Genomic DNA, 171,890 nt, shown 5'->3' with positions numbered 1-171,890 from the left:
GCGCGGGCGGGGGGGCCCGGGCCCCCGCCCCCCGGCGGCCGGGCACGGCCCGGCCCCGTGCCGCGTTGCTCCGGTCGGCGCTCCACCCAACCCCCAGGGTCGTCGTGTGCTGCGTCGGTCATGTTCCCACCCGTCAGAGCAGCAGCTCGGTGAGCAGGTGGATGACCAGGCCGGCGAGCGCGCCGACCACCGTCCCGTTGATGCGGATGAACTGCAGGTCGCGACCGACGTGCAGCTCGATCCGCCGGGACGTGTCAGCCGGCTCCCAGCGGGCCACGGTGTCCCCGATGACGGCGGCGATGTCCTCGCGGTAGCGGCCGACGGTGCGGGCGGCGATGTCGGCGGCGGCCCGGTTCACGGTGGACGCCAGCGCCGGCTCGGTGGCGAGCCGGTTCCCGAAGGCCGCCAGCTCCTCGGTGGCCCTGGTGCGCGCGGTTCCGTCCGGGTCCGTGGTCAGGTCGAGCAGTACGCCGCGGGCGGTCGCCCAGATCGCCGACACCGCCCGGTCGGTCTCCGGGTGGGCGATGATCCGCCGCTTCAGCGCCTCCACCCGCTCGCCGAGCTCGTCGTCGGTGCGCAGGCGCTCGGCGAACGTGGTGAGGAAGGAGTCCAGCGCGCGGCGCACCCGGTGGTCGGGGTCCCTCCGCAGGTCGGCGGCGAACCGCAGCGCCTCGGCGTACGCCTTGGCGGCGACCGCCTCGTCGAGCCACTTGGGCGACCAGGCCGGCGCCTGCTCCCGGACCATCCGCACGACCGTGTCCGGGTTCTGCTTCAGCCAGTCCTCGATCTCGGCGACGAGCAGGTCGACCAGGTGATGATGCGTGCCCTCCGCGACCACCCGGTCGAGGGCCACCCCGAGCACCCCCGCCCACCGCCGCTCCACGAGCCGGGGCAGGACGGTCTTCTCGACCAGCTCGCGGACGAGGTCGTCACTGATGCCGGAGATCATCGAGGCCACCCGTGCCGAGACCTCGGAGGTCACGCGTTCGGCGTTCTCCCGGCGGCGCAGCCAGCCACCGACCCGGCTGGCGACCCCGAGCTGGTCCAGTTTCTCGCGGATCACCTCCTCGGCGAGGAAGTGCGTTCCGACGAAGTTCTGCAGGCCGCGGCCGAGGGCGTCCTTACGGCGCGGGATGATCGCGGTGTGCGGGATCGGCAGCCCGAGCGGGTGCCGGAACAGCGCGGTGACCGCGAACCAGTCAGCCAGCGCGCCGACCGTGCCGGCCTCGGCCGCGGACGCCACGTAGCCGACCCAGCCCGGCGCGCCGGAGGCGTCCCACCGCCAGGCGACGACGTACACGGTGACCATGAAGGCGAGCAGCCCGGTCGCGATGGTGCGCATCCGGCGCAGCCCCTGGCGCATGAGGGCCTCGCTGAACGGGTCGCCGCCGAGATCGCGTGGGGCCCCGCCCGTCGCTGTCAGTGTCATCGCCCGCCCACCGGTGTCATCCGCGCCCGCCCGCCCCTCCGCAGGACCCTGCCGGAGAGCGCGGGCCTGGGCCGGGCTCGCGCGGCGGCGCCGACCCGCTCCGGCGGGGAGACAGCAACACCCTACGGGCGCGGCCCGTCAGCCCGGCGGGCCGCGCCCGCGCGGCGATGGATGACGACGAGGTCGACCAGCGCCGTGGCGGCGATGATCCCGAGAACGACCGCCGGCACGGTTCGGCCGGCCACCGCGAGCAGACCGCTGAAGACCCCGCAGAAGACCAGGCCGAACACGGCCAGCGCCCGGCGCAGGCCGAGGGCGCTGGCGGCCGGCGCGGCACCCGTCCGCGCGTCGCCGAGCGAGCCCAGCCGGCGCCACCACGGTGTGCGCCACCAGGGTGGGGGGTGCGCGGGGCGTTCGGTGCGCTGCCGGGGCACTGGAGCGGTCACGCCCTGCGGTGTGCCCGCCTAGGCGCGGACGAACCAGGACCACCCCGCAGCAGGGGAGGTCACAGGAAAGCAATCATCAGACATAAAAAGGGTATCCAAAAGGTTTGGCAGGAAGTTGCCTGTCGGCCTGCCTGGCCCCCTCTGATACTTCATCTCGTGATAAAGGGGCTGAGGGGTCTGTGAGTGTAGGTGACGGCGCGTTCCCGCCTGTTCCCGCGATGTTCTCGCCAGCGCGGCCCGGTCGGTCGCCGGGCGGCGGCCTCGGTGTCCCGCCGCCAGAGCCCCGGTGCCGGTAGCCCGGCGTCAGCGTGCCTGCGCGGCCGCGGCGTCACCGACCGCGTCGATGAGCAGTTTCGTCGCGGTGAAATCGACCGGGACCTCGATCACCCGGACCCCGCCCGCACCCAGCGCGGCGGCCAGGCGTTCACGGTGGTCGGCGGCCGAGCGGAGCCCGCCCCTGCGGCCCCACACCTCGACGACCAGGCTGGCATCCAGATCCGAGGCCAGCTCGAGCAGGGTGGCGGCGGTACCGGTCGGGGGCTGCTCGACGACCGCCACCCCCACCCGGCCCTGCCGCCATGCCAGCAGGGCACCGGCCACCGCCACACCGCCCCCGGCTGGCGCGACGCGCACCTCTCCGCCGACAGTGGGCACGGTGTGATCCACCCACAGCCCGGCGGCACCCGGCTCGGCCAGGACGATCCCGTTCGCCGGCAGCGTCTCGGCGACGTCGGCGGCGGCGCGGGCCGGGTTGAGCGGCGCGTCGTCCCGTGCGAGGAGCGAGCCGACGACCTCGGACGCCGCACCGGCCGCGGTGCCCGATTCCGTCGCCGTCGCCGTCGCCGTCGCCGTCGCCGTCGCCGTCGCCGTCGCCGTCGCCACGGCCGCGGGCGCGGGCGCGGGCGCGGCGGCAGACACGGGAACGGGGAAGTCCAGGGGGAAGTCCAGCCGCAGCCGGATCTCGGCCGTGCCGCGGGCGCGGGCCGCCTCGAGCGCGGCGACCAGGGCGGCCGGTGAGGGGATCGGATCCACCCGGGTCGGTGCGGCGGGCGGGGCCCCGGGGGAGGCCACGGCCGTCGCGGACAGCAGCGTGAGCACCTCGCCGTCCCAGGCCGCGCCAGGTCCGTGGCCCAGTGCGGCGGCGGCTGTCGCCAGCAGGCGGGCGCAGGCCTCATCCGGGGCGGCGATCTGGTGGGGCGAGCCCGGCCCCGTCAGCGCCGCACCCGGGGACGGCCCGTCCGGCATCGTCACCAGATGACGCACCCCGACCGAGACGAGCCACTCCCCGACAGTCATGGACCGAACGCTCCTTCTCCAAACGGATGGCGGGCGTCGGTGTGATTCGGCTGCTCATGGTGGTCTGGCCGCGTCGGCCCCGTTGCGCCCCGGTGTCCTGCATGTCCACGGTGGCGTGCCAGGTGGCGGCGGGGAAAGTGTTGTGACCTGCATCCACGGGGGGCGGCCGCCGCTGGTCGCGCTGCGTGGGCGGTACTTGGCGCTGAGCGCCTGCCTGCCACGTCGGGCGACCGTATCGAGAGTGGGCGCTCGCTCAGCGTGTGCAGGGGCCGAGGAAGGGGGCGTCCGGCAGTTCCCGGGACCAGCACCGCTCGTCGGGCGCGTCCTCACCGGCGCAGGCCAGCCGGACGAGCCGCGCCGGGTCCACGGTGAACACGGTCGGGCCGCCCCCGCCGCCCGCGGCGGCGAAGGTCGTCCCGGCACCGTCGACGGCGAGGCGGCGCCGCCCGGCCGCGCTCTGCTCCAGCCGTGCGACAGCCGGGCAGGCCGTCCAGGCGCGGTGTGCCGTGGACGATGCGGTACAGCACCGCGTCCGTGGGACCGGAGTCGAACGGCGGACGGCCGGTACCCGCGTAATGCCCGATCGAATGAGCCTGATCGCTCGCGCCCTGTCCGCGGTCTTGCGACCATCCCGTGCTCGGACAGCGGCTTGCGGGTTGTGCGGGTCCGCGGGTTGCGCGCGGCGGCCGGCGGGACGTCCGGTGGCCAGCGAGGATGTCTGGTGGCCAGCAGTGCAAACCGGGTTGGGCGGTGCGGTCGGCGGGGAGCGGCCTGGTCGAAGCTGCTACACGAAGAATGCCGCTTTCGGTCAAATCCAGGGGTGTGAGGGCGGGACCCGGTCCGTCCCGGCCGGTCTCTCCGGGGCACGTCCCACCTGGGTCTTCACGCGGTTGCACGCGGGATCGCCGTCGCGCGGCAGTGAGTTCGGCCGCCGCGACAGCGACCGTCCGAGGCACCGGCGGTGGACGGCCGCCGGGTCGCGCGGCGGGTCGGCGCAGCGCTCCGGATCGCGAACCCAAACCCGACTTCAACCCAACGGGCGGCAAATTTGCTCATCCGGGGCGCTCCGTGCCGTCGGATGCCTCGGACGTGTCGGCCCGCGTTCGGGCGCCGGGCATGGTGGCCTGCGCCGCGGGCGAATGGGCCGCCGCGGCTTCCCCGTCCGCTGCGCCGTTCGTCGACGGTGATCGGTTCCCGTTTGCGAATGCGCAGGTAGTACGCCTGCTGACGGCTATCGGGACAGGATCTAGACCACGCCTGATGTGATGTGCATCACCATGCCGTATGTATTCCTGTATATCAAAGGGCGTCCAACAATCGCTGGCGCCAAGGCGGGGAGCGCTTACAGCCTGTGATTCCGTGATTCCTGCCGGGAATACCCCTTCCGTGAGCCGGTTGACAAAGGCCGCCCACTCTCGCCGTCCTCATCGGTGTGCTGATGGGACGTGCTGAGGGGACTTGCAGGCAGGCTCGCTACAGTTGTCCGACGTCGGACGCTTTCAGGCGGGCGCGGGCCGGGTGTCATTCGATCGCGGTCCGCCCTTGTCGCGCGCCGTCCGTCGCGGACCAGGCATCGAATGAGCGACTCGCTCAACCCGCACACGAGGCGCCCAACCCCGGGGCGTCGGACGAGAGGACTGGATGCTCCGGAATTGGCCCATCCGCTCGAAGCTAGTGGTGATTCTGATCGTCCCGCTGGCCGCGCTGGCCGTGCTGAGCGCGATACAGGTGCGCGGGGACGTCGACAACGTCCGGGCCGCGGACCGCATCGAGGCGCTCGCCGACTTCTCGATCAAAGGTAACAACCTGGTCCACGTGCTTCAGCGCGAACGCTATGCGACCAACTCTTACGTCGGATCGGGCTTCACCAACCCGGTGCTGGGGGAGGGGGCGGTGGCGGCGCGCAAGCCCGTCGACGAGGCCCTCGCCGCCTACCAGGCCGACGAGCAGACGCTGCCCGCGTCCGCGCGCGACGCCCTCGGCTCGACGCTGAGTTCCATCCGGACACATCTCGACCAGCTGGCCGAGCACCGCAAGCAGATTGACGCTCGCCAGACCCAGATCGCGGCGAACGGGGCCTTCTACAACGAGGCCGTGAACGAGCTGCTGCTACTCAACGCGCGAGTCGCGGCCGGTAGCTCCGACGCCAAGCTGGTCAACGGTGCTACCACGCTGGCCGGTATCTCCCAGGCCAAGGAACAGGCCTCCCAGCAGCGTGGTTCGGTCGCCCAGATGCTCTCCCTGGGCGGGGCCAACCCGCAGATGCTGCGCGCGCTGCTGGCCACCGCCGGCGCGGAGACCGCCTGGACCGAGCAGTTCCGCACCACGGCGACGCCGTCCGAGCTGGAGCTGTTCACGAACACGGTCGGGCGCTCGGCCACCGGCGTCAACCAGATGCGCGAGGACGTGGTCAGCGCGCTCAGCGCGCAGCAACCCCCCACCGTCGGCCTTCGTGACTGGCTGACCGCCGCCGACGGCAAGATCGGCCAGATGCACGACGTCGAGGTGCAGATCGCGACCGACCTGGCGGCGACAAGCCGCGACATCGCGAGCACGGCCTCGCGGGACGCCCTGCTCGGAAGCATCGGCGTGGCGATCATTCTCGTGTTGTCGGTCGTGATCTCGTTGCTCGTCGCGAGCCCCATGATCGGCCAGCTCCGCCGCCTGCGTGGAGGCGCGCTCGACGTCGCCAACGAGCGGCTGCCCAGCGTCGTCGACCGGCTGCACCGGGGTGAGCCCGTCGACATCGACGCCGAGTCCTTCCCGGTACCCGCGACCAGCAAGGACGAGATCGGCCAGCTGGCGGAGGCGTTCGCCACGGTGCACGAGGTGGCGGTGCGCACCGCCGTCGAGCAGGCCGCGATGCGCAAGAGCATCGGGGACACCTTCCTCAACCTCGCCCGCCGCAGCCAGGCCCTGATCCACCGCCAGCTGAAGATCATCGACGCGCTGGAGCGCAAGGAGACCGACCCGGACGAGCTCGAGGAGCTGTTCCGCCTCGACCATCTCGCGACCCGTATGCGGCGCCACGCCGAGGACCTCATCGTCCTCTCCGGCTCCAAGCCCGCCCGTGGCTGGCGCCGGCCGGTTCCGATCAAGGACGTCGTCCGCGGTGCGGTCGCCGAGGTCGAGGACTACACCCGGGTCAAGGTCCTGCCCATCACCGGTGGCGCCGTCTCCGGCCACGCGGTCGGTGACGTGATCCACATGTTCGCCGAGCTGATCGAGAACGCTACCTCCTTCTCGCCCCCGCACACGCCCGTGCAGGTCGCCGGGCACCCGGTCTCCAACGGCTTCGTGGTCGAGATCGAGGACCGCGGACTCGGGATGAACCAGGAGGAGATCGACGCGCTCAACAACCGGCTGGCGAACCCGCCGCCGTTCGACCTGTCGACCAGCGAGCGGCTGGGTCTGTTCGTGGTCAGCCGGCTGGCGGAGCGGCACGACGTCCAGGTGCGGCTGCGGCCGTCGCCGTACGGCGGCACGATGGCGATCGTCCTGCTGCCCGCGACCCTGCTGCGTGCCTCCGACGACAAGGGCGAGGACAGCAGCCCGCGCGAGTTCGCCGCGGTCGGCGCGTCGAGCGCCGGCACGCAGGGCTCGGACCTGGCCGGTTCGCTCAACGGCATCGGTGACCGGGTGAACGGGGCCGGTGGCGCCGGCCCGGAGAGCAACGGCCACTGGGCGGGGGACATCCCCGGGGACGCCCTGGACGCGGCGGCGCTGTCGGCGGGCGGAGCCGTCAACGGTGCCGGCACCAGCGCCGACGAGACGCTGATCGACGACCTCCCGGTCTTCGCCACGGCGCGGTCGAGCTGGTTCGTCGCGGAGAAGCCCGGTGGCAGGAACCGGACAGACGACGAGGGAGACGACGACGGTCCGGTACCGCCGCGCCGTCCGGGCGAGCTGACCGGCCCGACGCGGCGGGCCGAGCTCCCGCCGTCCCGGGACGGCGCCGGTTACCCGGACGACGCGGGGGCCGGGAGGAACACGGGCTGGTCCGACGGACGGTCCGACCCGGCGGCCTCGCTGTTCGGTCCGCCTCCGGGTGGTGGCGAGTTCGGTGGCGGCTCGCTGTTCAGCGCTCCGCCCGACACCGGTCAGTTCAGCGGCTTCGGTCCGAACGGCGGCGGCTACGGTGACGCGGGCTTCGGTGACGGCGGCGGCTACGCCGGCGGCTTCGGTGGCGGCGCGACCGATGTCGGCGCCAACGGCATGGCCGGCAACGGATCGGGTGGCTTCGCTGACTCGGATTACCACACCGCCGAGTTCAGCCGGTCCGGTTTCGGTACCGGCGGCGGCCTCGGTACCGGCGGCGGCCTCGGGACCGATGGTGGTCCCGGGAACGACGGCGGTTTCGGGAATGGCGGCGGCCTGGGGCAGGAGACCGGCGACGGCTTCGGCTCGGCCGGAGGTTTCGGTTCGGATGACGGTTTCGGTTCGGGTGACGGCTTCGGCTCGGGTGACTCCCAGCCCGGGGCCGGGCTGCCGTCCCGCTCACGGACCGGGCGGGCCTCGGGCGGCTACGCCCGCGCCGACTACACGCCACCGGGCCAGCAGGGCCCGGCCGGGGACGGGACCGGCTACCGCGAGCCCCGCGCGGACCGCGGCCAGGAATTCGGCCGTCCCATGCGGGAGAACGGGTACGGCGGGGCGGAACAGGCCTACCCCGGACGCCAGGACGGCGGCATCGGCGACGGCGCCTTCCGCCGCTCGGCCCGGTCGTCGCACCCGGGGCAGTCCACCGGTGGGGGCTCCGCCTACCCCGGGGCCAACCCGCCGCCGGCGGCACCCCCGTTCGACACGGGAGCCGCCGCGGCGGAGGAGTCCGCCGACGACGGTCTCGACGAGCTCGGCCTGCCCAAGCGGCGGCGGCGCGCGAACCTGGCGCCGCAGCTGCGCCGGGAGAACGCGGACGCGGGCCGTTCGTCGCTCGCCGCGGGCCCTCGTTCACCCGAGGAGATCCGCAGCATGATGTCGTCCTTCCAGGCCAACTTCGGCCGTGGGATCGAGGACGGAACGGTGTCCAATGACGGAGATGATGTGAGGAAGGTAACCTGATGCGTCCGCTGGGGCCGTCGGAGAACATGAACTGGTTGCTCAACAACCTGGTCAAGAAGGTCCCCGAGGTCACCTATGTGATCGTGCTTTCTTCGGACGGTCTGCTGCTTGCGACCTCGCGTGGAATGGACCGGGCCACCGCTGACCAGCTCGCCGCGGTGGCGTCCGGATTCAACAGCCTCGCCCGGGGCGCCGGCCGGTTCTTCGGCGGCGGTAACGTTCGGCAGACCATCGTCGAGATGGAGGCGGGATTCCTGTTCGTCACCGCGGTCGGTGACGGCTCGTGCCTGGCTATTCTCAGCAGCCCGGGCGCGGATATCGGTCTCATCGCCTACGAGATGGCGCTGCTGGTGACGAGGGTGGGTGAGTTTCTGACGCCGGAGCTTCGCGCCGAAATGCAGTCGGCGCTGCCGATTTAGGACCTGTCCGAATGCACGCGCGGTGGCGCGTCACCGGTTCCGGCCCGTTCCCCACGGGCTGGAACCGGTGACGCGGCCACCGCGGGCAAATGACGATCCCAGGCAGGAGGACCGCGGTGTCAGGGGATGAGGAATGGTTCGACGACGAGGCCGGGCCGGTGGTGCGGCCCTACGCCGTCACGGGGGGGCGCACCCGTCCCAGTAACCGGACCCTGGATCTGGTGGCCCTGGTGTCCACCTCTCCGCAGGGGCGGGCCATCGCGACCACGCTGGAACCGGAGCAGCGTGCCATAGCGGTGCTCTGCCAGCGGCTCCAGTCCGTCGTCGAGATCTCCGCCCGACTCAACCTCCCAGTCGGCGTGGCACGTGTGCTCGTCGGCGACATGCTCGACGCCGGGCTGGTGAGTGTGCACCGGCCCGAACGAACGTCGGACCGCCCCAGCGTGGCGATTATCGAAAAGGTGCTCAGTGGACTCCAGGCTCTCTAGGACCCGAGCGGCCGATACACCGGCGCCGCATCCGGTCAAGATCATCGTTGCCGGTGGTTTCGGAGTCGGGAAGACGACGTTCGTCGGCGCGGTGAGCGAGATTCCCCCGCTCACCACCGAGGCCGCGATGACGTCCGCGAGTATCGGTGTTGACGACACCAGCGCCGTCGCGTCCAAGACGACGACGACGGTGGCCATGGACTTCGGCCGAATCACCCTGGTCGACAGCGTGATTCTCTACCTGTTCGGGACCCCCGGCCAGGACCGCTTCTGGTTCATGTGGGACGAACTCGTCCTGGGTGCGATCGGCGCGATCGTGCTCGTCGACACCCGCCGTCTCGCCGACTCGTTTCCCGCCATCGACTACTTCGAGGAACGTGACATCCCGTTCCTCATCGCCCTGAACCACTTCGAGGGCGCGCGCCGTTACCGCAGCGAGGACATCCGCGCGGCGCTGGACCTCGACCCCCGCCGGCCGATGGTGCTGTGCGACGCCCGCCAGCGGGAGTCGGTGCGCCAGTCGCTCATCGCGCTGGTCCGCCACGCCCTGGAGGTGGTCTCCGCGGAGAGCCAGCGACCGGGGCTGCCGACCGGCTCACGGTGAACGACACCGCGCGTGCCGCCCCAGCGCCCGCGGACCATCCGCTTCGACCTGGGAAGGGGATCTTGCTCGAGCTTCTCGGTCTCGACGACGTCACGCTGTCGGCCTACCGGTTGTGGCTGAGACATCCCGACATGGATGTCGACGGGGTGGCCACGGCGGTGGGGCAGGCGAACGACACGGTCCGCCGGTCACGGGACCGGCTCGTCGAGTTGTCACTGCTGTTGCCCTCCACCGAACACCCCGGCCACCTGGTCGCCGTCCACCCGGAGGCCGGTCTGGAGCATCTGCTCCAGGCCCAGCACGAGGCGCTCATCCGCCGCCACGAGCGGCTTGTCCGGGCCCGGGCGCAGGTGAGCACGTTCGTCTCGGAGTACCTGGACAACCGGCCCGGTGGGGACGGCGCGGAGGTCGAGCACATCGACAGCGCCGACCAGGCCCGGGCCGAACTGCTCACCCTTGTCGGCCGGGCCGAGAAGGAGGTGCTCGCGCTGCACACCCGGCGCGGCCGCCCGCCGGCGTTGACCGCGGAGGTTCTCCCGGTCGAGCTGCGGGCGCTGCAGCGCGGTGTCGCGATGCGCAGCGTCCTCCCACGCACGGTCAGCACCGACGAGACGGGTGTCGGTTACGTCCGCACGGTCGCCTCGCACGGCCTGGAGGCCCGGCTCGCCGACGACCCGCGCATCGACGCGACGACCGTGGACGGCCGGGTCGGGCTGGTGCAGTTCGTGCAGCACGGCACCGACCCGCACGCGCTGATCGTGCGCTCGCCCGCGCTGGCGAACCTGGTCACGATGCTGTTCGAGCAGGTCTGGGACAGCGCCGAGCCGCTGGCCGCGGAGGCCGACGGCGACCTGGAGAGCCCTGCGGACGACCGGCCGAACGACACCGAGCGGCTGCTTTTAAGGCTGCTCAGCCTGGGTGTGAAGGACGAGGCGGCGGCCCGCCATCTCGGGGTGTCCGTCCGTACGGTGCGTCGGATGGTCGCCGACCTCATGACCCGCCTGGACGCCCGTAGCCGCTTTCAGGCCGGGACGGTCGCGGCCCGGCGGGGTTGGTTGTAACCGCGTTGTGATCAGTTGGTCGGATCGTTGGCAGTAGATGGTCAGGGCAACTTCCTGCCACCCGGAATGCCGGACAGAAGTTCCGATGGGCCGCATGATTCCGATGAGCAACCGGAATTACGTATAACTGGCGCGGACCACCACAGCAGGAACCGGCCAGGTGGCTTCGCCGACCGGCGAACGCGTGAGACCGGTCACTTGCGCGTGTCGGTGCCGAGCGCATCCGATATGGCCGGTGTCTTCGGGTTGATCCGGCCCTTCGGTAGCGGTCGGCCGTGTTCGAACACGCGCGGCGCAGCCTGTTCATCGTGACTCCGAAAGAGGAGATCGAGTGCCGACGGAATCCGGCTCGGTTCCGAACCAACGCACGACCAGCCAGCGGACGCTGATTGTCGCCCGGATGAACCCCGAAGACGCCGGTGCGGTCGCCGACGTCTTCGCGGAGTCGGACGCCGGCGAGCTTCCACATCTCGTCGGCGTCGCCCGGCGCGACCTTTTCCGTTTCCACGGGCTGTACTTCCATCTCATCGAGAGCCGGGCGGACATCAACGGCACGCTGCCGCCGGTTCGGGAGCACCCGCTGTTCGTCGACGTGAACAGCAAGCTCGAGAAGTACATCGCGGCGTACGACCCGCAGACCTGGCACGGCCCCCGGGACGCGATGGCCGACAGCTTCTACACCTGGGTGGCCGATCAGAGCGGTCCCTGAGCCCGCGCCGGCGCGGGACCAGGTTCCGCGCCGGCCCCGGGGCTCCGCCTCCGCGCGGCCGGCCGCCGCAGGACGAACGGGCCGTCCCGACCTTCGTCGCATGCGCCGCAGCCATCCGCCCCGCGCGGCTGGTGGCCCCGCCATGCCCGCAGGCCGCCCTGCCCGAGCCTCGGACGCCGCTGTCCGGGCCGGGTCCGCGCGCCCGCGGCCGGCGGTCCGCCGGCCGTCCGCTCCCAGCCCCCCCGAACGCAGGTCACCGTGGTTTCGGGTGCCCCGGGTTCAGGCCGCCCGGTCTCCGGAGCGCTGTCTTTCGAGCTTTCAGGCTGCCCGAGTTTCAGAGATTGATGTCACAACCGTATCCCGCGGACGCGGGAATGGTGAGAAGGGAACGCAGATGCCCCTGCAGTGGACCGCCGACGAGCTTCTCGACTTCCTCGTGGAGCAGGCCGGCCTGCCGCCGGAGGACCGTCCGACCGAACTCGGCGTGACGTTCACCGACATCGGTCTGGACTCGCTCGCCTACCTGCAGCTCCAGGCCGAGGTACAGGAGCGGTTCGGTGTCGACCTGCCGAACGAGGCGCCGGAGGGATACACCCTCGCCGACATCCTCACCACGGTGAACAGCGCGCTCCTGCAGTCCGAGGTCGCCTGAGACTCCAGGCCGAGACCATTCCCCTCCAGTGAGCGAACCGGAGAAACACATGAGCGGGCACACCGACAACTCGATCTTCATCGATGCCGACATCGACCTCGTCTGGTCCATGACGAACGACCTGGAGTCCTGGCCGTCGCTGTTCACCGAGTACGCCTCGGTCGAGATCCTCGAGAAGGCCGAGAACACCTTCAAGTTTCGGCTGACGATGCACCCGGACGAGAACGGGACGTCCTGGAGCTGGGTGTCCGAGCGCACCCTCGACCCGGTGAACCACAAGGTCCGCGCCTACCGGGTGGAGACGGGGCCCTTCGAGTACATGCACATCGAGTGGACGTACCTGCCCGAGGGCACCGGCACCCGGATGCGCTGGGTGCAGGACTTCAAGATGCGCCCGACGGCGCCGGTGACGACCGAGCAGATGACCGAGCGGATCAACACGAACACACCGCGCGAGCAGGCGGCCATCCGCGGCAAGGTCGAGGCGGCGGCCCGCGCCGCCGCGCCGGCGGCCGACCAGGTCCAGGTTCCCGAGCAGGTCTGAGGAGATAACGGTGAGCATCGCAACCCCCGCGCCCCTGACGGTCCCCAAGGTCCTCTCGATCCACGACGTGCCGGCCAACCGGCGCCGCGGCGGTGACATCCGCACGCTGCTGTCCCCGGCGACCGTCGGCGCCAAGTCCGGGTTCCTGGGCACCCTCACCCTGCAGCCCGAAGAAGTGGTGACCGAGCACTGGCACCCCTACTCCGAGGAGTTCCTCTACTGCGTCAGCGGCGCGGTCACCGCCCGCCTCGACGGCGAGCACACCGCGCTGCCCGCCGAGCACGGCCTGCTCATCCCGATCGGCATGCGGCACCGGATCGTGAACACCGGCGACGAGGTGGCCTTTCTCGTCTTCCACCTCAGCCCGCTCGCGCCGCGGCCCGACCTCGGGCACGTGGACACCGAGCCGCTACCCGAGCAGTCGCAGCAGTGAACAAACCCACGCAGCGGTCGCGGCCGGACGACGCTCACGGGCCGGCGTCACGGGACGGGGGTCCGCGCCGCACCGCGGTGACCGGGGTCGGCGTCGTCGCCCCCGGTGGCTCGAACCGCAAAGAGTTCTGGACCCTGCTCACAGACGGCCGCACCGCCACCCGCCGGCTGTCCTTCTTCGACCCGTCGCCGTTCCGGTCACAGGTCGCGGCCGAATGCGACTTCGACCCGCTCGCCGCCGGCCTCACCCGCCAGGAGATCGCGCGCAACGACCGGTTCGTGCAGTTCGCGCTGGCCGCGGCCGCGGAGGCGGTGGCCGACAGCGGGCTGGACCTCGGCCTCGGTGTCGGCGGCACCGAACGCGAGCCGGGCGACGGGCCGGTCGTCGGGGTGAGCATGGGCAGCGCCGTCGGGGCGACCACCCGGCTCGAGAACGAGTACGTGGTCGTCAGCGACGGCGGGAAGCACTGGGAGGTCGACCCGCGCTACGCGAGCTCGTTCCTCTACCACGCGCTCGTGCCGAGCTGCCTGGCCACCGAGATCGCCTGCCGCTTCGGCGCGCACGGCCCGTCGTTCGTGGTCTCCACCGGGTGCACCTCCGGCATCGACGCGGTCGGCTACGGCCACCAGCTCATCGTCGACGGCGAGGCGGACATCGTGATCGCCGGCGCCTCCGACGCGCCGCTCTCGCCGATCTCCATCGCCTGCTTCGACGCCATCCGCGCCACCTCGGCCCGCAACGACGACCCCGAGCACGCCTCGCGGCCGTTCGACGCCAGCCGCGACGGCTTCGTGATGGGAGAGGGCAGCGCCGTGCTGATCCTCGAGGAGCTGGAGTCGGCCCGGGCCCGTGGCGCGCACATCTACTGTGAGGTCGGCGGGTACGCCTCGCGGTCCAACGCCTTCCACATGACCGGCCTGCGCCCGGACGGCGTCGAGATGGCCGAGGCCATCCGCATCGCCCTGGACCAGGCGCGGCTCGACCCGTCCGCCGTCGACTACGTCAACGCCCACGGGTCGGGGACGAAGCAGAACGACCGGCACGAGACGGCCGCTTTCAAGCGGTCGCTGGGCGCCCACGCCCACGAGGTGCCGGTCAGCTCGATCAAGTCGATGGTCGGCCACTCCCTCGGCGCGATCGGCTCCATCGAGCTCGCGGCCTGCGCCCTGGCGATCGAGCACAACGTGGTGCCGCCGACGGCGAACTGGTCGACCCGCGACCCCGAGTGCGACCTGGACTACGTCCCGAACACCGCCCGCGACCACACGGTGGACGCGGCACTGTCGGTCGGCAGCGGGTTCGGCGGGTTCCAGTCGGCCATCGTCCTGGCCTCGGCGGACCGGGCATGACCGTCCTGGACACCGCGCCGGCCGGTACGGCCGGCCGGGCCGCGGGCCCGGTGCGGCCGGTCATCACCGGGCTCGGGGTCATCGCGCCCAGCGGGGTGGGCCTCGACGCCTACTGGGCCTCGACGCTGCGCGGCGAGCTGCGCGTCGCGCCGATCACCCGGTTCGACGCGAGCCGCTACGACACCCGGATCGCCGGCGAGGTCCCCGACTTCGTCGCCGAGGAGTTCGTCGACCACCGCTACCTCGTGCAGACCGACCGCTGGACCTGGATGGGCATGGCCGCGTCCAAGCTGGCGCTGGCCGACGCCGCCTACGACCCGGCCGAGCACGACCCGTACGAGACGTCGGTGGTCTTCGGTAGCGGCTCGGGGGGCAACGACTTCGGCCAGCGGGAGCTGTCCCGGCTGTGGACGCGCGGGCGCACCGCGGTCAGTGTCTACCAGTCGATCGCCTGGTTCTACGCGGCGGCGACCGGCCAGACCTCGATCCGGCACGGGCTCAAGGGCCCGTCGGGCGTCCTCGTCTCCGACGGCGCCGGCGGCGTCGACAGCCTCGCCCAGGCCCGGCGCACCATCCGGCGCGGCACCCCCACGGTGCTCGCCGGCGGCGCCGAGTGCGGGCTGACGCCGTACGCGCTGACCTGCCACCTCAGCAGCGGCCGGGTCAGCTCCGCGGCGAGCCCCGCGGACGGCTACAAGCCGTTCGACGTCCGCGCCAACGGTTACCTGCCCGGTGAGGGTGGGGTGACCCTGCTCGCCGAGGACCCGGCTGCCGCGGCCCGCCGCGGCGCCCGCGTCTACGGCGAGATCGCCGGCTACGCGGCCACCCACGACGGCGCGCACCACGAGCAGGCGCCGGCGGACTCGCGCTGGCTGGCCGCGGCGATGCGCCGCGCGCTCGCCGACGCGGAGCTCACCCCCGCCGACGTCGACGTCGTGTTCGCCGACGGCGCCGGCTCACCGGACCTCGACGCGCTGGAGGCGGAGGCCATCCGGGCCGTCTTCGGCGCCGGAGCGGTGCCCGTCACCGCCCCGCAGGGGCTCATCGGACGGCTGTGCGCCGGCGGCTCCGCCCTCGCCGCGGCGACCGCGCTGCTGTCGATCCGCGACGGGGTGATCCCCGCCGTGGGCAACCTCGACGAGCCCGACCCCGCCCACGGCCTCGACCTGGTGCGCTCGCCGCGCGAGGGCCGGGTCCGGGTCGCGCTGGTCAACGCGCGCGGCCACGGCGGGTTCAACAGCTCGCTCGTCCTGCGGGCGGTCGACACCGACTGACCTGCCTCTCCGGCGCGCTGACGACGCCGTCGGCGCGCCGGGGGATCCCGGGTGGCCAAGGCCACCGGAACGTTCCGGACTCACCTTTCGAGAGGATCACTGATGTTCCCAGACCTGGCCGGCAAGCGTGCCCTGGTCACCGGCGGCACGCGCGGTATCGGCCGGGCCGTCGTGCTCGGGCTCGCCCAGGCCGGCGCCACCGTCGTGGTCGGCCACCAGCGCCAGACCGAGGACGCCGAGAGCCTGCGCCGCGAGCTCAAGGACACCGGCAACGACCACCTGCTGGTGCAGGCCGACGTCGCCGACCCCGCGCAGATCACCGAGCTGCTGTCAGCGGCCGGCACCCACCTCGGCGGCAGCCTCGACATCGTCGTGAACAGCGTCGGGACGATCAGCCACATCCCGTACGCCGACCTGCCGCTGGACGCCTGGACGCAGGTGCTGACCACCAACCTGACCGCGACCCACCTCGTCACCCAGGGTGCGCTGCCGCTGCTCGGCGACTCCGGGACGGTCGTCAACATCGGGTCCGGCGCCGGGCTCGTCGGCGTGCCGCTGCGCGCCCACTACACGGCGGCCAAGACGGGCCTGATCGGCCTCACCCGCTCGCTGTCCAAGGAGCTCGGCTCCAAGGGCATCCGGGTGAACCTGGTCTCGCCGGGCGTCATCGAGACCGACCAGGCGGCCGGCATGCCCCCGGCGGCGCGCGCCGCGTACACCAACCGCATCCCGCTGGGCCGGCTCGGCGAGGCCAACGAGGTCGCCGCCGTCGTCCTGTTCCTCGCCAGCGACGTGTCCAGCTACGTCAACGGCGCCACCTTCACGGTCGACGGAGGAATCTGATGGGCCACCCCCAGCCGTTCCGCATCATGCTGACCATGCACATCCACCCGGGCCGCGAGCAGGAGTTCGAGCAGACCTGGCTGCGGATCGGGGACGGCGTGACCAGCCACCCGGCGAACCTCGGCCAGTGGCTGATCCGCTCCGAGGACGAGCCGAGCACGTACTACATCATCAGCGACTGGGTGGACGAGCCGAAGTTCCGCGAGTTCGAGCTGAGCCCCGGCCACCTGGAGCACCGCAAGATCCTCCACCCCCTGCGGGCCAGCGGCTCGATGGTCACCGGGACCGTGCTCACCCACCTTGTCGGCGCGGCGGCCGAGTGATCCGCCGCAAGAAGAAGGCGGATGCCCCGCCGGAGACCGACCCGCAGGAGACCGCCTCAGCGGAGTCGGCTCCAGCGGAGCCGGCGACCGCGGAGCCGGCTGTGGCCGAGTCGTCCACTGGCGAGTCGGCTGTTGCCGGGTCGCCCGCGTCCGGCCCGGTCGAGGCTGAGGCCGGTGACGGTGGCCGGGTGCGGGTGATGCTGTGGGCGGTCGACCCGGCCGAGGATCAGGGCGCGGTCGAGCGTGCCTACCACGAGATCAGCTCCAAGCTGGTGGGCACGCCCGGCCTGCTCGGGAACCGCCTGCTGCGCTCCGCCGCCGAGCCGACGAAGTTCGCCGTCGTCAGCGAGTGGGCGAGCATGGCCGAGTTCGTGACCTGGGAACGTGGAGCGGACCACAAGCCGGCCACCTCGCCGCTGCGTCCGCTGCAGGACCCGGCGATGCGCGCGACCATCTTCACCGAGGTCGCCGCCTACGGCCCGGACGGCCCCTTCACCGAGCCGGACGGATTCTGAACCGCGGCGAATTCGAGCCGGCGCGAGTCGGCACGTTCCGGCGGCGCGCGGGAGCCCGGCTCCCGCGCGCCGCCGGGCTCCGTCCTGACACAGGCCCGCGCGTTCGGCGTTGTGCTGCTGGCCGCAGCACAATGCTGCTATACCGACGGCGATCACTATTCGGGTTCCCAACACCGCCGCGGTCGCGGCCTGTGCCCGGCGGCGGTCCACAACTCCCGGACGGTCACTGCCGAGCCGACTGCGCCCACCGCACCACGCCGCTGGCCGTCCGTCCGCCCAGCGCCCGTTCGCCGGTCCCGTCCAGGTTCATCACGTGCACCGGGCCGGTGGCGGCGAGAAGTCGCCGGCGCTGTCGTCCTTGACGAAGACGAGTGTGCCCTGGGGACCAGCCCGGGTGCCAGGTGTCCGGGCCGGCGACCTGGCGGACGTCGCCGCCGCTCGGACTGATCAGGTAGATGCCGCCCGCCGAGGTGCTGAAGGCCAGCACCAGTACGGCGGAGACGATGGCGGCGACCAGCGCCGCCGGTGATCGCCACACCGGCCGGGCCCGGCCGGCGACCGGAGCGGGCGGGAGACTCCGGCCGGGATCGGGATCGGGACCACCCGCCGTCGGGAACGGCGCGGCCCGGCTCGGCGGCGTGAGACGGTCCGCGCCGAGCGGGCGGGTCGCCGGGGCGGGAGCCGACCACGCCGCGTCGCCCGCACCGGGGTGATCGGCCGTGCCGCCGCCGCTGCGACCGCCGTCGCGGCCACCGGCGTCGCCGTCGCTGCCGCCGGCCGCCGGGCGGGCACCCGGGCGGATGGCAACCGCGGCTGGCTCACTTCGCCCGGGGCCGTCTGGAGCCGGCTGTGGTGCGGATGCTCGTCCAGAAGGCGTCGAACAGGGCGTCCGAGCGGTGCCGCGCCTCGTCGGCCCGGGTGGCGATCTCGGCGCGCAGGGCGGCGGCGTCGACGCCGTGACCGCGCAGCCACGGCTCGAGCCCCTGCTCCCGCCACCCGCGGACCCACCCCTCGAAACTGGCCGGCGTGATCTCGGGATGGAACTGGACGGCCAGGTGCGGCCCGGAGCGGAACGCCTGCGGGGCGTCCGCGGTCCAGGCGATCTCCTCGGCGCCGGGCGGGACGTCGAAGGTGTCGAAGTGGAACTCGAGCCATGGGCCCGCGGGGACGAGATCCGGCGCCGCTGTCGTCACCGAGCGCCAGCCGAACTCGGGGCGCGGCGCCTGCCGCACGGCGGCGCCGAGGGCGCGGGCGAGCAACTGGCCGCCGAAACAGATCCCGAGCACCGGTGTCCCGGCCTCGACCGCGGCCCGCAGGTAGGCGAGCTCGGACGGCAGCCAGGGCACGGTGTCGTTGTCCGAGCCCATGACCACGACCAGGTCCAGCGACCGCGGCGAGGGCGGCGGTGAGCCGGAGGTGACGAGGGTGAAGTCGATGCCGTGGTGGCGCAGTCGGTCGCCGACGCTGCCGATCTCGGCCACGGCGGCCCCATCCGTGACGTCGTGCACGATCACCACCGCCCGTGGCGGTGTGCCGGCCCGGATCGCCTTGTCGGAGCCCAGCGTGTTCTCGACGCCCACAGTGTTCCCGACGGTACGCCACGTGCTCGCGGACGGCTCAGAACCAGATCCCGATCGGGACGCCCCGGTCGTCGAGCTGGCCCGGCCCGGGGTCCGGAAGGCAGCCGGTGCGGCCCGGCCGCGGGGCGCGCCTGGCGGGGCGCGCCGTGCGACCGCCGGGACGGGCGTGAGGCGCTGATCTCTGGGAATGTCCCAGGCACCCGGCCGACCCGGCGGCCGGCAGTGCGGGGCGGGGAACGTCGCACCTGGGCGGGGGATGCCGTACCTGGGCAGGAGAGGAGCTGGGCGATCCATGGTCGAACCGAGCGCGTTTCACGAGGCGGTGAGCGTCGTCAGCTATCCGATGGCGATCGTGACCACCGCGGCGGGCGGTGAGCGCAGCGGTTGCCTCGTCGGCTTCCACACCCAGTGCAGCATCGATCCGCCGCGTTACCTCGTCTGCGTCTCACGCGGCAACCACACCTTCGGCGTGGCCCGGCGGGCGACGCACCTGGCCGTGCACCTCCTCGACGTCGCCGACCGGGAGCTGTCGGAGCTGTTCGGCGAGCTCACCGGCGACGAGGTCGACAAGTTCGCCCGCTGTCGCTGGTCGGGTGGGCCGTTCGGGATGCCGGTGCTGGCGGGTCCGCGTGCCTGGTTCGCCGGTCCCGTGATGACCACAGTCGAGGTCGGTGACCACACGGCGTTCGTGATCGATCCGGTCGCGGGGGAGTTCCACGGTCCGCTGCGCCAGCTGGGGTTCCAGGACGTGCGCGACATGGAACCGGGCCACCCCGCCTGACGGGCCCCGACTGATCGGCCCCGCCGGGTCGGCTCTCAGGCAGGCTCGCCGGCCGGTGCGCTGTCGGGGGCGTCCGACGCGTCGGCGAAGAAGACGAAGCAGCGGGTGCCGACGAAGGCGTCGTCCCGCATCACCATGCTCGAATAGACGATCATCGGCAGGAGTGAGTCGTCGAGCCGGCGGATCGTGGTCGGGAAGTTGACGATCCCACTCTGGCCGGTCATGGCCTCGCCCATCGCCACCAGGTCCGCCTCGACCGCGAAGATCGGGAGGAGGTTCTGGCCGACGAACCGCGCCGGTTCGTCCTCGCAGCCGAGCAACCGCAGGTGAACCTGGTTGGTCCGCCGCACCTCGGCGGTGCGGGCCATCGCGTGGACGGGGACGGGCAGGAGCTCGAAGAGATCGTCGAGCTCCTTCGTCAGCGACTGGACGCCCGCCTCGTCGAGCGGCTCGATGAGCGGGGTGACGTCGGCCTGGTCCCACTCGCGGTGCCACTCCGACGCGTCGGTGCTGTCGGGCCCCGGCAGGGACGCCTGGAACGCCGGCCGGGTGACGATGCGGAGCATGCCGCCGTCCGGCTCGCCGTTGACGTCGAGCAGGCAGTCCGCGGTCGAGCCGTCGGCCCGGCGGACCGTGACCGGCACGTTGTGGAGCGCGTACCCGTCGGCCGCGGTGGCCGTGAGCCGGTCCCAGGTCGCGGCGTCCAGGAGCGCCCTGGCCGACAGCCCGGAGGGCGACGAGCTGGCGTCGGGCCAGTCCGCGATCCGGTGTTGCGCCCGGTTCGCCCGGCGCACGGTTCCGTCGAAGCCCGTGACCATGATTCCGATGTTCGAGTTCTCGAACAGGTCGACGAGCTCGAGCAGGTAGTCGGTCGCGGAGACGCCGGCGTACTGCGACACATCGATGGGCATGAACTGGAGCCTTTCTCTGGCGCGGGCCGCTCGGGCCGCGGGCTCTCGGCGCTGGCTACCGGGACGCCGCCGCGGATCACACGGCCGGGTGAACCGGGTGCGACGAGGGTCCCTGGCGCAGGTAGCGCGCGGCCAGCGGACCGGTAGCGGCCTTGCCGCTACCGGCTCTGGCACTGCGGGCGAGATGTAGCCCACCGTACCGAAGCGGTTCCAGAGGGGCATTTAACACGGAAGGAGCCCGGAGCTTAACTTCCGGTGAATCGCCGTGTGCGACTCTTGGTTTGCGTGACATCCGGTGGTGTGGTACCGGGTCGGCCCATCCGCGTCACAACGGCGGGAGAGTGGTATTCCCATGACGGACATCGTCAGGCTGGTCGAGTCGATCAATGATGTTCCCACCATGGAGGAAACGGACGTGATCCTCGAGGAGCTGCGTCAGCTCCCGAGGACCCCGGAGAACATCAAGCTGATGGACGATCTTCTCGAGTTTCGGTCACTACTCGGCGCGGCGGAGTGAGAGCACGCGCCGAGTAGCGATCGAAGTTCGGGCGGGGTGCCGGCTTACGTCACGTTCCCCCAGGATGTGCCGAGTCCTGACCGGCCTGGCATTCCTCTACCGTGGGGTGCCGGACGGCTGGCGCTGCCGATCGCCCGGCTGTCCAGCGCCGAGATGCGCTGGACAGTCCATTCAGACGAACAGGCCGCCCTGGTTGGCCGCGACACCGGACAGCTCGCGCAGGCGGTTCTCGACGTACCGCTCGCTGTGGTTCGTCTTGTCCGCGATACGGGCGACGAGGTCGTTGATGTTGGTGGCGGCGTCGAGGTCCGCCGTGCTGACCTGGCCGAACTGGTCGAGGATGCGGTAGCGCAGCTGCCGCCAGTTCTGGCGCAGCTGCTGCTCCACCTGGCGCCGCTGCTGCTCGATCTGGCGCTGCTCCTGCTGCTGGATCATTTTCTTTGGATCCCCTTCTCGGTGGTCGTTTTCCTGACGCGCCTGAAGGCGCGCAGCGAACGCTACCCCAGCTGCTTCGGATGGCGTTGAAGCGCCGCCGGAATGCGAACTCAAGGTCGCACTTGGGATGTCTGGCGCCGAATGGGCCGCGGCATCTGGGATGCTCCCCGATCGGGAATCGAAAAGGGCGCACGAGAGGCGTTAATAGCCGTCATCTCGGTCGCCCGGGCAGCCGGGTGAAATGCGGGAGGCGCTGCCGGCTTTTCAGTTTCGCCCCGGCTGGCCGGAGCCGTCGGGCGTGCCGGAGCCGCGGCGTCAGGCCTGCTGCCCGGCCGCGGTGCCGGACACGGTCAATGGTTGCGGCGCGGTGCTTATCCGCCGTTGGTAGGACGACGGCGTCTCGCCGCAGTACTGGGAGAACGCGCGGGCGAACGCGCTGCCGTTGTCGAAGCCGACGGCCGTCGAGACCTCCAGCACCGACTGCCCGGGCACGGCGAACAGCGCCATCGCGCGCAGCAGGCGGGCCTGGAGGAGGTAGCTGCGCCACGACAGGCCGAGCGTCGAGCGGAACTGGCGGCGCAGCGTCCGCTCGGACACGCCGACGGCCCGGCTCACCTCACCGACCGTCACCGAGTCGAGATGGTTCTGGGTGTAGGCCATGGCCGCCGACACGATCGGGTCGGTCGAGGTCGGCAGGCTGAGTGGCGCCTCGTGGTCGAGTGCCTCGGACACGAGGTGGCCGAGCGTGTGGAAGAAGCCGTCGGCCACCGGGTCGTGCTCCGCCCGGGCGATCGGCCACCGCAGGGCGTAGATCATCATTTCGCGGATGAGTGGGGCCACCGCGAGGATGCGGGCGCGGTCTCCGGGATGCGGGACGAGCCGCGGGTCGAACATCACCGACACCGTCCGCACCGCCGTGTTCATGGTGGCCTGGTGCTCGAGGCCGGCGGGAATCCACGCGGCCTGCTGCGGCGGCAGCAGGTAGTGCGCGGTGGCGGTTTCCACCTCGACCACGCCCGCGACCGCGTACTCGATCTGGTGCAGGTCGTGTGAGTGCCAGCCGGTGACGAGCCGCTCGCCCTCGTACAGGTAGCTGCCGCCGAGGGCCTGCCCCCCTCGGCGCACATCGACCAGGCTGGCTCTGGCCGTTTCCGGCGCTCTCCTGGCGGAATGTGCGGAGGCGGTCATGGTCGAGAGTGTACAAACGGGGCCTGCTGTGGTCTACCGGTCGCGGTCGCGCGCCGGAAGGCGATCAGTCTGGCCGTCGGCCGCGCTGGATGTGCAGGTCGGCGGCCTGCGCCCGGATCCGTGTGTTGATGTTGGCCGTTTGTGTTGGCTATCTGGCCGTAGATGCAGAGACGGTCACGGCTGCAAAGCGTACAAGTATGGGGAAGTCGAAAGGTGCGATCACAGTTCCCGTTGATTCGATGCGCGCGCCGACGGCTTCCCGATCCGACGGCCGAGGAGACAAAAATTAAGTGGGACGATCCGGTCCTGGTGGGCATTGACGGCAACGTGGTCGAGCCGCCAGACCTGTTATGGAAGAACCTGCCGACCAAACGGTCCCGGCTGTATGCCCGGCAGCGGGAGGAAAGAGAACCCGCGCGCGCGGTGCGAGGAAATCATGGCGCCGGGTGGAACGCTCCGTGAACGCGGCGGTGGCACCTGATTCCACCGGTCAGACCCACACGGCCGCGTCGATCCTGCGCCGGGCGAGAAGGGGCCAGCTTCGCCACCTCGGCGCCTCGTCGTTCTTCCTGTCGTGCCACCAGGTGGCCGAGGCACTCGTGCCGGTCACGATCGGCCTCGCCGTCGACCGCGCGGTCGCGACCGGGGACGGCCCGTCCATGCTGTGGTGGCTGGCGGCGCTCCTCGGGCTCTTCGTGGTGTTGACCTGCGCGATGAGGTGGGGCTTCCGGGCGAACCTGCGGGCGACCCAGGGGGCCGGTCACGACCTGCGGATGCTGCTGGCCGAACGGGTTCTCGACCCACGCGGCGCCGCCGGGGCCGAGCGGATGCCCGGCGAGCTCGTCTCCCTGGCGACCGGCGACGCCCTGAAGGTCGGCATGCTGAACTACGCCACCGCGATGGCCATCTCCGGTTTCGCGGGAGTCGGCGTGGCCGTGGTCGCCCTCGTCGGGTTCTCCCTGCCGCTCACCGCCCTCGTGACCGCGGGCTCGGTGCTGCTGCTGGTGATCACGCATGTGCTCGGCCGGCCGCTGGAGCACCGCAGCGCCGCGGAACGCGCGAAGATGGCCGCGGCGACCGGCCTGGCCGCGGACCTGATCGCCGGCCTGCGGGTCCTCAAGGGCTTCGGTGGTGAGCGTCCCGCCGTCGCGCGTTACCGGTCGGCCAGCCGGGAGGCGTTGGGTGCGACCCTGCGCTCGGCGGCCGCGGAGTCGACCGTGCGGGCGGTGGCCGTCGTGCTGGCCGGTGGTCTGCTCGCCGCCGTGACCCTGGTGGCGGGGCGGCTGGCCGCCGGCGGGTCGATCAGCATCGGCGCGCTGATCACCGCGGTCGGCCTGGCGCAGTTCCTCGTCGATCCCCTCAACCGGATCACCGGCTTCGGTTCGCAGCGCGCGCAGTCGCTGGCCTCGGCCGGTCGCATCGCCGCGATCCTCGACGCCCCCCACGCGGTCGGCGGCACCCGCCAGGCCACGGCGGCCGGCCCCGGGCGCCTCCGCTTCGAGGGCTTCTCGGCCGGCACCATCCGCGGTCTCGACCTGGAGGTGGCGGCGGGCGAGTTCGTCGGCATCGTCGCCTCCGATCCGAAGGAGGCGGCGGCCCTGCTGGCGGTCCTGGCCCGCGACGCCGACCCCGAGACCGGAACCGTCCTGCTCGACGGTGAGTCCGTCGCGCAGCTGTACCCCGACGAGACCCGATCGGTCGTCCTGGTGGCCCCGCACGACGCCGAGCTGTTCGAGGGGACGGTGGCGGACAACATCCGTTCCGCGGCGCCCGGGGCGGAGCTGGGCCCGGTGGTCGCGGCGGCGGGGCTCGACGACCTCGAGGAGGTGCTCGGCGAGGGCCTGCGGACCCGGCTCCTGCACGGCGGGGTGTCGCTGTCCGGCGGTCAGCGCCAGCGGGTCGCCCTTGCCCGGGCCCTGGCGGCGGACGTCCCCGTGCTGGTGCTGCACGAGCCGACGACCGCGGTGGACTCGCTCACCGAGCTGAAGATCACGCAGGGCGTCAGACAGCTGCGCGACGGCGCGAGCACGGTCTGCGTGACCTCGAGCCCCGCCGTGCTGTCGTTCTGCGACCGTGTCGTGGTGCTCGACGGCGGCGTGATCACGACCGAGGGGACCCACGAGGAGCTCGTCGGCTCGCACCCCCGCTACCGCGAGCTGGTGCTCGCATGAGGCGCCGCCCAGGCCCGTCCGCGGGCCCGGAGCCCGAGGACGGTCTCCTCCCGAAGGCGGGAGCAGGCGAGACCTGGCGGTACGCGCTCCGCCTGCTGCGGCCCCGCTGGTATCTCGCGGTGCTCACGGTCCTGGCGCTGGCGGTCGGCGCGGCTGTCCAGCTGGTCACGCCGCGGGCCCTCGGATGGGTGATCGACGCGGCGATCGAGGGTGACCGGGGGGCGATCGTCTGGCCGGTCCAGGTCCTGGTGCTCGTCGCGGTCGCCACGGGCGTCTTCCAGGTGCTGACCAGGACGCTGATCGCGTTCGTCGCCGAGCCCGTTCTGGCGACGTTACGGGAGGAGGTGGTCGAGCGGGCGCTGCACCTGCCCTCGGGCGCGGTGGAGCGCAGTGGCGCCGGCGACCTCGTGGCGCGGATCAGCGGTGACGTCGAGGTCGTGACGACGGCGATCCGCAACATCGTGCCGACGCTGGCCATGTCCGTCTTCCTGGTGTGGATGACGGCGGTGGGCCTGGCGGTCATCGACTGGCGTTTCGCTGCCGTCGCGTTGCTGGCCGTGCCGACGGACCTCTACGCGCTGCGGTGGTACCTGCGGCGATCGGGACCGGTGTTCGCCGCCCAGCGGGTGGCCGAGGGCGCCCGTGCCCAGCAGCTGCTCGACTCGGTTGGCGGCGCGGACACCGTCCGGGCCTTCCGGCTCGGTCCCGACCACCTGCGGCTGATGGCGGGGCGGTCGGAGGAGGCGATGGACTGCTCCTTCCGGGCGATGCGCTTCCGGACGCGCTTCTGGGGCCGGATGCACCTGTCCGAGGCCATCGGCGTGGCGGCCGTCCTGGTCGCCGGCTTCTATCTGGTCCGGGACGGGTCCGTGACGGTCGGCGCGGCCACGGCCGCGGCGTTCTACTTCAGCCGCCTGTTCGAACCGGTCAACATGGTGCTGATGATGATCGACATGGTGCAGGAGGCGGGCGCGGCACTGTCCCGTCTCGTCGGTGTCGCCGGGGTGCCGCTGCCGGAGCAGCGGGAGGAGACGGTCCTCACCGAGCCGTCGATCGACCTGCGCGACGTCCGATTCGCCTACGGGGCCGGCCATGAGGTCCTGCACGGTGTCGACCTCGCCGTGCCGGCCGGGGAACGCCTGGCGGTGGTCGGTGCCAGCGGCGCCGGCAAGACCACGCTGGCCAAGCTCGTCGCCGGGCTCCACCCGCCGGCGTCCGGTGAGCTGCGGCTCGGCGGCCAGCCGGTCGACCGTTTCGGCCCGGACGAGCTGCGCCGGTCGGTGGGCCTGATCACCCAGGAGGTCCACGTGTTCGCCGGGCCGCTGATCGAGGATCTTCGGCTGGCCCGGCCGGAGGCCACCGAAGCGGACCTCGAGGGGGCGCTGGAGCGGGCGGGCGCGCTGGAGTGGGTCACCGCGCTGCCGTCCGGTATCCGGACCGTCGTGGGGAAGGGTGGCCACCGGCTCACCCCGACGCAGGCCCAGGAGCTCGCGCTCGCGCGCATCCTCCTCGTCGACGCCCCGATCGTCATCCTCGACGAGGCCACCGCCGAGGCGGGCAGCGCCGGGGCCAGGCGACTGGAGCTCGCCGCACAGCGGGCGCTGAGTGGCCGCACCGTCCTGCTGGTCGCCCACCGGTTGACGCAGGCGGCGGCGGCCGACCGGGTCGTCGTCCTCGACCGGGGCCGGGTCGTGGAGAGCGGCTCACACGACGCGCTCGTGACCGCGGGTGGTCACTACGCGCGGATGTGGTCGGCCTGGTCGTCGAACGGTGATCCCACCAAGGGTCCCGCGAGCAGCGCTCCGTCCTCGGCCTCGGCGTGAGGTCGCCGACGGGTGGGCCGACGGGTGCGTGGCGGGCCTGAGGTCTGCGCTCGTGACGAGGGAGCCCGTCCGGTCGCGGCGCCCACCCCGACGTGGCCGGACGGGCCACGCCGGGGTGGGCAGGCGCGCCGGCGGGTGAGTCACCAGGCGACGGGTAGCTTCTCCGGACGGCCGATCGGCGCGGCGAGCTCGTAGCGCAGCTCCGACACCGGCACCGCCAGGCGCAGGGTGGGAACGATGTCGATCAGCGCGGAGAGCACCTCGGTCAGCTCGACCCGGGCCAGGTGCGCACCGATGCAGTGGTGCGCCCCGTGGCCGAAGGCCAGGTTCGCCACCGGCTCCCGGGTGAGGTCGAGCCGGTCGGGGTCGTCGTAGAGGTCCGGGTCCCGGTTGGTGGCGGCGAACGGGGCGATCGCGACCTCGCCGGCCCGCACGGTGAACTCGCCGAGATCGACGTCCTCGGTCGCGACCCGGGGGAAGGTCATCGACAGCGGGTGGTAACGCAGCAGCTCCTCGACGGCGTTCGGTAGCAGCGCGGGGTTGCCGACCAGCGACTCCCACTGCGACCGGTCGGTCAGCAGCGTGGTGACCGCATTGGTGATCACGCCGGCGGTCGTCTCGAACCCGCCGATGAGCAGCGTCAGCGCCAGCGAACGCAGCTCGACCTCGTTCAGCCGGCCGTCGTCGGTGTCCTGGGTGGTGATCAGGACGTCGAACAGCTTCGTCACGGGCTCTCCCGCGGCGAGCTGGGCCTGCCGTTCGCGCACCAGGCTGTCCATGTAGCCGTACAGGGCCTTCTGCCCGGCGGCGGCGGCCTCCCGGTTGGTGGCGAAGCGGAAAAGCGTCTCGCTCCACGTCCGGACGTTCTCCCGGTCGATTTCCGGAACGCCGAGGATCTGGCAGATGACGTCGACCGGCAGCGCGGCGGCCAGGGCGGCGCGCAGGTCGGCCGGGGCGTCCTTGGCGGTCATCGCGGTGACGTGCCGGCGGGCGGTCTCGGCGACCCACGGCCGGAGCTGTTCGATGCGGCGGTGGGCGAATCCGGTGGAGACCAGCCGTCGGATACGGGTGTGGTCGGGCGGATCCAGCCACAGCAGCGAGTTCGGGTCGGGAATCTGCGCCCCGGTCAGCGGGGGCCGGAACTCAAGCGTCTTCGTACGGGAGAAGCGCGGGTCGCTGAGCATCGCCCGGGCCGGGGCATGCCGGACAATGAGCCAGATCGGGATCTGCCCGGGGCCGAAGCGAACCCGTATCGCGGGCGCGCGCCGGGCGATCTCGGCCAGTGTTCCCGACGGGAGCGGGCTGAAGGTGTCCGGAAAAGGAAAGGACGGAAGATCCTGGTCCTGATCCTGAGGCACAGTCTCGGTGACCGACATGGGAGAAATGGATCCTTTCACGGTCAGGGTCAGGAAACGACGCACCGCGCACGGCCTGACGGAGGATCGCTGCCGGTGCTGTGCGCGCGGGTGCCGGCCGGGGCCGGGCGGGCTCGGGCCGGGCCGGGCCGGGCGGAGACGGCCGCGCCGCCGCGCGGGCGTGACGTTGTGGTACGCGCTCGGCCCTCAGATCGGCCGGGATGTGCTCATCCGCGGTGGGTGGTGACCGCCCGCCCGGTGGTCGTGCCGGCCCGGGTCCGTCATCGCACAAACCCCCTCGAACATGGGCAGTTGCGTCGAAATAACCCTAGCGAGGCGATCGTTGCGGGAGAGCAAGACTGCCGATTTGCCTCGGGTCAAAACATGTCAGGGCCTGGCAGCTGGTTCCCCGGCGCGGAGTCCCGGTCTGTGGTTGGCTGACGCGCCCCGGCAGAGGACCCGGTTCAGCGGTGGACCCGGCCCGGCAGTCGACACGCCCGGCAGTCGACACGCCCGGCGGGAGACGTGGCCCGGCGGAGCATGCGGGCCGGGTGCCGTGACGGACCCTAAGGCGCCGTGTGCGCGAGCGCGCCGTCGATGATCGTGGCCGCGACGTGCGCGGCGTCAGGGTCGGCCAGCGCGTCGTCCAGCGGTGTTCGCAGCAGGCACAGATCCGCGGGCAGACCCGGGTGGAGCCGGCGGGGGCGGGCCGGGTCGCCGGGGCGGCCGAGGAACAGGTCGAGCGCGGTCCGCCCGTCGACCCGCTCCCCGCCGCCGAGCACCCGACCGGACGCCGTGCGCCGCTCGCGGGCGGCCCGGATGGCCCGCCACGGGTCCGGATGACCGAAGGGTGCGTCGGTGCCGGCCGCTACCGCGATCCCGGCGGCCAGCAGCGACCGGCAGGGATAGAGCCAGTCGAGGTCGTCCGGGTCGACCTCCGCGAGGTAGGCGTCCCCGCGCTCGGCGACGAAGTTCGGCTGGGTGACGACGGTGAGCCCGGCGGCGCCGACCAGCGCGGCCAGCTCCGGCGGGACGACCGCGCCGTGCTCGATCCGGTCGGCGGTGCCCGGCGGCGGCGGGCCCGCGTCGCCGATCGCGGCGAGGGCCACCACGAGCTGGACGCGGGTCACGCAGTGCACGGCCACCGAGGCGCCGGCCCGGTGCGCCCACCGGACACGCTCGGCGAGCGCGTCCGGCGGTGGCAGGTTCGTGTCATCCAGCATGATCTTCACCGGGCCGGGTGAGATCCCGTCCGGGAGGGCTGGTCCGCCGTCCAACGGCCGCATCAGCGTCAGACGCTGCGGCAGCGTGCCCGAGGCGACGGCGTCGGCGAGCGCGGCGGCATCGGAGGCCCGCCGTTGCGGGGTGGCGTCGGTGAAGCCGGTGACACCGACGGCGAGGGCGGCCCGGCCCACCGCGCCGAGATCGGCCGGAACACGCGGAACCCTGCCGGCCAGCCAGCCGTCGAGCCGCCACAGCCGCCCCGTGGGAACCGCGTCGGGCGTCCGTTCGACGCCCTCGACGTCCAGAAAGGACTCCGGGCCCAGGCCCACCGCGCGCAGACCGGCCGAGTTGAGCACCCACAGTGCGCCGCCCCGGTGCTGCACCCGGGCCGGGACGTCGCCGGTGAGAGCGTCCAGGGCCACCCGGTCGAGGTCCCCGGCGACGGCCGGATGGTAGCCGACCCCGCGGAGCCAGCCGCCGGCCGTCCCGGCGCGCGCCGCGGCGGCGGCCGTCCGCAGCCGGTTCGCGAAATCCCGTGGCCCGGTGATCTCAGGCGGGCCCAGCACGACCGATGACGCGGCCGCGGCCAGCGACATCAGGTGGATGTGGTGGTCGTGCAGGCCGGGGAGCAGGGCCCCGCCGACGGCGTCGAGCTCGTCCTCGCCACGCTGCCGGGCGAGGCGCTGCCCGGGCGGCCCGATCTCGGTGACGACCCCGCCGCCGATCCGGACGTCCACCAGCCCGCCCGCCGGCCGCCCACCGCGGCCCAGGACAGCCTCGGCGCGTCTGACCAGCACGGGATCACCTCGGGGCGCGGGGGAGCGGCAGCCCGAGAGTACGGTGCGCGGGCCCGTGCCCGGCACGACGGCACGGGACGGGCCTAACGTGGGCGCCGTGGATGTTCGTCAGGACCAGGCGGGGGCCCACCCGACCGGGCGGGGGAGTACGACGATCGTCCCCGGCGTCGCTGCCCCGGATGTCGCCGCCGCGGATGTGGCTGTCCCGGAGATCGATGTCCTGGAGCCGGAGGAGGCGCTGCTCCTGCTGCGCGCCGACCCCGAGATGTTCGCCGCGCACACCGGACGGCCGCTGCTGGCCGTGCGCGCCCACGGCCCGCTGGCGGTCGAGGTCGGCGAGCTCGCCCGCTGGCTGCCGTGCGTGCTGGTGGGTGTCGCGCCGGATCTCGCCGATCTCCCCCCGGGCATCGAGTCGGCCGGCTACGACGTGCTGCTGACCGGCGAGGCCACGCCGCCCGCCCCGTGGGTCGGCCCGCTGCGGCCGGGCGACGGGTTCACGGCCGCCCTCGGCGCGATCGCAGCCATGACCCGTGCCGTCCCCGGCGCCTGCGTGGCGTTCACCCAGCTGGTGCGGTACTCGGCGGGGATCGACGTCCGCGACGCCGTGATCGCCGAGTCGTTCACCTACTCGACGCTGCAAGGCGGCCCCGAGTTCGCCGCCTGGCTCGCCGGGCACCGTGCCGCGCGGGAGCGTCGCGAGGCCGGGGCCGCCACCGCGCCGGTGCGCGCCGAGCCCATCGGCCAGCCCACCCAGCCCACGGAGCCGGCGGTTCTCGTCGAGCGGGACGGCGACGAGCTGTGGGTCGTGCTGAACCGGCCGCGCGTGCACAACGCGGTGAGCCGCGATCTGCGGGACGGCCTCGCCGCCGCGTTCGCCCTGGCCGGGGCCGACCCGACCGTCGCCGAGGTGCGGCTGCGGGGGGCCGGCCGCTCGTTCTGCAGCGGCGGCGACCTCACCGAGTTCGGCTCGCTGCCCGACCCGGCCCGCGCCCACGCGGTGCGGACCACCCGCAGCATCCCGCTGTCGCTGCTGCGCTGCGCGCGCCGGGTCACCGCGTACATGCACGGGACCTGCGTGGGAGCCGGGGTGGAGGTCCCGGCCTTCGCCCGGAGGGTGATCGCCGATCCGGCGACCACCCTCCGGCTGCCCGAGCTCGCGATGGGGCTGGTGCCCGGCGCGGGTGGGACGTCCAGCGTCGTGCGCCGGGTCGGTCGGGAGCGCGCCGCGTTCCTGTCGCTGACCGGCTGGCCGCTGGACGCCGCCACCGCGGCGAACTGGGGCCTGGTTGACGAGGTCCGCCCAGTGCGCGGAGACGCCCGCCCTCCGGTGTGATCACCCAGGTCGCCGCGCGGCGAGTTGGGTGACGACCTCCCGTCCCGGGTTAACTCCGCCCCTGTCGGGCAGAGGTGGGGGCAGGCCTGACCCCACCGAAGCGGACGAAGGGCTCGGTCCATGAGCGTCGAACACCCTGTGGTGGACGTGGAGAACGCGAACGTGGAGATCTTCTACCGATGCCGGCGATGCGGCCGTGCGTGGGAGCGCTCGTTCGGTGTCACCCGCTGGTTCGACGACGACGGCGGCCTCGTCGAGGTCTACCGGTACAACGGGGTCCCGGTCCCCTCGCCTCGCGGCGGTCCGCCGTGCGCGTTCTGCGGCAGCCTCACGGTCGACTGGGCCGAGACCCCGCTGCCGCCCGCGGTGGAACCGCCGTCAGCCCTCGGCCCGCCGCGGCCGGTACACGCGGTGCCCTGGCCGTCCTGGCGGACCTGGCCGCGCGACGAGTGGCCGCAGCGGCGCACCGCCTTCCCGTTCCTGCTGCCGCTGCGCCCCCAGCTGCACCCCCGGACCTTCCGTTTCCCGTAGGACTTCGGTGCGTGTCTCCGCCCACGGAACGTCGGCGGGCCGCCCGTTCACGGAATGCCCTCCGCCGTCCGCCCTTCGCTGACGACCGTCGCCGACCAGCCGCGGTCAGGACGCCATCGCCACCGCCGCGTCGAGGTTCGCCATGCCCACCCGGACCTGCGTGGCGCGCGGGTCGGCGAGATTTTCGAAGATCCGCAACGCCCTGCTCCATGCCTGGTGGGCGGCAGCCGGATCGGAGAGCTGGAGGTAGATCTGTCCCAGCAGGGCGAGGACGCGCGCGCTGGTGTGACGGTCGCCGATCTCGCAGCAGACCGCCAGCGAGCGGCGGCACGAGGTGGCCGCGTCCTCGTGGCTTCCGTAGGCCAGGTAGTCCTCGGCCAGGCCGAGGTGCGCCAGCCCCACTCCCCACAGGTCACCGAGGTCCGCCAGGATGGCGGCGCTGCCGCGGTGGCAGGCGACCGCCCGTTCGGGGTGGTGCAGCCTGCGCAGGGCCCGCCCCCGCTCGATCTGGGTCAGGGCGTAGCCCCAGAGGTTCCCGGCCTCGGTGAAGATCTTCTCCGCGCGGCGGTGGTGGACGATCATCCGGTCCGGTCCGTGCACCTGGCCCAGGCCGAGCAGGCTGCACGCCTCACCCCATGGGTCCGCCGTCTCCTGCCGGATCGCCGTCGCCTTCTCGATCAGGTCGACGGAGCGGCCGAGCAGGCGTAGGTCGCGATAGGCGAGGCCGGCGCTCAGCAGGAGCGCGGCCTCGCCGGACCGCTCGCCCAGGTGCCTGGCGGAGACGAGGCCGATCTGGGCGGTTGTGATCCAGTCCGTCCAGCGCTTGCTGAGATGGAGATAGCCGGTCAGACCGGCCGCCAACTGCCAGGCGATGGTGTGCTCGGCCGTGCAGGCGGCGACCCGGACCGCGGTCACGAGGTTCGCGTGCTCGGCCGAAAACCAGGCCGACGCGTCCCCGTAGCTGGCGAAGCCCTCGCGGGGGAACTCGGCCACGCCCGTACCCGGGACCTGCCGACGGCCGTAGGGATGCAGCACGTCCTCGGCCGCGATCGCCGTCTGCAGATACCACCCGAGGAGCCGGGCCAGGGCCTCCTGCCGCTCGGCGTCGGTGTGCTGGGCCCGGGCCACCGTGCGCCCGAACACCCGCACGGCGGGGGGCAGCCGGTGCCGGCCCGGGGCGGGGCTCTCCAGAAGCCGCAGATCGGTCAGGATGCCCAGCTCACGCCGCACGATCTCCACCGGCCGGCGCAGCATGGCACCCGCCGCCGCCAGTGGCAGGTCGTCTCCGTCCCATCCGCTGAGCAGGCGCAGCGCCCGCGCCGGGTCCGGATCGGTGGCCGTGCGCGGTGCCGGCAGGCTCCCGTAGCGGGCGGCGACGCCCTGGCGGACCTCGGCTGCCGGGGCGTCCACGGTCGACAGGACGGGCGGTCCGGGCCGGGTGGACGCCCCGGGCGGGGCCGGTGGCGGGAGGGTGTCGGCCGGCGGAGTCCCGGGCGTGCCCGGCGGGGGCAGGCGCGCGTGGACGTCCGCCGTGGGCAGGAGATGCGGGTCGTCGGCCAGCATCAGGCCGTGCAGGCGCTGGAGCCCGCGGCCGGGATCCACCCCGAGCTCATCCCGCAGGATCCTGCCGACACGGCGGTACGCCTCGAACGCCTCGGCCTTGCGGCCGCAGCGGTACAGGGCGCTGATCAGCAGCTCCCAGGGGTGCTCCCGGATTCTGGTCTCCTCGACGAGGCGCCGGAGACCGGGCAGGGCGATGTGGTGATCGCCCAGCATCACCTGGGCGGTCAGGGCCAGCTCCCGCAGCCGCAACCGGGCCTCGGCCAGGTGCGGTGTCTGTTCGCACCGCAGCCGCTCCACCGGCACGTCACAGAACGGGTCGCCGCGCCAGAGCGCCAGCGCCTCGCGGGCGTCGCGGCCGGCACGGGTCCAGTCCGCCCGGTCGGCGGCCTCCTGCGCCCGTCCGGCGAGATCGGCCAGCATGACCAGGTCGACCTCCAGCCCGTCCCGGAGCTCGATCACATAGCCGGGGGAACGGGTGACGAGGTGCCCACCCACCGCCGGCCCCAGCAGCCGGCGCAGCCGGCTGAGGTAGTTCTCCAGCGTCTTCTTGGCGGACGGTGGTGGCGAGCCGTCCCAGAGCAGGTCGGCTAATCGGTCCGTCGAGACGACGGTGCCCGCGTCGACCAGCAGCGCGGCCAGCACACCGCGTTGCTTCGCGGCGGAGACCGGGATCGGGCGGTCGTGCCCGTCTCGGACCTCGAGCGGGCCGAGCAGCTGGAACCGGGGGATCCCGCCGGCTTGGTCCGTTCCGGCTGTCTTCAACGGTCCTCCAGGGCGATCGGGTGATCTGACCGGGATGGATGCCCTTGGCGCGTCCCGAGGCGCCGCCGCTAGCACGGCAGGGCCTCCCAGGCCCCGGTACCCAGATCCGGCCGGCAGTGGATGTCGGACGGCCGGGAGCTGTGTCGAGGTGGTCCCCCCTCGCGCGCGTCGAGACCGTCGATCGCACCCGCCGGGCAGGTGTCCGCGGGGGCCTGCGTGGCTCGGGCGGCCCAGGCGGCGAGATCCAGGGCGAACAGTGTGTCCCCGGTGCCGGCGACCTGCCTGCTGGCGGTCAGCAGCACTTCCGCCCAGGCCGCGTCATCCGCGTGCGCCCGGCCGGAGCGGGCCGCCGGTGCGCCGGCGCGCAGGCGGTGTGCCTCCAGGGCCAGCCGCATCCCGGCCGCGGCGTCGGTGGGCAGGACGGCCGTGGCGAGCCGCGCCAGCAACCCTCCGACACCGGGCGGCCCCATGCCCATCGTGGCGCCGGTCACCGTGCCCGCTGTCGTCTCGGGTGCGTCGACGGTGATGCCTTCGTACCAGGTCAGGGCGGTTCGGTCGGCCCGTGCGCGCACCAGCGCCGCGCGCAGCAGCTCGCCACCACAGCGGGGCACCACGCGCAGCGCGTCCTCCAGGCCGGTGGCGAGATCCGGCGGGTTCGGTGAGGAGAACCGCCGCTCCAGGACGGTCGCCGGCGCCGAGGCGCCGAGGTCGGCGGCCGCGACCGCCATGTCCGGGTCCCCGAACGCGCCGAGGACGTCGCTGCCGAGCGCGAGGGTCCGGGCCTCATCGGGGCCGTCGGCCCCGTCGGCCCCGTCGAGCACGTGGCGGGCGCGCAGCGCCGCCTGCGCATCCGCCAGCGCGGACGCGCCGCAGCCCCGCTGGGCGTGCAGGACGGCGCGCCGGGCGTACACGTCGGAGATCCACCCGCCCGCCGCCGGTACGCGCCCGGCGAGGGTCGCGTACGCCCGCTCACTGTCCTCGAGTGCCCGTATGGCCTCGCCGTCACTGCCGGCCCGGTGCAGCAGGGCTGCCAGGTCATACAGGACGCCACCGAGCAGCTGGGCTCCGCGCACGTCCCCGGGGGATTGTGCGTGGAGTACGCGCGCCAGCCGGCCCGCGTTCGACTGGAACGTGACCGCCAGGTGCAGGTCACCGCCGCGCCCCGCGCCCCGCGCGCCCCGCAGGAGCGCCGTTATCTGTTTTTCTCGCGGCGGCCGTCTTCGTTGGTGGTTCCGAAACAACCTGGTCTGTCCTCACGTCGCCAGTCAGGGCGGGGCTCTGGAATCCCGTATCCGCGCAGCGGCGCCCGCCGCCCGCCGGCGGTGCCCACTGGCGGACAGAGGTGCCGGCCGATCCGCGGCAGGGTCCCACTTTTCCCCGCTGCCATTGCCGGTCGATTCATTGCCGTCCGTGAAATGTTTTTCTCGCCAACTCGATTAGGAGTTTGGATTGCGGGTGGAGACTTGTCAACACGCTACGTTTGGTTACATTCGGCGCGAGATCTTCCGCGCTGCCCGTCACCGTTCTTCGTCGAGATCGGCGCTGCTGTGTCCGGCGTGGCGGGCGGGAAACTGGGAAGTACGGGTTTCTCACCTGCGCGGACGGGTTCTCGTGGAAACCGCCGGCGGCCGGGAACGAATCCGGTTGTTCCGGCGGGATCACGTGTCCGGCGAATCAGGCCGTCACAATCGGTCGCGGTGCCGGAGTGAGGTCGGCCGGTGCCGTGGCGAAGCCGGCCGGGGCCGGCGGGGCCGGCGGGGCCGGCGGGGCCAGGATCGTCGCGAGCGCGCGGCGCGCGGTGGCGACGAGGTGCTCCGTGCCTGGAAGGCAGTCGGCCAGCGACGCCTCCAGAAGATCCAGGTCCTTCGTCAACAGCGCCACGAACGCGTCGGGGGGAGGGCCGCCGTGCCCACCGATGGGCGGGCCGCCCGGGATGGGGAGCGATCGTGCGTTCGCGCTGCACTCCTGCAGTGCCACCCGCACCCCGTCCGGGTCGAGGCCCAGCGTGCCCGCCGCCCGAAGCGCCTCGGCGGCGGCGCTGCGGTGCACGATGAACAGCGCGTTGTTCACCAGCTTCGTGAGCTGGGCGCTGCCCACGTCACCCGTGTACACCACGGTTCTCCCGAACAGCTCGAAGACAGGCGCGCACCTGTCCACATCCCGCCGGTCGCCGCCGGCCAGGACCACGAGCTGACGGCCCGACTCGTCGGGCGCACCGTTGCTGACCGGGGCGTCGAGGACTGTAATGCCACGTCCGCGGGCCCGGGCGGCGAGATCGACGCAGGTCCGGGGCGAACAGGTGCTGTGGATGACGACGAGGCCGCCCGACCGCATCGTCTCCAGCAGCCCTCCCGGCCCCGCCACGACCGTCCGGACGTCCTCGTCGGAGTAGACGCACACGCTCGCGACGGTGACGCGGCGGCCCAGCTCCGCCAGCGTCCCCGCGACGCTCATCCCGGCGGGCCGGAACTGCTCGACGCGGTCCGTCTGCGTGTCGTACACGACGAGGTGCCGGCCGGCGGAGGCACAGCGCCTGACTATCTGGGAACCCTGATGCCCGAGGCCGACGAAGCCGTAGGTCTCGTCAGCCAGGGACGGGTCTCCCTGCGGGGCGGCCAGCATCGCGTGCGTTCTCCTCAGCGGTGGAAGGGTTCGGTCGGCGGCGGTCAGCCGGCGGCGGTCAGCGCGAGTCGTCCTGGAACAGGACGTCCCGCAGCGTCTCGGCGGCCCGCGCGGGGATGTGCCTGCTCACCTCGTCGAGAACGTCCCGCAGGTCCGCCACCGACAGGTCCGTCGATTCGAGGGCCGAGCGGACGTGGTGGCGCAGTGCGTGGAACGTCTGCGTGGTCGCGCAGACGCCGATCGAGATCAGTCGTCGCTCCCGTACCGTCAGGTGCGGCCGTCGCCACACCTGCCCGAACACGAACCCGAGCATCCCGGCCTGGACGAACGGCGTGTCCCGGCGCGGGGCCTCGAGCAGGTTCACCGTGCGGAAGGCGTCCTCGCCCGCCTGTAGCCGTGTCTCCCAGCTCTCCGGGCCCAGCGACGCGGTGTCGAGCAGCGGCCAGGGCGTGATCTCCTCGCCTCGCTCGGACCGCAGCCGGGCCCACTGGCGCCGGATGACGGCCTCGGCCTCCGAGCCCCGCGGCCAGCCGGCGTACACGGCGTACTGCAGTACGAACTCCTGCAGTTCCGCCAGGGTGATCTCGTCCCGGTCGAGTACCTCGAGCACCCGCTCGGCGAGCGTGTCGGCGGAGCCGGCCGAGGCGAGGCACACCAGCTCGACCCAGCGGCGGCCCTTCGTGTCGAGGCCCTGGCGATCCGTTCCTGTGATGGTCATGTCCGTCCCCTCTGTCGACGACTGCGGGGCGTGCGACGGGGGCTAGCCGGACGAGGCCGCGACCAGTGGCGCCGGGCGGTCGGCGATCTCCAGGGCGACGGGGCGGTTCGCCTCCGGCACCGGCATCGGTTCGGTCCGCTCACGGAACGCCCGCTTGAGCGTCTTGCCGGTTACCCCGATCGGGAACTCGTCCCACGGCACGATCTCCACGGCCACCAGGTGTTCGGCCGGGGTCAACAGCGCGTTCAGCTCGTCGCGCAGCTCCCGTGCGGTGGTCGAGGCGCCGGACCGCACCGCCACCGCCGCGGCGGGCAGCTGGCTCCCGTCGGGCTGACGGGTGGCGTAGACGCAGGCGTCGAAGACCGCCGGGTGCCGGTGGACGCGTTCCTCGATGGGAAGGCTGTAGACCTCTCCCACCCGCGTGCGGATGACGTCGACCTCCCGGTCGAGCTGGACCACGTGGCCGCCCGACCAGCGGGCCACGTCGCCGGTGAAGAACCAGCCGTCGCGGACGGCCTCGTAGGTGAGCGAGTGGTTGTTCCAGTAGGCCTCGAACAGCGTCCTCCCGCGGACCTCGAGCCGGCCCACCTCTCCGCGCGGGACCACCCTGCCGTCCCGGGCGATGCGGACCCGGGGCCCGAAGGGGGTGGAGTGCCGCCGGCCGATCCGGCGCTCGTAGCGACGGGTGAACCGGCTGTAGTAGCGCAGCACCGACGGGGTGCCGACCTCGCTCGAGCCCTGCGCGTCCAGGTAGACCGAGCCCCCCATCGGCAGGCCCAGCCGGCGGAACGTGCCGCCCACCCGGACGCAGGGCCTGATCATCTCCTCGTGCGCGGCGTCGGCCGTACTCGCCCAGAACCGCATGGCGCGCAGGTCGTGCGCCGCGAGCGGGACCTCCTTGAGCTGGGTGTAGGTGATCGGAAAGCCGAAGAAACCGGTGTAGCGGCCGCTGGCCAGCTCCTGGACGGCCCGCGGCGCGTCGAAGTCGAGGCCGGTCGCCCGCGTCCAGTGGGTCCGCACACCCAGCAGGAGCAGACTGTGGAAGGTCATGATGACCGCTTGGTGGTTGTTGGGCACCGCGAAGTAGCCCTTGTCCCGCCGTGGCGAGACGTGGACGTAGCACAGCCACCCGCGGATGGCGCGGGCCTGCGGCCCGTTGCGCAGGATCACCGCCTTGGGGAACCCGGTGGTGCCGGAGGTGTGGACCAGGTAGAGCGGTTCCCGCCGGCCGCGGCGGACGGCGGGGGCGGGCCGCTCGACCGCCGCGAGCAGCTCCTCGATCCAGTGGACGGCCGGCACCCCGGCGCGTTCCAGCGCGGCGGACAGCTCCCGGACGTCTGTCTCCGGGGTGTCGCCGACCCGCCCGACCAGGACGACCGTGTCGACCCCGTCCGGAGCGCCGCCCTCGCGCAGGACGCGCAGCAGCGTCGGGACGTCGGCCAGCAGGATCCGGGCGTTGACGTTGAGCAGGTAGGGCGCGACCTTGTCGGCGGCGAAGGCGCCGTTCATGGGGCAGGCGACCCCGCCTGCGCGCACCACCCCGAGATGAAGGAGGTGGATGTCGAAGTGGTTCCGCTTGAGGATGGCAACCCGTTGGCCGTGGCGCAGACCGAGGGCGGACAGGGCCGCGGCGACGCGGCCGGCCGTGGTCTGGACGTCCCGTGCCGTCCAGCTGTCCGGGCCGGGCCCGCCCGTGCCACCGGGCTGGGGCACGGACCACGAGCACGGCTCGTCGCTGGTGAAGAGAACCCGGCCGCGATGGCGGCGGGCCGCCCGGTCGGGGATCCGCTCCAGCGATATCGGTCCCAGTGCGAGTCGCAGCCGTCGGGGTAGCGCGACCGACGTGCAGACGAACGCCGTGTAGGCAGCGAGGACTCCCAGGACCACGACTAAGGCGACGATCATCGGCGCTCCTGACGGCCGGAGGGTGAGACGACGAAGCGGTGTTTGTGTGAGGTGGTTTGGTGGCGCAAGGTGGCCAAATGGGTGCTATGTGGCCATGTGGCGGGTGGTGGCGCGGCGGCGTTGGTGCGGTGGTCAGGAGACCTGCTGGACGGGACGCCGGTTCGGGAGCGACGCGGCGATGCCGTCCCACAGCGCCGCGCGGGCCCGCAGGCAGTCCCGCACCACGGCCGCGCACTCCCGCCACCGCTCCCGGTCGTCGCCGGCGAGGGCCACGAGCATCTCCATCGCCATGGGGGTGTGCTGCTCCCCGTCGACGGCCACATGCCGGGACAGGTAGTCCCGGAAGGCCGAGAAGTCGACGTCGCCGTCGAGGACCTGGGTGAACATCTCCGGTATCAGGTCCTCGCGCCCGAAGGCGAACGCGGCGGCCAGAGAGTGCAGCGGCGCGGAGCCCAGCAGGTCCCAGGTGAGGCGTACGAACCGCGCGGCCGGCGCCGGCACCCGCGCGCGGGAGACCGCCTCCGGCACGGGGGTACCGGCGGCCAGTTCGGCGAGGAATCGCTCGATGGGCCCGGTGTCCGCCCCGGCCTCCGCCATCGCCTGGAGATACAGCTCGAAATGGCTGATGTAGGAGTCGCCGTACTCGTCGCTCTCCTCGACGAGGACGATCTCGTTGATCAGGCGGCGGCAGTTCCGGTGCGGGGTCGGCACCCACGGCACGTCGACACACGTGAGCCTGCGTTGCAGGGTCTTCAGCAGGGACATGAAATCCCAGACCGCGAACACGTGGCTGGTCATGAAGGTCGTGACGTCGTCCGGCGTCACCAGGCGGCCGTACACGGCATGCGTGAGAACGTCGTCCCGGGCCGGGGTTATCTCCTCCTTGAGCCACCGGACCGACGGATGGGCGCCACCCCAGGAATAGCGACTCGGCACGGGTCATCCACCTTTCGACGGCCTGAGGAACCGGCCGTCCGCGGACGTCCGTCGACCGGACGGCCCGTGGGGGACCGGTGGGAGCAGGTTTCCCGTCTCCGGTAGCGCACCGGTAGCGTGCCGGCAGCTTCCTGCCGCTACTTGGCATGGGGCCGGGGCGGCCGGCGCGGGCGCATGGGCGCCGCGCCGACCGCCCCGGTTCGGACGGCACCGTCAGGGCCGCTGCTTCGGGTCCTCCCCGGAAGGCGGGTAGCCCTCGCGGTAGCGGCGCCCGTCCGGTGCGTAGCGGACGGACGCGGCCAGCGCCGCCTCGCCGTAACGCCGCCGGTCGGCCAGGTGATCCCGGACGACGAAGACCAGCGGCACGGCGAACATGACGGCGAGCAGGGCGACCGCGATCAGCAGGCGGCCCCATTCGAACTCGGGATTCATACGGCTCCTGGAACGTCCAGAGGAGCCGCTCCACGGTCCGGTGACACGGACGCGTAGCAGGACGCGTTCAGTGGGCTACGTGGCTGTTCAGCGGGTTACGTGGCTGTTCAGCATGCTGCGACGCGGGTGTCAGCGGGCGTGGAGTCCGCTCCCCTCGGGGCAGTCGGTCGCGTCACGCGTAGGCGGGCGCCCTCGGCGGCGCGCGCGGGCCGGGGCCGCCGCGATGCTCGAACGGGGTGCGCCCGGCGGAACCCCGGCCCGGCACCAGCCAGGCGGCACCCACCGCGAGAACACCCAGCGCGGCGCCCAGCGCGAGGAGCTGGTGGTCCGAGCGCTGCTGCTGGCCGACCATCGGCGGCCGGCCGCCGAACCAGGCACGTCCGAGATCCGTGGGGATCGGCGCGGCCGCGGTCGAGGCGCTCGACAGGGTGCCCGGGGACGCTGACGTGCTCGGGGACGCCGGCCCCTCGGCTGTCACGGCCGCCGGGGCGATCGCGGCGATGTCCGCCGACCAGCCCGCCCCTGCCGCGGCCTGGCTCAGAGCGTTCGGCGTGGCGCCGACCAGCCCGAGCACCGCCAGCAACGCCGCCCAGAGCAGCGAGGCGCGGACGGAACGGCGGGCCGGCATCAGCCGAGGGTAGCCGCCGGCGCTCACGGCCGGCCCGGGCGCGGTGGTCGTCCGCCCGCGGGCTCGGCGCGCAGCAGCCTGGTCACCGAGCCGTACCGCCGGGCGACGTCCGACTCCTCGGGGAAGTACTGCACGAGCCCGGCCCGGGTGCTCCCACCGGGCCCGGTGGGAGCACGGTCGGACAGGTCGACCGGCTGGTCGCGGCGCCGGTCCGCGGCCCGCAGCACCGCACGTGCCTCGCGTTCGGTGAGCCAGGTGATCCGGCGCCCGCCCGCGTTCGGACCCGCCCGCGGCCGCAGCAGCACGGCGGCTCCGGGCTGGGGCTCGACCTCGCCACCGCCGGACCCCGACGCCGCGAGCTCCGGATGGGCGAGCAGGAGATCACACGGGTCGATCGCGACGATGCGGGCCCGGCCCCCGGTCGCCCCGACCGGTACGTCCCGGGCGAGGGCCAGGGCGGTGAGCACGGCCTCAGCCTCCTCCGGCCGGACCCACCCGGCATGGCGGTATCCGTCCGGGACGGCGTCCCCCGCTCCGACAGGCGGCCCCGTTCTGCTCGGTCCCGGGTGCGCTGGTCCGGTGGCGGTGCTCTCCCCGGGCGGCTCGGGCCGCTGGTACGGCACCCCGGGCGGGACGCCCGGGGTGCCGAGATCCGCGATGCCCGAGCCCCCCGGGCCCGTTGAATCAGGCGGGGTACCGGGGCCGGCCGGCCGGAGCGGGGCGGTGGGCGCGTCCGGGGATCCGGCGTTCGGCTGGGTGTCCGGCGCGATCCGCGCCGTCGGGACCGTCGGGGCGAGCGGCGTCCAGCGCATCTCCTCGGCTGGGTCTGGCGGCGTGGGGCTCGCCGGTGCCGGGCGGATGCCCATCTGGTCGAGACGCTGCCACAGCCCGTCGAGGGTGCGGGCGGGGTGCCGGTAGAACTCCGAGCCCCTGATCCGCCAGAAGGTCCAGCCGAGCCGCTCGAGAATGCGCTGGCGGCGCAGGTCGGCCTCCCACTGCTCCGGGCCGTGGTAGCGGTCCCCGTCGCACTCGACGGCGATCCGGGCGCTTTCGCCCTCGATCACCAGGTCGATGCGGAAGCGCCCCACCGGATGCTGCGGGCGCACCCGGAACCCCCGGGCGAGGATCTCGCGCAGCACCGCCCGCTCGAACTCGCTCTCGCACAGGTCCTGCAGCCGCGCCACCTCGTCGGGGGCCCGGGCGGCGTACATGTACTCGATGAGCTGGCGGCGCACGTCGTCGTCGCGCAGCGTCTCCGCGGCCACGGTGTGGAAGACCCAGAGCTGGTCACGGGCCCGGCTCGCGGCCACGTTGACCCGCTGCATGTCGCGCCGCCGGGTGGCCGCCGAGCGGTTGTCGTCGGCGACCACGGACACGAAGATGACGTCCCGCTCGTCCCCCTGGAACTGGTACGGGTCGCCCACCCGGATCCGGCGGCGGACGTACTCCTCCTCCCCGAGCTTCTCGACCAGGCTGTGCTCGATCAGCCGGGGCTGGCCCGCGCCGAGCAGGGTGACGACGCCGAACGTCATCCCGTCGTAGGCCGGGTCGGCACAGCAGTCGACGATCTGGTCGACGACGGCGGCCGCCTCCACCGCGTTGGCGTCGCCGAACCGGCCCGGTGCCCGCCCGCCGCCGGCCACCCGGACCGGCCGCAGTGCCGGGCCGACCGTGACCTCGGGCGTCTCCCGTAGCGGCAGGATCTGGTGGTCGTAGAACCGGTTGGAGAAGCCGATGATCTCCGGCAGGCAGCGGAAGTGCTCCTTGAGCACCACGGTGCGCGGGAACACCCGCGTCGCGGTGTCGTAGAGGCTCGCCTCGACGTCGAGCAGCGAGCGGTGCGCGACGTCGGGCAGGTGGTCCTCGATCAGGGCGAAGACCCGGTCGCGGGGGATGCCGACGGCCGACGGGCTGGTCTGCTGGTCGTCGCCGACGACGACCGCCTTGCGGCCCAGGCTGAGCACGCCGAGCGAGAGCACGTCGCACTGGCTGGACTCGTCGACGATCACGACGTCGAACGGGTCGTTCACCCGGGGGTCGAAGCTCTCCATCACCCGGTGGATCGGCATGATCCAGATTGGGACGGCGCCCATCGCCTCGGTCATGTGGCCGCGCGCCTCGGCCCGCCAACGCCCCGCGAACCGGCCCGTCCCCTTGCCGATGCGGCTCAGCGCCTGCACCCACCCGGTGAGGGCCTGCCGCTGCTCCGGCCCGAGATTGTTCGCCAGCGCGAGACGGGCGGAGCGGCGGGCAACCTCGAGGACGAGTCGGCGGACGCTCTCGGTGGCATCGTCGAGACGCCGCTGCAATGCCGGGACGTCGGCGCCGGAATGGAGGTCGTCGAGCCAGGTCTCGGCCTGCCGCCACCGCCACAGCCCGGCGAGCTGTTCCGGATCACCGCAGGTGGTGGGATCGCCTAGGTCGGCGAGGATGAGCCCGGCCCAGCGGGGGGCCACGGTGGCGAGCCGCTCCGTCAGCTCGGCGCGCCGGTGGGCCGCCGGGCGCAGCGCACGCAGCCGCGCCGACTCCTCCAGCGCCCGCGCCCAGGCGTCGAGATCCCGACTCCGCAGCGCGTCGGTCAGCTCCGACCACAGCACACTCGCCTCGGGCGTGTGCCGGCCGATCCGCAGCAGCTCGGCCAGGTCGGCGAGCTCGGTCTCGGCCGCGCGCTGGGCTATCCGTGCCCCGGCGAGCTCGAGCAGTTCGGCGTGACGGAGCAGGTCCGAGGACGTCGGGCGGACGGGCAGCGCCGGGAAGAGCGCTCGCAGCCGGCCGGCCAGCGCCGGGCCGGGGCCGGAGTCCCAGGTGAGCGCGGCCGCCATCGCGGAGCTCACCGCGTCGAGCGCGGGCAGCGCGGCGAACACCCCGGCCTCGCCGCCGCCCCCGGGCCCCTCGGCCAGGGGAGGCGCGCCGAGCTGGACGGCCATGTCCGCATGGCGGGTGAGCGCCGCGGCGGACCGCACCCGCCCCTCGATCACCGCGGCCGCGATGTCGAGGTCGGCGACCGTCTTCGCCGGATAGCCGTCGACGATCAGCCGCTCGGCGAACTCCCGCAGCTCCCGCCCACCGAACCGGGGCAGGCCGCGCCCGCCGGCGAGGCGCTCGCGCAGCTCGCCGAGCAGCCGGAGCTGGTCACGGGGGTCACCGCCCGGCACCTGCGCGGTGTGCCCGAACACCCGGACGCGCAGGGCGTGCAGCGCGGTGACGACCGCCGCGAGCTCGGCCGCCTGGCCGCGCCAGAAGTCGGCCAGGCGGGGCGAGGAGGCGCACTGGTCGCGCAGGGCCACCAGCCACGGCTCCTCGACCGCGCGCAGCGCCGCGACGCCGGCCAGGGTCTCGGCGCGCAGCCGGGCGAGCCCAGCCTCGCCCAGCTGATCGACCGCGATGGCGGTGAGCCCGGCGCGCTCCGCCTCGGCCACGCCGGAGCCCAGCTCGTCCAACCGCTGGAACAGCGCGGACAGCGGCGTGGCGCCCGGCAGCGCCGTCGGGTCCGGCAGCGGCCGGCCCGCGGCCGCTGCCTCCTCGGGGGAGATCTGCCGGGCCAGCGCGACCAGGTCGACCAGCTCGCCCGGCCGCAGGGGCGGTGGCGCCACCGGGTCGAGCCGGTCGGGGACGAGCCCGAGTTCGTGCTCGTTGCGCGCGAGCCACTCGGAGACGTCCGCCGCCCGTGCCCGGCCGTGTGGCAGCTCGAACTCGTGCTCCTCGCCGCGCAGCAGCTCCACCAGCTCGAGCTCCAGCGCACGGGTGCGGGAACGCACCGCGTCCAGCTCGGCGGCGAGCCCGGCGACCTGACGGGTCTCGGCGCGCAGGTCGACATCGGCGACGGCGGCCTGGATCTCCACCACCGAGGCGCGCAGCTCCTCGATGTCGGCCTGGCTGGAACCGAGAACGGCGACCGAGAGGTGCCGCAGCTCGGCGGGGATCTTCTCCCGCAGGACCACCAGCGCCTGTTCGTCCTGCGCGGTCACGAGCACGCGGCGCCCGTGCGCCACCAGGTGACACACCAGGTTGGCGATCGTGTGGCTCTTGCCCGTGCCCGGCGGGCCCTGCACGGTGACGCCACGGGACGTCGCCAGCTGGGTCGCCACCCGCTCCTGGTCATCGTTGGTCGGCAGCGGCATGAGCAGCCGCGCCCCTGTCGCCGCCCAGCCGTCGTCGGCTCCGCCGCTGATCGGATCCGGGTTCCCGCCACCGGCGAACTCGCCGCGGGCCTCCTCGAGTGCCTCGGTGACCAGCGCGTCCGGCGCGACGACGGCGGCGACCGCCTCGGGCAGGAAGTCGAGCTCGGCCATCGCCTCGCGCAGCTCGCTGTAGAAACGCGCGCCGGTGGCGGGCCGCGGCCGCAGGAACAGCGCCCACGTGTCGACGACACGGGCGTCCGGCCCGGGGGGCGGCAGGTCCGGCCCGGGCAGGACGGCGGCGTCCAGACCGAGCGGCGCGACCAGCTGATCGTGGATCTCGGCGAGCTCGGCCGGATCCCACACGTCCGGCGGGTCCGCGCGCAGCCGGTCGCGCAGGCCGGGCAGCGACCGGAGTTCCGGTGCCTCCAGCCCCCGCACCGGATCGGTCTCCAGCACGGTCGAACCGTCCGGCGACACCCGGATGAGGCCGGTGTCCTGGTTAACCTCCACCTGCACGGGGGTCACCAGCAGGGGGTGTTCGACGATTACCTGCTCGCCACCGGCCGCGGCCGGCTGCCAGCTCAGCACCGAGTGGCCCCAGACGAGCTGCAGCCCGGCGGTGTCGGCGGCATGCCGCAACCGCAGGTCGAACAGCCTCTCGTAGAGCTGCCGGGCGGCGTGGGCCGCCCGGGCCGGCGCCGCCCAGGGCTGCCAGGAGTCGTGAACCCACCGGGCATGGGCGCGGGTGACGGCGGCGGGATCCTCACCGCGCCCGGCCGCCCGCTCGGGCAGATCGACCGGCAGCGCCGGTGGCGCGTCCGGCAGCACCTCCACCCCGCCGATGTAGGGATACAGCTCCCGGGGGACCCGTGGCGGCTCCGGGGCGGCGACCTTGCCGACCTCCAGCCAGCTCGCCCGCGTCTCGCCGGGGCCGAGCCGCACGGCCGCGTGCACCGGCACGTCACGCGGCAGCACCGGCACCGGCGTGTACTCGGCCAGGCGGCGGCGCGGCGCACCGCGCAGGTCGGTGGCGAGCGCGGCCAGGTAGTCGAGCAGGCGGAGCGAACGGCTCTTGACCAGGTCGAGGGCGGACATCGGACTCCTCCGGCGGGTGGGTCAGGTGGCGCGGAGCGCCCCGTCCGCCCGCACGGGCCGGGCTGGCGGGACACCGCGACGATACGGCGCCGCACCGACAGAACCGTCGCGCAGGCCGCCGCCGGGTCGGATGCGCACGGCGACCTGCCCACATATGCTCCGCGGGTGCTCGCCCGCCTGATCGGCCTGATCGCCGCCCGATGACCGGCTACCTGCGCGACGCCGACGAGATCTACCGCCTGTCGTTCGCGACGATCCGGGCCGAGGCGGACCTGACCGGCCTGCCCGCCGGCCTCGCCCACGTCGTCGTACGCATGATCCACTCCTGCGGGATGGTCGATCTCGTCCGTGACATCGCGTTCTCTCCCGGGGTGGCCGCCGCGGCGCGGGCCGCACTCGTCGGCGGTGCGCCGGTGCTCTGCGACACGGCGATGGTCGCCGCCGGGGTGATCCGCCGCCGGCTGCCCGCGGACAACCCCGTCATCTGCACGCTCTCGGACCCGCGGGTCCCGGAGCTCGCCCGGCACTCGGGAACCACCCGCACCGCCGCCGCGGTGGAGCTGTGGCGCGGCCGCCTCGACGGCGCGGTGGTCGTCGTCGGCAACGCCCCGACCGCGCTGTTCCGCCTGCTCGAACTGGTCGAGGACGGAGCCGGCCGGCCGGCCGCCGTCGTCGGGGTGCCGGTCGGTTTCGTCGGGGCGGCGGAGTCCAAGCAGGCCCTGGCCGCCCACCCGAGCGGGCTCGAGCACCTCGTGGTGCGCGGCCGGCGCGGCGGCAGCGCGATGGCCGCGGCGGCCGTGAACGCCCTCGCCCGCGACGCGGACTGACCGGACCGGTGGAGACGGAACCGGCCCCTGATCCGGTACCGGGGGCGGAAGGCGCGCCCACGCCCGCATCCGCGCCGGGACTGGAATCGCGAGGTGCGTCCGCGCCGGGGACCGCCGGCGAGCGGTCGGGCCGGCGGTCCGGCGCCGACCGCGGCACGCTGAGGTACGGCTGGACCACCGGCGCCTGCGCGACGGCGGCGGCGACGGCCGCCTATACCGCCCTGCTGACCGGCGAGTTCCCCGATCCGGTGACCATCACCCTGCCTGGCGGGGCCCGGCCCGCGTTCGCGCTGGCCCGTGAGTGGCTCGGGCCCGACTCGGCCACCGCGGCCGTGATCAAGGACGCTGGGGACGACCCCGACGTCACGCACGGCGCCGTCGTGACGGCGTCCATCCGCCGCGGATCGCCGGGAACCGGCGTGGTGTTCCGCGCCGGTGTGGGAGTGGGCACGGTGACCAGGCCGGGCCTACCGCTGGCGGTGGGGGAGCCGGCGATCAACCCGGTTCCGCGCCGGATGATGCGCGCCGCCGTCGCCGAAGTCGCCGCGGCACACGGCGACGGCCCCGCGCACACCGCCGGAACCACGGCCAGGGCCAGTACCGCCGTCGTCGACGTCGAGATCGAGATCGGTGTGGACGGCGGAGCGGAGCTGGCGACCCGAACCTGGAACCCGCGGCTGGGAATCCTCGGGGGGCTGTCGATTCTCGGCACCACCGGAATAGTCGTCCCCTATTCCTGCTCCGCGTGGATAGACAGCATTCGCCGTGGCATCGACGTTGCCCGTGCGGCCGGGCACCGGCATGTGGCCGCGTGCACCGGCAGCACCTCGGAGCAGGTCGCCCGCGACCGGTACGGGCTTCCCGACGAAGCCCTGCTCGACATGGGTGACTTCGCCGGCGCCGTGCTCAAGTACCTGCGGCGTCATCCGATCCCGCGACTGACGGTCGTCGGCGGGGTCGGCAAGCTGGCGAAACTCGCCGCCGGACACCTCGACCTGCACTCCGGCCGCTCGCAGGTCGACCTCGCCGGCCTCGCCGCGCTCGCCCGCTCCGCCGGAGCGGGCGCGGATCTTCAGGCCGCGATCCTCGGAGCCAACACCGCTCTCGGCGCGCTGCGGATCTGTGCCGACGCGGGGATAGCTCTCGGTGATCTCATCGCCGCCGGCGCGCGTAGGACCGCCTGCGAGGTCCTGCGCGAGGCGCCGGTGACGGTCGACGCCCTCGTCATCGACCGGGTCGGAGTGGTGGTGGGGTATTCGGACGGGAGCTGCTGACCGGGGGCCGAAACCAGATTGACCGGTACCGAAACCAGATTGCTGCCCGCGGCGGATTCCGCCGGAATTTGCCGCGGGCGGATGGCTGGACCGTCGGCTATGCGGCAACGAGGTGAACGGCGGCCGCGTGATGGCACGGCTTTCCGTGCAGCCCCGCGACGCAGGTGCAGTGCCCGGTGACGGCGGTTCGATAGGTGGCGCCGCGATGGCCGACGGTGAGCCAGACCCGGCGACCGCGCAGTGGGGTGAGGCCGCCGAGTTCGAGCAGCTCGAGAGCATCCTCGAGCTGCCGGTCGGAGTAGCCGGTGAGGGTCGGCGCGGTGTGGCGGATGTGGCGCGTGCACCCGGGCCCGAGCCCCACGGCGACGCTGAGCGGGCTGGTGAGCGCGCGGCCGCAACGCAGGCACAGGGTGGGCGTGGCCACGGGGGTGGGGGTGGGGGTGATGGGAACGGTCATGTCGGCTCCCCTCGAAGTGCGTATCCCAATGATATCTTCCGGCGCCGCGCTCGATGGGAATTCCCGGAATCGTCCACCATGATTTCCTGGCCCGCGCCGGCCGTGCGTCCTGCTCGTTGGAAGAAGGTCGGCCGGGGGAACGGGGGAACCGAGAATGCGGTCGGGTGGAGTTCTTTCTGTGTCGTATGAGTGATTGTCGGGCCGCGTCGAGCCCGCCGCGTGAATCCCGGGGCGCGAGGTCGCCCCCGACAATCGCCGGCGGCGCCGGGAGCGGATGGGCCTGGGCCGGGCGTCCGGAGCTCTGCCCCGCGCGGGCAGAATCCCCCGAGTGGTGCCGCATCCGCGAAGGCCGGCCCTGCTGTGACGCGCGCCGGGCGGGGCGGGTATCTCGAGCGGACCACGGTCGGACAGCGGGCCACTGACGGACCTGGGTGGTGAGGGGGACGGACACGGTGGGTACCGGCGAACCCGGCGGCGGGGCCGGCGTGGTCACTGGAGAGCTGCTTGAGCTCGCCGGGGTGCTTACCGACGTCCTGGCCGCGTACGACCTGGGGCCGGCCCCGGTGCCGGTCCTGGTCAACATCTCCGAGAACATGACGTACCGGATCGACGACGTCGCCGGGAACCGTCGCTGGGCGCTGCGGCTGCACAGGCCGGGCTACCACGATGCCGCGGAGATCGTCGCCGAGCTGGCCTGGGTGGCGGCGCTTCGGGCCGAGGGAGTGGTCGCCACGCCACCCGTGGTGGCGAACCGGTTCGGATCTGTGGTGACCACGGTCCGGTCGGGGGATGCGATCCGGCACGCGGTGCTGTTCGAGTGGGTCGACGGGGTCTCGCCCGAGCTCGGTGACACCGCCGGGCTGATCTCCTCGTTCGGTCTCCTCGGGGACATCGCCGGCCGGATGCACGACCACGCCGCCCGCTGGTCGCGGCCCGCCGGGTTCAGCCGTTTCGCCTGGTCCTGGCACGCGACGCTCGGGCCGGGGGCGCGCTGGGGGAGCTGGCGCGCCGGGGTGGCGGCGGTGCTGCCCGGCGAGGCGGAGCGCGTGGTCACGATGCTCGAACCGGCCGCGGCGGAGGTGGAGCGTGGGCTCGCCGCCTATGGCCGTGGGTCGGACCGCTTCGGGCTGATCCACGCAGACATGCGCCTGGCCAACCTGCTCGTGGCCCGGCCGACCATGCCCCGAGCCCCTGGCCTGGTTGGCGAGATCCCGGCCGCCGACCGTGCGGCCGCCGGGCGGTCCGGTGCGGTGATCCACGTGATCCACGTGATCGACTTCGACGACTGCGGCTTCGGCTGGTACCTCTACGACCTCGCCGCGGCGCTGTCGTTCATCGAGCACAGCCCTGCCCTGCCGGCGCTGGTCGCGGCCTGGCTGGAGGCCTACCGAGCCCACCGCCCGCTCGGGCCAGCGGACCTCGCGGTCGTGCCGACGCTCGTTCTGCTGCGCCGGCTGCTGCTCGTCGCCTGGCTGGGTACCCACCCGCACTCCGACGCCGTCCCCGATGCCGCCGCGTACGCCCGGGACACCGCCGCGCTCGCCGACCGCTACCTCGCCCGCACCCTGCTGCCGGACCTCGCGCACCACTCCCGTCCGTAGCTCCGTTCGTTGCAGCGCGGCGGGTGGGTGAGTCCTGGGTGTCACCGGGCCGCCGCGGTTGTCCAGCGGAGGCTGTCGGGGGGCGTCGCGTCCCGGGGCGACGGGAATGGATGGTGGTGGGAAGGAATGGATGGTGGTGGGAAGGCAGTGGGCTGGTGCGGCCGGGGCCGGCCGGGAGCGCCGTCGGCCGGGCTCTGGCGGGGAACACCGCGGGGCGTCGGCGGGACGTCGGTGGGATTTCGGTCCTCGTCCCGTGGGGGGCGGGGGGCCTGTCCGGAGGTCGTCCCGGGTATGTCCGCGAGGTGTCGGTTGCGCATCATCCACCTTGCGCGGTGGTGATCGGTTGGTGTCCGCCGCGCGATGACCGGGTTGCCCGGCCGACGTCGCCGGTGGGCGAGTCGTCCGGACCGGTACGCTCGGTCCGAGAAACCGGAAGGGAGCTGGGGCGATCGTGGTCCGATCCAGTCGGGCGTCGGGGGACCGTAGCGGTGTCGGGATCGGGGGGCCGTGGACGAGCCGCTGACCGTTGACGGCGCCGAGTTGGATGTCCGCAAGCTCGGCCCGTGCCGGATCGACTCGCCGCTGCTCCCGTTGCTAGGTGCGCGGCCGACGACCCAGCACTACATCGACGAGGGCGACAAGGTCCTCTTCGACGACACCGTTTCGATGATCTCCGCGCGGAAGGTGCCGCTGGACGAGCTGCCGGGCTTCGAGCCCGCCGGGCCGCGCCGCAAGATCTACTTCGACCCGTCCAAGACCCGGGTGGGGATCGTGACCTGCGGGGGGCTCTGCCCCGGTTTGAACAACGTCATCCGCGGGCTGGTGCTCGAGCTGACCAACCACTACGGCGTGAACCGGATCTTCGGATTCCGGCACGGCTACCAGGGTTTCATCGCCAAGTACGGGCACAGCGTCGTCGACCTCACCCCGGAGTGGGTGGCGAACATCGACGAGGACGGCGGCACGATCCTCGGCACCTCCCGCGGCCAACAGGACCCGGCAGAGATCGTCGACTGCCTTTCCCGGATGAACATCAACATCCTGTTCGTGATCGGTGGTGACGGCACGCTGCGCGGTGCGCGGGCGATCGCCGGCATCGTCGCCGAGCGCGGGGAGAAGATCGCGGTCGTCGGCATCCCGAAGACGATCGACAACGACATCCCCTACATCGACCAGAGCTTCGGGTTCCAGACCGCGTTCGCGAAGGCCGCCGAGTCGATCCGCGCCGCGTACGCCGAGGCGACCTCGGCTCCCGGCGGGGTGGGCATTGTCCGGCTGATGGGCCGCCACTCCGGCTTCATCGCCTGTTACGCGGTGCTGGCCAAGAGCGACGCGGACATCGTGCTCATCCCGGAGCTGCCCTTCACCCTGGAGGGGGAGCGGGGCCTGCTCGCCTACATCCGTCAGCGGGTCGAGAAGCGGGGTCATGCCGTCGTCGTCGTGGCGGAGGGCGCCGGGCAGGACCTGGTCGCCGGCCTGCCCGAGTCGTCCGACGCCTCGGGGAACCGCAAGCTCTACGACATCGGCCCGGAGCTCTCCCGGCGGATCACCGAGGATTTCGCCGCCCGCGGTGCCGAGCTCAACCTGAAGTACATCGACCCGAGCTACCACATCCGCAGCGTGGCGGCGAACCCGTACGACAACGTCTACACGATCCGGCTGGCGCACGCGGCGGTCCACGCCGCGATGTCCGGGCGCACGGAGATGGTCGTCGGGCGCTGGCGCCGCCGGTTCATCCACATCCCGATCGCGCTCGCCGTCAGCCAGCGCAACCAGGTCGACCCGGCCGGTGACCTGTGGATGTCGGTCCTGGAGGCCACCGGCCAGCCCTACCGCTTCGGCTGACCGGCGTCGGCCGCGTCCCGCGGCGGCCGACGGTCAGCTGAGCGTCGCGCGCATGACCTCGTCCAGGCCGCCCGGTTCGCCGTCCGGCTCGGTCTTCTCCAGGAGCATGGTCGCGTGCCGGCCGTCGAGCACGAGGGTGGCCAGCTGGCTGTCGAACCACGGCCCGTGGGTGACCTTCCACCGCACGGGCTGCCCCCGCATGCCGAGCAGGCGGGCGACCCGGCTGGAGACGGCGGCGAGCGGGCGGCGCCGGGAGAGCGCGTCGATCCGACGGATACCGGGGCCGAGTGGGTTGCGGAACGGCGAGCACACCGCCTGCCACACCGCCGACTCGCCACCGGCGGCGCTGATGGCGCTGCCGGTGGCGGTGGCGGTCGTGCCGGCACGGCTTGCGGTGAGGTGCGTACCGGCGGCCGGGTCGGCCGGTGCCCGACTCGCCGCGACCGGATCGCGGGCGGGTTCCGCCCTGGCCAGATAGGCGTGGTGGACGTCCCCGGACAGCACGACGACGCTCGCGGGAGCCGGGCCGTGCTCACCGGTCGAGACCTGGCCGAGCAGCTGGGTCATCCGGATGAAGGAGTGGCTGAACGCGGCCCAGTGCTCGAGGTCGAGCGCCTGCCGCAGGCGTTCCGCCCCGGCGGCCGCGACCCGTCCGAAGCGGCCGGAGGCCAGCCGCTCGCTCACCGCCTCGACGTTGTGGATCGTCGGGGTGAGTAGGTACGGCACGGACGTCCCGAGCAGGAGGTGATCGACTTCGCCGGTGTGCCGGGTCTGGTCCCGGATCCAGGACCAGTCGGCGTCGTGCACCATGGCGCGGGTCCCGTCGGGGGCGACGACGCGGGCGAAGCGGGAGTCGATGACGATCAACCGGGTGCGGCCGAGGTCCCACCGGTAGCTCCAGCGCGGCGGCGTCGGGGGGCGCTCGCCGGCCAGGTCACCGGTGTCGTGGCCGGCGCCGGCGTGGTCACCGACCGCGGTGCTGGTGTCGTGGTCCTGGTCGGACGCGAGTGCTCCGAGGTCCGGCATCCGGTCGACCCGCCGGGCGAAGGTGCGCAGCAGGTTCTCGCCGTCCTCGCCGCCGGAGGCAAGCGCCGTGACCGCGGTGAACACCGGGTCGTCGGCGAGCGTCCGCGGATCCAGGTTGCCCAGGTGCTGGTACAGCCAGTACGCCATGATCCCGCTGGTGATCCGGGTGTCCCACCAGGATTGCGACCGGATCTCGGCGCGCCAGGCGGCAGAGATGTTCCAGTCGTCGCGGACGTCGTGGTCGTCGGCGATCATCGCGGTCGGGACGGTCGAGAGCAGCCAACGGATCTCCCGCTGTGACCAGGCCTCCTGGTACAGCCAGGCGTACTCCGTGAAATCCGCGATCTCCTCGCCGGGCGGCACCGTGACGTCACGGTGGGCCCGGACGCGGGCCGCGGTCGCCGGCGACACGTGGTCCGCGTAGACCTGGTCGCCGAGGAGCAGCAGCGCGTCGGGCCAGGTGTCCGGCGGGGTCTCGGCCATGCGCAGGGCGAGGGCGTGCAGCGCGTCGGTGCCCAGGCCACGCGGGTCCTCGCCGGGGGACAGCGTGTACGGCTTCTCCTGCGGCGCGGTCACCCGGCACGAGCCGAACACCAGCCGGACGGGACGGTCGCCACCCACCGGCCGCAGCAGGCTGGGCGGGCTGCCCTCCTCGGGCCAGACGCACACCGCCTGGTCGGGCGATGGCACGCCCGCCGCAGTGAGCCAGACCTCGTACGGGTAGGCCGTGCCCGGCTCGAGGCCGTCGACCACGACCAGCGCGTAGTGGTGCCCGGCGACGGCGAAGGTCGGCGCCGCCGCGCGTGGCCCGAGCCCGGACCGGATCTCGACGGTGCAGGGCTCGTCGGTCTCCACCCACACGGACACGTGGCGGTCGCCGGCATACCGGTGCATGGGTCCGAGGAGGAGGCTGGTCATGAGTCCTACTCTCTCCGTGCCCCGTGGGAGGCGCCCAACGGGGGGTGGCCCGCCGCGGTGGTGGGTGACCGGCCGCGGCGAACTGGATCACCGCTGGCGGAATCCTGGTCGCCGGCCGCGGTAATCCGGATGGCCGTTCGGTTGGACAGCGGCCGGCGGTTACGTGAGGCTTCTATCTGTGTCCATACAGTCACGATCGTGGGTGGTTGCCGGCGCTCGTCCGCATCGGAGCCGGCCGTGATCCGCCCCGGGACGCAGCGCCGGGCGGAGCGGCCGCCGGCCGCTGGGCGGGCCCGTGAGCTGGCCGGACGGGTTCCTGCGGCCAGGGCGCTCGTCGACCGCCTCGACCGTGCGGGAGCCGGTCCGGTGGACGCGCTCGCGCGGGCCGCGCAGGTCGCGGACGCCCGGGTGCTGGCGAGCATCGACCGGGTCGGGCCCGTCGCGACAGACGCCGAGGCGGCGGGCGCCACGACCGCCTCCTACCTGACCCTGCTCGACCTCGCCGACCGCGCCGGGATCGCCGACGATCTCGACATCAGTCTGCGGCTCGCCGCGGTCGGCCAGGCCGTCCCCCGCGACGGTGCCAAGATCGCCCACGGGAACGCCGCCGAGATCTGCGCCCGCGCCCGCGAGGTCGGCGCCACCGTCACTCTGGACATCTTCCCCCTGGACGCCGCCGAACCGGCCGCCGTCGACGCGATGCTGGTGACCCTGTCGGAGCTGCGCCGGGACGTCCCGGCGACCGGTGCCGTGCTGCGGACAGGCCTGGCCCGCACCGTGGCGGACTGCCGGGACCTCGCCCGTCCGGGCTGCCGGGTCCGGCTGTGTCCGGGGCCCGCGCGGGCCAGGCAGTCGGCGCCCGGCGCGCGCCGGGCGCGGCTCGACCGGCGCGGTGCGTTCGCCAGTTCCCTGGGTGTCCTCATGGCCGGACCGGGCTATCCCATGGTCGCCACAGACGATCCGGGGCTGATCGCGCTCACCGCCCGGCTGGCCATGCATGTCGGTCGCCGCCGCGACAGCTTCGAGTTCCAGGCCCTGACGGGCATGCTCGGCCGCGAGCACCGGAGGCTGGCCGCCGAGGGCTACCGGACCAGGGCGTACGTCGGGTACGGCCCGCTCCGGCCGGCCCGCGCGCGGTAGGTCCGCAGGCGGGCCGGCCGGAGCGGGCGACGGACACGGAGCCGGCGGGCACGGGACAGAGCGGAGTCGTTCGGCTCGTGCCGTCACCGCCGGACGGGGAGTCACCGCCGGACGGGGAGTCACCGCCGGACCGGGAGTCACTGCCGGACCGGGACGGTCTCCCCGTCGGTCCGGGTGCCCGGGTGGAGCAGGGCCTCAGGGATCCGCAGGTCGGCGGGGGCCGAGCCGGAGCCGCGACACGCCCGGCAGCGGCGGCGGTAGGTCGTCCGGCCGCTGCCGTAGAAGGCCCGCCCCTCACCACGGCACTCCGGGCAGGTGCCGTCGCCCATTCCCAGCCGGCGGCCGGGCGCGAGGCGGACGGCGAACCACGCGGCGCCGACGGCGATCAGAACCACCAGGGCATAGCTCCACGCGGCGCCGCCCGCGCCACCGACGAGGGCGAAACCCACCCCCGCCGTGACGACGAGGACCGCCGCAGCGATAACCGTGCGCATGTCGCACCGCCCTTCCAAGGCCGCACAGGGTGAGATGAGCGGACGGCGGCTCGGCTACTGCCGCTCTCGGGTCGAAAGCGGGGCCGGGAGGCAGATTTCGTCCGTGCTCCCTGCATGCCCGACATGCGCCGGGCTACACCAACGGCGGCGAATTGATGCGCCGAGGCGCGACCCGGCCCGGACCCGTCTTCGGTCCGTTTCGGTGACGGTCGGACCACATCCGTGACCGAGTGGCTGCGGCGGCCCGTGCCGGCGGACCACCCGTCTGGGGGATGATGTCTCCCGCGGCCTGTCCACGCGGGCACCCGCGCTCCTCATCCTGGCCCCGGGAGGTTCACCGCGATGTCCTCGCCCGCCTCGATACGGCTCGAGACCCGCCTGCTCGTCCGGGTGGGCGGCAGCGTCCTGCTCGCCCGCCCGCCGGACGACACCTGGCACGTGCTGCCGGGCGGTCCGGTGGAGCCCGAGGAGCACACCGAGCAGGCGCTGGCCCGCCACGTCGCCGGCCTCGGTGACCTGGGGTCCCTCGGCGCCGCCCCCGCCCGCCGGCCGGCCGGGCGCCTTGGTGGCCCGTCCGCGACGCGGCCGCCCGGCTGGCGCTTCGTCGGCGCGGCCGAGCACGCCGAGCACGCCGGGGGAGACCTGGGTAGCGCCGCCGGCCTCGGGCAGGCCCACACCCTGACGATCCTGTTCGCCGCCGAGTGGCCGGCCGGAGTACCGGTCCCGCCCGGTTGGCAGGGGTACGACCTGGCCCCCGTCGAGGCCGGTCTGCTCCTCACCACGCGGATCCGCCCGCTGCCGGTGGGCGCGGCGGTACGTAGGTGGGCCATGGACGAATGGCCCGTATGGCGGGGCATCGCGCCGGGCGCCGGCGAGGTCGGGCGCCTCGGGCGCCGCCTTTCCGTCGCGTCCCTGCGGGCGCAGCTCGCCGCCCGGCGGGAGGAGCTTCGCGGCAATGCCTTCCGCGACGCCGCGGTCGCGATGTGCGCGCTGGTGACGGCCGCGGACGGCCGGGTCGACCCGGCGGAACGCGAAGGGCTGCGCGCGTTCGTGGCCAGCGACCCGGTCATGTCGCACTTCCCGCCGGACGAGCTCGAGGCCCTCTTCGACGCGCACCTGCGGCGCCTCGTCACCGATCCGCAGGCCGGCCGGGCCGCCGCGTTCGCCGAGATCGCGAAGGTCCGCAACCGGCCCACGGAGGCGGCGGCGGTGATCCATCTGGGCGAGGTCATCGGGCGGGTGGACGGTGAGTTCGTCGCCAGCGAACAGGCGGTCGTCCTCGAGGCCGTGCAGGTGCTCAGGCTGGACCCCGCCGAGTTCGGGATGCACTCCGCCCGTCGCATCGCCTAGCCCGCCCGCACCCCCCGCATCGACCCCCCGTTTGGAGCACTCATGGCCCCGCCCGCCCCCGTCGAGATCAGCGCCCGGGTGCTCTTCGTCGCCCAGGACCGCGTGCTGCTGGCGAACCGCCGCGGGCAGCCGTGGTTCTACCTGCCGGGCGGCAACGTGAACCCGGGAGAGACGGTCGAGGCGGCCCTGCGCCGGGAGACCCAGGAGCAGGCCGGCCTCGACGTGGCCGACCTGGAGTTCATCGGCTGCGCCGAGAACGTCTACGTCGAGGGCGGCGTCCGCCACCAGGAGATCAACGTCCTGTTCGCCGCCGATCTGCCCTGGGGGTCGCAGATCGGCAGCCATGAGTTCGACGTCGACATCACCTCGGTGTCGATCGGCAACCTGTCCGGCCTCGACCTGCGCCCGGCGAGCCTGCGGGACGTCATCCACGGCTGGCTGGCCGACCGGGAGCCGAGCTGGCACGGAGCGGCGCCGGCCGCGAGGTGACACTCCGCCGTCCGATAATCTCGCCTGGTGGTTAATGGCACCGGCGAACGCGGCGGTTTCCCGGATCAGCCCGGTGATCTCCCCGGTGATCTTCCCAGGCAGGGTAACCCCGCAGCCGGCCGGGCTGGTCCGGGCGGCCCGGCGGGGGAGGCGCCGCCGAGCCGTTGGGCGTCCCTGACCGGTACACGCGGCGGAGGTGCGCCGAGCGTCGCCGTGGGGGACCGCTACGACGAGCGGTTCGCGAGCCTCGCGGCCAGCGGCCTGGACATTCACGGCGAGGCGAGCTTCTGCGCCGCGCTCGTCCCCGCCGGTGCGCGGATCCTCGACGCCGGCTGCGGCACCGGGCGGGTCGCCATCCGGCTCGCCGAGCTGGGCTGTTCGTGCACCGGTGTCGATGTCGACCCGTCGATGCTCGCGCGGGCGAAGGCGGTGTCCGGCGAGGTGACCTGGATTCTCGGCGATCTCGCGAACCTGCCCGCCGCGCTCGCCGACCAGGGCGCCACGGCGCCGGCGGGCCGGGCTGGCCCGTTCGACCTGGTCGTGGCGGCGGGCAACGTGATCCCGCTGCTCGCGGAGGGCACGGAGGCGCACGTGCTGCGGGTCCTCGCGGGTGTCCTGCGCCCGGGTGGCCTTCTTGTCGCCGGGTTCGGCCTTGACGGCGCGCACCTGCCGCTGCCCGAGGCGCCCTTCGGCCTCGCCGAGTACGACCGCTGGTGCGCGGGCGCGGGCCTCACCCTCGAGCGCCGCTTCGCGACCTGGGACGGCGCGCCCGACCGTCCCGAGGACGGCTACGCCGTGAGCGTGCACCGCCGGCACTGACCCGGCCCCGGAGGCGGATCGGCCGGCCCGGCCTTGTCGATCGGTGGTGACGGGGATCGCCGTCCGGCGTTCAATGGTGCCTGTGAATCAACCACTTGGGCAGCATGCGGCGGGAAGTTCCGGCGGTCCGCCGTTCGCGCTCGAGGAGGGCGACCGGATGCTCCGGGTCCGCCTCGACGGCGGCGAGATGTACGCGAAGCAGGGGTCCATGGTGGCCTACCGCGGCAAGGTCGACTTCGCCTACAAGGGGCAGGGCGTCGGCGGCTATCTCCGGCGCGCGGTCACCGGCGAGGGCCAGGACCTGATGCGGGTCAAGGGCCGCGGCACCGTCTGGTTCGCGGAGTCCGGCAGCCACATCTCGATCTTCCACCTGGACAACGACCGGATCACGGTCAACGGCCGCAGCCTGCTCGCCCTGGAGTCCGGCGTCCGTTACAAGATCACTACGACGTCCGGCGGGATCGGTGCGATGATCGCGGGCGGCGTGTTCAACACCGAGGTCTCCGGAACGGGCGGTGTCGGCGTGCTGTGCCTGGGCAGCCCGCTCGTCCTCCCGACGGACGAGCCGGTGTGCGTCGATCGCGACGCGGCAGTCGCCTGGACGGCCGGCGTCCGCACCCGGGTGATCTCCAGCTTCAAGGTGGGCAATCTGATCGGGCGCACCTCCGGCGAGCTCGCCCAGATCGAGTACAGCGGGCGCGGTGGCTTCGTGGTGGTCCAGTGTGGTGAGATCCCGGCTCGTGGCGCGGAACCGAGCAGCTGACCTCGGCCCCGCCGACGCCGAGATCGACGCCGAGGCCGAGCTGGAAGTCGAACTGCGACAGGCGCTGCTCGCGGCGGGCCTGCCGCTTGAATCCCTCCCGCTCGAATCCCTGCCCATCGAGGCCGCGCCGTTCGAGGCCCGACCGACGGCGGCGCCCGCGGCCAGGCCCGCGCTCGACTGGGCCGGGTCCGGGCTCATGTGGCTCACCGGCCGGCCCGCGGCGGTCCCGGTCGTGCCGGACGCCCCGGTGCTGGGGCGGGCCCGGGCGGCCGCCGCGCTGCTCCGCGCCGCGTCCGCGCAGCTGGGCGCGGCGGTCGAGGTTGACGTCCCCGAGCTGCTCGCGGGCCGGGCCGCGCTGCTCGGCCTGCGCCGCGGCGGGACGATCTCCGCCAACGGCGGCTGCCGGCTGCTGCAGGCCGCCGACGGCTGGGTCGCGGTGAACCTCGCCCGGCGGGACGACGTGGAGATGCTCCCGGCGCTGCTCGGCGTGGATCCCGCGGAGGTCACCGCACCCGCGGGTGGCCACCGTGACCCACTTGAGACGACATGGGCGGCGCTGACCGCCCTGCTGCCCGCCCATGACCGCGCCGACCTGGTCGATCGTGCCTGGCTGCTTGGGCTACCCGTGGCGTCGCTCCCATCCGACGAGCCGGCCGAGCCCCGGCCACCGGTCCGGATCGCCGTCCAGGGCATCGCCGTCCAGAGCGAGGCGCCGGGCCGGCAGGGGGAGGCCGCCGGACCGGCAGCGGTTGGGAACGGGGCCGGTTGTCCCCTTGTCGTCGACCTCTCGTCGCTGTGGGCTGGTCCGCTGGCGGCCCGCCTGCTGGGGCGGATGGGCCTGCGGGTTGTGAAGGTCGAGAGCGTGCACCGCCCGGACGGGGCACGGCTCGGTGACCCGGACTTCTACCGGTGGCTGCACGCGGGCCAGGACGAGGAACGGTTCGACTTCACCGACCCGCGAGGGCGGGCGGCGCTGCACCGGCTCGTCGAGCGGGCCGACGTCGTGATCGAGGGCTCCCGGCCACGCGCGCTCGCGCAGCTCGGTCTGGACGCCGACCGGTGGGTGCGGGCCCGTTCCGGTCGGGTCTGGCTGAGCATCACCGGGTACGGGCGGGCGACCGGCGCCGGCGGGCACGGGCCCGGCCCGGTCGCCTTCGGTGACGACGCCGCCGTCGCCGGCGGACTCGTCGGCTGGGACCGGACGGCTCCCGGCGGCTCCGTCCCGGTGTTCTGCGGTGACGCGATCGCCGACCCGCTGACCGGCCTCTTCGGCGCGTTGGCGGTCGCGCTGTGCCGGGCGGCCGGGCGGGGGGCTCTGCTGGACGTCGCCATGCGCGACGTCGCGGCCTTCGTCGCCGCCCCGCGGGTCCGCGGCCGAGGGCTGAGCGATCCGGGGCGTCGGTGGGGGGAAGGGCCCTGGTCGGTCACCGGCTCCGACGAGCTCGGCTGGACGGTGCGCCAGTCCGGCGCCCATGGCCGGGTGCTCGCGCCGCGCCGCCCCCGCCTGCCCGGCTGAGCGGACGAGGTCAGCCCTCAGCGGACCCGGAATCCGCGGGCTCGTCGTCGCCTGCCGCGTGGACCTCCCGGAGCCCGGAGACGATCTCGGTCGGCGGATCCGTCCCGTCGTCGTCGGGGCCGGGGCCGGCATTGGCGTCGGCGTGGGCATCGGCCGTGGCATGAGCGACGCGGGCGTGGGGACCCGCGTCCACGACCGCCTCGTCGCCGGCCTCGGTGACGGCGTCGTTCCCGTCCGTTCCGACCAGTCCGCCCACTTCGGCCCGCAGTTTCACCGGACCGGCGTCGAGCTGACCTGGCCGGTGCCGGGGGAGCGCCCTGCTCCGCGCGGCGGCGCGGTAGGCCGTATACCGGAAGGGCGTGCGCTGGAACGGGCGCGGCCGGGCGGCCGCCCGGGGCCCGCCCGCCCGCCACGGGAGCCCGAGGACGACGCCGTGGCCCCCCGCCCCGTGCCGGGGGCCCGCTCCCCGGGCCCGCGAGATCCAGACCAGGGCCCCGATCCCGGCCAGCCACAGGCTCCACAGCAGGCGGGCGAGAACGGGCAGGTGGGGCGTGGGGAGCAGGCCCGCCGCCGAGACGGCGGCCGCGAACAGCAGCGCGGCGCAGGCGAGGCCGCTCCCGATGAGGACGGGCCGCGCCCAGCGCAGGACCTCCAACCGCAGCCAGTCCGCCGCCGCGGCGACAACGCGGCGACCGCGTTCGACCAGCCCGCGCCCGACGAGCCGGCCTCCGAGCGGGCTGCGTCCGGGGCGGTCAGGAGGGTCAGGACGGGCGGGCGCGAGCGGCCACCAGTCATCGAAGACGGACGCGACGAAACGGGACGCGACCAGGACGGTCCAGGCGGCCAGCAGCAGCGGGCCGATCGTCTCGCCGCACAGGACACCAAGAGTGACGCGCAACGCGTCGAAGGTGGTCACACCGGGGGAGATCGGCCCGGGTCCTGGCGGATTGCGGGTGAGTAGCGGCACCCCGATGAGCCAGAAGGACCACTCGAAGATCATGGAGGTCGCGGCGGCGAGCCCCGTGAGGAGCAGCACCCAGGCGGCCCGGTTCGGGTTCGCGGCCGGCCGGCCCGGGCCCGGGCCGGCCCCGAGGCGGACGATTCGCGTCGTCAGCGGCACGAGCAGCACCGCGGATGCCGCCGTGAGCAGGGTGAACAGTGTGAGGGTCCAGGTCCGCGAGCCCAGCGCGGCCAGCGTCGCCGCGGCCGGGTCGTTCAGCATGCCGGGATAGCCGAAGGTGCGGACCAGCCCGGTCATGCCGAGGGCGTTGGTCAGCGCGCAGCCCACGAACAGCGCCGCGTCCGCGTCCACGGCACGTCGCATTGATGGCACTCCATGCTGTCTTGACGATGTCCCGGTGGGGACCGATCCAGCCTCAGCGTCGCACGACGGCTACGCCTCGTCGTCGGGGCTGGTCCGGGTGGCTGGTGGTTCGTGGCGCACCCGCGGACGGGAGCACGCGGGTGGACGCCCCGCGCCCCGCCCCGCTGTCGATCGGCCTATCGTTGGCCGCGCCGACGGTCGTGCCCGGCGGTCGCACGATGGCCGGACACGGGCGTGACGCCACGGCGTCCGGCCGGTGCTCCGAGCTGATCCAGCCTCCGTGACCTGATCCAGACTCCGTGACAAGAGAGGCCGTTCGTGACCGCTGCCGCCGCTGTTCGCGCGTTCAACATCCTGCTGGTGGAGGACGACCCCGGCGACACGCTGATGGTTGAGGAGGCGCTGACCGACCGCGGTGTCAACCACGAGCTCCACGTGGCCGTCGACGGCGTGGAGGCGATGGCCTACCTGCGGGACCCCGCGAACCCTCGGCCCGACCTCATCCTGCTGGACCTCAACATGCCGCGGATGGACGGCCGGGAGGTTCTCAGCGCTTTGAAGGCGGACCCGCGGCTGCTGTCCATCCCGGTGGTTGTGCTGACAACCTCGGAGGCGCCGGACGACGTGCTGTACAGCTACACGCTGCACGCGAACGCCTACGTCTCGAAACCCGTGGACTTCGAGGCCTTCACCGAGGTGATTCATCGGATCGACGACTTCTATCTCGGTCTGGTGCGGCTGCCTCGCCGGTGACGCGTCAGCGAAGCCTTCCCTAACTGAGGACAGGCTAGCCTAAATAGGCGTCGATGTGAGGTTCGCGGCGCTCTTACCGGTATGCGCGCCGGGCTCCACTGTGATTTCCTGTTTCCTGGGCGAATTTGCGGCGCGCCGGCCCAATCCGGTGGCGGCGGCCTCCGGTGGCGGTGGCCAGGGTGTCCGGCGACGGTCCGGGTACCTTGCGTCGCGACGCCGCCCAGGACGGACCGGCGCGGACGTGCCGGAACGGTGCCGGAGGTCCCGGTGACCGTGGCCGTTCGTCCGGAAGGGCTGCACCCCCGCGGCCTGTGGGCGCGTCGAAGACGACTGAGGAGAGATGTAGACGGTGCGTGGCGACAAGGACATCATCGACCTGTTGAACAAGGTGCTGACGAACGAGCTGACGGCCATCAACCAGTACTTCCTGCATTCGCGGATGCAGCGTAACTGGGGATATCGCCGACTGTCGGACTACTTCTACCACGAGTCCATTGACGAGATGCGACACGCCGATGCGCTGATTGAGCGCATTCTATATCTGGACGGCCTACCCAACCTGCAGCGGCTGCACACCCTGCGGATCGGCGAGACCGTGCAGGAGCAGCTGGAGACCGATGTGGCGCAGGAGGACGAGGCGGTCAGCCTTCTGCGCGACGGAATCGCGCTGTGCCGGTCGAAGAAGGACGTGGGCTCGGCGGTGCTGCTGGAGAAGATCCTCGTCTCCGAGGAGGAGCACATCGACTGGCTGGACGCCCAGCTCACGCTGATCGCCCAGCTCGGCGCGACGAACTACCTCACGCAGCAGATCCACGAGAGCTAGTCGGGGATCGGCGACGGCTTGCTGGCGCCGGTCGCGCCGATCCCGGGGCGCCGCGCCCCGGGATCGGCGGAGGGCCCGCCGTGGGCGGTGCGGTTCGGTGGTGTCGCCTGGCGGTGTCGCTCGGCGGACACCCCGGCCTCCGCCGCTACCCCGGCGCGGGAGATAGTCTGCCGGGGTTCCTGGCCCCGCCGTGACTCATGTGGGCCCGGGGCCGCGGCGCCGGTGACGCCGGCGGCACGAGCCTCGCGTATCCCCCGCCGCGGGCCGTGACGGCGCAACGGAGCGCCAGAGAAGGAGACCACGGCGCCATGACGCCCTCGACAACGATCAGCCCCCCGCTCGCGGACTACGACGCCGTCCCGGGTGACGACCTCCTCGCCGAGCCGGTCCGGGTGGCCGTCGCGATACTCATGGGGCGGGGCGAGAGCCGCGAGCCCTACGAGTGGCTCGCCCGGCGGCTGGCGCTCGACGGTTACGCCGCCGCGGTCGTTCCCGCCGGCGGGAACGTGGCGCACGCCGTCGGCGAGGTGCGCCGCCCCGGACTCCCCTTCGTCCTCCTCGGCTCGGACTCGGGCGCGCTGGCCGCACTGGCGATGGCCGGCTCACCCGCCGTGCGCCCCGACGGGCTTGTCCTGCTCGGGCTGCCGCTGCTGCACGTGCCGGTCGCCGGCATACCTGTCGGCGACCCGCCGCCGCGGGTGCTGCCCGATCTCCCCATCCTGCTCATCCACGGCCGGGACGACCCGATCAGCCCGTTGCAGCTGGTGCGGATGACCACCCGGACGGCCGCCCGGACCGAGCTGACCGTGGTCCCCGGTGGGCACGCCGTGCTGGCGGGGCCGGGCCGGCGCAGTGTCCCGGCCCGGGTGCTGCTCTTCCTCGAGGACCTGATCGCCGGCTGAGGCTCGCGCCCGCTGCCCGCTGCCCGGCGGGCGCCAGGTGGCTGTGTCGACCGTTCGGGCTGTGTCGATTGTTCAGGCTCGACTGACGTCAGCGGTCGCTGTACTGTTCAGTCTATGGTGAAGCTTGTGGTGCACGGTGAGGTCCTGGCCAGGTTCGGGCACGCTCTGTCCGATCCCACCAGGGCACGCCTGCTACTCGTGCTGCGCAGGGGCCCGTCCTACCCGACGGAGCTCGCCGAGGTCCTCTCGGTGAGCCGGACGAATCTCTCCAACCACCTCGCCTGTCTGCGGGGCTGTGGGCTGGTGGTGGCCGTCTCCGAGGGCCGGCGCCTGCGCTACGAGCTCGCCGACGACGCCCTCGCGCACGCGTTGGACGACCTGCTCAGCGTGGTGCTCGCGGTCGACCCCGACCACGCCCACGGGGAGCCCGGCGGCGATCTCGTCGCGCCCGCGGGGGAGCAGCCGGCCCGGTTCGTGCCCACTGGTGGGAGCGTCGCCGCGCGCGACCTCGCCGACCTGGTGGACCGGTGAACACCCCCGAAGGCCGCCACGGCGACCACGGGCACGACAACGGTCAGGGTCTCGTCCCGCCGCAGACCCGGCCCGCCCACGGCCACGACTCCGGCCACACCCACGCCCACGGCGGGCCCGGCGCGCCGGGCGGGCACGAGCACGCGGCGGGTCGGTCCGCTCCGCGCGGCTTCGACTCCCAGCGCCGCAGGCTGGCGTTCGCGACGGGCCTGAACGTCGCGATCGTCGTCGGCCAGGCCGCGGCCGGGCTGCTCGTCGGGTCGGTCGCCCTGCTCGCCGACGCCGCGCACAACCTCGTGGACGCGGCGGGCGTCGCGTTCGCGCTGATGGCGATCCGGCTCGCGAGGCAGGCGCCGTCCGCCACCCGGACCTTCGGCGGGCTGCGCTGGCCGGTGCTCGCCGCCCAGGCGAACGCGGCGAGCGTGCTGGTCGTGACCACCCTGGTCTGCGTCGAGGCCGCCGGGCGGCTCGCCCACCCCGAGCCGGTCGACGGCCTGGTCGTCCTGATCGTGGCGATCGCCGCGGCCGTCGGCAACGGGGTCAGCGCGCTCTTCGTCCACGAACGGCACGGTGATCTCAACACCAGGGCGGCGGTCACCCACCTGGCCGGCGACGCGCTGGTGTCGGTCGCGGTGGCCGGCGCCGGGCTCGTCATCTGGCTCACCAGCGGCTGGTACTGGCTCGACCCGGCGCTCTCCCTGGTCGTGGCGGCACTGATCGGGATCCAGGGCGTGCGCCTGCTGGCCGAGTCGTCCCGGGTGCTGCTCGAGGCGACCCCCGCCGGGCTGGACCTGGCGGCAGTGCAGGCGGACGTCCTTGCCGTGGAGGGCGTGACCGGGGTGCACGACGTGCACGTGTGGGGCCTGTCCGACCGGGTCGCCGCGGCGAGCGCCCATGTCGAGGTGGCCGGCCATCCGACACTCGAGGAGGCGCGGGCGGTCTCCGACCGGGTCAAGGCGGTGCTGGCGGAGAAGCACGGCGTCGTGCACGCCACCGTCGAGACGGAGTGCGAGCCGTGCTCGCCCGCCGGCGGCGACCCGTGCGACGTGCGCAGGGTGACCGTGCACCAGCTGGCCCCGGCGCACCGCCACTGATTCCCGGCGCCCCGCCTCCCTGGCGCACCGTCGCCATCGTGGACTGATCGTGTGCACCCAGTCGCGGTGGGTATGTCATGTCGAGTCGGATCGCGGCTTCCCCGGAAGCCGCGGGACGGCTCCCAGCAGGCATGACGACGAAGGGGAAACAGCCATGACGACCGCTCGGGACATCATGCACGGCGACGCGAAGTGCGTCGGCGCGGACGAGTCACTGGCCAGCGCGGCCCGCATGATGCGCGACCTCGGCGTCGGCGCGCTGCCGATCTGCGGCGCCGACGACCGCCTCGGTGGCATCATCACCGACCGCGACATCGTGATCAACTGTGTGGCGGAGGGCCGGGACCCGGCGTCGACCCGGGCCGGTGACCTCGGGAAGGGCAAGCCGCTGTTCGTCCGGGCGGACGCCGACCTCGACACCGTCCTGAACGAGATGATGGAGCACCGGGTGATGCGGATGCCGGTCATCGACAACAAGCGGCTCGTCGGGATGATCAGCGAGGCGGACCTGGCCAGGAACCTCTCCGGTGAGAAGCTCGGTGCTCTCGTCGAGGCGATCAAGAGCGGCCCGGCGGACCGGGTCACCTGATCCCGACCGGTCCCGTCCGGCGTCAGCCCGTGGCAGGCGTCGCCCGGCGCCTGCCACGGCGGCGCCGGGCCGGCCGGGCCGGCCCGGCCGGCCACCGCGCACGGCGGCCCGGCAGGCACGTCAGGCGCAGCACATCGCCCTCCACCACGCACGGGCCCTGCGCGAAGCTCGCCCGGAACAGCGCCAGCGCGGCGGTGTTCTCGGCGAGCACGTTGGCGTGCAGCTCGCGGACACCGGCCGCACACGCGCGACGTTCGAGCTCGGCGAGCAGCCGACGGGCCACCCCGTTGCGGTGGGCGTCGTCGACGACCGCGACCGACACCTCGGCCTCGGCCGGTCCGGTGCGGATCAGCCGCGCGATTCCCAACGGACGGCGTTCCACCGCGACGAGCGCGATGTGGTCACGGCCGTCGACGTCCACGAGGGCGCGGCGGTGCGCTGCCGGAAGGGCGCCCAGCGGCGCGTGGAAACGCAGGTAACGGCTTCTCGGTGAGAGCCCGGCGAACACCTCGTCGACGATGGCCTGCTCGCCGGGGCGCAGCAGGCGGATTCGCGGCCCCGGCGGCGGGCAGGCTCGCACGCGGCTCCGGCGTACGAGCCGGCGCCGTTCCGGTTTCCGCCGTTCTCGTTTCCGCCGTTCCGGATGCCAGCGTTCTGATTGCGTGGTGGGTCCGGTCACCCATCCAGTTCACCTGCGGAAAACGGGCGCTCCAGGGTGTTTGTCACCCATCCGACCGCTCGCCCGCCGTCGCCTGGCCGACCCGTCGCCGGTGCGCACCGTCTCCCGCCCCGGCCGCCGATCCGTCGGGGTGCGCTCCGACGGCGTCGCGGATCTCACGGCCCATTCCGCCCGCCTGGCGTGCGCAGTGCGCACAGCAGAAGAAACGCCCGGAGACCTCCACGCCGTGCCCGATCACCCGGCAGTCGCAGTGCTCACAGCGCGGGGCGAGCTTCTGCACCGCGCACTCGAACGAGTCGAAGGTGTACGTCTCACCGCTGACGACCCGGATCTCGAAGGACATCCAGTAATCGTTTCCGCAGGTGTCGCACGCACGCATGACAGCCTCCTTGCGTCAGGACGTCCCGACGCTACTTTCGGTGCGCTCCTGATCGCACGTTCTCGCCCCCGGCGGTCCCTGGGCGAACCGGCGCGATCGCGGCACTCCGCCGCGGCCGGGTCGGCGGTTCGCCGGTGATGCGAGCGGCGAGCGCGTGGCGTCGGGCCGCGCCGCCATCCGCTTCGGCGGGAAACGGCGAAATGATGGCCGGCGAGCCGGTATTCATCGGTCGGCCTCGTGCTGAACCCTGGGCACCGTTTATGCGCCCGGCGGGCTGTTTCCGCCGTGGTGGCCCCGGACTGGCCGCATACATTCGGATTCCGGCGTGGGTTTGACGCTGCCCGAAGTCGCTGCGGTAGCGTTCGCCCCGCACCTCGGTGCGCGCCAGTAAATGACCACTGAGAAAGGGATCAGAAAATGAGCCAGCAGGAGCAGCAGCAGCAGCGCCAGCAGGTGGAGCAGCAGCTCCGTCAGAACTGGCGGCAGCTCCGCTACCGCCTCCTTGACCAGTTCGGTCAGGTCAGCGCGGCGGACCTCGACTCCGCGACCGACATCAATGACCTCGTCGCCCGGATCGCGGACAAGACGCACCACAGCGAGCGTTACGTCGAGAACCGCCTGCGTGAGCTGGCCGGTGTCGGCGGCGGCCAGGGTCAGGCCGGCGAGCGCTTCGGTGGCGGCCAGCAGGGCAACCAGGGCCAGCAGGGCCAGCAGGGTTTCGGCGCCTAGTAACACCCTCCTGCTGACCGGCCAGGCCGGAATGTCGGCGCACCACAGTTGAACAGTGCGTCCAGCGGTGCGCCGCCAAGCCCTCCGACGCTACTCGGCGCGCGTTCTCAGCACGTCGCGCCGAGTAGCGATCGGAGCTCCAGCAGGTCATCCATCAACCTGATCGTCTCCATGGTGCGTGGGAGCCTGCGCAGCTCCTCCAGCATCGCGTCTGTTTCCTCAACGGTGGGGATATCGTCGATCGACGCTGCTATCTTAACGATATCGACCACGGGAGCACCACCTGTCTGCATACTGCAGAATTGCACACGGCGATTCAACAGAAATTAAATCCAGGCTTCCTTCGTGTTAACTTCGGGCCTGGCCCGGATGCGATAAGTGACGATCTGTCCCCGGTGCGGCGATCTCCGCCCCAGGTGGGCGTGATCGGCGCTGTCGCGTCATCCCGTCCCCCTTTATTGCGTCGTCGGCCCGCCGGCAGTGCGGGACGCCTGCCGCCGGAGCCGCCGGAGCGGTGCAGCGGGCCGCCGGGGAACTGGCTGTGACGCCTGGTGGTCCGCGTGCCTGTCCCATCTTCTTTCCCTTCCGGGCCGCTCTTGACGCCTGGTAGCGGACACCGGCGCGGCTGGCGCGCCGGCCGGCGGGTCCTGGTCGCACCCGGGCCCGTCGGGGTCGTGACGGTCCGGCGCCGGCGCGCCTTACTGTGCATGTCGTGAAGTACGAGATCGCACCCGAGCGAACCGCCGGACGCCCGGCGGCCCGGCGGCACAGCCGCGCCCCGGAGGCCCTTCGACGGCTCGTGGGGGAGCGGAGCGGGTAGGCGGCGGCGATGACCGAGCCACTCGGCCTGCGGGACCGCAAGAAGCAGCGCACCCGCGACGCGCTGTCCGCCGCCGCCGTCTCGCTGTTCCTGGAACGGGGCTTCGAGCGCGTCTCCGTCGCCGAGGTGGCCGCGGCCGCCGAGGTGTCGAAACCGACGCTGTTCAGCTACTTCCCGGCCAAGGAGGACCTCGTCCTCCACCGCGTGCTCGACCACCGTGGTGAAGCGGCCCGGGTGGTGCGGGCGCGGTCGGCCGACCAGTCGCCGCTCGCCGCTCTCGAGGCTCATTTCCTCGCGGGCCTGCGACAGCACGAACCGGTCACCGGGCTGTGCGACGCGCCCGAGGTGCTCGCTTACCATCGCCTGGTCTTCTCGACCCCGAGCCTGCTGGGCCGGATGGCCCAGTACACCGCCGCCGACGAGGACGCCCTGGCGGACGCGTTCGCCGAGGCGGCCGGCTCGCCCGCCGCCCAGGTGGACGCGCGGCTCGCCGCGGCGGCGGTCCTCACCGTCCAACGGGTGCTGGCCCGGGAGAACTGGCGCCGCCTCGACGCCGGCGCGGCCGCGGTGGACGTCCTGCCCGACGCCGAGGCGGCGGCCCGCCGGGCGTTCGGCGCGCTCGCCGGACTCGCGAACCTTCCAGGACTCGCGAACCTCCCGGGACTCGTGGATCTCCCGGACCGGGCGGATCGTGCGGACCGGGCGGACTTCCCCGATCGGACGGATCTTCAGGGTCGGACGGTGCCCGGGGCCGGGTGAGCGGTTTCGATCTGCTTTACTCGGTCAAGTTATTGACTTCGTAAAGTGGAGGGGTCGGTATGGGCGACGGCGCGGCCGAGGGGCGCGATGAGGATCCCCGGTCCGTGGATGTCCGGCCGGCGGATCTCCGGCCGGCGGACGCCCGGTCGGTGGATCCGTGGTCGGCGGAGCTCGCCGCCGAGCGCCGTCACCTGGACCGCGCCCGCGCGGCGCTGGTCCGGATGCGGCACGAGGCCGAGGCGACGGAGATCGCCGAAGGCGACCCCGTCGCTGACAAGGTGACGAACGCGTCCCTGAAAGCGGCGCGGCGGCGGCGCCTCGAGGCGCTGAGCGACCCCGCGAGCGGGGCGCCGTTGTTCTTCGGACGGATCGACTACGCCGCGGGCGCCGCCGCCGCGCCGGGTCGGCGCGTCCACCTGGGACGGCGCCATGTGCGGGAGGCCGCCGGCGATGATCCGCTGGTCGTCGACTGGCGCACCGACATCGCCCGTCCGTACTACCGCGCCCATCGGGGCGACGTGATGGGGCTCGTGGCGCGGCGCCGGTTCGGGTTCGACGGCCCCGAGCTCACCGCGTTCGAGGAGGAGCCACTCGTCGAACCGTCGCCCGGCCCGGCGGGCGCGCCACGGGCCGGCGGGCCGGCCGGAGGCGACCTGCTCGCCCGCGAGATCGCGCGGCCCCGTTCGGGGCCCATGCGTGACATCGTCGCGACGATCCAGCCGGAGCAGGACGAGATCGTCCGGGCCGATCTCGAGGTGAGCGTCTGTGTCCAGGGCGCGCCGGGCACCGGCAAGACGGCGGTCGGCCTGCACCGGGCCGCCTACCTGCTGTTCGCCTACCGGGAGCGGCTCAGCCGCGCCGGGGTGCTCGTCGTCGGGCCGAACCGGGCCTTCCTGCGTTACATCGGCGCGGTCCTGCCCGCGCTCGGCGAGTTCACCGTCACCCACCGTAGTCTCACTGCCCTCGTGGACGTCGCGACGGCGCGCGGAACCGACCCGGAGCCGGTGGCCGAGATCAAGGGCGATGCCCGGATGGCCGTGGTGATCCGCCGGGCGCTCGGAGCCACCCGGCCCGGCGCCTCCCCGCCGGCTGCCCTGATCACGAGCTCGCTCGGTCGGTGGAGGGTGAGCGGCGACGAGATCGCCGGCCTGGCCGCCGGCATCCAGGCTGGCGGCCACCGCCATCGCGTGGCCCGGGACCTGCTCGCCCGGCGGATCGCCGCCGCGGTGGTCCGCCGCGCCGAGGAGCGGGGGCACCTGCCGGCCGACTCCGCGGTGGAGCGCCTCGCCCGCACCCGGTCCGTCCGGGCGGCGGTCGACGCCGTCTGGCCGCGCACCGACGCGGCCGGGCTGATCCACCGGCTGTTCACCGACCCCGCCCTGCTCGCCCACGCCGCCGACGGCGTGCTCTCCGCGCCCGAGCAGCGCCTGCTGCTGGCCGACCGGCCGACGTCGCGGCGGGCCGTCCGCTGGTCGCCCGCCGACCTGTTCTGCCTGGACGAGGCACTGGACCTGATCGACGGCGTGCCGGCGTTCGGGCACGTCATCGTCGACGAGGCCCAGGACCTCTCGGCCATGCAGTGCCGGGCCGTCGGACGCCGCTGCGCCACCGGCTCGCTCACCGTCCTCGGGGATCTGGCCCAGGGCACCACCGCCTGGGCCGCGCGCTCCTGGGAGCAGGCGCTTGCCCACTTCGGTAAGCCCGCCGCGCGGCTGGAGGTGCTGACCCGGGGCCACCGGGTACCGGCCGAGATCCTCTCGTTCGCCGACCGTCTGCTCCCGAGCATCGCGCCGGATCTGCCTCCCGCGTCGTCGACCCGCGCCGTCCCGGGTGCGCTGCGGGTGATCGCCGCCCCGCTGGACGACCTGGCCGGCGAGGCTGCGCGCCAGGTCCGTGCCGGGCTGGGCCGCGGCGGTTCGGTGGCGGTGATCGCCCCTGACGAGGCCGTCGGCGGCCTGACGGCGTCGCTGCGCGCGGCGGGCCTGCCCGCCACCGCCCTCACCGACGACGCCGCCCTTACGGAGGACGCCGCTCTTACGGAGGACGCCGCCCTCACCGTGGACGCCGAGCCCGCGGGCGAGGCTGTGCTCACCGGCGACGCCGAGCCCACCGAGGGCGCTTCGCTCACCGACAAGCCCGTGCCGGAAGGGCGGGCGTCCCGGCCGGTGACTGTCGTGCCCGCGTCGCTCGCGAAGGGACTCGAGTTCGACCATGTGGTCCTCGTCGACCCGGCGTCCGTCGCCGGCTCCGGGCCGGGCTCCGTCCAGGGGCTGCGCCGGCTCTACGTGGTGCTGACCCGGGCGGTGACCTCCCTGGCAGTGATCCACACGGGTGAGCTCCCGAGCGCTCTCGCGGATCAGGGCGGCCCGTTCCCGCGGGTACCCCGGCCCGGGGGAGCGGGCCGCCCGGATCCCGCGCTGGTCAGGGGACTGGAGGTGGCTCCGGGGTCTGCGTGACCTGCGAGTCGCCGTTCGACCGGGGCTGGCTCACGGTGATCGTGACGGTCGCCCCCCGGGTGACGAGGCCCGCCCGCGGCAGCTGGGCGATGACGACCCCGGCCGGCTGGGAGCCTGCGCCGCGCTCCTCGACGACGTCGAAGCCGTAGTCCCGCAGCGTCGCGGTGGCCGTGGCGGCGCTCTGGCCGACCACGTCGGGAACCGCGACCTGCCGGCTCACGATGGTGATCGTCACCGTCGTGTCGTAGGCGACCTGGGTCCCGCCCGCCGGGACGGTCCGCTCCACCAGCCCCGGCCCGACCGTGGACGGCCCGCTGTTCTCCTGGATGACCATCACCAGGCCGGCGCTGTACAGCCCGGAGCGGGCGTCCACCTCCGACCGCCCGACGAGGTCGGGGACGGTGGTGTGCCCCGGCCCGTCGGACACGTCGAGCTCGATCGCCGCGTCCCGGCTCACCTCGCTGCCCGCGGCGGGGTGCATCCCGATGACGGAGCCCGCGGGCCGGTCGTCGAGCCGCGTGGTGCGGATGATGTTCGTCAGCCCGGCGGTGCGGAGCGCCTCCTCCGCCTCGGCGACCGGCCGACCGACGACGTCCGGGATCTCGACGGGCTCGCCGGGCGGCATGACCTCCCCGGCGGTCCCGCCCGGCCCGGGCCCGGTGGCCGTCGCGGTGCCCGGGCTTGCCTCCCCGCCTCCTGGCGACTGGCCGTCCGACGGACCGGTGGGGTCGCCTGGAGCGGGGGTGGCGCTTACCCGGGCATCGGCGTTGTCACGGCCGTCCGGCGGCTGTGCCTGAAGCAGTAGCCAGGCGCCGACCAGGACGACGACGACCCCGGCCAGCGCTGCGACGAGCATGCGTCCGGACGGCCGGTGCTCCGGTCGCGTCCGCCGGGCCGCGCTGGGTGAGCTGGGTGAGCTGGACGGGCCGGCTGGGCTGGTGGGCGGGATCGGGTCGCTCGCGGGCGCCCGACCCTGGGGCGGCGTACCGCCGGCCGCCGCGGGGAGCGCGAGTGCGGATGTCGCCGAAGCCGGGACCTCGACGCCGAGGGTGACCAGCTGCTGCAGTAGGTCCTGCGCGGTGGGGCGGTCCGTGGGCTGGCGGCTCATCGCCCGCCGGACGACGGTGCCCAGCGCCGGGTCGAGCCCGTCGAGGTTCGGGTCGCCGTGGACGATCCGGAAGATCTGCGCCTCGGGCGGGCCGTCCCCGAACGGCAACCGGCCGGTTCCGGCGAAGGCGACCAGGCCGGCCCAGGCCCACACGTCGGCCGCGCCGGACACCGGCTGGGCCAGGGCCTGCTCGGGAGCCATGAACGCCGGCGTTCCGACGATCGAGTCCCGGGTGACGTGCGTGATGTCCGCCGCGTGGGCTATCCCGAAGTCGATGACGCGCGGCCCCAGGGACGACAGCAGGACGTTCGCCGGCTTGAGATCACGGTGGACCAGGCCGGCGCCGTGGATGGCGGTCAGCGCCGCGGCCACGCTGACGGCCACCCGCTCAAGGTCGGCGGCGCCGAGCGGGCCACCGGCCGCGACCGCGGCGGCGAGCGTGGGCCCGTCCACGAACTCGGTGACGATGAAGGGCGGCCCGTCGGGCGGGTCGACCGCGTCCAGCAGCTCGGCGGTGCAGAACCGGGCCACCCGGCGGGCGAGCTCGGCCTCCCGGCGGAAGCGGGCGCGGAAGGTGGGCATGCCGGCCACCTCCGCCCGGATCATCTTGATCGCGACCGGCCGCCCGTCGGGGGCGGCGCCGAGGAAGACGGTGCCCATCCCGCCTTCGCCGAGCCGCCCGAGAACGCGGTAGTGCCCCAGCTCGGAGGGATCGTCAGGCCGCAGCGGGTCGGCGGCGGGCTGGCCGCCCGGCGCGGTGACTGGCTCCTCGGCGCTGCGGCACGCGTCCATGGGCCCTCCGGCGGTTGGCCGGCACGCCGGGCCGCGCGCCGTTCCGTCAGTCATGATGCGGAGTAATCACGCCTGGTTGCGTGTCAGAGCCCGCACTGTCGGCAACCGGACAGTCCGGGCGCGGTGGCGGTCCGATGGTGGTGGCGATGGACCGATCGGGCGGGACGTCCGAAGCGAGGTGCGGACGTCCGCGGGCACCTGCTCGGGAATGTTTCGAAAACCGCTCCAGGGCCGGTCCGGCACTTCCCGCCCGCCCCCGTGGCCGGTGCCTCCGCCCTCTACCTGGGGCGGCCGCGCGGCGATGGCACCTCGCCCGCCTGGCACTGGCGGGAGGCACTTACGCGCAGCTGACGGAGTGCCGCCCACCGGCCCCGTGTGTCAGCGGCCGGGCCGCCGTCAGCTCTTGAGCCGGGCCGCGAACACGGCGGCCTGCGTGCGGCTGGTCAGGCCGAGCTTGCCGAGGATCGCCGACACGTAGTTCTTCACCGTCTTCTCCGACAGGTGGACGCAGCCCGCGATCTGGCGGTTCGTCATGCCCTCGGCGATCAGCCGGAGGATCTGGCGCTCGCGGCTGCCGAGCGCGGCGAGCTGCTCGTCCTCGGCGGGCTCGTCGCGCAGCCGGGCCAGCACCTTCTGGGTGACGGCGGGATCGAGCAGCGAGCGCCCGGCGGCGATCGTGCGGATCGCCCCGACCAGGTCGTTGCCCCGGATCTGCTTCAGCAGATACCCCGAGGCCCCCGCCATGATCGCGGCGAAGAGCGCGTCGTCGTCGTCATAGGAGGTCAGGATGAGGCAGCCCACGGCGGGCTGCGCCGAGCGGATCTCCCGGCACACCTCGATCCCGCTTCCGTCCGGCAGCCGGGCGTCGAGCACCGCGACGTCCGGACGGGCGGCCGGGATGCGCCGCAGCGCGGACGCCGCGGTCGACGCCTCGCCGACGACCTCGATGTCCCCGGAGTCCTCCAGCATCTCCCGGATGCCCCGGCGGACGATCTCATGATCGTCCAGCAGGAAGACGCGAACACCAGTCATGATCGTCAAGGTACCCGCGGGGAGACGCGCCGCGGCCTCCCGGACGGGAGGTCGGCCGGTACGGACTCCGGGTGCAGGACTTTTGTCCCTGATGCCCGGTGCGGAAGGCCCGATGACGGCGACCGGTCGGCCATCCTCAGCGGGCGGTGGCCGAGCGGAGCCGCTCGATCAGGTCGGGGAGATCGCCCAGGGAGCGCAGGGTGTCGTTGAGGTGCGTGCACGTGGTCGTCCCGGTGAAGGCGCGCGAGACGGTGCGGCGCAGGTCCGCGGCGCCGAGCCCCACGATGCGCTCGGCGCTGGCCAGTGCCTGGGGGCACTCGGGGCCCGGCAGGACCCCGGCCCGCCCCATCGAGCGCACGACGCGGGCCGACTGGTCGACCGTGGCGTCGATCCCGTACTCGTGCACGACGACCTCGGCGCCGGACGCCTCCCGGTAGGTGTCGCGGAAGAAGGCGTCGGCCCGGAAGGCGGCGGCCCCGTCCGCGGCCCCGGTACGGGCGGGTCCGGCGCCGGCGGGCTCGCCGCCGATCGGGACGAGGTCGATGCGGCGCAGGCGGCGCATGGCATGGGTGCCCATCGGCGGCAGCGGATGCCACCCGAGCGGGTCCTCGTCGACCGCGAGGTCGCCGGCCACGACCATGGTCGTCCGCACCGGGGCCTCGGGGTCGGCGCTGCGCTCGGCGGAGACGCGGGCGAGCAGCCCCTCCCGCTGCCAGCCGGCGCAGACGTCGAGCATCGGGTTGCCGCCGGCCTCCGCGCCGGCGTGCCGCGAGGGGTCGTCGCGGAAGATGCCGTTGCGCCCGAGCGCGGAGCCCGACACCAGGGTCGCCACGGGCACGTCGTCGAGGAGCTGCTCGAGCAGCGAGCGCCGGGTGGTGGACGCCCCACCAGCTCCGTCGCCGTTGCTGTCGGCCACGCCGCTGTCGGTGTCGGCCGCGTCGCCTTCTGCGCCGGCGGCGTCGGCGTCGGCGGCCGCGAGGATCTGCCGGGCGGCGCCGCGGAAGCCGGCCCGCGCCGAGGCGCCGACCAGGCTCGCGAGGCCGGGAACGGCGGGCTCGGACTCGATCTCGAGGACGGGGCCGGGCGCGGCCATGTAGTCGAGGACGACACGCAGCCGCGCCTCGCCGAGGACCTCCACCTCGCCCGTGGCGGTGGTCAGCAGGTCACGGCCGACACCGGTGAGGTGCAGCGGGCCGGTGAGGCCGTCCGGGCGCTCCATCATGATCGAGGTCGTCCGCCGGACGGAGCCGGGGCGGCGCGGCGGTGTGCCCTGCGCCGAGCCGGTGGTCCCCGGCCACTGGCCGACGGCCGTGTCGGCGCCGGGGAGCGGCTGGCCGGTGCGGGGGCCGCCGGTGCCGGAGCGGCGGGCATCCTCGCCGGACCGGGGCCGGCCGGTGTGCGGACTGCGGGGACCGGTCCGGCCGGGGGCCTGGCGGGGCACCTGGGTCGGGGATGCCTGGACGGCGACGGGGGCCGTCTGACCGTGCGCCATGCGCGTACTCCGATCACTGCTGTCGTGCGCGCACCCGCTCCTCGGTGCGCGCGCCCGCGGCTCCCACTCGCCGTGGCTCCCGCTGGCCGTGGCCAATGGCCGCAGCACGGTAGCCGGGGTTCCCGCGGGTTACTTGGCTTCCCACGATATGGCGGGCCGCCGGCAAATCACCTCCCTCGTGGGTGATGGCCTTTTCACATAGCTCGTCCGAATGTGTGACCTGCGCCGCTTGGATGCCGGCCGGTCGTGCCGTGGCCGGACTGTCGCCCGGGGATTCCCGGATGGGCTGTGTTCGAGATAACAGCGAACCAGTGTTCGTCGTTGCCGTTTTCTGTTTCTTATTGATCCCGGTTGTATTCGGAAAACCGGGCGGAGGGCCGCCGTGGCGGCGGTCACGGTCGACCGCGGACGCGTGAAGCCCGCCGGGCGCGCGGAAGCGCGCACCCGGCGGGCGCTGCCGGATGACCCGGCGGAACCCGGATCAGAAGGCGGCTTGCGGGATCTCGAAGACGTCGGTGGGGGCGGTGGCCGTGACCGGCTGCCCGTACTCGGTGAACGTGGCGTCGAGCGTGCCGCTGTCCACGCCGGTGCCGGTCTGGCGCAGGGGCAGGGGCTCGCCGACGTTCGCGACGTACAGGGTGTGGGACTTCGTCGTCACCTTCACCGCGGGCTGGCCCTGTTCGGTCACCTGCTCGATGGTCGGGGTCTCGCCGGCCTTGAGATCGTCGGCCATGTCCTCGATGTCGTCCGCCGCGCCGTCGAGGCTCAGGTTGTCGTCGTTGGGAAGCGGCCCGGTCTTGACCCACTGCTCGGGACGGGCGCCCGGGTACGCCGCCACCAGCCCCTCGCCACGCACGTAGGCCACGCCGCCGACCCGCAGCACCTCGAGGTGCATGCCGTTGGTGTCCATGGACCCGGTGACGGCGCCGTGGGAGTCCAGTCGCAGGTCGACCGACGCCGGCTTGCCCTCGTCGACCCCGTCGCCGGCGAAGTGCACGCTGTCGGCGCCGCGCAGCGCGTTGGCGGCCGCCGAGATGATCTCCGCGGCGGGCTTGGTCTCGATGCCGTTGAGTGGACCGCTCGCCCCTGAGCCCGCCTGGGAACCGGTGGCCGCGGCCTCGCCGGCGTCGTCCGAGCCACCCCCGCAGGCGCCCAGGGTCAGAGCGAGTCCCATCGCCGTCACGACCGCCGCCAGGCGGGGTAGTTGGGTCCATCGGGTCCGGGCGTGTCTCATTGTCGTCCCTTTCTGAGCGGACCGCGGACGGCCGACCGGTGTCGCCTGTCGCTGTGGCCGCCGGTTCCCGCTCGGTGGTTCTTGCCGGATGCCCCCCACCCGTCAACGTGACCTTTGTTGACTTTCGGGACGATACGGACATTTCTTCTGACGCGCTGCATCAGGAGCAGTGCATCGGGGTCGCGTGCGCGACAGAGTGATCCAGCTGTGGGTCGAAGTGGTGCGGGTACCGGGAACCGTTGCGGGGCAGGTGGTCTTCGGCCTGGTCGACGCCACCGGCCGAACCCCCGCCAGCCCGGTCCCGCAGAGTCAGTCCCACCAGCCCGGTCCGCCGTCCGTCCAGAAGGAGCCGCCGTGCCCACGCTCGACCGCCATGACGACGTGTTCGTCCTCGACATCGGCGACGGGGAGAACCGTTTCCACCCGGACTGGATCGCCTCCGTCGAGGCGGCACTGGACGAGGTGGAGAAGGCATCGGGGCCTCGGGCCCTGGTGACCGTCGCGACCGGAAAGTACTTCTCCAATGGGTTGGACCTGGACTGGCTGCTCGCGAACGCCGACCGGCAGCAGGAGTACGCGGTCAGCGTCCACGAACTGCTGGCCCGGATGCTGGCCCTGCCGGTGGTCACCGTGGCCGCGCTGCAGGGGCACACGTTCGCCGCGGGCGCGATGTTCTCCCTGGCGCACGACTTCCGGGTGATGCGGGCCGACCGCGGCTACTGGTGCCTGCCCGAGGCCGACATCGACATCCCCTTCACCCCGGCGATGTCCGCGCTGATCCAGGCCCGGCTGAGCCCGCAGACCGCGCACGAGGCGATGACCACGGCCCGCCGCTACGGCGGCCGCGACGCCTGCGCCGCCGCCATCGTCGATCGCGCGGTGGCGGAGGAGGAGGTACGCGGCACCGGCGTGGAGATCGCGCGAGCCCAGGCCGGCCGGGCGGGGACCACCCTGGGCACCATCAAGGAACGGATGTACGCACCCGTCCTGGACGCCCTGCGCGACCGGGGGCGTCCCCTCAACTGACGCGGCGGACCTCCCCGTTCGCACGCGCCGCGCGTAGCGTCGGACGGACGGACGGCCGCCCGACCAGCGAGCTCCCCGACGACGGACGGACCGCTATGGACCCCGAGCTGAGGACCGGCGAACCGCGCACCGGCGAACCGTGCACCGGCGAACTGAGGATCGGTGAACCGGCGACGTCCGCCGCCGGTGTTTCCGGCGTGGCACACGCGCTGGCGCGCTGCCGGGAGCTGATGGGCGTGCGCCGTTCCGTGCAGACCCTGCGGCTGCTCAACCAGGACGACGGTTACGACTGCCCCGGCTGCGCCTGGCCCGACCCGCGGCCGGACGACCGTTCACGCGCCGAGTTCTGCGAGAACGGCGCGAAGGCCGTCGCGCAGGAGGCCACCCGGGCCCGGGTGACACCGGAGTTCTTCGCCGCGCACAGCCTGACCGACCTCGCCACCCGCTCCGGGCACTGGCTCGGTGAGCAGGGCCGGCTCATCAACCCCGTGTACAAGGCCGCGGGCAGCGACCATTACGCCCCCGTCGGCTGGGACGAGGCGTTCCGGATCGTCGCGGACGAGCTGACCGGCCTGGAAAACCCGGACGAGGCCGCCTTCTACACCTCGGGGCGGACGAGCAACGAGGCCGCTTTCCTTTACCAGCTCTTCGCCCGGGCGTTCGGCACGAACAATCTTCCGGACTGCTCGAACATGTGCCACGAGTCGTCGGGTGCCGCGCTGACCGAGACGATCGGGGTCGGCAAGGGCTCCGTCACCCTGGAGGACCTGGAGACGGCGGACCTGGTGCTCGTCGTCGGGCAGAATCCGGGCACGAACCATCCGCGGATGCTGACGTCGCTGGAGCGGCTGAAGCGGGCCGGTGGCAGTGTCGTCGCGGTCAACCCGCTGCCCGAGGCGGCGCTGATGCGGTTCCGTAACCCGCAGCGGGTCTCCGGGGTGCTCGGCCGGGGCACCGCGCTCGCCGACCAGTTCCTGCAGATCCGCCTCGGTGGGGACATGGCCCTGTTCCAGGCGCTGTCCGCCCGGCTGCTCGCCGCCGAGGAGGCCAGCCCCGGCACCGTCCTCGACCAGGCCTTCATCGCCGGGCACACGACCGGGTTCGAGGAGTTCGCGGCGCACGTACGCGCCCACCTGACCCCCGGCGACGTCGCCACCGCCACCGGTCTACGCCCAGATGAGATCGACGAGCTCGCCGGGCGGGTCCTCGCCGCCGACAAGGTGATCGTCTGCTGGGCGATGGGACTGACCCAGCACCCGGACGCCGTAGCGACGATCCGGGAGGTGGTGAACTTCCTGCTGCTGCGGGGCAACATCGGCCGTCCCGGCGCGGGGGTCTGCCCGGTGCGCGGCCACTCCAACGTCCAGGGCGACCGGACGATGGGCATCTGGGAGCGGATGCCCGACGCGTTCCTGGACGCCCTCGGCACCGAGTTCGGCTTCGCGCCGCCCCGCCACCACGGCCTGGACGTCGTCGACACCATCCGGGCCATGCGCGACGGCCGGGTGAAGGTGTTCGTCGCGATGGGCGGCAACTTCGTCGCCGCGACGCCGGACTCGACCGTCACCGAGGACGCGATCCGCCGGTGCCGGCTCACCGTACAGGTCTCCACCGCGCTCAACCGCTCGCACGCCATCACCGGCGAGCGCGCCCTCATCCTGCCCACACTCGGCCGCACCGAGCTGGACGTCCAGGCCGGCGGCCCGCAGCGGGTCAGCGTCGAGGACTCGATGGGCTCCGTCCACGCCTCCCGCGGCCGGCTGGCCCCGGCCGGGCCCGAGCTGCGCTCCGAGATCGCGATCATCTGCGGCCTGGCCGCGGCGACCCTCGGCCACTCCGTCACAGCCACCGCGCCCGCGGACACCGCTGCCTCCGCCGCCAACGCCGCGCCTGCGGTGGACTGGGCGGCGCTGGCCGAGGACTACCGGCGGGTACGCGCGCACATCGCGAACGTGGTCCCCGGGTTCGCCGACTACGAGGCCCGCCTCGACGAGCCCGGCGGCTTCCTGCTCCCGCACCCGCCACGCGACAGCCGGACCTTCCCGACACCGAGCGGGCGGGCCGCCTTCACCGTGAACACCTGCGAGATCCGGCCGACGCCCCCCGGCCACCTGCTCCTACAGACGATCCGCTCCCATGATCAGTACAACACCACGATCTACGGGCTGGACGACCGCTACCGCGGGGTCCGCCACGGCCGCCGGGTCGTGCTGGTAAGCCCGGACGACCTGGCCGAGCTCGGCATCGCCGACGGCGCCCGGGTCGACCTGGTCGGGGTCTGGACCGACGGCGTGCAGCGCCGCGCCCCCGACTTCCGGGTGGTCTCGTATCCCACCGCCCGCGGCTGCGCCGCCGCCTACTTCCCGGAGACCAACATCCTGGTGCCCCTCGACAGCACCGCCAAGCGCAGCAACACCCCGACGTCGAAGTCCATCCTGATCAGGCTGGACGTCCACCTGGAACAGTGACACGGCCCGCGGGCGCCCGGCGCGGATCCCCACCGAGGTGGCGGCGGCGGGAGTCGGCGGCACGCCCCTGGCCTGCGGCGATGCCGCCACCCCTACCCGGCCGGGCGCGGACGCGGCCGACAGCACGGACCGTCGGTGAAGATGGGGATCCGGTCGACGGGTTCGTCCCGCGGGGGATCGACGCGGGTTACACCGACCTGACCGCTGAGCAGATCCGAGGTGACGCGGGTGCTGACCGGCGGCCGACCGGACCCACGTGAGGGTGTCCGTCCCAGGCTCCCCGCGACCCGGGCCACGGGCGAGTGGCAGCCGGCCGAATGGAACGTCCCGCGCCGCGACCCGTTCTTCGTGGGCCGCGACGCGCTGCTCCAGCGCATCCACCGCGAACTGCGTCCGCCGGGAGCTGGCCGGGGACACGACTTCGGCCGGGGGCGCAACGCAGGTCAGGGACGTGACGTCGGCCGGGGGCGCAACGCAGGTCAGGGACGTGACGTCGGCCGGGGGCGCAATCTCGGGCTGGTGTCCGCGCGCGGCGCGGGTGGGATGGGCGCGTCGCGGCTCGCCGTCGAGTACGCGCATCGGCACGCCGGCGACTACGGCCTGGTGTGGTGGGTGGACGCGGACACTCCCGAGCGCGCCGAGTCGTGCCTGGCCGAGCTAGCCGCCGCCATCGCCCCGCCGGGGGCTGGCCACCGGGCCGCCGTGCTGCGCCGCCTGTGGGCCGAGCTCGGCCAGCGCACGGACTGGCTGCTGATCTACGACGGTGTCGGTGATCCCCGCGACCTGACCGCCGTGGCACCGCCGGACAGCGGCCGGCTGCTCGTGACGAGCCGCGGACCAGCGGTGGCCAGGCTCACTCCCGTGCTGCTCGAGGTCGGCGAGCTGCGCCGGGACGAGTCGGTCCTGCTACTACGCCAGCACCACCGCGGAATCACCCCGCCGGCCGCCGAGACACTCGCCGGGGCGCTGGCGGACGTCCCGTTCGCGGTCGCGCTGGCCGGCCGCCACCTGGCGGCGACCGACCAGCCGGCCGCCGACTACCTGGCCCTGCTCGGGCGGGAGGCCGCTTCCGATCCGGTCGCCGCGGCCGTCGCAGCGAGCCGCGCGCGACTGGACGTGGTCGATCCGGCCGCGGCCGGCCTCCTCGACCAGGTGGCGTTCCTCGCAGCGGATCCCCTGACACTCACCCGGGCGCCAGCCGGCACCGCCGCCGCGGCCGCCCGGCTCGACCGCCTCGGCCTGGCCGACTGGGACGGGGCCACGATCCGCGTGCACGGGCACGTCCAGGCTCTGGTGCGCCGGCGGCTGGCCGGGGGCCGGCGGCCAGCCGCCCTGCTCGGCGCGCAGCGGCTGCTGGTCTGTGCGTACCTGCCCGGTCGCGACCCCGCGGACCCGGCCTCATGGCCGTCACTCGCCACGCTCGACCCGCACATCCGCACACTCACCACGTGGCTCGACGACGAGTGCGCGGACTTCCGCCGGCTGGTGCTGCGCACGGCCCGGTACCTGGCCGCCTCCGCCCGCCACGAAGCCGGCGAACGGCTCACGCACCAGGCACGGGCCCTCTGGGGTGAACGGCTGGGCCCGGACCACCCGGACACGCTTGCCGCCGCCGACCTCGAGGCCTCGATCCGCGCCGACGGGTTCGCCGATCACGACACCGCGCGGGCACTGCTGGGCGACGTCCACGCCCGCCGGGTGCGGGTGCTCGGCGAGCAGCACCGCGACACACTGCACTCGGCGTGGAACCTGGCGCGCGCGGCCGGGGAGAGCGGCGACCACGACGAGTCCGCCCGCTTGCTGCGAGACACCGTCGCCCGGCAGCGGGCGGAGCTCGGCCCGGACGACCGCGACACCCTGCGTTCGGCGCACAGCCTCGGCCACGCCCTGACCCGACTGGGGGAGTACGGGACGGCCCACGACCTGCTCGCGGAGACGCTCGCCCGCCGTGGCCGGACGTCCGGCGCCGCCCACCCGGACACCGTGTGGACCGCGGCGGTGCTCGGTGTCGCGCTGCGTGGCCTCGGCCGTGGCGCGCACGCCCGCGACCTGCATACCCGCGCGCTGGCCGGCGCGCGGGCACGGCTCGGCGACGAGCATCCGCTGACCCTGTACGCGGCGCTGCACCTCGCACTCGACCTGGCCGCCCTCGGCGCGGCCGACGCCGGCCGGGACCTGTTCACCGAAGTCATCGGCTGGGACGTCGTCGGATGGCGCGACAACTCTCCGGCGGGCCCACGAACCTGGGTCGTCCGGTGGGCCCGGGGCCACCAGGAGGACATCCGCCGACTGTGGTCGGGTAGCTGAGCTCGGTCGCGGGCCGTGGCCGCCACCCCTGATTCGATCTTGTCGGGAAACCATAGGTTTCCGGCCAGGGCCGGGATGGGTGTCGGACGGCTGGATCGCCGTCACCTGTGCCTGAGGATGGTCGGCTTGCCGGCCCTCTGCCTGCGGCTCGGTTGTTGGCGCGGCGGGGAGGCGGGACGCGTCTGGTTGGTGACGGCTTGTGGTCGTTCTGGCAAGCTGCGGGCATGGATGTGGGCACGGGGGCCCGGGGACCGGTCGGCGGGGAATCAACGTCCTCGGCGGGTTCGGGCGGTGGGGTGGACTTCTTCGTCTCCTACACCGGGGCGGATGAGGCGTGGGCGACCTGGGTCGCCGAGGTGCTCGAAGCCGCGGGCCGCACGGTGGCGGTGCAGGCGTGGGATTCCCCGGCGGGGGAGAACTTCGTGACCTGGATCAGCGTGCAGATGGGCGCTGCGGCCCGGACGGTTGCGGTCTGTTCGCAGGCGTATTTCGCTTCGCACTGGTGCACCCAGGAGTGGACCGGCGCCCTGGCCGGGCGGAAACTGACCCCGTTGCGTGTCGCCGACTGTCCAGTCCCGCCGGTGCTGTCGACCATCTCCTACCGGGACCTGTTCGATGTCGACGAGCCCGTAGCGCGACGGCGTCTGCTGGAGGCGGTCGGCCTGGTCCACCCCGTGCGGGTGTCCGGTGGCTTCCCCGGCCGCCCGGCCGCCCCGCCCTCGGTGGGGGCGGTGTTCCCGGGGCGGCTGCCCGCGGTGTGGAACGTGCCCGCGCGGAACCTGCTCTTCACCGGCCGTGACACCCTCCTGGACGGCCTGCGCACCCAGCTTGCCGCCGGTACCGGCCGTGTCGCGATCGCGGCGTTGCGGGGCGCCGGTGGGGTGGGTAAGTCGCAGCTGGCGGTGGAGTTCGCCTGGCGGTATGCCGCGGACTACCAGCTGGTCTGGTGGGTGGACGCGGAAACCTCCGCGGGTCTGCTCGCCGGTCTTGCCGCTCTCGCGAACACTCTCGGGATCGGCTCGGGGGATCTGCCGGTCCGGGCGGGGGAGGCGCTGGCGGAGCTGGGACGTCGACAGAGCTGGCTGCTGGTCTATGACAACGTCGGCGACCCGGCGACGTTGGCGCGGATGCTTCCGCCGGCCACGGGACGGCTGGTGGTGACCTGCCGCGATCCGGGGGTGGGCCGGGTCGGGGTGGAGTTGGTCGAAGTCGGCGAGTTCACCCGTGCCGAATCGTTCGCGCTTCTGCGCCGCTATCTGCCCACCCTGTCCGACACCGCCGCCGACCAGCTCGCTGACGCGCTCGGTGATCTACCGCTGGCCGTCGACCAGGCCGGGGCTTTCCTGGCCACCAGTGGTCTCCCCGTGCACGACTATCTGGCCCTGCTGGCCACCCGCCCCGCTCTGCTGCTCGCTGAGGAGACGCTGCATCATCCAGGGCTGGCCGCGACCGTCACCGCTGCCCGTGAACGGCTCGGCAGCGACCATCCGGGTGCTGCTGGCCTGCTGGATCGGCTGGCGTTCCTCGCCCCCGAACCCATCCCACTCCGCCCCGCCGGCAGCGAATGGCTGGCCCTCGGGGATCCCTACACCACGCACACCGCGCTTGCCGCGATCAGCAGGCTCGCGCTCGCCCGCCGCACCGACACCACCCTCCAGCTGCACCGCCTCGTCCACGCCCTCCTGCGGGCCCGCCTCACCGCGGACCAGCGGCGCATCGCCCTCGCCGGTGCCCTTGACCTGCTCGCCACCGTCTACCCCGGCGAGGCGGAGGACCCCTCGGCCTGGCCGACCTACGCCACGCTCACCCCCCACGTCACCGCGGTCGCAGGCCATCTCGCTGACTTTCCCGGCCTGGCCGAACCCGACGGGTTCCGGCTGCTGCTGCACCGGACCTGCTGGTACCTGCACTGCAGCGGCCAGAACCACAGTGTCCGCACCCTCAGCCACACCACCCGCACCCGCTGGATCACCACGCTTGGCCCTGACCATCCCGACAGTCAGATCATCACCACCGCCCTTGCCACCGCGCTGGCCGACCTCGGTGAGCACCGGGCGGCGCGGGAGCTGGCCGAGGACACCCTGACCCGCCGTCGCCGGATCCTCGGCGACGACCACTCCCTCACCCTGCAATCGGCGAACAACCTCGCCAACCAGATGGCCGCCCTCGGCGAGCACCAGGCCGCCCGCAAGCTGGCCGAAGACACCCTGAACCGAATGCGGCGTCTCCTCGGTCACGACCACCCCGACACCCTGGCCTCAGCGAACAACCTCACCCTTCTGCTGGCCGACCTCGGTGAGCACCGGGCGGCGCGGGAGCTGGCCGAGGACACCCTGACCCGCCGTCGCCGGATCCTCGGCGACGACCACCCCCACACCCTGCGCTCGGCGAACAACCTCGCTTTCCACCGGGCCGCGGTGGGGGAGCACCAGGTGGCGCGGGAGCTGGCCGAGGACACCCTGACCCGCTGCCGCCGGATCCTCGGTGAGGACCATCCCGACACCCTGGCCTCAGCGCAAAACCTCGCCATCGATCTCAGTGCCTTGGGAGAGCACCAGGCAGCCCGGGAACTGGCCGAAGACACCCTCACCCGCCGCCGGCGCCTTCTCGGCGACGACCACCCCCACACCCGCGACAGTGCCGGCCAGCTCGAGCTCCTCCTCGAACAGCTCGGCCCGGCCCTCTGACGCCCGCCTGATCATCGACCTAACCCACCCGACTGATCTTGTCGGAAATCCGTCCGGGCGTGGGTGTGATCTTCATCGACAAGTGGCGGTGGTTCTTCGGCGTTCTGGTTCGCCGTATCGGGCATGCTTGCGGCGCTTGGACGAGCTGTGCAGGAGGAGCGGTCAGTTCCCTGGGTGTCGTGGGGCCGTTCTGGGGGCGCGGGCGGTGTGGTCGTGGTCGGCGAGGACCTGATCGATCGTGTACCGGGCGGCGTCGCACGTTCGCGAGGGGGCGGAGGCTTACGCCTCCTGCCGGCGGCGGGCCAGCAGCTGTGCCTGTCGGCCTCGTTCTTCGTCCGTCGGTGCTCGCACCAACTGGGCGACCTCGACAAGCCCTGCCTGCCGCGCCAACCCGGCGAGGTGGTCGGGCGGCCAGCGGTAGGCGCCTGTCACCCGATGGTCGTAGGCGTGCACCTCGGCCGCGGACTCGTCTGTGGCCAGGAAGCCGAGCAGCAGGTGGCCGCCGGGCGCCAGGACGCGGTGGACCTCGGCGAGGACGGCGGGGATGTCGGCGGGCGGGGTGTGGATGAGCGAGTAGCGGCAGAGGGCACCGCTGAGCGCGCGGTCCGGCAGGTCCAGCGCGGTCATCGTGCCCACCTCGAACCGCAACCCTGGATGAGAGCTTCGAGCCAAGGCGACCATCTCCGGCGACAGGTCCACACCGAACACGTCCAGCCCCAACCTGTGCAGGTAGGCCGTCGCATAGCCGGGCCCGCAGCCAAGGTCCGCGACCGGGCCCGCGAGATCGCGCACGACGTCGGCGAACGCGGACAGCAGCGCACGCTCCAGCGGCTGGCGATCGAGCACGTCAGCGAAAAGCTCGGCATACACCTCGGCCACACCGTCGTACGCCGCCGCGACGGTCGCCAGATAGCTCGGGGCAGACTCGGCCATGGTCGATCATCATAGGCGCGGGCCACACGATCATCGGCCCTGCCAAACAACGCGACCGGAACCCTGCCATCTATCGGGGCCGGACAGAAGGACCCGCATCAAGATGGTCAACGGTGTTGACGGCGTAGGTTGCCGCGGTGATCTTGATCGAAGTCTGCAGCTGGCGGCATCAGGACGGTACGGACGGCGACAGTGCCGATCACCGGCGTTCGATGCTGCCGATGAACGGGTTGACCGTCCGCCGCGCGGTCGACGTCCTCGACCTGCACCCCGGCAGGTCTCTGGACGGTCTCGTCTCTACTCGTGCGGCAGTCCCTGGCGGTCGCAGGCGGTGAGCAGATTGGGGCCGTCGGTGCGCAGCTGATCGAACGCGAGGGTCTGCAGGTCCTGCTGGACCGGTTCGATCCCCTCGACGAGGGGCTGGTAGCGACTGTCCGCTTCGCTCGCCGCGGTCAACAAACCCACGGCGCCCTCGATACGCAGTGTGGTCGCGAATACGAGCGACCGGTAGTCGGTGATGGCGAACTGGTCCCGGGTTCGTGCCGCCGCGGCGCATCCCGCCGCCGCGTCCGCCTGGGCGTCGGTCGCTTCAACCGGGTCGGCGGGCAGACCCGCGGTGCGACAGACGGCGAGCGCGGCCGGGATGGTGTCGGTCAGACCGGCGATATCCAGGCGGTCGGTGTCGTCTCCGATCCGGTTGACGGCCTCCTTCAGCACGGTGAAACGGCCGTCCTGCTCCGCCGCCGCGCCGGTGAGACGCTGCGCACCTTTCAGCCGGTCACCAGCCACCCAAGGCTGGGACGCATCCGCCGGCAGTCGCAGGTCGTCCGTGCTGCGGGCCAGAGCGACACACGCCGCAGCCGCGTCCGCCGCAGCCGCCGCGGGGCCGGTCGGCGCCGGGCCGGTCGAACCATCACCCGACGACTCGCCGTCATCCGCACCGCATCCGACCAGCAGAACACCCGTAACGACAAGCACCGCAGCTGATCCCCAGCGACGCGAACGCCATCCACACCACATGCGCCAAGTGTGACAAAAAGGACGAGACTCCGCCCCCGCCCTCCTATTTGCGATCTTGATCGTGGGGGCTTGGTGCGTATTCGAGCCTGTCGTTTAGTAGTGTTAAACAGGTATCTAGTATCGTCCCGGCTGTTCGCTCTCTGTGTCCGGTGCGGCTTCGGCCGGCTGGGAGCGGGCGACCGCTGCCCGTCCGCCGTCGGCGGTACCAGTCCCACTCGCGGTACCTGTGACGTCGTGCGGGCCGGAGCGGGAGAGTGATCGGATGACGCAGCCCGGCCGCCTGGCGGTGATCGGTTCGTGACCGCCGTGGCGCGGCGCCCCGGGGTGGGCCTGCCGCCCGTGGAACAGCTCCGGCCCGGCCTGTGGAGCATTCCGGTGCCGTTGCCGACGTCCGGCCTGAGCCACGTTTTCGTCTACCTGTTCGAGACCGATCACGGCGCCTACGTGATCGACAGCGGCTGGGACACCGACGCCGCCTTCGCCGCGGTCGAGGCGGGCCTGGCCACGGCCGGCTACGCCGTCACGGACCTGCGCGGGATCATGCCGACCCACATGCATCCCGACCACTACGGTCTCGCCGGCCGGCTGCGCGAGGCGTCCGGGGCGTGGATCGCGCTGCACCCTGCGGACGCCGCGCTGCTGCGCGACCATCCGACCGACCCCATGGAGCTGTTCCAGGCCGTCAACGAGGGGATGGTGCGGGCCGGCGCGCCCGCCGACGCCCTGCGGGACTTCACCGTCGACATGCTGCCGCCCGGCCCGCTGCCCGCGCTGCCGCAGCCGGACATCCTGCTCGAGGACGGGGACCGCCCGGACGTGCCCGGCTGGGATCTGCGCGCGGTCTGGACGCCCGGCCATTCCCCGGGCCACCTGTGCTTCTGGGAGCCGGCCAACCGGCTGCTGCTCTCCGGCGACCACGTGCTGCCGCGGATCACGCCGAACATCCCGTTCGAGGCGCGTGTCGCGGACGACCCGCTGGGCGACTACCTGCGCTCGCTGGACAAGGTCGACGCCCTGCCCGCGGAGGGCACGCTGCCCGCGCACGAGTACCGCTTCGAGGGCCTGTCGTCCCGGCTGGCCGAGCTGCGCCTGCACCACGAGCACCGGTTCGCCGAGGTGATCGCCGCGCTGCGTCCCGGCGCGACCACCGCCTGGGAGGTCGCCCGGCTCATGACGTGGTCGCGGCCGTGGGACGAGATCGGGGGTTTCATGAAGCGCAGCGCCGTCTCCGAGGCGCTCGCGCACCTGCGGGCGCTCGAACGGCGCGGGCTCGTGCACGAGCGGCCCGGCGACCCCCCCACCTGGCGGTTCACCGGGTCGTGATCGGACGTCCGCCGGCGGCGGATACTGCGGCTGCGGTGATTGTGCGAACTGTGTACGATGCGTGACTGTGACGATGCAGGCTCCGGCTGCCGTCCGGTCCGTTCGCCAGTTTCTCGCTGTCGGCGCGGGCTCGCGGTTCGTCGGGGTCCTCGCGGTGCTGATCGGGGCGCTCCTGCTCGCGGGAACGGTGAGCCGCGCGGTGGTCGCCCAGCGTCTCGACGCGACGGAGAGCATCCGGGAGCGGTCCGCGGCTGCGCTGATCATCGCCGAGCGGCTGCGGGCGGCCCTCGCCCGGGCGGACGCGACCGCCGCGGCGAACGTCTTCTCCTGGGTCGACCTCGTGCCGTCCCGCCCGTCGTCGCCCGCGGAGCGCCGGGAGAACTACGACGAGGTGAAGGCCGGCGGCTACTACACCGGTGACCACAGCGGGGACGCCGCCGTCTCCGGGCTCGCGGGTGACGACACGGCTCCCGCCGGGGACGGGCCGGCCGCCCCCAACCAGTACAGCGCCGCGGTGCGCTCGGCGACGACGGCGCTGCTCGAACTGCGCGAGGTCGACCCGGGGGAGTGCGAGTCGGCCCGCGCACCCGGTTCGACGTCGCACTGCGCGATGGACCGGATCGCGACCCTGATCCCGGAGTACGTGGGGCTGGTCGCCGAGGCGTCGGCGAACATCCGCGCGGGAAACACGGTCGGCGGCTCCTACCAGCGGCTGGCGTCCGACCTGATGGCGACGAGCATCCTCGGCCAGACGAACCTGCTGGTCACCGCCTACGGCGACCGGGTGGACGCCGACTACCGCCGGGCGACCGGCGGCCACGGCGAGGATCTGCTGCTCCTCGTGCTGGCCTGTGCGCTGGTCGCCCTCGTCGGCGCACAGGTGTACGTGTACCGCCGCACGCGGCGGATCCTCAACGCCGGCCTGCTGGCCGCGACCGGCGTGCTCGGTGCGGTCGCCGTGGCCTGCCTGGTCCTGCTCGGCGGGCAGCAGAGCCGGCTGTCCGCCGCGCAGCGGGGTGACTTCGTGCCCATGACCCTGCTGGCCGCCTCGCGCACTCTCGCCCTCGAGGCGCGGACCTGCGAGTACCTGTCCCTGGCGTCGCTGGGAAACGGCGACGGCGCCGACGCGTGCTTCCAGCGCGCGGTCGCCGGCCTCGGCTACGGCCTGGACGGCCGCCCCACCCCGACGGCGGGTGCCCTCTCGGCCGCTCTGGCCGAGCTCCCCGCCGAGCGCGCCGAGCTGGCGGCGGAGTTCACCGCCTGGCTGCGGGAGCGCGGTGAGGTGGTGGCGACCCTGCGGCGGCCCCCGCGCCCGACCGCCGGCGCCGGCAGTCCGGACGTCTTCGACGACGTCGTCGGCGTCACCCTGCGGTCGGAGCACTTCGACCGGTTCATCACCCGGGTGGACGGGCTGGTGGGCGCCCATCTCGAGGGCTTCAACGGTGAGGTGGACGCCGGGGCCGCCGACGTGCGCCTCCTCGCCGCCGTCCTCCCGATCGCCCTGCTCACCGCGGCGTCCTGCTGCGTGATCGGGATCAGTGCCCGCGTCCGGGAGTACCTGTGAACAGACGCGCCCGTGTCGTCGCCGTTCTCGTCGTGCTCGGGATCGGGCTGGGGCTGGCCGCGCTGCCGGGGTGCGCGACGACGGGCAGTCCGCTGCCCCGCCAGGCTCGGCCGCTGCCGCCCGCCGACGGCGTCGCAGCCCCGGCCCGTCCCGGGGCGGCCGCCGGCTCGGCGGGGCCCTCGTCAACACCAGGCCAGCCGGGTCCGTCCGCGCAGCCCTGCATCGCCCGCGCGAGTGTGCCCCCGCTCGCCGCCCTGCCGCCGCCGGGAGCGCGCGGATCGCGGATCGAGGCGATCCGGCGGTACGGCTACCTTCGCGTCGGGGTGACCACGGTGGCCCCGCCGTTCGGGTCGATGAACTGGCGCACCATGGAGGTGGAGGGCTTCGACCCGGCCATCGCCGGCGAGATCGCCGGGGCCATTCTCGGCGACCCCGAACTGGTGCAGTTCCGCGCGGTCGACACCCGGGACAGGGAGGCGCTGGTCGCCGACGGCACCGTCGACATCGTCACCGGCACGATGACGATGACCTGCGCCCGCAAGGAGCGGGTCCGCTTCTCCGGGGTGTACTACGAGGCCGCGATGCGCATCCTGGTGCCGGCCGGCGCGGGCCTGCGCACCGTCGGTGACCTCGCTGGACGGCCGGTCTGCTCGTCGCAGGGAAGCACCTCGTTCGAGAAGATCGCGAACCTGGTGCGCGGCCCCGGCCGGCCGATCGCGGTGAACCGGGTGGGGATCGTGGACTGCCTGGCCGCGCTCCAGCGCGGTGAGGTGGACGCGGTGGCCACCGACGACACGATCCTCGCCGGGATGCGTGCCGAGGACGCCACCGTCACCGTCCTCGGTCCCGAGGCGTTCGACGGCGTTCTGGGCCCGGCGGGCCGCGCCGGCCTCGACGAGCCCTACGGCGTGGCGATCGGCCGGACGGATCTCGCGCCGGGCCTCTCCCCGGCCGAGGCCGCGGCGAACCGGGCCGCCGACGACGCCTTCGTCGCCTTCGTCAACCGGGTGCTGCTCGACATGATGACCGGCCCGACCTGGAACAGGCTCCACACCCGCTACCTGCGCGACGTCCTGCGGGTCCCGGGCGTGCCCCCGAACGCCATCCAGCCGAACTGGCCGGACGGCGTGCTCGTCACGGGCGGCGGATCGTGATCCGGGTCCAGGCGCCGACGAACACCCGGTCCCCGTCACGCAGCGAGACGAGGTGCCCGGCCGGGATCGGCTGACTGCTGTCGTTCACCCTGGTCCCGTTGAGGGAGCCGTGGTCGACGACGGCGTAGCCGCCGTCCGGCTGCCGGACGAGGCTCGCGTGCCGCCCGGACACCGCCGGGTCGTCCGCCGGCCCGGACAGGTCGACGCCCACCGGCGGGCCATCCGGCCCGGCGCCGATCAGGATCTCCGGCCCGTCCAGGTGGACCACCCAGGGGAGACGGCCTTCGGGGAGGCGCACGCCGTCCCCGATCACCCGGGCGAAGTGGGCCTCGTCGACCTCGACGACCGCATCCCAACGCGGCGACGCGGCGGGTGCCGGGTATACCCGCGGCACCACCGGACGCCGGCCGGTGGCGAACTCGTACCGGCAGCGCAGGCAGAACCGGTCGGTCGGCGCGGGGCGGGCCCGGCAGTGCGGGCAGTGCGCCGGCGTCGCCTCGGCCCGCGGGAATCGAGGGGCGAAGCTGTCGTCGGGGTCCCAGCTGCCCAGCGGGGGCCGTCCGCGGCCGGCCCGTGGTGCCGGCGGCTCCCCGGAGCCGGCCAGGGCGAGCCCGCCCGCCGCGGCCGGGGGGCCGCCCGGCCCGGCGCCGGCGATGCCGGCATCGCCTGCGGGCAGGTCGTCCGCGGGCTCGCCGTCGGCGTAGTCGTCGGGGTCGTCCGGCACGTCGTCGGGCTCGTCGGGGTCGTCGTCTGTGTCCGGATCGGTGCGCCGCCCGGTCGTCCCGCCGCGGCCGGCGGCATGCTGGGTGGTTGCCCCGGACAGCTCAGGGGTGGGATAGGCCCGCCCCGGGCCGGGGCCGGCCAGCCATCCGGTCGGCGGGCGGTAGGCCGGCCCGTCCTCGCCCTCGCTGTGCGGGCTGTCCCCGTCACCGTCGGCCGGGCCGGTTTCCGTGCTCACCGCGCCCTCCTCGGTTCGAGAGCCCGGGTGAACCGGTAGCGGACCTCGAGCACCTCGAACAGGTGGGGGTCGACGTCGGGCCGCACCCACGGCGCGTCCCCGGCCGGCGCGTCCCCGGCCGGGTCGGCCTCGACCACCTGCTCGAGAATCTCGGCCGTCGCCTGATCGTGGCTGGCGCGGGCCAGGTCGAGCGCGCGGCCCAGGTGCGCGCCGGCCGCGGCGAGGTCGCTGCGGCCCCGCGCGGCCATGCCCAGCCTGATCGCCTCCGCCAGGTCGATCACACCCCTGCTGTGCCGCACCTCCCGGGAGACCTGGGTGTGCAGCTGCTCGTCCGCGGTCCACATCGCCTGGACGTCCCCACCGGCCAGCCGCCGCCCGTCCGTGACGACCGCGATGCGGGCGAGCCGGCTCGGTCGGGTGATCCGGTGCGGGAGCAGGCCGGAGACGGAGAGGTGGTAGTCACGGCAGCCGGCGCCCCACGCCCCGGTGGGGAACTCGGTCTCCTGCCCGCCGACGGCCGTCCCGCGTTCGAGCAGGTCCTCGAGGGTGGGATGCACCTGCTTGAACGTGCTGATCCGTGCCCCGTGCGGGATCCACACCCGCAGCGAGACCGCCGGCAGCGCGCGGGCCATCGCCGCCTTCGTCATCGCCTGGAAGTCGGCGACCAGGTCGGCCGGGTCGGCGATGTCGCGGGCCGTGCCCAGCAGGGTGTCGGACACCGCGGTGAGCTCGGCGGCGACCCAGCCGCGGCCCACGCCCCGGCTGTCGCACTGGAAGTGCCCCCGGCACGCGGCCAGCGCGTCCGCGAAGTCCGCGGCGCTCTCGTGCTCGTTCCGCCCGTCGGTCAGCAGAATGGCGTGCCGGACGGCGTCGGGATGGCCGGCGAACAGGTCCCGGGCCGTCAGCAGCCAGCTCCCGATCGCGGTGCCCCCGGCGGCGCTCATCCGGTTGATGGTCCGCCGGGCCTGGTCGCGGGTGTCCGTGGCGGCGCGGGCCAGGCCGCCGCCCGGCGGGTAGACAACCTGGGCGGTGCCGGTGCCGCGGATCACGGCGAACAGCGTCCCCGGGCGCAGGCCGTCCACGGCCGCGCACGCGGCCCGCCGCGCGGCGTAGATCTTCGTGGCGGGTGTGCTCATCGACCCCGAGCAGTCGATTACGATCACCTCGACGTGCTCGACGTCCGGCTCGCCCGGTGCGCCGTCATCCTCGGCGCAGACCGTGAGCAGGGCATCCGCGTCGGTGACGCCGTCCGGGAGGTATTCGTCGGTGTAGACGTCGACCCGAAAACCGATCACGTCGCCCCGCAGATCACCAGAGGGTCCGCGGGCGGATCCGGTTCGCCGCGTCGACATACCGGATGCGCTCGCGGCGGTCACCGGCCAGCCGGGCGATGTCCCGGTACGCCGCTTCGAGCCCGAGACGCAGCTCACGGGGGACGAGCCTGCGCCCGAACACCTGCTTCGGCCCCGTCCGGGTCGGCCCCGGCGGGCCGGCGCCGACCATGCGCAGCGCGGCGGCGAGGATGTCCAGCCGCAGCTCGGCGCGGCGCCGGCGGTCGAGACCGAGCCGCGGCCGGGAGCTCTCGAGGATGGCCTCGGCGCTGCGCAGGTCGTCCAGGGAGACCACGACCGGCACCGCGCCGGCCTGCTCGGGGCGCAGGTGCGAGCCGACGAGCACGCCGATCATCCGCACTCGGGCGGCCGTGTACGCGTGCGTGGACGCCGGCACCCGACGGTAGGCGTCGAGCTTGCCGTCCCGGTCGTCCAGGCAGCGGGCCAGCCCGAACGCGGCGCTGGTGATCGCCGGGTCGACCTGGCTGACGACGTCGAACAGCTCGGCGGCGCGGGCCCGGTCGCCGGCGTCGGCACTGGCGGTCGCGACGGCGAGCCGCGGCGCCAGCTCGCCGGGCATGCGCGCGTAGACCTTCTCGAACGCCTCGGCGGCCTGCGTCGATCGCCCCGCTGCCAGGTCGAGCAGGCCCTGGCACCAGGTCACCCGCCATTCCCGCGGGTAGGCGGCGGCCAGCTCCCGCACCGTCACCTCGGCCTTGTCGGTGTAGCCGGCGCGCATCTGGGCGCGGGCCAGTGCCAGCCGCGTCTGCCGGGTCGGCTGCGCGACCTCCGCGAGCCGGTCGGCCAGCGCGGCCGGGTCCTCCCCGGGGGTCGTCGCGAGCACCCGGGCCTGCGGGTCGTCCGCGTCGATCCGCAGGTCGGGCAGGATCTCCCAGACCGTCGGCGGCTCGTCGGCCTCGCCGTGGCCGTCGTCGGCTTCGCCCGTCGGATGCAGATCCGGCTCGAACCAGCGGCTGGCCAGCGGCGGGACGTTCCCCTCGGTGCGCGAGGCGATCTCGTAGAGCACCCCGGTGAGCTCCTCGGCGAACTCGGCGACGGTCGCGAACCGGTCGGCCGGGTCGCTCGCCGTGCCCCGGCGCAGCAGGTGGTCGAGGGACTCGAACTCGAGTAGCGGCGCGTGCTCACCCCGCGGCGGCAGCCCGTGCCGGTGGACGTCCAAAAAGCCCGGGAACCGGCCGAGGACGAGCCGGGCCAGCGTGCGGGCGGCGGCGAAGACGTCCGAGGCGACGGTCGGCACGCTGTGCCGGGTCACCTCCGCCGGGCGGAACTCGCCCTCCTCCAGCTCCGGGGCGCGGTAGCCGGGCGTCGACAGGAAGCTGGAGAACTGGTCGTCCAGCCGCCGCGCGCCGCCGAGGTCGATCAGCGTGACCTGCTCGGTGCTGACCATGATGTTGTCCGGTTTGAGGTCGCAGTACGCCAGCCCCCGCCGGTGCAGGTGACTCAGCGCGGGCAGCAGCCGCAGCAGGTAACGGATGGCGTCCGCGGGGGGCAGCGGCCGCGGCCGCCCGTCCGGGCCGGGCGGCTGGGTCTCGGCCAGCCGGGACAGCGACACTCCCGGGACGTACTCCATGACGATGTAGTCCTCGCCCTGGTGCGAGACGTAGTCACGGATCTTCACGATGTTCGGGTGGTTGACGGAGATCAGCATCCGCCGTTCCACCTCGGCGATCCGCCGCGCCTCCGGGTTCGCCACGTCGAGCAGGCCCTTGAGTACCACCCAGGCCTGGATGTCGTCGTCACCCAGGTTGTCGTTCGTCGCCGCGTACACCCAGCCCATCCCGCCGTGGCCGATCGCGCCGTGCACGGTGTACTGCTGCCCGACGTGGTCGCCGGCCGCGAGCTTGACCGTGAACGAGTACGGCTGCCGGCAGCGCGGGCAGACACCCTCCAGCTCGACGGCGCCCTCCGGGCCGGGCCGGGCGACCCTGGTACCGCACGCGGCACACTCGCGCAGGTTCGTCGGCACGTTCGGGCTCGACAGCAGCACGGGACGGTTCGCCACGACGACGTCGCGCCGGACGGGCAGGCGCAGCGGGTCGCGATCCTTGGCGGCCGGGCGGGAGACGCTGATCGGCTGGGTGGTGACCAGCACGGGATCGGCGGTGTCCGGCGCCTGCTCGGCTCCCTGTTCCGGTGCCTGTTCAGCTCCCTGTTCCGTTGGCTGCTCGGCTTCCTGCTCCGGTGTCGCCGCTTGATCCGGTACGGCTTCTCGTTCCGGGGGCGCCGCCTGTGCCGGTACCACTACCGCTGCCGGTGCCGGTGCCGGTCCCGACTCTGTTTCCGTCTCCGATGCCGGTTCCGGGCCGGGCGCGCCACACCGGTTGCAGAAGCCGCTGGTCATGATGACCCCGCCGACACAGCCGGGCCGGACGCACGCGACACCCGTCGGCTCGCTCACCGGCCCGGCCCCTCGGCTCGGACGTCCCGGCTGTGCAGGGCGCGGACGTAGGCCATGGTGAGCCGTTCGGCCTCGGCCAGGTCGGTGGGCGCCCGGTAGAGCTCCTCGAACGCCCGTGCGTGCAGCGCGGAGAGCTCCTCGTCCTCGGCCAGCCCCAGCCGGGCGGCCTTCCCGTGCACGGCCGCGAGACGTCCACGCAGCTCACGGCGCTGGTTCAGCCCGACCGCGTTCGCGCTCGTCACCGCCCGCGCGGCCTGCTCGGTGCTGACGGCGAGCTCGCGCCACTCGGCGAGGCCACGGGCGACGTCGCCGTCGCGCCGGCCCCCGAGCGCGGCGGCGGCCAGGTCGTCGAGCCATGGGCGCAGGCCCACGCCGTCCTGTTCCAGCACGTCGCGGTCGGCGAAGGTGACCAGGCCGACCGGCGCGACGATCCGGCCACGCACGTGCTCGGGTGAGTCGAGCGCTTCGCGTACGAGGTCGCTGAGGCTGGCGAGCTGCTCGCGGGCGGCCGTCAGGTCGCGGGCGATCCCGCCCGCCGAGACTGTCCGGTCTTCACCGGTCACCACCCATCCCCCTTTCCCGGGCGCCGCCGGGCGGTCCCACCACCGGTACCACCCGCCCCGTGCCTGGTCAGCGCGCCCACTGCGGCTCGGGTGGCAGCGACTCCTCGCAGGGCATCTCGGGAGCCTTCCACCTCTCGCATAATTTCAGCCACTCCGGCTTGTCACGCCGTAGACGCTCCAAAACCCCGTTGACGAATCCGGCGAGCTCGGTGTCGTCCCGCTCGAATGCGACACTGTAGTACCCGTCCCGCCCGACTGAGAACGTTCCGAGTACGGCGGTGGCATCCTGTTCCAGCATCCCCACCAGACTCGCGTCGTTCGCGGCCACGACGTCGACCTCACCCTGCTGGAAGGCAACCAGACAGTCGGACAGCTCGTTAAGGTGATCCACGATCTCGAACGTGGGATGGGTTTGATGGGTATTCTCCAGGTTCGTCAGCGTCGTCGTCCCCCGCGGGGCGCACACCCGTTTCCCGGCGAGTTCCTCCGGGAAGTCGATGCCGGGCCCCGCTTCCGAGTGCGTGCTCTCCCGATGGGAGAGCAGCCGTGGATGGGCGGTGAAGTAAGCCGCGGACAAACCCACACGCTCGGCCCGTGACTCCGAGTAGGTCAGGGTGCTGACGAGGATGTCCACCTCCCCGTTCTCAACCGCCGGCAGGCGTTCCGCGTAGCTGACCGGGCGGTACCGCACCTTCTCGTCCGCCGTACCCGGACCAAACAGGGCCTCTGCGATCCGCTGGGCGAGCTCGACGTCGAAGCCCTCGAACCGGTGCAACACCGGACTCCACGCGCCGCGGGTCTGGGTGTCGCGCGAGACACCCACCCGTAGGAAGCCGCGTTTGCGGATCCTGTCGAGTGAGCCTCCCGACACGAAGTCCCCGGCGTCGGCGGGCGGGACGAGGTTCGTGGGCACCGCAGCCTCAGGACGGGCCTCCTGGGTTGCCTCGGCCGCCTCGGCCGACGCGGTCACCAGCGGCTCCCATGGCTGGTCGGCCGCGCGGGGCAGGTCACCGGAAACGGTCGAGCACCCGACCAGCGCCGCTGCGGTCATCAGCGCCGCCGCCACCAGCGCGGCGCGTCTCACCCGTATTCCCGGATCCGCGGCGCCAGCCCGGCGGCGGCCAGCACCGCCGCGAGCAGGAACAGCGCCCCCGCGCCGGCGGCCACGCCGCGCAGCGCGTCGCCGGCCCCGGCGACCTCGGTGCCGAACCGTGCCTCGGCCACGCCGTCCGCCTTCGTCAGCGCCCTGTCCAGCTCCATGAACCGACCCGTGGCCCTGGGCGTTGAATCGCCGACCGGGGCGTCGATCGCGGTAGCCCCAGCCTGGCGGGCGGTGTCGACGAGTTTGACGATGCCCGGATCGAGCGGGCGAGCCGTCGCCGGACCGCACCAGCGCACGAGATTCGGGTCGCGAGTCGCCGCTTCGTGCGGTCCGGGCAGGCCTTCCACCGCCGCGCTCGCCGCGCCCGCACTGCTCGGTTCGTTCAGGGCCCTCGGTTCGTTCAGGGGTGTGGTGCCCGGCTCACGGCCTCGGGCGGCGCAGGCGAGCTGCGCGGCGGTCTGGTCGAAGTCGGCGTCGAAGACGATCTCACCGCCCTGAGCGATCCGCCAGTAGAGAACGTCCCCCTCCGCGCGCAGCGCGAGATGGCGGACCCGAGCCAGCATCGCCTGGACGTCATAGCCCTCGGACCGGGCGCTCGCCAGTTTCGCCCGCTCGGTGGCCAGGGCTGCCTGCGGCCAGATGATCCCCACCGTGACCAGGAGCGTGGCGGCGAGAAGGCCCGGATTCAGCCATCGGCGGGTCCACAGCACGCCGAGCACCTGGGCGGCCGCCAGCGCCGCGAGCGCGAGTAACGCGACCACGGCCAGCCCCGCGACGTCGCCCGCCCGGGTCGCGCGCCGGAACGCCTGCGCCTGATCCTCCGTGTGGGAACGGGCGAGTGTCGCGCTGGCGGGCAGGAGGTGGTCGTTCATGAGCGAGTTGGCCATGCGCAGGTAGGCTCCGCCGACGCTCATGCCCATGCGGTCGTTGGCACGGGCCTCGCCGACGTAGCGCGTGTACACCGGAGTGAGGCAGACCAGCGTGGCCAGCGCCGCGGCCGCGGCCTCGCTGCTCGGCGGCGCCGCGGACCGGGCGCCGCCCCTGCCTGATCCGCCCTTGCCTGGTCCGCCACTGGCTCCGGCCGCCCCGGCTCCGGCTCCGGCTCCAGCTCCGGCTGTGGCCCCGGCCGTGGCTGAGCTGGTCGGGCCGGAGCTGGTCGGACTCGGCCTGACGGTGGCGGGGGGCTCCTGCCCGGGGCAGGCGAGGCCGCCGGACCCCGGATCGGTGGTGGCTCCGGCCCGCACCATCGCCTCGTTCGCGGCCCGCATCGCGGCGGCGAAGTCGTCGTAGGGAGCCGCGCCCGGCGTGGTGCTGATCCCGAGGAACGTCGAGGCCTCGGCCGCCGCCGCCTCAGCCAGGTGCCGGTGGATGTCCCAGGACGCCTGGGTGCCGGCCATCGTCTGCCTACTGATCGCCGACACCGCGTGGGCGCGCCGCTCAACCACGGCGATGGCGCCCACCCCGGCCGCCGCGCACAGGCAGACACACATGACGGCGCAGATCAGGAACCATGTAGGCGTCGCGGGACGGCCGTGGTCGGCCGCCGGGGTGTACGGCGGAGGCTCGCCGTCGCGGCTGACCGTGGTGCTCCGGACACTCACGGGTCGAAAGTGTGCCTTAAGTGACTGATTCGTTCCTCCTCGAGGTGCGGCTCGGCCCGGGTGGCCTCCCGGGTCCGTGGCCCGGGTCTGGCCCCGAGGGGCCGGACGCGGTCACGGCCGCAGACCGGCGTGATGCCTGACGGTGACCTTGGAGTCGCGTGTGGTCCGCACGCGGCCGACCCCACCACCAATAAGTGTGGTCAGCACTGATCATTAGGGATCGGATTCGGTCGGATGCTGGGACGGACCCGGGTTCCCCCACTACGATTTGGACGATGCTCGGTAGCCGCGTGCCTCTTCGCTCCGACAACTGTGCACTATTGTTCCATCGACTTCGCGAGGGTGTTCTCACCCTTGATCCCGCGGTCGAGGGAATGCGTCGTCCCACAGATGGCACCGTAGTGTGGGGTGCGCTGATGGAAATCGGGATGACCGAGGGCACAGCCACGGTTGTCTCGTTGGCCGATGGCACCACCAGCCTCTACACGAGTGCCGGTGGCGGCCTGGTGGGCGGTGGCGCACACCGTGTCGTGGTCGCCGCGACCCGCCATTTCCTCTCGGTCGTCGGAGCACACCTCGACACCTTCGACGAAGACTCGGAGCGAGCGCCTGTCCCGGAGTCCGGGCGGGTGACCTTCCGTGCTCTCACGTATGTTGGTCGCCGATACCTGGACCTGTCGGAGAAGGACCTCTGTGAACCGGGACATGCCTTTTCTGCGCTTTATCAGGCCGGTCATGAGGTCGTTGCCCGACTACGCCTGGTGAACGCACGCGATTAGTCGTCGACGGGTACCGTTTTCGTCGATCCCGTGGCGTTCGCGGCCTCGTGCCGTGGCTGGTCGTATGGCACGGTCGGCCACGTCCCGTGGTCAGCTGTGTGCTGCGGTCGGCCTCGTGCGGAGGCTCCGTCCCCGCCCCCGGTCATTCTGCTGCGCCGTCATTCAGCCCTCACGTCGAACCGGCCCGGGCCGTTCTGATCCGAGTTGTCCCGCTGACGTATGAGGTGGCTCGGCCAACACGCTTCGGTGGCCCCCGCCGGATGCGTCCCCGGCGCGGAGATCCTGGACGGGTACGCCGTCGTCCAGCCCTGGTCCGCGCTGTTCGGTCCTCGTCGCTCAGCCGTCGCGTCACCCGGTGGCTTCGACGCTCCGTCATCAGTAATATACGCTGGGTAATAATGATCTAACCTAGGCTTGCTGCTTCGGGACGCGCGACGGAGGGAACGGGACCATGGCGACCAGTTCATCGGAGACCGGCACGTCCAGTAACGGCGCCGGTGCCATCAGTGGCTCGGTCGGTCGCCCGGAGTCGATCCAGGCGGTCACCCCTCCCTTCTCCGCCGTGCCGCCGGCGAGTGCCACGGCCTCGGCGGCGACCAGGTCGGGAAGCGCTCCCACCCGGGCTGACGAGGCGGGTACCGACCAGCACACGGCGCCCCGCCTGCCCGCCATGGAGCCGGCCTCCACCAGCTCGCCCGCCGTGACCGCGCCCGCCGGCGGCTCGCCTGCCCCGTCTTCGCCCACCGCGACGAGCTCGCCCGTTGCCGCGAGTTCGACTGCCGCGGCCTTGACAGCGGGCCCGGCGTCCGGCCGGTCCACCTCCGCCCGAGGCTCGCGGGCGGGCGCGTCCCGCGGCACGACGGCCCGCGCCGCGGCGACCGGCACCAGGGCCACGGGCACGCCGTCCCGCGGGACGGCGGCTCGGGGCGGCACGGCCCGCACGGGCACGGCACGGAGCACGGCCGCGCGGAGCACTACGGCGCGGACGACCAGCGCACGGAGCACAACGGCGCGTGGGAGCACGACCCGTCCGACGGGGAGCGGTCCCAAGCCGGAACGCGCCGCCGCGACCCGGGGGCGGTTGACGCGCACGGCGGCGCCACAGCCCGCGCAGCCGGCGGTGGCTCGGGCGGCGGCGGCCCGGCCGGCAGGGGCTCGGCCGGCAGGGGCCCGGTCGACGACGTCCCGGTCGGTCGTGTCCCGGGCGGCTGGCACGGTTCCCGAAGCGGCCGCGTCGGCGGTCACCGCCGTCCAGAAGCTGTTTCGTGGGCGCAGGGAGCGGGCGGGGCGGGTCGTTGTCATGCGCCTGCCCTATGTCACCGCGCGGCTGGAGGTGGCGCCGCCACCGCGGACCGACGGCGTCCGGATCGGGCCGCTCGCCCTCCCGTCGGCGAAGCGGACCGCCTACTACGCGGGCCTTGGCGCGCTGGCCGCCATCGAGATCATCGAGTGGCCGATCGCGGCCGCGATCGCCGCGGGTACCTATGTCTCCCAGCACAGCCGGCCCGTGAGCGCGGGCCGCGACGGCGGCACCGGCCACCGTTCGCCGAGCGCCTGACCGGTGGTGGGGCGCCTCCCGCTGCCCTCGCCTCGCAGCGCCGCGCGGGCGCTTGTCGCGGAGCTTCACCGGCCGTCGCGGCGGCCCCGCGCGGTGTGGTGCGGCGCTGGCTCCGCCCACGTCGAGCTGCTCCGGCGGGACGTGCACGACCACGCGGCCGCCGCCGTCCGGGCGCTTGAGGGAGTCGACTGGGCCGAGGTCGACGAGGGCCTCGGTCGTCTCCTGGTCGCCTTCGACGCTGACGCGGTCGACGTCGCTGACGTGATCGACGCCGTGGCCGAGGTGGAGAACGCCGCCGCGGCGCGACCGCGGCCCGCCACCGAAGCCCCGTCGACCAGAGCCCTGTCGACAGAAGCCCCGTCAGCCGGGGGGCCGCACGCCCGGCCGCGGGGGCAGGATCGGAACGGGCACCCCGGTGATCCCGGACCGGTCGCCGCCGAGCTCGTCGCGCTCGGCGTGGACGCCGCCGCCTTCGGTTTCGCCGTGGCCGGACGGTTGCTGCGGCTGCCGGCGGTGCCGCGCGCCGCCGCCGCGGCCGTGGCGCTGGTCGACCACCAGCCGCGGGCCCGGCGCGCCGTCGAGCGCGGGCTCGGCCGCACGGGCACCGACCTCGCGCTCGGCCTGGCGAACGCGGGGGTCGCCGCGCTCAGCCAGAGCCCCGACATGATCCTCGTGGGCGCGGCGCACCGCTGCGCCACGCTGGGAGAGCTCCTCGCCGCGCGGGCCGCGTTCACCCGGCTCGAACCCGAGCTGGGCCGGGCGACCCGCGGCGCGCACAGCGCGGCCCTCGGCCGTCTCGGTGAGGTCGCGCGGGAGCGACGGCCGCGCCCGCTGCCGGCCGGCCCGGTGGAGCGGTGCGCCGACCGGATGGCCGCGGCCGGGCTGGCACTCGGCGCGGCGACCCTGGCGGTGTCCGGGTCGCCGGTGCTCGCCGGCGACCTGCTCCTCACCACCGTTCCCCGCGCCGCGTGGCTGGGCCGGGAGGTGTTCGCCGCGACGGCGGGCCGCCGGCTGGCCGGTCACGACGTACTGGCGCTGGAGCGGTCGTGCCTGCGCCGCCTCGACCGTGTCGACACCGTGGTGGTGTCGCCGGCCGCCCTGCTGTCCGGCGCGGCGCGGGTGCTCTCGGCACCGGACGGCCCCAGCTGGACGGTCGTCGACGCCCTCGTGGACGGGCTGGACGTGTGGCGCCCGTTCCGCCCCGGCGCGGTCGTGGCCCGGGACGGCGCCGTCCGGCTCGTCGCCGCGCACGCCCGCGGGGCCCGCCGGGCGGCCGACCCCGACGGCCTGCCCGTGGAGCTGCGCGGCACCCGGCCCGTGGTGAGCGGGCTCGTCGGTGTCGAGACGGACGGGCACGCGGAGGCGGTGCTGCGGGCGGCGCGCGCCTGCGGCAGCGTCCTGCTCGGCGAGCACGTCAGCACCGCCGAGTTCACCCCGCTCGTCGACGCACGGGTACGCGGCGGGACGGATCTGGCGACCGAGGTGTGGCGGGCGCAGGCCAGAGGCGCGGTCGTCCTCGTGGTCGGCTGCGGCTCCGACACGGACGCGCTGCACGTCGCCGACGTCGGTGTCGGGCTTGTCCGTCCCGGGGAGCGGCCGCCCTGGTGCGCGGACCTGCTCTGCGTGCGCGGGCTCGCCGATGTGTGGCGGGTGCTGCAGTACCCGGTGCCGGCCCGGGCGACCAGCCGCCGGGCGGCCTCCCTGGCGGTGTCCGGTTCGGCGCTGTCCGCCCTGACCACCGTCGTCGGTGGGGGAGCCTCCGGACGTCCAGGCCGCTCACTGGCCGGAGCGCTGGCCCGGGGCGGCCCGGTGAGCGCCGCCGCGGTCAGCTCGATGGCGGAGGGTCTCGTGGCCGCGTCCCGCGCGGACCGACGTCCACCGCCGGCGCCGGTGCGGCGTACGGACTGGCATGCGCTGGACGCGGAGGCGGTGCGCCGCCGGCTGCCCGCCGCACCGCGCGACCCGGCGGAGCCGGGCGGGGTCCGATCGGACGGCGCCGGCGCCCACCCGACGGTCAGGTCGTTCGGGAAGGGCGCCCGGGAGCTCGGCGCCGCGGTCGTCGCGGACCTGCGGGACCCGCTCGTACCGGTGCTGATGGTGGGCGCGGCGGCCAGCGCCGTCCTCGGTTCGACGGTCGACGCGGCGCTGGTGGCCGGGGTCTCGGTGACGAACGCCGTTCTCAGCGGTGCGCAGCGGGCCCGCGCCGAGGCCGCGATGCGCGGACTGATGGCGCGCCACCTCGCGCTCGCCCGGGTCGAGACGACCGATGGCCTCCGCGTGCTGCCGGCCGACGAGCTGCGGCCAGGTGACCGAATCCTGGTACGGGCCGGGGACGTCGTCCCCGCCGACGCGCGGCTGCTCGCCGCGGACACCCTCGAGGTCGACGAGGCGTCGCTGACCGGCGAGTCCGTCCCTGTCGGCAAGTCCGTCGAGCCGACGCCGTCCGCCGATCTCGCCGACCGCAGCTGCATGCTCTTCGAGGGGACGACCGTGCTCGCCGGCACGGGCCGGGGAATCGTCGTCGCCGTCGGCGAGGCCACCGAGGCCGGCCGCGCGAGCGCCGCCGTGGTCGGCACGGCGGCGCCGGTGGGCGTGCAGAACCGGCTGGGTGATCTCACCCGGCTCGCGCTGCCGCTGACCGCGGCCAGCGGGCTCGCTGTGACCGCCCTGTCGGTGCTGCGCGGGGCCGGGGCACGGGAGGCGCTCGGCGCGGGGGTGGCGGTGGCCGTCGCCGCGGTGCCGGAGGGTCTGCCCCTCGTCGCCACGGTCGCCCAGGTCGCGGCCGCCCGCCGACTCGCCCGCCTCGGCGTGCTCGTGCGCTCCTCGCGCACCGTCGAGGCGCTGGGCCGGATCGACACCGTCTGCTTCGACAAGACCGGCACGCTCACCGAGGGCCGCCTGGTGCTGCGCGAGGTCGCGGTGGTGGGCGGCGCGTCCCGGGATGACGTGCTTCGCGTCGCCGGCGCGGCGAGCCCCCGGCCGGACGGGCCCATCCCGCACGCCACCGACCGTGCCGTGCTGGCCGCGGCGGAGCCGCTGGAACCGCTGGGCCGCCGACTCGCCGAGCTGCCGTTCGAGACCGCGCGTGGCTACGCCGTCACGATGGTGCAGGCCGGTGACGCCACGGTGCTGGCGGTCAAGGGGTCGCCGGAGACGCTGCTCGACCGCTGCCGGATGCCCGCCCGGGACGTCGCGGCGGCCCACCGCACGGTCGACGCGCTCGCCGCGCGGGGCCTGCGTGTGCTCGCTGTGGCTCGTTCGAAGCCCTTCCACCCGCAGTCCCCGGCACCGCCCGCACCATCGGCGCCGCTGGCGCAGCGGGCCGCGGTGGCGTGCGGGCCGGTCGACATCCCGGACGCGCTCGTGCGGGATCTGGAACTTGTCGGATTCGTCGGGCTGGCGGACACGCCGCGCCCGACGGCCGCCCCCGCGATCCGCCGACTGACCGGTGCCGGTCTGCGCGTCCTCGTCGTCACCGGCGATCATCCGGGCACCGCGGCCGCGATCGCCGCCGAGGTCGGGCTCCGCGTCACCGCCGGCGCCGTCGTCACCGGGCCCGAGCTCGACCAGCTCGGGGACGAGGAGTTCGGCCGCCGGGTCGGCACCGCCGCGGTCTTCGCCCGGATCTCCCCGGAGCAGAAGGTACGGCTCGTGATGACCCTGCGCCGGCAGGGCCGCACGGTGGCGATGACCGGTGACGGCACCAACGACGCGGCCGCGATCCGCGCGGCGGACGTCGGCGTCGCCGTCCAGGGACGCGGGTCGGCGGCGGCGACCGGGGCCGCCGACCTGCTGCTCACCACCGCCGACGTCGACCGGCTGGCAGACGCCGTCATCGAGGGCCGGCGGATGTGGCAGTCCGTCACCGACGCGGTGTCGGTGCTGGTCGGCGGGAACGCGGGCGAGGTCGCCTTCACGCTGCTCGGCGCGGCCGTGGCGGGCCGGGCGCCGCTGAGCCCGCGTCAGCTCCTGCTGGTCAACCTGCTGACGGACATGGCGCCCGCGATGGCGCTGGCGGTGCGCGGCCGCGGCGGCGACCCGCCGCACTCCGCGGACACGATCCTCGCCGGCCCGCTGCGCCGCGCGATCCTGCTCCGCGGCGCGACCACCGCGGGCGCGGCGACCGCCGCCTGGGCCGTCGCCCGACGCACCGGCACCCCGGGACGGGCCTCGACCGTGGCGCTGCTGGCCGTCGTCGGATCGCAGCTCGGGCAGACGCTCGCCCTGGCCGGCCGGGATCCGCTCGTGATCGCCACGGCGGCCGGGAGCTTCGCGGTGCTCGCCGGGATCGTGCAGACCCCCGTGGTCAGCACCCTGTTCGGCTGCCGGCCCGTCGGCCCGATCGGCTGGACGATCGCGGTGGTCTCCGCGTCCGTGGCGACCGTGGTGGCAGTGGGGTCAGACCGCGCCCACCGCGGGCGAAGCGCCCAGCCAGCGGCGGACCAGCCCGGTGACCAGCAGCACGAGCACCGTTCCGACCGCCTCGACGAGCAGACCAGCGAGAAGCTCCGTCATGACCCCGCCTCCTTTCCCGCAGCAGATGGCATTGCGGTTACGGTGAGCCAGCCTGGTTAACGTGAGGTGACGGGCGGGGCTCGAGTGGATGGCCAGGCGGAGAAGCCGGCATCCGACGGCCGCGTGCGGGCCGGTACGGTGCTCCCGGTGAACGGAATCCTGCAGTGAACTGGGCGGAAGGCGCGGTCCTCGGTCTGGTCCAGGGGCTCACCGAGTTCCTGCCGGTCTCCTCGAGCGCGCATCTGCGGGTCGTGGCCGCGCTGGCCGGCTGGGACGACCCCGGCGCCGCGTTCACCGCCGTCACCCAGCTCGGCACGGCCGCCGCCGTGATGGTCTACCTCCGCGCCGACATCGCCCGCCTCGGCCGCGCCTGGCTGCGGTCGCTTGCCGGCCCGGTCCCGGGGCAGCTCACGGCGCTCGGCGCGCGACCGGGGCCGGAGATGAGGCCGGGGTCGGGGTCGTACTCGAATCCAGCGCCGGATCCGGCGCTGGCCGCGGACGCCCGGCTCACCTGGCTGATCATTTTCGGTACCGTGCCGATCGGAGCCGTCGGGTACCTCTTCGAGGACGTCATCAAAGGCCGGTTCCGTGATCTGCGGCTGACCGCGGGCGCCCTGGCCGGCGTCGGCGCGCTGCTCGGCGCCGCCGACAGCCTGACGGCCCGGCGCGCGGTGCGCGGCGGTGCCATGACCATCGGCGGTGCGCCGCGCGGCGGCCGGCCGCTGGCGGAGCTGTCCGTGCGCGACGGGCTCCTGATCGGGCTCGCGCAGGCCGCCGCGCTGGTGCCGGGGGTGTCCCGCTCGGGGGCGACCATCGGTGGCGGCCTCCTGCTGCGCTACTCCCGGGAGGCGGCTGCGCGCTACTCGTTCCTGCTGGCTGTTCCCGCCGTCCTGGTGTCGGGAACCTTCGGGCTCCACCGTCTCTACCGCGAGGTCCGGCCGCACGCCGCGACGGCCGCGACGGGTGCGACGGGTGCGACGGGCGAGGCCGGCGAGCGGGCGGCCGAGCCGGCCTGGGGTCCGCTGGTCGGCGCGAGCGTCGTGGCGTTCGTCGTCGGGTACGCGGCGATCGCCTGGTTCCTCCGGTACGTCTCGGCGCACGGTTTCGCGCCGTTCGTCGTGTACCGGATCGGCCTCGGGCTGCTGCTGCTCGCGCTCGTGCTCGGCGGCAGGATCCCGGCGACGCCGGCCTGAGCGGCCCGGGAGGCCCGAACTGTCGGCGGCGGGGTGTCCAATACCGTTGGCGCTCGGGGGACACACGCCCAGGGACACCCGGGATCCGAGGACCGACCGAACGAAAGTGAGTGACGATGGACCGGCCAGCGGCCACGACGTCCGCGTCCACCGAACAGGACGACCCCCGGGACGAGCCGCGCACGGCGACCGACCTCGACACGGATCCCGGCGCCGATACGGACACCGGTACCGACACGGATCCCAGCGCCGACACGGACATCGGTACCGATATGGACACCGGCACCGAGACCGGCGCCGACCTTGGCACTGACGCGCGGGGCCTGAGCGCCGCCGAGGTCGCGGAGCGGGTCGCCGACGGCCGGGTGAACGACATCCCGGTCCGTTCCAGCCGGTCGGTCGGCGAGATCGTCCGGGCGAACGTCCTCACCCGGATCAACGCGATCATCGGCGTGCTCTTCGTCCTCATCGTGATCGTCGGCCCCGTCCAGGACGCCCTGTTCGGCGGCGTGATCATCGCCAACACCCTGATCGGCGTCATCCAGGAGATCCGCGCCAAGCGGACCCTCGACCGGCTCGCCGTCGTCGGCGAGGCCCGCCCGGTCGTCCGGCGCGACGGCGTCGCCGCCGAGCTCGCGGCGTCCGAGATCGTGCTCGACGACGTCGTCGAGCTCGGCTCGGGCGACAAGATCGCCGTGGACGGGTTCGTCCTCGAGGCGGAGAACCTCGAGGTCGACGAGTCGCTGCTCACCGGCGAGGCCGACCCGGTGCACAAACGTCCCGGCGACACGGTCATGTCGGGGAGCTTCGTCGTCGCCGGGTCCGGCGCGTTCCGCGCGACCCGCGTCGGCCGCGCCGCCTACGCCGCCCAGCTCGCCGAGGAGGCGAGCCGCTTCACCCTGGTCCACTCCCAGCTCCGCAACGGCATCAACACCATCCTGCGGGTCGTCACCTGGATGATCATCCCGACCGGGGTGGCGCTGATCATCAGTCAGATCCTGGTGAACGACGACGACCTGGCGGAGGGCATCCGCCGGATGGTCGCCGGCCTCGTCCCGATGGTGCCCGAGGGCCTGGTCCTGCTCACCTCGGTGGCGTTCGCGGTCGGCGTGGTCCGGCTCGGCCGCCGCCAGTGCCTCGTCCAGGAACTGCCGGCGATCGAGGGGCTGGCCCGGGTCGACGTCGTCTGCCTGGACAAGACCGGCACCCTCACCGAAGCCGCGATGGACGTCGTCGAGCTGCGCATGCTCGACGACGACATCGAGACCGGCGGAGGCAAGGAGACCGACGGGAGCAAGGCGACCGCCGAAGCGGTGCTCGGCACCCTCGGCGCCGCGGACAGACGTCCCAACCCCAGCATGCAGGCGATCATCGACGCCTGGCCGGCGCCCGCCGGATGGACCGTCCAGGCCGACATGCCGTTCTCCTCGGCGCGCAAGTGGAGCGGCGCCGAGATCACCGACCCAGCCGACCCGACCGGCCCGGCGGCCACCTGGCTGCTCGGTGCACCGGACGTGCTCCTCCCGGAGAGCCATCCGGCGCTCGCCGAGGCCGACCGGTTCGGCGAGCAGGGCCTGCGCGTCCTGCTGCTCGCCACCTACGGCGCGACCCTCGCCGAGGCCGTGGCCGACCCCGCCGAGGTCCCTGGACTGACCACCCCGGTCGCCCTGGTCGTCATCGCGCAGCGCCTGCGGGCCGACGCCTCGGACACGCTGCGCTACTTCGCCGAGCAGGGCGTCGCCGCCAAAATCATCTCGGGAGACAACGCCCTGTCCGTCGGCGCCGTCGCCCACACCCTCGGCCTGCCCGGAGCCGAGAACCCGGTGGACGCCCGCACGCTCCCCGCCGACCCGGAGGCCCTCGCCGACGTCCTGGAGGCGAACTCGGTCTTCGGCCGGGTCAGCCCGCAGCAGAAGCGGGAGATGGTCGCCGCACTGCAGTCCCGCGGGCACGCTGTCGCGATGACCGGCGACGGCGTCAACGACGTGCTCGCCCTCAAGGACGCCGACATCGGCGTCTCGATGGGCTCCGGGAGTCAGGCAACCCGCGCGGTCGCCCAGATCGTCCTGCTGAACAACAGCTTCGCCACCCTGCCCTCGGTCGTCGGTGAGGGCCGGCGGGTGATCGGCAACATCGAGCGGGTCGCGAACCTGTTCCTGACCAAGACGGTCTACTCGGTGCTGCTCGCCATCGTCGTGGTGATCACCCAGGTGCCCTACCCGTTCCTGCCCCGCCACCTGACCCTGATCGGATCACTCACGATCGGGATCCCCGCCTTCTTCCTGGCCCTGGCCCCGAACGCCGAACGGGCCCGCCCGGACTTCGTCGGCCGGGTCCTGCGCTTCGCGCTGCCCGCCGGGGTGCTCGCCGCCGCCGCGACCCTGACCTCCTACTTCCTCGCCCGCTCCATCTACGACGGCGACCTCGACGCCGAGACGTCGATGGCGACGCTCACCCTGTTCCTCGTCGCCCTGTGGGCGCTGGCGATCGTCGCCCGGCCCTACACCTGGTGGCGGATCATGCTCGTCGCGACGATGGCGCTCGCGTTCGCGGTCGTGCTGGCCGTCCCCTACGGGCAGGAGTTCTTCCAGCTTTCGCTGGTCGGCACCACCGGCCCGTGGACGGGTGCGGCCGTCGCCCTGGCCGGCGGCATCGCGCTGGAGATCAGCTGGGTCTTCACCCGCCGCCACCTCGACGCCGAAGCGACCCGGAGCCGCCCGACACCGGCCCGTTCCTGACGACCTGGTCAATCCGCGGCGAGCGGAGGGCTCAGCGGCGGCGCCGTCACCGGTCTCGAGGAGGAGGGGCCCGGTGCGGTTGAGCAGGGTCAGAAAGGTGGGTGGCCGCGTTGTACTCCACCAGCGTCAGCCGGTCACCATCGTGGGCGAAACGGGTGATCGCCGCGTTGATGACCGGCCCCTCGGCGACCATCGCGGCCAGGTCGTCGAAGGACAGGCTCTCGATCACATACCGCATCATGATCACAACGGCGTCATGCGCGACGAGGAACATCCGACGGCCAGGGTAGAGGCGATCCAGGTCTTCCAGCAGCGAGGTGAGGCGGACCGCGATGTCCCGAAGGACTCACCCCCGGGCGGCCGGTAGGCGAACGGCCCCGCTGCGCGACTTCGTTCGACCTCGGCGGGAAACCGGTCGGCGATCGCGGCGGATGTCAGCAGCTCCAGCCGCCCCATCAACCGGTCGCCCGGGCGGTCGTCCACGACGGGCTCCGGTAGCCGTAGCCCGGTGGCTTCCGCGGTGGTGGCGGCGATCTCCCAGGTCTCTCGCGCGCGCTGGTAGGGGGAGCAGACGACGACCTCAGGGCGACGCATGATGGGCGGTCGCGCGGCGAGGCCCCGCCCCAGCGCGGCGGCCTGCGCCCGGCCGAACGGGGAAAGCGGGACGTCGACATCGCGGCCGGTGATGCCGGTCTCGGCCCGTCCCGCGGCTTCGGCCTCGGCGAAGGCGATGTTGGCGGCGCTCAGACCATGCCGGACGACCGTCACCTCCGCGAACGAGTAGCCCACGGCACCGCCTCTTCTCCCGCGTAGCAGCCGCTGCGTCCCGCAGACGCTGAATATCGGTGCTTGCGCGTCCGACCTAGCGCGGCCAGAGTGTCGAAGGGCGCGTTCTCGATCATGCGATCGCGGCGATGTCCCCGTCGTCGAAGTAGATCGCCTGGTGCAACCGGCCCCCGAGAGCAGCGGCATATCTGGCGACGATGTCCTGACCGGAGACAGAGCCCTGCTCGATCTGCGAGATCCGGCCCTTGGTCACCCCCATGCGCTCCGCCACCTGCTGCTGGGTCAGACCCCGCGCCCGACGGACCTCGGCAAGCCGGTGCCCGACCGCGACCGCCAGGAGCTCCTGTCTGCCGGCTGCGACTGCCTCCTCTCCGCCAGCCCTGGCAACCTGCTCGGCGCGGATGTCGGCCCACCGTGTGTAACCACTCATCGCCGATCGCTCTCTTCCTGACCGCGTTCCACGAGATAGGTCTTGTAGCGCTGCTCGGCCAGCGGGATCGCTTCGGCGTACCACGCGTTCCACTGCCCGGCTTTGTCTCCCGCGACGAGCAGGATGCTCGACCGCCACGGGTCGAAGCAGAACAGGACCCGCACCGTACCCGGCCTGAGTTCCTTCAGATTCGGCACCGCCGAGCCGCTGATCGTGTCGACCAGCGGCCTGCCCAATCCGGGGCCAGCCTCGGCAAGCAGGTCGATAGCCTGCACGACTCGTGCGTGTGTAGCCGTATCCAAGTCGTCGATCCACTCGCGGACCTCGTCGACGAGGTAGACCTCCCACTGTCGCCCGCCCACTCGAGAAGTATAGCGCCTGCTAAACCAGTGGGCATGGCCACACCACCCACGTCAGATGATCATCTTCGGAATTGGGAGCTGGAACGGTCAGGAGCCTGGTCCGGTGGTGGGGGAGCCGGTGTCGCCGCGCTGGGCCGGTACCGGCGGGACGGTCGGTGCGGCCTGTTTCGCCGGCGCGGGCCGTCCGCCGTTGAGGCGGGCGAGGTAGGCGTTGTAGGCGTCGAGCTGTTCGTCCACCCCGGCGGCGTCGACGCGGCGCTCGCGGGTGCGGGCGCGGCGCTCGTCGGTGCGGGCCCACTGCACGGCGAGGACGAGCAGCACCACCAGGGTCGGGACCTCCCCGAACGACCAGGTGATGCCCCCGGCCGTGCCCTGGTCGTGCAGCGGGCTGACCCCCCAGGGGCGGACGAGCTGCTCGTACCAGCTGCTGCCCAGCACCGTGGACGTGCTCATGATCGTGAGCCCGAGGAAGGCGTGGAACGGGACCACCGCCATCAGCATCAGCACCCGCCCGGGGTGCGGTGGCCGCTTCGGCAGCGGGTCGATGCCGATGAGGACCTCGAAGAAGTAGAAGCCCGTCATCAGGAAGTGGGCGTTCATCGCCAGGTGGCCGAGGTGGCTGTTCATCAGGTAGCCGAGCAGGTCGCTCAGGTACAGCACGTACAGGCTGCCGGCGAAGTTCGCGGTGACGAACAGCGGATGGGTCACCACCCGCGCGGGCCAGGAGTGCAGCCCGGCGAGCAGCCACTCGCGCGGCCCGGCGCGGTACGGCGCGGACGCCGGCCGCAGCGCGCGCAGCGCGAGGGTGATCGGCGCGCCGAGCACCAGCGGGATCGGCGCCAGCATCGTGAGGATCATGTGCTGGGTCATGTGCACGCTGAGCAGCACCGGCCCGTAGGTGCCGAGGCCGCCGGACGTCACGACGGCGACCAGCGCGAGTCCGGTCAGGAACCCGATCGTGCGGCCGATCGGCCAGCTGTCGCCGCGGCGCGCGAGCCGGATGACCCCGGTCAGGTACAGGCCGGCGGCGAGGGCGACCAGGCCGAGGAACACCCAGTCGGGATGCCAGGAGGTGAGGAGCCGTCCAGGTGTGATCGGCGGTGGCATCGGGTAGCCGAGCAGGCCCTCGGTCGGGTCGGTCGGCAGCGCCGAGTCGTTGACCGGCGGCGCCGTCTGCGCCAGGCCCGCTGCCAGTCCGAACGTCGCCGCGAGAACGCAGATCTCGACCGCGGCGAGCCGCCGGAACGCGCTCAGGCGGGTGGGTACGCCGCCGGCGGCCGCATTCGCCGTGCCCGCGCCTGCCGTGGCCGCGTCGACGGTGTCCGCGGGCTTGGGGTCCGTTCGGACGGCACTCGCGTCGGCGCGGTCGCCGGCCACGGCAGCGGTGATCACCCGGCGGCGCACGAGGGCGCCGAGCGTGACGGCGGTGAGGAGGCCGGCGGCCTTGCCGAGCACCAGCAGGCCGTACCGGTCGTCGAACAGCGGGCCGAACCCGCCGAGCCGGACGGCGGCGCTGGCCACGCCTCCGACCGCGGTGGCCCCCGCGGCCCAGGCGGCCAGCCGCGAGTAGCGCCGCAACGCGGCGAAGAAGGTGGTGTCCGGCAGGGCCCGCATGGTCAGCAGGGCCAGCAGGCCGCCCATCCAGACCACGGCCGCCGTGATGTGCAGGCCGAGCGCGATGACGGCGAGCGCGTGCTGTGACGATCCGGCCGCGTGCCCGGTGACGACCGGGGGGAGCAGCGCCGCGCAGGCGAGCGCGAGCAGCCATCCGGCGGCCACGGTCGACATCAGCGTCGCGCTCACCAGCGCGACGGCCAGCGCCGCGACGGCCACGATGAGCAGCGCCCTGCCCTGCGGGGCGGCGGAGACGAAGGAGCGCAGCGCCGCAGGGTCCAGCACCTCGCCGGGTGGGCGCGCGGTGATGTCGGAGGCGGTGAACACCAGCTCGGCCAGCGCCGCCACCGCCCACACCGCCGCCGAGACCGCTGCCGCCCGCCCGTGGCGGCGTGCCACCGCGCCGAGCCGGCCCTGTTGGGCGGGGATGAGTACGGCCGCGGCGAGCAGCCAGCCGACCGTCCCGACGGCGGCCACCTCGCTGACCACCCGGGCCACCGGCAGCCCCCAGTGGGTGAGCGAACCGGCGTCGGGCAGCCCCGGCAGGTCCACCCCCGCGGGGCCGGTGGCGACGACGGCCACCAGCGCGACCAGCGCCAGCAGCGCGGCCAGTGCGACAACGGGAACGGCCATCGTTCCTACTCCCGGTTCCGTCGGATCAGCAGTACCGCGCCGCCGAGTACGGCCAGCCCGGCGATGACCACTCCGATGACCCAGCCGTTGCCGCCGTCCCCGGCGGGTTCCGAGGTGGCCGGCGGCGTCGGCGCGGGGTCTGTCGGCCGCGGCGCGGCGGTGGTCGCCGTGCCCGGGGTCGTGGCGCCGCCCGGCGGTGCCGCGGGTTCGGGTGTGGCCGTCGTGGCCACAGCGGCGGGGGGAGCGGCCACCGCGAAGGAGAACTCGCCGCTGATCGGATGCCCGTCAGTCGAGACCACACGCCAGGCGACGTGGTAGTCGCCCGCTGTGACGTCCCGCACCGCGACCGAGAGGGTGGTGTCGGTGACCTGCGGCGGATCGGCCGGGATCTGGCCGCCGCCGGCGCGGGTGACCGCGACAGTCGCGTAGTCCGCCCAGACGGCCTCGCTGAACACCAGCGAGATCCGGGTGGGTGGCGCCTCCAGGGTCGACCCGTCGGCCGGGTCGGTGCTGCGTAGCGTTGAGTGCGCCCAGGCGGGACGGGGCGTGACGAGAATGACGGCCAGCATCATCACGGCGACTGCCGTCAGGGTCGTGAGCGCTGCGGTCGACGTCGCGGCGAGCGATCTTCGTTGCACCGGGTCCAGTCTACTTTCTACGTTTGGTAGAAGGATCGGCCGTGGTGTGGTCCCGGCCGAGCCGGCCGAGCCGCCCCGACCGGCGTGTCAGTGGGGTGGCGATCAACATCCTCAAGATCGGCAGCGCACAATGACGTCCATGCAGATCGGTGTCGTCTACCCGCAGATCGAGCTTCGAGGCGATCCGAACGCCGTCCGGCGGATCGGGACCGCCGTCGAGGACCTCGGCTTCGACCACCTGCTCGCCTACGATCACGTGCTCGGCGCCGTACATGCCGACAGGACGCCCGCGCTGTCAGGCCCCTACACCGAGCAGGACCCGTTCCACGACCCGTTCGTGATGTTCGCTTATCTGGCCGGTATCATCGAACGTATCGGTTTCGCGACCGGGGTCCTGATTCTCCCGCAGCGTCAGACCGCACTCGTGGCCCGGCAGGCAGCCGATGTCGATCTCCTGTCCGGCGGTCGGCTGCGTCTCGGTGTGGGGGTCGGCTGGAACTCCGTCGAGTACGAGGCCCTCGGCCAGGACTTCCGCACCCGCGGGGCTCGGCAGGAAGAACAGATCACGCTGCTTCGCCGGTTGTTCACCGAACCCGTCGTCGACTTCTCCGGCCGCTTCGACCGGGTCGACCGGGCCGCGCTCGTGCCGAAGCCGTCCCGGCCCGTCCCGATCTGGCTCGGCGGGTCCGGCGAGGCCGCGTTCGACCGGGCGGCCCGGCTCGCGGACGGTTTCGTCTTCTTCGGCGGCTTCGGCGTCGATCACGCCCTGGCCGCCTGGAAGCGGCTACGCGAGAAGTTGCACGGCCTCGGCCGGTCGGTCGAGGAGTTCGGCGCCGATTACGTGGTTCTTCCCCGGGGCGGAGTAGGCGACCTCACGGCGGAGATCGATGCCTGGCGCGAAGCCGGCGGAACCCACGTCTCCGTGGCCACGATGGGACGCGGCCTGGACTCCGCTGACGGTCACGTCGACTATCTCGCCACGGTCGCGGACGCGCTCAACCTGTCGTGACGAGCGCGGCAAGGCTGCCGGGCACGCCCCACGAGAAGGAGCCGATGTCGCGCCGTCCGGGCGTACTCCGCTAGGCGAGGCTGTCGAGAATGTCTACGACCTGCGCGAACTGCTGTTCGTTGGATGCGTGCGGGGCGTCGATCGTGTGGACGTCGAACAGGTTGTCAGGGTGAGCCGGCCGGCCTCGGTGATCATGCTGTGAACCGCTGACGCTCCAGGCCGCCCGAGGCGGCGAGGTCGCCTGATGCCGCGTTACGACACGGAGCGGTATCAGAAGCTGGACGTGGTGCGCCGGCGTTTCAAGAGCCCGGCATCACCGGTAGATCGACGGTGCCGGTCAGGTCGACGGGTTCTCGATCAGAGTGATGGTGTTGCCGGCCGGATCGCCCACCGAGGCCAACTTCGCGTTCTTGGTCGTCTCGGTGACCTCGCCGAGCGTGATGCCGCGCCCGGCCAGGACCGCCGTTTCGTCCTCGAGATCGTCGACGGCGAAGTTCAACGCCGATCCTCCGGCGTGGTCGACGTCGCGGAAGACCTGCACCCACGCGTCATTGGTGATGTGCCAGTCCGCCAGCCCCGGCATCGGACGCGCGTCGGCGGGCCGGCCGAACAGCCGTTCGTACCAGGCGATCGACGCGTCGAAGTCGGCTACCGGGACGACGGACAGAACCTTGGTGACAGGCACGGGGATCACTCCAGACCGAGGCGGGCGCTCACGCGACATCATCTGCGCCTGGTCCTGCCCGTTCCGCCCCGACGTCACCACCCTGCCGGCGTCGCGCTCTCCTTACTTCTACTTCTCGCGCGGCCGGTCAGCGGTCGATCGAGTCACCTTGGTCGAGGTTGGCACCCGCGAGCATTCGCGATGTCGTCGCCGCCGCGCCGTGGCGTCGTTGCCCAGGACGGGAGCCAGACCGTCTCAGGGAGCCTTGGCAGGGTTCCGAGGTGGGTGATGATCGCGCGGAGTCCTGGGTGTGGATTCGTTCTGGGGAGGATGAGCGAGAGGGGGTATGCGAGCGTCGGATTCACGATAGGGATGCGGCGTAGGTCGTGGTTCGTCGGCCAGATGTATCGGTCGCGTGCCCCGACGAGGGTGGCCACGTCTGCGGAGTCCGCGAGGGTGTCCAAAAGTACCTCATCGCCGAAGTGCGGGCCTGCCGCGTCGATGCGTAGGTCGAAGTCGGTGGCGAGCTGGTCGTAGAACTCCGCCCATTCGCTTCGGGGCGCGATACCTGGCACCCATATCCGATGCTGGCGCAGCTGCGGTGGCGTCAGTCTTCGCGCGGCGGCGAGCGGATGTCTCGGGCCGACGAGAAGTTCCAGCGGGGAGTCGAACGCATGGATCATCTGCACGCCGCGTGGCAGCGTGGCCGGGTCGGTGACGGTACGGAACGAGGCGTCGATATCGCCTGCCTCGACGGCGGTGACCGCCACGCGCGGGTCGTTGACCCTGAGGGTCACCACGTCGAGGTTGGTTTCGGGATGCGACCGCCAATAGTCGTGCAGAACAACGGCCTGCGCGCTTCGCAGGCCGAGAACGTCGATCCGAAGGGCCCGGGAGCCCGGCCTGACCGCGGTTATGGCGCGATCGGCACCCGTGACGATGCTCCGCGCGTGCGGGAGAAAAGCCTGACCGTCGAGCGTCAGTTCAACCCCTCGGGCAGTACGGGTGAAAAGCCGGACTTCCAGCCCGCGCTCCAGGGCGGCGATCCGCTTGGAAACCGCCTGTTGCGTCACGCCCAGCTCGTCGGCCGCATGTTGCAACTGTCCGAGCTCGGCCGCCCGGACGAACGATCGCAATGCCTCGGTGTCCACTGGTTCATCTTAGGTGCGCACAACTGTTGGTTGTGGCTCGCCGAGGAATCGGTTGTTTGATCGCGCTCAGCATGACTGATGTGCTTCGGGCATCCAAACCGTCGGTTGTCGCGAGGAGCCATGTGCGTGTGAGATCGGGGCCCGGCTTCGGGTGGCTGTGGTCGGCCTACGCCGTCAGCACATACGGCACGTGGATCGCTTTCGGGGCGTTCCCGCTCATCGCGGTCCGGGTGCTGCACTCGTCGGCATTCGCCGTCTCGTTCCTGGGAGCAGCCGGCCTCGCCGTCGCCGCGATCGTCGCGGTCCCGCTCGGGCCGTGGATCGAGCACCGGACCAAGCGCCCCGTGATGATCGCGACGGACCTGGTTCGGTTCCTCGCCATGGCGAGCGTTCCGATCGCGTACCTTCTCGGCCTGCTGTCCTACGGCCAGCTGCTGGCCGTCTCGGTCATCTCCGGAACGGCGAGCATCGCCTTCGCCGCCGCATCCGGTGCGTACCTGAAGCACCTCGTCCACTCGGACCATCTGCTCGTCGCGAACGGGAGATTCGAGGGCACGAGCTGGGTGGCGACCGCGGCCGGCCCGCCTCTCGGCGGAGCGCTCATAGGGCTGCTCGGCCCGGTCGTCACCGTCGCCGCCGACGCCTTCAGCTACCTGCTCTCCGCGCTCGGGGTCCTCCGCATCCGTGGCGGCGACGTCGCAGCGCCCCGCGACGCGGCCACCAAGGTGCGCGCCACCGACCTTCTGAGTGGCTGGCGATTCATCCTGCACGACCGCGCTCTACGACGTCTGTTCCTCAACTCCGTGACAGTCAGCGGTCTGATCATGGCCACCAGCCCGCTCCTGGCCGTCCTTCTGCTGGGCGAGTACCACGTCCCCGCCTGGCAGTACGGTCTCGCCTTCGGCATCCCGGCACTCGGCGGCTTCGCCGGCGCCCGCCTCTCCGCGCGCCTCGTCACCCGCTACGGTCGGCACCGCGTCATGATCGTCTCCGGCTGGCTGCGCTCGATCTTCCCGCTCGGACTCGCCCTGACCCGTCCCGGCATTCCCGGACTCCTCACGGTAATCGTCGTCGAGGCCCTGCTGATCACCTGCATGGGTGTCTTCAACCCCATCAACGCGACAGAACGCCTGCAACGCACTCCCGCCGGCCACGTCGCACAAGTCCTCAGCGCATGGAGCATCAGCGGCAAACTCGCCCAGGCGACCCTCATGGTGATCTGGGGCGTCCTCGCGACGCTCACCAGCCCACTCACCGCCATCACCATCTCCGGCGTCCTCCTGCTCGCCACCCCCCTCTTCCTTCCCCAGCGGATACACATGCCCGACCCCGCGGTTGGCGCGCCAGTCGAAGCTGTCCGTTCCGTATGACTCATCGCAACGCCCGACTCACTCCAGAAGGACGCCGCTTCGCCCACACAAGCGGTGAGCCCAACCGTGAACGACTTTGATTTCGCGTTCGTATCCAGGCCTGATCGCCTGATCAGTCCTGCCCATGGTTGGGATTCTGAGGGGCGGGCGCTGGTGCGGCCCTCGGCGCGCGGACGGCCTGGAGTACCCGCTCCAGGCGTGCACGAGGGGTCTCGATCGCGGCCAGGTCCAGCGTGTCGAGATCGACGGTGCCCACCTGGGCTCGGACCAGCGCGCGGGCGTCGTTCTTGGAGAGCGTCCGTCCGTCCCGGGCGGCCGCGCGGATCACGCCCTCGCGCAGCACGTTCCCGATCCGGCCGTGGGCCCGTTCGAGCAGCCAGCGCGCGGCGACGTCTGACGCGGGCGGCCGGAGCGGACCGTCGGCGCCCACCCGGGCGTCCGCCTCGCCGTCGCCGTCGCCCGCGTCGACCAGATCGGCGTGGACGACCTCGTAGCCGCCGCTCTCGGTCCCAGCCGCCCCCCGTGGACGTCCCGCCGTGGCCGGTGGGGGGAACGTCAGGCGGTACTTCGGGGCGACCAGGCTCGCGAGAGCGGCCCGGGCGCCGGGGGTCGACACGTCGGGATGGTCGACCGGCACGACGAACCGGACCTTGCGGGCGGTCACGGCGAGCAGGGCGCGCAGCAGCAGCGGCCCGGGGTCGGCGGTGAGGTCCACGGCGACGTCCGCGTTGTCGCCGAGGTCGCGAAGGTAGTCCGAGCCGGTGAACAGCGAGCGCAGGCCGAGGCGGCGGGCGCCCGGCGATCCGGCGGCGGTGGCGTCGCCGATCACCGTCGCGGCCGGCCCGAGCTCGACCGCCGCGGTGCTCTCCACGGACTGCGTTCCGTGGGTGTAGATGCGTGTTCCGAAGCTCTCCACCACCCGCTCGAGGACTTTCCACGTGCGGCTGGTCGGCGCGCACACGTACAGATCGCTGGCACTTCCCACGGCCTGCGCGCCGTCATAACGGTTGAATGCCGGCAGTATGGCTTCGAAGACGACGCCGAACTGCTGCATGGACTGCTGTACCTGAAAACCCAGCATCGGATGGAGCCGGCTGTGGCCGTAGGCGACGACGACGACTCCGTTTTTCCGGTCACCCAGGCCGGCGAGCGCTCGCCCGAGGAAAAGGCCGACCCCTTCGGGGGTGTACGGCGGATCGGTGAGGACGAGGTCCGCCCACTCCCGCGCGGCGGGCGGCAGGGTGAATCGCAGATCGCCGAACAGCGTGCGGATCGACAGTCCCTCGGATCGTGCCGTGGCGTCGATGTAGGCGAGGGTCCGCTCATCCAGGTCGATCACGGTGATCTCGACGCCGGGCTGCCGCCGGGCCAGCGCCACCGAGGTCAGGTCGTGGTCGCCGACGAACAGCACCCGCCGGCCGGCCAGGTCGTAGGTGCTGGTGAGCCAGGCCGCGCGGCGGGCCAGCGTCGCGGCGGTCGCCGCCACGTGGTCGAGATCCCGGCGGGGCGCCGGGGCAGCCGCGATCAGCCGGCCCAGGGCGTCGAGCTCGACGCCGCTGCCGGCGCCGCCGCCGACACGGCTTGCGGCGAGGCCGTCGGCACCGGCGCGGGCGTCGCCACTGGCGCGGGCGTCGGCCGGTTCCAGCTCGTCCAGAGCGAATCGGGCGCGATACCCGGCGGTCAATTCCGGCCGTATCCGGTGGCCGTGCTTGTTTTCGGTGAGATCCTCGCCAAGGCTGCGCAGAAGCTCCTCGACCGCGCGCCGCGGTGTCGCGGTCCGGGCTATCAGAACCTCGATCGGCTGGCTGCCACGGGTCAACAGCGAGAGAATTTCGCGCAGTGGACGGGATCGCACACCGTAGCCGTCGACATAGGCGGCGGCGTTGTCCATCGAAGGGTTTTCCGTCGGGACTTCTCCCGATGGGACACCGTCCGCCGAGGAATTTTCGCCGATCATGTCGATATTCATATCATCGGGGGAGCAGCCGTGGTCGGGTCGGTCCCGGAGGTGCCGTGGAAGCCGACCGGGCGGCCGACGCCGGGGCGGCGGCCGGACCCGACGGAGCAGCGAGGCCCGATGGGCCGGGCGGACCGGACGGGCTCGACGGCCCCGACTGACTTCGGCCGGGCCGGGGTTTCCCGGGTGGTCGTCGTCGGTGGCGGCTTCGCCGGGGTGAGCCTGCTGCGCCGGCTGGAATCCGCGCTTCCCGCCGGTCGCGCGGAGCTTGCCGTGGTCTCACCCGTGGACCATCTGCTCTACACCTCGCTGGTGCCGCAGGTCTGCGCCAGCACGGTGGAGCCCCGCCACCTGGCCGTGGCGCTGCGTGCCGTCCTGCGTCGCACGTTGCTGCGGCTCGGTGACGTCGTCGCCGCCGACCTGTCCGCGCACACGGTCACGGTGCGCTCCGCGGACGCCACCACCCGGACCGTCGGCTGGGACAGGTTGGTCCTCGCGCCCGGCTCGGTCACCCGCACCCTGGACGTGCCCGGCCTCGACGAGCACGCCCTCGGGCTGAAGAACCTCGACGAGGCCGTGGCGCTGCGCGACCACGTCCTGCGCCGGCTGGAGCTGGCCGACGCCGCCGACGACCCGCGCCGCCGGGCGGCGCTGTGTACGTTCGTCGTGGTCGGCGGCGGTTACACCGGGACGGAGCTCGCCGCGCAGATGGTCGGGTTCACCCGGCACGCCGCGGCGGCCTACCAGCGGCTGCGGCCGTCCGACGTCCGCTGGCTGCTGGTGGATCACGCGCCGCGGGTGCTGCACGAGCTCGCGCCGGCGCTGGGGCATCGCGCCGCGCGGGTGCTCGCCGGGCGTGGGGTCGAGGTCCATCTGGGCACGTCGGTGGTGGAGATCGGGGCCGAGGCGGTCACGCTCGCGGCTGGCGGGCCGACGGTCCGCACCCGCACGGGCGTGCCGACCCACACGGTCGTCTGGTGCGCCGGCGTGAGCCCCAGCCCGCTCGTCGCCGCGCTCGGGCTGCCCACCGCGCACGGCCGGCTGATCGTGGACGAGTTCTTCCGCGTGCCCACCGCGGACGGGGTGTTCGCGCTCGGGGACGCCGCCGCCGTCCCCGACGTGACGCGCGGGGGAGCGCCGGCCGGGCAGACCGCGCAGCACGCGATCCGCCAGGGCCGGACGGCGGCCCGCAACGTGGCCGCCTCGCTCGGGTATGGCTCGCCGCGCCGGTACCGGCACCGTGACCTGGGCTTCGTGGTGGATCTCGGTGGCCGCGCCGCGGTGGCGAACCCGTTCGGCCTCACCCTGAGCGGGCCGCCGGCGGCGCTGCTGACCCGGGCCTACCACCTGGCCGCGCTCCCCGCGGGCGCGAACCGGGTCAGGGTGGCGACCGACTGGGTGCTCAACAGTGTGCTGGGCCAGGAGATCACCCATTTCGACGAGTCCGTCCCGGAGCGGGCGGAGATCGCCACGTCGGAGCACACCCGGATCTACCAGCCCACACGCTGACAGGTCGCCGGGGTGACAGCCGGCTGGAGATCCCGCGTGCGTTGCGCCGCGTCGGTGGAATACATCCCTACGATCGCGGAGGTAGGTCCAGTTCTTACCGGTGTGCCGCCGCCTGCGACGCATCGAGACGAGGAGGCGCGGGATGGCGCTCGGCGCTCGGCTGGATCGGGCGCAGCAGAGCAGGCCGAGGGTCGCGTTCCCGCTCGCGGTGATCTACAAGTTCGCGGAGGACCAGGGCGGCTACCTCGCCGCGCTGATCGCGTTCTACGGATTCCTCTCCCTGTTTCCGCTGCTCCTGCTGCTCACGACCGGCCTCGGCTTCGTCCTCGCGGGGCATCCCGACATCCAGGAGCAGGTGGTGAGCTCCGCGCTCAGCCAGTTCCCGATCATCGGTGACCAGCTCCGCAGCGACGTCCAGGCCCTGCGCGGGAGTGCCGTGGCGGTGGCGATCGGTGTGCTCGGCAGCATCTGGGGCAGCCTCGGGGTGGCCCGCGCGCTCGGGAACGCGCTGGACACGGTCTGGGCGGTGCCGCGGCGCTCGCGGCCGAACCCCTTCTTCGCCCGGGTGCGCAGCTTCGGCCTCATCGGCCTGTTCGGGCTCGGTGTCGTGCTGACGACCCTGCTGTCCGCGATCACCACCCGGGCCGGCGACCTCGGCACCGGTCTCGGTGCCGGCGCGCAGGTCCTCGCGGTGGTGCTCGGCATCGCCGGGAACACGGGCCTGATCCTGATGGCGTTCCGGCTGCTCACGGTCAAGTCGGTGACGTTCGGCCAGATCCTGCCCGGAGCCGCGATCGCCGCGCTGGGCTGGCAGCTGCTCCAGTCGGCCGGGACCTACCTCCTCCAGTACCAGCTACAGGGGCGCACGCAGGTCTACGGCCTGTTCGCACTGGTCCTCGGCCTGATGACCTGGCTGTACCTGCTCGCCGCGGTGATCGTGTTCGCGATGGAGATCAACACCGTGCGCGCCGGACGGCTCTACCCGCGCGCGCTGCTCACCCCGTTCGTGGACGACGTCGTCCTCACCGACTCCGACCGGCGGGTCTACACCTCGTATGCCCAGGCGGAGCAGTTCAAGAGCTTCCAGCAGGTCGACGTCTCCTTCGACGACGTCTCCGTCGGTGACGCCTCGTCCGGTGACGCCTCCGTCGACCAGGATCGACCCATGAAGCTGACACACGCGATGCGCACGACGGGCACCTGCCGGCGGTTCCGGCCCGACCCGGTGCCCGACGACGTCCTCGTCGCCGCGTTCGACGCCGCCCGGTTCGGCCCGCAGGGCGGGAACCGCCAGCCGGTGCGGTTCGTGGTCGTCCGGGACCCGGAGCGCCGGCGGGTGCTCGCCAACCTCTACCTGGCCCGCTGGCAGCCCTACCTCGACGAGCGCGGGATCAGCACGCCGACCGAGGCCGACCACTTCGCGCGCACCCTGGCGGACGTCCCCGTGCTGGTCGTGGTGTGCGCGAAGCTCGCGGCGCTGCATCCCACCGACACCGAGCTGGACCGGCTGAGCATCGTCGGCGGGGCGTCGGTCTACCCGATCGTGCAGAATCTCTGCCTCGCGCTGCGCGGCGCCGGGGTGGCCACCGCGCTGACGACGCTGCTGGTCGCCGACGAACCGAAGGTCGCCGAGCTGCTCGACATACCGGACGGCTACGCGACCGCCGCGCACCTCGCGGTCGGCTATCCCGAGCGCGGTTTCCCCAGCAACCTGCGGCGCCGTCCCGTCGAGGAGCTCGTCTTCGGAGAGGCCTTCGGACGCCCGCTGGGCGAGGCTGGATGAATGGGCGAGACTGGATGAATGACGTCGCGAGAGCAGGTCGAGGTCGAGGTGACCGGAATCGTGCAGGGCGTCGGTTTCCGGCCCTTTCGTCTACGGGCTGGCGACCCGGCTCGGCCTGAGCGGCCAGGTCTCCAACGACGCTGAGGGCGTCCACATAGCGCTGGACGGCGCCGGCCCGGAGGTCGCCGCGTTCCTGACCGCGCTGCGCGAGGAGGCGCCGCCGCTCGCCCAGATCGACAGCGTGGACGTCTCCGGCGGTCCCGCGCCGCCCGGAGCCGGGCCGGCGGCGCCGGGGTTCCGGATCGCCCCCAGCGACCCGGCCCGCGGCGGGGCCGGGCCGCGGACGCGGGTCTGCGCGGACAGTGCCACCTGCGCGGACTGCCTGGCCGAGCTCGCCGACCCGGCCGACCGGCGCTACCGCTACCCGTTCATCAACTGCACCAACTGCGGCCCCCGCTTCACGATCATCCGGGACGTCCCCTACGACCGGCCGGCCACGACGATGGCCGGATTCCGGATGTGCGCGCGGTGCCGGGCGGAGTACGACGACCCGGCCGACCGCCGCTTCCACGCCCAGCCGGTGTGCTGTCCGGACTGCGGCCCCACCCTCAGCTTCCGGCCCACCGCCGCCGCGTCGCCGACGTCCGACGAGCCGCTGGAGCGAGCAGCGGGGCTGCTGCGGGGCGGCGGGATTCTCGCGGTGAAGGGGCTGGGCGGGTACCACCTGGCCGTGCTCGCCGCGGACGGGTCCGCGGTGGCGACCCTGCGCCGGCGCAAGCACCGGGACGCCAAGCCGTTCGCCGTCATGGTGCGCGACCTGGCGACCGCCGAGGAGATGTGCTGCCTCGACCCCACCGCGCGCCTCCTGCTCACCGGGCGGCGCCGGCCGATCGTCCTGGTCGAGCGCTGCCGGTGCGCCGGCCGGGTCGCCGAGGCGGTGGCGCCGGGCACCGGGACGCTCGGCGTGATGCTGCCGTACACGCCGCTGCACCACCTCCTGCTCGGCCTGCTGCCCGGCCCGATCGTGCTGACCAGCGGCAACATCTCCGACGAGCCGATCGTGTACCGCGACGAGGAGGCCCTCGCCGCGCTCAGCCCGGTCGCGGACGGTTTCCTCGCCCACGACCGGGCCATCCACACCAGGCTCGACGACTCGGTCGCCCGGTCGGTGCGCGGCCGGGAGACGCTCGTGCGCCGCTCCCGCGGCTACGCCCCGGAGCCGCTGCCGCTGCCCTGGGAGGTCCAGCGGCCGGTGCTGGCCTGCGGGGCCGAGCTGAAGAACACCGTGTGCCTGGCGGCGGGGCGGCGGGCGTACCTCTCCGGCCACATCGGGGACCTGGAGAACCACGAGACGCTGCGGTCGTTCGTCAGCGGGATCGACCACCTGCGCCGGCTGTTCGACATCTCGCCCGAACTGGTAGCGCACGACCTGCACCCGGAGTACCTGTCCACGAAGTGGGCGCTGGAGCAGGACCTGCCGGTCGTCGGTGTGCAGCACCACCACGCGCACATCGCCTCCTGCCTGGCGGACAACGGCCATCCCGGGCCGGTGCTCGGTGTGGCCTTCGACGGCCTCGGCTTCGGTCCGGACGGCACCCTGTGGGGCGGGGAGTTCCTGTGGGCCGACCTGGCCGGCTTCACCCGGCTCGCACACCTCACGCCCGTCCCGATGCCCGGGGGCGTCGCCGCGATCCGGGCACCATGGCGGATGGCCGCCGCCCACCTGCTCGCCGCCGGCGTCGCCGACCCGGACCGCCTCGCGGTCGCCCGCCGCAACGCCGACCGCTGGGACGCGGTCGCCGCCCTGGCCAGGTCCGGTGCCGCCCCGTCCCCGGTGGGTGCCCCGCTGACCAGCAGCGTCGGACGGCTGTTCGACGCCGTCGCGGCTCTCGTCGGCGTCCGGGACACGATCACCTACGAAGGGCAGGCCGCGATCGAGCTGGAGCGGATCGCCGCCCCCGGCGACTACGGCCGCTACCCGGCGAGCCCCCCGCCGTCGGGTGCCGGGCTGCTGATGCCGGGCGCCGACCTGATCCGCGGCGTCGTGGACGACCTGCGCGAACGCGTCGACCCCACGGTGATCGCCGCCCGGTTCCACAGCACGCTGGCCGGGCTCACCGTCGACATCTGCGCCGCCCTGCGCGACAGCCTCCTGGGCGGCCCGGGAGCCCCGGGCCGCCCGGGGCTCCCGGCATGCCCGGCGGGAACGGTGGCGCTTTCCGGCGGTGTCTTCGGCAACCTGCGGCTGCTCGGCGAGATCATGGACGGGCTGGTCGACCGGGGCTTCACCGTCCTGACCCACTCCCGGGTGCCCTGCAACGACGGCGGGATCAGCCTCGGCCAGGCGATGGTCGCGAACGCCCGCGGCCAGCAGCGCACCTGACTGGCAGACGCTGCGCACGGGACCGAACAAAGCTCCGCACGCCGGGACAAAAGCCCCGCACGCCGGGCCGGCCTGCTCGCCATTTGGCATCCCACTCGCCATTTCTGGGCGAATTTCGCTGGGAATTCTGTCTGAAACGGCGAGAAAGAAGTCAAACGGCGAGGAGTCGAGCACCAGAATCGGTGGGCTCCATAACTTGGCAGCATAACTGGGCGGCGAGAACACGGAGTGGGGCAGATCAGGGCGGGCCGCCGGTGGTTGGCGGGCATGATCGTGCGCGCAGCCAGCCGTACCAGTCGGCGAGCCCGGTGTCGGCGGTCGCCGACACCGGCAGCACCGGGGCGGACGGGTTGACCAGCCGCACGGACCCGGCGAACAGGTCGCCGTCGAAGGCGAGGTAGGGCAGCAGGTCGACCTTGGTGAGCAGGACCAGGTCGGCGACCCGGTACATGTGCGGGTACTTGCTGGGCTTATCCTCACCCTCGGTGACCGAGGCCAGCACGACCCGGGCCGACTCCCCGAGGTCGAAAAGCCCCGGGCAGACCAGGTTGCCGACGTTCTCGATCAGCACCACCGCCCCGGGCGGCGGGTCGAGCTCCCGCAGAGCCCGCCCGACCATCGCCGCCTCCAGATGGCAGCCGGTGCCGGTGTTCACCTGGACGGCGCGGGCGCCGGTGGCACGGATGCGCTCGGCGTCCAGCGGTGTCTCCTGGTCGCCTTCCACGACGGCACAGGTGACGGTCCCCGCCACGGCGCGGATCGTGTGTTCCAGCAGCGTCGTCTTGCCCGCGCCCGGCGAGCTCATCAGGTTGACGGCCGACACCCGCCGGGCCGCCAGCCACGCCCGGTTGTCCCGCGCCGACTCCTCGTTGCGCGCCAGCACGTCCACCTCGAGCCGCAGCGTCCGCGCCTCAGCCGCCTCCCGACTGTCATCACAACCGCAGGTCCCGCACATCAGCCCACCTCCGCTCCCTCAGCCCCTCCCGCCCGTCCCTCCCACCCGGCCATTCGGCTCGGCCCGTCCGCTGGTCCCGCTCAGCCCTCCCGTTCGGCTTGGCTCGTCCGCTGGTCCCGCTCAGCCCTCCCGTTCGGCTTGGCTCGTCCGCTGGTCCCGCCGACCGTCAGCGCACCTCGACGGCGGTGATCCGGACCTCCTCACCGCCGGTCAGCTCGATCTCATGGCTTCCGCAGCCACACGGCGTGAGCAGGTCCGGCAGGTCGACGTCGGCCCCGCACCGGCGGCAGCGGCCCCGCCCCGGCGGCTCGGCGATGTCGAGCCGGGCGCCGTCGAGCGACGTCCCGGCGGCGACCAGGTCGAAGCAGAAGCGCAGCGGCGAGGTCATCACCCCGGACAACCGCCCGATCTCGAGCGCCACCCGGGTCACCTGGACGTCCGCCGGGACCCGCCGGGCGACCATGTCGACCAGCTCGACGGTGACCGAGAGCTCGTGCACCGCGCCAGCCCGGTCAACAGATCCGCGGCAGCGGGTCGCCGACCAGCAGGTCGACGATGCGGGTCCCGCCGAACGCGGTGTTGAGCAGCACCATGCCCGGCGGGTCGTCGGCGATCCGCCCGATCACCGCCGTGTCCGCGCCCAGCGGGTGCGAGCGCAGCGCGGCCAGCGCCGCCTCGGCCACCTCGGGGGCGACGATCACCACCATCCTGCCCTCGCAGGCGACGTACAGCGGGTCGAGGCCGAGCAGCTCGCAGGCCCCGCGCACGGTGGGCCGCACCGGCACCGCGTCCTCGTCGACGATCACTCCGACCCCGGCGGCGGTCGCCACCTCGTTGAGGATCGTCGCCACCCCGCCGCGGGTCGCGTCGCGCATGGCCCGCACCCCCGGACCGTCCGCCGGCGCCCCGACCGCTTCCAGCAGCCGGGACGTCAGCTCGGCCAGCGGGGCGGTGTCGGAGGAGAGGTCCGCGCTGATGTCGAGCTCGCCGCGGGCCAGCAGCACCGTGATCCCGTGGTCGCCGATCGGCCCGGTGACCAGGACGGCGTCGCCCGGCCGGGCCCGCGCGGCGCCCAGGCGGACGTCCGCGGGGACGAGCCCGATGCCGGTGGTCGTGACGTAGCAGCCATCGGCCCGCCCGCGCTGGACGACCTTCGTGTCCCCGGTGACGATCGACACCCCTGCGTCGGTCGCCGCGCGGGCCATCGAGGCCACGATCCGGCGCAGGTCGTCGACGGCCATCCCCTCCTCGAGGATGACCGCGCAGGCCAGGTGCAGCGGGCGTGCCCCGGCGACCGCGAGGTCGTTGACCGTGCCGTTCACGGCGAGATCACCGATGTCACCGCCGGGGAAGAACAGCGGGGTGACGACGAACGAGTCGGTCGTCAGCGCCAGGCGCGTCCCGTCCACGGTGAACACCGCCGCGTCCTCGAGCGGTTCCAGCAGCGGGTTGCGCAGCCCCTCCAGGAACACGGCGTCGATGAGGGTCGCGGTGGCCTTGCCGCCCGCGCCGTGCGCCGAGGTGATGTGGGTGTCGCGCAGCTTCGGTCGGCGTCGCCGCGCGGCCTCGACCCGGTCCAGGACGCCGCTCTCGCTCCGGCCGGCGGCCACCTTCGCCGCGGTCATGCTCGGCTCATCTCCTTCGCGGGCTCGGTGGCGCGGTGCCGGGCGCGGCCGAAGTTGTAGTAGGCGGCGCAGGCGCCCTCGGGGGAGACCATGCAGGCACCGATCGGCGTCTCCGGGGTGCAGCCGGTGCCGAAGACCTTGCACTCCCACGGCTTGATGACCCCGGTCAGCACCTCGCCGCACTGGCAGGCCTTCGGGTCCTCGACCCGGGCACCCGGCGGCGCGAAGATCCGCTCGGCGTCGAAGGCGGCGTACCGCTCCCGCACCCGCATCGCCGACCACGGGATGCGGCCCAGCCCGCGCCACTCGAAGTCCGGCCGCGGCTCCAGCACCTCGTCGATCACGGCGAGCGCGACCGGGTTCCCCTCGGCCGCCACCACCCGGGTGTACTGGTTCTCCACCTCGCAGCGCCTGTCCCGCAGCTGCCGCAGCAGCTTGTGGATGGACTGCAGGATGTCCAGCGGCTCGAACCCGGAGACCACCAGCGGCCGGCCGTAGTCGCGGGGGATGAAGTCGTACGGCCGGCAGCCGATCACCGTCGAGACGTGCCCGGGGCCGACGAACCCGTCGATCCGCACGTCGGGGGAGTCCAGGATCGCCCGCAGCGCCGGAACGATCGTGATGTGGTTACAGAAGATCGAGAAGTTCGTCAGTCCCTCGGCCGCCGCCCGCCGCACCGTCAGCGCTGTGGACGGCGTCGTCGTCTCGAAGCCGATCGCCATGAACACGACCTGCCGGTCCGGGTTCGCCCGCGCGATCTTCAGCGAGTCCAGCGGCGAGTAGACCATCCGGATGTCGGTGCCCTCGGCGTTGGCGTCGAAGAACGAGCCGTGGCTGCCCGGTACCCGCATCATGTCGCCGAACGAGGTCATGATGACGCCGTCCTGGCGGGCGATGTGCATGGCGTCGTCGACCCGTCCCATCGGGATGACGCACACCGGGCAGCCCGGGCCGTGCACCAACGAGACCGCCGGTGGCAGGTGGTCCTCCAGGCCGTGCTTGTAGATCGTGTGCGTGTGCCCGCCGCACACCTCCATGAACGCGTACGTCCGGCCCGGCTCACAGAGCTCGGCTATCCGGGCGGACAGCGCCCGCGCGGTGCCCGCGTCCCGGTACTCGTCGACGAAGCGCATCTCCTCCGCCTCTCCGTGGTCGATCGCCGCTCCGCGTGGCCTGTCGCCCGCGCTAGTCGATGGACGAGGCGCGCAGCGCGGCCAGCTCGTCGTCGTAGGCACGCCCGATGCCGGTGAGGAAGTCCAGCGCCGCCCGCGCCTCGGTCTCGTCGATCAGGGACAGCGCGAACCCGACGTGGATGAGGACCCAGTCCCCTGGGCGCGGCGGGTGCTCGTCGAGCAACCCGATGTTGATCGCCCGCCGCACCCCGCTGACGTCCACCGTCGCGATGTCCGGGCGGTCTGGCCGGATCTCCACGACCTCACCCGGAATACCGAGACACACGCCGATCACATCCTGCTGAACTCGAGGTATCGGCGCAGATCGGGGGCGATGACGACAGTGGCTGCGCCGGCTCCGACCGCGACCGCGGCGAGCACCATCCAGTGCGACATGATCATTCCTCCCGTTGGGTCTCGATCCGCCTGACTGTGATCCCGGGCGCGCCGTCGATCTCGGACTGGCCGGAGATGACCGACCGGACGAGGCGCGCCGCCGGCTCGACGGCGGCCGCCACCGGCGGCGAGAGCCCGACCTGGTGATCCACCGAGGCCGGCTCGCAGCCGACCAGCAGCACCCGGTCGAGATGCCCGCCGAGCGTGTCGACCAGGTCGAGGACGACGTCCGGGCGCATCCCGTGCGCGTCGACCTCGGACGGCGCCCGCACGTCGGTCAGGTCCACGAGGGACACCGTGCCTGGTTCGTACCCGCGTCCGAGCGCGTCGACGAGCACCACCGTCGAATAACCGCCGGAGCACAGGTCGAAGGCCAGGTGCAGCCCGCTGGTCCCGTAGTCGGCGATGGTCACCCGCGGCGGCGGGCCGGTGCGCCGCAGGTGGCGGGCGACCTGCACGCCGAAGCCGTCGTCGCCGAGCAGTATGTTGCCGACGCCGGCCACCAGCGTGCTCACTGGTTCACTGTCCAACTCATTGCCGCTCCAGCTCGTCAGGGGTGAAGTACAGGAAGCGACCGAATTCCCGGCGCAGGTCCGCGCCGGGGTCGTCGTCCAGGGTCACCGCCACATGGGTCCGGCCGTCCACGTCGTGCAGGACGGCGGCGACGGTGGCGGCGCGGCCGTCGATGAACATGTCCTGCGCGTCGCTGCCGGTCGCGGCCCCGCTCGCCAGACCGGTCAGCGGGCCGGTCAGCATCCGTCCGGGCCGGGGTCGCAGCCGCACCGCGCTGCCCACCGCCGGCTCCGCGCCCGGTGTCGCGTCTGATGCCGGGCCCGGAGCCGGCGGTGGGATGACCCGGCCGCGGCCGTGCAGCTTCTCGGCCATCGCCGGGGCGAGCTCCGCGACGGACGCGAGCAGCTCGGCGGCCCGCGGATCGCCCGTGCGCGCCGCCAGCTTCTCCGCGTCGGTGAGCGTGGACGTCCGCAGGGCCAGCATCTCGTCGATCTCGGTGGCGTCGCAGAACGCGGCCGGGCTCTCCGCCGCGATCTCGGGATGGTCGGGCAGGGTGATCGGCGCGGCAAGCACCGTGTCCGAGCGGCCCGGGCGGCCCGGGCGGCCGAGGAGCGCCGGCCACAGCCGCTCGTTGACGCAGGCCCGCGCGGCGTCCGCCGCCCACTCCGGCGGGTCGGCCAGTGAGAGGAAACAACCGCCGTACGCCCGGGCCACCACCTGGACGGCGACGAACGCCCGGCCCAGCGCCGCGTCCCGGTCGGCGGGCGGCTGGCCGGGCGGGACGGAGACGTTGCGGACGGTGGCGTGGATCCGGTACCCGCCGTAGGGGCCGGGCAGCGCCTGCGCGCCGAGCAGCAGTTCGCCGCGTCCCGGTTCCGGCCCGCCGAGCACCAGGCCCCGCCGGACGGGCTCGCCCGCCAGCTCGCCGACCCGCACCGAGAGCGCCCCCGCCGCGTCGCCGCGGGCGCCGCCGCCCTCCCACAGCCACCGGGCACCGATCCGGAGCGTCGTGCCCGGGCCGCCGTCCAGGAGGAACTCGGTGCGGGCGGCGGAGTGCTCGCCGGTGCCCGCCGCGGCGAACGCCGGCGGCATCAGCACGCCGAACTGCCAGTGGTGGCGGTTCTTCAGCGCGTCCTCCCGGTACGGGTAGAGGAGGTATCCCTCGTAAAGGACGGTGTCGGAGACCGCCCGCGCCGCGTCGTCGAGGAAGCCGACCGGGTCGGCCCGGGCGGGGGCGCCGTCGCCGTCATGAGTGCTCATGGTGTCGCTCCGGACAGCAGGGAGGTGATCGCGGCGTCCGCGGTCGGGATGGCGCGCTCCAGGCGGTACCGCGCGAGCGCGTCGACGGTGCGCCGGTCCAGCCGCAGCCACGCCTCGCCGGGGAAGTACATGTCGATCAGCTCCCGCCAGGTCGCGACCGGCAGCCGGTAGCCGGCCTCCAGATGCCAGGGCACCTGCTCGACCCGCAGGCCGTTCGGGCCGATCCCGAACACCGTCCCGCTGAACATCAGCCGCAGCGGGATCACCCCGTCGCGCAGCGAGCCGAAGTACCGCCCGGACGCGACCTCGAGGTCGTAGCCGCAGGGCACGGCGAGCTCGGTCTCGGTGGAGCCGGCGAAGCCCGGCACCACCGTGGAGACCGTGGCGAACTGGATCGGGTGCGGCGGGCCCGGGCCCGTCCCGAACAGGTGGGTGAGCGCGCGGGACTCGGCGGGGTCGTAGCGCCGGGCGCCCGGGTCGATGCGGATCTGGCAGCGCAGCGCCAGCGCGTGCAGCCGCTCGCCGCCGCGTTCGGCGATGCGCAGCCGGAAAAGCAGCGTCGGGGCCGCCGCGTAACGCTGCGGCGAGACGTCGAGGCAGTCGAAGCTCAGGTCAGCCATCGCGGGCCCCCACCCTGCCGTCAGGCGAACCCGCTCCGCTGTCAGGCGAACCCGCCCTGCGGCGGGCGTCGGCGAGGAAGGCGGCGAGCCGCTGCCGGGCCTGCGAGCCGCCGTCGAAGCCACGCCAGTGCAGCCGGAGCTCGCCGACCAGCCGGTAGCAGGCGTCGATCGGCAGCAGGTAGCCGCTCTGGCCGTCCCGGGTGGTGTGCACGAGCAGACCCTCGACCTCGGGGGTGAGCTGCCAGCCCACCGCCGCGGCCAGGTCGGCATCGAAGCCGCTGGCCGTCGTGCTGGCCGGCAGCTCGCAGTGCGTCGCGCCTCCCGGGCTCGGGTAGAATGCGCCCACCGCCCCGTCGTGGATCACGAAGAAGGCCAGCCCGACGGGGATGCCCGCCGCCGCGAGCAGCTCGGCCCCGGCGGGGAAGGCCGCCGCGAACAGGTACCTCGTCGGCACCGCCCGGTAGCGGCCGCCGCCGGCGCCGGCCCGGGTGAACAGCAGCCGGCAGCCGGGACACGAACAGAGGATGGAGCGGGTGTCCAGGTCGGTGATGTGCCCGTGCTCCTCGGCGATCCGCTCGCCGCAGAGCTCGCAGCGCGCGGCGCCGGGGCCGGTGCCGGGCGCGAGGTAGCGGCGCAGCGTCGCGGTCACGAGGTGCCCACCCCGACCACGGGGAGCAGGGCCCGCCCCGCGGCGAGGTCGCCCGGCGCGGCGGCCCCGGCCCCCTCGACCAGCACGGTCACCTCGGGGGCGGCCGTCTCGACGGCGTCCTCGACCGCGGCGACCACCGTCGGGCCGGGCGGCCGGCCCGACGAGCGGACGGTGACGACCGGATCTTCCTCCGTGCCGGTGATCTCGAAGCGGAGGGTGTGTGCCCCGGGGAGCTCCCCGAGCCGCGCGAAGGCCTCCTCGACCCGGCGCCGGGTGCTCACCGGGTGCAGGCCGTGCATGGCCAGCAGCGCCCCGAGGTGGGGCTCCGCCGCGAAGGCCCGCACGTTCTCCGCGCCCGCGATCACCGTGAGCTGGGCCAGGCCCGCCCCGTAGAACTCCATCAGTGCTCGGACGATCTCCTCGGCCAGCACCCTGGTCCGGCTGTCGCCCAGCTGCTCCAGCCGGGTGAGCAGGTCGTCCACCCGGGCCGCCGCCGCGCGCGGGTCGACCGAGTTCCGCGGGCCGGCCGAGTCGCGCTCGGCCGGGGCCCGTGGGCCGGCCGCGCCCCGCGGGTCCGTGCTCGCGACCGCCGTCCCCACTGCCATCGTGATCACCCGGCGGGGGTGAAGGCGTGCGGGGTGTGGACGACGTCCAGCGTGCGCCCGGCGCCGGTGTGCATGTGCACCCCGCAGGGCAGGCACGGGTCGAAGCTGCGGACAGTGCGCATGATGTCTATCCCCTTGAACGACTCCGGCGGGTTCTGCTCGAAGATCGGGGTGTTCTGCACCGCGTCCTCGTACGGGCCGGGCGTGCCGAACACGTCGCGCACGCTGGCGTTCCACGGCGTCGGCGGGTACGGGTGGTAGTTCGCGATCCGGCCGTCCCGGATGATCATGTGGTGCGACAGCACCCCGCGGACGGCCTCGGTGAACCCGCAGCTCATGGCCTCGTCGGGGACGTCGAAGGACTCCCACGTCTTCGAGTGGCCCGCCCGGACCTCGGCCAGCGCCTGCTCGGCGAAGTACAGCGCGCAGGCCGCCGCGTACGCCTGGAAGTAGGTGCGGGCGCGGTTGCGCTCCAGGGTGTTGCTCCAGCGGGGGATCGTCCACTCGTAGGTCCGCTCGCCGACCGTCGCCGACCTCGGCAGCGTGATCCGCACGCTGTGCCCGGTCGCGCGGACGTGGCCGATGTCGACCAGCCCGGACAGCGCCGTGCTCCACAGCCGGGCGATCGGGCCGCCGCCGGTGTCGAGAGGCAGGTGGTCGATGCCGTCGAACCAGCGCGGCGACATCACCCACGAGTACTTGTCGTCGAAGTCGCGCCGGCTCGGGTGGGGGATGGTGGTCTGGTTCCACGGGTGCCGCCGGTCGACCGGGTTCCCCAGCGGGTCGTGGGTGACGAACAGCGGCTGGTCGTCCCAGTCGTCGTAGTACGAACTGCCCAGCAGGACGCGGATGCCGAGGTTGATGTCGACGAGGTTGTTCGTGACCAGGTTGCCGTCGACGACCACCCCCGGGGTGACGAACATGCTCCGGCCCCAGTCGGCCATGTTCCGGTAGGTGAAGTCGCACCGCTCCGGCTCGTTGAACGCCCCCCAGCAGCCGAGCAGGATCCGCCGCCGGCCGACCTCCTCGTAGCCGGGCAGCGCCTTGTAGAAGAAGTCGAAGAGATCGTCGTGCATCGGGACGACGCGCTTGAGGAACTCGATGTAGCGCATCAGCCGGGTGAGGTAGTCCGTGAACAGCTGGACGGAGGCCACCGTGCCCACGCCACCCGGGTAGAGCGTGGATGGATGGACGTGCCGCCCCTCCATCAGGCAGAACATCTCGCGGGTGAGCCGGCTCATCCCCAGCGCCTCGCGGTAGAACTCGCCCTCGATCGGGTTGAGGGCGTGCATGATGTCGCCGATGGTCCGGTACCCGTGCTCGTCGGCGTGCGGCGACTCGGTGGCCCAGGCCAGCTCGAGTACCTCAGGATTGGTCTCGCCGACCATCTTCTCGCAGTAGTCGACCCCCACCAGGTTCTCCTGGTAGATGCAGTGATCGAACATGTACTCGGCGGCCTCGCCCAGATTGATGATCCATTCGGCGAGCGGCGGCGGCTTCACGCCGTACGCCATGTTCTGCGCGTACACCGAGCAGGTGGCGTGATTGTCACCGCAGATGCCGCAGATCCGGCTGGTGATGAAATGGGCGTCGCGGGGGTCCTTGTCCTTCATGAAGATGCTGTAGCCGCGGAAGATGGACGACGTGCTGTGGCACTCGACCACCCTGCGCGCCGGCCAGTCGATCTTTGTGTAGATGCCGAGGCTCCCGACGATGCGGGTGATCGGGTCCCACGACATCTCCAGCAGGTGGGCGTCCCGGGCATCGGTTGCCGTGTGCGCCGAGGTGGTCGTCATGTCAGCACCTTCTCCCGCGCGCGATCGTCGTCCTGGCCTGCGTGGACGTCCCGCCGCCGCCAGTGCGGTTCGACGTCCGCCTTACGCATCGTGATGGCGCGCAGTCTGCGGATGACCGCGCCGTACAGGCCGCTCGCGGTGGTCGAGACGTGGGCGCCGGGCGGCTCGTCCATGAACGGCATGAAACGGTCCGGGAAGCCCGGCATCGTGCATGCGATGCAGATCCCGCCGACGTTCGGGCAGCCGCCCACCCCGTTGATCCAGCCGCGCTTGGGGACGTTGCACTTCACCACCGGGCCCCAGCAGCCGATCTTCACCAGGCACTGCGGGGTGCCGTACTCCGTGGTGAACTGACCTTCCTCGTAGTACCCGGCCCGGTCGCAGCCCTGGTGCACGGTGGCGCCGAACAGCCAGCGCGGGCGGAGCTGGTCGTCGAGGGGGATCATCGGCGCCTGCCCGCTCGCCTGGTAGAGCAGGTAGGTGATCGTCTCCGACAGGTTGTCCGGCTGGACGGGGCAGCCCGGAACGCACACGATGGGGATCTGCGCCTTCGACTTCCAGTCCCAGCCGAGATAGTCGGGCACCCCCATCGCCCCGGTCGGATTCCCGGCCATCGCGTGGATGCCGCCGTAGGTGGCGCACGTTCCCGCGGCGAGGATCGCCAGTGCCTTCGGTGCGAGCCGGTCGAGCCAGGTGCTGGTCGTCACCGGCTGGCGGGTCACCGGGTCGTTCCCGAAACCGCTCCAGTAGCCGCCGTTCGTGATCAGGTCCTCGTTCGGAATGGACCCCTCGACGACCAGGACGAACGGATCGAGCTCGCCGTGGTCGGCCCTGCGGAACCAGTCGATGAAGGTGTCGGCGCCCTGCTCCGGCCCGGACTCGAAATCGATGAGCGGCCAGTGGACGCTCACCTTCGGCAGACCCGGCAGGGTGCCCAGAACGATGTCCTCGATGCTGGGCTGGGTGGCTGCGGTGAGCGCGACCGAGTCCCCGTCGCAGCTGAGTCCGGCGTTGATCCAGAGAATATGGATCGGATCCTCGACTGTGGACACGGTTCTCCCACCCCTTCCGGTCGTTCACCGGTCATTCACACGACGGCGATCGCCTCCCCGGCGTGCACCAGGACGGTGTCGCCGGCCTGCGCCTGCACAAGCGCGATGCTGATCTCCTCGACGCCCGCCGACGCCCGCGCCAGGGCCAGCCCGCCCTCCTCCAGGCGGACGATCTCCATCTCGATCACGCCGTCGGAACAGGTCACGCAGGAGCCCGTCGTCGCGGCGGCCGGGTGGCCGGCGGCCAGATCGGTCAGCTCGCCGGCAGGGTGGCAGGGCGGGGCGCTCGGACCAGATACCTCAGCAGGGTCCTTGCAGCGCGTGTTCATGAACTAACGGTACGTCTGTGGTGTGGGCGGCACCACCGGGCGCCGCGGGGCGCCTCGCCGGCACCCGGCCGCCTCGTCCGGGCGGCGGGCCATACCCTCGAGGCATGGTCTTCGCCCGGTTGCGTGATCTTGTCGCCGGCGGTGGCGTCGTGGTGCTCACCGGAGCGGGGATGTCGACCGACTCGGGAATCCCTGACTATCGGGGGCCGAACGGCTCGCTGCGCCGGCACACGCCGATGACCTACCAGCAGTTCAACCGGGACCAGGCGGCCCGGCGCCGGTACTGGGCGCGCAGCCACCTCGGCTGGCGCCACGTCGCCGGGGCGCGCCCCAACACCGGGCACCGCGCTCTGGCGGAACTGGAGGCCGCGGGCCTGCTCGACGGCGTCATCACCCAGAATGTCGACGGGCTGCACCGGGCCGCCGGGTCGCTCCGGGTCATCGACCTGCACGGCGAGCTCGCCCGGGTCCGCTGCCGGGCCTGCGGGGCGCTCAGTGCGCGGGCCGAGCTCGACCGCCGCCTGCGCGCGGTGAACCTGGGCTTCGCCGCCGGGGTGGCCGCCGCGTCGCCGCTCGGCGCCGAGGTCAACCCGGACGGCGACGTCACCCTCCCCGACGAGGCGATCGACGGTTTCGTCGTAGTGGGGTGCGCCGGCTGCGGGGGCGACCTGGAGCCCGACGTGGTCTTCTTCGGCGCCACGGTGCCGCCGGCGCGGCTGGCGTCCGCGGTCGCGCTGGTCGAGAACGCCCGCGGGCTGCTCGTGCTCGGTTCGTCGCTGGCCGTCATGTCGGGCTACCGGTTCGTACTGCGGGCGGGAGAGCTCGGCATCCCGGTCGGGATCGTGAACCAGGGCCCGACCCGCGGCGACGCGCGGGCGGAGTTCACCGTCGACTCGCCACTGGGCGCCGTCCTGCCCCGCCTCGCCGCCGAGCTGCTCGGCGCGGCCGCCTGATGGCCACTGATGCGGATCACCCCGTCGGGGATCGCGCGGAGCTGACCCTGCGCGCCGCCGGGCCGGGCGACGTCGCCGCGCTTGTCGAGCTGATCGAGTCCGCGTACCGGGGCGAGCACAGCCGGGTTGGCTGGACCACCGAGGCCGACCTGCTGGGCGGCCAGCGCACCGACCCGGAGATGCTTGCCGCCGCGCTCGCCGAGCCCGACATCCGGATGCTCCTCGCGCTCGGCCCGGCCGGGGAGCCGGTCGGCTGCTGCCAGCTCCAGCGGCGCCCGGACGGCGCCTACTTCGGCATGTTCGCCGTCCAGCCGGACATCCAGGGGCGGGGGATCGGGGACCGTCTGCTCACCGCCGCGGAGGCACTCGCCCGCGACGAGTGGGCGGCGGCCCGGATGGAGCTGTACGTCATCTCGCTGCGCGCCGAGCTGATCGCCTGGTACGAGCGGCGCGGCTACCGGCGTACGGACCGCCACGAGCCCTTCCCCTACGGGGACACCCGGTTCGGCGTGCCGCTGCGCGACGACCTGGTCTTCGCCGTCCTGGAGAAGGACCTCGGCCACCGGGTCGACGTCGGCGGCCTCGCGCTGCACGTCGAGACCTGGACGGGCCAGGCGCATTCATCCACCCCGCTGCTGCTCCTGCACGGCATCGGTGGGAGCACCAGGGACTGGGCCGGGGTGTCCCGCGAGCTCGCCGGCGCCGTGTCGAGCCGGGTCGTGGCCTACGACCACCGCGGCCACGGAACCAGCGGGCGGGCGGCCCGCCCGGAGTACACCTTCGACCACCTCGTCCGCGATCTCGAGACCGTCGTCGCGACGCTGGAGCTGGCGCCGCTGCACCTGCTGGGGCATTCGATGGGCGGGGTGATCGCGCTCCGGTACGCGCTGGCCCACCCCGAGGCCGTCCGGTCGCTGATCCTGATGGACACCGCCGCGGCGCCGGCAGCGGGTGATCATCTGCTGTCCCGGCTGGGCATGGGCGCGCTCATGGAGGGCATCGCCGCCGCGACCGCGCTGCTGGGGCATGGGGACCACGCCGACCCCGCCGCCCTCGCAGCCTTCGGCCACGAGCTCAACGCCTACCCCTCGATGATCGACCGGCTGGGCGAGATCCGCTGCCCCACGACGGTCATCGTCGGCGAGCGGGACGTCCTGCTGCGCGGTGCCGCGCGGGATCTGGCCGGCGCCATCGAGGGTGCCCGGCTCGCGGTGATCGCCGGTGCCGATCACAACCCGCAGGCCAGTCACCCGCAGGCCTGGCTCAGCGCGGTGGAGCGGCACGCCGCCTTCTGAGAACCGCGGCCATTCATTTTCCGGCCCGGTGGCGGTGGCCGCGGTTGGCAGTGTCCACGGTCACGGGTTCTTCGCACACCAGAATTTAGGACGTACTGAGATTTCGGGGCGGGATGGTGGCCTGCTTGGCAGCCCGTGTTCGGTCAATGGAGAATGGGTTCATGGCCGCTGGCGAAGATCCGCATCTGTCGTTGGTACGACCTGTCGAGCCCACCCCGCCGGACGGCTGCGGAGAGTGTCTGCGGGTCGGTTCGCAATGGGTGCACCTCAGGCTGTGTCTCACATGTGGCAATGTGGGGTGCTGCGACTCCTCTCCGTCGCGGCACGCCCGTGCCCATGCGCACACCCACGAGCACCCCATCGTCCGCTCGTACGAACCGGGCGAGGACTGGCGCTGGTGCTACGTCGACGAGGCCTACGTCTAGCGGGCACGGCTGCTTGGTCGGGCCCCACCTCCGCCGGGCCCGCTCCCTGGAAGAGGAGCGGGCCCACCGACCCGCCGGTGGGCTAGCGGCCGACCGGATGGCGCTGGTGGCGGTTCGCCCACAACGGCGCGACGAGCGCGACCAGGGCAACGGCGACGCCGACCTGAAGAATGTGCCGAATCCAGTCGATGCCCGACGTGTTACGCACGCCGATTGCGCTGGCGATCACGTTTCCGACCAGGGCGCCGACTATACCGACGACCACGGTGAGCCAGATTGGGATATCCTGCCGCCCGCGCATGATAAGTCGTGCGAGAAGACCGATGACGAGACCTGCCAGCACTATCCAAACAATTTGAAACACGACGGACGGCCCCCCTGGGTCGGGTGATGACTACCCCTCGGGTGTCCCCTCCTCGCAGGCATCGCAAACTGTGTCGTCGACCAGACAGGAATAATACGGATGACGTTGATGGCGGAACGCAGTGAGAACGGCGCTCCGTTCGACACGGGTGTTCGGCTGCTTGCGCCGAACGGCACTCTCGTCGACGACCCGCGTTTCACTGTGCGTGCTGACTCCCGGCAGACGGAGTCGTTCTACCGGGAGATGGTGCGGGCGCGCCGCCTCGACGAGGAGGCCACGGCGCTGCAACGCCAGGGCGAGCTGGTCCTGTGGATTCCGCTGCGGGGCCAGGAGGCCGCCCAGGTGGGCTCGGCGGCCGCCGCCGAGCCGGGGGACTTCCTCTTCCCCAGCTATCGCGAGCATGCCGTGGTCTGGCACCGCGGCATCCCCCCGGTCGAGGTGCTGCGCCTGCTGCGGGGCGTCACGCACGGCGGCTGGGATCCCGAGGCGTACAACGTGGCCAACTACGTGCTCGTGCTGGCGTCGCAGACCCTGCACGCGGTGGGCTACGGCCTGGGCGTCCGCCTCGACGGCGCAGCCGGCCAGGTGGTGATGGTCTACCTCGGTGACGGCGCGATGAGCCAGGGCGACGCGAACGAGGCGTTCGTCTGGGCCGCGAGCTTCGGCGCGCCGGTGGTGTTCTTCTGCCAGAACAACCAGTGGGCGATCTCCACACCCAGCGCGCGCCAGTCACCCGTGCCGCTGGCACGCCGCGCGGCGGGCTTCGGCTTTCCGGGCGTGCGGGTGGACGGCAACGACGTGCTGGCGGTGCATGCGGTGACCACCTGGGCCCTGGAGCACGCCCGCTCGGGTCAGGGCCCCGTCCTGATCGAGGCGAACACCTACCGGATGGCGCCGCACACGACGTCCGACGACGCCAGCAGGTACCAGGAGGCCGCCGAGGTCGCGGCGTGGCGGGCGCGCGACCCGATCGACCGGGTCGCGCTGCTGCTCGGCCACACGCACGACCCGGCCTGGTTCGAGGGTGTGCGGGCGGAGGCGGAGGAAGCCGCGGCCACGCTGCGCCGGGAGTGCCTGGCCCTGCCCGACCCGGCCCCGCGGACCCTGGTGGATCATGTGCTGGTGGGTGGCTCCGCGCTACTTCGGGAGCAGCGGGGTGAGATCTGGGAGGGTTGACGCCGTGATAGACGTTGAGCTTCGCGGCGTGTCCGACCCCCGGCCCGCGGCCGGTGAGAGCCCCCAGCCCGACCAGCCGAACGCCGATCAGAGCACAGAGCAGAGCACCGCGCGCACTGGCGAGCGCCCCGGCGACCCCCAGATCGCCGTGGTGCGGATCGACCGGCCCGAGCGCCGCAACGCGCTGGACACCGAGCACTGCCTCGGCCTGCGCGCCGGCATCGGCCGGGCGCTGGACGCCGGTGTCCGTGCCGTGGTCCTCACCGGCTCCGGGACGAGCTTCTGCGCCGGCGCGGATCTCGACCAGGTCTACGGCGAGGCCTTCACCGACGCGCTCTACGGGGCGCGGCACGCGCTCACCGGCGCGCCCGTCCCGGTGATCGCCGCCATCAACGGCCCGGCCATCGGCGCAGGGCTGCAGCTCGCGCTCGCCGCGGACCTGCGTGTCGCCGTCGAGGATGCCTCGTTCGCGGTGCCGACGGCGCGGCTCGGCCTGTCGGTGGACCCGTGGACGCTGCGCCGGCTGGCCGAGCTGGCCGGCGGCGGCGCGGCCCGCGCCATCGTGCTGGGCTGCGAGAGCGTCCCGGCGCGCCGGGCCTTCGAGCTGGGACTGGTCCAGCGCGTCGGCGGGCTCGACACCGCCCTCGCCTGGGCCCGGGAGATCGCCGGCCTCGCGCCGCTGACCCTCGCCTACTCCAAGCGCGCGTTCAACGCGGCCGCCGACCCCGAGACGGTGCGTCCCGGTGAGGTGATGGCCGCCTACCAGGCATGCTGGACCAGCGAGGACGCGCAGGAGGGCCGCCGCGCCCGGACCGAGAAGCGCGCACCGGTCTTCCAGGGCAAGTAGCTGACAGCCGGCCGCGTCAGGCGGGCGTCAGGCGGGCGAGGAGACGGGACGGGACGGTGGTCGCGATGGCGAAGTTCGAGACACGCAATCCGGCGACGGACGAGGTCATCGGGACCTACCTGGCGATGTCCGCCGACGACGTGGCGGCGAGCGTGCGGTCGGCCCGGGCCGCCGCGGGACAGTGGCGGGCCGCGGGCTTCGCGGGCCGCCGCGCCGCCCTGCTGCGCTGGGACGCCTGGCTCGCCGCCCACGACCGCGACCTGATCGAGCTCATACACCTGGAGAACGGGAAACCGGAGATCGACGGCCGGCTCGAGCTCCTCCTGGCCTGCGAGCAGCTGCGCTGGGCGGCGCGCAACGCGCACCGGGTCCTGCGCGCCCGCCGGGTCCGCACCGGGCTCGTGCTGGCCAACCACAAGGCCCGCATCGACCACCTGCCCTACGGCGTGGTCGGCGTGATCGGCCCGTGGAACTACCCGGTCCTGACGCCGATGGGGTCCATCGCCTACGCGCTGGCCGCGGGCAACACCGTCGTGTTCAAGCCCAGCGAGCTCACGCCCACCGTCGGCGTGTACCTGGCCGAGGCGTTCGCCGCCGCGAACCCGGACCTGCCCCCCGGCGTGTTCACCGCGGTGACCGGGCTCGCCGAGACCGGGGCGGCGCTGTGCACGGCCGGCGTCGACAAGATCGCCTTCACCGGCTCGGCGGCGACGGCGCGGCGGGTCATGGCCACCTGCGCCGAGACGCTGACCCCCGTCCTCGTCGAGTGCGGCGGCAAGGACGCGGCGATCGTCGCGGAGGACGCCGACCTGGCCACCGCGGCACGCGCGGTGGCCTGGGGGGCGACGTCGAACGCCGGCCAGACCTGCGCCGGGGTGGAGCGCGTCTACGTCGTCGCCGGTGTCCGGGACGCATTCCTCGCCCAGCTGCGCCGCGTCCTCGCCGACATCCGGCCCGGGTCGGACGCCGGCGCCGACTACGGCCCGATGACACTGCCCCGCCAGAGCGAGGTCGTCCGCCGCCACCTCGACGACGCGCTCGCCCGCGGCGGGACGGCGCTGCTCGGCGGCCCGGAGTCGGTGCGCGTGCCGTACATCGACCCGATCGTGCTCGTGGACGTCCCCGAGGACAGCGCGGCCGTGCGCGAGGAGACCTTCGGGCCGATGATGACCGTGCGCACCGTCGCCGACGTCGACGAGGCCGTCGCCCTGGCGAACGGCACCGCCTACGGCCTCGGCGCGACCGTGTTCTCCCGGGCCCACGGCGAGGAGATCGCCGCGCGTCTCGACGCCGGGATGGTCTCGGTCAACGCGGTGCTGTCGTTCGCGGCGATCCCGGCGCTGCCGTTCGGCGGGAGCGGCGACAGCGGGTTCGGTCGGGTCCACGGCGCCGCCGGCCTGCGGGAGTTCGCCCGGCCGCGCTCGGTGGCCACCCGCCGGGTGGGCCTGCCCTGGGTCAACGCGACCAGGTTCAACCCTGCCCCGGGGACGTCCGCGGTGCTGAGGTGGCTCATCCGGCTCCGTCACGCTGTGGGGGGTCACGGGGCGGGGCGTCCAGACGCGGGCCGGCGCGATCCGTCGGGCCAGGGCCAGGGCCGTCGGCCGGCGCGAGCAGCCAGGCGAGCAGCTGGCAGCTGACGCCGGGGACGGCCGGCAGCCCCAGCTTCGCCCGCAGACCCGCCAGCACACCCACCTCGACCGGCTGCCCGCGCAGCGCGAGTACCAATGCCGCGCGCTCCCGCTCGTCCAGCCGGAGCAGGTCCGGCGCGCGTTCCGGCCGGGTCACCAGCCGGCGGGCGACGTCGCCGTCGACGACGATCTCGCCCCGCACCAGCCGGCTCAGCGTCGAGCGCAGGACGTCGCGCTGGGTGATGTTGGACTTGAGTGCGTAGCCGGTTCCCGGCAGCGCCCCGCCGAGCAGCTCGGTGGCGTAGGGGGCCTCGTCGTCGGCGGAGAACACCAGCACCGCCACGTCCGGGCGGAACGCCTTGATCCGCCGCGCGGTGCGCAGCCCCTCGTCGGTGCCGGTGGGCGGCATCCGCATGTCGACCAGGGCGACGTCCACCGGGGCGGTGGCGGGTGTGGCCATCACCACCGAGACCAGGTCGGCGCCGCGTTCCACCACGGCGACGACGTCCACGCCGAGGCTGGTCAGCAGCGCCCGCAGGCCCTCGCGGAAGTGCGGGCTGTCGTCGGCGATCGCTACCCGCACGGGACCGTCACCCGGGTCGTGGTGGCGCCGCCGGCGGCACCGCGTACGGCGACCCAACCGCCCAGCGCCCGGGCGTGGTCGGCGGCGGCGCGCACCCCGCCGGCCACCGGCACCGCGCAGGTGACCTCGCCGACGAGCATCGCGCCCTCGGCGCGCACCTCGACCCGGGCGGCCCCCCACTCTCTCCTGCCCGCCGTCGGCCCCGCCGCGGCTGGTCCCGCCGCCAGCTCTGACACGCCCGGCCCCGCCGCCAGCTCTGACACCACCGGTCCCGCCGCGGCCGGCTCCGGCATCCCCGCGGCCGTGTCCGGCGGTGGAACCGCGTCGGCGGCCGCGATGGCGCGCAGCGCGGCGGCGAGCGCCGCGTACATCGCCCGCTCGGCCGTCGTGTCGAAGCGGCCGGCGGGCACCCGCAGCAGGCTCGGGCCGCCCAGCCCCAGCCCCGCGGCGAGACTCTCCAACGCCGGGAGCAGGCCGTCCCGCTCCAGGACGGCGGGATGGGCCTCCCGGGCGATGTCGGCGAGCTCGCCGTGCGCCGCGCGCAGCCCCTCGCCGATTTCCGCCAGGGCCCGCGCGGTGGCCGGTTCCGACACCGTCCGGGCGACGTCCCCCGCCGCCGCGGCGAGCTCGGCCAGGCGCCGGCGGACGCCGTCGTCCAGCTCCCGCCCGACCAGCGCCCACTCGTGGGCCTGCGTGCGCGCGGCCCGCCGGCGTTCCTCACCCAGGCGGACGAGCTGCGCGCGCAGGCCGCTCTGCGCCCGCGCCTGCTCCAGCGCCGCGGCCGCCGCGGCCAGCGCCGCCGCCACCTGCCGCCGGTGGCAGCGCAGGACGGGATCGATGCTCAGCACCGCGACCGGCGCGCCGGCCGCGGACCGCACCGGGACGTACCAGCGCTGTTCCGGGCCCGGCCGGTCCGACCGTTCCCCCCGGTGGTCCTCCGGGGGGAGGTCCACCACCTGGCCGTGCAGATCCACCAGCACCTCCGTGTCCGGCTGGCGGCAGGTGTCCGGCTGGCGGTAGTAGACCTCGAGGGTGGCGTCGCGCAGCAGGGCCCGCAGCGCCGCCCGCACCGACGCCGGTGTCGGCGACCCGATCTCCCGGCCGAGCCGGTCGGCGGTCGTCGCCAGCAGCAGCCGGCGGTGGGCGCCGACGGCGAGCAGCGCGACGGGGGTGACGATCGACGCGGCCCCCTGCAGCGCGACCGCGTCCTCGATGCGGCCCAGCTCGGGTTCGGCCATCAGGCCCGGGTAGGTCACCGCGGTGACGAGCGCCACGAAGCCCGCCGAGAGCAGCACCGGACCGGCGACGACCCGCTCCAGGCCCCGCGCCGCCCGGATCCGGGCGACCGCCAGCAGCACGAACGTCACGGGCACCAGGACGTAGAGGACGAGCAGGACGTCCAGCGCCGCCTCGAAACGGGCCCGGCCGACGAGCAGCGGCGCGGGCCACAGCACACCGTCGGTGAAGCTGTTCCAGGAGGGCCGGGAGATGACGACCGTCAGCACCTGCCCGCCCAGCAGGATCACCGCCGCGGATGTGACCCACCACCGGTCGGCCCGGCCGCGCAGGGTGTTCCCCGGGTAGAGCAGCAGCCCCCAGGCGTAGGCCACCCAGTAGACGGACTGGCCGAGGACGGCGATCAGCGGCAGCGGGCCGACGTCCCAGCTCATCAGCCAGGTCAGCGGGCAGCACAGGCCGCCGAGGGCCAGCAGCTCCCCACACCGGCGTGACGACGGGTCGCCGCGCAGCAGCATGCCGGCGACGACCAGCGCCACCGCCACCGCCACGTTCGGGACGGCGGCCAGCCGGTGGCGCTCCCAGTACGGCCACCCGGCGGCAACGGTCGCCGCGGCCACGAGCAGCGTCGTGGCCGTCGTCGAGGCGGCGAGCCGCGCCGTCGCGGAACGCCCGGAGCCGACCGGCATCCGTCAGGTGTACCCGAGCGAACGCGGGGTTCCTACCGGATGTCCCCCGGAACGGCCCCGGGTTATCCCGGTGCGTGACCGGGCCGTCCGGGGGACGTGAGAAGATCCGGTGTGCGTGTTGCGATCGCCGAGGACAGTGGGCTCATCCGGGAGGCGCTCAGCGTTCTGCTCGCGACCATCGGGGTGGAGGTCACCGCCTCCGTGCCGACCGGGACGGAGCTGCTCGCCGTCGTGCGGGACGCCCCGCCCGACGTCGCGATCGTGGACATGCGGATGCCCCCGACCAGGACCAACGAGGGGCTGCTGACGGCCCGCGCGCTGCGGCAGGCGCACCCGGGGATGGGCGTCCTGGTGGTCACCGCGCACGACGACGACCCGTTCGCCGCGGACCTGTTCGCCGGTGGCGCCGCCGGCATCGGGTACATGCGCAAGGACAACATCACCAACCGGCAGGCGTTGAAGGACGCCCTCGAGCGGCTCCGCGAGGGGCAGCCGGTCATCGACTCGCACATCGCCGCGCGGCTGCTCGCAGGCTACCCGCAGTCGCAGCGACTGAGCGGGCTGTCGGAGCGCGAGCGCCGCATCCTCGAGCTGATGGCCCAGGGCCTGTCGAACAGCGGGATCGCTCAGCGGGTGCACCTGAGCCCGAAGACTGTCGAATCCCACATCGCGAGCATCTTCACCAAGCTGGGGCTGCGGCCGGAGCCAACCGAGAACCGCCGGGTGCTCGCCGTCCTGGCCTGGGCGGACGCCGCCCGCCACGGCTGAGCCCGCCCGCCACGGCTGAGCCCGCCCGCCACGGCTGAGCCCGCCGGCCACGGCTGAGCCCGCCGCCACGCCTGCCGCCGGCCACCCGCCGGCGCCACGGTGGGCGGATTCGGTCGGCTCTGCGGGCCCGACCGCTTACACTCAGATGATCTTATCGTCGTCGTGCGAGGTGCCATGAGCGGGTCGGACGCCCTGAATCGCGTCATCACGTTCTGTGGGAAGTGCAGCTGCGGCTGCCCGGAGCTCTACATCGACCACCACGCCGCGGCCGACCGCCGGGTCGTCCTCACCGACGACTTCGGCCAGCGGATCCAGATGAGCATCGAACAGCTGGAAGTCATCGTCGACGAGGCTCGGGCGGGTCGCATCAGCTCGCTGGTGGCCGCCGAGCTCGCCGCTGGGGGGTGACCCACCGCCACCCGGTGGCCGCGGACCTGGTTCCGCTGGCCGGTCCGCTGGCCGTAGCCGCCGGCGTGGCCTCAATCATCGTCGCAATGATCCACTTGTGGCGGATGCGCGCCCTGCTCCGCCGCCCGGTGGCGGCGGACGGGCCGCGTACGCACGCGTCCGCCGCGGACGGCTGGATCGAGGGCGGGCACGTGCTGGTCGCGGCCGGGATGGCGGTCATGTTCACCGGCCCCGCCCGGCTCGTCGGCTCCTGGCCGTTCCTCGCGCTGTACCTGGCGTTGACGGCGGCGCTGCTCGTCGGGCTCGTCACCCATCCCCGGTGCAGTGCGCCGGGCATGTGGTCCTGCTGTGCGCTGCTCGTCGTGGAGGCGGCGGCGATGGCGTGCATGTCCGGGGCGGCCTGCGTCGCCGGCTGGCCGCTGCGCACCGACGGGGCGATCGGCGCCTGGTGTGTCGTCATCTTCGGCGGGGCGTGCCTGGCGGCGCTGGCCGGCCCGTCGGCGCGCCGGTTCGCCGCGCCGCCGCCGGCGCGCCCGCGCGTCCGTGAGCTGGCCGCCCGGCTGATCCGGATCTTTCCGGAACCGGTCGTCCCGCGCGGATCCCGACTGATCATGTCGGGTGGAATGATCCTGATGCTCCTCGCCCGTACCTGATCGCCCACTCCCGTACCCCCCGGGTGACCTGCTCCGAAACCGCGCATTCCACTCCCTGAGCGGGCGGCGAGCCCGAAGTGCGCCTACGGTCGGCCGGTCGGCAGATACGAGGCCCAAGGGGGCGGTCGCCATGCGTCGAGTCGTGTTCATCTCCGTACTGGCCGCCGCGGTCATCTTGAGCGGGGCGGCGTCTGCGGTGTCCGCCGCGCCGACCGCGGTGCAGTCACCCCCGGCCGCCACACCGGGCGCCGCGCGCAGCCCGGGTGCTGCGGCCAGCTCGGGTGCCGTGGCCAGCCCGTCAGGCCCTGGCAGCTCGGCCGTCGTGGCCGGTTCGTTGAGCCTGGCGGAGGCGTCGGGCCTTGTCCGCGGCCGTGGTTACACACCGATCACCACGGACGGCTACGAGCCCACCCACGATCTCAGCGTGATCGTCGGGCGGCTGTCCACCTCGGTGGACGGCCATCCGCAGCAGGCCTTCTTCTTCCACCGCGGCCGGTTCGTCGGGACGGACGCCGTCGCGAGCGCGGGCGTGCGGTGGGTGTGGTCGACCAGCGAGGTGGTGGCGCTGCAGTACGACCTGTACCGCCCGGCGGACCCGATGTGCTGCCCGAGCGCGGGCGCGGCGAGCGTGCGGTTCCGCTGGGACGGCACGTCGGTCGTGCCGCTCGACCCGATCCCGACCAGCAAGTGGACCGCCGCCGAGAGCCGCCGCTGACCAGCGACGCAGTGCCGGTGGGACCGCCGGCGGGTGGGACCGCCGCCGCGGCCGGGCCCGGGTCAGCCCCCGGGCCCGGCCGCGCTGGTCACGCCGGAGGTCAGTGGCCCTCGGCCGCCTCGACCAGCTCGGTGAGCACCCCGCCGAGGCCCTTCGGGTGCATGAACGCGATCCGGCTTCCGGATGTCCCGTGCACCGGCGTCTTGTTGACCAGGTCGAACCCGGTGACGGTGAGCGCCGCCAGCGCCGCGTCGATGTCCGCCACGCCGTAGGCGATGTGGTGGATGCCGGGGCCCTTCTTCGCCAGGAACTTCCCGACCGGGGTGTCCGGGCGCACCGGCTCGAGTAGCTGGACGTAGGAGCCGCCCGTGTCGCCGTGGTGCACCAGCAGCATCGCCTCGCGCACGCCCTGCGCCTCGTTCGTCTCCTGATGCGCGACCTTCAGGCCGAACGCCGCCTCGTAACGAGGGATGGCCTCCTCCAGCGAGGCCACGGCGATTCCGACATGGTCGATCCTGGTCAGCACAAAAATCGCTCCTGCCTCGTGGACGGGCGGCCCTGGTCGCGTCCTGCCTGGCGGGCCAGAACTCCGAGCCTGCCCGGATCCGGCCCGGCGGTCCACTGAAGCGGCAGGTCGGCCGTGTCGGGCGCGCCACCCCCGCCCGGCCACGGGCTTGGCCACGCCGTCCGGTCGCCGCCCCGTCGCGGCCCGGCACCGGCGTGCCCGGGCCGCGACGTGGACGGCTCGACGGCCGCGCGCCGCCCCTGGATCAGGCGAACAGCCTGTCGTGGGTGAGCGGGCCCACGACGCCGTCCGGGACGAGGCCGTTCTTCTTCTGGAAGTCGACGACCATGTGGTTGGTCTGCGGACCGAACCGGCCGTCGATGGTGATCGGGTAGCCGATGGCGGCGAGCTGCTTCTGCACCAGCGCCACGTCCCAGCGGACGCCCTCGACCCCGAGCCGCATGTAGCCCGAGCTGGCGGGCGCCGGTGCCGTCGCGGCCGGTGCGGCCGGTGCGGCCGGCGTGACGGCCGAGATCGTCCGGGCGCCGGTGCCGCTGCCCACCGCGGCCGCCGCCGCGGCGCCGCGGGCCAGGTACTTCACGTGCATGCCGTTCTTGTAGGCGCTCCAGGCACCGATGCCCTGGCTGGCGCATACCTGCCGTGCGGCCCAGGCGTTGACGTTCGGGTCGTAGAGGTTGCGGCTACCGACCCAGCTCGAGTGCGCGCGCATGTTGATCTGCCAGAGGCCGCGGGAGTCCTCACCGACCGTCGCGTGGGCCGTTGTGTTGCCGCCCGACTCGGCCAGCGCCACCGCGACCCAGGTGCTCAGCGGAATCCCGCGGCAGGACGGCAGGCCCGCGTTCTGCGCCGCCTGCGCGATGGTGACGTCGGAGGCGGTGGCCGCGCTCGCCGGGCCCGCGGTGAACATCAGGCCCGCCGACGCGCCGATGACGCTCGCCGCGGTGACCACGGCGGCGCGGCCTCGCCCGGGTCCCCGTCCGGAGGTGTTCGGACGGCTGGACCTGCGGTGCTTTCCATGCGACATCTAAGAATCTCGTTTCTGCTATGAAGAACAGAGCTTCTGAATGTCCGGATGGGAAATTGATCCGTACACGGATCAAAAAGTTACGGCAACGATTCGCCCGGCGAGGGAAGCATGGCTCAGTGCGCCGGCGTTCTGTCGGCGTAAAAGTATTCCGGACCTGGTGGGTCTAGATTTCCTGCGTCAACCCCGGGATGCGGGCACTGTGCGGCCGCGGCGGCTGCCCGAGGGACGGGTGAAAGGCCCGCCTGGGTGATCCAGACATGCGTGCGTACACGACGATCCTTCCCGTACGCCTGCGAGGTTAGCTGTCGGGTTCGGGCCGGGAAGCCCGGTCGGCCTTTACCGCATCTGCGGCGCGGTCGACTTCACCCCGAGGACGGCCGCCCGTGCGCGGGTGGCCGTCCGGAGGAACGTGGTTCCCCCGCTTCTGCCCTGCTGATCGCTAGGAGGGGACGACGGGCCTAGGGCAGAACTCGGCGTACGGCCCGTCGCTTGCTGCGAGCCAGGACACCGTAACGAACTACTAAGGGTAATCGCAAGTACTAATTTTCTTGTACCGACGGCGCATCCTGGTCACGATGCGTACACAGAATCGAGATCGAGACACTCCGGGCAGTAACCGGCGACGCTGCGGCGCGGGCATCCGCCCGGACGTCGCCACACCCGGCGCGGACGGCGACCGGGGCTGCGGGGGAGCTGGGCCGGGCATGCCTCGGCCCGGGCGCCTTCGTGCGCGCCCGGGCCGAGGGTGAGGGGGAGTCGGCGGTGCCGTTGGGCCGGCCGGCTGGAGGTTCCCCGCTGGGTCGGTCAGACCCAGCCGGGCATCGGGTAGGCCGACATCAGGTCCCTGACCTCGCCCGCGATCCGCTCGATGGTCGCCTCGTCCGCGTCGCCGGCGGCCTTGACGGCCTCGTCGATCCAGGCGGCGAGGGTGGGCATCTGCTCCGGACACAGCCCGCGGGTCGTGATCGCGGCGGTTCCCAGGCGCACCCCGGACGGGTCGAACGGCTTGCGCGGGTCGAACGGCACCGTGTTGTAGTTCAGCTCGATCCCGGCCCGGTCGAGTGCCTTCGCCGCCGGCTTCCCGGCGACTCCGCGACTCGTCAGGTCAATGAGGATGAGATGGTTGTCGGTGCCGCCGGTGATGAGATCGAAACCGCGTCCGGAAAGCGCCTCGGCGAGCGCCTTCGCATTCGCGACGACCCGGTGCGCGTACTCCCGGAAATCTGGTGTCGCGGCCTCCCGCAGGGCGACCGCGACGGCGGCGGTGGTGTGGTTGTGCGGGCCGCCCTGAAGGCCCGGGAAAACGGCCTTGTCGAGTGCCGTCGCGTGCGCGGCGTCCGACATGATCATGGCGCCGCGCGGGCCGCGCAGCGTCTTGTGCGTGGTCGTCGTGATGACCGGAGCGTGCCCGACCGGCGATGGGTGGGCGCCGCCGGCGATCAGCCCGGCGATGTGGGAGATGTCCGCGACGAGCACGGCGTCGATCTCGCGGGCGATCGCCGCGAACCCGGGAAAGTCGATGGTGCGGGGGATCGCCGTCCCGCCACAGAAGATCACCTTCGGCCGGTTCTCGAGGGCGAGGTCGCGGACCTCGTCCAGGTCGACCCGCCCGGTGTCCTGGCGGACCCCGTACCGGACCCCGCGGAACCAGCGGCCGGTCGCCGACACCGTCCAGCCGTGGGTCAGGTGGCCGCCGGAAGGCAGGCCCATTCCCATCACCGGGTCGCCGGGCTGCAGGAAGGCCAGGTAGACCGCGAGGTTGGCGGGGGAGCCGGAATACGGCTGGACGTTCGCGTGCTCGACGCCGAACAGCGACTTCGCCCGGTCGATCGCCAGCGTCTCGATCGGGTCGATGACCTGCTGGCCCTCGTAGTAGCGCTTGCCGGGGTAGCCCTCGGAGTACTTGTTCGTCAGCACCGAGCCGGACGCCTCCAGCACGGCGGTGGAGACGTAGTTCTCGGACGCGATCAGGCGGATCTTCTCGTACTGCCGCCGGGCCTCGGCCTCGACGAGGCCGCCGATCTCCGGATCGGCGGCGGCCAGGTGGGTCATCGCGGGCTCATGCATGTGTACCTCCACGCGGACAGACGTCTACGTCGGAGGCGCCCAGGCGCACGGCGCCGCCAGCAGCTTCGTCGCTTCCCGGTGGTTGCTTCCACCCGAGCGCGCCAGTCACGACCCTTCGCCCGCCATCGTAGTGGCTCGGTCCCGCTTCCCACCGGCGGGTGATCGGCGGCCCCTCCTCGGGTGCGCCGGCCCGCAATGGTGACGTTCGTCACGTCTGGGCTGTCGCTTCGGTTACGGATGGCATCCGAGCTGGCGGTTGAAGTCACCGGGATCGCTGCGCCGCCGCGGTGGTTAATGGCCGAAATGCCTGCCATCAAGAGGAATCTTTGGGAATCGGACATACCCGACAGATGGGATGGGGGCGGCTCCTTGCAGGTCATCGTCCCTGGTCAGCTGTTGACGCCGCCCCGGCCAATCGGGCATTGTCCACCTATGCGGTCGAGATTCCTCCCCGTGGCGTGTCGCTACGTGGACTACCGGCGGACGTCCAGCGCACTCTGTCGCTGACATTTCCGCTTCCGTATCGACCCCTCCGGCGGAAAGGTTCCAGCGGGAGACGCCGACCGCAGCCTGACCGTGCCATGTGATCGCGACCGTCGCTGCGGGTTTGCGGGGTCCAGCGTCACTGGCCAGGTCTCTCATCCCCGTTTCCACTCCACCCCTATCCATGTCTACCGAAGACATGTCCCAGGCGGAGCCCGAATTCAGGGCGTCGGTGACCGCTGATTGCGGCCTGCCTACGCATCGCTACGGGCCACGCCTGCTATTCCGCGCGCCCACTTTTCTGCGAAAGGACGACCGTCCCCCGTGAACGCACCTCTCCGAGCCGATTCGACGCTAATGGGCCGCCGTGGCTTCCTCGGTCTCGGCGTACTCGCTGGCTCCTCCCTGCTGCTCGCCGCCTGCGGCGACGACAGCGGTTCGGTCTCGTCCGCCGGCAAGGAGGGCGGGACGTTGCGTTGGGGCTGGTCGACCGTCACCTCCTGGGACCCGGTGACCTCGTCCGCGGGCTGGGACGTGCACGCGCTTTCATTGGCCTACGCCGCCCTCACCAAGCTCGACGAGAAGGGCAACCCGGTACCGGCGCTGGCCGAGTCGTGGAAGTACAACGCGGACGGGACCCAGGTGGCCTTCACCCTGCGGGCCGGCCTGACGTTCAGCGACGGCACACCGCTGAACGCGACCGCGGTCAAGAAGAGTCTCGAGCGGGGCAAGAGCTTCCCGGGATCGCTCGTCGCCGCGCAGCTCGCCACGGTGGAGTCGGTGGCCGCGGACGACGACGCCCGGACCGTCACCATCGAACTGGCCGCCACCGACTACCAGATCCCGAGCCTGCTCGCCGGCAAGACCGGCATGATCGTCAGTCCGACGGCCTTCGAGAAGGACGCGAAGGGGCTGGCCACCAAGCCGGTCGGCGCCGGGCCGTTCCGGCTCACCGAGTACGTGCCGAACCAGTCGGCGAAGCTCGTCCGGTTCCCCGAGTACTGGGACAAGGCGAACATCCACCTCGACGCCTTCGAGCTGTACCCGGCGCCGGAGGCGGCGACGGCGGTCCCGGCGCTGCAGTCCGGGCGGCTCGACGTCGCCCAGATCCCGGGCAGCCAGGTCGAGGCGGCGAAGGCCGCCGGCCTCGAGGTGCAGGTCATCCCCTCGCTGGTGATGACGGTTCTCGACGTGAACATCACCATGAAGCCGTTCGACAATCCGAAGGTCGTCCAGGCGTTCAAGCACGCCCTCGACCGCAAGGCGCTCGCCGACACCCAGACCTTCGGGCTCGGCGTGGTCAACTACCAGCCGTTCCCGCCGGGGTACGTCGGCCACGATCCGAGCCTGGACAACGCGTTCCCGTACGACCCGGCGAAGGCGAAGAAGCTGCTCGCCGAGGCCGGTTTCCCGGACGGCGTGGAGGTGCCGCTGACCACCACGGCCACCGGCTCCGCGCTTGCCGAGCAGGTGCAGGCCCAGCTCGCCGAGGTCGGCGTGAAGCTCACCATCGAGACGATCCCGGCGGCGCAGGCCACCCAGATCATGTACATCCAGCACTCGAGGGCGCTGGCCACCGACGGTTTCGCCGGCCGTGACTCGGCCGTACAGGCCTTCCAGGTGCTGTTCGGCGAGCAGGGCCTGATGAACCCCGGCCGGCAGACGCCCCCCGAGCTGACCGCCGCGCTGCAGAAGGTGCGGGAGACGCCGTTGGACGACCCGTCGTACCCGACGGTGCTCCGGGCCGCCACGAAGATCGCGGTCGAGAAGATGCCGAACATCTTCCTCTTCACCACGCCGCGTGTTCTCGCCCGCAAGAAGAGCGTCTCGGAGCTGGGCAGCTTCCTGGCAGTGCAGCGCTTCGAGGGCGTCCGGGTCGGGTAATGCCAGCCACCGACGGTGAGGGCACCAGATGACGACACTCGAGATCAGCCCGGCGGTCGAGCCGGCCGGCGCGGCGGCTGAGCCCCCGGCCGGCCGGTGGGCCGGCTGGGGCAGGGCATTCGCACGGCCGCTGCGCAGTGCGCTGTCGGTGGGCATTCCGGTGGTGCTGCTCTCCACCTTCATCACCTACGCGATGGGGGCTCTCACCGACACCAACCCGGCGGCCCAGGTGCTCGGCGAGACCGCGACACCGGCGGACATCGACCGGATGAACCACTACTTCGGGCTCGACCGGCCGCTGCTCGTCCAGTACTTCAGCTGGCTCGGCCACGCCCTCACCGGCGACCTCGGGCGGTCCTACTTCACCACGCTCCCGGTCACCGACAGCATCACCCAGGCGCTGCCGGTGAACGTGTCGATCGCAGTCCTGTCCGTGCTGCTCGCCGTCCTGGTCGGCGGCGGGCTGGGCATCGGGGCGGCGCTGTCGTCCGGCGGCTGGTTCGACCGGGCGGTCACCATGCTGTGCTCGGCCGTGGCCACCGTGCCGCCGTTCGTCGTCGGCATCGGGCTGATCGTGCTGTTCTCGGTGACGGTCCCGATCCTTCCCTCCGGCGGCTACGTGCCGTTCACCGAGGATCCGGGCCAGTGGCTGCGGTTCGCCATCCTGCCGTCGATCGCGCTGTCGGTGGACGCCGCCGCCGGCCTCGCCCGCCAGCTGCGCACCTCCCTCGTCGGGGAGCTGCGGGCGAACTACATCACCGGGGCGGACGTCCGCGGGCTGACGAGGCGAAGGGTCGTCTTCGGGCACGCCCTGCGCAACGCCGCCGGGCCGGCGCTCACCCTCCTGGGTTACTCCATCCCGCAGCTCATCGGGGCCATGGTCGTCGCCGAGGCGGTCTTCAACCTGCCGGGCCTGGGCAAGCTCGGGCTCGACGCGGCGAGCAAGGGCGACATCCCGGTGATCCAGGGCGTGCTGGTCACCATGATCGGGCTTGTCGTGGTCTGCAACCTCCTGGTCAACGCCGCCCTGCTGCGACTGACACCGCACGCGAAGAGGCAGGAACGATGACGCGGAAGACAGCGGGCCCGTTGCGGCGGGCCGTGCGGCTGCGGTCCACGAAGATCGCGCTGGTGATCCTCGGTGCGGTCGCCGTGCTCGGGTTCCTCGGCGGCACGCTGGCGCCGTCCGACCCGCTCGCCCAGGACACCTCCAACCTGCTGGCCGGCCCGAGCGGCGCGCACTGGCTCGGCACCGACTATCTCGGGCGGGATGTTCTCAGCCGGCTGATGGACGCCACCGGCCGGTCGGTGGTCGGCGCCGTGGAGGCGGTCGCGGTGGCCTTCCTGCTCGGCGTGCCGGCCGGGCTGGGCTCGGTCGTCTTCGGCCGGGTCTTCGAGTGGGTGGCGCAGCGGCTGGTGGACGCGGTGATGACCCTGCCCTACATCATCTTCGCGATCGCCGTGACCGGGATCATCGGCAACGGCCGTGACCAGGCGATGCTCGCCATCGGGGTGCTGCTGGCACCGCTGTTCTTCCGGGTCACCCGCGCGGCGGCGCTCGGCTTCACCCGGGCCCAGTACGTCGAGGTCGCCGAGCTGCTCGGCGCGTCCCGCGGCTGGATCATCCGGACCCACATCTGGTCGAAGGTGCTCCCGACGGTCGCGGTCACCACCGCGCAGCTGTCCGCGGCCGCGCTGCTGGCCGTGTCCTCGCTGTCGTTCCTCGGCATCGGGGTGAAGCCGCCGGCCCCGACCTGGGGCGGGATGCTCTCCAGCGACCTGGGCTTCCTGGCCCAGCAGCCGTGGGCGCCGGCGATCCCGGCGCTGGCCATCATGCTGACCGCCGGCTCGCTGAACGCCATCGCCGACGCGATCCGCGACACCACGGGAATCGCGGTGGATCCGATCGGCCGCGGCGCGACCCGTCCGGACGCCGTGCCGGCGCTCCCGGGGGCTCCGGCCGTCCCGGGAGCGCCGGCCGTGGCCGTCCCCGAGCAGGAGGAGAGGATCCATGCCTGAGCCGGGAACCGGCCGGGGGGACCAGCTGCTGACGGTCGACGGCGTTCGGGTCGCCATCGGCGGCGGGCGGACCGAGGCCGTCCACGGGGTGTCGTTCGAGGTGCGGCGCGGCGAGGCGGTCGGGATCGTCGGGGAGTCCGGCAGCGGCAAGACGCTGGTCTGCCGGTCGGTGCTCGGGGTGCTCGCGCCCGGTTGCGCGGTGACCGCCGGCACGATCGACTTCGCCGGCACCTCGCTGGTCGGCCTGCCGCGCCGAGCCTGGGAGCAGCTGCGCGGTACCCGGATCTCCGCGGTGTTCCAGGACCCGGCCTCGTACCTCAACCCGTCCCAGACGGTGGGCCACCAGCTCGCCGAGCAGCTGTGGGTGAAGGTCGGCAAGCCGCGCCGGGAGGCCCGCACCGCCGCGGTGGCGCTGTTCGACGCGATGGGCCTGCACGAGCCCGAGCGGGTCTACCACCAGTACCCGCACGAACTGTCCGGCGGCATGCTGCAGCGGGTCGTGCTGGCCATCGCGGTGTCCGGCGAGCCGGAGCTCCTCGTCGCAGACGAGGCGACGACCGCCCTCGACGTCACCATCCAGGCCGAGGTGCTGGAACTGCTGGGCAGGCTGCGCAGGGAGCGCGGGCTGGCCGTGCTGGCCGTGCTGGCCGTCTCGCACGACCTCGCCGTCATCGCCGAGCTCTGCGACCGGGTGCTGGTGTTCTACGCCGGCGAGCTCGTCGAGACCGGCCCGACGGCCGAGGTGCTCGACTCGCCGCGGCACCCGTACACCGAGGCGCTGCTGCGGGTCGCCTCGGTCGGCGACTGGGACCGGCGCACCCTCGACGTCATCGACGGCGAGCCACCGCCGGTCGGCGCCGAGATCCGCGGCTGCCGGTTCGCCGACCGGTGTGACTTCGCCGCCCCGCAGTGCTGCTCCGGCCCGGTGCCGCTGACCGAGCAGGCCCCCGACCGGGCCGTCCGGTGCGTACGGGCCAGCGAGATCGCGTTGAGCGGAGCAGGAGCTATCGGAGCAGGAGCTATCGGAGCAGGAGCCGCCGTATGACCAACACCGATCTCGCCGACACCGACCTGGCCGACACCGATCTCGCCGACACCGACCTGGCCGACACCGATCTCGCCGACACCGAACTGGCTGACGACGGCCGTGCCACCACCGGCCGCGCTGCCACCGGCGTCGGCGACACCGGCACGGTGGCGGTCCCGCAGACTGAGCTGTTGCGGGTCGAGGGCCTCGGGCTGTCCTTCCCCCGGCCGGGCGGCGGTCGTCGGGTCCGGGTGCTGGACGACGTGGACCTGAGCGTCCGCGCCGGGGAGATCGTCGGTGTCATCGGCGAGACCGGGTCCGGCAAGACGACGCTGGCCCGGGCGATCGCCGGGCTCGGGGCCCCGGACGCCGGCCGGGTCCTCCTGGACGGCGTCGACATCTCCCAGCTGCGCGGCCGGGCCCGGCGGGACTTCCGGCGCAGCGGCGCGCTCCAGTTCGTCTTCCAGGATCCCCTGCGCGCCCTCGACCCGGACCTCACCATCGGGGCGAGCATCGCGGAGGGACTGGCGATCACCGGCACCGGAACCCGGGCGTCGCGGGCCGAGCAGGTGAGCGGCGCGCTGCGTCGGGTCGGCCTCGACCCGGCGGTCGCCGACCGGCTCCCCGCGCAGATCTCCGGCGGCCAGCGCCAGCGCGCCTCGATCGCCCGCGCCGTCATCGGACGTCCCCGGCTGCTGCTGTGCGACGAGCCGGTCAGCGCGCTGGACGCGTCCAACCGCAACCACATCCTGCGGCTGCTCGACGGGCTCCGCCGGCAGCTCGAGGTCGGGATCGTCCTCATCTCCCACGACCTCAGCTCGCTCGCCGGTATCGCCGACCGGGTGGTCGTGCTCTACCGGGGACGGGTGGTCGAGGACGGCCCGATCGCGGACGTGTTCAGCCGGCCGCAGCATCCGTACACCGCGCTGCTGATCGCCTCCGCGCCGAGCGTCCGCCGCCAGGACCGGCTCGACCCGGCGTCGCTGCGGCCGGCCGCCGGCGCCGACCCCGGCGCCGACTCCGACTCCGACGGGGCGGCGCGGCGGTCGGCGGGCGGCTGCGTGTTCGCCCACCGGTGCCGCTTCGCCACCCACGCCTGCGCCGAGACCCCGCCGCGGCGGGCCGTCGCCGGCCGGCCGGCCGGCGAATGGGCCGCCGCGTGCCACCACGTCGAAACCTGGCGGGACCAGGTCACCGGCTCCACCGCCATCCTGAAGGAGTCCTCAGCGTGAGCATCGAGTTCATCGGTATCGCCAGCACCTCCGCGGGCAGCGAGTCGCAGGCGTGGTCCGGTCCCGTCGTCGACCCGGACTACCTGGAGCGTCTGGTGCGCACGCACGAGGATGCCGGGTTCGACCGGGTGCTCGTCGCGCACAGCTCCGCGACGCCCGACGGCTTCGTCATCACCGACCAGATCCTGTCCCGGACGACGACGTTGAAGGTGCTGCTGGCGCACCGGCCCGGCTTCACCGCGCCGACGATCGCGGCCCGCCAGTTCGCGACACTGGACGCCTTCCACCCGGGCCGGGTGGCGCTGCACGTCATCACCGGCGGCGACGACGCCGACCAGGCCCGCGACGGCGACCTCACCGACAAGGTGACCCGCTACCGGCGCACCGACGAGTTCCTGGACGTGCTGCGCCGCGAGTGGGAGTCGGCCGAGCCGTTCGACTACGACGGTGACTTCTACACGGTTCGCGGCGCCCGGTCGTCGGTCCGCCCCGAGGGCCGCATCCCCATCTACTTCGGCGGCGCGTCCGCGGACGCCGTCCGGGTCGGCGGCAAGCACGCCGACGTGTACGCGTTCTGGGGTGAGCCGATCGCCGGGATCGTCGAGCGGATCCGCCAGGTGCGGGCCGCCGCCGCGCCGTACGGCCGCGACCCCCGGTTCAGCGTCAGCCTGCGCCCCATCCCCGCGGACACCGAGCAGGCCGCCTGGCAGCGCGCCGCGGACATCCTGGAGCTCACCAGGCAGCGGGTCGGCGACCTGAAGAAGGTGATGAACGTCGACGGGTCGGCCCAGGTCGGCAGCCAGCGGCTGCTGCGCTACGCCGACCAGGCGGACGTCCACGACAAGCGGCTGTGGACCGCGGTCGCCAAGGCCACCGGCGCCGCCGGCAACTCCACCGCGCTGGTCGGCAGCTACGCGCAGGTCGCCGAGTCGCTCGTCGACTACGTCAACGTCGGGGTGTCGACGCTGCTCATCCGCGGCTTCGCGCCGCTGGACGACGCCCGGGACTACGGCACCCTGATCCGTCTCGTCCGCGAGCAGACCGCCGACCGCGAGCCCGTCGGCGCCTCCGCCTGACGACGGGCCCGGCCCGCGTTGTGACCGGCCTGCGGCCGACGACCTCGCACTGGGGCGCCTACGGCGTCCGGGTCGGCCCGGACGGTGGGATCACGGTGGTCCCGCATCCGGACGATCCGGCCCCGTCGCCGCTGCTCGGCAACGTGCCGGGCGGGCTGCGCCATCCGACCCGGGTGGCGCGGCCCGCGGTCCGCCGCGGCTGGCTGGAACACGGCCCGGGGCCGGCCGGCACGCGCGGGCGGGAGGAGTTCGTCGAGCTCGACTGGGACGAGGCGCTGGACCTGGTCGCCGCCGAGCTGGACCGGGTCCGCCGCGAGCACGGCAACCAGGCGATCTTCGGCGGCTCGTACGGCTGGGCGAGCGCCGGGCGCTTCCACCACGCGCAGAGCCAGCTCCACCGGTTCCTCAACACCATCGGCGGCTTCACCTCGTCCCGGAACTCCTACAGCCTGGGCACGTCGCTGGTGCTGTTGCCCCACCTCGTCGGCAGCGCGGACGAGGTGCTGCGGGCCGCCTCGTCCTGGCCGACGATCGTCGAGAACACCGAGCTGATCGTCGCCTTCGGCGGCATCCCGGCCAAGAACGTGTTCGTGACGCCCGGCGGCGTCACCCGGCACGGCACGCCCGGGTACCTCGCCGCACTCGCGGCCCGCCGCGTCGAGATGGCGCTGGTCAGCCCGCTGCGCACCGACCTGCCCGGCGGTGTCGACATCCGGTGGTACCCGATCGTGCCGGCCACCGACGCCGCGCTGATGCTCGGGCTCGCCCACACCCTCGTCGCCGAGGGCCGTCATGACCGGGCGTTCCTCGACCGTTACACGGTCGGCTTCGGCGAGGTCGAGAACTACCTGCTCGGCCGAGCCGACGGCGTGGTCCGGGATGCCGCCTGGGCGGCGTCGATCTGCGGCATCCCGGCCGCGGACATCGTCGGGCTCGCCCGCCGGATGGCGGCCCGCCGGACCCTGATCACCGTGACCTGGTCGCTGCAGCGCATCGAGCACGGCGAACAGCCGGTCTGGGCGGCGCTCACGCTGGCCGCGATGCTCGGCCAGATCGGCCTGCCCGGCGGCGGCTTCGGTCACGGCTACGGCTCCATGGGCGACGTCGGAGACCCCGGCCCGACCGGACGCATCCCCTACCTGCCGCAGGGCCGCAACCCGGTCACCACCTTCATCCCGGTCGCCCGCATCGCCGACATGCTGCTGCATCCCGGCGCGCAGTACGACTACGACGGCGACCGCTACACCTACCCTGACATCCGCCTGGTCCACTGGGCGGGCGGAAACCCCTTCCACCACCACCAGGACCTGTTCCGGCTGCGCCGCGCCTTCGCCAGACCCGACACGATCATCGTGCACGAGCCCTACTGGACGTCCACCGCCCGGCACGCCGACGTCGTGCTGCCCGTCACCACCACCCTGGAACGCGAGGACATCGGCGGCGGCCGCCGCGACACCCATCTGCACGCCATGCACCGGGCGGTGGCACCGGTCGGCGCGGCCCGCGACGACTACGACATCCTCGCGGGCCTGGCCGGCCGCCTCGGCGTCGTCGACGCCTTCACCGAGGGCCGCGACGCCCGCGGCTGGATCGAGCACCTCTACACGGCCTGGCGCGCGGACCTGGTCCGGCGCGGAACGGACGTGCCCGCCTTCGAGGAGTTCTGGGCCGCCGGCGAGTACCGGCTGCCCGGCGGGCCCGGCCACCACACCCTGTTCGAACGGTTCCGCGCCGACCCGGACGCGCACCCGCTCGCCACCCCCAGCGGCCGGATCGAGCTCTTCTCCGCGACCGTGGCGTCCTTCGGCTACCCGGACTGCCCCGGCCATCCGGTCTGGCTGGAACCGACCGAGTGGACCGGCGCGCCACGAGCCGCCGCCTACCCGCTGCACCTCATCGCCAACCAGCCGGGCACCCGGCTGCACAGCCAGCTCGACGGCGGCGCGGTCAGCCAGGCCGCCAAGATCGCCGGCCGGGAGGCGGCGCGCCTGCACCCCGCCGACGCCGCCGCCCGCGGCATCGCCGCCGGCGACGTCGTCCGGGTGTTCAACGACCGCGGCGGCTGCCTCGCCGGCGCCGTGCTGACCGACGAGCTGCGCCCCGGGGTCGTCCAGCTGCCCACCGGGGCCTGGTTCGACCCGCTCGACGAGGACCCGGCGGATGAGCACGGAGAAGGGTCCCCGCCAGGAGCGGGACTGTGCGTGCACGGGAACCCGAACGTGCTCACCGCCGACGTGCCGACCTCCCGCCTGTCCCAGGGCTGCGTCGGCCAGCACGCCCTCGTCGAGGTCGAACGCTGGACGGGCGAGCCACCGCGGCTCACCGTCGACGCGCCGCCCCGGCTGGTCTCCCGACCGGGCCGGGGCGGCACCCTCTGACGAGCTAGTCGAGCAGGTCGGGCTGTTCCTCGACGATGATCTCGTAGAGGGCCTCGAAGGACCAGCGGGCGCCCTCGTCACCTCGTGCCTGGCTGGCGGTGGCGCTGGCGATCTCGTGGTCCAGGAGCCGCAGCGTCCCGGCCGCCGCCGCGACGAGCTGGGTCCGCGCCGCCCGCTCCGCGGCGATGTACCAGTACGCCGCCGCCTCGACGCTGGTGCCGACGGTGAGCAGGCCGTGGTTGCGCAGGATCGCCAGCTTGTGCGGGCCGAGCGCGGCGGCGATCTTGCGGCCCTCCTCCTCGTCCAGCACGACCCCGTTGTACTCGTCGAAGATCACGTGATCCTCGTAGAACGCGAGGGAGTCCTGGGAGATCGGATGCAGCGGCTCGCCGATCGCGGCGAGCGCCCGGCCGTACAGCGCGTGGGTGTGCGCGGCGCCGACGACATCCGGTCGGGCGGCGTGGATCTGCGAATGGATGGTGAACGCCGCCCTGTTCAGCGGCGGCTTACCCTCGACGATCTCCCCTTTGTCGTCGACCAGCAGCAGGTTGGAGACCTTGATCCTGCCGAAGTCGAGGCCGAGCCGGTTGACCCAGAAATGGTCGGTCAGCTCGGGGTCGCGGGCGCTGATGTGGCCGGCCAGTCCCTCGGCGATGCCGAGCTTGGCGAAGAGCCGGTAGGCGGCGGCGAGTTTGCGCTTGCGGTGCAGCCGCTCCTCCTCGACCGTCCGGACCGGCACCGGCCGAGGCCACTGCCCGCCCTCGGCCGGCGCGACCAGCCCGGCCCACGGGCTCGTCCGCTCACCGTCGGACGTTGCCGGGGCCACCGTTGCCGGGGCCACGTCCGGCGTCGGCGCCGGCGGGATCGCCGGTGCCGGGGTGTCATGGGTGGAAAGTGTCATGTCTGGGGTTGTCCTTCCTCATCGGGCCTCAGCCTCATCGGGCCTCAGCGAGGACCGGCGGCGGGCAGACCGAGCGCCGTCCGGCCGGCCGTCGCGTAGACGACGTCGTCCTGCGGGGTGTGAACGCGGCTGCACAGCACGTCGCGCAGGTGGCGCTCCAGCGGATTGGCCCTGGTCAGCCCCGGGTTGCCGATCAGAGCGACGGCGTCCGTGACGGTCTTGACCGCGGCGGCCGTCACCGCGGTCTTCACCCCGTTGACCTGCGCCGCGACGTCCGGGTCGGCCGCGTCGGAACGCTGCGCGAACGCCCGGACGAGGCCGCGGGCGTTCGCCAGCGCCACCTCGATCTCGCCGACGGCGCTCTGGAACCGGGGCAGGCTCGACAGCGGCGCGCCCAGGTTCGTCGGGGTGCGTTCGTGCAGGTAGCCGACCAGCCAGTCGCGCGCGGCCTCGGCCACCCCCAGATAGATCGAGGCGATCGCCAGCGCGTTCCAGGCCGCCGCGGCCGGAACGAACGGAAGAGGCACCTCCCCGGCCGGCAGCCCGACGGCCGCGTCGGGGCCCACCCGCACCCGGTCGAACACCACGTCGTGGCTCTCGGTGGCCCGCATGCCCAGGTGGTCCCAGGTCCGCACGATCGTGATGCCGGGCGTGTCGGCCGGGACCAGGAACGAGCCGGCCCGGGCCGCTCCCGAGGACGGCGGCCGCGGGTCGGTGGCCGCCCAGACCAGCATCCAGCGCAGCACCGGCGCGCCCGTCGAGTAGGTCTTGCGGCCGGTGATCTCCCAGCCGTCGCCGGTCCAGCGGGCGGTGGTGGCCGGCACCCCGCCGCGGGCGGGCGTGCCGAGGTCCGGTTCCACCCGCAGCGCGTTGATCAGCGCACCCTCGTCCAGGCAGCTGGCCACCACCCGTTCGTAGGTCCCCACCGGCCAGCCGGGGGGATCGCCGACATGCGCGTGGAACAGCAGGTTCATCGCCAGGACGAGGGCGGTGGCCGGTTCACCCCGGGCCACCGCGCCCAGCACCTCGGTCACTGTGGCCAGCCCGGCCCCGGCCCCGCCGTACCGGCTCGGGACGGTCAGCGAGAGCAGCCCGGCGGCGTGCAGCGCCCGGATGTTCGCGACCGGGAAGGTGCCCGTCCGGTCGTGCTCGGCGGCGGTGGCCGCGAACTGGGCGGTGAGCTCGGGCAACAGATCCAGCCGGGGCTGGGGTCGCGGCTGCGGCTGCGGCCGCGGGCGTGCCAGCCCGGGGTCGGTCGCCGACCGCGCGGTCGGATCGGCCATACGGAACCTCCCGATGAACAGGCGCCGGGAACGCCCGGCGCGGGCGGTGGACACGGGGGACACGGGCCGGACCTTCACGGGAAGCCTGCCCGGCGGGCGGCGCCGCGGCTACCGGGCGCGGCTACCGGGCTCGGCCGCGGCTACTGACCGACGAGGGGCCGGACCGCCGCGAGAACGGCCGCGGACTCGGTGCGCACCATCCAGTCGGGATGGACGTCGGCGAACCGGACAGTCCGGTCGCGGTCGATGACGACGACCGTCGGGTACGGCAGCACCCAGTCCCCGGTGCCGAGAATCGCACCGAGATCCACGCCTCTGCCCCGGGACTCGTCGCGTGCCGCCTCCGCCGGCGCGAACCCGATACCGAACGAGTCGATCAGAACCCGGTCGGGGTCGCTGGCGACCAGGAACTCGAAACCGTGCCGCTCCTTGATCGCCGCCAGCCTCTCGGCGATCTGGGGGCTGACGATGACGAGGTGCGCACCCAGCTCGCGCAGGGCCGGCGCGAGGGTGAGCTGGTAGCCGCGCAGAGCCGTGTTGCACGCGGGGCAGCCCTCGAACCGGAAGAAGACGAGCACCACCGGCCCGTCGGCCAGCAGGTCGTCGAGGACGACGGAGCCGCCACCGACCTCGGCCAGCGCGAAGGGTGGCACCACGTCGCCCGGTCTGACGAAGCGCTCGCGGTCCGCGTTCTCCTCGAGGGACCGCCGCAGGTCGGTGTGGGCCCGGAGCTGTTCCGGCGCCCATTCCGCGTCCCGGGCGGCCTGCAGCTCGTCCAGGAAACCCTGGACGGTCACCGGCACCGTTCCGGTCTGGCTCATCTGGAGGCTCTCCTTCTTCAGGGCTTTACGCCGTCGCCGCTTTACGCCGTCGCCGGTACGGGTTGCCGGGATTCGGTTCGCCCGGCGGCCGCCGCGGCGAGGTCGCGTCGGCGCACCTCGTCCCGGACCAGCGGAATGAGCTGCCGGCCGTAGTCCACCGCGTCGTCATAGGGGTCGTAACCGCGGATGAGTAGCGTGCTGACGCCGATGTCGACGTAGTCCAGCAGGGCCTGCGCCACCGTTTCGGGCGTGCTGACCAGCGCCGTAGAGTTGCCGCCGGCTCCCGTCGCGGCCGCCAGCGCCGTCCACAGGGCACGGTCGTGCCGCTCGCCGCGGGACGCCGCACCGGGCCGGTGGGCCACCAGGAAGCCCAACCGCTCGGTGTGCGCCGCGGCGTAGGCGGCGACATGTGTTCCGTCCGGCGAGCCCGAGGAGTAGCCGATCAGCACCCGGTCGAAGTCCGCGTCCTCGTGGGCCCGGGCGAACCGGCGGACATACCGGTGATCGATCAGCGGCCCACCCCCGTCCCGGATCTCCGACTGCTCCGTGGTGCTGATCAGACCGATGAACTCGACCGGCATGTCATCTCCCTCAGTAGTTCTGCCCGGCCGGGACCGGATTCCCGGCCGGCCGGGACCGGGTTGGCGGATTGACGGACCGACGACCGCGGGTCGGGCTCCTGCCGTGCCGACGGCGCGCGCCGGAGGAGTGGCGGGTCCACGGCCACTCCGGCGGCGTCTCGCGGCCCACCGCGCCGCCCGTCGGCGGGGAATGCGGACCGAGCCGCCAGCACCTCAGCCGGCCGAAGGGCAGGAGAGGACGCGAAAATCCGCTGTGGGCGCGGGGAATTCGGCAAAACCAAAAAGTGATTTCCGCGTCGAACGGGGTGGGTCGGCCAGCGGAATATCAGGTTCCGCGACAGCGGCCGGACCGCACCCGCGCGAAGTCCACGCACCGACGGCGGGTCAGCGCGGGGCGGACGTACATGCAGCAACGGTGCGGCAGACCTCGACAATTGTCAAGTTTTCCGGTGTAGATAGCGGTGAAAGGGTGGATCGCCCGACCGGCCGCGTGATCGATCCGGGGGCGTCGCCGTTCCGGCGCCTTGGGTATGTGATGCGGATCACTTTAAATCCACGCTTGACCGATCGACAAACTTTGGTCATGTTGGGTCCGTGTTGAGGACTGCGTACCTGGTCACGCGACAGCACATCGACCTGCTGCGAGTGACCTCCGCGAGCTGTCCGGACCGCCGCGGCGGGCTCTGACGCCCAGCGTCCGGGCCTGAACGGCCCGGCGGACGACAGGTCCGTGGTGGCCACGCCGACCTGGCGCGGTCACCGGGCCGCGGCGCCCTCGCGCGCCGACCTCAAGAAGCTACCCGGCGCCCGGCGCCCATGATCTGAGCGCGTCTGGCGTAGCTGGTCCGCCTGGTCAGCCTGGCACGTCTGCTCCGCGGAACGGCTGATCCGTGGCGCGCCCGGTAAAGGCGTCGGTCGCCGAGCCCCGAAGGGTCACCCGTGCTCGGCGTGCGCACCCCGCTCCACCGACCGTGGTGCCGCCCACCACCGGATCCCGGCGGGCAGGTGGTGCCCCGTCCACCGCCGACGAGAGCTGACGGACGGGCCGTCCGCACGGAAACGTCCGCACGGAAACGTTCGCCGCCCCGGTGTTCCGGCCGGCGGCGGTCCCCGAACTGCGCCGCGTGGGCGGAGCGGCGGGGCATTGGACAGATGACAGGGAGCACGAGTGGATCTCCGACTTTCCGGCCGACGGGCGATCGTCACCGGCGGCAGCCGCGGTATCGGGCGGGCGATCGCCCGAGCACTGCTTGCCGAGGGTGTGCAGGTCGTCATCGCCGCCCGTGACGCCGACGTGCTGAAAGCGGCCGCGGCCGACCTGACGGCCGCGACCGGCGGGACGGTGCTGCCGGTGGTCGCCGACACCGGCAGCGACACGTCCGTCCAGGAGCTGGTCGAGACCACCGTCAGCGAGCTCGGCGGCGTCGACATCCTCGTCAACAACGCGGCCAGACCCGGGGGCGCCGGCGGTCCCGGCGGCGCGCGGGCGCTGTCCACCGCGGACGTCGCCGCCGACTTCAACGTCAAGGTGCTCGGTTACCTGCGCACCGCCCAGGCGGTCGCCCCGCACTTCATCGCCCAGGACTGGGGACGGATCATCAACATCGGCGGGCTGGCGGCCCGTCAGGTCGGCCTCGCCTCCGGCTCCATCCGCAACGTCGGTGTCGCCGCCCTCACCAAGACCCTCGCCGACGAGCTCGGGGCACACGGCGTCACGGTGAACGTGGTGCATCCCGGACTGACCCTCACCGGTGACCATGGCGGCACGGTCGTCGTCCCCGACGAGTACCTCCAGGCCGCCGCCGCCCGCATCTCGATCGGGCGAGCCGTCACCGCCGACGAGGTGGCCTCGGTCGTGGCCTTCCTCGCGTCCCCGCTCGCGGTCGCGATCACCGGCGAGTCGATCGCCGCCGGCGGCGGCACCCAGGGCCCCATCCACTACTGACATCCGCTGCTGACCGGCAGCACCCGACCCGGTAGCACCCGACCGAAGGGACACACAGTGACCACTGTCGTCGAACCGCCCGTCCGCTCGTCGTTGGCCGTCCAACCGCTGCAACCGACGATCGGAGCGGAGATCAGCGGCGTCGACCTCCGGGAGCCGCTCACGCCCGAGGTACGCGACGAGATCAAGGCGACCCTGCTGAAGTACAAGGTCGTCTTCTTCCGGGACCAGGAGCTGACCCAGGAGCAGCACGAAGCCTTCGCCCGGCAGTTCGGCCCCCTCTACACCCATCCGGGTGCCGCCAGGCCCGACTCCGGCGCCGCCCCGGCGATTCACCGGATCGCCAGCGAGGACTTCAAGAAGTACGAGAAGGCACATGTCCCGCAGGCCGGTGACGACACGTGGGACCCCTACCACACCGACACGAGCTGGCGGCTCGTCCCGACCTGGGGAGCGGTGCTGCGGGCGGTCCACCTGCCCGAGGTCGGCGGCGACACCATCTGGGTCGACGCCGCGCTCGCCTACCAGGGCCTGTCCGACGACGTGAAGGCCCGGCTCGAGGGCCAGCACGTCGCCCACGACTACCGTGCCGCGCTGCACCAGTCCGGACACGACTATCCGGTGGTCGCCCATCCGGTCGTCCGCGTGCACCGGGAAACCGGCGAGAAAATCGCCTGGGTGAACTTCACGCAGCGGCCGACCATCCTCGGGCTCGACCGTGCCGAGAGCAGGGAACTGCTGACGGCGGTCATCGACCAGTACCGCAAGCCGGCGAACCAGGTGCGGTTCTCGTGGCGACCGGGCTCGGTCGCGTTCTGGGACAACCGTGCCACCGTCCACTACGCGGTCCGCAACTATGGAACGTTCCCGCGCCTTCTGGAAAGGATCCTCATCGCCGACGAGACGCTCTACGCCGACCTTTAGGAAGACCCTGCCGCACCGGCTCGACCTGATGACCTGATGCCGCCGGCGCGACACCCGGTCGATGCCCCACTTCGGACCTGGCGGGTCGGGGGGAAGTCCTCGGCCCGCCTCCGGACCGACCTGCATGCGTGGTGGCCAGCCAGCCATGGAGCGCGAAGACTCCGGACGCGTCGACGCGCGGGAGACGGATGCAGGGCCGCGGCGCTGGTGGATCCTGGGGGCTCTCTGCCTCGGCCTGGTCGTCGTCGAGGTCGACGCGAGCATTCTCAACGTCGCGATCCCGTCCATCGCGGCTGACCTTGACGCCGATCCGGCCGACATGGCGTGGATCGTCGACTCCTTCGTCCTCTCCTTCGCAAGCTTCATGCTCGTCGCCGGACGCCTGGGCGACCGTTTTGGGCACAAAAGGATACTCGAGGCGGGACTCCTGCTGTTCTCCCTGGCCTCCTTCGCCGCCACCTTCGCGGACTCACCCGCGGGCCTGGTCGCATGTCGCGCGGTCCTCGGTATCGGCGCCGCGGCTGTCCTGCCGACATCGAGAGCGCTGGTCATGGCGGCGTTCCCCTCCGCCGAGCACCCCAGAGCCC

General features: G+C 73.2%; 150 protein-coding genes, 1 pseudogene and 2 riboswitches. Of the genes and pseudogenes, 78 read left to right on the top strand and 73 right to left on the bottom strand.

The window, feature by feature from the left end; translation table 11 throughout:
* Positions 1–133: 133 nt before the first annotated feature.
* The 3 genes from AC559T_RS34065 to AC559T_RS34055 all read right to left on the bottom strand — a co-directional run bounded on the left by AC559T_RS34065 (position 134) and on the right by AC559T_RS34055 (position 3,171).
* A complete protein-coding gene (locus AC559T_RS34065; RefSeq protein WP_498871304.1) occupies positions 134–1,429 on the bottom strand; it encodes a DUF445 domain-containing protein in 1,296 nt (431 codons plus the stop codon).
* Positions 1,430–1,551: 122 nt separating this feature from the next.
* Complete coding sequence (locus tag AC559T_RS34060) at positions 1,552–1,875, bottom strand: DUF6343 family protein (RefSeq protein ID WP_083391396.1); 324 nt, start codon at positions 1,873–1,875, stop codon at positions 1,552–1,554.
* A 303-nt stretch (positions 1,876–2,178) separates the two neighbouring features.
* On the bottom strand, positions 2,179–3,171 hold the full coding sequence (locus AC559T_RS34055) for a hypothetical protein (RefSeq protein WP_498871303.1): 993 nt from the start codon (positions 3,169–3,171) through the stop codon (positions 2,179–2,181).
* 1,641 nt (positions 3,172–4,812) lie between these two features.
* On the opposite strand from AC559T_RS34055, the gene AC559T_RS34050 reads away from it, so the two are divergent.
* From AC559T_RS34050 to AC559T_RS33985, 14 genes are all read left to right on the top strand, one after another.
* The gene (locus tag AC559T_RS34050; protein ID WP_498871302.1) at positions 4,813–8,232 is read left to right on the top strand and encodes a sensor histidine kinase; all 3,420 of its coding nucleotides are present in this window, start codon (positions 4,813–4,815) and stop codon (positions 8,230–8,232) included.
* Positions 8,232–8,651 (top strand): roadblock/LC7 domain-containing protein, encoded by a 420-nt coding sequence (locus AC559T_RS34045; RefSeq protein ID WP_018505681.1) that lies wholly within the window; start codon positions 8,232–8,234, stop codon positions 8,649–8,651. Before AC559T_RS34050 ends, AC559T_RS34045 begins: the two co-directional genes overlap by 1 nt.
* A gap of 116 nt (positions 8,652–8,767) precedes the next feature.
* The gene (locus AC559T_RS34040) at positions 8,768–9,139 is read left to right on the top strand and encodes a DUF742 domain-containing protein (protein WP_020459983.1); all 372 of its coding nucleotides are present in this window, start codon (positions 8,768–8,770) and stop codon (positions 9,137–9,139) included.
* Positions 9,120–9,743: a GTP-binding protein gene (locus AC559T_RS34035; RefSeq protein WP_020459984.1), complete on the top strand. Its 624-nt coding sequence runs from the start codon at positions 9,120–9,122 to the stop codon at positions 9,741–9,743. The genes AC559T_RS34040 and AC559T_RS34035 overlap by 20 nt, the downstream gene beginning before the upstream one ends.
* Before the next feature lie 62 nt (positions 9,744–9,805).
* Positions 9,806–10,804 (top strand): LuxR C-terminal-related transcriptional regulator, encoded by a 999-nt coding sequence (locus AC559T_RS34030; protein WP_020459985.1) that lies wholly within the window; start codon positions 9,806–9,808, stop codon positions 10,802–10,804.
* A gap of 331 nt (positions 10,805–11,135) precedes the next feature.
* On the top strand, positions 11,136–11,513 hold the full coding sequence (locus AC559T_RS34025) for a TcmI family type II polyketide cyclase (RefSeq protein WP_498871301.1): 378 nt from the start codon (positions 11,136–11,138) through the stop codon (positions 11,511–11,513).
* Between the two features lie 394 nt (positions 11,514–11,907).
* Positions 11,908–12,165 (top strand): acyl carrier protein, encoded by a 258-nt coding sequence (locus AC559T_RS34020; RefSeq protein ID WP_071066855.1) that lies wholly within the window; start codon positions 11,908–11,910, stop codon positions 12,163–12,165.
* A 49-nt stretch (positions 12,166–12,214) separates the two neighbouring features.
* Complete coding sequence (locus AC559T_RS34015) at positions 12,215–12,709, top strand: SRPBCC family protein (protein WP_071066856.1); 495 nt, start codon at positions 12,215–12,217, stop codon at positions 12,707–12,709.
* A 10-nt stretch (positions 12,710–12,719) separates the two neighbouring features.
* Positions 12,720–13,142, top strand: coding sequence for a cupin domain-containing protein (locus AC559T_RS34010; protein ID WP_018505688.1), 423 nt, complete (start codon positions 12,720–12,722; stop codon positions 13,140–13,142).
* 77 nt (positions 13,143–13,219) lie between these two features.
* Positions 13,220–14,491: a beta-ketoacyl-[acyl-carrier-protein] synthase family protein gene (locus tag AC559T_RS34005; protein WP_112105928.1), complete on the top strand. Its 1,272-nt coding sequence runs from the start codon at positions 13,220–13,222 to the stop codon at positions 14,489–14,491.
* Positions 14,488–15,765, top strand: a complete 1,278-nt coding sequence (locus tag AC559T_RS34000) for a beta-ketoacyl synthase N-terminal-like domain-containing protein (protein WP_498871300.1) — start codon at positions 14,488–14,490, stop codon at positions 15,763–15,765. The genes AC559T_RS34005 and AC559T_RS34000 overlap by 4 nt, the downstream gene beginning before the upstream one ends.
* A 102-nt stretch (positions 15,766–15,867) precedes the next feature.
* The gene (locus AC559T_RS33995) at positions 15,868–16,608 is read left to right on the top strand and encodes an SDR family NAD(P)-dependent oxidoreductase (RefSeq protein WP_071066858.1); all 741 of its coding nucleotides are present in this window, start codon (positions 15,868–15,870) and stop codon (positions 16,606–16,608) included.
* Positions 16,608–16,931 carry an antibiotic biosynthesis monooxygenase family protein gene (locus tag AC559T_RS33990; RefSeq protein WP_018505692.1) on the top strand — a complete coding sequence of 108 codons (324 nt, stop codon included), beginning with the start codon at positions 16,608–16,610 and terminating at the stop codon, positions 16,929–16,931. Before AC559T_RS33995 ends, AC559T_RS33990 begins: the two co-directional genes overlap by 1 nt.
* A 197-nt stretch (positions 16,932–17,128) precedes the next feature.
* On the top strand, positions 17,129–17,446 hold the full coding sequence (locus tag AC559T_RS33985; protein ID WP_041255782.1) for an antibiotic biosynthesis monooxygenase family protein: 318 nt from the start codon (positions 17,129–17,131) through the stop codon (positions 17,444–17,446).
* Positions 17,447–17,669: 223 nt separating this feature from the next.
* Here the strand turns inward: AC559T_RS33985 and AC559T_RS33980 are convergent, their stop codons facing one another.
* Together AC559T_RS33980 and AC559T_RS33975 are read right to left on the bottom strand one after the other, a co-directional pair.
* Positions 17,670–17,984 (bottom strand): hypothetical protein, encoded by a 315-nt coding sequence (locus AC559T_RS33980; protein ID WP_498871299.1) that lies wholly within the window; start codon positions 17,982–17,984, stop codon positions 17,670–17,672.
* A gap of 280 nt (positions 17,985–18,264) precedes the next feature.
* Positions 18,265–19,026, bottom strand: coding sequence for a type 1 glutamine amidotransferase (locus AC559T_RS33975; protein WP_498871298.1), 762 nt, complete (start codon positions 19,024–19,026; stop codon positions 18,265–18,267).
* 292 nt (positions 19,027–19,318) lie between these two features.
* Between AC559T_RS33975 and AC559T_RS33970 the strand changes: the two genes are divergently transcribed.
* Positions 19,319–19,807, top strand: a complete 489-nt coding sequence (locus AC559T_RS33970; protein ID WP_112105100.1) for a flavin reductase family protein — start codon at positions 19,319–19,321, stop codon at positions 19,805–19,807.
* 35 nt (positions 19,808–19,842) lie between these two features.
* Here AC559T_RS33970 and AC559T_RS33965 read toward each other — a convergent pair whose 3' ends face one another.
* Positions 19,843–20,718 carry a hypothetical protein gene (locus AC559T_RS33965; protein WP_498871297.1) on the bottom strand — a complete coding sequence of 292 codons (876 nt, stop codon included), beginning with the start codon at positions 20,716–20,718 and terminating at the stop codon, positions 19,843–19,845.
* 352 nt (positions 20,719–21,070) lie between these two features.
* Between AC559T_RS33965 and AC559T_RS33960 the strand changes: the two genes are divergently transcribed.
* A complete protein-coding gene (locus tag AC559T_RS33960; protein ID WP_165938707.1) occupies positions 21,071–21,235 on the top strand; it encodes a hypothetical protein in 165 nt (54 codons plus the stop codon).
* 171 nt (positions 21,236–21,406) lie between these two features.
* Here AC559T_RS33960 and AC559T_RS33955 read toward each other — a convergent pair whose 3' ends face one another.
* The gene (locus AC559T_RS33955) at positions 21,407–21,670 is read right to left on the bottom strand and encodes a hypothetical protein (protein WP_071066869.1); all 264 of its coding nucleotides are present in this window, start codon (positions 21,668–21,670) and stop codon (positions 21,407–21,409) included.
* A 315-nt stretch (positions 21,671–21,985) separates the two neighbouring features.
* Positions 21,986–22,858 (bottom strand): AraC family transcriptional regulator, encoded by an 873-nt coding sequence (locus AC559T_RS33950; RefSeq protein WP_071066870.1) that lies wholly within the window; start codon positions 22,856–22,858, stop codon positions 21,986–21,988.
* Between the two features lie 213 nt (positions 22,859–23,071).
* Between AC559T_RS33950 and AC559T_RS33945 the strand changes: the two genes are divergently transcribed.
* From AC559T_RS33945 to AC559T_RS33935, 3 genes are read left to right on the top strand one after another with little or no spacing between them, the layout of a single operon-like run.
* Positions 23,072–23,320, top strand: a complete 249-nt coding sequence (locus AC559T_RS33945; RefSeq protein WP_498871296.1) for a hypothetical protein — start codon at positions 23,072–23,074, stop codon at positions 23,318–23,320.
* A complete protein-coding gene (locus AC559T_RS33940; RefSeq protein WP_498871295.1) occupies positions 23,305–25,029 on the top strand; it encodes an ABC transporter transmembrane domain-containing protein in 1,725 nt (574 codons plus the stop codon). Before AC559T_RS33945 ends, AC559T_RS33940 begins: the two co-directional genes overlap by 16 nt.
* On the top strand, positions 25,026–26,852 hold the full coding sequence (locus tag AC559T_RS33935; RefSeq protein WP_071066871.1) for an ABC transporter ATP-binding protein: 1,827 nt from the start codon (positions 25,026–25,028) through the stop codon (positions 26,850–26,852). The genes AC559T_RS33940 and AC559T_RS33935 overlap by 4 nt, the downstream gene beginning before the upstream one ends.
* Before the next feature lie 140 nt (positions 26,853–26,992).
* On the opposite strand, the gene AC559T_RS33930 is transcribed toward AC559T_RS33935, so the two are convergent.
* Together AC559T_RS33930 and AC559T_RS33925 are read right to left on the bottom strand one after the other, a co-directional pair.
* Entirely contained in the window at positions 26,993–28,228 is a 1,236-nt protein-coding gene (locus tag AC559T_RS33930) for a cytochrome P450 (RefSeq protein WP_071066872.1), read from the bottom strand.
* A 545-nt stretch (positions 28,229–28,773) separates the two neighbouring features.
* On the bottom strand, positions 28,774–30,228 hold the full coding sequence (locus tag AC559T_RS33925) for an amidohydrolase family protein (protein ID WP_498871294.1): 1,455 nt from the start codon (positions 30,226–30,228) through the stop codon (positions 28,774–28,776).
* An 88-nt stretch (positions 30,229–30,316) separates the two neighbouring features.
* Here AC559T_RS33925 and AC559T_RS33920 point away from each other — a divergent pair, with 88 nt between their 5' ends.
* Complete coding sequence (locus AC559T_RS33920) at positions 30,317–31,561, top strand: enoyl-CoA hydratase/isomerase family protein (protein WP_498871307.1); 1,245 nt, start codon at positions 30,317–30,319, stop codon at positions 31,559–31,561.
* Positions 31,562–31,681: 120 nt separating this feature from the next.
* Positions 31,682–32,092 (top strand): hypothetical protein, encoded by a 411-nt coding sequence (locus tag AC559T_RS33915; protein WP_112106587.1) that lies wholly within the window; start codon positions 31,682–31,684, stop codon positions 32,090–32,092.
* A 105-nt stretch (positions 32,093–32,197) separates the two neighbouring features.
* Here AC559T_RS33915 and AC559T_RS33910 read toward each other — a convergent pair whose 3' ends face one another.
* The 9 genes from AC559T_RS33910 to AC559T_RS33870 form a co-directional block, all read right to left on the bottom strand.
* Positions 32,198–34,417 (bottom strand): AfsR/SARP family transcriptional regulator, encoded by a 2,220-nt coding sequence (locus AC559T_RS33910; protein ID WP_498871293.1) that lies wholly within the window; start codon positions 34,415–34,417, stop codon positions 32,198–32,200.
* A 68-nt stretch (positions 34,418–34,485) separates the two neighbouring features.
* A complete protein-coding gene (locus AC559T_RS33905; protein WP_498871292.1) occupies positions 34,486–35,490 on the bottom strand; it encodes a hypothetical protein in 1,005 nt (334 codons plus the stop codon).
* A gap of 601 nt (positions 35,491–36,091) precedes the next feature.
* Positions 36,092–37,039 (bottom strand): NAD(P)-dependent oxidoreductase, encoded by a 948-nt coding sequence (locus AC559T_RS33900; RefSeq protein ID WP_498871291.1) that lies wholly within the window; start codon positions 37,037–37,039, stop codon positions 36,092–36,094.
* A gap of 58 nt (positions 37,040–37,097) precedes the next feature.
* A complete protein-coding gene (locus AC559T_RS33895; RefSeq protein ID WP_498871290.1) occupies positions 37,098–37,757 on the bottom strand; it encodes a carboxymuconolactone decarboxylase family protein in 660 nt (219 codons plus the stop codon).
* Positions 37,758–37,799: 42 nt separating this feature from the next.
* Positions 37,800–39,662 carry a class I adenylate-forming enzyme family protein gene (locus AC559T_RS33890; protein WP_498871289.1) on the bottom strand — a complete coding sequence of 621 codons (1,863 nt, stop codon included), beginning with the start codon at positions 39,660–39,662 and terminating at the stop codon, positions 37,800–37,802.
* Between the two features lie 132 nt (positions 39,663–39,794).
* Positions 39,795–40,598 carry a DUF3050 domain-containing protein gene (locus tag AC559T_RS33885; RefSeq protein WP_112106593.1) on the bottom strand — a complete coding sequence of 268 codons (804 nt, stop codon included), beginning with the start codon at positions 40,596–40,598 and terminating at the stop codon, positions 39,795–39,797.
* A gap of 213 nt (positions 40,599–40,811) precedes the next feature.
* Positions 40,812–41,030, bottom strand: coding sequence for a hypothetical protein (locus AC559T_RS33880; RefSeq protein WP_498871288.1), 219 nt, complete (start codon positions 41,028–41,030; stop codon positions 40,812–40,814).
* Between the two features lie 172 nt (positions 41,031–41,202).
* Positions 41,203–41,658, bottom strand: a complete 456-nt coding sequence (locus AC559T_RS33875; protein ID WP_498871287.1) for a hypothetical protein — start codon at positions 41,656–41,658, stop codon at positions 41,203–41,205.
* A 23-nt stretch (positions 41,659–41,681) separates the two neighbouring features.
* A complete protein-coding gene (locus AC559T_RS33870; RefSeq protein WP_498871286.1) occupies positions 41,682–46,874 on the bottom strand; it encodes a PDDEXK-like endonuclease domain-containing protein in 5,193 nt (1,730 codons plus the stop codon).
* A 200-nt stretch (positions 46,875–47,074) separates the two neighbouring features.
* On the opposite strand from AC559T_RS33870, the gene AC559T_RS33865 reads away from it, so the two are divergent.
* Both AC559T_RS33865 and AC559T_RS33860 read left to right on the top strand, forming a co-directional pair.
* Complete coding sequence (locus tag AC559T_RS33865) at positions 47,075–47,701, top strand: precorrin-8X methylmutase (protein ID WP_112106596.1); 627 nt, start codon at positions 47,075–47,077, stop codon at positions 47,699–47,701.
* A gap of 8 nt (positions 47,702–47,709) precedes the next feature.
* Positions 47,710–48,975, top strand: a complete 1,266-nt coding sequence (locus AC559T_RS33860; RefSeq protein ID WP_498871285.1) for a cobalt-precorrin-5B (C(1))-methyltransferase — start codon at positions 47,710–47,712, stop codon at positions 48,973–48,975.
* A gap of 97 nt (positions 48,976–49,072) precedes the next feature.
* Here the strand turns inward: AC559T_RS33860 and AC559T_RS33855 are convergent, their stop codons facing one another.
* Positions 49,073–49,432: a DUF6011 domain-containing protein gene (locus AC559T_RS33855; protein WP_498871284.1), complete on the bottom strand. Its 360-nt coding sequence runs from the start codon at positions 49,430–49,432 to the stop codon at positions 49,073–49,075.
* Between the two features lie 452 nt (positions 49,433–49,884).
* On the opposite strand from AC559T_RS33855, the gene AC559T_RS33850 reads away from it, so the two are divergent.
* Positions 49,885–51,033: a phosphotransferase enzyme family protein gene (locus AC559T_RS33850; RefSeq protein WP_498871306.1), complete on the top strand. Its 1,149-nt coding sequence runs from the start codon at positions 49,885–49,887 to the stop codon at positions 51,031–51,033.
* A gap of 507 nt (positions 51,034–51,540) precedes the next feature.
* A complete protein-coding gene (locus AC559T_RS33845; protein ID WP_368956249.1) occupies positions 51,541–52,878 on the top strand; it encodes an ATP-dependent 6-phosphofructokinase in 1,338 nt (445 codons plus the stop codon).
* A gap of 33 nt (positions 52,879–52,911) precedes the next feature.
* Here AC559T_RS33845 and AC559T_RS33840 read toward each other — a convergent pair whose 3' ends face one another.
* Positions 52,912–54,822 (bottom strand): DUF7800 domain-containing protein, encoded by a 1,911-nt coding sequence (locus AC559T_RS33840; protein WP_112106601.1) that lies wholly within the window; start codon positions 54,820–54,822, stop codon positions 52,912–52,914.
* Between the two features lie 237 nt (positions 54,823–55,059).
* Here AC559T_RS33840 and AC559T_RS33835 point away from each other — a divergent pair, with 237 nt between their 5' ends.
* Complete coding sequence (locus AC559T_RS33835) at positions 55,060–55,962, top strand: proline dehydrogenase (protein ID WP_498871283.1); 903 nt, start codon at positions 55,060–55,062, stop codon at positions 55,960–55,962.
* Between the two features lie 137 nt (positions 55,963–56,099).
* Here AC559T_RS33835 and AC559T_RS33830 read toward each other — a convergent pair whose 3' ends face one another.
* On the bottom strand, positions 56,100–56,456 hold the full coding sequence (locus tag AC559T_RS33830) for a hypothetical protein (RefSeq protein WP_112106603.1): 357 nt from the start codon (positions 56,454–56,456) through the stop codon (positions 56,100–56,102).
* A 342-nt stretch (positions 56,457–56,798) separates the two neighbouring features.
* Here AC559T_RS33830 and AC559T_RS33825 point away from each other — a divergent pair, with 342 nt between their 5' ends.
* The 5 genes from AC559T_RS33825 to AC559T_RS33805 all read left to right on the top strand — a co-directional run bounded on the left by AC559T_RS33825 (position 56,799) and on the right by AC559T_RS33805 (position 61,393).
* Positions 56,799–57,806, top strand: coding sequence for a tellurite resistance TerB family protein (locus AC559T_RS33825; RefSeq protein ID WP_498871282.1), 1,008 nt, complete (start codon positions 56,799–56,801; stop codon positions 57,804–57,806).
* A 42-nt stretch (positions 57,807–57,848) separates the two neighbouring features.
* Complete coding sequence (locus AC559T_RS33820; protein ID WP_071066889.1) at positions 57,849–58,295, top strand: NUDIX domain-containing protein; 447 nt, start codon at positions 57,849–57,851, stop codon at positions 58,293–58,295.
* Positions 58,296–58,322: 27 nt separating this feature from the next.
* On the top strand, positions 58,323–59,114 hold the full coding sequence (locus tag AC559T_RS33815; protein WP_498871281.1) for a class I SAM-dependent methyltransferase: 792 nt from the start codon (positions 58,323–58,325) through the stop codon (positions 59,112–59,114).
* 73 nt (positions 59,115–59,187) lie between these two features.
* Positions 59,188–59,877 carry an AIM24 family protein gene (locus AC559T_RS33810; RefSeq protein ID WP_071066924.1) on the top strand — a complete coding sequence of 230 codons (690 nt, stop codon included), beginning with the start codon at positions 59,188–59,190 and terminating at the stop codon, positions 59,875–59,877.
* Positions 59,855–61,393, top strand: coding sequence for a CoA transferase (locus AC559T_RS33805; RefSeq protein ID WP_498871280.1), 1,539 nt, complete (start codon positions 59,855–59,857; stop codon positions 61,391–61,393). Before AC559T_RS33810 ends, AC559T_RS33805 begins: the two co-directional genes overlap by 23 nt.
* Before the next feature lie 10 nt (positions 61,394–61,403).
* Here the strand turns inward: AC559T_RS33805 and AC559T_RS33800 are convergent, their stop codons facing one another.
* Positions 61,404–62,717, bottom strand: a complete 1,314-nt coding sequence (locus AC559T_RS33800; protein WP_498871279.1) for a hypothetical protein — start codon at positions 62,715–62,717, stop codon at positions 61,404–61,406.
* Between the two features lie 318 nt (positions 62,718–63,035).
* On the opposite strand from AC559T_RS33800, the gene AC559T_RS33795 reads away from it, so the two are divergent.
* On the top strand, positions 63,036–63,470 hold the full coding sequence (locus tag AC559T_RS33795) for a response regulator (protein WP_112106332.1): 435 nt from the start codon (positions 63,036–63,038) through the stop codon (positions 63,468–63,470).
* Positions 63,471–63,819: 349 nt separating this feature from the next.
* Complete coding sequence (bfr, locus tag AC559T_RS33790; RefSeq protein WP_112106331.1) at positions 63,820–64,293, top strand: bacterioferritin; 474 nt, start codon at positions 63,820–63,822, stop codon at positions 64,291–64,293.
* Here bfr and AC559T_RS33785 read toward each other — a convergent pair.
* Positions 64,290–64,424 carry a hypothetical protein gene (locus tag AC559T_RS33785; protein ID WP_255565694.1) on the bottom strand — a complete coding sequence of 45 codons (135 nt, stop codon included), beginning with the start codon at positions 64,422–64,424 and terminating at the stop codon, positions 64,290–64,292. The two genes, bfr and AC559T_RS33785, sit on opposite strands and share 4 nt — an antisense overlap.
* A gap of 177 nt (positions 64,425–64,601) precedes the next feature.
* On the opposite strand from AC559T_RS33785, the gene AC559T_RS33780 reads away from it, so the two are divergent.
* The 4 genes from AC559T_RS33780 (at position 64,602) to AC559T_RS33765 (ending at position 67,409) form a co-directional block, all read left to right on the top strand.
* Complete coding sequence (locus AC559T_RS33780) at positions 64,602–65,195, top strand: alpha/beta fold hydrolase (protein WP_020460033.1); 594 nt, start codon at positions 64,602–64,604, stop codon at positions 65,193–65,195.
* A 114-nt stretch (positions 65,196–65,309) separates the two neighbouring features.
* Positions 65,310–65,726 carry an ArsR/SmtB family transcription factor gene (locus AC559T_RS33775; protein WP_498871278.1) on the top strand — a complete coding sequence of 139 codons (417 nt, stop codon included), beginning with the start codon at positions 65,310–65,312 and terminating at the stop codon, positions 65,724–65,726.
* On the top strand, positions 65,723–66,820 hold the full coding sequence (locus AC559T_RS33770) for a cation diffusion facilitator family transporter (protein WP_498871277.1): 1,098 nt from the start codon (positions 65,723–65,725) through the stop codon (positions 66,818–66,820). Before AC559T_RS33775 ends, AC559T_RS33770 begins: the two co-directional genes overlap by 4 nt.
* Positions 66,821–66,974: 154 nt before the next feature.
* On the top strand, positions 66,975–67,409 hold the full coding sequence (locus AC559T_RS33765; protein ID WP_020460036.1) for a CBS domain-containing protein: 435 nt from the start codon (positions 66,975–66,977) through the stop codon (positions 67,407–67,409).
* A gap of 22 nt (positions 67,410–67,431) precedes the next feature.
* Here AC559T_RS33765 and AC559T_RS33760 read toward each other — a convergent pair whose 3' ends face one another.
* Together AC559T_RS33760 and AC559T_RS33755 are read right to left on the bottom strand one after the other, a co-directional pair.
* Positions 67,432–67,989 (bottom strand): GNAT family N-acetyltransferase, encoded by a 558-nt coding sequence (locus tag AC559T_RS33760; RefSeq protein ID WP_498871276.1) that lies wholly within the window; start codon positions 67,987–67,989, stop codon positions 67,432–67,434.
* Between the two features lie 142 nt (positions 67,990–68,131).
* On the bottom strand, positions 68,132–68,467 hold the full coding sequence (locus AC559T_RS33755) for a metallothionein (RefSeq protein WP_243657769.1): 336 nt from the start codon (positions 68,465–68,467) through the stop codon (positions 68,132–68,134).
* Between the two features lie 417 nt (positions 68,468–68,884).
* Between AC559T_RS33755 and AC559T_RS33750 the strand changes: the two genes are divergently transcribed.
* Positions 68,885–69,196, top strand: coding sequence for a hypothetical protein (locus AC559T_RS33750; RefSeq protein ID WP_071066897.1), 312 nt, complete (start codon positions 68,885–68,887; stop codon positions 69,194–69,196).
* Between the two features lie 107 nt (positions 69,197–69,303).
* Here the strand turns inward: AC559T_RS33750 and AC559T_RS33745 are convergent, their stop codons facing one another.
* The gene (locus AC559T_RS33745) at positions 69,304–69,468 is read right to left on the bottom strand and encodes a hypothetical protein (protein WP_020460040.1); all 165 of its coding nucleotides are present in this window, start codon (positions 69,466–69,468) and stop codon (positions 69,304–69,306) included.
* 557 nt (positions 69,469–70,025) lie between these two features.
* Here AC559T_RS33745 and AC559T_RS33740 point away from each other — a divergent pair.
* Both AC559T_RS33740 and AC559T_RS33735 read left to right on the top strand, forming a co-directional pair.
* Positions 70,026–70,775 (top strand): TetR/AcrR family transcriptional regulator, encoded by a 750-nt coding sequence (locus tag AC559T_RS33740; protein ID WP_131626696.1) that lies wholly within the window; start codon positions 70,026–70,028, stop codon positions 70,773–70,775.
* Positions 70,776–70,834: 59 nt separating this feature from the next.
* On the top strand, positions 70,835–73,231 hold the full coding sequence (locus tag AC559T_RS33735; protein ID WP_498871275.1) for a HelD family protein: 2,397 nt from the start codon (positions 70,835–70,837) through the stop codon (positions 73,229–73,231).
* Here the strand turns inward: AC559T_RS33735 and AC559T_RS33730 are convergent.
* The 4 genes from AC559T_RS33730 to AC559T_RS33715 form a co-directional block, all read right to left on the bottom strand.
* Complete coding sequence (locus AC559T_RS33730; protein ID WP_498871274.1) at positions 73,197–75,131, bottom strand: PASTA domain-containing protein; 1,935 nt, start codon at positions 75,129–75,131, stop codon at positions 73,197–73,199. The two genes, AC559T_RS33735 and AC559T_RS33730, sit on opposite strands and share 35 nt — an antisense overlap.
* 396 nt (positions 75,132–75,527) lie before the next feature.
* Positions 75,528–76,163 carry a response regulator gene (locus tag AC559T_RS33725; RefSeq protein ID WP_020460044.1) on the bottom strand — a complete coding sequence of 212 codons (636 nt, stop codon included), beginning with the start codon at positions 76,161–76,163 and terminating at the stop codon, positions 75,528–75,530.
* Positions 76,164–76,299: 136 nt separating this feature from the next.
* A complete protein-coding gene (locus tag AC559T_RS33720) occupies positions 76,300–77,655 on the bottom strand; it encodes a DUF2889 domain-containing protein (RefSeq protein WP_498871273.1) in 1,356 nt (451 codons plus the stop codon).
* Between the two features lie 481 nt (positions 77,656–78,136).
* A complete protein-coding gene (locus AC559T_RS33715) occupies positions 78,137–78,889 on the bottom strand; it encodes a hypothetical protein (RefSeq protein ID WP_498871272.1) in 753 nt (250 codons plus the stop codon).
* Positions 78,890–79,243: 354 nt separating this feature from the next.
* On the opposite strand from AC559T_RS33715, the gene AC559T_RS33710 reads away from it, so the two are divergent.
* The 4 genes from AC559T_RS33710 to fxsT all read left to right on the top strand — a co-directional run bounded on the left by AC559T_RS33710 (position 79,244) and on the right by fxsT (position 87,377).
* Positions 79,244–79,915 carry an enoyl-CoA hydratase-related protein gene (locus AC559T_RS33710; protein ID WP_498871271.1) on the top strand — a complete coding sequence of 224 codons (672 nt, stop codon included), beginning with the start codon at positions 79,244–79,246 and terminating at the stop codon, positions 79,913–79,915.
* A 95-nt stretch (positions 79,916–80,010) separates the two neighbouring features.
* Entirely contained in the window at positions 80,011–82,383 is a 2,373-nt protein-coding gene (locus AC559T_RS33705) for an FdhF/YdeP family oxidoreductase (protein ID WP_498871270.1), read from the top strand.
* A 228-nt stretch (positions 82,384–82,611) separates the two neighbouring features.
* Positions 82,612–84,690, top strand: coding sequence for a tetratricopeptide repeat protein (locus tag AC559T_RS33700; protein ID WP_498871269.1), 2,079 nt, complete (start codon positions 82,612–82,614; stop codon positions 84,688–84,690).
* Positions 84,691–84,914: 224 nt separating this feature from the next.
* The gene (gene fxsT, locus AC559T_RS33695) at positions 84,915–87,377 is read left to right on the top strand and encodes an FxSxx-COOH system tetratricopeptide repeat protein (RefSeq protein WP_498871268.1); all 2,463 of its coding nucleotides are present in this window, start codon (positions 84,915–84,917) and stop codon (positions 87,375–87,377) included.
* 279 nt (positions 87,378–87,656) lie between these two features.
* Here fxsT and AC559T_RS33690 read toward each other — a convergent pair whose 3' ends face one another.
* Positions 87,657–88,310: a class I SAM-dependent DNA methyltransferase gene (locus AC559T_RS33690; protein WP_498871267.1), complete on the bottom strand. Its 654-nt coding sequence runs from the start codon at positions 88,308–88,310 to the stop codon at positions 87,657–87,659.
* Between the two features lie 297 nt (positions 88,311–88,607).
* Complete coding sequence (locus AC559T_RS33685) at positions 88,608–89,099, bottom strand: hypothetical protein (protein WP_112106319.1); 492 nt, start codon at positions 89,097–89,099, stop codon at positions 88,608–88,610.
* Positions 89,100–89,627: 528 nt separating this feature from the next.
* On the opposite strand from AC559T_RS33685, the gene AC559T_RS33680 reads away from it, so the two are divergent.
* From AC559T_RS33680 to AC559T_RS33670, 3 genes are all read left to right on the top strand, one after another.
* Entirely contained in the window at positions 89,628–90,653 is a 1,026-nt protein-coding gene (locus AC559T_RS33680; protein ID WP_165938713.1) for an MBL fold metallo-hydrolase, read from the top strand.
* A 73-nt stretch (positions 90,654–90,726) separates the two neighbouring features.
* On the top strand, positions 90,727–92,217 hold the full coding sequence (locus AC559T_RS33675; protein ID WP_235013983.1) for a GlnX family signal transduction membrane protein: 1,491 nt from the start codon (positions 90,727–90,729) through the stop codon (positions 92,215–92,217).
* Positions 92,214–93,371, top strand: a complete 1,158-nt coding sequence (locus AC559T_RS33670) for a transporter substrate-binding domain-containing protein (protein ID WP_498871266.1) — start codon at positions 92,214–92,216, stop codon at positions 93,369–93,371. Before AC559T_RS33675 ends, AC559T_RS33670 begins: the two co-directional genes overlap by 4 nt.
* On the opposite strand, the gene AC559T_RS33665 is transcribed toward AC559T_RS33670, so the two are convergent.
* The 6 genes from AC559T_RS33665 to AC559T_RS33640 all read right to left on the bottom strand — a co-directional run bounded on the left by AC559T_RS33665 (position 93,352) and on the right by AC559T_RS33640 (position 101,345).
* The gene (locus tag AC559T_RS33665) at positions 93,352–94,329 is read right to left on the bottom strand and encodes an FHA domain-containing protein (protein ID WP_235013977.1); all 978 of its coding nucleotides are present in this window, start codon (positions 94,327–94,329) and stop codon (positions 93,352–93,354) included. The two genes, AC559T_RS33670 and AC559T_RS33665, sit on opposite strands and share 20 nt — an antisense overlap.
* Entirely contained in the window at positions 94,326–95,624 is a 1,299-nt protein-coding gene (locus AC559T_RS33660; RefSeq protein ID WP_498871265.1) for a vWA domain-containing protein, read from the bottom strand. The genes AC559T_RS33665 and AC559T_RS33660 overlap by 4 nt, the downstream gene beginning before the upstream one ends.
* Positions 95,625–95,637: 13 nt before the next feature.
* Positions 95,638–97,773, bottom strand: coding sequence for a serine/threonine-protein kinase (locus tag AC559T_RS33655; RefSeq protein ID WP_235013976.1), 2,136 nt, complete (start codon positions 97,771–97,773; stop codon positions 95,638–95,640).
* 302 nt (positions 97,774–98,075) lie between these two features.
* A complete protein-coding gene (locus tag AC559T_RS33650; protein ID WP_235013975.1) occupies positions 98,076–98,642 on the bottom strand; it encodes a hypothetical protein in 567 nt (188 codons plus the stop codon).
* Positions 98,643–98,709: 67 nt separating this feature from the next.
* Complete coding sequence (locus tag AC559T_RS33645; RefSeq protein WP_498871264.1) at positions 98,710–99,726, bottom strand: glutamate ABC transporter substrate-binding protein; 1,017 nt, start codon at positions 99,724–99,726, stop codon at positions 98,710–98,712.
* Positions 99,723–101,345 carry a GlnX family signal transduction membrane protein gene (locus AC559T_RS33640; RefSeq protein ID WP_498871263.1) on the bottom strand — a complete coding sequence of 541 codons (1,623 nt, stop codon included), beginning with the start codon at positions 101,343–101,345 and terminating at the stop codon, positions 99,723–99,725. Before AC559T_RS33640 ends, AC559T_RS33645 begins: the two co-directional genes overlap by 4 nt.
* Before the next feature lie 275 nt (positions 101,346–101,620).
* Between AC559T_RS33640 and AC559T_RS33635 the strand changes: the two genes are divergently transcribed.
* Entirely contained in the window at positions 101,621–102,124 is a 504-nt protein-coding gene (locus AC559T_RS33635; protein WP_498871262.1) for a hypothetical protein, read from the top strand.
* Positions 102,125–102,532: 408 nt separating this feature from the next.
* On the opposite strand, the gene AC559T_RS33630 is transcribed toward AC559T_RS33635, so the two are convergent.
* Positions 102,533–103,426, bottom strand: a complete 894-nt coding sequence (locus AC559T_RS33630; protein ID WP_498871261.1) for a hypothetical protein — start codon at positions 103,424–103,426, stop codon at positions 102,533–102,535.
* Here AC559T_RS33630 and AC559T_RS33625 point away from each other — a divergent pair.
* The 4 genes from AC559T_RS33625 (at position 103,425) to AC559T_RS33610 (ending at position 112,128) form a co-directional block, all read left to right on the top strand.
* Positions 103,425–103,682: a hypothetical protein gene (locus AC559T_RS33625; RefSeq protein WP_235013972.1), complete on the top strand. Its 258-nt coding sequence runs from the start codon at positions 103,425–103,427 to the stop codon at positions 103,680–103,682. The genes AC559T_RS33630 and AC559T_RS33625 overlap by 2 nt on opposite strands.
* Positions 103,683–103,685: 3 nt before the next feature.
* Positions 103,686–108,257: a cation-translocating P-type ATPase gene (locus tag AC559T_RS33620; RefSeq protein WP_498871260.1), complete on the top strand. Its 4,572-nt coding sequence runs from the start codon at positions 103,686–103,688 to the stop codon at positions 108,255–108,257.
* A 104-nt stretch (positions 108,258–108,361) separates the two neighbouring features.
* The gene (locus AC559T_RS33615) at positions 108,362–109,390 is read left to right on the top strand and encodes an undecaprenyl-diphosphate phosphatase (protein ID WP_498871259.1); all 1,029 of its coding nucleotides are present in this window, start codon (positions 108,362–108,364) and stop codon (positions 109,388–109,390) included.
* Positions 109,391–109,506: 116 nt separating this feature from the next.
* Positions 109,507–112,128 (top strand): cation-translocating P-type ATPase, encoded by a 2,622-nt coding sequence (locus AC559T_RS33610; RefSeq protein ID WP_498871258.1) that lies wholly within the window; start codon positions 109,507–109,509, stop codon positions 112,126–112,128.
* A 46-nt stretch (positions 112,129–112,174) separates the two neighbouring features.
* Here AC559T_RS33610 and AC559T_RS33605 read toward each other — a convergent pair whose 3' ends face one another.
* The 6 genes from AC559T_RS33605 to AC559T_RS33580 form a co-directional block, all read right to left on the bottom strand.
* The gene (locus tag AC559T_RS33605; RefSeq protein ID WP_498871257.1) at positions 112,175–112,357 is read right to left on the bottom strand and encodes a hypothetical protein; all 183 of its coding nucleotides are present in this window, start codon (positions 112,355–112,357) and stop codon (positions 112,175–112,177) included.
* 14 nt (positions 112,358–112,371) lie between these two features.
* The gene (locus AC559T_RS33600; protein ID WP_498871256.1) at positions 112,372–112,917 is read right to left on the bottom strand and encodes a histidine phosphatase family protein; all 546 of its coding nucleotides are present in this window, start codon (positions 112,915–112,917) and stop codon (positions 112,372–112,374) included.
* A 109-nt stretch (positions 112,918–113,026) separates the two neighbouring features.
* Positions 113,027–113,344, bottom strand: coding sequence for a helix-turn-helix domain-containing protein (locus AC559T_RS33595; RefSeq protein ID WP_498871255.1), 318 nt, complete (start codon positions 113,342–113,344; stop codon positions 113,027–113,029).
* Positions 113,341–113,706, bottom strand: coding sequence for a type II toxin-antitoxin system RelE/ParE family toxin (locus tag AC559T_RS33590; RefSeq protein WP_112106307.1), 366 nt, complete (start codon positions 113,704–113,706; stop codon positions 113,341–113,343). Before AC559T_RS33590 ends, AC559T_RS33595 begins: the two co-directional genes overlap by 4 nt.
* Positions 113,707–113,793: 87 nt before the next feature.
* Positions 113,794–115,953, bottom strand: a complete 2,160-nt coding sequence (locus AC559T_RS33585; protein WP_498871254.1) for a bifunctional copper resistance protein CopD/cytochrome c oxidase assembly protein — start codon at positions 115,951–115,953, stop codon at positions 113,794–113,796.
* A 5-nt stretch (positions 115,954–115,958) separates the two neighbouring features.
* Entirely contained in the window at positions 115,959–116,591 is a 633-nt protein-coding gene (locus AC559T_RS33580; RefSeq protein ID WP_498871253.1) for a copper resistance CopC family protein, read from the bottom strand.
* Between the two features lie 139 nt (positions 116,592–116,730).
* Here AC559T_RS33580 and AC559T_RS33575 point away from each other — a divergent pair, with 139 nt between their 5' ends.
* Positions 116,731–117,600, top strand: coding sequence for an LLM class F420-dependent oxidoreductase (locus tag AC559T_RS33575; protein ID WP_498871252.1), 870 nt, complete (start codon positions 116,731–116,733; stop codon positions 117,598–117,600).
* Positions 117,601–117,937: 337 nt separating this feature from the next.
* On the opposite strand, the gene AC559T_RS33570 is transcribed toward AC559T_RS33575, so the two are convergent.
* A complete protein-coding gene (locus AC559T_RS33570) occupies positions 117,938–118,285 on the bottom strand; it encodes a VOC family protein (protein WP_498871251.1) in 348 nt (115 codons plus the stop codon).
* 143 nt (positions 118,286–118,428) lie between these two features.
* On the bottom strand, positions 118,429–119,415 hold the full coding sequence (locus AC559T_RS33565) for a LysR family transcriptional regulator (protein WP_498871250.1): 987 nt from the start codon (positions 119,413–119,415) through the stop codon (positions 118,429–118,431).
* A 122-nt stretch (positions 119,416–119,537) separates the two neighbouring features.
* Here AC559T_RS33565 and AC559T_RS33560 point away from each other — a divergent pair, with 122 nt between their 5' ends.
* Positions 119,538–120,785: an MFS transporter gene (locus AC559T_RS33560; RefSeq protein ID WP_498871249.1), complete on the top strand. Its 1,248-nt coding sequence runs from the start codon at positions 119,538–119,540 to the stop codon at positions 120,783–120,785.
* Positions 120,786–120,897: 112 nt separating this feature from the next.
* Here the strand turns inward: AC559T_RS33560 and AC559T_RS33555 are convergent, their stop codons facing one another.
* Positions 120,898–122,676 (bottom strand): bis-aminopropyl spermidine synthase family protein, encoded by a 1,779-nt coding sequence (locus AC559T_RS33555; RefSeq protein ID WP_498871248.1) that lies wholly within the window; start codon positions 122,674–122,676, stop codon positions 120,898–120,900.
* Positions 122,677–122,772: 96 nt separating this feature from the next.
* On the opposite strand from AC559T_RS33555, the gene AC559T_RS33550 reads away from it, so the two are divergent.
* From AC559T_RS33550 to hypF, 4 genes are all read left to right on the top strand, one after another.
* On the top strand, positions 122,773–124,251 hold the full coding sequence (locus AC559T_RS33550; protein ID WP_498871247.1) for an NAD(P)/FAD-dependent oxidoreductase: 1,479 nt from the start codon (positions 122,773–122,775) through the stop codon (positions 124,249–124,251).
* A gap of 142 nt (positions 124,252–124,393) precedes the next feature.
* On the top strand, positions 124,394–126,034 hold the full coding sequence (locus tag AC559T_RS33545) for a YhjD/YihY/BrkB family envelope integrity protein (protein ID WP_498871246.1): 1,641 nt from the start codon (positions 124,394–124,396) through the stop codon (positions 126,032–126,034).
* Positions 126,035–126,052: 18 nt separating this feature from the next.
* The gene (locus AC559T_RS33540; RefSeq protein ID WP_112109420.1) at positions 126,053–126,178 is read left to right on the top strand and encodes an acylphosphatase; all 126 of its coding nucleotides are present in this window, start codon (positions 126,053–126,055) and stop codon (positions 126,176–126,178) included.
* Positions 126,132–128,417 (top strand): carbamoyltransferase HypF, encoded by a 2,286-nt coding sequence (gene hypF, locus AC559T_RS33535; RefSeq protein ID WP_498871305.1) that lies wholly within the window; start codon positions 126,132–126,134, stop codon positions 128,415–128,417. Before AC559T_RS33540 ends, hypF begins: the two co-directional genes overlap by 47 nt.
* Positions 128,418–128,655: 238 nt before the next feature.
* Here hypF and hypB read toward each other — a convergent pair whose 3' ends face one another.
* The 14 genes from hypB to AC559T_RS33465 all read right to left on the bottom strand — a co-directional run bounded on the left by hypB (position 128,656) and on the right by AC559T_RS33465 (position 139,389).
* Positions 128,656–129,372 carry a hydrogenase nickel incorporation protein HypB gene (hypB, locus tag AC559T_RS33530; protein ID WP_071064457.1) on the bottom strand — a complete coding sequence of 239 codons (717 nt, stop codon included), beginning with the start codon at positions 129,370–129,372 and terminating at the stop codon, positions 128,656–128,658.
* Between the two features lie 166 nt (positions 129,373–129,538).
* A complete protein-coding gene (locus AC559T_RS33525) occupies positions 129,539–129,871 on the bottom strand; it encodes a hydrogenase maturation nickel metallochaperone HypA/HybF (protein ID WP_071064455.1) in 333 nt (110 codons plus the stop codon).
* A 13-nt stretch (positions 129,872–129,884) separates the two neighbouring features.
* On the bottom strand, positions 129,885–130,997 hold the full coding sequence (hypE, locus tag AC559T_RS33520; RefSeq protein WP_071064453.1) for a hydrogenase expression/formation protein HypE: 1,113 nt from the start codon (positions 130,995–130,997) through the stop codon (positions 129,885–129,887).
* The gene (gene hypD, locus AC559T_RS33515) at positions 130,994–132,130 is read right to left on the bottom strand and encodes a hydrogenase formation protein HypD (protein WP_131626715.1); all 1,137 of its coding nucleotides are present in this window, start codon (positions 132,128–132,130) and stop codon (positions 130,994–130,996) included. Before hypD ends, hypE begins: the two co-directional genes overlap by 4 nt.
* 52 nt (positions 132,131–132,182) lie before the next feature.
* A complete protein-coding gene (locus AC559T_RS33510) occupies positions 132,183–132,455 on the bottom strand; it encodes a HypC/HybG/HupF family hydrogenase formation chaperone (RefSeq protein WP_498871245.1) in 273 nt (90 codons plus the stop codon).
* A gap of 5 nt (positions 132,456–132,460) precedes the next feature.
* On the bottom strand, positions 132,461–132,565 hold the full coding sequence (locus tag AC559T_RS33505; protein ID WP_373693973.1) for a DUF6893 family small protein: 105 nt from the start codon (positions 132,563–132,565) through the stop codon (positions 132,461–132,463).
* Between the two features lie 2 nt (positions 132,566–132,567).
* A complete protein-coding gene (locus AC559T_RS33500; RefSeq protein ID WP_071064449.1) occupies positions 132,568–133,080 on the bottom strand; it encodes a hydrogenase maturation protease in 513 nt (170 codons plus the stop codon).
* Between the two features lie 16 nt (positions 133,081–133,096).
* Complete coding sequence (locus AC559T_RS33495) at positions 133,097–134,338, bottom strand: hypothetical protein (protein ID WP_498871244.1); 1,242 nt, start codon at positions 134,336–134,338, stop codon at positions 133,097–133,099.
* On the bottom strand, positions 134,335–134,958 hold the full coding sequence (locus AC559T_RS33490; RefSeq protein ID WP_368952331.1) for a DUF6084 family protein: 624 nt from the start codon (positions 134,956–134,958) through the stop codon (positions 134,335–134,337). Before AC559T_RS33490 ends, AC559T_RS33495 begins: the two co-directional genes overlap by 4 nt.
* A complete protein-coding gene (locus tag AC559T_RS33485; RefSeq protein WP_071064442.1) occupies positions 134,951–135,607 on the bottom strand; it encodes a DUF5947 family protein in 657 nt (218 codons plus the stop codon). Before AC559T_RS33485 ends, AC559T_RS33490 begins: the two co-directional genes overlap by 8 nt.
* The gene (locus AC559T_RS33480; protein ID WP_498871243.1) at positions 135,604–136,212 is read right to left on the bottom strand and encodes a NifU-related iron-sulfur-binding protein; all 609 of its coding nucleotides are present in this window, start codon (positions 136,210–136,212) and stop codon (positions 135,604–135,606) included. Before AC559T_RS33480 ends, AC559T_RS33485 begins: the two co-directional genes overlap by 4 nt.
* A gap of 5 nt (positions 136,213–136,217) precedes the next feature.
* The gene (locus AC559T_RS33475) at positions 136,218–138,008 is read right to left on the bottom strand and encodes a nickel-dependent hydrogenase large subunit (protein ID WP_498871242.1); all 1,791 of its coding nucleotides are present in this window, start codon (positions 138,006–138,008) and stop codon (positions 136,218–136,220) included.
* A complete protein-coding gene (locus AC559T_RS33470; RefSeq protein WP_112108311.1) occupies positions 138,005–139,060 on the bottom strand; it encodes an NADH-quinone oxidoreductase subunit B family protein in 1,056 nt (351 codons plus the stop codon). The genes AC559T_RS33475 and AC559T_RS33470 overlap by 4 nt, the downstream gene beginning before the upstream one ends.
* A gap of 35 nt (positions 139,061–139,095) precedes the next feature.
* Positions 139,096–139,389 (bottom strand): HypC/HybG/HupF family hydrogenase formation chaperone, encoded by a 294-nt coding sequence (locus AC559T_RS33465; protein ID WP_071064436.1) that lies wholly within the window; start codon positions 139,387–139,389, stop codon positions 139,096–139,098.
* A gap of 104 nt (positions 139,390–139,493) precedes the next feature.
* Here AC559T_RS33465 and AC559T_RS33460 point away from each other — a divergent pair, with 104 nt between their 5' ends.
* The 3 genes from AC559T_RS33460 (at position 139,494) to AC559T_RS33450 (ending at position 142,062) form a co-directional block, all read left to right on the top strand.
* Positions 139,494–140,342 carry a Sir2 family NAD-dependent protein deacetylase gene (locus tag AC559T_RS33460; protein WP_498871241.1) on the top strand — a complete coding sequence of 283 codons (849 nt, stop codon included), beginning with the start codon at positions 139,494–139,496 and terminating at the stop codon, positions 140,340–140,342.
* Positions 140,342–141,637 carry an alpha/beta fold hydrolase gene (locus AC559T_RS33455; protein ID WP_112108313.1) on the top strand — a complete coding sequence of 432 codons (1,296 nt, stop codon included), beginning with the start codon at positions 140,342–140,344 and terminating at the stop codon, positions 141,635–141,637. Before AC559T_RS33460 ends, AC559T_RS33455 begins: the two co-directional genes overlap by 1 nt.
* Before the next feature lie 161 nt (positions 141,638–141,798).
* Positions 141,799–142,062, top strand: coding sequence for a UBP-type zinc finger domain-containing protein (locus AC559T_RS33450; protein WP_083391079.1), 264 nt, complete (start codon positions 141,799–141,801; stop codon positions 142,060–142,062).
* 82 nt (positions 142,063–142,144) lie between these two features.
* Here the strand turns inward: AC559T_RS33450 and AC559T_RS33445 are convergent, their stop codons facing one another.
* Positions 142,145–142,426: a GlsB/YeaQ/YmgE family stress response membrane protein gene (locus AC559T_RS33445; RefSeq protein ID WP_083391076.1), complete on the bottom strand. Its 282-nt coding sequence runs from the start codon at positions 142,424–142,426 to the stop codon at positions 142,145–142,147.
* A gap of 108 nt (positions 142,427–142,534) precedes the next feature.
* Between AC559T_RS33445 and AC559T_RS33440 the strand changes: the two genes are divergently transcribed.
* The 3 genes from AC559T_RS33440 (at position 142,535) to AC559T_RS33430 (ending at position 146,086) form a co-directional block, all read left to right on the top strand.
* Positions 142,535–143,602, top strand: a complete 1,068-nt coding sequence (locus AC559T_RS33440; RefSeq protein WP_498871240.1) for a thiamine pyrophosphate-dependent enzyme — start codon at positions 142,535–142,537, stop codon at positions 143,600–143,602.
* A gap of 4 nt (positions 143,603–143,606) precedes the next feature.
* Complete coding sequence (locus tag AC559T_RS33435; RefSeq protein WP_498871239.1) at positions 143,607–144,449, top strand: enoyl-CoA hydratase; 843 nt, start codon at positions 143,607–143,609, stop codon at positions 144,447–144,449.
* 65 nt (positions 144,450–144,514) lie between these two features.
* Positions 144,515–146,086, top strand: a complete 1,572-nt coding sequence (locus tag AC559T_RS33430) for an aldehyde dehydrogenase family protein (RefSeq protein ID WP_498871238.1) — start codon at positions 144,515–144,517, stop codon at positions 146,084–146,086.
* Positions 146,087–146,423: 337 nt separating this feature from the next.
* Here AC559T_RS33430 and AC559T_RS33425 read toward each other — a convergent pair.
* Together AC559T_RS33425 and AC559T_RS33420 are read right to left on the bottom strand one after the other, a co-directional pair.
* A pseudogene (locus AC559T_RS33425) lies at positions 146,424–146,660 on the bottom strand (response regulator transcription factor); the annotation flags it as partial.
* Positions 146,651–148,585 (bottom strand): hypothetical protein, encoded by a 1,935-nt coding sequence (locus AC559T_RS33420; RefSeq protein ID WP_498871237.1) that lies wholly within the window; start codon positions 148,583–148,585, stop codon positions 146,651–146,653. The pseudogene AC559T_RS33425 and the gene AC559T_RS33420, both read right to left, overlap by 10 nt.
* A 111-nt stretch (positions 148,586–148,696) precedes the next feature.
* Here AC559T_RS33420 and AC559T_RS33415 point away from each other — a divergent pair, with 111 nt between their 5' ends.
* The 4 genes from AC559T_RS33415 to AC559T_RS33400 all read left to right on the top strand — a co-directional run bounded on the left by AC559T_RS33415 (position 148,697) and on the right by AC559T_RS33400 (position 151,129).
* The gene (locus tag AC559T_RS33415; protein WP_020460099.1) at positions 148,697–149,353 is read left to right on the top strand and encodes a response regulator transcription factor; all 657 of its coding nucleotides are present in this window, start codon (positions 148,697–148,699) and stop codon (positions 149,351–149,353) included.
* A 174-nt stretch (positions 149,354–149,527) separates the two neighbouring features.
* Positions 149,528–149,761, top strand: a complete 234-nt coding sequence (locus AC559T_RS33410; protein WP_041254064.1) for a hypothetical protein — start codon at positions 149,528–149,530, stop codon at positions 149,759–149,761.
* Between the two features lie 14 nt (positions 149,762–149,775).
* Entirely contained in the window at positions 149,776–150,414 is a 639-nt protein-coding gene (locus AC559T_RS33405; RefSeq protein WP_498871236.1) for a DUF5134 domain-containing protein, read from the top strand.
* A 130-nt stretch (positions 150,415–150,544) separates the two neighbouring features.
* Entirely contained in the window at positions 150,545–151,129 is a 585-nt protein-coding gene (locus AC559T_RS33400; protein ID WP_498871235.1) for an LppP/LprE family lipoprotein, read from the top strand.
* Positions 151,130–151,229: 100 nt separating this feature from the next.
* Here AC559T_RS33400 and mce read toward each other — a convergent pair whose 3' ends face one another.
* The 3 genes from mce to glyA all read right to left on the bottom strand — a co-directional run bounded on the left by mce (position 151,230) and on the right by glyA (position 154,749).
* Positions 151,230–151,655 (bottom strand): methylmalonyl-CoA epimerase, encoded by a 426-nt coding sequence (gene mce, locus AC559T_RS33395; RefSeq protein ID WP_020460102.1) that lies wholly within the window; start codon positions 151,653–151,655, stop codon positions 151,230–151,232.
* Between the two features lie 244 nt (positions 151,656–151,899).
* On the bottom strand, positions 151,900–152,679 hold the full coding sequence (locus tag AC559T_RS33390) for a peptidoglycan-binding protein (protein ID WP_498871234.1): 780 nt from the start codon (positions 152,677–152,679) through the stop codon (positions 151,900–151,902).
* Between the two features lie 275 nt (positions 152,680–152,954).
* A riboswitch (cyclic di-AMP (ydaO/yuaA leader) is annotated at positions 152,955–153,121 on the bottom strand.
* A gap of 365 nt (positions 153,122–153,486) precedes the next feature.
* Positions 153,487–154,749, bottom strand: coding sequence for a serine hydroxymethyltransferase (gene glyA / locus AC559T_RS33385; protein ID WP_498871233.1), 1,263 nt, complete (start codon positions 154,747–154,749; stop codon positions 153,487–153,489).
* Positions 154,750–154,779: 30 nt separating this feature from the next.
* A riboswitch (ZMP/ZTP riboswitch) is annotated at positions 154,780–154,868 on the bottom strand.
* Positions 154,869–155,556: 688 nt separating this feature from the next.
* On the opposite strand from glyA, the gene AC559T_RS33380 reads away from it, so the two are divergent.
* Genes AC559T_RS33380 through AC559T_RS33350 form a run of 7 tightly spaced genes read left to right on the top strand, consistent with a single transcriptional unit; the run spans position 155,557 to position 164,848 of the window.
* Positions 155,557–157,116 (top strand): ABC transporter substrate-binding protein, encoded by a 1,560-nt coding sequence (locus tag AC559T_RS33380; RefSeq protein WP_498871232.1) that lies wholly within the window; start codon positions 155,557–155,559, stop codon positions 157,114–157,116.
* Between the two features lie 28 nt (positions 157,117–157,144).
* Positions 157,145–158,185: an ABC transporter permease gene (locus AC559T_RS33375; RefSeq protein ID WP_498871231.1), complete on the top strand. Its 1,041-nt coding sequence runs from the start codon at positions 157,145–157,147 to the stop codon at positions 158,183–158,185.
* Positions 158,182–159,135, top strand: a complete 954-nt coding sequence (locus AC559T_RS33370) for an ABC transporter permease (protein ID WP_112108321.1) — start codon at positions 158,182–158,184, stop codon at positions 159,133–159,135. Before AC559T_RS33375 ends, AC559T_RS33370 begins: the two co-directional genes overlap by 4 nt.
* Positions 159,128–160,180, top strand: a complete 1,053-nt coding sequence (locus AC559T_RS33365; RefSeq protein ID WP_498871230.1) for an ABC transporter ATP-binding protein — start codon at positions 159,128–159,130, stop codon at positions 160,178–160,180. The genes AC559T_RS33370 and AC559T_RS33365 overlap by 8 nt, the downstream gene beginning before the upstream one ends.
* Positions 160,177–161,394 carry an ABC transporter ATP-binding protein gene (locus tag AC559T_RS33360; RefSeq protein ID WP_498871229.1) on the top strand — a complete coding sequence of 406 codons (1,218 nt, stop codon included), beginning with the start codon at positions 160,177–160,179 and terminating at the stop codon, positions 161,392–161,394. Before AC559T_RS33365 ends, AC559T_RS33360 begins: the two co-directional genes overlap by 4 nt.
* Positions 161,391–162,470 (top strand): LLM class flavin-dependent oxidoreductase, encoded by a 1,080-nt coding sequence (locus AC559T_RS33355; RefSeq protein ID WP_498871228.1) that lies wholly within the window; start codon positions 161,391–161,393, stop codon positions 162,468–162,470. Before AC559T_RS33360 ends, AC559T_RS33355 begins: the two co-directional genes overlap by 4 nt.
* A gap of 20 nt (positions 162,471–162,490) precedes the next feature.
* Complete coding sequence (locus AC559T_RS33350) at positions 162,491–164,848, top strand: molybdopterin-dependent oxidoreductase (RefSeq protein ID WP_498871227.1); 2,358 nt, start codon at positions 162,491–162,493, stop codon at positions 164,846–164,848.
* A 4-nt stretch (positions 164,849–164,852) separates the two neighbouring features.
* Here the strand turns inward: AC559T_RS33350 and AC559T_RS33345 are convergent, their stop codons facing one another.
* The 4 genes from AC559T_RS33345 to AC559T_RS33330 form a co-directional block, all read right to left on the bottom strand.
* A complete protein-coding gene (locus tag AC559T_RS33345) occupies positions 164,853–165,749 on the bottom strand; it encodes a class II aldolase/adducin family protein (protein ID WP_071065925.1) in 897 nt (298 codons plus the stop codon).
* A gap of 44 nt (positions 165,750–165,793) precedes the next feature.
* Positions 165,794–167,032, bottom strand: coding sequence for an acyl-CoA dehydrogenase family protein (locus AC559T_RS33340; RefSeq protein ID WP_498871226.1), 1,239 nt, complete (start codon positions 167,030–167,032; stop codon positions 165,794–165,796).
* 140 nt (positions 167,033–167,172) lie between these two features.
* A complete protein-coding gene (locus AC559T_RS33335) occupies positions 167,173–167,853 on the bottom strand; it encodes a peroxiredoxin-like family protein (protein ID WP_498871225.1) in 681 nt (226 codons plus the stop codon).
* A 41-nt stretch (positions 167,854–167,894) separates the two neighbouring features.
* Positions 167,895–168,434 (bottom strand): LLM class flavin-dependent oxidoreductase, encoded by a 540-nt coding sequence (locus AC559T_RS33330; RefSeq protein WP_498871224.1) that lies wholly within the window; start codon positions 168,432–168,434, stop codon positions 167,895–167,897.
* Between the two features lie 1,168 nt (positions 168,435–169,602).
* Here AC559T_RS33330 and AC559T_RS33325 point away from each other — a divergent pair.
* The 3 genes from AC559T_RS33325 to AC559T_RS33315 all read left to right on the top strand — a co-directional run.
* Positions 169,603–170,379: an SDR family NAD(P)-dependent oxidoreductase gene (locus AC559T_RS33325; RefSeq protein WP_112108328.1), complete on the top strand. Its 777-nt coding sequence runs from the start codon at positions 169,603–169,605 to the stop codon at positions 170,377–170,379.
* 57 nt (positions 170,380–170,436) lie between these two features.
* Entirely contained in the window at positions 170,437–171,303 is an 867-nt protein-coding gene (locus AC559T_RS33320) for a TauD/TfdA dioxygenase family protein (RefSeq protein WP_498871223.1), read from the top strand.
* Positions 171,304–171,448: 145 nt separating this feature from the next.
* Positions 171,449–171,890 (top strand): MFS transporter (locus tag AC559T_RS33315; RefSeq protein WP_498871222.1); only part of this gene is annotated, 442 nt, incomplete at its 3' end.

This window comes from Frankia sp. Hr75.2, from assembly GCF_949319125.1.
In the GTDB taxonomy this organism is placed as follows: domain Bacteria; phylum Actinomycetota; class Actinomycetes; order Frankiales; family Frankiaceae; genus Parafrankia; species Parafrankia soli.
This window is presented reverse-complemented; position numbering and strand designations above follow the sequence as displayed.

What these genes read in the sequence shown, in the direction of transcription:
- AC559T_RS34065 (WP_498871304.1), bottom strand. Translation starts at nt 1,429, where the DNA reads ATGACACTGACAGCGACGGGCGGGGCCCCACGCGATCTCGGCGGCGAC.
- AC559T_RS34055 (WP_498871303.1), bottom strand. Translation starts at nt 3,171, where the DNA reads ATGACTGTCGGGGAGTGGCTCGTCTCGGTCGGGGTGCGTCATCTGGTG.
- AC559T_RS34050 (WP_498871302.1), top strand. Translation starts at nt 4,813, where the DNA reads ATGCTCCGGAATTGGCCCATCCGCTCGAAGCTAGTGGTGATTCTGATC.
- AC559T_RS34045 (WP_018505681.1), top strand. Translation starts at nt 8,232, where the DNA reads ATGCGTCCGCTGGGGCCGTCGGAGAACATGAACTGGTTGCTCAACAAC.
- AC559T_RS34020 (WP_071066855.1), top strand. Translation starts at nt 11,908, where the DNA reads ATGCCCCTGCAGTGGACCGCCGACGAGCTTCTCGACTTCCTCGTGGAG.
- AC559T_RS34015 (WP_071066856.1), top strand. Translation starts at nt 12,215, where the DNA reads ATGAGCGGGCACACCGACAACTCGATCTTCATCGATGCCGACATCGAC.
- AC559T_RS34000 (WP_498871300.1), top strand. Translation starts at nt 14,488, where the DNA reads ATGACCGTCCTGGACACCGCGCCGGCCGGTACGGCCGGCCGGGCCGCG.
- AC559T_RS33995 (WP_071066858.1), top strand. Translation starts at nt 15,868, where the DNA reads ATGTTCCCAGACCTGGCCGGCAAGCGTGCCCTGGTCACCGGCGGCACG.
- AC559T_RS33990 (WP_018505692.1), top strand. Translation starts at nt 16,608, where the DNA reads ATGGGCCACCCCCAGCCGTTCCGCATCATGCTGACCATGCACATCCAC.
- AC559T_RS33985 (WP_041255782.1), top strand. Translation starts at nt 17,129, where the DNA reads ATGCTGTGGGCGGTCGACCCGGCCGAGGATCAGGGCGCGGTCGAGCGT.
- AC559T_RS33970 (WP_112105100.1), top strand. Translation starts at nt 19,319, where the DNA reads ATGGTCGAACCGAGCGCGTTTCACGAGGCGGTGAGCGTCGTCAGCTAT.
- AC559T_RS33965 (WP_498871297.1), bottom strand. Translation starts at nt 20,718, where the DNA reads ATGCCCATCGATGTGTCGCAGTACGCCGGCGTCTCCGCGACCGACTAC.
- AC559T_RS33960 (WP_165938707.1), top strand. Translation starts at nt 21,071, where the DNA reads ATGACGGACATCGTCAGGCTGGTCGAGTCGATCAATGATGTTCCCACC.
- AC559T_RS33955 (WP_071066869.1), bottom strand. Translation starts at nt 21,670, where the DNA reads ATGATCCAGCAGCAGGAGCAGCGCCAGATCGAGCAGCAGCGGCGCCAG.
- AC559T_RS33950 (WP_071066870.1), bottom strand. Translation starts at nt 22,858, where the DNA reads ATGACCGCCTCCGCACATTCCGCCAGGAGAGCGCCGGAAACGGCCAGA.
- AC559T_RS33935 (WP_071066871.1), top strand. Translation starts at nt 25,026, where the DNA reads ATGAGGCGCCGCCCAGGCCCGTCCGCGGGCCCGGAGCCCGAGGACGGT.
- AC559T_RS33930 (WP_071066872.1), bottom strand. Translation starts at nt 28,228, where the DNA reads ATGTCGGTCACCGAGACTGTGCCTCAGGATCAGGACCAGGATCTTCCG.
- AC559T_RS33915 (WP_112106587.1), top strand. Translation starts at nt 31,682, where the DNA reads ATGAGCGTCGAACACCCTGTGGTGGACGTGGAGAACGCGAACGTGGAG.
- AC559T_RS33900 (WP_498871291.1), bottom strand. Translation starts at nt 37,039, where the DNA reads ATGCTGGCCGCCCCGCAGGGAGACCCGTCCCTGGCTGACGAGACCTAC.
- AC559T_RS33895 (WP_498871290.1), bottom strand. Translation starts at nt 37,757, where the DNA reads ATGACCATCACAGGAACGGATCGCCAGGGCCTCGACACGAAGGGCCGC.
- AC559T_RS33890 (WP_498871289.1), bottom strand. Translation starts at nt 39,662, where the DNA reads ATGATCGTCGCCTTAGTCGTGGTCCTGGGAGTCCTCGCTGCCTACACG.
- AC559T_RS33880 (WP_498871288.1), bottom strand. Translation starts at nt 41,030, where the DNA reads ATGAATCCCGAGTTCGAATGGGGCCGCCTGCTGATCGCGGTCGCCCTG.
- AC559T_RS33875 (WP_498871287.1), bottom strand. Translation starts at nt 41,658, where the DNA reads ATGCCGGCCCGCCGTTCCGTCCGCGCCTCGCTGCTCTGGGCGGCGTTG.
- AC559T_RS33870 (WP_498871286.1), bottom strand. Translation starts at nt 46,874, where the DNA reads ATGTCCGCCCTCGACCTGGTCAAGAGCCGTTCGCTCCGCCTGCTCGAC.
- AC559T_RS33865 (WP_112106596.1), top strand. Translation starts at nt 47,075, where the DNA reads ATGACCGGCTACCTGCGCGACGCCGACGAGATCTACCGCCTGTCGTTC.
- AC559T_RS33855 (WP_498871284.1), bottom strand. Translation starts at nt 49,432, where the DNA reads ATGACCGTTCCCATCACCCCCACCCCCACCCCCGTGGCCACGCCCACC.
- AC559T_RS33840 (WP_112106601.1), bottom strand. Translation starts at nt 54,822, where the DNA reads ATGACCAGCCTCCTCCTCGGACCCATGCACCGGTATGCCGGCGACCGC.
- AC559T_RS33830 (WP_112106603.1), bottom strand. Translation starts at nt 56,456, where the DNA reads ATGCGCACGGTTATCGCTGCGGCGGTCCTCGTCGTCACGGCGGGGGTG.
- AC559T_RS33825 (WP_498871282.1), top strand. Translation starts at nt 56,799, where the DNA reads ATGTCCTCGCCCGCCTCGATACGGCTCGAGACCCGCCTGCTCGTCCGG.
- AC559T_RS33820 (WP_071066889.1), top strand. Translation starts at nt 57,849, where the DNA reads ATGGCCCCGCCCGCCCCCGTCGAGATCAGCGCCCGGGTGCTCTTCGTC.
- AC559T_RS33810 (WP_071066924.1), top strand. Translation starts at nt 59,188, where the DNA reads ATGGTGCCTGTGAATCAACCACTTGGGCAGCATGCGGCGGGAAGTTCC.
- AC559T_RS33800 (WP_498871279.1), bottom strand. Translation starts at nt 62,717, where the DNA reads ATGCGACGTGCCGTGGACGCGGACGCGGCGCTGTTCGTGGGCTGCGCG.
- AC559T_RS33780 (WP_020460033.1), top strand. Translation starts at nt 64,602, where the DNA reads ATGACGCCCTCGACAACGATCAGCCCCCCGCTCGCGGACTACGACGCC.
- AC559T_RS33775 (WP_498871278.1), top strand. Translation starts at nt 65,310, where the DNA reads ATGGTGAAGCTTGTGGTGCACGGTGAGGTCCTGGCCAGGTTCGGGCAC.
- AC559T_RS33765 (WP_020460036.1), top strand. Translation starts at nt 66,975, where the DNA reads ATGACGACCGCTCGGGACATCATGCACGGCGACGCGAAGTGCGTCGGC.
- AC559T_RS33755 (WP_243657769.1), bottom strand. Translation starts at nt 68,467, where the DNA reads ATGCGTGCGTGCGACACCTGCGGAAACGATTACTGGATGTCCTTCGAG.
- AC559T_RS33750 (WP_071066897.1), top strand. Translation starts at nt 68,885, where the DNA reads ATGAGCCAGCAGGAGCAGCAGCAGCAGCGCCAGCAGGTGGAGCAGCAG.
- AC559T_RS33740 (WP_131626696.1), top strand. Translation starts at nt 70,026, where the DNA reads ATGACCGAGCCACTCGGCCTGCGGGACCGCAAGAAGCAGCGCACCCGC.
- AC559T_RS33735 (WP_498871275.1), top strand. Translation starts at nt 70,835, where the DNA reads ATGGGCGACGGCGCGGCCGAGGGGCGCGATGAGGATCCCCGGTCCGTG.
- AC559T_RS33730 (WP_498871274.1), bottom strand. Translation starts at nt 75,131, where the DNA reads ATGGACGCGTGCCGCAGCGCCGAGGAGCCAGTCACCGCGCCGGGCGGC.
- AC559T_RS33725 (WP_020460044.1), bottom strand. Translation starts at nt 76,163, where the DNA reads ATGACTGGTGTTCGCGTCTTCCTGCTGGACGATCATGAGATCGTCCGC.
- AC559T_RS33720 (WP_498871273.1), bottom strand. Translation starts at nt 77,655, where the DNA reads ATGGCGCACGGTCAGACGGCCCCCGTCGCCGTCCAGGCATCCCCGACC.
- AC559T_RS33715 (WP_498871272.1), bottom strand. Translation starts at nt 78,889, where the DNA reads ATGAGACACGCCCGGACCCGATGGACCCAACTACCCCGCCTGGCGGCG.
- AC559T_RS33705 (WP_498871270.1), top strand. Translation starts at nt 80,011, where the DNA reads ATGGACCCCGAGCTGAGGACCGGCGAACCGCGCACCGGCGAACCGTGC.
- fxsT (WP_498871268.1), top strand. Translation starts at nt 84,915, where the DNA reads ATGGATGTGGGCACGGGGGCCCGGGGACCGGTCGGCGGGGAATCAACG.
- AC559T_RS33690 (WP_498871267.1), bottom strand. Translation starts at nt 88,310, where the DNA reads ATGGCCGAGTCTGCCCCGAGCTATCTGGCGACCGTCGCGGCGGCGTAC.
- AC559T_RS33675 (WP_235013983.1), top strand. Translation starts at nt 90,727, where the DNA reads ATGCAGGCTCCGGCTGCCGTCCGGTCCGTTCGCCAGTTTCTCGCTGTC.
- AC559T_RS33635 (WP_498871262.1), top strand. Translation starts at nt 101,621, where the DNA reads ATGCTCGGTAGCCGCGTGCCTCTTCGCTCCGACAACTGTGCACTATTG.
- AC559T_RS33625 (WP_235013972.1), top strand. Translation starts at nt 103,425, where the DNA reads ATGCGCCTGCCCTATGTCACCGCGCGGCTGGAGGTGGCGCCGCCACCG.
- AC559T_RS33630 (WP_498871261.1), bottom strand. Translation starts at nt 103,426, where the DNA reads ATGACAACGACCCGCCCCGCCCGCTCCCTGCGCCCACGAAACAGCTTC.
- AC559T_RS33610 (WP_498871258.1), top strand. Translation starts at nt 109,507, where the DNA reads ATGGACCGGCCAGCGGCCACGACGTCCGCGTCCACCGAACAGGACGAC.
- AC559T_RS33595 (WP_498871255.1), bottom strand. Translation starts at nt 113,344, where the DNA reads ATGAGTGGTTACACACGGTGGGCCGACATCCGCGCCGAGCAGGTTGCC.
- AC559T_RS33585 (WP_498871254.1), bottom strand. Translation starts at nt 115,953, where the DNA reads ATGGCCGTTCCCGTTGTCGCACTGGCCGCGCTGCTGGCGCTGGTCGCG.
- AC559T_RS33575 (WP_498871252.1), top strand. Translation starts at nt 116,731, where the DNA reads ATGCAGATCGGTGTCGTCTACCCGCAGATCGAGCTTCGAGGCGATCCG.
- AC559T_RS33555 (WP_498871248.1), bottom strand. Translation starts at nt 122,676, where the DNA reads ATGGACAACGCCGCCGCCTATGTCGACGGCTACGGTGTGCGATCCCGT.
- AC559T_RS33545 (WP_498871246.1), top strand. Translation starts at nt 124,394, where the DNA reads ATGGCGCTCGGCGCTCGGCTGGATCGGGCGCAGCAGAGCAGGCCGAGG.
- AC559T_RS33540 (WP_112109420.1), top strand. Translation starts at nt 126,053, where the DNA reads ATGACGTCGCGAGAGCAGGTCGAGGTCGAGGTGACCGGAATCGTGCAG.
- hypB (WP_071064457.1), bottom strand. Translation starts at nt 129,372, where the DNA reads ATGTGCGGGACCTGCGGTTGTGATGACAGTCGGGAGGCGGCTGAGGCG.
- hypE (WP_071064453.1), bottom strand. Translation starts at nt 130,997, where the DNA reads ATGACCGCGGCGAAGGTGGCCGCCGGCCGGAGCGAGAGCGGCGTCCTG.
- hypD (WP_131626715.1), bottom strand. Translation starts at nt 132,130, where the DNA reads ATGCGCTTCGTCGACGAGTACCGGGACGCGGGCACCGCGCGGGCGCTG.
- AC559T_RS33505 (WP_373693973.1), bottom strand. Translation starts at nt 132,565, where the DNA reads ATGTCGCACTGGATGGTGCTCGCCGCGGTCGCGGTCGGAGCCGGCGCA.
- AC559T_RS33495 (WP_498871244.1), bottom strand. Translation starts at nt 134,338, where the DNA reads ATGAGCACTCATGACGGCGACGGCGCCCCCGCCCGGGCCGACCCGGTC.
- AC559T_RS33490 (WP_368952331.1), bottom strand. Translation starts at nt 134,958, where the DNA reads ATGGCTGACCTGAGCTTCGACTGCCTCGACGTCTCGCCGCAGCGTTAC.
- AC559T_RS33480 (WP_498871243.1), bottom strand. Translation starts at nt 136,212, where the DNA reads ATGGCAGTGGGGACGGCGGTCGCGAGCACGGACCCGCGGGGCGCGGCC.
- AC559T_RS33475 (WP_498871242.1), bottom strand. Translation starts at nt 138,008, where the DNA reads ATGACGACCACCTCGGCGCACACGGCAACCGATGCCCGGGACGCCCAC.
- AC559T_RS33465 (WP_071064436.1), bottom strand. Translation starts at nt 139,389, where the DNA reads ATGAACACGCGCTGCAAGGACCCTGCTGAGGTATCTGGTCCGAGCGCC.
- AC559T_RS33460 (WP_498871241.1), top strand. Translation starts at nt 139,494, where the DNA reads ATGGTCTTCGCCCGGTTGCGTGATCTTGTCGCCGGCGGTGGCGTCGTG.
- AC559T_RS33455 (WP_112108313.1), top strand. Translation starts at nt 140,342, where the DNA reads ATGGCCACTGATGCGGATCACCCCGTCGGGGATCGCGCGGAGCTGACC.
- AC559T_RS33450 (WP_083391079.1), top strand. Translation starts at nt 141,799, where the DNA reads ATGGCCGCTGGCGAAGATCCGCATCTGTCGTTGGTACGACCTGTCGAG.
- AC559T_RS33440 (WP_498871240.1), top strand. Translation starts at nt 142,535, where the DNA reads ATGGCGGAACGCAGTGAGAACGGCGCTCCGTTCGACACGGGTGTTCGG.
- AC559T_RS33430 (WP_498871238.1), top strand. Translation starts at nt 144,515, where the DNA reads ATGGCGAAGTTCGAGACACGCAATCCGGCGACGGACGAGGTCATCGGG.
- AC559T_RS33420 (WP_498871237.1), bottom strand. Translation starts at nt 148,585, where the DNA reads ATGCCGGTCGGCTCCGGGCGTTCCGCGACGGCGCGGCTCGCCGCCTCG.
- AC559T_RS33410 (WP_041254064.1), top strand. Translation starts at nt 149,528, where the DNA reads ATGAGCGGGTCGGACGCCCTGAATCGCGTCATCACGTTCTGTGGGAAG.
- AC559T_RS33400 (WP_498871235.1), top strand. Translation starts at nt 150,545, where the DNA reads ATGCGTCGAGTCGTGTTCATCTCCGTACTGGCCGCCGCGGTCATCTTG.
- AC559T_RS33390 (WP_498871234.1), bottom strand. Translation starts at nt 152,679, where the DNA reads ATGTCGCATGGAAAGCACCGCAGGTCCAGCCGTCCGAACACCTCCGGA.
- glyA (WP_498871233.1), bottom strand. Translation starts at nt 154,749, where the DNA reads ATGCATGAGCCCGCGATGACCCACCTGGCCGCCGCCGATCCGGAGATC.
- AC559T_RS33375 (WP_498871231.1), top strand. Translation starts at nt 157,145, where the DNA reads ATGACGACACTCGAGATCAGCCCGGCGGTCGAGCCGGCCGGCGCGGCG.
- AC559T_RS33370 (WP_112108321.1), top strand. Translation starts at nt 158,182, where the DNA reads ATGACGCGGAAGACAGCGGGCCCGTTGCGGCGGGCCGTGCGGCTGCGG.
- AC559T_RS33365 (WP_498871230.1), top strand. Translation starts at nt 159,128, where the DNA reads ATGCCTGAGCCGGGAACCGGCCGGGGGGACCAGCTGCTGACGGTCGAC.
- AC559T_RS33360 (WP_498871229.1), top strand. Translation starts at nt 160,177, where the DNA reads ATGACCAACACCGATCTCGCCGACACCGACCTGGCCGACACCGATCTC.
- AC559T_RS33345 (WP_071065925.1), bottom strand. Translation starts at nt 165,749, where the DNA reads ATGACACTTTCCACCCATGACACCCCGGCACCGGCGATCCCGCCGGCG.
- AC559T_RS33340 (WP_498871226.1), bottom strand. Translation starts at nt 167,032, where the DNA reads ATGGCCGATCCGACCGCGCGGTCGGCGACCGACCCCGGGCTGGCACGC.
- AC559T_RS33335 (WP_498871225.1), bottom strand. Translation starts at nt 167,853, where the DNA reads ATGAGCCAGACCGGAACGGTGCCGGTGACCGTCCAGGGTTTCCTGGAC.
- AC559T_RS33330 (WP_498871224.1), bottom strand. Translation starts at nt 168,434, where the DNA reads ATGCCGGTCGAGTTCATCGGTCTGATCAGCACCACGGAGCAGTCGGAG.